Genomic DNA, 226,672 nt, shown 5'->3' with positions numbered 1-226,672 from the left:
TCCTGCGGCCGAGCGGCGAGCAGCGCACCTCCAACTACCTGCTCTGGCAGAGCGCCTACGCCGAGATGGTCTTCCAGAACGTGCTGTGGCCGGACTTCGACCGGCGCGACCTGTGGCGGGCGTGCGTCGAGTTCGCCCAGCGCGACCGCCGCTTCGGCGGCGCCGTCCCGAACGAGCAACTGCTCGCGATGGAGCAGGGCATGCGGGGCCGCGAGGAATAGGGCCCGATGCGTGAGGGGGCGCTCCGTCAGGAGGCGCCCCCTTCAGGGGCGCGAGAACCGCGCGCCCAGCCCCCACCGACCCGCAGTCGAAAAGCAGCCCCCCCGGTTACCCCTTGGCGGATGCGCACTCCGCACAGGTGCCGAAGATCTCCACCGTGTGCGCGACGTTCACATAGCCGTGCTCCACCGCGATCGCCTCCGCCCACTTCTCGACGGCCGGGCCCTCGACCTCGACCGCCTTGCCGCAGACGCGGCAGACGAGGTGGTGGTGGTGCTCGCCGGTGGAGCAGCGGCGGTAGACGGACTCGCCGTCGGAGGTACGCAGTACGTCGACCTCGCCGGCGTCGGCGAGGGACTGCAGCGTGCGGTACACGGTGGTGAGTCCGACGGAGTCACCCTTGTGCTTGAGCATGTCGTGGAGCTCCTGCGCACTGCGGAACTCGTCCACCTCGTCGAGCGCCGCCGCCACGGCGGCACGCTGCCGGGTGGAACGGCCCCGAACGGGCGATCCAGCGGTTGTCACCGTTGCCTCCTCACGTCTGCCCTTGCCCGGCCATTGTGCCAGCCCGGACTGTGCGTGGTCAGACGCCGACCTTGCGTTCCGGGCCACAGGTGGCCGGAATCGCGCACTCCGCGGGGTCTCCGGCCCCCTGCGCCGCGGCCAGGGCCCGGGCACGGCGCCGGGCCAGCGGGGTCGCCAGCACCGTGAGCACGATGAACGCGCCGATGGTCAGCAACACGATCGTCGCACCGGGCGGCACGTCCTGGTAGTACGACGTCACGGTGCCGCCGATCGTCACGCTCACCCCGATGGCCACCGCGATCGCGAAGGTGGCGGCGAAGCTGCGGCTGAGCTGCTGGGCCGCGGCCACCGGGACCACCATCAGCGCGCTGACCAGGAGCAGGCCGACCACCCGCATCGCGACCGTCACGGTGACGGCGGCGGTGACGGCGGTGAGCAGGTTCAGGGCGCGCACCGGCAGGCCCGTCACCCGCGCGAACTCCTCGTCCTGGCTGACCGCGAACAGCTGCCGGCGCAGGCCGAGAGTGACCAGGACGACGAAGGCCGCGAGCCAGCAGATCGCCGTCACGTCGGACTCGCTCACCGTGGAGAGCGAGCCGAAGAGGTACGAGGTCAGGTTGGCGTTCGAGCCCGTCGGCGCGAGGTTGATGAACATCACGCCGCCCGCCATACCGCCGTAGAAGAGCATGGCGAGCGCGATGTCGCCGCGCGTCTTGCCGTACCAGCGGATCAGCTCCATGATCACGGCGCCGAGGACCGAGACGGCCGTCGCCATCCACACCGGGTTGGTGGAGAGCAGGAAGCCGAGGCCGACACCGGTCATCGCTACATGGCCGATGCCGTCGCCCATCAGGGCCTGGCGGCGCTGGACGAGGTAGATGCCGACGGCGGGCGCGGTGATGCCCACCAGGACGGCGGCGAGCAGCGCCCGCTGCATGAAGTCGTAGTTCAGGATGTCCATCAGCTCTGCGGTCCCATCAGCTCAGCAGTCCCGTCCGGATCGGTTCGGCGTCGTGAGCCGCGTGCGGGTGTATGTGGTCGTGGCCGGGCAGAGCGTGCTGGCCGACCGCCTGTGGGGGCGGGCCGTCGTGCAGGACGCAGCCGTCGCGCAGGACGACCGCGCGGTCGATCAGTGGCTCCAGGGGGCCCAGCTCGTGCAGGACGAGCAGGACGGTGGTGCCCGCCGCGACCTGCTCGCGCAGGGTCCGGGCCAGCACCTCCTGGCTCGCCAGGTCGACGCCCGCCATCGGCTCGTCCATGATCAGCAGCTCGGGTGCGGAGGCGAGGGCGCGGGCGATCAGGACGCGCTGGTGCTGGCCGCCCGACAGGGCGTTCACCGAGTCCTTGGCGCGGTCCGCCATGCCGACGAGCTCCAGGGCGTGCCGTACGGCCTCGTGGTCGGCCTTGCGCAGCACGCCGAAGCGGGCACGGGAGAGCCGGCCGGAGGCGACGATCTCGGTCACCGTGGCGGGCACGCCGCCCGCGGCGGTCGTGCGCTGCGGCACGTACCCCACCCGCTTCCAGTCGCGGAAGCGGCGCCGCGGGGTGCCGAAGATCTCTATCTCGCCGCCGCTGACCGGGACCTGGCCGATGACGCTGCGGATGGCCGTCGACTTGCCGGAGCCGTTGGCGCCGAGCAGCGCGACGACCTCACCGCGGTGCACGGTGAGGTCGATGCCGCGCAGGACGGGGCGCGAACCCAGCTCGGCGGTCACGCCGCGCAGGGATATGACGGGCTCGCTCACGCTGTCCTCCTGGAATTCGGACGGTGTCACTTGGCGCCCAACGCCGTTCGCAGCGCCTTCAGGTTCGACTCCATGACCTGGAAGTAGTCGCTGCCCCTGGACTTGTCGGTGATGCCCTCGATCGGGTCGAGGACGTCCGTCTTCAGGTTCGCGTCGCCCGCGATGGTCTTGGCGGTCTTGTCGCTGACGAGCGTCTCGTAGAAGACCGTCGAGACGCCGTCGGCCTTCGCCATCTTCTCAAGGTCCTTCACGCGGTTCGCGCTGGGCTCCGACTCCGGGTCCAGGCCGTTGATGGCCTCCTCGGTGAGGCCGTAGCGCTCGGCGAGGTAGCCGAAGGCGGCGTGCGTGGTGACGAAGACCTTGGTCCTGGTGTCCGCCAGCCCGGTCTTGTACCGGGTGTCGAGATCGGCGAACTTCTTCCGCAGCGCCGCCATGTTCTTGTCGTAGTCCGCGGCGTTCTTCGGGTCGGCCTTCTTGAGGGCCTTGGCGACCCCTTCGGCGACCTGGCCGTACTTCACCGGGTCGAGCCAGATGTGCGGGTCGGCGGAGCCGCTCTCCTCGCCCTTGGAGGTGTCGTGCGAGGCCGCGTGCCCGCCGACCTCGTTGCCGTGCTTCTCCAGGGTCGTCAGCGACGCGGCGTCGATCTTGGTCTTGACCTCGGACTGCGCCACGGCGTCGTCGACGGCCGGCTGCAGGTTCTTGAGGTAGACGACGGCGTCCGCCGACTGGAGCCGCGCGGTCTGCCGGGCGCTGATCTCCAGGTCGTGCGGCTCCTGACCGGGCTGGGTCAGGCTCGTGACGTGCACGTGCGTCCCGCCGATCTGCTCGGCGAGGTACTGCATGGGGTAGAACGACGCCACGATGTCGAGCTTCCCGTCACTCTTGCCGTCGGCCGCCGTGGAAGCCGAGCAGCCGGTGAGGGCGCCGAGGCCGACGGCGGTGGCTGCCAGGGCCGCGGACCCGGCGGTGCTTATTCGAGAAGCGGCGAGGCGCCGACGTACGTTCATGACAGTCATTTTCAACAAACTTGGAAACGATTGTCAACAAGCCCCGGGTAAGCCCTCGGTAAACGAGGCGGCGAATGAGCCGGTAAGGGGCACGATGGGGCGAGGTGTCCCCGAACCGATTTGATACGAGGGTGGGCGGCGCCGGTAACCTGAATCATTCGCTGCCGTCCGTTCGTAATGAAGAGAGCACCGTGGCCGCCGACAAGATCGACACCATCGTCAGCCTGAGCAAGCGCCGTGGCTTCGTTTTCCCCAGTAGTGAGATCTACGGCGGACAGCGTGCCGCCTGGGACTACGGCCCGCTCGGCGTCGAGCTCAAGGAGAACATCAAGCGCCAGTGGTGGCGCTACATGGTCACCTCCCGTGAGGACGTCGTCGGTATCGACTCGTCGGTGATCCTGGCGACCGAGGTCTGGGTCGCGTCGGGGCACGTCGCCACCTTCACCGACCCGCTCACCGAGTGCACCTCCTGCCACAAGCGCTACCGCGCCGACCACCTGGAGGAGGCCTACGAGGCGAAGCACGGCCGCCTCCCGGAGAACGGCCTCGCCGACCTCAACTGTCCCAACTGCGGCAACAAGGGCACGTTCACCGAGCCCAAGCAGTTCTCGGGCCTGCTCACCACCCACCTCGGCCCCACGCAGGACAGCGGCTCCGTCGCCTACCTGCGCCCCGAGACGGCCCAGGGCATCTTCACCAACTTCGCCCAGGTCCAGCAGACCTCGCGCCGCAAGCCGCCCTTCGGCATCGCGCAGATGGGCAAGTCCTTCCGCAACGAGATCACGCCCGGCAACTTCATCTTCCGCACCCGCGAGTTCGAGCAGATGGAGATGGAGTTCTTCGTCAAGCCGGGCGAGGACGAGAAGTGGCAGGAGTACTGGATGCAGGAGCGCTGGAACTGGTACACCGGCCTCGGTCTGCGCGAAGAGAACATGCGCTGGTTCGAGCACCCCAAGGAGAAGCTCTCCCACTACTCCAAGCGCACCGCCGACATCGAGTACCGCTTCAGCTTCGGCGGCAACGAGTGGGGTGAGCTGGAGGGCGTCGCCAACCGCACCGACTACGACCTCGGCGCGCACTCCAAGGCCTCCGGCCAGGACCTCTCCTACTTCGACCAGGAGGCCGGCGAGCGCTGGACTCCGTACGTCATCGAGCCCGCCGCCGGTGTCGGCCGCGCGATGCTGGCGTTCCTGCTGGACGCCTACGTCGAGGACGAGGCCCCCAACGCCAAGGGCAAGATGGAGAAGCGCACGGTGCTGCGCCTCGACCCGCGCCTCGCGCCGGTCAAGGTCGCCGTCCTGCCGCTCTCCCGCAACCCCGAGCTGTCCCCGAAGGCCAAGGGTCTCGCCACCGCCCTGCGCCAGCACTGGAACATCGACTTCGACGACGCGGGCGCCATCGGCCGCCGCTACCGTCGCCAGGACGAGATCGGCACCCCGTTCTGCGTCACGGTCGACTTCGACACCCTCGACGACAACGCCGTCACGGTGCGTGAGCGCGACTCGATGAAGCAGGAGCGCGTCTCCCTCGACCAGATCGAGGGCTACCTGGCCGCGCGCCTGATCGGCTGCTGACCCGGCCCGTCCGTGAAAAGCCCCCGGTTCCCGCGACGCGGGAACCGGGGGCTTTTCGGCTCGCCGAACACTTCCTGGCGGCGGATCCCTCGACGCGGCGCGGTGAAGGCCGCCGCGCCGACCGAGCTCATGACCGCCGGCCAGGCGGACGGTGACCTCCACTCGGACGTCACCGCCGCCGACTTCGACCTCCTGCCGGCCACCGCTGGACTGCTCCCCGAGCCGTCCTGGTTCTCAGCGGCCCTGCAGCGCCTTGACGTTGTCGCCGAAGGTCCAGCTCTTCGAGCCGTCCCAGTTGATCGACCAGGTCATCAGGCCCTTGAGGCCGGTGCCGTAGTGCCGCCACGCCTGGGAGACCAGGCTCGGTGACATGTAGCCGCCGCCCGCGCCCGACTGGGCGGGCAGACCCGGGACCTGCTTGTCGTAGGGCACCTTGATGGTGGTGCCCTGCACGACCAGCCCCTTGTTCAGACAGTCGGTCTGCGCGGTGAAGCCCTGGACGGTGCCCGCCGAGTAGGAATCGCCGGAGCATCCGTACATGCTGCCGTTGTAGTACTGCATGTTGAGCCACCACAGGCGCCCGTTGTCCGCGTACTTCTTGACGATCGGCAGATACGCGCCCCAGATCGAGCCGTACGTGATGCTGCCGCCCGTGACGTACGCGGTCTCCGGCGCCATGGTCAGCCCGAAGTTGGCCGGCATCTGCGACAGCACGCCGTCGATGATCCGGATCAGGTTGGCCTGGGACGTGGACGGCTGACCGACGCTGCCACTGCCGACCAGGCCCGTCTCGATGTCGATGTCGATACCGTCGAAGTTGTACTTCTTCAGGATCGGCACGATCGTCGCGACGAACCTGTCGGCGACGGCTGAGGAACTGAGGTCGATGCCCGCCGCCGCCCCGCCGATCGACAGCAGGATCGTCTGCCCGGACGCCTTGGCCGCGCACATCTCCGCCGGCGTCGCGACCTTCACACCGGCGTCCATCCCGTCCTCCCACAGCGCCGTGCCGTCGGAGCGGATGACCGGGAACGCCGCGTTGATCACGTTGTAGCCGTGCGCGGCGATACGGGAGTCGGTGATCGGCGTCCATCCGAACGGCGGGTGCACTCCGTTGGAGGAGCCGTCCCAGTTCTCCCAGTAACCCTGGAGAACCTTCCCGGACGGGCGGGACTTCACGGCGCAGGTGTCGGCGGCGGATGCGGTGGGGGCGGTGGCGACCGACAGTGGGGCGAGGACGGCTGCGGTGAGTGCGAGGGCGAACAGGCGCAGCTTCCGACGGATCATGCGAGGCCTCCCGGTGGGGGGGGGTGCGGTGAGGTGTCGTAGGCATGACAGTGCCCGCGGTCCAGACCTGTCGTCAATAGGTCTGGACCAAAGTGGGGTGGGGGATGGCGGGTGGCGGGTGGCAGGTGACCGATGGCAGGTGGTGGATGTCGGCTACCAGCTACCAGCTACCAGCTGACGGGTGACGGGTGACGGGTGACGGGTGACGGGTGACGGGTGACGGGTGACGGGTGACAAGTATCGGATGACAGATAACAGATAACAGATGACAGATATTGAAATCTGTCATCTGTCATGCCATCGTGAAAGGGCACCAATCCCCCAAGGGACACCAAGGAGTCCTCATGCAAACCCGCCCCCTCGGAACCACCGGCCCCCAGGTCTCCGCCCTCGGCCTCGGCTGCATGGGCATGTCCGCGCTGTACGGCGAGGCGGACCGGGCCGAGTCCATCGCGACCATCCACGCCGCCCTCGAGGCGGGCGTGACGCTCCTCGATACCGGCGACTTCTACGCCATGGGCCACAACGAGATGCTGATCGGCGAGGCCCTGCGCGCGGCTCCGGCGGCCCTGCGCGAGCAGGCGCTGACCAGCGTCAAGTTCGGCGCCCTGCGCGACCCGGACGGCGGCTGGTCCGGATACGACGGCCGGCCCGCCGCGGTGCGGAACTTCGCCGCGTACTCGCTGCAACGCCTGGGCGTCGATCACATCGACGTGTACCGGATCGCGCGGCTCGACCCGAACCTCCCGATCGAGGAGACGGTCGGCGCGATCGCCGAGCTCGTGGAGAAGGGGCACGTCAGGCACATCGGCCTGAGCGAGGTCGGCGCCGAATCCATCCGCCGGGCCGCCGCCACCGCCCCCATCTCCGACCTCCAGATCGAGTACTCGCTGATCTCGCGCGGCATCGAGGACGAGGTCCTGCCGACCACCCGTGAGCTGGGCATCGGGATCACCGCGTACGGCGTGCTGTCCCGCGGGCTGATCTCCGGCCACTTCACGGCCGACCGGCAGCTGGCCCCGACCGACTTCCGCTCCATGAGCCCCCGCTTCCAGGGCGAGAACCTCCAGCACAACCTCTCCCTCGTCGAGGCGCTGCGGAAGATCGCGGAGCAGAAGGGCGTCAGCGTGGCGCAGATCGCGATCGCGTGGGTGTTGTCGAGGGGCGAGGACATCGTGCCGCTGGTCGGTGCGCGGACCCGGGAGCGGCTGACGGAGGCGCTCGGCGCGCTGGACGTCACGCTCGACGACGCCGACCTCGGCGCGATCGAGCAGGCCGTGCCGGCGGACGCCGCCGCGGGTGACCGCTACCCGGCGGCGCAGATGTCGCATCTCGGCACCGACCGCTGACAGTGCCGCCAGGTACGGTTTTCGACATGGCACCGACCACCGAAGCACTGACCGCCGAGCGCATCCTCGAGGCGACCGAGGAGGCGCTGCGCCGCCACGGCCCCGCGAAGGCCACCGTGGTGGACGTGGCCCGCGCGCTCGGCGTCAGCCACGGCAGCGTCTACCGTCACTTCCGTACGAAGGCGGCGCTGCGGGAGGCGGTCACGAAGCGCTGGCTGGACCGTACGTCGCAGATACTCGCGGAGATCGCCAGACCGTCGTCCGCGCCACCCCCGGAGGCGCTCGAGCACTGGCTGGCGACGCTGTTCACCGCCAAGCGGCACAAGGCGGGCGACGATCCCGAGCTGTTCGCCACGTACTCGGTGCTGCTCGGCGAGGCGAGCGCGGTGGTCGAGGAGCACGTCGCCGAGCTGGTCGACCAGCTCTCGGACATCATTCATCGCGGCGTGATGGAGGGGGACTTCATGACCGTGGACGGCGACTCCGTCGCGACGGCCCGCGCCGTCTTCCACGCCACGAACCGTTTCCACGACCCCGCCTACGCCCACGAGTGGGAACAGCCGGGCATCGAGGCCGAGTTCTCGACGGTCGTCACCCTCGTCCTGCGCGGACTGCGCCGACGAATCGATTGAATCAAGGGCCCCGGCGAACCGGTGGACCCTGCGGAGGGCTATCCCTCCGTCGGGTCCACCGTCGCCTGATGCGCCTCGGCGAGGTGCTCCTCCGCCTTCAGCCACGGCAGGAACTGCGCGCCCTTGCGCCAGCCGCAGGTGTCGCATTTGATCGTGCGCTGTACACCGGCGCGCTGGACATGGACGACGTGCTCGCGGCCGTGCTGGTCCCAGCGGCTTACCTTGCTCGTGTTGATCTGCAGCATGACACCTCCAGGTGTTACCGCTCCGCTTGCCCGGCAAGGCGTTGGCGGCAGGCCTTTCGCAGCAAGGAGTGTGCAGCATCAGGAAGATCAACGGGGGTTCTTCGGCCGCGAGTTCACCGCGTGGTCGTACGCGATCACGACCCGTTGCCGCACCTCCACCCTCCCCTCACCCTCCGCACCCCCACCCTCCCCACCCTCAGCACTCCCGCGCCAGCCCGATCTACACTCCGCTGCATGACGACCGGAACTCCCGCCATCGCCAAGGACCTCGCGCCCCACGGCGCCCTGCGGGCCTCGATCAACCTGGGCAATCCCGTGCTGGCCCAGGGCACACCGACGGCCCCGGCCGGTATCACCGTCGACCTCGCGCGGGAGATCGGCGCCCGCCTGGACGTCCCCGTGGAACTTCTCTGCTTCGACGCGGCCCGCAAGTCGTACGAGGCGATGGCGGAGGGCCGTGCCGACCTGTGCTTCCTGGCCGTCGAGCCCGCGCGGGAGGCCGAGGTCGCGTTCACGGCGCCGTACGTCGTGATCGAGGGCGTGTACGCCGTGCCCCGCGACTCGGACCTGACGACCGTCGCCGAGGTCGACCGTCCCGGCGTACGGATCGGTGTGAAGCGCGGTTCCGCCTACGACCTCTTCCTCTCGCGTACGCTTCGGCACGCGAGCGTGGTGCGCGGGGAGGACGGGGTCGAGGCGTTCCGGGCCGAGGGGCTGGAGGTCGCGGCCGGGATCAGGCAGCCGATGACGGAGTTCGTCGCGGCGCGCCCCGAACTCCGCCTGATCGAGGACCGGTTCATGCAGATCCGGCAAGCGGTCGGCACGACGAGGGCCCGCCACCCCGAGACCGTCCGCTTCCTCCACGACCTCGTCGAGGAACTGAAGGCGAACGGCTTCGTCGCGAACGCCCTACGCCGCGCCCACCAGTCGGACACCCTGGCCGCCCCACCTGCCCGCCCCGGGAGCCGGCCTGGGATCGGCGCGTGATCGCCGAACCGCAGTGCGTGGTGCTGGACTGCCCCGAGCCGCTCCGACTCGCCGAGTTCTACGAGGCCTTGCTCGGCGGGAGTGTCAACCGGCCGGACCGACGCTGGGCGCTCGGCGAGGCCTGGTCGACGCTGCACACGCCGTCCGGTCTCGTGCTTGCCTTCCAGCGCGTGCCGGCCGCGGAGTACCGCCCTCCGCGGTGGCCCGATCCTGCCCACCCCCAGCAGTTCCACCTGGACTTCGGCGTCCCCGACCTGGACCGGGCGCGGGAACGGGTCCTGGCCCTGGGCGCGACGCCGCTGGACGTCTCCGACGGGCGGGCGTGGCACGTCTACGCGGATCCGGCAGGACATCCCTTCTGTCTGGTCCGGCACTGAGGAGTTGCGTCATGGAGCGGATACCCCGACTGCTCCGACTGCTCCGGCCGTTCAGCTGATCGTGCGCGGCAGTCGCAGGCTCAGGGCCGTCGTCAGGGCCACGCCCGCCAGTTGGACCAGGAGGGTGGTGACGAGGGCGTCCCGCATGCCGTTGCTCGAGGCGAGGGACAGGAAGAGGGTGCCCAGGGTGGCGACGCCGACGGCGAGGGCCGACTGCTGGGTGGTGGCCATGACGCCACTGCCGACGCCGGCCCGCGCGGACGGCACCTCGGAGAGGATGATCCGGATGAGGACGGGGAGTTGGAGCGCCTGGCCCGCGCCCGCGACCGCCGCGCCCGGCAGCAGTTGCCATACGCCCAGGTCGGGCCAGGACCGCCAGGCGGCCAGCGCGATGAGGGCCACGCCCACCGCCTGGATCAGCCCGCCCGCGGTGACGATCCGGGTGCCGTAGCGGGCGATCAGCCGGGGGCCGCAGAGGGAGACGACGAAGAAGACCGCGGCCATCGGCGCCAGGGCCAGGCCCGCCGGGACCGGGCCGAGGCCCGCACCTCGCTGCAGCGCCACCGCGATCACGAACATGAAGCCGCTGAAACCGATCGAGAACGGCACGATCATGATCAGGCCCCGGCGGAGCGAGGTCAGCGCGAACAGGCTCGGCGGCACCAGGGGCGTACGGCCCTCGCGGTCCTCCCGGCGCTCGACGAAGTAGAACGCCGCGGCGGCGAGGGGGAACAGCGCCAGCGACAGCCAGGTCCACAGGGGCCAGCCCGCCGCCCTGCCCTCGGTGAGCGGGGCGAGGAGCGCGAGAAGGGACACGGCGAGCAGCACCGTGCCGGGGGTGTCGATCGGCTCCGGGTGCTGCGAGCGCGTCTCGGGGACGGCGCGCGTGGCCAGGATCAGGCCGAGGATCACGACGGGCACGTTCACGAGGAACACCGCGCGCCAGCCGGTGCCCGCGATGTCCGCCGCGACGAGGAGGCCGCCGAGTATCTGCCCGGCCACCATGGACAGACCGGCCGTGGCCCCGTACAGGCCCATGGCCTTGGCGCGGCGCGGGCCCGCCGTCGCCGCCTGGATGGTGGCGAGCACCTGCGGCAGCATCGCCGCGGACGCCGCGCCCTGTGCGACGCGCGCCGCCACCAGCGTCCAGGCGCTGGGCGCGAGCCCGCACGCCAGGGAGGTGATGCCGAAGGCCGCCATGCCGCCGAGGAAGAACTGGCGTCGCCCGAAGAGGTCGCCGAGGCGGCCGCCCAGGACGAGCAGGACGGCGTACGCGACTCCGTACCCGGCGACGACGAGTTCGAGGACGGCTTCGCTCGCGTTCAGGTCCCGGCCGATGGTCGGGAGGGCTACGTTGACGATGAAGAAGTCGATGAGGGGCAGTGCCGCTCCGAGCAGCACGGTGAAGAGGCCGAGGCCGCTGAGTACGGGTGCCGTGGAGGGCGAGCGGACTGGAGTCCTGAGGGTTCCGGTTTCGGTCACGTCCTCCAGACTTCTCCTGACCTCAGACTGGTACCAGAGTGTCCTTATCCTGGTAGAAGCACTACCTGGCAACAGGTTCCGGCGAACGGCAGGCTGGAGGCATGACGACGATGACGCAGGAGAGCACCGCTCCCTGGCCGGTGGAGGCCATCGACCCTGCTCAGCGGGCGGTGTCCGTGACTTCTCCGCGGCCGGTGGACCCCGAGCCGCACGGCTCCGCCGCCCCTCGCGGCAGCGAGATCCGGCGGCACGAGCTCGCCACCTTCCTGCGCAACCGCCGTGAGCGCATCACACCGGAACAGGTCGGACTGCCCCGCGGCCGCCGCCGGCGCACGCCGGGCCTGCGCCGCGAGGAGGTCGCGCAGCTCTCCTCCGTCGGCGTCACCTGGTACACCTGGCTCGAACAGGCCCGTGACATCCAGGTCTCCGAACAGGTACTCGACGCCCTGGCCCGGACCCTGCTGCTCGACACCAGCGAGCGCGCCCACCTCTTCCGGCTGGCCGGAGCCGTCGACCCCACGCCCGCCGCGCGGTGCCCGACGCTCACCCCGGCCCTGCTCGAGGTGCTGTCCCAGCTGGAGCCGGTCCCGGCCTGCATCCAGAACAGCCGCTACGACATCCTGGCGTACAACCGCACGTACGCCCGGCTGATGATGCGCGACCTCAACTCCGTACCGCCCGAGGACCGCAACCTCATGATCCTCGCCTACACCCACCCGGAGTGGCGCGAGTCGATCGTGCTCCTCGACGAGACCATGCGCGTGATGGCCGCCAAGCTGCGCGGCTCGATGGCCGGCCACCTCGGCGAGCCCGCCTGGAAGCTGCTGGTCAAACGACTGCGGACCGAGTCGGCGGAGTTCCGTGAGATCTGGGAGCGGTACGAGGTGTACGGCGGCTCGCGCAGCAAGATCAAGCAGTTCCTGAACCCGTACGTCGGGCTGCTCACCGTCGACCACACCGACCTGTGGCTCGCCCCCGACACGGGCGCCCGCATGGTGACGTACGCCCCCGTGGACGAGCAGAGCCGTGAACGTCTGAGGAAGCTGCACGAGATCGCGCTGATGGCGGAGACGGAAGCGGCCTAGGCCGACAGGGCCCCGGGCCCGCCTAGGCGCGGACGCTCACCGAGTCCCTGACCTCCGTCGACTCCAGCTGCCGTGCCGTCCGCTCGGCCGTCCCGCGGGCCCAGCGTCCGCTGGTCAGCGCGCCCAGGACGAGCACGGCGAGACCGCAGCCGGCCAGGATCCACCAGCCGGGGCGGGCGGCCGACACGAACGTCTCCCGGTACGCCGAGGCCTGGATGCCGGAGGCCAGGACCGCGCCGACCACGGCGACACCGAGGGTGCCGCCGATCTGGCGGCTGGTGGAGGCGACGGCGGCAGCGACGCCGGCCTGGGTGCGGGGCATGCCGGACACGGCGGTGTTGGTGATGGGGGCGTTCACGAAGCCGAAGCCGAGGCCGAAGAGGACGTACCCGATGACGAGCGTGACGTTCGAGGTCTCGCCTTCGAACGCGGCGAAGAGAATCCCGCTCGCGGTCATCGAGACCCCCGCGATCAGCAGGGGCAGTCGCGGCCCCCGGTTGCCGACCAGCCGTCCCGACAACGGCGCGCACACGAAGCACATGACCGCCATGGGCAGCATCCACAGGCCCGCGTGCAGCGCGTCCAGGCCGCGCACGTTCTGCAGATAGAGCGTAGAGAGGAACAGGAACCCGCTGAGCGCGGCGAACGCGCTGACGGCGACGACTGTGGCCCCGCTGAACGGCGCCGAACGGAAGAAGCGCAGGTCGATGAGGGGTTCGGCGCGCCGGGGCTCGTACCACAGCAGGCCGAGCAGCGCGGCGAGGGCGATCGCGCCGAAGGCGAGGGTCTTGGGGGCGCCGGAGTTGGGCGCCTCGATGATCGCGTACGTCAGGGAGCCGAGCAGCGCGATGACGAGGAGCTGCCCGACCGGGTCGGGGCGGCGGGCCTTGGGGGCGCGGGACTCGGGGACGTAACGCCAGGTGAGCAGGAGCGCGGCGAGGCCGACCGGGAGGTTGATCCAGAAGATCGACCGCCAGCCGACCGAGTCCACGAGCAGGCCGCCGACGATCGGGCCCGCGGCCATCGATATGCCGACCACGCCACCCCAGACGCCGATCGCGCGGGCGCGCTCGCGCGGGTCCGTGAAGGTGTTGGTGATGATCGACATCGCGACCGGGTTCAGCATCGAGCCGCCGACCGCCTGCACCATGCGGAAGGCGACGAGCGAGTCCAGGTTCGGAGCGACGGAACACAGGACCGAACCGAGGGTGAAGATCACCAGGCCCGCCTTGAAGACCCGGCGGCGGCCGATGCGGTCGGCGGTCGAGCCCGCGAGCATCAGCAGCGACGCCAGGACCAGCGTGTACGCGTCGATGGTCCACTGGAGGCCCGCCACGCTCGCGTGCAGTTCCTTCTGCATCGAGGGGAGGGCGACGTTCAGGACCGTGTTGTCGAGGCTCACGATCAGCAGGCTCATGCAGCAGATCGCGAGGACGAGAAGACGGTGGCGGGGACTGAGCTCGGGCATTCCTCCAGCCTACGCCCGTGTCGATAGTGCGTCTAACTAATGACCCTCCCCTGACCCCTCTTTGTTGCGCACCGCACTCATTCATGACAGTCACCACAGTCATCGCACCCGTCCGCGTACGCGACAATGGGGGAATGTCCACGACCGCCCTCGCCCCCGCCGCCCTCGCCGCTTCCCCGTTGTCGATCGGCCCCCACACGGTCCAGCCGCCCGTCGTCCTCGCCCCCATGGCCGGGATCACGAACGCGCCGTTCCGCACGCTGTGCCGCGAGTTCAGCGGCGGCAAGGGCCTGTTCGTCAGCGAGATGATCACCACGCGGGCGCTGGTCGAGCGCAACGAGAAGACCATGCAGCTGATCCACTTCGACGCGACCGAGAAGCCGCGCTCGATCCAGCTGTACGGCGTGGACCCGGCGACCGTCGGCAAGGCCGTCCGCATGATCGCGGAGGAGGGCCTCGCCGACCACATCGACCTGAACTTCGGCTGCCCCGTCCCGAAGGTCACCCGCAAGGGCGGCGGCTCCGCCCTCCCCTACAAGCGCAATCTCCTGCGGGCGATCCTGCGCGAGGCCGTCAGCGGGGCGGGCGACCTCCCGGTGACGATGAAGATGCGCAAGGGCATCGACGACGACCACATGACGTTCCTCGACGCCGGACGGATCGCCGTCGAGGAGGGCGTCACCGCCATCGCCCTGCACGGCCGCACCGCCGCCCAGCACTACGGCGGCACGGCCGACTGGGACGCCATCGCGCGCCTCAAGGAGCATGTGCCGGAGATCCCCGTCCTCGGCAACGGCGACATCTGGTCGGCGGAGGACGCGCTGCGGATGGTGCGCGAGACCGGCTGCGACGGGGTCGTGGTCGGGCGCGGCTGCCTCGGCAGGCCGTGGCTGTTCGGCGACCTGGTGGCCGCCTTCGAGGGGCGCCAGGACGCCTACGCCCGCCCGACCCTGCGCGAGGTCGCGGCCGTCATGGTCCGCCACGCCACCCTGCTCGGCGAGTGGATCGGCGACGAGGCGCGCGGCGTCATCGACTTCCGCAAGCACGTGGCCTGGTACCTGAAGGGCTTCGCGGTCGGCTCCGAAATGCGCAAGCGGCTCGCGATCACGTCGTCCCTCGCCGAACTCTCGGACGGCCTCGCCGAGTTGGACCTCGACCAGCCCTGGCCCACGGGCGCGGACGGGCCCCGCGGCCGCACGTCCGGCAACAACAGGGTCGTCCTGCCGGACGGCTGGCTCAAGGACCCGTACGACTGCGCGGGCATCGGCGAGGACGCGGAACTGGACACGTCCGGGGGCTGACTCTTCTGCCGGGGGCCGGGGGCCAGGAGGCCGGGGGTTCCCTCAAGCGCCCCCGACCGCCGTGAGCAACGCCAGCGGCGCCGCCGCCGAACGGGACTCCCGTACGCACGCGTGCGGATAAGGCACCGGCTCCCCGTGTGTCTCGCGGCCGTACCCCGCGAGGACCTCCGGCAGACGGTGGCCGCCGACCGTGGCGGCGTCGACGAGCGCGTGGGCGACCGTCCGGGCCTCGTCGTGCAGGCCGTAGCGGGCCAGCCCCAGCGTGATCAGCGCGTTGTCGTGCGGCCAGACCGAACCGCGGTGGTACGACATCGGGTGGTACGCCGGCTGACCGGCGGCCAGGGTACGCACTCCCCAGCCGGAGAAGAAGTCCGGCTCCAGCAGGCGGTGGCCGACCAGTTCGCCGTACTCCTTGTCGAGCAGCCCCGACCACAGCAGATGCCCGGCGTCCGAGGCGAGGGCGTCGACCTGACGGCCGTCACCGTCCAACGCCAGTGCGGGGAAAGCGTGTTCACTCATCCAGAAGTCCCGCTGGAAACGGTCACGGAGGTCGCCCGCCGCCTGTTCGAGCAGAGCGGCGTAGACCTCGTCGCCCCAGACCGTACGGGCCAGGTGGGCGGTGCGGCGCAGCGCGTCGTACGCGTATCCCTGCGCGCCCGCGGCCATCACCGGCCCACTGGGACGGCTCCCGTCGGCGGAGCAGATCGCGCCGGGGGAGTCCTTCCAGTTCTGGTTGGCGAGGCCGCCGCCGTCCGCTCGGTAGACGAGATAGCCGACGGAGGTCAGACCGCCGTGGTCCAGCATCCAGCCGATCGCCGCCCGGGCGTTGGCCTCCAGCCGCCGGGCCAGGGCCGGGTCACCCGTCTGCTCGGTGTACGCGCCGAGCAGCACCAGGAACAGCGGCGTCGCGTCCACCGATCCGTAGTACCGCCCGTACGGCACCTGCCCGAAGTGCGCCAGCTCGCCGTGCCGCACCTCGTGCACGATCTTGCCGGGCTGGGCGACCGCACCCGCTCCCATCTCGACCGCCTGCGTCGCGGCGAGCGCGGGCAGCGTGGCGGCGGCGAGCTCGGGGCGGTAGGGGAGCGCGAACAGCGAGGTCAGCAGGGCGTCGCGGCCCAGGAGTGTGAGGAACCACGGCACTCCGGCCGCCGGCACCCGCAGCTCCTCGCCGTCCGGGCCCGTCGCCGGGACCTGGAGCACCGCGAGATCGGACAGCCCGCGCGCACAGGCCGCGGCCAGCTCAGGCCAGCCGGTCGGGAAGGGCACGCCGTCCGCGAACTCACCCTCCAGCGCCAGGAGTTGTTCATTCGCCGCGGAAGGTGAGGCGGGCACCTCCGGGTCCTTCAGCGCCCCGTGCGGACGGGCCGCCACGCGCAGCGCAAGCTCCGCCGAGGCGTGCGGTTCGAGGTCCAGGGTCCACACGAGGCGACGGGCGCCGGTGCCGGTCTCCTCGACCCCGTCCGGCGGCGGCTCGGAGGTGACCGTCGTGCAGGACCGCCACTCCCCGCGCTGGTAGCTGAACTCCACCCCGTCATCGAGGACCTGACGCCCCCGTACGGCGCCGATCTTGGCGTACGTACGGTGGTCGGAGCGCAGCTCGAACTGGTCCGTGAAGTCGACGTCCATGGTCAGCGCGATGCGCACGCTCGTGGGCGACGGGCGGTTGCTGGTGACGCGCAGCGCCTCCACGAACGCGCCGTCGGTGACGGCCTGTTCACGGAAGACCGTGTACGCGGGCGGTTCGTTGCGCCCGCCGCGCGGGACGAGCACACAGCGCGCCGTGTCGCCGTCCGCGACCGGCGTCAGCGCCTCGGGCACCGCGCCGTCGACGGTCAGCTGCCAGCGGCTGAGGTGCCGGGCATCCCGTACGAATAACCCGTCCGGGGAGCTGCCGCCGCGCACCCCGCTGATGTCCCCGCCGTCGCCCACGGCGGCGAACGTTCCACCGTGCACGAGCAGATGATGCCGGTCCGTCATCCCCGGTCCCCTCCATTGGCGCCCGTCTCGAATGAACTGTGTGTCGTGTGTGGCGCGTGTGGCGTGTGTGATGCGTGCGATGTGTGTGGCGGCGTGCCCTGTGCCTTGTCGAACGCGCGGCGCCCCGGATGGGACACGACTTGCGTCGACCGATCCGCCTGGTCGGCTCGCGCGGGCTCGTGCAGCAGGTCGAGCGTCAGCGCGGCCGTCCAGCTGAAGCCGAGCGCGCCGCAGGCCTCGCCGGTGTACGGATCCACGTACTCCGCGAACCCGGACGTGTCCGCCGTCTCCAGCAGCGCCGCCCGCAACTCCTCCGCGCGCCCGTGCTCCCCGTGCAGCCGCAGCCCGCGCTCCAGCAGCCAGTTCGTGTTGAACCACGCCGGGCCGCGCCAGTAGCGGTGCGGGTCGAAGGCGTGCCCGGTCAGGTCGTAACTCGGCGCCAGCCGGGCGACCCCGCCGAGCCCGAAGTGCGGCCCGCCCGCCGTGCGGACCAGGGTGGCGGCGATGTCGCGGGGGAGTGCGGGGAGGATGAGCGGGAGCAGTCCGGCCACGCTGCGCTCGGGGATGAGCGTCCCGGCGCGAGAGCGCTGCTCCGAAGCGAGAGCGCCGCTCTGGCGAGAGCGTCGCTCCGAAGCGTGAGCACCGCTCTCGGCGGAGCGCTGCTCCGGTGCGAGAGCACCGCTCCGAGAGCCTCGCTCCGACCCGTGAGCACCGCTCCCGGAAGAGCGCCGCTCCGAGGCGAGATCGCCGCTCTCAGGAGAGCGCCGCTCCGGACCAAGAGCACCGCTCTCGCCCCCGTCGCGGGCATCCCCGCCGTACGACTCCCCACCGCCCCCGTCCCCGCCGTACACATCCCGGCAGAAGAACATCCCCTCCGTCGGGTCCCACAGGCGCTCCACCAGCGCCGCCGTCAACCGTTCCGCGCGGGCGTGCCGCGCCGTCCCCGCCGCGCCCAGTTCCTGCGCGATCGCGGCGAGCGCGTGCTCGGAGGCGATCAGCAGCGCGTTGAACGCCGGGTCCTCGACGGCGAACTCGCTGGCGCCGTCGGCGTACCCGCCGTCCCGGTAGTCCGTCGCGAGTCGCACGTACCGGCCGTAGTCGAGGTCCGTCGGCCGGTCCTCCGCGGACCCGTGGTCGAGGTCGGCGCGGCGGAAGGAGCGCGGCGCGGCCGGGGTGACACGGCTGAGCGGGGCGTCCCAGCACGGGCTGTTGTCCATGCCCTGCTCCCACGGGTGGACCACGGAGGCGAGCCCGCCGCCGCCCAGGTCCCGCCGGTGCAGCAGATAGCGGTGCCAGGCGGCCAGCCGGGGATACATCCGGGAGAGAAAGGAACGCGACCGGGACAGCCCCGGGTCGGCCTGGTGCACCAGCCAGGCGGCGAGCGCGTGCACCGGTGGCTGCACGATGCCCGACGTCTGTACGGTGCGCGGGGCGCCCGCAGCGCGCCCCGCGGTCGAGGAGCGCCAGAAGTCGGGGCTCGGGAAGTAGGCGTCGAGCGGGACGGAGGGGTTGAAGACGATGTGCGGGATCCGGCCGTCACCCCATTGGGCGCCGAGCAGCGTCTCCAGTTCCGTCTGTGCCCTCAAGGGGGACAGGTGGCGCAGGCCGATCGCGATGAAGGCGGAGTCCCAGGACCACTGGTGCGGATACAGGCCGTGCGAGGGAACCGTGGACGTTCCCGTCCAGTTGTCTTCGAGTACTCGGGCGGCCCTGAGGTGCAGCGACCCGGCGGGCCGGTCGGGATCGTATACGTGCGCGCCGGAGTGGGTGATCTCGTGCGAGCCGGGCGGAGCGGGGGAACCCGAGGTGCGCGCGGGGGTGGTGGTCCCCGTGCGGCGGATGGTGAGTTGGGTTGTGCTGTCCACTCAGGTCTCCCCGAAGACGTCCGGCCGATCGGTTCGGCACTAGGTACCGTAGGGTTACGTCTATTTAACACGCAAAACTCAATATGTAATGCAGAGTTGGTGAACGCAAGGGGTTGGGCATGACAGGCATGGCGGGGACGGCGGGAAGGGCGGCGAAGGCCATGAGGGCCGGGCATCAGGCAAGCGCCGGGGAGCTGCTCGAACTGGTGCGCAGCGGGCGTGCCACGACGCGCGGCGCGCTGCAGCAGGCCACCGGTCTGTCGCGGGCCACTGTCGGCCAGCGCCTCGACCGGCTTTTCCGTGCGGGCTGGCTGCGCGAGGGCGCGGGCGGCCCGGTGGACTCCCCTCAGGGCGGCCGGCCCTCGATCACCCTCGAGTTCGACGACGAACACGCCGTCGTCCTCGCCGCCGATCTCGACACCCGGCACGGCCGGGCCGCCGTCCTCTCGCTGAGCGGCGAGATCCAGGCCGAGCACCACGGAGGCCTGCGCATCGAGGACGGCCCGGACGCCGTGCTGGGCGAACTCGGCCGCTGGTTCGCCGAGCTGCTGGAGAAGGCCGGGCAGCGCGCGGACGCGGTGTGCGGGATCGGGATCGCGGTGCCGGGCCCGGTCGACACCGACACCGGCAGGGTGGTGCAACCGCCGATCATGCCCGGCTGGGACGGCTACGACATACGCGGGCGTCTGGGACGTGCCTTCGCCGAGCACGCCGGCCTCAAGAGCGCCGGTGGTGCCGGTAGCGCCGGTGGTGCCACGGGCGCCGGGGTCACCAGGAGCGGCGCCCTGATCCCCGTACTCGTCGACAACGACGCCAACCTCATGGCGTACGGGGAGCAGCGCACCGGTTATCCGGACTGTTCGGCGTTCGCCCTGGTCAAGGTCTCCACCGGTATCGGTGCGGGCATGGTCGTCGGCGGCTCCATCTACCGGGGCGTCGACGGGGGCGCCGGGGACATCGGGCACATCCGGGTGGGCGCGGACGCGCTGTGCCGGTGCGGTTCGTACGGCTGTCTGGCCGCCGTCGCGAGCGGTGGCGCGGTGGCGCGCAGACTCGCCGAGTCCGGCGTACCGGCCACCTCCGGATCGGATGTGCGCGACCTGCTGACCGCCGGGCACCCGGAGGCGATGGCGCTGGCGCGGGAGGCGGGGCGCCAGGTCGGGGACGTACTCGCGACGGTGGTGACCCTGCTGAATCCCGGCGTTCTGATGATCGCCGGGGATCTGGCCGGAACCCCGTTCCTCACGGGTGTGCGTGAGCTGCTGTACCAGCGGGCGCTGCCGCGTTCGACCGCTCATCTGGACGTGGTGACCTCGCGGCTCGGGGAGCGGGCGGGGCTGGTGGGGGCCGGTGCGCTGGTCGTGGAGTACCTGTACGCGCCGGAGCGGGCGGAAGAACGGCTGGCGGCGCTGGGTGTGTGACGCCTGTGTGACGCACAGGGGTGGCGGGGTGTGTGACATCCGTGTGTCGCGTTCGCGTCGCGTCCACCTCGTGGTCCGCATGATGAAATTCAGGACGTCTTCACCGCGTGATTCTCGCCACCCTTGATAGGGGTGGCGCTCAGATGAGCGGATCTTGAGCGACTGCACTTCCCTAAGGGGTGGCACTCAGTGCCACCCCTTGATCGTTCATCGATTAAACTCAGGCGTGTCGGTGGCCGCTCATCTGAGCGTATACTTCTACCTGAGGGGGTTGATTCGTTCAAGAAGTGAAAACATCTCCCCGTGACCGCTTGCCAAGGCTTGACTTTCAATCGAGTGGCGGACGGGTGGTTACAGGCGCATGACGTGCAAGTAGACGTACCCAGGCGCCTTCGATCTGGGTATGTTCCTCGCCGTCAGGGCAGCCACCGCGACGTCGAGGAGTCGAGACTCGTGTCGGAAAACAAAGATCCCCATGTAGCCGAGAGCGGCGACAGCGGCGTTGAGGGGACGAAGTTCGTTTACGACTTCACCGAAGGCAACAGGGACCTCAAGGACCTCCTCGGTGGCAAGGGTGCGAACCTCGCCGAGATGACCAACCTGGGCCTTCCCGTCCCTCCGGGCTTCACCATCACCACCGAGGCGTGCAAGACCTATCTCGGCAGCGGCGAGGAGCCGGCGGCACTGCGTGACGAGGTGAGCGCGCACCTCGAGGCCCTCGAAGCGGCGATGGGCAAGAAGCTCGGCCAGGCCGACGATCCCCTCCTCGTATCCGTCCGTTCCGGTGCGAAGTTCTCCATGCCGGGCATGATGGACACCGTGCTGAACATCGGCCTCTCCGACAAGTCGGTCCAGGGCCTGGCCAAGCAGGCCGGCGACGACCGCTTCGCGTGGGACTCGTACCGCCGCCTGATCCAGATGTTCGGCAAGACGGTCCTCGGCGTCGACGGCGAGCTCTTCGAGGACGCGCTGGACGCGGCGAAGGCGGCCAAGAAGGTCACGGTCGACACGGAGCTGGAGGCCGCGGACCTCAAGAAGCTGGTCACCAAGTTCAAGAGGATCGTCAAGACCGAGGCCGGCCGGGACTTCCCGCAGGACCCGCGCGACCAGATGGACCTCGCGATCCACGCGGTCTTCGACTCCTGGAACACCGACCGCGCCAAGCTCTACCGCCGCCAGGAGCGCATCCCGCACGACCTCGGCACCGCGGTCAACGTCTGTTCGATGGTCTTCGGCAACCTCGGCCCCGACTCGGGCACGGGTGTGGCGTTCACACGCGACCCCGCATCCGGCCACCAGGGCGTGTACGGCGACTACCTCCAGAACGCCCAGGGCGAGGACGTGGTCGCGGGCATCCGCAACACGGTCCCGCTCGCCGAGCTGGAGTCGATCGACAAGAAGTCGTACGACCAGCTGATGCAGATCATGGAGACCCTGGAGAACCACTACAAGGATCTCTGCGACATCGAGTTCACCATCGAGCGCGGCCAGCTGTGGATGCTCCAGACCCGCGTCGGCAAGCGCACGGCCGGTGCGGCCTTCCGTATCGCCACGCAGCTGGTGGACCAGGGCCTGATCGACGAGGCGGAGGCCCTCCAGCGTGTGACGGGCGCCCAGCTCGCGCAGCTGATGTTCCCGCGCTTCGACGACCAGGCGAAGGTCGACCAGATCGGCCGGGGCATCGCCGCGTCGCCGGGCGCTGCGGTCGGCAAGGCGGTCTTCGACTCGTACACCGCGATCAAGTGGTCGCGTTCGGGCGAGAAGGTCATCCTGATCCGCCGTGAGACCAACCCCGACGACCTGGACGGCATGATCGCGGCCGAGGGCATCCTGACCTCGCGTGGCGGCAAGACCTCGCACGCCGCCGTCGTGGCGCGCGGCATGGGCAAGACGTGCGTGTGCGGCGCCGAGGAGCTCGAGGTCGACACCAAGCGGCGCCGTATGACGGCCCCGGGCGGAGTGGTCATCGAGGAGGGTGACGTCGTCTCGATCGACGGCTCGACGGGCAAGGTCTACCTGGGCGAGGTCCCGGTCGTGCCCTCCCCGGTCGTCGAGTACTTCGAGGGCCGGATGCACGCGGGCGCCGACGACGCGGACGAGCTGGTCGCCGCCGTCCACCGGATCATGGCGTACGCGGACCGGGTCCGCCGCCTGCGCGTCCGCGCCAACGCGGACAACGCGGAGGACGCCCTCCGTGCCCGCCGCTTCGGCGCGCAGGGCATCGGCCTGTGCCGCACCGAGCACATGTTCCTCGGTGACCGGCGCGAACTGGTCGAGCGCCTGATCCTGGCCGACACGGAGGCGGAGCGCGAGGACTCCCTCAAGGAGCTCCTGCCCCTCCAGAAGCGGGACTTCGTCGAACTCTTCGAGGCGATGGACGGCCTCCCGGTGACGATCCGTCTCCTGGACCCGCCGCTGCACGAGTTCCTGCCGGACGTGACCGAACTGTCCGTCCGGGTGGCACTGGCCGAGTCGCGCGGCGACGCCAACGAGAACGACCTGCGCCTGCTCCAGGCCGTGCACCGCCTGCACGAGCAGAACCCGATGCTGGGTCTGCGCGGCGTACGTCTCGGCCTGGTCATCCCCGGCTTGTTCACCATGCAGGTACGGGCGATCGCGGAGGCGGCGGCCGAGCGCAAGAACGCCAAGGGCGACCCGCGGGCCGAGATCATGATCCCCCTCGTCGGTACGGTCCAGGAGCTGGAGATCGTCCGCGAGGAGGCCGACCAGGTCATCGCGGAGGTGCAGGCGGCCGCCGGCACGAACCTCAGGCTCGCCATCGGCACGATGATCGAACTCCCGCGGGCCGCCCTGACCGCCGGTCAGATCGCCGAGGCCGCCGAGTTCTTCTCCTTCGGTACGAACGACCTCACGCAGACCGTCTGGGGCTTCTCCCGGGACGACGTGGAGGCGAGCTTCTTCACCGCGTACCTGGAGAAGGGGATCTTCGGCGTCTCCCCCTTCGAGACCATCGACAAGGACGGCGTGGGTTCCCTGGTGAAGTCGGCCGTGCAGGCCGGCCGCGCCACCCGCCCCGACCTGAAGCTCGGCGTCTGCGGCGAACACGGCGGCGACCCCGAGTCCGTCCACTTCTTCCACGAGGTGGGACTGGACTACGTGTCCTGCTCCCCCTTCCGGATCCCGGTGGCACGCCTGGAGGCGGGCCGCGCGGCGTCGACGGCGAAGGGCAGCGACCACCGCTAGCCTGCCGGAACTCCGGAGCCGCCGACGGTCGACCCTGACCCTCACCGACGGCCGACGGCTCCGGCGTACGAAAGAAACGGGGCGGCACCTTGTGCGGAGGTGCCGCCCCGTCGTGCATCATCCACATTCCGGTGCGGGACCTACGTTATTCCGGTGCGGGACCTTCGTTCTGCTTGTTCTCCGGACGCCCGCCCCGGCCCTCCAGCCAGACCGGCACCGGCATCGAGGCACGGACCTGGGCCCACTCCGCGTCGGTCATGTCGGTGGGACAGCACGCACGACAGACACTCTCGTCGATCGCCCCGCACTGGTGGACGTAGCAGTCGCACGCCAGGGTGGCTGAAGTGGCACCGACCGGATCGGAAATGGTGCACTGGAACAGCAACGGGCCCTCTTGGGAAGGGAGTTGGTCGACAACCTCATCTCTGCCAAGAGGCCCGGCGGCTGAGGGCCGAGGCCAGGGAGAAGGACGAGCGCATCCGCGAGCGGCACGCCCGCCCCGCGGCCCCGGATGGCGACGGGCCAGGGCCGATGGCAGCCTGGATGACAACACCGTTCGTGTTCGCAGGAGGTGGAGTATCCGTGCAAAGTCACATGTCGCGCACCGGAAAACTGCTGAGCACTGCCGCGGCTGCCGCCCTGTCGGCCACGCTCTTCCCTGTCGTGACGGCTCCGCCCGCGGCTGCCGTGACCTGCGACCAGGCCGCCGCCAACCGGGCCCCGACTGCCGGGACGGTCACCCAGGCGAGGGCTGCCGTGATGTGCCTGATCAACGCGCAGCGCACACAGCGCGGGCTGCCTTCCCTCACCATTAGCCAGGCCCTGACGAACGCGGCCCAGCAGCATGCTGTCGCGGCCGTCCAGCTGAAGTGGTGGGGACCGGGCAAGGACCCGCACCGCAACCCCCAAACCGGCTCGACACCGCAGAGCCGCATCCAGGCGGCCGGATACTGTCCCAACCCCCGCTCGTGGGAGTTCAACGAGATCACGTACACCGGGTGGGGCGGATCGGGAACTCCGCAGGCCGCCGTCAACTGGTGGATGAACAGCCCCGCCCACCGCGCCATCATCCTCAAGCCGTCGCTGCGCGAGATAGGCCCGTGGGCCCAGCCCGGCTCGGCGGACCGGGCCGGGGCCTCGTCGCCCACCGCCGGCACCTACGTCGTGACGTTCGGACGCTGCCAGCGGTGAATCCCCCATCGGGGTCTCTACGTGCCCCGTGAGGGGCGGCAGATGCTGAGTTCCCAGTTCAGGGTGTTGGTCATACAACCCTGTGCGGAGGTGCCGCCCCGTCGTCGTGCGACCAGGCACAGCCGTACGAAGCCGTCGAGCCGTCCGTACGGCGCCGCACTCAACTCGGCCTCGCCGCCACCGGCGCGGGCCGGCCGCTGCAGCAGGTCTCGACCGGGGCCGTACCGCCCTTGGGCGCATCGGGGGCGCGCGGAGCCGGTCGCAGCGCGTTCGACAGCAGGTCGTCGAGGATCTGCTCGACGGCCGCGTGCACCGCACGCACAGTTACCGCCGTACCGCTCCAACAGCGGCCAGGCCCGGTGCCGTTCGACGCCGACCGCGTCCAGGTCGAGGAGTTCACTGCGCAGCGGCGGGGTGCGGGTGCGGGTGCTGATGCCGGGGTCGGGGAACGCGTCGACGGCGGACATGGCCGGGACCGGGACGGCCCCGGAGCCCTTCGCCCGCGAGGATCCCCGCACCGCACCACCACCCCGTCGCCCTGTTTCCTCCGCCTCCGCGGGGGTCTGGGCCCAGGCTGAGGCGTCGTCGACTCCGGTGCCGGGCCACACCGCCGAACGGTTCTATCCCGAGACCCAGCCCTTCTCGAACGACTACGCAACGCCCTGACACCGGGCGACGAGGTCGGCGCCCGCTCGCGCTTCTCGTGCTTCCGGATCACCTGATGGGATGGCGATTCGTAGGCCAAAGGATTCAGCACGTTACTGATCCATTACCTTCTGTAACTCCTGGGGGCCGGTGGGGTCGTTGGGAGGCAGAGAGGTGAGAGATGAAGACGGCGATGGTTGGCGTGGTGGCGGCCGGGGTGTTTCTCGTCGGGGCAGGGACGTCGATGGCGGGGGCTTGGCACGAGCTGCCCCGGATGAAGCCGACGGGTGCGCAATTCGGCCAGGGGCAGTACAGGTTCAACGCGGCAGCCCAGAACCATGGCGCCTTCGAATGGGCCGGGCAGCTCAAGGATGCCCTGCCCGATGACAACAACAACGTCTACATGCAGGTTCGCGTCGAAGGGCACGACTGGGTTCGCTACAACGGGAAGCAACGACAGACAGTGTTCTTGCACCACTCCAACTGGGACGGAGCTCAGCAGTACACGGACGACGCGGATCTGCGTGCCTGTCGCGATCGAGGCTCCCTCCGGCCGGACAACTGCTCCCCGACGCGGCACTTCAGGCCGTAGGCGGACTGTCCGACGCCCAGGACCCGGGCGCAGGTCCGGGTCCTTTCCTTTCCGCTCTCCTGGAGGCTCAAATCACTACGCCAGAAGTCCTGTTGGCCAGAGGAATCGACCTCTTTTATGGGCAGTCGCACGCAGTCAGGGGCGCGTCCATTGCAATCAGCCAGGGCGAGGTCGTGGCCATCACGGGACAGAGCGGCTCGGGCAAGTCGTCCCTCCTGTATTGCCTGGCAGGAGTATTGCCCGTTGCAGGCGGCGAGATCCGCTTCGAAGGACTCCCGCTGTGCGCACTCGACGACGACGAACTCAGCGCCCTGCGCCGTGACCGTTTCGGATTTGTCTTCCAGCACGGGGAGTTGCTGCCCGAGCTGACTGTGGAGGAGAACGCCGCTCTGCCACTGAGGCTGGCCGGGCAGCGCAAGGCCACGGCGCTCGCGGCCGCTGGGGAGGTATTGGGACGGCTTGGGCTCGCCGAACTACGGGAGCGGCGCCCCTCACAGGTGTCGGGCGGTCAGAACCAGCGGGTCGCCGTAGCACGCGCCCTCGTACATCGGCCGACTGTGGTCTTCGCCGATGAGCCGACTGGATCGCTCGACAGCGCCAACGCCGCCACCGTACTGGAGGAATTCCTGGCCCTCGCGAGGTCGCAGGGCACGGCGGTCGTCCTCGTCACCCACGACCCGAAGGTCGCGGCCCGCGCGGACAGCCGCTACACGATGTCCGACGGTGTGCTCGCCCGAGAACAGGACGTGACATGAAGGAACTCCTTCTGGGGCTGCGGCTGTTGCTCGGCAGCGGGGGCGGCAACCGTGCACGATTCGTGCTCATGGCGGTGGGTGGCTCGCTCGGTGTGTGCTGTCTGGCCATCGTGCTCGCCATCCCCGGAATCCTCGCAGCGCAGGACGGGCGTATCGCGGGACGGCAGCCGGTCGTCCCACGGGATCAGTCCGGTCAGAGGATCAACGACGGCTATCCGCTGATTCTCAGCCGCACTGACCCGTATGGCTCCGTCCCCCTCACCCGGATCTTCATCGCGCGTGGGACGAAGTCGATCGAGCCGCCGCCCGGTCTGAAGTCGCTGCCACGAGACGGCCAGGTGTTCGTTTCTCCCCGCCTGCATCGCCTACTGCGAGGCCAACCGGCGTTGGCTCGGCGTTTTCCGGGCAAGGAAGCGGGGCTGATCGGAGCCCAAGGGCTGGCTCGTCCGAATGAACTCGTCGCGTACGCGGGCATGAGCCGCGCCGAACTGTCCGAGGGGTATCCCGTGAAGCAATGGGGTGCCGACTATGCGCCGGATCCCACGGTGGAGTCCTCCGCACTCGACATCATTCGCTTCACGATGGCCGGAGTCGTGCTGCTCCCCCTCGCAGTCTTCCTCTCCGTGTGCGCACGCCTCTCCGCTGCAGAACGGACACGCCGATTGGCCGCCCTCCGCCTGTTGGGGCTGAGCAGGAAGGGCACTCAACGGGTGAACGCCGCAGAGACGGTCGCGGCGGCCGGCGTGGGCGCTGTTCTGGGTCTTGTCGAGTACGAGGTCGTGAATCAACTCGTCTCGCGAATCGGCCTGCCGGGGTTCAAGTGGTACCCAGCCGACGGGGCATTGTCTGCTACAACCCTTCTGGTGTGTCTCGTGGGCTGCCCGACACTCGCATGGTTCGTAGGCCGTGCCAGCGCCCGCAAGGCGGCGGCCAACCCGCTGGCAGTCCGGCGCACCGCAGTGGAGAAGCCGCCGTCGAGGTGGGGAATCCTGCCGTTGACCGCGGGGATGGGCATTCTGACCGGCTACTGCATCGCCGGAGCCACCGGGCATGCGCCTACGAGCACGGCACTGTCCTCGGTACTCGTGCCGTCGGCGGTCGTTCTGGTCGGCGTAGGGCTTGCTCTGTCGCTTCCCTTGCTGTCCAGGCTTCTGGCTCGACGGACAGCCCGCTCCACGCAGTCGCTCTCCCTCGGTCTTGCGATGCGGCGGAACGAAGCCGAGCCGGGTGGTGCGCTTCGGGTGGCGACGGGTCTCGTTCTGCTGGTCTTCGTGGCTTCTCTAGCACAAGGTGTGCTCATTGAGTTGGAGCAGGTCACCAAGAGCAACTCTCCCGTGCAGGTCTACGACATCATGTTTGGGGAGATCGACGCGTCTCAGCAGCACGCTCTCGAAGAGCTGCCAGGTCTGCGTGCACACTTCGTTGCTGTACAGGCGAAGTTCAGTGGCGGGGCGCCGACGGAACCGCGCGTCGACGCGGTGGTGGCCACATGCGACCAGTTGCGCAAGGCGGTGCCGTCGGTTGATGGGTGCGTAGACGGGCAGCCCCTGTGGCTGTGGGATTCCGCGCAGGTCCAGAACAATATCCGGGCGGGTGACACCGTCCACTACACCTTTCATGGCGGGCGGCACACTCGCGACCTGAAGCTCGCAGTGCCGTATAGGAAGGTCCGGTTCCACAACCCCGTGAACGCTCAGGTGGTCAATAGCGGAACGATCCTTCTGCCGCCCTCCATGGTGCCCCGGCACACCCGCCCGGAGGACGCCACCCTCAGCCTGATCAGCGGATCCGGTCCAGAAACCGTACGCCGTGTCCTCGACGCCATCGGTGGCGCAGCCCCCACCGTGCAGGTCGAGCCTCAGGGTCTGGCGGTCGAGGCGCTCCAACAGATCACCATCGTAAAAACCCTCCTCGCCGTAGGCATGATCCTCGGCCTGATCATCGGCGTAGCCGCCTACCTCGTCGCTGCCACCGACCGGGCCGTCGAGCGGCGGCCGCAGGTTACTGCGTTGGCCTTGTTGGGGGCGCGGGCGCGGACGTTGCGGGCTGTGCAGGTGGTGCAGGTGGTGTTGCCGTTGGCTGTGGGGTTGGTGTTGGCCGTGGTGGTGGGGAAGATGGCCGAGTCGAGCTATCTGGTCACCGGGGGTGGGGCCGTCTTCTGGGACGGGGGCGGGGTTCCGTTGCTGCTCGTGTGTGCTCTCGGGGTGCTGGTCGTCGCCGCCGTGGGCGCGTTGCCGCTTGTGGGGCGGAGGATTGATCCCGAGTTGATCCGGCGAGACTGAGCGTACGGTGAGTGACGAGCAGTGGTGGAGAGGGGTCTGGGCATGGCCGGGTGGAATGTGAGTGACATCCCTGATCAGCGTGGCCGTACGGCCGTCGTCACCGGGGCCAACAGCGGGATCGGGTTCGTCACGGCACGTGAGCTGGCGCGGCGTGGGGCGCGGGTGGTGCTCGCCTGTCGGAGCGAGGCGCGGGGGAGTGAGGCGGGGGACCGGATCACCTCCGAAGTGCCCGGCGCGGACGTGGAGTTCGTACGGCTGGACCTCGGGGATCTCGACTCCGTGGCGGAGTTCGCGGCGATGTTCGACCTTGTGTACGGCGAGCGGCTTGATCTTCTCGTCAACAACGCCGGGGTGATGGCTCTGCCGTTCGCGCGTACCTCCGATGGGTTCGAGACTCAGTTCGGGGTCAATCATCTGGGGCACTTCGCGCTCACGGGGCTGCTGCTTCCGGCGCTGCTCGCCACCCCGGGCGCCCGCGTCGTGACCGTGTCGAGCATGTTCCATGTGCTCGCCAATATCGACATCCGCGACCTCGACAGCGAGCGCGGCGGGTATCGGCGCTGGGTCGCCTACGGGCGGTCCAAGACCGCCAATCTTCTGTTCACCCACGAACTGGCGCGGCGGCTGGCCGTTGCCGGGTCCGACGTCGTCGCTGCCGCCGCTCACCCCGGGTACGCTTCCACCAACCTCCAGACCGCCGGGCCGAAGCTCGCGGGGCGCAAGGGCGCCGAGCGGGTCATGGAGATCGGGAACCGGCTCCTCGCGCAGAGCCCGGACGCCGGGGCCCTGCCCACGCTGTACGCCGCCACCGCGCCCGGTGTACGGCCCGACTCCTTCACCGGACCCTCGTTCGCGATGTGGCGCGGCGCGCCCGCGAGCTCCTGGCGGGCCGGGTGGACGCGTGACGACGCCGTCGGCGAGCGCCTCTGGAGCGCCTCCGAGCAGCTCACCGGCGTGACGTACGACGCTCTGAAGTGACCTGACTCCCGGCTCCCCGGCTCCCCGGTCCGCGTCAGAGGGCGCCTCCGCTGTCCACCACCAGGTCCGTGCCCACGACCGACGCCGCGTCGTCCGACGCCAGGTAGAGGACGGCCGCCGCCACCTCCTCGGTCTTCGACACGCGGCCCAGTGGCAGTTCGTGACGTGCCCGCTCCACCCGCTCGGCCTCCGACTCCCCCGGCCGCAGTGACATCGTGGTGGCGGAGGCGCCGGGGCTGACGACGTTGATCCTGACTCCGTCGGCGATGTGATCGAGGGCCGCGGCGCGGGACAGCGCGGTGACGGCGGCCTTGGCGGCGGCGTAGGCGGCGACGCCCGGACGCCGGGTGTGCAGGCCGATGGTGGAGGCGAGATTGACGATCGCGCCGCCGGACGGCTGCGTCCGCATCTGCCGGATCTCCGCCTGAAGGGCGAGGAACACGCCGGTGACGTTGATGTCCAGTTCGGCGTGCCAGTCGGCCTCCGGAAGGTCGGCCAACGGTGTTCCGCCGTGGAAGACGGCCGCGTTGTTCACCGCCACGTCCAGGGAGCCGAAACGGTCGACGGCCGCCTCGACGAGGGCGTGCACCTCGTCCGAGCGTGACACGTCCGCGATCACTGCCAGCGCCTTTCCGCCCTTGGCCTCGATCAGCGCGACCGTCGCGTCGAGCGATGCGGCGGTGCGGCCGGCGACGACCACCTGCGCGCCCTCCGCGGCGAACGCCAGGGCGGTGGTCCGGCCTATGCCGGATCCGGCGCCCGTGACGAGGGCCGTCTTTCCCGAGAAGCGTGTACGTGTGGTCATTCCGGATCCCCTTATTTGACCGATCGGTTCAGTATGAAGGCGTGCGTGGGCCTTGGGGCGTGGTCCTCAGTCGAATAGCGTCAGCGCCTGTTCCGCCGCGTCCTGGACCCGGGCCGGGTCCGCGGACGCCTTGCCCACCACCCGTAGGCCCTGCATCAGGACCAGCAGCATGCGGGCGAGGGCGAGCGGGTCGCGGTCGGCGGGCAGTTCGCCCTGGGCCTGCGCGCGGACCAGGGCCGAGTGCAGCAGGGTCTCGAGGTGGTCCCAGTTGTGCTCGACGCGGCGGGCCGCGGCCGTGTCGTGGGGTGCCAGTTCGGCGGCCGTGTTGGTGACGAAGCAGCCGCTCAGGCGCCTTCCCTCGGTCGCCGCCTCGGTCGCGAAGCGGCGTACCATCGCTCGTACGGCGGGCAGTGCGGGACCCGGCTGGGAGAGCTCCCGCAGGAGCTGCGGATTGCGCGCCTGCTGGTAGCGGTCCAGTGCCTTCAGGTACAGCTCGTGCTTGTTGCCGAAGGTCGCGTAGAGGCTGGCGCGGCCGACGCCGAGGTGTTCGACGAGGTCCGTCATGGATGTCGCCTCGTAGCCGCGCCGCCAGAACAGCTCCAAGGCCGACTGCAGCGCGGCGTCCGGGTCGAATTCCTTGGTCCTGGCCATGGGGTGACCGTAGGGCAATCGAGAATGATCGGTCAAGTATGACCGGGGTGACCGGCGGGCGCGAGGAGGTCCCGGTCACCCCGGCCGTCAGGAAATCCGGACCTCGTACGTCGTTACCCGTACGGTCTCGTCGTCCAGGCACCGGCCCGACTCCAGGTCGAACCGCTGCTTCAGCAGGGGCGAGGCCACGAACGGGCGGCCCTGGTGGGAGCCGATCAGGCCGCGGGAGAGGACCGCCGCGCCGCTGAACGGATCGCGGTTGTCGATGGCGTACATCCGGCCCGCGCGGTCGAGGAAGACGGCCGCCTGGCCGCCGTCCGGGAGCAGGGCGGCGACTCCGCGGCCCGGCGTCAGCGCGGACAGGTCGCAGAGGGCCAACCAGGAGTCCGTCAGGCGGATGTGGACGGTGAGGGTGGTTGTTTCGGGTGCCAGGGTCATCGCTGGGCGCTTCCTTCCAGGGCTTCAGAGGGGCGGCGGCCGATGCTCAGCAGCGGCAGGTCCGGCTTGATCTGGTCGCGTTCGGGGACGAAGCCGACGACCGGGTCGGGGGTGTCCGGGGCGTTCACGAAGGACACGAACCGGGCCAGTTTCTCGGGGTCGTTGATGGTCTCGGCCCACTCGTCGCGGTAGGCGGCGACATGCGCGGCCATCAGCGACTCCAGTTCCTCGCAGATGCCGAGCGAGTCCTCCACGACCACCTCGCGTACGTGGTCCAGGCCGCCCGGAATCCGCTCCAGCCAGGTCGACGTGCGCTCCAGGCGGTCCGCCGTGCGGATGTAGAACATCAGGAACCGGTCGATCAGGCGGACGAGTTCGGCGTCGGAGAGGTCCTGTGCGAGCAGGTCCGCGTGGCGCGGGGTGGCGCCGCCGTTGCCGCCGACGTACAGGTTCCATCCGTTGGCGGTGGCGATCACGCCGAAGTCCTTGGACTGGGCCTCGGCGCACTCGCGGGCGCATCCGGAGACCGCCGACTTGAGCTTGTGCGGGGAGCGCAGACCCCGGTAGCGCAGCTCCAGGTCGATCGCCATGCGGACGGAGTCCTGGACGCCGTAGCGGCACCAGGTCCGCCCGACGCAGGATTTGACCGTGCGCAGGGCCTTTCCGTACGCGTGCCCGGACTCGAAGCCCGCGTCCACCAGCCTCGCCCAGATGAGGGGGAGTTGCTCGACCCGCGCGCCGAACAGGTCGATGCGCTGGCCGCCCGTGATCTTCGTGTAGAGGCCGAAGTCCCGGGCCACCTCGCCGATCACGATCAGCTTCTCCGGGGTGATCTCACCGCCGGGGATGCGCGGCACGATCGAATACGAGCCGTTCTTCTGGAGGTTGGCGAGGAAGTGGTCGTTGGTGTCCTGAAGGGCAGCCTGTTCGCCGTCCAGGACATAGCCGCTGGCGCCGATGGTCGGGGCGAGGGAGGCGATGATGGAGGCGACGGCCGGCTTGCAGACCTCGCAGCCCTCGCCACCCCGGGCGCCCTCGCGGCCGTAGCGGTCCAGCATGACCTGGAAGGAGGGGACGCGCAGCGCGAGGGCGATCTCGTACAGCTCCTCGCGGGTCTGGGAGAAGCAGCCGCACAGGCCGTGGTCGACCTCGACGCCGCTCGCGGCCAGCTCCTCGTTGACGAGCTGGCCGAGGACCTTGACGCAACTCCCGCACCCCGTACCGGCCTTGGTGCACTTCTTGACCTCGGGCACGGTGGTGCAGGAGTGCTCGGTGACCGCGCCGCGGATCGTGCCCTTGGTGACGTTGTGGCAGGAACAGATGACCGCGGAGTCGGGGAGCGCGGAGGGGCCGAGCGCGACCGGGGCGCCCGCGCCCGCCGGGAGCACCAGCTGCTCGGGGGCGATCGGCGGCACGGATCCGGTGAAGGCCCGCAGGGTGCCGTACGCGTCCGCGTCGCCGACCAGGATGCCGCCGAGCAGTTCGCCGCCGCGGCCGATGACCAGCTTCTTGTACGTGCCCGAGCGCGAGTCGGAGTAGACGACGTCGAGGCAGTCGGAGGTGGCGCCGTGCGCGTCACCGAAGGACGCGACGTCGACGCCGAGCAACTTCAGCTTCGTGGACAGGTCGGCGCCCGTGAAGCTGGCCTCGTCCGCGGCGATCGTCGCGGCGGCCGTCTCGGCCATCTCGTAGCCGGGCGCGACCAGGCCGTACACCCGGCCGTCCGAGGCGAGGGCACACTCGCCGATCGCGAACACGTGCGGGTCCGACGTGCGGCACTGGTCGTCGACCGTGATGCCGCCGCGCTCGCCGACCGTGAGCCCGGTGTCGCGGGCGAGCTGGTCGCGCGGGCGGACGCCGGCCGAGAACACCACGAGATCCGTGGGGAGTTCGGAGCCGTCGGAGAGCTTCATCCCGGTCACGGCGCCGTCGTCGCCGGTGACGATCTCCTGGGTGCCCGTGCCCGTGTGCACGCTCAGGCCCATGTCCTGGATGGTGCGCAGGAGCGCCGCGCCGCCGCCCTCGTCGACCTGTACGGGCATCAGGCGCGGAGCGAACTCCACGATGTGCGTGGTCAGTCCGAGTCCCTTCAGCGCGCCCGCGGCTTCGAGCCCGAGCAGGCCGCCGCCGACCACCGCGCCCGTCGTCGCCCGTGCCTTCGCGTACTCCTCGATGGCGAGCAGGTCCTCGATGGTGCGGTACACGAAGCAGCCCTCGGCGTCCTTGCCGGGCACCGGCGGGACGAAGGGGTACGAGCCGGTGGCGAGGACCAGGGTGTCGTACGCGATGACCAGACCCGAGCGCGCGGTGACCCGCCTGGCCTCCCGGTCGATCGTCTCGGCCGGGTCGCCGAGGTGCAGTTCGATGCCGTGCGTGGTGATGAACTCGGCGTCGGTGAGGGAGAGTTCCTCCGCGGTGCGGCCCGAGAAGTACGAGGTGAGCTGGACGCGGTCGTACGCCGGGCGCGGCTCCTCACACAGCACGACCACACGGTGCGTGGCGGTCAGGCCGCGTTCGGCGAGCGCTTCGAGGAAGCGCTGGCCGACCATGCCATGGCCGACGAGCACGATGGTGTGCGCGCTGCCGTCGGTGGCGTTCGCCGCCGTCGTCATCGTCGTGTCCGTGGACATTCAGGAGCCTCCGTCGTTGGTGAGCAGGTGGAGCAGCGGGGCGCTGTCTGCGGGGGAGCGGTGCGGTTCCCTCCCGGGCCCTCCGGTTTCGCCCGGTCTCCCGGGCCGGGAGCGAGGGTGAACCGGGTCAGGGAGCGGGCGCATTCGAGGTCATGCACCGCAGCCTGCGACGCCGGTGTTACCCGGTCGCATCACGGCTGTTTCCCGGGAGGAACGCTGCCCTCAGCGGGAGCGACACCCGGTTGTGAGGGTGTGGTGGGGTCAACCGAACCCCCGGTCCTCGTGCGGGCACGATCGATCGCGGCGCCCCGGCACGGAAGCCTTGAGGCATCGGGATCCACCCGCTGACGCACAGGGGGACAGAAACATGGCCACCTTCGAGAAGCCCCGGCAGGAGCAGAAGCCGCCGCTGCCGCCGCCCCGCGACGACTCCGCCGTACGGGCCTGGCTGTTCGTCCGTGAAGCGTTCACCGCGGGCACCTGGCGCCGGGTCGCGTACGCGCTGCTGGCGTTCCCCGTGGGGGTGCTCTGCGTCCCGCTGGCTCTGCTGGGCGCCCCGACCGGGCGGTGGCAGCGGGGGCTCGTCCGACGTCTCCTGGGCCGGGAGCTGTCCGGGTCCTCGCGGGGACTGGCCCACGCCACGGCCGCCGTACCCCTCAATCTCCTGGTGCTGGCCGTCACCGTCTACGGCTGGTCCCTGGTGCCGATGAACCTGGGCTGGCCGCTGCGCGCCGCCGGTTCCGACTACTCCGACGCGTGGGGAGGGCCGACCTTCGCGGGGGCCTGGGCGTTCCACGCGATCGTCGGCGGGTTCGGCTTCCTGCTGCTCATGCCGTGGCTCGGCCGGGCCCTGGCAGCCGTCCAGCTCCGCCTCGCCGCGGCACTCCTCTCCTAGGTTGACGCCATGCACCCCCTCCGCAACCGCCTCCGCGCACTCGTGGCCTTCCCCTTCGGGCGGAAGGCCCTCTCGGCGCTTCTCTACGGGGTGATCGCCTTCCCGCTCGCCCTGGTCGGGTTCGTCCTCACCCTCGTGGGACTGTTGGTCGGGGGCGTGCTGTCCGTGACCACGCTGGGACTGTGGCTGGTCGCCGTCACCGTGCGCGGGGCGCTGGCGCTCGGCAGGCTCCAACGCGGTCTCGCGCGAGGACTGTTGGGGCTGGAGATCGAGGAGCCGGAGCGCCGCGAAGGTGCCGGGATCCTGGGCTGGCGGCGGGCGCTGCTCGGTGACCGGAGCGGGTGGCGCGCCGTCGGCTGCGCGCTGGCGACCCCCTTCACCGCCGTCTTCGGGTACACCGCTGTCGTCATCGGCTACGTCTATGGCGTCCTGCTCACCCTCCACCCCCTCCTCAAGCGGTGGAACTACGACACCCGGCGGGCGAGCGACGGCACGACGCACCGGGTGTCGCTGGAGTTCTTCGGGTTCCAGGTCGACTCCTGGCCACGGTGGCTGATCCCGGCGGCCCTCGGGCTGCTGCTCCTCGCCACCGCGTCCTGGCTGCTGCGCCAGGCCCTCGCCCCGCACCGGGCGCTGCTCGGCGCGCTGCTCGGCCCCGACCCCGCCGAGCGCCGCATCCGCACCCTGGAGGAGACCCGCGCCCAGGCCGTGGACGACGCGGCGGCGACCCTGCGCCGGATCGAACGCGACCTGCACGACGGGACGCAGGCCCGGCTCGTCGGCCTCGCGATGCACCTCACGATGATCAGGGAGCTGATCGGCGCGGGGGCTTCCCCCGACCGGCTCCTCGCCGTCGTCGACACCGCGCGGGGCAACGCGACCCAGGCCATCGCCGACCTGCGCCATCTGGTGAAGGGCATCCACCCTCCCGTACTGGACCAGGGTCTGGACACCGCCCTGGCCACCCTCGCCGCCGACAGCGCCCTGCCCGTCGAGGTCGCCGCCGACATCACGGACCGCCCGAGCCCGGCCGTCGAGTCGATCGCGTACTTCTGCGCCGCCGAACTCCTCGCCAATGCCGCCAAGCACAGCGGGGCGAGCGGTGCGGCGGTGAGCGTGACCGCCCGGGACGGACTGCTGCGGCTGAGCGTGCGCGACGACGGACGCGGGGGAGCGGTGATCGGCGCGGGCTCGGGCCTGACCGGGCTGCTGGCCCGCGCCCGGACCGTCGACGGCACACTCACCTGCGACAGCCCCCCGGGAGGCCCTACGGTGGTCACGGTCGAGCTTCCCGGCTGACCGAACCGCCCTCCTGTCCGAGCCGCCCTCCTGACGATCACGGGGATCACATGCGCGTCGTCATCGCCGAGGACTCCGCCCTCCTGCGCGATGGGCTGGTCCAGCTGCTGCGGCTGCGGGACGTGGAGGTCGCGGCGGCCGTCGGGGACGCCGAGACACTGCTCGCCGCCGTGGCCGAGCACCGTCCGGACGTGGCCGTCGTCGACATCAGGCTGCCGCCCACGCAGACCGACGAGGGTGTGCGGGCGGCCGTACGGCTGCGGGAGGACCACCCCGGCCTCGGGGTGCTGATCCTCTCGCAGTACGTGGAGACGACGTACGCCCGGCAACTGCTCGCCGACCCGGCCGGGATCGGCTATCTGCTGAAGGAACGGGTCGTCGACATCGGCGAGTTCGTGGACGCCATGGAACGGGTCGCCGCAGGCGGCACCGCCCTGGACCCCGAGGTCGTCGCGCAGCTCTTCGGCGCGAGCCGGCGCGCCACCGCCCTCGACAGGCTCACACCGCGCGAGCGCGAGGTGCTCGCCCTGATGGCGGAGGGCCGGACGAACCAGTCGATCGCCGGCGCCTTCACCGTCTCGGAACGCGCCGTCGAGAAACACATCGCCAACATCTTCACCAAGCTCGACCTGCCGCCGTCGGGCACCGGGCACCGACGGGTGCTGGCGGTCCTGCGCTACCTGGGCTCGGTGACCGTCACATAGGGTCGCGATCATGCCCGACATATCGCTGACCATCGTCGTTGTGCTCTGCCTCGCCTCCCTCGCGGCGGGCTGGATCGACGCCGTGGTGGGCGGTGGCGGGCTGCTGCTGCTCCCCGCGATGCTGCTCGGACTGCCGGGCGGTACACCGGCGGCGTACGCGCTCGGGACGAACAAGGCGGTCGCGATCGTCGGGACGACCGGCGCGGCGGTGACGTACGCGCGCAAGGCGCCGGTGGACGTGCGGCTGGCCGTGCGGATCGGGCTCGCGGCGCTGGCGGGCTCCACGGCCGGTGCCTTCGTGGCCGCCGGGCTGAGTACGGACGTGCTGAAGCCGGTGGTCATGGTGGTGCTGCTCGGCGTCGGGACCTTCGTCATGCTGCGGCCCGCCTTCGGTACGGCGCCCTCGACCGAGCCCGTGTCCGCGCGGCGCGTGCTGGCCGCGATCGGGCTCGCGGGCCTCGGGATCGGCTTCTACGACGGGCTCATCGGCCCCGGCACGGGTACGTTCCTCGTCCTGGCGCTGACCGCGCTGCTCCACTTCGACCTGGTGACCGCCTCCGCCACCGCGAAGATCGTCAACTGCTGCACCAACGCGGGCGCTCTCGCGACCTTCGCCTGGAAGGGCACGGTGTACTGGCAACTGGCCGCGCTGATGGCCGTGTTCAACCTGGTGGGCGGCATGGTGGGGGCGCACACGGCGCTCAAGAAGGGCAGCGGGTTCGTCCGGGTGGTGCTGCTGACGGTGGTGTTCGCGCTGGTGGCGAATCTGGCGTACCAGCAGTGGATCGCGTAGGCGCCGCAGGTGCCGGTCAGCGGCTGCCGGTGAGGTGGGCGAAGACGACCACGTTCCCCTGGTACCCGGTGGCCTTCGAGTAGTCGCCGCCACAGGTGATGACGCGCAGCTCGGGGCGGGACGCGGCGCCGTACACCTTCTCGTCCGGGAAGTCGCGGGCCGCGTAGACCTCGACGGCGTCGACGGTGAACAGCGCGGTGCCGCCGTCGCGGCGGGCCACCTCGATGGCGCTGCCCTTCTTGAGGGCGCCGAGGTTGTAGAAGACGGCGGGACCGTTGGCGTTGTCGACGTGGCCCGCGACGATCGCGGTGCCTCGCTCGCCGGGGGTGGTGCCGGCCTGGTACCAGCCCGCGAGGTTCTTCTCCCCGGCGGGCGGCACGTCGAGGCTGCCCTGCGGGGTGAGACCGAGACCCGTCAGCGGGGCGTTCACGCCGATGGAGGGGATGCGGATGCGCTCGGGCGGGGAGTGGCGGAGCGCGGGAGCGCCCTGCCGGAGGGCGTCGCCGGTGCCGGCCTGGGCGGCGGAGGGCTGGGGCGGTGGGTGGACCTGGGTGCCGTTGTGGAGCAGCCAGGTCCCTGAGCAGAGGGCGACCACGGTGACGGAAGCTATCGCGGTGTTGCTGACCCGGCGCATGTGAGCCTCCTCTCGGGGTCAGGCGTTGTGCGGTTGTGGTCGTGACGGTCGTCGTGGTCCTGGTTGCAACCGTGGTCGTGGTCGTGGTCGTGATGGGTCCCCTTCCCCCTCCGGGCCGCGAGGGGCGTCGGGCCACGGAGGGGGAGGGGACGGCGGTACCGGCGGACGGACAGCGGAGGGTGTCCGTCAGATCCCGTCGCCTCTCGCCCGGCGATGCAGGAGCCAGGTACCGCCCGCGGCGGCGACGGCCAGGGCCGCCACTCCCGCCGCGGTCTGCACGGGGTCGGGGCCGAGTGCGCCGCCGACCCCCGTGTTCACATGCCCACGCGGCAGATGGATCTGTTCGCGTGTGGCGGTCAGGTTCACGATCAGGTCGCCGGTGACCTGTCGGCCGTGGGAGCATTTCGCGACGATCTCGTACGTCCCCGGCTGGGCGCTCGGCGGCACCTTGAACTGGCCGATCGCGTCCTGTTCGTGGGCGCTGGCGGCGAGTATGAAGATGCCCGCGCCGACCGCGCTGGCGTCACCCGTGGCGGTGCTGTCCGCCCCGCACGCCGCCGTGTTGACGGTGACGTCGGCCCCCGGGACGACGGTGGAGGGGAACACCTCCAGACTCTCCGTGGACCCGCCGTACGCGGGCGCGGTGGCGAGGCCCACCGCGGCGACGGCGAGCGCGGTACCGGTCAGCAGACGGGCTGTGCGTCGCATGGCTGTGCTCCTCCGAGGGGGCGCGGCCGGCGGCACCCCCAAGTGCCGCTGTGTCGGTCGTGCCCCTGCCCTTCCGAGGTAAGTGGCAGTCGGTCGGGTTCGCTTCCTGAGAGGGCGTCACAAATGCGGGGAAAGAGCGCTGGACGAGGGTGTCCGAGGGGCCGGAACGATGGCGTTCCAGCAGGTCACCGGCGTACGGCTGAGGTGTCGCGGCAAAGAAGCCGAAGAGCGCGGGGAGGGGGTGCGAACGGGTGACGGGGGCGAGTGGGAGGCGCGGTGACCTCAAGGATGGTTGAGGTGACGGCTCGTGCGCCATGAAGGCGATCACGAGGGCCGTTTCGGTCCCGTCGTCGCCGACCGGCCGCCGCGGGCACCGCACCCGGCGTCCCGGACCGCGCCGTCACGCCCACCCGGACGGCCCGGGGCACCGCGAGTCGACCGCTCCGGCCGCCCCTGCCGCCGCGGGCACCGCACCCGGCGTCCCGGACCGCGCCGTCACGCCCACCCGGACGGCCCGGGGCGCCGCGAGTCGACGGCTCCGACCGCCCCTGCCGCTCCGGCCGCCGCGGGCACCGCACCCGGCGTCCCGGACCGCGCCGTCACGCCCACCCGGACGGCCCGGGGCGCCGCGAGTCGACGGCCCCGACCGCCCCTGCCGCCCGGGCCGCTCCGGCCGCTTCGGCCGCCTCGGCACGAGCGTGTGCCGCACGTGCCGGGGCGGTCGGAGCGTGCCGGGGCAGCCGGTCGAGGCTCTGCCAGGCGCCTGGCGTTCAGCTCACGGACACCGCGGACCAGGCCGCCGCCACCGCGTTGTACTCCGTGCTTGTGGCCCCGTACAGGTCCTTCGCCGCGCTCAGCGTCGCCGTCCGCGCGCCCGCGTAGTTGGTCGAGGACGTCATGTAGACCGTCAGCGCCCGGTACCAGATCGCGCCGAGCTTGTCCCGGCCGATGCCGGTGACCGTGGAGTTGTTGCAGGTGGGGGAGTTGTAGCTGACCCCGTTGATGGTCTTCGCGCCGCTGCCCTCGGCGAGCAGGTACGCGAAGTGGTTCGCGACGCCGGACGAGTAGTGGACGTCGAGATTGCCGACCGAGGAGCTCCAGCAGTTCGCGGAGTTGCCGTCCTTGGAGGGCTGGTCCATGAACCGCAGGGCCGCCTTGCCGAAGCCGGAGCGGACGATCTTCTCGCCGATCAGATAGTCCCCGGGGTCGGCGGAGTTGTTCGCGTAGAACTCCACCAGCGTGCCGAAGATGTCGGAGGTCGCCTCGTTCAGGCCGCCGGACTCGCCCGAGTACGTCAGCGCCGCCGTCTTCGACGTGACACCGTGGGACATCTCGTGACCGGCCACGTCGAGCCCGACCAGCGGCCCGAGCGTCGTCCCGTCACCGTCCCCGTACGTCATGCAGAAGCAATTGTCGTCCCAGAACGCGTTGTTGTAGTTGTTGCCGTAGTGCACGCGGTTGTACGAGCCCTTGCCGTCGCCCGCGATGCCGGTGCGGCCGTGGACGTTCTTGTAGTAGTCCCAGGTCTCGTTCGTGCCGTACTGGGCGTCGACCGCGGCCGAGGAACGGTCCGAAGCCGCCCCGGTTCCCCAGTGGTTGTCGGCGTCCGTGAAGAGGGTCGCCGGAGCGCGGCTGACGCAGATCCCGAAGATGCACAGGTCCGTCTTGTTCGCCGCGTCGCCCGTGTACGTGTTCCCGCGCGTCGGGTCCTTGAGCTGGTACGTCGATCCGGAGGGCGTGGTCTCCAGCGGGACCGTGCCGCTGTAGAGGGACCGGCCGTCACCCGTCGCCGTCTCGATGCTGTCCCAGGCGTCGATCTGCCGGCCGCTGCGGGCGTCGGTCAGCACGGTGCGGGCGACCGGGTTGCCCAGCGAGTCCTGGCCCACCACGTTGGTGCGCCAGGCCAGCCGGGGTGCGCCGTGCAGGGCGTCCACGACGAGCTGGGGCGTGGCCGTCACCTTCTTCAGCGTCTCGCCGAGGTGCGCGGCGCGCAGCGCGGCGGTGGCCAGGTCGGCGGCCTCGGGGGCGGCGAGCGCGGGCGTGGTGGTGGGGACGGAGAGGTCGCGGGAGGTGGCACGGTTCGCGCCGCGGTAGGAGCCGTCGCGGGCGAGGTGGACGACGAAGTCGCCGCCCAGGACCGGCAGTTTCCGGTACGTGCGGTCGTAGCGCACATGCTGGCCGCCGTCCGCGTCGACGACCACGTCACGGACGCTGGTGCCCTCGGCGGAGGTCAGGCCCAGCCGGGTGGCCTCCTTCACCAGGGCCGCGGCGGCGTTGTCGATCGCGGTGACGCGGTCGGGCCGGCCGGTGGCGCCCGCGGTGGGGGTCAGCGCGGCCGCCAGCAGGGCGGTGGCGGCCGCGGCCACACCGGCCGCGGCCAGGCGGGAGCCTCGGGTGTGCGGTCGGGTACCTCGGGTCTGCCGTATCCGGATCCGACTCATCGGTCTCCTCGGGGAGGGGCGCTCAGACGCGTGGGGGCGCTGATGTCGAGTCAGAGTTAAAGGTCCATGACATGTCATGTCCATAGCCCGTGCGCGATTCCGCGAGGTGTGGAGAGAATCGTTTCCGCACCCTCACGAATGGGAGACGATCATGGAGATTGCCGCCGGAACGGCTTCCTGGCTGACCGTGCTGACCACGACCGACGCCCCCGAGAAGGCGGAGGCGCTCGCGCGCGGCGCGGTCGAGGCGCGGGTCGCGGCCTGCGCGCAGATCGCCGGGCCGGTGACCTCCGTCTACCGGTGGAAGGGGGCGGTGGAGACCGCGAGCGAGTGGCAGGTGCTGTTCAAGACCACGAGTGCGCGGTACGACGCGCTGGAGACGTATCTCCTCGCGGCGCACGACTACGACACCCCCGAGATCATCGCGACGCCCGTCGTCCGGGGGAGCGCGGACTATCTGCGCTGGGTCGAGGAGGAGACCGTGGAAGGGGAGAGCGTGGAGGGGGAGAGTGGCGAGTGACCGTCCCCTTCTTCGTCTACGGCACCCTGCGCCCCGGCGGGCACAACCACGACCTGTTCCTCCGCGGCCGTACGGAGTCGGAGGAGCCCGGCCGGATGCGGGGAGCCGTGCTGTACGAAGGGCCCGGATATCCGTACGCCGTCGAGGAGCCCGGAGGTGTCGTGCGCGGGGAGTTGGTGACCGCGCTCCCGGAGGCGTACGGGCAGTTGCTCGGCGCGCTGGACCGGCTGGAGGAGTACGTGCCGGGCGCCCCCCGCAACCTGTACGAGCGGGTGGCACGGGAGGTGACCCGCGCGGACGGCACGGCCGTACGGGCCTGGGTGTACGTGGCCGCCCCCGCCGTCGCCGCGCGGCTGCGGGCCGGCGGCACACGCGTCGAGGGCGGGGACTGGCACGCGGGTCGTTGAGGGCACGGGCGCGCCTGTCATCGAGGAGCCCACTCGTGCGGGTGGCCACTCCGCGTGACTCCGCGCGCCCCCACGGCCGCGCCCCGGGCCGCCCCTAGGGTCCCGCCATGACCGACAGCGACATCACCCGGCGCCGTCTCCTCGCGCTGGGCGGCGCGGGTGCGGGGGCCGCTCTGGGGCTCGGGATCAACGCGTGCTCGTCGAGTCCCTCGAACACCTCGAAGCCCCCGGACACCTCGAAATCCCCGAACACCTCGTCCCCGGTGACCCCCGGCTCCTCGTCCGCTCCGCACGCGCCTCCGGAGACAGGGGCGGCGCCCTCGCCCAGGTGACCGCTACACGGTGAGCCGCGTCAGCAGCACCGACGGAGCCTCCGGCAACGTCACCCGCAGCGCCGACCCGTCCCAGACCACCGGCCCCGCCGACCCGTGCAGTACGTCGACCCGCACCTCCCGCCCCGCCAAGTGCGCCGCGGGCAGGGCGACTTCGGGGTCATCGCCCGCCCTGCGCCACACCAGCACATACGTGGTGTCGAGGAACGGCACCCGCATCCCCAGCGCCACCCACGTGTCCCGCCACCCGGGCAGCCCCAGCGGCCAGAACGGCACCGACCGGCACAGATCGCCCCGGACTGCCTTATATGTCACCAACGCCTCCCGCACGAGGCCGAGTTGGTGCGGTGTCATGCGGTCCAGATGCCCGGAGAGATGAACCCGTCCCAGCAGCGCAGAGCCGAGGGTGAAGGTGATCTCCTCGTCCGTGAACTCCGGTTGCGGGTACGCCCACACGGCCCCCTGTTCGGGCGGCACCGCGGTCGGCGCGGCGGCCGCGATGGGCGGGTAGCGCAGGGGGTCCTGCTGGTCGGAGGTGGACTGGAGCTGGGCCACGGCCAGCGACGCGCCGTCCATGCGCAGCCCGCCCGAACCGCAGTTCTCGACGACCAGACCCGGGTGGCGGTCCAGGACGGCCGACAGCCAGGACAGCCAGGCGCGCGTGTGGTCGAGGAGACCGGGCGCGGAGGTGGTGATGTTGTAGTCGAGCTTGAGATAGCCCACACCCCACTCGCCGACGAGCCGGTCGACCGTCCGGTCGAGGTGCGCGCGGGCGGCCGGATGTGTCAGGTCCAGCTGGTGGCGGCCCTGTTCGGTGACGCGCACGCCGCCTTCGTGGCGCAGGAAGGCCTCGTCCGGCAGCTCGGTGGCGAGCGGACTGCGGACGCCGACCACCTCCGGTTCCAGCCACAGCCCCGGCACCATCCCGCGCTCCCGGATCCGGCCGAGCACGGCGTGGAGGCCGTCAGGGCCGGGGAAGCGCCGCGCCGACGGCAGCCAGGCGCCGACACTGTCCCACCAGCCCCCGCCGCCGTCCCCGCCCGTGTCCCCATCCGCATCCCCGTCCCCGCCCTCGTCGTCGTACCACCCGGCATCGACGCAGAAGTACTCCGCGCCCGCCTCGGCCGCCGCGTCGATCAGCGGCAGCAGCTTCTCGGTGGTCGGGTCGCCCATGAGGGTGTTCATGTAGTCGTTGAAGACGACGGGGAGTTGGTCGTGGTCGGGGTGCGGACGGCGGATCCGGCGCCGGTAGTCGGTCAGCGCGGTGAGCGCCCCGTCGAAGCCGTCGCCGAGCGCGAGAGCCGCGTACTCGGAGACGAACTCCGCCCCCGGGGACAGGACCTGACGCCATGAGTGGTCGTCCGCGGTCGGACCGCTCAGGGAGAGGTAGGTGTGGTGGTCCGCCTCGCCCGCCTCCCACAGCCAGCTCGCGGCGGACTCGATCTGCCAGAGCCAGCAGCGCCCGTCGGTGCGGTCGGTGAGCGCGCCCATCGCCAGATGCCCGTCGGTGGGCCAGCTCCCGCGCCCGGCGAGCCGCACCCCGGCCCGCCCGTCGTGCCCATGCAACGCCCGGCCGACGTCGGGCACGGACTCCCGCAACTCCTCGGCGTACCAGCGGCATTCGGCGAGCCAGTCGTTGCGTGCCCGGTGCACGTCGAGTACGTCGGGCGAGGGCAGCGCGCCCAGCAGCAGACTGCTCACGGAGCGCACGGTGACGGGTGTGTCGCCGTCGTTGCGGATCCGGACGCGGGCGCGCAGCACCGGTACCGCGTCCGGTGAGGAGTACTCGACGAAGACGGTCAGACCGCCCCGCCTGTCCTGGAGCTGGACGGTGAGGTGGTGCCAGCCGTCGCCGTACGCCGCGTGGTGGGCGCGGTGGGTCAGGCGCTGCCCGAGCGCCGTACCGGTGAAGTGCGGCCCGGACCAGCCGGTGCCCTGTCCGAGGAGGGTCACGTCGACGAGCGGCAGCGCGGCCCCGGCGGCCTCGGCGGCGTTCTTGGGCTCCGGTTCACCGGGCACGGTCAGCCGGACCAGGCGGGGTGTGCGGCCGTCCAGGTCGAAATCGGCGGTGAGTGCGGAATGGCCCCAGCGGTAGCTGAACTCCTGCGTCACGCGATCCCCCGCCGCCGAGTCGATCCCGCACCGGTCCAGAGCCCCGGCGCGGTGGTTGGCAGGGGCTCATGCTAGTGCCGGGGGCACCGTCAACGGGCCTATTCACGGGAGCCGTTCACCGCACGGAGGGCGGGCCGGAGACTACTGGCGGTTCAGGGAGCGTGTGACGCCCGCCGCGATCGTCGTGGCCAGGATCCAGCCGACGGCGATCAGCAGATACGAGAGCCACTGGTACCAGCCGCGCGGCGCGAAGGCCGTCTCCTGACCGAAGTCCACGAGGGGCAGCAGAAGGTCGAGGGTGTAGAAGACCGGGTTGAAGCCGGGCGCCTCGGCGGGCTTCAGGGCGGGCGGATGGTGCAGTGCGAAGGCGGTGGCGCCGGTGCACAGCAGCAACAGCAGCCAGCCCGCCGCGCGCATCGGCCGGTAGCCGTAGCCGACGGCCGCGTCCTGGAGCCGGCCCCAGAACCTGGCGTAGCGGGGGAGGGTGCGGCGGTGCCGGCGGAGTTTGGCCAGCTGGACCGTGCGCGCGGCGGCGTCGTCGCCCGCCGTGCGGTACGCGGCGGCCAACTGCTCGTAGGCGTGCGGAAGATAGCCGCCCTCCTCGCGTTCCAGCAGCGGCAGCCGCTGCTCGGCGGGCAGATGCGGGGCGAGGGCGCGGTAGCCGAGGCCGTCGATCCGGACGCGGTCGGGCCACACCCCCGGAGGCACGTGCAGAAGGTCCAGCTGGGAGCGGCGCAGGTTCACGGTGCCCACGATCGGCGCGGCCTCGCGCAGCCACAGCTCGCCGATGACACAGCTGCTGGCGCGCAGGGCCGGACCCCCGGGGTTGGACAGCCGGGCGTAGGCCAGATTGAGCTGGTGGGGAATCCTCGACCCGCTCAGGTTGACCCGGCCCCGCGCGCGCAGCCGCATGGCCCGCAGGTCGGTGCCGACCGACAGGGTCTCGGCGTGCAGGGCGGTCTCGCCCGCCGGTACGTGCAGATCGGCGTCGTCGAGGTTGACCTGACCGCCGACCGTGGCCCCGTTCAGCCGTACCTGGCCGTGCGCGAGGAGGCCGACGGCCCACAGGTCGGTGCCGATGGCCGCGTGGTTGAGCTGGAGAACCGGTTCCTCGGTCCCTTCCGGGTCCGGGGCGTCCGGGGTGTCCGGTGCCGCCGGGCGGCCCAGCCGCGCCCCGTTGACGAACACGGCGCCGGAGATCTTCGCGCCCTGGAGCCGCACTGGCCCGGTGACCCGGCAGCAGCTGAGCCGCAGCACCCCGTCGACCCGCAGGTTGCCGGCCTTGAGCCCGGGGAGCACCGAGTCGCTCAGCACCAGGGCGCGCAGCTGCGCCCCGTACAGCTTCAGAGGCTGCTCGAAGTGACAGAACCGCAGCTGCACGGCCTGTTCGACCGTCCCGTACACGAGATCCAGCTGTCCGGTGACGCGCGCGCCGGTGAGCTTCAGGCCGGCTATCTCGCCGTCGTGCGCCGGTCCGTCGATCAGCAGTGCCCGCAGCACCTCGGCGCGCACGGTCCGCTCGGGGCCCCAGGAGGCGCCGGTCGCGGGGTCGTCGGCGGGGTTCCCGCCGGAGTCGGCGGAGGCGGAGGCGGGCTCCTCGCGGAAGTCGACGCCCTCGCCGAGCGGAAAGGCCTCCCAGACGCGGCGTTCCGCGGGCGTCAGACCGGCGGGATCGATGACCGTCCTCACTTCCGCGCCGCCGCGAGGGCCCGCGCCACCCCCGGCTCCTTCGGCCCCAGGAACTGCGGATCGGGCTTGAACACCGCGTCCAGCAGGGCCTTGCCCGCCGCGAACACCTCGCGGGTGCCCCCGTAGTACCAGGTGACGTCGTGGGTGGCGTCGACCCCGACGCCGTACGACCGCACGCCCGCCGCCCGGCACAGCGCGACGGCCCGCCGGATGTGGAAGTTCTGGCTGATCAGCACGGCCTCGTGGACGCCGAAGATCTTCCGGGCCCGCACGCAGGAGTCCCAGGTGTCGAACCCGGCGTAGTCGCTGACGATCCGCCGGTCCGGCACCCCACGCTTCGTCAGATAGGTCCGCATCGCATCGGGTTCGTCGTAGTCCTTGCGGCTGTTGTCCCCCGTGACGAGCACGGCCTCGATCCGCCCGGCCCGGTACAGCTTCGCCGCCGCGTCCAGCCGGTGCGCGAGGTACGGGGACGGCTCGCCGTTCCACAGTCCGGCCCCGAACACCACCGCGACCTCGGTGCGCGGCGCGTCGGCCGTCGTACGCAGTCCGTCGGCCGTGCTCACGTACAGCCACGTCACCGGAAGCAGCGCCAGCACGCACAGCAGCATGACCGTCTGCAGCGCCCGCCGCTGCCCGGAGCGGGTGCGCGGCAGGCGGGGCAGCCGCGGTCTGAGGATCCTCGGGTGCGGCAGGCGCGGCATGGTTGTTCGTCCCCCCGGTGGCGTCCGATCACGTCGGTATTCGACAGATGGGGACGCAGCGTAAGCCCGTTCGGTTCGCCCGGGTACCGTGACCGGGCTCACTCGGCGCCGCGGAAGCGCAGGTGGGAGGTGCTCACACCGCCACCGCACCGGGCCGTGAAGCCCCGGAAAACACCTGACACGCCCGTGCAACCGCGCCGCAACCTCGTGCCGTCACCATCGGTCCATGACGGCGTCGAACCCCTCTCACGACGAGTCCAGGACCCTTCCCCACTCTCGGTTCCGCCCGAGTGGGGGGACCCCCATCGGCGGGCAGCCGCTCGGTGGCGCCCACCTCGACAGTACGGCGCAACTCATGAACGCGATCACCAGCCAGCTCGGCAGTCAGCTCAGCCTCGTGTCGCTGAACGGGGCCCGCCGCCCCGCGCCGCCGCCGCTCGTCCTCGTCGCGCACGGCAGCCGCGACCCGCGCGCGCTGAGCACCGTACGCACCCTGATCGAGCGCGTCCGCGAGCTGCGCCCGCACCTGTCCGTGCACCTCGGCCACATCGAGCTCAACGAACCGCTGCTGGCCGACACGCTCGCCTCCCTCGACGCCGAGGACGCCGCCGGCGGTGCCGTTCTCGTGCCGCTGCTGCTCAGCCGCGGCTACCACGTCAAGCGGGACATCCCCGAGGCCGCGGCGGCCGTACCGGGACTGCGGGCCCGTGTCGCCGCCCCGCTCGGCCCGCACCCGCTGCTCGTCGAGACGCTGTACGCGCGGCTCGTCGAGGCCGGCTGGCGGACCGGGATGAGCGACGCGGCCCGGCGCGCCGGCGGGGTCGTGCTCGCCGCCGCGGGCTCGCGCGACCCGGAGTCGATCACCGACACCCGCCGCACCGCCCAGCTGCTGGCCGAACGCCTCGGCGTGCCCGTCGTCCCCGCGTACGCCTCCGCCGCCGCGCCCACCGTCGCCGCCGCCGTGCGCGCCCTGGCCGCGCGGGGCCGCCACCGCATCGCCGTCGCCTCCTACTTCACCGCGCCCGGCCGCTTCGCCACCGAGTGCGCCGCGGCCGCCCCCTGGATCGCCGCCGCCCCGCTGGGCACCCACGCCGCGATGGCCCGCCTGGTCCTGCACCGCTACGACCAGGCCGTGGCGACCCCCGAACCGGCCCCGGAACGCGAGCTGGCCTCGGCCTGATCCACGCCTCCCGGCGGTAGGCCACGCCCCGTTTGTCACCGCCTGCGTTTACTGTCGGGTACATGGACGGCACTGCGAAGGCACCGACGGCATACGACGACCCCGCCACGCCGGGCGCGTACGACACGTACGACGAGTCGTCCGTCGAGCGCTGGGCCGCCGAGCCCGACAAACGCCCCGGCCGCACCGCCTTCCAGCGCGACCGCGCACGCGTGCTGCACTCCTCCGCGCTGCGCCGCCTCGCGGGCAAGACCCAGGTCGTCACCCCGGGCACGCTCCCCCAAGTTCTCGACTCCGCTCGAACAGGGGGGACCCCCATTCAGGCCTGGGACGCCAGCGCCCGCACCCGTCTCACCCACTCCCTGGAGTGCGCCCAGGTCGGCCGCGAGCTCGGCGCCGCCCTCGGCTGCGACCCCGACCTCGTCGAGGCGGCCTGCCTCTCCCACGACCTCGGCCACCCGCCCTTCGGACACAACGGCGAACAGGCGCTGAACGAGTTCGCGGAGGACTGCGGCGGCTTCGAGGGCAACGCGCAGTCGCTGCGCCTGCTGACCAGGATCGAGCCCAAGCGCTTCGTCCACGCGCAGGAGACGGGCGAACTCGTCAGCGTGGGACTGAACCTCACCCGCGCCGCCCTCGACGCCGCCACCAAGTACCCCTGGCCGCGCGGCGCCCACCCCACCGACCCCGCCTCGCCGAAGTTCGGGGCCTACGAGGACGACCGGCCGGTCTTCGACTGGGTCCGCAAGGGCGCCCCCGGCACCCGTACGTGCTTCGAGGCCCAGGTCATGGACTGGTCCGACGACGTGGCGTACTCGGTGCACGACGTCGAGGACGGTCTGCACGCCGGCCACATCGACCCCAACTGCCTGCACGCCGAGCCGGAACGCGAGGAAATCTTCAAGGTCGCCATCGGCCGGTACGTGCCCGCGGACACCGACCCGGCCGAGCTCTCCGCGGCCCTCGACCGGCTTCTGGAACAGGAGTGGTGGCCGCACGGGTACGACGGATCGGCCGTCGCGCAGGCCCGGTTGAAGGACGCCACCAGCCAGCTCATCGGCCGCTTCTGCCTGGCCGCCGAGGGCGCCACCCGCGCGCGGTACGGCACCGGCCGGCTCACCCGGTACGTGGCGGAGCTGGTCGTCCCGCGCGCCGCCCGCCACGAGTGCGCCGTCCTCAAGGCCGTCGCCGACCGGTACGTCATGCAGCGTGCCGAGCAGGAGCGGCTGCGCGCCGATCAGCGGATCGTCGTCGCCGAGCTGGCCGAGGCGCTCACCGCCCGCGCCCCGGACGGTCTCGACCCGCAGTTCCGGGCGCTGTTCGACGAGGCCGGGGACGATCGTGCGCGCAAGCGGGTGATCGTCGACCAGATTGCCTCGCTCACCGACGCCTCGGCACGTTCACTGCACCTCAGGCTCACCACCCGCCCCACAGGCGGCGGCGGAGTGTGACCCTGAGTGGCCTGATCGGGCCACTCCCTCTTCCCGCATCACGCTGCGTGCGGGACGCTCGCCTGGCGACAACGTTACGAGGAGGCATCAAGTGGTCGACGCGGATCAGACATTCGTCATCGTCGGAGGGGGCCTGGCCGGCGCCAAGGCGGCCGAGACGCTCCGAGCGGAGGGTTTCACCGGCCGCGTGATACTGATCTGCGACGAACGTGACCACCCTTACGAGCGCCCGCCGCTCTCCAAGGGCTATCTGCTCGGCAAGGAGGAGCGGGACAGCGTCTTCGTGCACGAACCCGCCTGGTACGCGCAGAACGACGTGGAGCTGCACCTCGGCCAGACCGTCGACGCCATCGACCGCACGGCCAAAACCGTCCGCTTCGGCGACGACGGCACCCTCGTCCACTACGACAAGCTGCTCCTCGCGACCGGCGCCGAGCCGCGCCGCCTCGACATCCCCGGGACGGATCTCGCGGGCGTCCACCACCTGCGCCGCCTCGCCCACGCCGAACGCCTCAAGGGCGTCCTGGCCGCGCTCGGCCGTGACAACGGCCACATCGTGATCGCGGGCGGGGGCTGGATCGGCCTGGAGGTCGCGGCGGCGGCCCGCGAGTACGGCGCCGAGGTCACCGTCGTCGAGCCCCATCCGACCCCGCTGCACGCGGTCCTCGGCCCCGAGCTGGGCAACCTCTTCGCCGAGCTGCACCGCGAGCACGGCGTCCGCTTCCACTTCGGGGCCCGGCTCACCGAGATCGTCGGCCAGGACGGCATGGTGCTCGCCGCCCGCACGGATGACGGCGAGGAGCACCCGGCCCACGACGTCCTGGCGGCCATCGGGGCGGCGCCGCGCATCGGGCTCGCGGAGGCCGCGGGCCTGGAGATCGCCGACCGCGTGTACGGCGGCGGTGTCGCGGTCGACGACCGCCTGCGCACCTCCGACCCCGACATCTACGCCGCCGGTGACGTCGCCTCCTTCCCGCACGCCCTCTTCGACACCCGGCTGCGTGTCGAGCACTGGGCCAACGCCCTCAACGGCGGACCGGCGGCGGCCCGCTCGATGCTGGACCACGGCGCGGTGTACGACCGCGTGCCCTATTTCTTCTCCGACCAGTACGACGTGGGGCTCGAGTACTCGGGCTGGGCACCCCCGGGGACGTACGACGAAGTGGTGATCCGGGGCGACGCGGGCAAGCGCCAGTTCATCGCCTTCTGGATGAAGGACGGGCGGGTGCTGGCCGGGATGAACGTGAATGTGTGGGACGTCACGGAAACCGTCCAGCGGCTGATCCGGTCCCGGGCCCAGGTGGACACCGAGGCGCTGGCGAACCCGCACGTACCGCTGGAGAGCCTTGTCCCCTGACCGATCGGAGGCCCCCGCGACGAACGGCGGCCGTCGACTGTCGCACCACCCCCGGCTGCGATTCCCGGGGGGCTACCCCCGGACCCCCGGCCGGGGGCGTTCGCCTCGCCCCAGGAGTGTCAGTCCGGCCCCGTAGAATCACCTCGTGGCTGGAAGGATCAACGACGAGGACGTGAAGGCGGTTCGGGACGCGGTCCCGATCGACGCCGTCGTGTCCGAGTACCTCCAGCTGCGCAACGCGGGCGGCGGAAACCTCAAGGGTCTGTGCCCCTTCCACGACGAGAAGTCCCCGTCCTTCCAGGTCAGCCCGAGCAAGGGTCTCTTCCACTGCTTCGGCTGCCAGGAAGGCGGCGACACCATCACGTTCGTGATGAAGGTCGACCACCTCACCTTCTCCGAGGCCGTCGAGCGCCTCGCCGGGCAGGCCGGCATCACCCTGCGCTACGAGGAGGGCGGGTACAACCCCTCCCACCAGCGCGGCGAGCGGATCCGCCTGGTCGAGGCGCACAAGATCGCCGCTCAGTACTACGTGGAGCAGCTCGACACCAGCCCCGAGGCCGACGCGGGCCGCAAGTTCCTCGCCGAGCGCGGTTTCGACCAGGCCGCCGCCGCGCACTTCGGCGTCGGCTACAGCCCCCAGGGCTGGGACCACCTCACCCGCCACCTGCGCGGCAAGGGCTTCACCGACAAGGAGCTGCTCCTCTCCGGCCTCTCCCAGGAGGGCCGCCGGGGCCCCATCGACCGCTTCCGCGGGCGCCTGATGTGGCCGATCCGCGACATCGGCGGCGAGGTCGTCGGCTTCGGCGCGCGCAAGCTGTACGAGGCGGACAACGGCCCGAAGTACCTGAACACGCCCGACACCGCGATCTACCGGAAGTCCCAGGTCCTCTACGGCATCGACCTCGCCAAGAAGGACATCGCCAAGGCCAGCCGCGCGGTCGTCGTCGAGGGCTACACCGACGTCATGGCCTGCCACCTGGCCGGCATCACCACCGCGATCGCGACCTGCGGCACGGCGTTCGGCGGCGACCACATCAAGATCCTCAGACGCCTTCTGATGGACAACGGCTCGGCCCGTGTGATCTTCACCTTCGACGGCGACTCGGCGGGCCAGAAGGCCGCCCTGCGCGCCTTCGAGGACGACCAGAAGTTCGCCGCCGAGACGTACATCGCCATCGCGCCGGACGGCATGGACCCCTGCGACCTGCGCCTCGCCAAGGGCGACGAGGCGGTCGCCGACCTCGTCGAACCCCGCACGCCCCTCTTCGAGTTCGCCCTGCGCCAGATCATCCTGCGCTACGACCTGGAGACCCCGGCGGGGCGCGCGGCGGCCCTGGACGAGGCGGCGCCCATCGTCGCCCGCATCAAGAACAGCGGCGCCCAGCACGAGGTCGCCGTGCAGCTCGCCGGCATGCTCGGCATCCTGGACACCCAGTTCGTGGTCAAGCGGGTGGCCCAGCTGGCCCGTTGGGCCCGCGACCGCGGCGGCAAGGGCCCGGCCCCCGCGGGCGGCCAGCGCCCCCAGCAGGCGTACGCCGCCGTCCGGACGCCCGCGGGCGGCCCGGCGCTCAACCTCCGCAATCCCGTCTACGCCACCGAGCGCGAGCTGCTCAAGCTCGCCCTCCAGCGGCCCGAGCTGGTCTCCCCGGCCTTCGACGCCTACGGGATCGACGAGTTCACCGCCGAGCCCTACGCCGCCGTACGCCTGGCGATCATGGAGTCGGGCGGCGCCGAGTACGGCACGCAGGACCCACAGGAGTATCTGGTCCGGGTCCGCGAGGCCGCTCCGGACGACGTGGTCCGCTCCATGGTCACCGAGCTGGCCGTCGAGGCGATCATGCGCAAGACCGTCGACGAGACCTACGCGGGCGACCAGCTCGTCATGGTCCGCCGCCGCGCCGTCGAGCGCCGCATCGTGGACGTCCAGGGCGCCCTGTCCCGCGCCAGCGCCCACGGCGACCCGGCCCAGCTGGCGGCCGTGCAGAACGAGTTGTGGGTGCTCCAGCAGTACGGACAGGCGCTGCGCGAGCGGGGCGCGGAGGCGCTCTGAGGCCGCCCCTGCCCGGTCCGAGACCCGGGCTGCCCGGATGGGCCCGGCGCACATGCCAATCCCGTACGCCGTTCAATCGGTTTCGCGCGCGCTGAGCTGCGCACTCGGAGGGCACGGTAACCACCGGGTCACGGACCGGACGCAAAAAGTCACCGCACGCCCCTCGTGGCGGCGATGTGTCGTACTCCACACTGGGTTCCGGTGCCTGAGTCCTCGGAGCGCGGCCGACCCGCACGCGACGGGTTTCCGATTCCCGCGGTTCCGCCAAACGACTACGGGATGGACAGCGGCGAGGCCGTCGACCCCATCCCCGACGTACCGCTGCCGCACGCCTCAGCAGCGACATTCCTGGAGGTCGCCCCCGTGCAGACCCAGACCCTCACACAGACCGACAACCTCACGGACGCGAATACGGACGCCGAGCCCGACGTCGTCACGGCGGTGCCCCCGCAGCGGGGTGCCGCGCACCACCCCGAGACGGAGCCGGACGGTCCGGCGGCGGACGCCGTCGAGGCCGAGGCCGAGCCCGTGGAGGTCGAAACCGAGGCCGAGGCCCCGGAACCCGTCGAACTGCCCCGGGGACGCGGTACGGACACCGGAGGCCCCTCCTCGGACCTGTTCCGCCAGTATCTGCGCGAGATCGGCCGCATTCCGCTGCTCACCGCGGCGGAGGAGGTCGAACTCGCTCGCCGCGTCGAAGCCGGACTCTTCGCCGAGGAGAAGCTCCGCCTCGCCCCCGACCTGGACAGCCAGCTCGCCCTCGACCTCGACAAACTCGTCGTCATGGGCCGCATGGCCAAGCGCCGCCTCATCGAGGCGAACCTGCGCCTCGTCGTCTCGGTCGCGAAACGCTATGTGGGCCGCGGGCTCACCATGCTCGACCTGGTCCAGGAGGGCAACCTCGGTCTGATCAGGGCGGTGGAGAAGTTCGACTACGCCCGTGGGTACAAGTTCTCGACGTACGCGACCTGGTGGATCCGGCAGGCCATGTCGCGGGCGCTGGCCGATCAGGCCCGTACGATCCGGGTCCCCGTCCACGTGGTCGAGTTGATCAACCGGGTCGTGCGGGTCCAGCGGCGGATGCTGCAGGAGCGCGGCTACGAACCGACGCCGGACGAGGTCGCCGCGCACCTCGACCTTCCCGGTGAGCGGGTGAGTGAGGTGCTGCGTCTCGCCCAGGAACCGGTGTCGTTGCACGCGCCGGTGGGGGAGGAGGACGACGTGGCGCTCGGCGACCTGATCGAGGACGGTGACGCGACGTCGCCGGTGGAGTCCGCCGCGTTCCTGCTCCTGCGGGAACACCTGGAAGCGGTGCTCTCCACGCTCGGCGAGCGTGAACGCAAGGTCGTCCAGCTCCGGTACGGGCTCGCCGACGGCCGCCCCCGCACGCTCGAGGAAATAGGCCGCATCTTCGGCGTCACCCGCGAACGCATCCGCCAGATCGAGTCCAAAACCCTCAACAAACTGAGGGACCACGCCTTCGCGGACCAACTCCGCGGCTACCTGGACTGACGCGGGCCGTGGGGTGGTCCACAGCGGGGCGGAGCCTCCAAGGACGGGATTGGCAGGGGCGGCGGGGGCGAGGAAACACCTCCCCGCGCCCCTGCCCATCCGCAGCTCCTAGTCGACCTCGGCCACCGCCTGGGCGAACTGGGCCTTGTACAGGCGCGCGTACGCCCCGTTCGCCGCCAACAGCTCCGCATGCGCGCCCTGCTCGACGATCGACCCGTTCTCCATCACGAGGATGGTGTCCGCGTCCCGGATCGTGGAGAGCCGGTGGGCGATCACGAACGACGTCCGCCCGTGCGCGAGCTTCGCCATCGCCTTCTGGATCAGCACCTCCGTACGGGTGTCGACGGAACTGGTCGCCTCGTCGAGGACGAGGATCACCGGGTCGGACAGGAACGCCCGCGCGATGGTGATCAGCTGCTTCTCGCCCGCGCTGACCCCCGTCCCCTCGTCGTCGATGACGGTGTCGTAGCCCTCGGGGAGCGTACGGACGAAACGATCCGCGTGCGCGGCCCGCGCCGCCTCCTCGATCTCCCCGCGTGTGACCTCACGCGAGGCCCCGTACGCGATGTTCTCCGCGATCGTGCCGCCGAACAGCCAGGTGTCCTGGAGCACCATCCCGATCCCGGCCCGGAGTTCGTCCCGGGACATGGACGCGATGTCGACCCCGTCGAGGGTGATCCGGCCGCCGGTGACGTCGTAGAACCGCATCAGGAGGTTCACCAGCGTGGTCTTGCCGGCACCGGTCGGGCCGACGATCGCCACCGTGTGGCCCGGCTCCACCTTCAGCGACAGGTCCTCGATGAGCGGCGTCTCGGGGTCGTAGCGGAAGGACACGTTCTCCAGCGCCACCCTCCCGCGCAGCTCGTCGGGGCGCGCCGCCGGCACCGGGTCGGCCTCCTGCTCCTCCGCGTCGAGGAGTTCGAAGATGCGCTCCGCCGACGCGACACCGGACTGCACGAGGTTCGCCATCGAGGCGACCTGCGTCAGCGGCATCGAGAACTGGCGGGAGTACTGGATGAAGGCCTGGACGTCGCCGATCGACAGCGAGCCGGACGCGACGCGCAGACCGCCGACCACCGCCACCAGCACATAGTTCAGGTTCGACACGAACATCATCAGCGGCTGCATGACCCCGCTGTTGAACTGCGCCTTGAACCCGGCCTCGTACAACTTCTCGTTCTGCTCGGCGAACTGCGCCGCCGACTCCTCCTGCCGCCCGAACACCTTCACCAGCGTGTGCCCGGTGTACATCTCCTCGATGTGGGCGTTGAGCTTGCCGGTGGTGCGCCACTGCTGCACGAAGTGCGGCTGCGAGCGCTTGCCGATGCGCGTGGCGACGAAGAAGGAGAGCGGGACCGTGACGAGCGCGACCAGCGCGAGCAGCCATGACACCCAGAACATCATCGCGAGCACGCCGATGATGGTCAGCAGGGAGTTCACCAGCTGGCCCATCGACTGCTGCAGGGTCTGCTGGATGTTGTCGATGTCGTTCGTGGCGCGGCTGAGCACCTCACCGCGCTGGCGCTTGTCGAAGTACGACAGCGGCAGCCGTGAGAGCTTCGCCTGCAGGTCCTCGCGCATGTGGTAGACGGTCTTGTTGACGGCCCGGTTCACCAGGCGCGTCGCCACCGCCATCAGCAGGCCGGCCAGCAGGAACGTGCAGAGCGCGAGCAGCAGTACGTTTCCGACGGCATCGAAGTCGATGCCCTTGCCGGGGGTGAAGTCCGTCCCGGCGAGCATGTCGGCCATGCCGCCCTCACCGCGCCGCCGCATGGAGGCGAGGACCTCGGCCTTGGTGGCGCCGGCCGGCATCTGCCGCCCGATGATGCCCGCGAAGACCAGGTCGGTGGCCCTGCCGAGGATCTTCGGTCCGACCACCGAGAGCCCCACGCTCAGGACGACGGCGACCAGCATCCCGTACATGGTGACGCGTTCGGGTTTGAACTGGGCCAGGAGCCTCTTCCCGGACACCTTGAAATCCATCGAGCGCTGATCGGGGCCGCCCCCGGCCATCATGCGTCCCATGGGCCCGGCCATCAGGCGGCCTCCGCTTCCGTCAGCTGGGAGAGAACGATCTCCCGATAGGTCTCGTTGTCGGCCATGAGCTCGTGGTGACGCCCCGTGCCCACCACCCGGCCCTCGTCGAGGACCACGATCCGGTCCGCGTCCCGAATGGTCGACACCCGCTGGGCGACGATCACCACGGTCGCCTCGGCGGTCTCCTGGGAGAGCGCCGCGCGCAGCGCCGCGTCGGTCGCGTAGTCGAGCGCGGAGAAGGAGTCGTCGAAGAGATAGATCTCGGGGCGCTGGACGAGGGTGCGGGCGATGGCGAGACGCTGGCGCTGACCGCCGGAGACGTTGGTGCCGCCCTGTGCGATCGGCGAGTCCAGGCCGTTCTCCAGCCGCTCCACGAAGCCCTTGGCCTGCGCCACCTCCAGCGCGTGCCACAGCTCCTCGTCGGTCGCGTCCGGATTGCCGTACCGGAGGTTGGTGGCGACCGTCCCCGCGAAGAGGTACGGCTTCTGGGGGACGAGCCCGACCGTCCTGGCGAGCAGCGTCGGCTCGACGGTCGACACGTCCACGCCGTCGACGAGGACTTCTCCGTCGGTGGCGTCGAAGAGCCGGGGCACGAGCCCGAGCAGCGTCGACTTGCCGCTGCCCGTCGACCCGATCACGGCGGTCGTCTCACCCGGCCGCGCCACCAGTTCGATGGACTTCAGGACGGGCTCCTCGGCGCCCGGGTAGCGGAACCCGGCGCCGCGGATCTCCAGGTGGCCGTGGCGCCGCAGCTCCACGACGGGCGCGCTCGGCGGCACGACGCTCGACGAGGTGTCCAGGACCTCTTCGATGCGCTCGGCACAGACCTCCGCGCGCGGCACCATCATGAACATGAAGGTGGCCATCATCACGGACATCACGATCTGCATGAGGTAGGCGAGGAACGCGGTCAGGTCGCCGATCTGCATGCCGCCGCTGGCGATGCGGTGGGCGCCGAACCAGACCACGGCGATCGACGAGAGGTTCACGACGGTCATGACCATCGGGAACATCAGGGCGAGCATCCGGCCGGTACCGAGGGACACCTCGGTCAGCTGGGCGTTCGCGGACTCGAAGCGGTCCTTCTCGTAGTCGTCGCGGACGAAGGCGCGGATGACGCGGTTGCCGGTGATCTGCTCGCGCAGCACCCGGTTCACGGTGTCCAGGCGCACCTGCATGGTCCTGAACAGCGGGCGCAGCCGGCGCACGATCAGGGTCACTCCGATGCCGAGCACCGGCACCACGGCGACCAGGACCGCGGAGAGCGGCACGTCCAGGCCGAGGGCCAGCACGATGCCGCCCACACACATGATCGGCGCCGATACCAGCAGGGTGAACGTCATCAGGGTGAGCATCTGCACCTGCTGGACGTCATTGGTGGTGCGGGTGATCAGGGAGGGGGCCCCGAAGTGGCCCACCTCGCGTGCGGAGAAGGACTGCACCCGGTCGAAGACGGCGGCCCGGATGTCCCGGCCGACGGAGGACGCCGTACGGGCGCCGTAGTAGACGGCGCCGATGTTGCAGAAGACCTGGACCAGCGAGATCCCGATCATCAGGGCACCGAAGGACAGGATGTAACCCGTGTCCCCCTTGACGACACCGTTGTCGATGATGTGTGCGTTCAGGGTCGGCAGGTACAGGGTCGCGCAGGTCTGCAGGAACTGCAGCAGCACGAGGAGAGCGATGGGTTTCTTGTACGGACTGAGGTAGGTCCGAAGCAGTCGTATGAGCACGCGGCTTCTCTCGGAGTCGTCGACGGCAGTGCGGTCGGTGGTGCACCACCCCCTATCGTCGAACACTCCACCCGTGTTACCTCAACCGATTAATCCAAGAGCGGACCAAGAGCGGACCGAAAGCGGACCTTGAGACGTACGTCATAGGGTCCATGTCGGCCTCTACGCCCACCGGAACACCCGTCCGCACCTCCTACGCACCTCCTCCGCGCCCCCTATGCCCGGAACGCCCCCGGATGCGTCTGTTCCCGTACGGACACGTACTGCTGGCGTACGGCCTGACCCACGGCCAGTTCCTCACCGGGCTCCAGAATCTGGGCGACCGCACCCTGCCAGACGGGTGGCAGTTGGGGATCGAGCGCGCCCTGCGAGACGCCGAGGGCCCAGGCCGCCTGACGGGCCGCGCCCAGTGCCGCGTAGTCCGCCGGCTGGGGGACGACGACCTGCGCGCCGAACAGCGCGGGCGCCGCGGCCTGCACGGCCGGCAGCTCGGCGGCCGCCCCGAGCAGGAACACCCGCCGTACGTCCACGCCGCGCCCGCGCAGCACGTCGAGCGCGTCCGCGAGCCCGCACAGCATGCCCTCGAAGGCGGCCCGCGCCAGGTGTTCGGGCCGCATCGACTCGCGCCGCAGTCCCGCGAGCGTCCCGGCGGTGTGCGGCAGGTTCGGGGTCCGCTCGCCCTCCAGGTACGGCAGCAGGACCAGCCCGTGGGAGCCCGGCGTGGACTTCATCGCCAGCTCGGACAGGCTCTCCAGGTCGGGCAGGCCGAGCAGTTCGACGGCGCCGCGCAGGGTCCGTACGGCGTTGAGGGTGGTCACCACCGGCAGATGCATGCCGGTCGCGTCCGCCAGTGAGGTGATCATGCCGGAGGAGTCGACCAGCGCCTCGGGGTGTACGGCCATCACGGACCCGGAGGCGCCGAGGGACACGACCGCGTCCCCGAGCCCGATACCGAGCCCGAAGGCCGCGGCCATGGTCTCTCCGGTGCCCGCGGAGATCAGCAGTCCCTCGGGTGTCGTCCCCGCCGCCTCGGACGGGCCCAGCACGTCGGGCAGCGTGGCCTGGTGGCCGAGCGCGAGCTCGACGAGATCCGGCCGGTAGCCGCCGGTAGCCGCCGACCAGTAGCCGGTCCCGGAGGCCCCGCCCCGGTCGGTGGTCCGCCGCATCGGCCGCCCGAGCAACTGCCACACCAGCCAGTCGTGCGCCTGCAGCAGCACGGCGGTGCGCAGCGCGGCGTCGGGCTCGGTCTTGTTCAGCCAGCGCAGCTTGGTCACCGGCTGGGCGGCCTGCGGCACGTGCCCCACGGCCTGCGCCCATGCCTCGCGTCCGCCGAGCGCGTCGACGAGATCGGCGGCGGCGACCTGTGCGCGCTTGTCACCGCCGACCATGGCCGGCCGCACCGTGTTGCCCTGCGTGTCCAGCGGAACGAGCGCGTTCTGCTGCGCGGAGACGCCGATGGCCTGCACGCCTTCGAGGAGCCCGCCGCCGGCCGCCTCGCCCAGGGACAGCAGCCAGGCCTGCGGATCGACATCGGAAGGACGGCCGCCGCCCTCGGTGGTTTCCACCGGATGCGGGGCATATCCCTGCCTGAGCACGGCTCCCGTGTCCGTGTCGCAGACGACGATACGAGTGAAATCGGGCGAACTGTCCAACCCGGCGACTATCCCCATGGCGGAAATTCTGCCGTACGGCGGGGGATGGGCGCGCCGGGCCGGGCGGTAGGGGCCGGCTCACGGGGTGCCCGCCGGGCCGGGGCGCAGGTCGGACGGGGTGGCGCGTTCGCCGACCCCGTCAGGGATCCTCTCGCCCTGCCTGCCGTGGTCGTTCGGCTTTCGGCCGGTGGGGGCTGATCGGGTGGTTCCCCGCGCCTCTCGCGGGGCCCTAGGTGTTGCTGGTGCCCCAGTCGTCCTCGCGGGTGCCGTTGGTGTTGCGTTCGCGCAGCGAGCGGACGCGGGCCGTGACCGAGTCGGGGACGTGGTCGCCCACCTTCTCGCCGACCGTGTGGAACGCCTTGCCCGCGATCTCGCGCCCCTGCTGGGCGGCGGTCTCGGCGGTGTTGCGCACCGCGGGGTTCTGCGCGACCTGGCGCGCGGACTTCTTCAGCTGCTCGTAGCGCTCGCGCCCGGCGCGCGTGCCGAGCACGTAACCCAGAGCCAGTCCGGCGACGAATGTGAGCCGGTAGCGCATGGCGGCCACCCTTCCCTTGCGTCGGCATCGGTGCGGGGGGAACCGATTGGCGGAGCACCCCCCTGCTTGCGCTAATGTATGTGTCGCAGCGAGCACACGCCCCCTGGCGAATACCCGGGTAGGTGCGTTCGATGCAACGAGGCAATCCTCCGTAGCTCAATTGGCAGAGCAGCCGGCTGTTAACCGGCAGGTTACTGGTTCGAGTCCAGTCGGGGGAGCTCGATCTCCTGTAGCTCAATTGGCAGAGCAGCCGGCTGTTAACCGGCAGGTTACTGGTTCGAGTCCAGTCGGGAGAGCAACGGAAGAGGACCCCTCAGGGGTCCTTTTTCATGTCCGGCGGAACCGCGCAGGCCATGCCGAAGTCCTCATGGTCATGCGTTGCCGACCATCCGAAGCAGGAGATCGTATGAGCGGCTATGCTGCGGCAGACGGCGCGCACAAATGTGCGCGACGCGCCGTAAGGGGCGGTAGCTCAGCCGGTTAGAGCAGCGGACTCATAATCCGTCGGCCGTGGGTTCGAGTCCCACCCGCCCCACTCCGCGCTACGCGTGCAGAATCGATCTGACCAGCAACCTCGCTGGCAGGTCCGGTGAGTTGAAGGATCCTGGCGGCTCTGCCCGATCAGGGTGTCACGATCGTGCGGACAAATCGCGGACGCGCGTCACGCGGCGGGACGAAGTCCCTCGTCCGGACCATCGTCCTCGGCTTCGGAGTCTGCCTCGGTGGCCGCGTCCAGGTCCTCCGGCCGGGACTGCGCGTCCCGTTCGGGCTCTTTCTTCCTGGGCCGCGGTACGGCCACGACGGTGGATTCCGCGCCTCGCCCAGTAGCGCCGGTGTCGCAGACAGGTGCCGTGTGTCGTGACAGCTGGGGCAACAGTGGATAAGGCGCTTCCCGGCGGAGTCGAGAAATGGTGAGCCGGATGATTCGACTGCGCGTACTCGTCGGCGTGTCCGCCCTGCTTACGACCGTGTCCGCCTGCACGTCGTCGCAGCCGTGCGCCCGGGTCGGTGTCACGTCAGAGGTGGGCGTGATGTTCCTGCGGGAGGGATACGGCGATCTCGTCGGCGCCTCCTACGAGTTGTGTGCGCGGGGCACGTGCGCGAAGGGTGAGCTGCGGCAGGAGGACGTCACGCGCGTGCATCTCGGGCTCCCGGACGACGTGGACCCGGACGGCGGCACGGTGCGCTTCCGGGTCACCCCGAAGGGGAGCACCAGCCCTGAGATCGACGCGTCCACCGACGTGAAGCTCATCCGCCAGTCCGACGGCTGCGGCGGCGGTGCCTACGGCCGGGGGCTGGCCTTCACCAAGAAGGAGGGCCTGACCACGAAGACCCCGCCGAGCGTGACGGCGGCGTGGCGCCGGCACCTCAAGGAGCTCGCCGCACCGTCCGCCGGGGCGACGACCGAGTCGCCCTGAGCCACCCGCGGCCCTCCCCGCCCCCGTCCGGGGGTGAGGTTCCGCTCTCGCGCCGAGATCCCCGCACGACTCGTCGTCCGGCGGCCGTGGGTTCGAGTCCCGCCCGCCGCGTTCGTGGGGTGCCGGCAACGAGGTCGCGACCCCCGGAACTGATCCGGGGGCCGCGGTCGTGCGGTGCGCGTTCTTTGCACCCGTCCGGGGGAACGGCCGGGGAATCGCCGTTCCCTGGTATGACGTCAGTTCTGGACGGGCTTCCCGCGGCCCCAGGCCCAGGCGAGGCGGTCGGCGCCGGACTGGTTGGTGGTGGCGAGCCACGGGCGGGCGGGGTCACCCGTCAGGGTCTGCAGGGAGTACGTGTCGTCGGTGCGCAGGCCGGGCCAGTAGACGGAGCCCATCTTCAGCTGGCGGAAGGTGTCGGTGACGGCCTGGACGTAGTTGACGTAGTTGTTGGAGGCGTCCGGCTTGTTGTAGTCGAGGCCGGTGGTCATCGGGGCGCCGAACTCGTCGGCGACGGTACGGCCCGCGCAGTCACCGATGCGCTCCTTGAGGTCGGACACCCACTGGTCGTAGGTGGCGTAGTCCTTCCAGAAGCCGTAGTGGTGCAGGGAGAGGTAGGTGCCCTTCAGGCGCGGGTCGGCGCAGACGGACGTGACGTGGTCGTTGTAGCCGGCGCCGCTGACGAACACCCGGTCGCGCGGGACGGAGGGGTAGGTGGCCAGCCACTTCGCCGCGATGTCGGCCCACTCGGTGTCGGTGTAGCCGTGGGGCTCGTTCATCGGCTCGAAGTAGACCTGCTTGTCGTTCTTGTAGGTCTTGACCACCGTGTTCCACATGGGCCAGAAGGTGGCGGGGTCGTCGATGAAGCCGTCCTTGCGGGCGCCCGTGCCCTCCCAGTAGGAGACGATGACCTTGAAGCCCTTGTCCGACGCGGCGTCGATGACCCCACGGTAGGATTTCCAGTACGAGCCGTTGACCGTGTACGGGTTGATGGGCAGCCGGACGGTGTTGGCGCCGAGGTTCGCGCGGAACGCCGAGATGATCCGGCTGGCCTTGGCGTAGGTCCGGGCGTAGCTGTCGGAGGTCGACAGGCCGGACAGTACGACCGGGTCGTCGGCGAAGTTGTCACGCGGGTCGGCCCAGTTCACGCCCTTGAACTGGGCCGTGTCCTTGCCCGGCGCGGCGTGGGCGGGGCCGCCGGCGACGGCCGTGCCGCTGGTCGCGGCGACTGCGGTGCCGCTGGTGCCGGCGATCAGGAGCGCCACGAAGGCGGCGCGCAGGCGGGGCGAGAGGCGGGTTCTGGCGGGGGTAGTGCGCATCGACTTGCCCTTTCAGGTGACTGCGGCTCAGCGCCCGGCGGAGCCTGCGCGGGGCTGGGTGGCCGTCGGAAGGTTCGCCGGGCCGGACGGGACGCGGGGTGCGTCGGCTCGCCGTCATGGGCCCGGTGACGACCGGTGCTGTATCGGCGGTGCTTCATCAGTGGCGCTGCATCGGTGGCTCTGCACCGGTGGTGCTCCACCGGTGTGGGGGAGGGTGTGCGGGGCTGTCCTGTCGCCCGCGCGGGTGGGCCTCGGTGTACTCAAGGCAGGTGCGAGGCGCGGTTCTCGTGCCGTCTCGGCTTCGACGGCCACCGGGCGCCGTGCACCCTCGCCCGCGGCGCTGAGCCCATCCGTCCGCTCCTCCCTGATCCACCGACCGGAACGCTATGTTTACGTAAACATCGGCCGGCGCGGCGAGGCCTGAACTCATGGCCGGGGCTGGGTCGGTGGCGATGTTTACGTAAACATGGCGGCGCCGGAATCGTGGCACTCGGGACAGTGATCGTCAAGGTTTCCCGCACGTGACGTCGGTGGGCTCCTGTGGTGGATTCCCGGCGCCGGGGCGAGCGGGGTGAGAGAGGGCTGAGAGGCGGTGAAGTGACGGAACGGGACGTCAGTCCTGGTCATCCGGTGTGTGGAGGTGGGCGAGGACCTTCTCCAGGGGGAGGTCGAAGCGGTCCTTGTCGGCGGTCCAGTGACGCAGAACCGTGGCGCTGGCCTCGGCCAGGTCGGGCGGGAGGCCGGTGGAGCGGAGGGTGGCGGCGATCTCCTCCATCTCGGGGGCCCAACGCCAGGCGCGGGCCGCGACGCTGGGCAGGTACTCCACTTCGGCGAGAATCCTGGAGGTGATCGACTCGGCCTCCAGGGTCAGTTCGGCATCCACACCGTGACGCGTGGCGAGCGCGTGCGAGACGGCGGCCAGGGCGCGGGCGGACTTCTGGAAGGAGGCGAAGGCCATCTTCAGCGCCGACGCGGCGCCGACCCCGGCGTCGAGCGGTCTGGCGAGCACGGCGGTGCCCGCGAACACCGCGGCCACCCGGCCGACGGCCTCCTGTTCGCCGCTCAGGTAGAGCCGCGGGGTGCTGTCCGCTCCGGGGGGAGCGCCGATGATCGAGCCGTCGACCATGACGACGCCGCGTTCGCGGCAGGCTGCGTCGATACGGAGGGCCCGGTCGGGGCTGATGGCGTTCGCCTCCACGTAGACACCGGTGAAGGCGTATTCGAGGACCTCGCGTGCGACGTCCTCCGCCGCGTGCGGTGGGCAGATCGACAGGACCAGGTCGCTGACGGCCAGGGCGGACCCGAGTGATGCGGCCGCCTCCAGGCCGGCCTTCCCGGCCCGTTCGACGCTGGCGGAACCACGGCCGGTGGGGACGTGGAGCACCCGGGTCCCGGCGCGGTGTGCCTGGGCGCCGACCATCGCGCCCATGGCGCCGGGGTGCAGGAGTGTCACGGTCGTCATGAGCGGTCCTCGTGGAGTCGGGGGAGACGAATGGGGGAGAGGCAGGTGCCGGGGGAGACGGATGGGGGAGACGGGTGACGGGGGAGATGGATGAGGGGGAGGCAAATGGCGGGGGGAGATGGATGAGACGGCGGTGGACGACGGGAGAGAGCTCCACGGTACGAGGAAGATCCACCGGGCGCGGGGTGTCGCGGCCCGACCCCGCTCCGTGACCCCCGCTCCCTCCTGACCCGTCATTCAGCTGGCGGCGCGTCACATATCGGCGCACGTAACCCTCCCGTGGTCCAAGCATCATTCACACGTTCCCTTTTGGGAGGCCGGTGTTCGCTGTGATTTATCTGTGGGACGTTTACGCTTTACCGTCCTTTGGGCGTTGGGTCCCCACTGCGCAGCCCGGTCGTCATCAGGGTGTGCACACCTTCTGTCCCCCCGTGTACGCAGCACTTCTCCTATACCTGCGAGGGTCAAAGAGCCATGCGAGCGTTCCTCACCACCAAGGCCGCCAGGCGCGCCCTGCGTCCGATCGCCGACCTCATCGATCAGCGCATCGAACGCCAGATCCGCCGTTCCATCGGGGACGGATCCGAAGGCGGGCTCCAGCGCGAGCTGGCGACACTGCGCAATCGTCAGCGTCCCCTCGAACTGCTGATCGACGGGACGGGGCGCGGCGTGTCGCGCATGCCGGCCCAGATCCATCTCGACCGTGCCATCGAGGAGTTGGCGCAGGTGAGCGGAGACAAGAGCGGGGCGGAGCGGAACATCTCCCAGGCGTTCCGGCTGCTCATCGCTCTGGAGGCGCTCGGGGTCGGCCGAATCGCCGGCGGCACCATGAACATCTGCGGCAAGCTCTCCGCCGTCCCGCTGCTCGACCCGCCGAACGACGAGATCCTCGAGATCGGCACCCTGTACGGGATGTTCGGCGCGGCCCTGATCCGGATGATGGAGCGCGCGGGACGCGACCCGCGTCTGACGATCGTGGACCCGCTCGCGGGCCTCCAGTTGCAGCCCGGCACCACCGAGGGGGCCGACCCGACGGGCACTCCCGTGCGCGGCGCCGCGGTGCGCGCCAATCTGGCCCTGGTCGGCGCGGCCGGTGCCGCGGCCCGCGTCCAGCAGGGCTTCTCCGAGGACCCCGAGGTGCGCGCCCTGGTCTCCGACCGTTCCTACGGGGTGATCATCGTCGACGGTGACCACTCCGCCTCGGGTGTCGCCGCGGACCTGGAGTGGGCCGAGCAGATCGTCGCGCCCGGCGGGATCGTCGTACTCGACGACTTCGGGCACCCCAAGTGGCCCGGCATCAAGGAGGCCTTCGACAAGCACATGGCCACCGACACCCGGCTGACGTTCCTCGGGCAGGTGGCGAACTCGGGGTATCTGCGCGCGAGCGCGTAGCCATGAGCGTGTGGGCGTAGCCATGAGTGTGTAGGCGTCGGCGTGTGCGTGTTGGGCGTCGGCGTGCGCGCGTGAGTATGCACAGAGGCGTTGCAGGGGGTCTGCCCATCGGCCTCGACTCGTGATAGAAGCGGCGGAAGGGGATTGTCGGATACTGAGAATGGGGTTCTGGCATGAAGGCTGTCGTGGTCGGGGCGTCGAGTGGACTGGGTCGCTGCATCGGGGTCGATCTCGGGCGCCGCGGCGACCGGGTCGCCCTGCTGGCACGCCGGCGCGACCGGCTGGTCGACGCGGCGAAGGAGGCGGGCCCGGACGCGCTCGCCGTCGCCTGTGACGTGACCGACGAGTCGTCCTGCCGGGCGGCGGTCGAGGAGGCTGCCGCCGGGATGGGCGGCATCGACGCGCTCGTCTACGCCACCGGCATCGGCCCCCTCGCCCCGGTCGAGAAGCTCGACGCCGACGCCTGGCGCCACGCCATGGACACCAATGTGATCGGCGCGGCGCTGGTCACGAGCGCCGCGCTCCCGCATCTGACGAAGTCGGGCGGCGTCGCCGCCTACCTGTCCTCCATCGGCGGCTCGCTCACGCCGTCCTGGCCGGGGTTCGCGGCCTATCACGTGAGCAAGGCGGCCCTGGAGAAGCTCGTCGAGGCCTTCCGCGTCGAACACCCGAGCGTGGGCTTCACCCGGTTCGTGGTCGGGGACTGCGCGGGCGGGGAAGGGGACTCCAGGACCGGGTTCAGCGACGGCTGGGACCGGGAGTACGCGGCCCAGGTCTACCCGGTCTGGCGGCAGCGCGGCTATCTGACGGGTTCCCTGCTCGACGTGGCGGAGTTCCTCCGTGTCCTCGACGTCGTACTGCGCTGCGGCGGCACCATCCCGGAGGTGACCGTGACGCCGCGCCCGCCCGTCCAGGCGTCCGGGGCCTGATCCAGCAGACAGGCTCTAACGGCCCAGCGCCGCACCCCCGTTGATGTGCAGCAACTGCCCCGTCAGGTACGCCGCCTCCGGTGACGCCACGTACCGGACGGCGGCGGCGATCTCGGAAGGGTGACCCGGCTTGCCGGTCAGGGTCTGGCCGACCCGGGAGGCGATGAACTCCGGTGTCGCGCGGGCGCCGAAGAACTCCGTGTCGCCGACGAAACCAGGGGCGACCGCGTTCACGGTGATGCCCTCGGGGCCGACGCGCTGCGCGAGGGCGTAGGTGTACGTGTTGACCCAGGCCTTGGAGCCGCCGTACGAGCCGGGCCCGCGCAGCGAGGCGATGGAGGAGAGCTGCACGATACGGCCACCGGGGCGACGCATGTGGGGGAGCAGGGCCTCGGTGAGCAGCACCGCGGTCAGCACATTGGCGTCGAAGTTGTCGCGGTAGCTGTCCGCGAGGGAGGCGAGCGTGCCGTCGGGCTCACGGGCCACGTTGCCGCCCGCGTTGGCCACCAGCACGTCCACCGGGGTCTCGTCCGCCGTGATGAAATCCCTTGCCCTGCCCACCTGTTCGGGGTCGGCGAGGTCCGCCGCGCACCAGCTCGCCGTCGACTCGCCGTACTGACCGTTCAAGGTGTCGGCAGCCTTGCGCAACACGTCCTCGCGGCGGCCGAGGAGCACCACCCGGTCCCCGTCCGCGGCGAACGCCTCCGCCGTCGCCAGGCCGATCCCGGTACCGCCGCCTGACACCACCACACGTCGCTGAGTCATGGCCATCCCGTCCTCGGATGTGAATATTGGTCATGTGGGCGTACGGGCTGCGACGCTACGGAGGCCCTGAGGGGACGTCAAGTGGCTGGTGGACGCGGCTCACAGGGGCGACTGCCAGGTGACCGTCGTACCCGCGCCGCTGTCGTCGAAGACCGTCAGGCGGACCCCGGGGCGTCCGTCGGGGAGGTTCGCCGTCACGTCGACCGTGATCTCGACGCGGGAGACACCGGCGCGGCGGGAGGCGGCGGCCAGGGCGCGGCGCAGTGCGGTGAGCAGCCGGCCGGCGACGGGCTCCGCGAGAAGGTTGTCCACCGCGCCGGTGAACCGGGTGGACGGCCGGAAACCCAGCACCGCGCCCGCGCCCGCCGCCTCGCGCAGGACCTTGCCGCGGAAGGTGGTGGGGGCGTCGGCCGGCGGCTGCTGGAGCGCGAAGATCGCCGTGCGGACCTCCTGGACGGTGGAATGGAGTTCGTCGACGGCACGGCCGAGCATCGCGTGCACAGCCCTGTCCGCATCGCTCGTTCCGGCGCTCCTGCGCTGTGTGGACTCCAGCATCATGCCGGTCGCGAACAGCCGCTGGACGACGAGGTCGTGCAGGTCGCGGGCGATCCGGTCGCGGTCCTCGTAGACCGCGAGCCGCTCCCTGCTGTGCCGGGCCTCGGCGTGCACCAGCGCCAGCGCGGCCTGTGAGGCGAACTGGGTGGCGAGCAGGCGCTCCACCGCGGTGTAGGGACGGCCGCCGCGCCGGCGGGGGAGGGCGAGGGTGCCGAGGAGACGGCCGCCCGCCTGGAGCGGCAGCATCATGCTCGGCCCGAACCGGTGCCGTACGTGCGTGGTCATCCGGGGGTCGGTCGCCGTGTCGTCGATGAACACCGGTTCACCGCCGAGGAGTTGTTCGAGAACGGGGCTGCCCGGCTCGATCACGGTGCCGACGATGTCACCGGGGTCGTCGAGCGTGGAGGCGGTGACGATCTCCATGCCGCCGCTCTCGGTGGGCTCGAGGATGACACCGGCCGAGGCCTCGGCCAGGCGCCGGGCCCGTTCGGCGACCGTCATCAGCGCGTCGGCGGCGCTCTCGCCGCTGAGCAGCGCGGTGGTGACGGCCGCCGCGCCCTCGATCCAGCGCTCACGCTGCCGTGCCGTCTCGTACAGCCGGGCGTTGCCGATCGCGATGCCGGCCTGGGTCGCCAGGACCCGTACGAGTTGCTCGTCCTCGTCCGTGAACGGGCCGTCGCGCTTCCCGGCGAGGCGCAGGTCGCCGAAGACCTCGTCGTCGACGTGGATCGGCACGACCAGTTCCGGCGACTCCGGCCATTCCGGTGGCTCCGGCGGCTCGGGCCGGTCCGCCGTACGGATCCCCCTGAGCCCGTCCCGTCCCGGATCGGTCATCTCCAGCGCCGCGTACCGGGCCTCCGTGAGCTCGGCGGCGGCGTCCACGATGTGCTGGAGCGTGGCCCGCAGTTCGAGGTCGGTACCGACGCTGAGGACGGCTTCCAGGAGCGACGGCAGGCGGGGGACCAGGTCGTGCATACCGGGGACTTGTTCCGGGCCCGGCCGTCAGAGCGCCAGCGGGTCCAGCATCAGCGGCTCGATCTTGCCCTCCAGCATGTAGCCAAGACCCTGCACCGCGCACACGTCGGGACGCTCGGCGATGTGCACCGGCATGCCCGTCGCCTGCCGCAGCATCTGATCGAGGCCCGGCAGCAGCGCGCTGCCGCCGACCATCATGATGCCGCGGTCGGCGAGGTCGGCCACCAGGTCGGGCGGGCAGGCCCGCAGCACCTTCCCGATCCCGTCCAGTACGGCGGTCAGCGGGGTCTGGATGGCATCGCGTACGGCGGCGGTGTCGACCTGTACGGACCGGGCGAGGCCGGTCGCCACGTCCCGCCCGTGGATCTCCGTGGACGCCGGGCCGTGCGGGGTGAGCCCATTGCCGGAGAGGGCGAGCTGCAGGGGCCGCACCGACTGCGAAGGAAGCATCAGCTCGTGCTGGTGGCGCAGGTGCTGCACGATCGCGCGGTCGACGGCCTCGCCGCCCACCGGAATACGCTCGGCGGTCACGATGGACCCCAGGGACAGCACGGCGACCTGGGTGGCGGCCGCCCCGCACACCATGATCATGGTGGCTTCCGGCTGTTCGACGGGCAGCCCGCACCCGACGGCGGCGGCGATCAGCGTGTCGACCAGCTCGACCCGCCGCGCCCCCAGCCCGACCAGCGTCTCGATCGCGGCGCGCTGCGCCAGCGGATCCGCGTCGTGCGGGGTGCAGGCCGCGGCGCGCAGCCGGGGCTTGCGGCGCAGGGAGCGGCGGACCTTGTCGCCGAGCAACTGGCGCAGCATGCGCTGGGCCATCTCGATGTCGACGACCGTGCCGCCGGACACCGGCCGCATGACCCGGATGTAGTCGGGGGTACGGCCCGTCATCTTCTCCGCGAACTCGCCGACCGCGATCAGGGCGCCGTTCTTGGTGTTGATCGCGGCGACACTCGGCTGATCGACGACCAGCCCCGCGCCCTTCACATACACCCGGGTCCGGGCCGCGCCCAGGTCGACGGCGAAGTGGCAGCGGCGCAAGCGCTCGAGACTGGCGGTCATGGCAGGTCCTCCCGAGAGCAGGCCGTGGGGGCTCCGCCGAGTGGCGGTCCTTCCTCGCATCGTGGACGGGCGCCGGACCAGGCGCCTTTCGTAGGGGGCCGGGCGGGGTGCCGCTGGATGGGTGGACTTGTCCGGATGCGGGATGGGCGGTCCTGTCCGGATGAGTGATCCCGGTGTACTGGCGGAAACCCGCCAGGGCAGTTTCTCGCCAGGTTCCGTCAACTCCCGTGCACCACCGGCCCCCCGAAACTCTTCGCAGCACCGGAGCCACCACGTGCCGACGAGGAGAGGTCATCCATGACCAGAGGACCAGTCAGACGGGGGGCGGCTCTGCTGTCCGCCGGGCTCGTGCTCGCCGTACTGCCCCTGGGGCGGGCGGGCGCGGCCGAGGCAGCCGCCCCGGCCCCGACGCGCACTGCCTCCGTCACCCACACCGTCACGCTCGTCACCGGCGACAAGGTGACCGTCACCGACCTCGGCGCCGGCAAGAAGACGGTCGCGGTCGAGCGGCCACGGGGGGCCACGGGGGCCGTCCGCACCCAGGTGACGAACGGCGCCGTGACCGTCGTGCCGGACGAGGCGCTGCCCTATCTGCGGGCGGGCACCCTCGACCGGCGGCTGTTCGACGTGAGCGAGCTGATACGTCAGGGGCTCACCGACGGGAAGACGGCCGAGCTGCCGCTGATCGTGACGTACGGGAAGGGGCGCGCGGCCACCTTGCGCGGGGCCGAGCAGAAGCGCGCGCTGCCCAGCATCCGGGGCGCCGCCGTCGCCGCCGACAAGGGGCGCGCCTTCTGGCAGTCCCTCACCCGGCAGGGCGGGACGGTCGACAAGGTCTGGCTCGACGGGCGCGTGCACGCCGACCTGGCCGAGAGCAACGCCCAGATCGGTACGCCACAGGCCTGGGAGGCAGGGCTCACCGGGAAGGGCGTCACGGTCGCCGTGCTCGACACGGGGGTGGACGCCGACCATCCCGACCTGGCCGGGCGGGTGGCCCTCAGCAAGAGCTTCATCGACGGGCAGGAGGTCGCCGACCGCAACGGGCACGGTACACACACGACGTCCACGGTCGGCGGCAGCGGTGCCGCCTCCGACGGCAAGGAGCGGGGTGTCGCGCCCGACGCGACGCTAGCCGTCGGCAAGGTACTCAGCGACCAGGGCTCGGGCAGCGACTCGCAGATCATCGCGGGCATGGAGTGGGCCGCGCGGGACGTGCACGCCAAGGTGATCTCCATGAGCCTCGGCTCGACCGAGGCGAGTGACGGCACGGATCCCATGGCGCAGGCGGTGAACACGCTGTCCAAGGAGACCGGCGCCCTCTTCGTCGTCGCCGCGGGCAACACCGGCGCCCCCTCCTCCATCGGTTCGCCCGGCGCCGCCGACGCCGCGCTGACCGTCGGCGCGGTGGACTCCGCCGACCAGGCCGCCTACTTCACCAGCGCAGGACCGCGCTACGGCGACAACGCCCTCAAGCCCGACCTGTCCGCACCCGGCGTCGACATCCTGGCGGCCCGCTCCCAGCTCGTCGCCGGCAGTGGTTACTACACCTCCATGAGCGGTACGTCGATGGCGACGCCGCATGTCGCCGGTGTGGCCGCCCTGCTCGCCGAGAAGCACCCCGACTGGACCGGCGCCCAGCTCAAGGACGCCCTGATGTCGACGTCGAAGCAACTCGACGCGTCCGCCTATGTGCTGGGCTCGGGCCGGGTGAGTGTGCCGGACGCGATCGACGCGAAGGTCACTGCCACGGGCAGCGCCGATCTCGGTTTCTACAGCTGGCCGTACGAGGCGAACCATCCCGTCACGAAGACCGTGACCTACACCAACTCCTCGGACTCCCCAGCCGAGTTGAGCCTCGCCGTGCGGGGCGCCGCCGACGGGGTGGCCACCCTCGCCGACTCCACGCTCACCGTGCCCGCGCACGGCAGCGCGTCGACGACCGTGACGGGCGACGGCTCGAAGGCGCCCGTGGGCGACACCTCCGGGCAGATCGTCGCCTCCGTCGGCGGCACGCCCGTCGCGCACACCGTGTTCGGGCTGGTCAAGGAGGAGGAGCGGTACACGCTCACCGTCCATGTCAAGGACCGCGCGGGCGAACCGACCGCCGCCTACCTCGCGGTGCAGCGACTCGCGGCGGGCGTGGACCCGTTCCCGGCCTCGGTCGACGACTCCGGCACCCTGAAACTCCGGCTCAGGCCGGGGACGTACAGCCTCACCTCCTTCCTCGACGTGCACGGCAGTCACGGCGCCGACTCGCTCGGGCTCGGCTTCCTCGCCGCACCCGAGATCACCCTCGACCGGGACCGCGAGGTCACCCTCGACGGACGGCAGCTCCGGGAGATCCGGGCCGAGGTGAAGCGGCGGACCGAGACCCGGCAGCTGCTCATGGAGTACGACCGGAACGCGGGCGGCTCCGACCAGTTCGGCGCCGTCCAGGTGCCCGTGAAGTACGACAGCATCTTCGCCGCGCCGACCTCGAAGGTCACCCAGGGCACCTTCGAGTACCGGACCGTGTGGCGGCTGGGGAAGCCGTTGCTGGAGGTGAAGGGCGTCGGTGAGACCGTCGCCCAGCCGGGCGGGACCCTGATCGAGGGCCGGAGCAAGCTGCCGCTGGTGGACGTCGGGACCGGACCGTTCACCGGGGTGAGCGGCAAGGCCGTGCTCGCGACACTCGCCGACGGTGTCGAGCCCGCCGCCCTCGCCCAGGCGGCCCAGGACGCGGGTGCCAAGGCGCTGTTCGTCACCGACGGCGCGGCCGGGCGGCTCAACGCCTGGTTCGGCACGGACGACGGCGCGGACCGGCCGCTGCAGATCGCCACGGTGAACGCCGCGGACGCGGCACGGCTGAGGGCTGCCGGACATCTCGACATGACCGGGACGCGCAACACGCCGTACGTCTACGACCTCTCGGAAGGGCACGAGGGGGCCATTCCGCGCGGCGACCTGACGTACGAACCGGGTGCGCGTGACCTCGCCGTGCTGGACACCAGGTTCCACGCGGTCAAGCCCGTCTCCGGCAGCGAGTTCCGCTACTCGGTCACCGACGCCTTCCCCATCGGGATCGGCTTCCAGGAGCGGATCGACTACCCCGCCGGGCGGACCGACTACGTCTCCACCGCCACCGGACAGACATGGATGGAGTCCGTGAACCTCGGGGCGGGCGCGCTGGAGGAGCGCAGTGGGCTCGTCCACTACCGCGGGGGCTCGCACGCGACGCTGAACTGGTTCAAGCCGGTCTGGCACGCGTGGCTCGGCACCGGGCTCGGCTGGGGACAGCAGCGCGCGGGCAACCAGATCCAGTTCAACACGCCCGGCTGGGGCGACTCCGGGCCCGACCACACGGGCTTCGGCGACGTGTGGAGCGATGACACCGGGATGACCCAGTTCACGTCCGTGTACCAGGACGGCACCCTGGTCGACCGGCGCAAGAGCTCCGGCGCGTATGTGTGGGACGCGCCCGCCGATGAACACACCTACAAGGTCGTCACGGACACCACGCTCGACCCCGACCGCTGGACGCTGTCCACCCAGGGGCACTCCGAGTGGACCGTCCGCTCGGCGGCCACGCCCGCGGACCGCTGGACGTTCCTTCCGCTCATCAACCTCGGCTACGACATCGACACCGACCTCGCGGGCGCGGTGCGCGGCGGCGGCCGGGTGCCGGTGGGGATCCACGCCGAGTACGTGAAGGGCGCGTCCGGCACCGGGACCATCGGGGGCGGGAAGCTGGAGGTGTCCTACGACGACGGGAAGTCGTGGCAGGCGGTCCCGCTGTCGGGCGGTGGTGGCGCGGCGTCCTGGAAGGGGACGTTGAGCGTGCCGCGCGGCGCGCGGTTCATCTCCCTGCGGGCCTCCGCACGGGACGACCGGGGCGGCTCGGTGAGCCAGGAGGTCATCCGGGCCGTGGGGGTGCGATAGCCCGCGGTCCCCGCTGAACGGGCGGATCCGGCTCCCCTTGGGAGGGGGGAGCCGGCTCCGCCGCGGCGTCACCGCCCGGGTGGCGCGCTCAGCGCCCCGCGTGCTCCACGATGCCCCGGATCACACCCAGCTCCACCAAGTCCTGCGGCCGGATACGGAGTTGGTCCGCAGTGTCGCGCACCTCGCTCGCCGGGCGCTTGAGGATCGCGGCCGCGAGCTCCGGCGCGATGACGGAGAAGTAACTGTCCGGCGTGGCCCAGGTGTTGCCGGGCGCGGCCAGCGCGAGCGCGCCGCCCGAGCCGCCCTCTCCGATCACCAGGGTGGTGACGGGCGTACGGGCGGTGGCCACCGCGGCGAACAGGTCCGCGATCGCCGAGCCCGCGCCCTGCCGCTCGGCGTCCGCGTCGTTGGCGGCGCCCGGGGTGTCCACCAGCGTCAGTACGGGGATGCCGAGCCGGCCGGCGAGCCGGATCAGCCGGGCGGCGGTGCGGTATCCGGCGGGGCGGGTCGCGGTCCCGCACTGGGCGGCGTACGCCACGGTCCGCCCCGCGGGTCCGGAACCGAACCCGCACAGCATCCCGTCGTCGCTGCCGCCGCAGCGGTCGCCGCTGATCGCGGCCCGGCGCGAGAAGTAGGCGTCCAGGTAGGCGGCGGCCCGGGGGCGTTCGGGGGAGCGGGCATGCCGGACGGCGTCCCAGCCGGTGCCGGGGAGGCCGGGTGCGCCGAGAGCGGCCGGGGGAGCAACAGCCTCGCCCTCGCCTCCGGCCTCGGCCACGCCTCGGGGCTCGGTTTCGGACTTGGCCTCGCCTCGGGCCTCGGTCTCGGGCTCGGGCTCGGCCGCGCCTCCGGGCTCGGCCTCGGGCTCGCCTCCGGGCTCGGACAGAGCCTCGCTCCCGGCCTCGCTCCCGGCCTCGGCCTCGCCTCGGGCCTCGCTCCCGGCCTCGCTCCCGGCCCCGGCCTTGCTCCCGTCCTCAGCCTCGCTCCCGGCCTCGGGCTTGGCCTCGCCCTCGCCTCCGGTCGCGGGAGCGGTCAGCAGGGTCAGCCACAGGGACAGCGTCTCCCGTAGTTCCTCCCCCCGTACGACGGCGTCCACCGCGCCTGCCGCCACCTGGGCCTCGGCCGTGTACGCCGCCGGGTCGGCGTCGGGCGGGCGGACCCGGGAGCCGGCGAAGCCGACCTGGGCGCCGGGCAACGCCAGGGTCACGTCGGCGCCCGCACCCAGCGTCGCCCAGCCGCCGCCCGTCGTCGGATCCCGCAGCACGGCGATCTGCGGCAGCCCCGCCTCCCGGGCGAGCGCCGACTGCCGTGCTACGCGCTGGAGTTGGGTGAGCGCGAGCATGCCCTCCTGCATCCGGCTGCCGCCCGTCGCGACGAGCGAGACGACGGGCAGGCGGTGCGCACGGGCGTGGGCGTAGGCCGCCTCGACGCGGTCGCCGGTGCGTTCGCCGAGCGAGCCGCCGAGGAAGCCGAACTCGAAGGCGATCAGCACGGCGCGGGTCGAGCCGATGACCGCAGTGCCGCAGACGACGGACTCGTCCTCGCCGGTACGGGCGAGGGCGCGGCGGCGCGAGTCGTCGTACCCCTGCCAGGACAAGGGACCGTCCGGCTTGAACTCCCGCATGGGGACCGGTAGTTCACGGAACTCGTCGCCGGTCAGGGCGATGGCCTCGCGGGCGGAGAAACGCTCAGTCATGCTCAGGGGCCTTTGCGACGGCATCGGGGAGGGCTCGCTTGAGAATCTTGCCCATGTCGTTGCGCGGGAGCGACGTGAGGAAGCGCACGGTCCGCGGGCGTTTGTGCGGGGCGAGGCGGCGCGCCACGTGGTCGGCCAACTCCTCCGCGACGGGCGGGTCCCCGGGGTCGGCGGGGACGATCCAGGCCACGATCCGCTCACCCAGGTCCGCGTCGGGCTCACCGGTGACGGCGGCCTCGCGCACCGACGGATGCTCGAGCAGCGCGTTCTCGATCTCCCCGGCGCCGATCTTGAAGCCGCCGCTCTTGATCAGGTCGGTGGCCTTGCGGCCGACGATGCGTACCGAGCCGTCGGGGTCCACGACCGCCATGTCGCCGGTGCGGAACCAGCCGTCCTCGGTGAACGCGGCGGCGGTCGCGTCGGGCCGGTTCAGGTACTCGGTGAAGAGGTTCGGCCCCCGGACCTGGATCTCCCCGACGGTCTCGCCGTCGGGCGTACCGGTGGGAGTGCCGTCGGCGTCGTACGAGGCGATCGTCGTCCCGTCCTCCTCGACGAGCCGTACGCCGACGCCGGGCAGCGGCACTCCGACGGTGCCGGGCCGGGATTCCCCGTCCACCCGCACGCTGGTGTTCATGAGGGTCTCGGTCATGCCGTACCGCTCGACGACCCGGCGTCCGGTCGCGGCCGTGATCCGCTCGTGGTCGTGCACCGGCAGCGCGGCGGAGCCGGACACGAGCAGCCGCGCCCCGCCGAGCGCCTTGGCCAGTTCGGTGTCCTCGGCCAGCGCCTCGGCGAGCCGGTGGTACATCGTCGGCACCCCGAACAGCATCGTCGCGCCCGCGCCCAGCTCGCGCGCCACGCCCTGTGCGCTGAACCTGCCCAGATGCCGCACCGCCGCGCCGCGCCGCAGCGGGCCGAGGACGCCCAGGATCAGCCCGTGCACATGGAAGAGCGGCAGCCCGTGCACGAGCACGTCGTCGCCGGTCCACTGCCAGGCGTCGGCCAGCGCGTCCAGGGTCGAGGCGATGGCGCGCCGCGGGATGACGGCACCCTTGGGCGGACCGGTGGTGCCGGAGGTGTAGACGATGAGGGCGGGGGCGGCGGGGTCGTCCGGTTCGGTGCCGGGGCGTGCGGGGGTGCCGGGGCTCGGGCGGGTGTCCTGACCGGCGACTGCCACCTGGACGTCGACGCGCTCCAAGTCGCTCACAGGCGAGGGGAGTTCGACGCCCGGCTCGACCAGTACCAGCGACGGCGCGCTGTCGCCCAGAATGTGCCCCAGTTCGCCCTCCCCCGACTTGGGGTTGAGCGGCACGGCGGGCACCCCGGCGAGCAGCGCGGCGACGACCCCGACGGCGGTCTCCAGGGACGGCGTCGCCCACACGGCGACCCTCTCCCGGCCGTCGAGCCGCGCGGCCAGCTCACCCGCCGAGGCGGCGAGCTCCGCGTACGTCAGTGACCGGTCGCCGAAACGCAGGGCGGGCCGCCGTGCGGTCGAACCGCTGACCAGGGCGGGAAAGAGGGAGGACACGCGGGGTACTCCTTGCCGTAGGGACCTGCTGGAGGACGTGCTGCCGATGACGGTCACCACCGTTCCTACACCAGCACGAGGGAAACCCGCCGCCACGCTCACTCCGATGACAGGCTCGACCCCGCCGGGGCGAGCCGTCGCCGCGTGCCCACCAGCGTGGCGAGGTCCTCGGCGAGGCGGAGTTCGACCGTGTGCAGGGCGACATGCCGCAGCCAGTGCAGCCGGGCCCGGTCGGGGGCGCCTTCGTGCAGCGGCGGCCATCCGGTGGCCGGGGTGAAGTCGTCGACCACCACCGTGCCGCCCGGAGTCAGCAGCCGGGCGGGGTCGGCCGGGTCGTCGCCCGGCGTCTTGCCGGTGCCGCCGCCGTCCAGGACCAGCAGGTCGTACGGGCCGTGGTCCTCGATCCGCCGCCAGTCGCCGTGGATCACCTCGACCTCGGGCCGGTCGGCGAAGACCTCGGCCGCGACCCGGGCCCGCTCGGTGTCGCGCTCCACGCTGAACAGCCGTACGCCCTCCCGCGCCCCGGACGCCAGCCACGCGAGCCCCACCCCGCACCCCGTACCCGTCTCACCGATCCGCTCCCGGGCGCCGCCCGCCAACGCGTGCAGCAGACGACCCTGCTCCGGACGGCACGCGTACGCGAAGCCGTGACGACGCGCGGCGGCGAGGGCCCGTCGGACGAGCGGGGGAAGGGCGGCGGGGTCCGCGGCGGCGTGGGCGTCCGTTCCTGAGAGAGACATGGAAGAGATCATTATCGCCGCGACGGGGTCGGCCGGGGCTGGTTACGCTTTCCCGCCGCGATGGCGTGGACCGGGCGCGGCTCGGTGCCGCTGCGGACGGCCCGTCGGAGAATGTGCAGATCTCGGCTCGCACCGGGATGTCCGCCCCGCCGGAAGGCGGCACCTGGGAGTCACGGCTGCGGGAGAGATCGCGGGAACCGGGCCGCTTCATGCCCCGTTAGCCGGGGCGATTCCGGCTGTCCCGCTCCGCGGGAGCGATCGTTCTTGAACTCGGAACGATCGTTCGGAAAGCATGGCGCGGGCCCCGTCGGGGCCCGTAGTCTCGGCCCACAGCGTGAGAACTTGACGGGTCAACTGCCGGGAGTGCATGGGTGAGTGCGTCGCTGACTCCTCTTCGCGAGACACTCGCGCGTCTCGACGCGCACCTCGCCGACAAGGGCCTCGATCGCGGGGAGGTCCTCGACGTGGGGGAGTTGTCGAGAAGAACGGCTCTGGCCGAGGGAGAGGTCCGGGCGCTCCTCGACGGGTCGGGGGCCCTCGACGACAAGGTCGACGACCGCATCCGTGGACGCGTCCGCGCGCTGTACGAGGCGTATCTCGACGAGAGCGGGAAGCGGCCCGCCGATGTGTGCCGGGACGTCGCCGGGCGGCTCGGGATCAGTGACAAGTGGGCCCGCAGTCTGCTCAACGGCGACAAGATGCCGAACGTGCCCGACCTCACCCGGCTCGCGGAGTTCTTCCGCATCGAGGAGGGCACGAAATTCTTCACCGATCCGGCCCCCGTCGTCCTGAACGGCGCACTTCAGCGCGTCGTCGGCGAGCTGGACGGCGGAGCCGGGGACGGACCGCTGCTCAGGTTCACGCTCAAGCACGGAGTCGTCACGCTCGCCCTGCGGGGCCGACGGCTGACCCCCCGCAAGCAGGAAGCGCTCACGCTCATGCTCGAGGGTCTGCTGAGCAGCGAGAGCGAGGAGGCGGAACGGTGAAGCCCTTCCCCAAGATGCGGCCGCTCCGTCGCGCGTGGAAGCGCGCCGCCGTTCTCCTCTCCCGCCGGGCCGACTCCGAGATGCGCGGCCTCGCCGTCGAGCTCACCCGCGCGCTGAAGAAACGACTCGACGCGCCCGTGGACGTACGGGAGTTGGCCGAGGCCCTCTGCCAGGAGATGAGCAGGCGCCGCGACGACCGCCCCATCCAGCTCCGCTTCGAGCGGTTCCCGGACGAGATCGAAGTCACCGGGCTGTGGATGGAGTTCCACGACTTCGACCTCGTCATCGTCGAGGAACGCGCCGAGACCGTGCAACAACTCGTCATACTCGGCCATGAGTTGTGGCACATGATGGCGGGGCACTCCCACTCCCCCCACCACTACGCGGGTGCGGCCGCCGCCAGCGCGCTGTCGGACGACCCCGGCTGGCAGGAGATCGCGCTCACCGTCGCCGCCCGCAACGGCTCGCACGAGGCCGACGAGGCCGAGGCGGAGGACTTCGGCCTGCACCTCGCCAGCGTCTTCCGCCCCTGGGTGACCGGCCCGCGTACGAAGGGCCCCGTCGACCCGGTCGGACAGGCCATCCAGGCCTCCCTCGGCTACCGCGGCCCCCAGGACTGACCGGCGATGAATCCTTCCCGCTTCTTCGCCGGGTTCTACATCTCCTTCTGGATCCCGACGGCGGTCCTCACCGCCGCGCTGGCGATCAAACTGCCCAGCATCGTCAAGCTGTGGAAGGACCCGCTGCTGCGTGCCGTCGGCGGCCTGCTCGTGCTCGCCTGCGGCGTCTTCGTCTTCGCGGCACCGTCGACCATCGCCTGGACCAACCGCGTCACCGGCGTACCGAACATCGCGGCCCCCCTGGTCTACAGCCTCATCACCGCGTTCGGCGGCGCCTGCCTGCTCCTGATCACCACATGGCGCAACGGCATCTCCGACCGCTCCGGCGTCACCCGCCGCGCCACCCGCTGGGTGGTCACCGTCTACGCGAGCGTGATCGTCGCGCTGTGGGTGCTGTTCGCGCTCGCCGACGTCCCCGTCGAGCGGCTACGGGACCTCGACACGTACTACGCCAGCACCCCCTTCATGCGCGAAGAGATCGTGCTCTACCTGCTCGCGCACACCGTGGCCGCCCTGATCACGTCCAAGCTGATCTGGAACTGGATCCGCGCCGGCGGACTCGACGTATGGCTGCGCGGCGGTCTGAAGTTCCTCGGCGTCGGCTACGTGATGAACCTGCTCTACGACAGTTCCAAGTTTTGCGCAGTCGTCGCCCGCTGGACAGGCCACGACCTCGACTGGCTGAGCACCGGGCTCGCCCCGCCGGTCGCCTGCCTCTCCGCCATCCTGATCGCGGTCGGCTTCATCCTTCCGCACACCGGCCAGTATCTGCACCGCCGTGTTCGCACCCGGCTCGGCCACTGGCACCTGCGCCCCCTGTACCGCCTGATGGGGACCGTCACGGGCGGCGGACGCGTCCCCTTCAGACTCCGTGCCACCCCCGAACTGCGCCTGACGCGCCGTGAGACGTTCATCCGGGACGCGCTGCTGAACCTGGCCAGGTTCATCGACGAGGACCTCCGGCGGAAGGCGTACGACGCCGCCCTCGGCCTCGGCTTCGAGGCCGGCCGGGCGGGGGCCCTCGCCCACGCCGTCACCGTCCAGGAGGCCATCGAGACCAGGAGGCGCACCCGCCAGGACGACGCCACCGCATCCCTCAACACCCCGGACACGGAGAACCTGCTGGCGGAGATCGACGCCGTGTCCCGGGCCCTGCGCCACCCCGCCGACATCAGGGCGGTACGCGAGGCCGCGGCCGGCGCGGCGGACAGCGCGCCCGGCCCCACCCTGAGTCAGCCCAGCCGTTGATCCCCGTCGATTTCCACCACGTCCGCCACCACACAGCTCACGTTGTCGGGCCCGCCGCCGTCGATCGCGGCTGCGACGAGGGACCGTACCGCCGCGTCGGGAGCCGGGGCCGAGCTCAGCAGCCGCCGGAGCTCCTCGTCGGCCACCACGGTGGAAAGCCCGTCCGAGCAGAGCAGGTAGCGATCCCCGGGCAGGGCGTCGCACAACCGCAGATCGGGTACGACGGAGTCGGCGCCGCCGGTGAGTGCCTTCAGGAGCAGGGCACGTTGGGGATGGACGACGGCCTCCTCCGGCGTGAGCCGGCCCTCGTCGATCATCGACTGGACCATGGTGTGGTCGTGCGTGATCCGGAACAGCTCGCCGTCGCGCAGCAGATAGGCACGTGAGTCGCCGATGTGGACCAGCCCGAGCTGGGATCCGGTCCACACCATGGCGGTGAGGGTGGTGCCGTCGTCCTTGCCCGGGGCGGCATCCCGGACGGCCCGCGCGGCACCCTGCACCGCGTCCTCCAGAAGATCGAGGACGCTCCCGCCCGGAAGGGGTTCGCCGTCCAGGGACTTCAGGGCCCGCACGGCCGCGGTACTGGCGGGCGCGCCGCCCGTGCCGAAGCCGTCGGCCACAGCGAGGACGCGGGCGCCCGCGTGGGCCGTGTCCTGGTTGGCGGGGCGGACCAGACCGGTGTCGGAGAGCGCGGAGTAGCGGAGTTCGAGCATGGTGATGTCCTTCCTCGACGCGTACGAGAGGTGATCCACGAGAAACGTCACGAGCTCCCGCCGACCGGCGGTCTCGGCCTCGACCCGTGCCCAGTAGGCACGGATCTCCCGGGCGGCGGACGCGTCGTCCAGAGCACACACCTGCCGGATCCGGGCGAGCGGCATCCCGATCCGGCGCAGCCACGCCACCAGCCGTGCCCGCTCCAGTTGCGCGACGGCGTAATACCGGTACCCGGTCTCCGGGTCGACCCGGGCGGGTCGCAGCAGCCCCAGCTCGTCGTAGAGCCGCAGCGCCTTCGGCGACAGCCGGCACGTTTTCGCGAACGCCCCGATCGTCAGCATGTCCATGCGCCCACCCCGTGGTCGTGTCGTGCCCGTCATGCGTTCCTCGTTCCGCCACCGATGCTGCGGCTTCACCGAAGGTGAAGGTCAAACGGGTTGCCGGAGTTCCCTCGGCGGTTGTTAGCCTCGCCGGGGATCAGCCGTGATGAGGATGGAGTCCGCCGTGGCCCGTACCGCCGCCGCCCGCGCACGTATCGCGCTCGCCACCTACCGGCCCGAGGAGGGCACAGAGAGCCTGGACCGGGATCTGCCCGTGCTGAGGGCGGCTCTGGAGGACGCCGGGGCGCAGGCCGTCATCGGGTACTGGGACGATCCGGACATCGACTGGGCCGCCTTCGACCTCGTGGTGATCCGGTCCACCTGGGACTACAGCTGGCGGGCGGCGGAGTTCGTGGCGTGGGCCGAGCGGTGCGGGAAGCTGACGCGGCTCGCGAACCCGCCGGCGGTGGTGCGGTGGAACACCGACAAGCGGTACATCGGCGATCTCGCGGAGGCCGGGGTGCCCACCGTGCCGACCCGGTACCTCGCGCCGGGCGCGCCCGCGGAGTTCCCCGACGACCGCGAGTTCGTCGTGAAGCCCACCTCCGGCGCGGGTGCGCGGCTCGCCGCCCGGTACCGGCCCGAGGAGCGGGAGACGGCCCTGCGACAGCTGGAGCGGATGCACGGCCGGGGGCTGACCGCCATGGTCCAGCCGTATCTGACCAGCATCGACACCGCCGGTGAACGCGCGCTCCAGTTCTACGGCGGCCGCTTGCTGCACGCCAGCCGCAAGGGCGCCGTCCTTCGACCCGGCACGGCCTACGACGCGGACAAGGTCGCGCACCCCCGCCTGGAGCCCTGGCAGCCGACCCCGGCCGAACTCGCCGTCGCGGAGCGCGCGTTGGCGGCCGTGCCGGGCAGGACGGACGGTTCGGAGCTGCTCTACGCCCGTGTCGACCTCGTCGACGGCGACGACGGGAACCCGTGCGTCATGGAGCTGGAGCTCGTCGAGCCGAACCTGTTCCTGTGGCTGCACCCGGAGTCGGTGCCCGTGGTCGCGGAGGCCGTCGTCAAGGCCGCTCTGCGCTGACGGCCACGCGCTGCAGCAACCCCCACGTGAACTCCGCCGCGCACTCCCGCGGCACTCCGGACGCGTCCGGGGCCGTGAACGCCAGCCCCCAGCGGGTCGGGGCCGTGCCCTCCAGGGGGCGGGCGGGGGCGAAGGCGCGGGCGACCTCGTCGACCGTGCAGGACCAGGGGCGCAGGTCGTCCAGGGTGCGGGGTGCGGGACCTGCGGCACCCGGGGCGCGGACCAGCCACTCGTTCCAGGCGACGCCGTTCGGGGCGACGAGGACCTCGAAGCGCAGGTCGGGCCAGAGGGGGACGGGCCAGAGCAGGGCCTCGCAGGCCAGGTCGCCGATCTGCCGCGGAGTGACCGACTCCGTGGCGCCGAGGATCGAGCGGTATCGGGAGACCGCCGAGCGCGAGCGGGGGGCGTGCAGCATCGCCTGCCAGCGGCGGTTCGCCTCGCGCATGTCGGCGATGGAGACGCCCAGCTCGTGGCGGGCGTCCTCGACGAGGTCGGGGTTGTGGTCGGCCATGCGGCGCAGCAGGACCAGTTGGAAGTCGAGCGGGGTGAAGGGGCTAGCGGGTCGCTTGACGGGCATGGGGTCCATGGTCGCGCATCGGGAGGGAGCCCGGCCGGCGCCCGTCCGGGAGGAACAGGACCGAGTTGACGTAACGGGGGCCTCGCGGGGGCAGGACGCGGCGCAGCAGGCCCTGGGCGGCCACGTGGGAGGTGCGTGCCTGGTGGGCCTCCAGAGGGAAGGACGCCAGGGGCAGCCAGGTGGTCGCGGGCAGGACCCAGCCCGTGTAGCCGCGCTCGGTGAGATGGCCGACCACCGGCGCGATGGGCTGGATTCGGGACTCCAGTTCGATGAAGAGGGCCGGGCGGTCACGGCTCAGGAGGGCCTGCGCACCGCGCAGGACCGCGAGTTCGTTGCCGTCCACGTCGATCTTGACGAAGTCGACGTCGTGGAGGCCCAGGCTGTCGAGGGTCACGCACGGGACCTCGACCGCGCGGGCGTGGATGTCCCGGCGTATCAACGACGACACGCCCCGGTCGCCCGCGTCGTCCGGTGGGAACCAGAGCCGCGCCGTGCCCGGACGGTCGGAGGCGGCGGCGCGGATCACGCGGACGTTGGAGGGGGCGGTGGCGCAGAGGAGTCCGGCCAGGTGGGGGACCGGTTCGACGGTCACCACACGGTGGGCCAGGCCCGAAAGGCGGTGGGTCCAGGGGCCGTACCAGCCGCCCACGTCCACCGCCGTGCCGCAGCCGGGCGGGCAGAGGTCCCCGAGGCGGCCCAGTTCGGGTTCGAAGCGCGGGTAGACCAGCCGGGCGGTCGCCGCGACGAGGCGGGTGGGGAGGTGGCGGGCGAGCCGGGCGGCCAAGGTCCTCGTCGGCCTCGTCGTCCCCGTCGACTTCGTCGGCCTCGTCACGGGACCATCCGCTTGAGGAGTTCCTCGTGCTCGTCCTCCGTGACCTGCTCCCCGGAGGACGGCAGCAGCTGCGGGATGCCGTCGACGATCGGGTAGCGGCGGTGCAGGCGCGGGTTGTACAGCGCCTCCGCGGCGCTCGGCTCCGCTCCGGAGTCCGGCGCCTCGCCGTCACCCAGGGGCAGCAGGTGCAGTGGGCCTTTGTCCAGTGGGCAGGCCAGGATCTTCAACAGCGGGTCGTCGGGGTTCATGGTGGCGTCAGCTCCTTGGCCACGATGGGGGGTTGGGGTGCCGCGTCGTGCTTGGGCATGACCAGCAGCACGGACACCGCGAGGGCGGTGCCCGCCAGGCGCAGTGTCAGCCGCACCGGGTCGTGCGGCAGCGCCTCGCCGAACGCGAGCGTGCCGAGCACCGCCGTGAACAGGCTGGTCACCGTCGTACAGACCGGCACGATCAGCGAGGCCCGGCAGCGCTGCAACGCCGCCTGGGACATGACCAGGCCGAACGCGCCGGTGAAGAGCAGGAGATAGGGGTACGGGGAGCGGAGCACGTCGATCACCGCCCCCGCGAGGTCACTGGTCGTCAGATAGCTCGACACGCCCTTGATGGCCAGCGAGCTCACCCCGTACAGCAGGCCCACCGCCACGCCGTACTCGACACCCGTCGTCGGCATCCGGTGCCGGTGCCGCGCGCGGCGCTCGGCGGCCCCGTACAGCCACAGGCCCGCCGCCAGCGAGGGCAGACAGACGGTCAGGATCAGCGGCGCGGGGGCACTGCGGCTGACCCGGTCCGAGCCCTCGCGCAGGGAGAGGACCACCATCAGCAGGGCCAGCAGGATCGCACCGAGCGCGTACCGCTCGCGGCCCGACGTCTCCTCGCCGAGCAGCCGGGCGGAGAGCAGCACCAGCAGCACGAGCCCGGAGACGAAGATGCCCTGGGCGGCGGCGATCGGCAGCGTGCGGTAGACGGCGAGCTGGGCGCCGAAACCGGAGGCCAGCGCCAGCGAGCCGCCGATCCACAGCGGGCTGCCGAGCACCAGCCGCAGCAGCCGGGCGGGGCGGCGGATGTCGACCTCGGGCAGTGCGGCGAGCGCGCGCTTCTCCAGGACGAATCCGGTGCTGTACAGGACGTTCGCCAGCAGGGCCGCGGCCACTCCCCACCACATGGGCTACGTCCTTCGGGCGTGCAGGAGCAGGATGGAGGCGAGGGCCGGCGCCGCGCAGGCCAGTCGGTCCAGGGAGCGCAGCGGACGCGGTACGCCGTGGAAGGGCGCCCCGCTCAGCCGTACGACCTCGAAGCCCGCCGCGGTCACGAACTCCCGCAGCGCGCGGGCCGTGTAGAGCCGCAGATGGCCCACGACCTCCCGCCCCGGGCGGCCGTGGATCGCGCGCAGGCTCACCTCCGAGAAGACGGGCTGGACACCGGCGAGCAGCAGGGCGCGGTTGTACCAGGCGGCGAGGTTCGGGGTGGAGAGCATCAGGTGGCCGCCGGGGCGCAGGACCCTGTGGATCTCGTCCAGGGCGCTGTCCGGGTCCACGAGGTGCTCGATCACCTCGCTGAACAGGACGGCGTCGGCCGAGGCGTCGGCGAACGGCAGCCCGCCGTCGGTGAGTTCGCCGCGGATCGCGTACGGCAGCCGGGCGTGGGCGCGTCTGAGGGCGTCCTGCGACCAGTCGACGCCGACGAGACGGTGTCCGGTGAGCAGGGGTGCGGCGGTCGCGGCGGCGGTGCCGTCGCCGCAGCCGATGTCCAGCACGGTCCGCGCGCCGGCCGTGGCGGGGCCCAGGGCGGCGGCCAGTATCCGGGCCTGGCGGAGGCTGCGGGGGGTGCCGGAGGCGACGGGGACGCCCGGATCCTCGTAGAAGTCGCGAAGTCCCTGACGTGCGGGGCCTGTTGGCGTTACCGGGCCAGTGGCCGGGGTCGAGGTCGTGGGCGTCATCGGGGGCCGTCCTCCTCCGTCGCGTGCAGATAGTGCTCGAAGAGGTCGCGGAGGTGGGCGCCGTCGCCGTGGCTGAGCAGGGTGCGCGACCAGCGCAGGGCGACGTGCAGACGGCCCGCGGTGGACGCCGTGGTGACGGTCAGGCCGCGGGGCGTCCGGGCGGGCGCCGAGAACCACACCGCGTGCGCGCGGCCCGCCTCCGCGCCGAAGTCCAGCGCGTACGGGATGCGGCCGATGTTGCTCAGCAGCGTGGTCGACGTCCAGGGGCCGGCCGCGCGGCGCAGGCCGCGGGTGAGGGCGGCACGCCAGGCGACCGGGACCACGGGGGCGGTCAGGAGGGCCGCGCCGTGGCCGAGTTGGGGCCGGGGCAGCGACTTGAGCGCGCGGGTGCGTTCCGCCGTGCGGCGCAGCAGCTCGCCCATCCGCCCGGCGTCCAACTCCTCGACGGTGAAGGGGACTTCGACGAGTCGTGTCCCGTTGCCGATGGGCATGTCGGTGCCGCGGGGGCGGTCGTCGACCGGCATCGTGATGCGCAGGGGGCGCGGGCGGGCGCCGTGTTCCCTGTTCCAGTGCGTGATCATCAGGGCGGTGGCCGCCATGAGCTGGTCGTTCACGGTGTAGGGGGAGCCCTTGGGGCGGTGCGGGACGCCGAGTTCGGTGACGAGGAGGCCGTTTCCGGGCGAGGGCTCCGGGGTGCCGTGGGCCACGCGGGCGGGCGGGGTCCAGGTGGACGGGGTGTCGACCTGGACGGTCTTCGCCGCCGCCTCGGGCGGTCGTACGGGTGGCGCGGTCGGGGAGTTGTCCTTGCCGCCGTACAGCTCCGCGGCGGTGGCGAGGACGCGGAGGCAGGCGGGGCCGTCGAGGGCGGTGTGGTTGACGGTGAGGAAGAGGACGGTGCCCTTGGGGCGGGGGCCGGTGTGGGCACGTGGCGCGGCGCTTCGACGCGGCGCCGTGCCCACCGCGTCCGTCGCCTCACTGCCGACGGGCGGGCCCGCGCCGTCGACCACCTCCAGGCGGATGGGCGGTGAGGCGGTCAGCGGCGGGGCGGTCAGCAGGGCGCGGGTCCGTGCGTGCTGGAGGGAGCCTGGGCCCGGGGGCGGGAAGGAGACGACCTCCACGTCCGGATCGGGGGTGAGTTCCCACTCGTAGCGGCGGCGGTACCAGGGGCCCGCGGCCTCGCGCATCAGGATGCGGGGGTGACGGTGCAGGGCCTCGGTGAACGCGGTGGTGAGGCGGGCGGGGTCCAGATGGCCGGGGAGGTGGACCTCGATGTGGACGGTCTCGGGTTCCTCCTCCTGGAGACAGTGCCGGGAGACCTCGTCGACGACGGGGAACGGCACGCGGGCGGGGGGCCGGGATGGTCCGTCGGTACCGTCCCGTGCCGGGTGCTCCAGCGCGGTCATCGGGGTTCGCCCCTTCCCGTGTCGCCGTCCGCCGGGTTCCCCGCCTTGCGGAAGGCGATCCGCGCGGTGGGCGGATCGGCCTCACCCGCACCCGCCTCACCCGCACTCGTGCCACCCGCGTCCGCCTCGCGCGGGGCGGAACCCGGGCCGCGCGCGGAGATGGTCGGGCCGGAGGCACGGTCGGGCCCGGGGGCCGGTGGTGTGTCCCGTGGTCCGGTTCCGCCGGGTTCGGCCACGGCGGGTGCGGGCTCCGGCTTGGCCACGGCGGGTGTGGCGTGGCCGGGATCGGCGTGACGCTCGGATCCGACCCGCCCGGTAGGAGGGTCCACCTCGCCCCGCCCGGTTCCGCGAGGCGGCGCCTCTCCGAGCGACTTGGCCTGCGTGCCGGGTATCTCCCCGGAGGACGTGGTTTCCGGGTCGGGCTTCTCCGCCACCGCCCCGGGGCCGCCGTTCTCGCCGCGGCGGCGTCGGGGGAGTGGTGCCGTCGGGGCCTGGGAGCCCGGGGGCGGGGGGACCGGGCGGGAGCCCCGGGGGGCCGTGCCGGGCGGCTCCTGGACGCTCACCAGCCCGGCGAACAACCCGATCAACGCCAGCAACTGCGCCGCGGGCCCGAACGCGCCCTCGCTCGCGCCCGGTGGCGACCCGGCGCCCGTGGCGGCCGCGATCCCAGCCCCGGTGAGCGCGAGGAACGCGATCGGTACGAGAAGCGCGTGCCGTTTCCGGGCGAGCAGCGCCAGCGCGGGGACCAGCAGCGCGAAGGGTCCCGCGATGACCACGCCCACCAGGGTGAGCGCCACCGTGCCGAGCCAGAACCCGGCGTCCGGCGCCGCCGGCTGCGGCTCGTCGGGGTTGTCCTCGCGGCGGCGCCACAGCACGAGGCCCGCGAGAGCCGCCACGCCGACCCCGCCGCCGATCAGCCCGGCCTCGTACGTCGTCGAGGGCTCGTACGACAACTTGACCGTGCCGCCCGCGCCGGCCGGGATCCGCCAGCCCTGCTGCCAGCCGTCGAGCCGTACGGGCGTCAGTTTCCTGCCGCCCAGCGTGGCCTGCCAGCCGTCGTTGTAGTTCTCGTACGTCGTGAGGTACGAGGCGGCGCCGGAGCCGACCTTCACCTCGCGGCGGTCGCCCAGCCAGTCCACGATCCGCAGGGAGCGTCCGGCACCGGCGACGGCCTCGACGGTCCCACGGGTGAGGGTGACGTCCGTGACCGCGAGGGGCCCGGCGTCGCCCGCCTCGACCCGGTGCGCGCCGGATCCGAGGTCCAACGCGGTGTTCGAGGACCCCTCTTGACAGAGTGTCAGTGGGACCGGCCGCCGTTCGGTGAGATCTCCCACCGTCCCCTTCGCGCTCGTCGCGTACAGCTTTCCGTCGACCGCGAGCGTCGGACCCTTGCCGCAGGGCAGCGAGAACTCCCGCGTCTCCAGGGCCTGTGTGGTGCGGTACTCGGCGAGGTCCGGGAGGTACACCTCCGTCAGCCCGACCGGCAGTTGCAGGTCGGCGCCCGCGACCGGGTTGTGGAGCGTCAGGGGCGCGGTCTCGGTGACGGTGATGTCGAGGTGGTTCGTGGTGATCGGGTCGAAGCGGGCCCAGCCGTTCTCGTCGACGCCGGCCACAGTGTCCCCGTCCGGGGAGCGGATCTCGATCTTCGTCGGGCGGGTGGAGAGGCCTCCGGCCGCGGCCAGGACCATGGACGAGACGGGCTTCTTGTCGGGCCAGCTCAGATGGATCGTCGGCCTGTCCCCGGCGATCCAGGCCGTGGTCAGGTTGCCGTCCGTGAGATTGCGCGCGTCGAGGCCGGGGCCTAGGTCCGTCGTGGAGTCGGCCGTCGCGACGATGCGGTTCTGCTGCGTGGGTGAGACGTCGTACAGCAGTTCGTCGAGTGCGTCGCCGGTGATCGCGACGGCGCTCGCCCGCACCTCGTACGATCCCGCCGTCGAGGTGGAGAACGTGCGGTGCAGGCCCGCCTCGGTGCCCGTGGGGGCGAGGCCGGTGGGGTCGGTGGTGCGGTGCAGGGAGACGATCTCGGCGGCGGCGTCCGAGCCGGCGGCGTCGGTCGGGAGCTTCAGCAGGCGGGTGACCTGGACGTCCGGGAGGGCGATCTCGGAGAAGCCCGTGCCGGTCAGGCCGGTGCGCTGCGCGGTGGAGCCGACGATCGTCAGCTTCATCCAACTCGTCGATCCGGCGGGTGCCTTGACGGACTGGGTCATGCCGTTGGGTTCGAGATAGCTGGTGGCGGAGCCCTTCTCCGTCTCCACCCGGACCCGGGTCGCCGCGGACCGCATGCCGTCCTGCGGCAGCGGGGTGACCTTGAAGGACTTCGGCAGGTCAAGGGACCCCTCGAAGCGGATCCGCAGCCACTGCCCGTTCGCGGAACCGGACGCGCCCTCCGCCCAGGCGGTGTCGGGGTTGCCGTCGAAGGCGTTCACGGGGTCGTACTGGGGGAGAGGGAACAGCCAGTTGCCGGTGGAGGAGGCGGTCACCGAGCGGGCGCCGCGCAGCTCGGCCACCGTCTGGTGCTGGATGCCCTTGGTCGGCAGGATCTGGTGCGGCTTCTTGCCGGCGTCCTGGGCGCTGTCGCTGTCGTTGCGCTGGTCGGGCGTGTACGTGTACGAGGTGTTGGAGTTGACCAGGCCGAAGCGGGTGTCGGCGCGCCGCAGCCCGTCGCCGACCACCTGGACCGCGGCGGTGCCGAGGCCGGGATGGTTGTCGCCGGTCAGGACGGCGGGGCGGCCGCGCATCGAGGGGTCGGCGGCCAGCGGCAGCAGCGCCTCGGGGCCGCCGGAGACGACGGCGGTGTCCGCGATGGCGCTCAGTCCGGCCTGCCCGGGGCGCGGGGCGCCGTTGCTCGCCGGTTCGTAGATCTCGACGGCGCGCTCGCGCGGGTAGAGGCCCTCGACCTGGAGCGGGGCGTGGTGGGCGATCCGGCCGCCGGTCACGACCGGTCCGAAGCCGGTGACCCGCTCGTAGCCCGACTGTTCCAGGGTCCGCTTCACGGTCTGGGTCGGGACGTATCCGACCTGGTCCGGGTCGAGGTCGTTGCGGACGACGACGTAGTAGAGCCCGGCGCGGCTCAGGTAGTCCCCGAGGCCGGGGACGTCACTGCCGGTCATCAGCGCCTGCTCGACGGCGTCCATGGCCCGCCGGTTGCCGGGGGTGCCGAAGGGCACGTAGTCCCGCTCGGCCCAGCGGGAGTCGGCGAGCACGTCGAGGGGCTCGTCGATGGGGGAACCCCAGGTGTAGAGGCCGTGCGCGGTGGCGGGGACGACGAGGGCACGGGAGTCGGGGGAGTACTTCTTCAGCCAGTCGGCGGTGGTCCGCCAGTACGCGGGGAGCTGCTGGAAGGAACCCGGGTTGAGGATCGACCCGTTGAGGTACGGCCAGGCGAGGCCAGGCAGGATCAGCACGGCCGCGACGAGGGGTGCGTAGCGGCGGCCGCGTACGGGACGGGCTCCGCGTGGCTCGGCGGCGACCCCGACGAGATGCGCGAGGCCGAACACCAGCGCCAGGGCGAGGCCCGTCTGGAACTTGTAGATGTTGCGGAAGGGGACCAGCCAGCCGTTCAGCCAGTCCTGGACGACGCCGTGGAAGGGCGCGCCGAACGCACCGCCGTACCCCGCGAGGGTGAGGAGCGCGACCGACAGCACGGTCAGGACCAGCCAGCGGCGCTCGGGCATGTCACGTCTGGCGAGCCCGGCGAGACCCAGCCCCGCCGCGAGCGCCGAGCAGACGATGACGATCACCGAGGCGGCGACGGTCCAGCCGGCCGGCAGCCAGGCCTCGCCGAAGTGGAGGTACCCGACCCAGTTCCCCGCGCCGCGCAGGGACTCCGTGGCCGACATGGTGGCGGTCGTGGTCGCCGAGGTCTCCACGTACGGGAGGAAGTTCTCGCCGTAGACGCCGAGCATCAGCAGCGGGATCACCCACCAGGCCGTCGCCAGGATCACGCCCGGTACCCACCAGGTGATCAGTCTGCGCTGTCGGGGCCCACGTGGCCGGGACAGCAGATACAGCCCGACGGGGAGCAGCGAGGCGAGCGTCGCCGCGGCGTTCACCCCGCCCATGAAGGGGACGACGAGTGCCGAGCGGAGGGCGGCGACACGGGCGCTGTAGCGCTCGTCGGTGAGGGGGAGCAGGACCCAGGGGAGGAAGGCGCCGGGGAGCGCGGCGGCGGAGGTCGAGCCGACGACGATCGTGAAGAGCGGCCAGAGCGCGTACGCGACGCCGGCGAGCAGCCGGGAGGAACCGTTGCCGATCCGCAGCCGTTCGGCCAGCCGCAGGGCGCCCCAGAAGGCGACGGACACGACGATCGACAGCCACAGCCGTTCCGCCAGCCACACCGGGAGGTGGATCAGCTTGCACAGGCCGTAGAACGGCAGCATCGGCCAGACGTAACCCACGTACTGGTCCTGGATGCCGCCGAAGCCGCCCCGGTCGTGCCACAGCTGGCCCAGGTCGGACAGGAACCGCCAGGGGTCGAGCGCGACGCCGAGCTTGGTGTCGAACGTCATGCGTCCGGGGTGCACGGCAAGGAACAGCACGAACACCACGGCCCAGAACCCCAGCAGCCAGCGCCTGGACCGTGGCCCGTGCGGGGGGCCTGACGTGGTCGAGACGGGGCGGACGGCTGCCGGGGGAGGAGCCTGGACCGTGGTCGTCATGGTGGACACCGCCGGAGGATGAGGAGGAGGTTCCAGGTGGCGAACTCCCGCAGCCCCGGCGCCCTGGTGACGGCGGAGGCGAGGAGGGGCCAGTAGCGGGAGCGCGCCGAGACGACCGTGACGTCGTCGCGGGCGCGCACCTGCCGCAGGGTGGGGCCGATGTGCACGGCGAAGAGGTTCTCGCCGAGGGTGTGCTTGGCGGCCTTTCCGGTACGGCGGTGGTAGCGGGCCCGCGCCCGCTCCGCGCCGAGGTAGTGCCAGGGCGCCCACTCGTGACCGCCCCACGGGGAGAACCAGTTGGTGAACGAGACGTAGATCAGCCCGTCGGGCCGGGTGACGCGCACCAGTTCGCTCAGGAACGTCTGCGGGTCGGCCACGTGCTCGAGGACGTTGGAGGAGAAGGTGACGTCGGCGACCCCGTCCGCGAGCGGCAGCAGATACCCGTCCGCGACGACCGCCGAGCCGTCGGGTTTCGCCCCCAGCTCCCGTACGTCCGGCTCGAAGAGATACGCCAGTGCCCCGCGCCGCCGGAACTCCGCGGTGAAGTACCCGCCGCCGCCCCCGACGTCCACGACGGTACGTCCCTCGACGCCGCCGTACGCCTCGACCTGGTCGGCGGCGTCACGGGCCAGCAACGAGTAGCAGCCCACGGGATCGTCCTGCTCCCGCATGAAGGCCCGGAACAGCGCGAACGAACGCCGGAAGGAGGGGTCCTTCCAGGTGAGGGGCGCGCTTTCGGCGGGGGCTCGGCGGGGTATTTCGGGGTCGCCGTCCATGGGCGTCACCTCCGCCAGGAGGTGGCCGCCTCCGTGGCCACCGCCCTGAACTGGCGGACCGTGTTGTTCCAGCGGTACTGGGCCGCGCGGTCGCGGGCGGACTTGCCCATGAGGGCGCGGCGGTGGGTGGACAGGGCGAGGGTGCACCAGGCCGCCGCGAAGGAGGACTCACCGCGCGCCAGCACACCCGTCTCGCCGTCGGCCACGGAGTCGCGCAGTCCGGGCACGTCGAAGGCGATCGCCGGGGTCTCGCGCGCCGCCGCCTCCGTGACCACCAGGCCCCAGCCCTCCACGGCGGAGGGATGCAGCAGCAGCCACGCGGCGCACAGCAGCCGGTGCTTCTCGGCCTCCGAGACACGGCCGGTGAACTCCACCCCGGGACCTGCCAGTTGGTGGAGCCTCTCCCGCTCGGGACCGTCGCCGACGATCACCAGCCGGCCGCCGGTGACCGGGCGGACCCGCTCCCACAGCCGCAGCAGCAGATCGATCCGCTTGTACTCGACCAGCCGTCCCATCGCCACGAACAGCGGTTCTGGCGAGCGTTCGGCGCGGGGGCCCGGCTCCTCGACCCCGTTGTGCACGACCCGGATGCGCTCCCGCTGCACCCCGATTGCGCGCAGCGCGTGGGCCGTCGACGGCGAGACGGCGACCAGCAGATTGCCGCGCTGCGCGCCCGCCAGTGCCCAGTGTTCGAGTCTTCGGCCGATCCGGGCGGCGGGCGCCAGCGGACCGCCGAACCGCATCCGCCACAGGTCCGTGTGGACGTGGTTGACCAGGCACAGGGTGGGGCCGTGGTGCCAGAGCGGTGCCAGGTACGGCATGCCGTTGCAGACCTCGACCAGCAGATCGCAGCCGCCGACCTGACGGTGGAAGGCGGAGCGGGCGCGCAGGAAGTGGCCCAGGTCGCCGCCCGCCGAGACGACCCGGTATTCGTGGTAGGCGGCGGGCCCGCCGCACACCAGCGTGACCTGGTGGCCGAGCGAGGTCAGTCCCTCGGCGAGCCGGTCGACGAGGATCTCGGATCCGCCCGCGGACCGGTTTCCCAGGTCCCGGTGGGCGAGGAAGACGATGCGGCGCGGCTGTGGGGGAAGCGCCGGGAGGGACTGCGCGTCGCGCGGGACCGCGGCGCGCAGCGGGGAGGGCACGTGCTGGGGCATGGGTGCTCCAACTCGTCTCAGGGTGCGGAACTCAGTGTGGGGGGTGGGGCGTAGAGCGGGTCGGTCTCTTCGAGGGTGAATCTGCCGATCTGTGGGGGATGCGGGAACCGGCTGTAACGGGAGTGTGGGCGGGCTGTGCTCGGGTGGGGGTGGATAGTTTTCGCCCGGCGCTGGGAAGCTGCTACTCACCGAGGTGACAAATTCCGGGCTTTGTGGAGCTGACAGCCCATCACATCGTGAGTGGTGAAGGGGAGTTACCGGACGAACCGGGATCCCGTCGCCCTCGTACCACCAAAACGCCCCCCACGGCGGCGAGGACGAACCCGAGCACACCGGCACCTATCGGCAACGTCTGCCCCAGCAGGCGCAGTTGACCGCTCTCCTTCTTCGCCTGCTTCACCTGGTCCTTCTGGGTGGCCGTGGTGAAGGCCAGCTTGTCGGCGTCCAGGAGCAGCGTCGAGTCGTAGGTGGAACCCGGGGCGCGCAGCGTCCTGCGCGGACCGACCTGGGCGTAGAGCACCCGGCCGGTGCGCTGGTCGACGACCAGCTCGATGCCGTGGTTGGAGTACCACTCCTCGGCCAGCACCTGGGGACGGGCGGGCTGGTCGACGATGCTGCCGGGCACCAGCCGGGTGCCGATCTTCGTCGGGGGGACCGTGCCGGTGAAGCGGTAACCCGTGTAGCCCTGGATCTTCTTGGTGCCCCGGTAGGCCAGCGTGATGGGTGCGCCGAGGGAGTTGTCCCACCAGCGGTACGCGTGTTTCCGCACGTCGAAGGGGAACTTGAGGTAGGCGTCGCCCTCGAAGCGCGGGTTCTCCTGGCAGCAGTGCACCGGCTGGTTGGTCTTCCGGTCGGTGACCCAGCGGTTGGGGAAGAACTCCAGTGCGTCGTGCGGGTCGGCCGCGGGCAGCGACTTGTCCGTGTCGACCGTCGTCGTCACGTCCCAGACGGCGCGCCCGCTGTGCTCACTGTCGGCGACATCGCCTCTGACCTGCTGGGTGATGGTGATCCGCTTGTCGAACAGGGTCTGGATCTGCGCGGTGTCGAAATAGGCGCCCGTGCCGGTGTAGACGGCGGTCGTGTCGATGTCGACGGGGTTCACGGCGGCCCGCGGTTCCACGTACCACGCGAGCATCGGGGCCAGTACGAGCAGAAACGTGCCGAGGCCGAGCAGGACCAGTGCGAAGGGTGAGGGTTTCCGGCGCATCCGGGCACTCCAGGGGCGTGAGGAGGCTCGACGCACGAGTGATCACGGCTGATGACGGCTGATCACGGCCGGTCACGGGTGATGCAGGTGATACGGGTGGAACGCGGTGATACGGGTGCGTCGACACCAGGAGGGAAAGTGCACGTGCGGTATGGGCCGGGAACCGTACGGGCACCCTTGACGGAGTGTCAATGCATTGTCGAGACTGAGGACGTGCCGGACGGGACCGGCGTGGCGGGCTGCGCGGAGCACGGGAACGGGTGGGGACGACCTCCGACAGAGAGGCTCACCCTGCGATGTCCAGACTGCTCGCCGCCGTACTCACGGTCGCTGCCGCCGCCGCGCTCGCCGTGGGCGCCGCACTCGGCATCGTCGCGCTGCTCGACGCGACCCCCGATCAGCCGAACACCCCCCTGATCACGTACGAACATGCCGACCAGGAGCACTGACCGTGCCGCGGGGCGCGCCGGAGGCGGACCGGAAGGTGCAGGCCGGCCACGGGACCGTCGCCATACGCTCGGCCTGGCATGACGTTCCCCGTGCCCAGGTGCGGCAGTTCGCGGCGATCGCCCTGGCCGAGGCGCCGGATCTCGCCGAGGAGATCCTCCGGGAGATCCGCCGCGAGTACTCGAACCTGCCCCTCGTCCTCGACGACTCCGGCGAGCCGATGGCCCTCGTCGGCATCCGCCGGGCCATCGAGGTCTTCGTGCAGCACCTGGAGACGGCGGAGGGCAGACCCCGCGTCCATCCCGAGGTCTTCCAGGAGTTCGGCCGCGGCGAGGGACTGCACGGCCGCAGCCTCGACTCACTGCAGGCGATCTACCGGCTGGGTGTCCGCCTCGCCTGGCGCCGGTTCGCGGAGATCGGGCAGCGGGTCGAGATCCCGCCACCGGCGATGTACGAGCTCGTCGACGCGGGATACGAGTACCTGGACGGTCTGGTGGACCAGTCCGTACGGGGTTACGCCGAGGCCGCGGCCCGGCAGGCGGGCGAGCGCCTCCGCCTCCAGCGCCGTCTGATGGAAATGCTGCTCGCCGAGCACCACCACCGGGGCGACCCGGCCGAGGCGCTCGTCGAGCGGGCCGCGCGGATCGGCTGGCCCCTGCCGGACAAGGTCGCCGTCGGGGTGCTGCTGAGGCCGGCGCGGGAGGCCGTCGCGCCCGCCGTCGGGCAGGGGGTGCTGCTCGACATGGAGTACGAGCAGCCGCGGATGGTCGTGCCCGAGCCGGACGCGGCCGGGCGGCCGGAGCTGCTGCACCGGGCGCTGACCGGGTGGTCCGGGGCGATCGGGCCGCCGGTGCCGCTGGCCGACGCGGCGAAGTCGCTGCGCTGGGCGGACGCGGCCGTACGGCTGATGGAGCGGCGGCTGCTGCCCGGCGGTGAGGTGCTGCACTGCACCGAGCACACCGAGGCCCTGGTGCTCCTCCAGCCCGAGGAGCTGATCGACGATCTCGCCCTGCGCTGCCTGGCGCCGCTCGCGCACTGCGGGCCGACGCATGGGCGGCGTCTCGCGGAGACGCTGCTGGCGTGGCTGGAGACGCGCGGAGGCGCGCCGGAGGTGGCCGCGCGGCTCGGTGTCCACCCCCAGACCGTCCGCTACCGCCTCCGCCAGATCAGGGAGCTGTGGGGTGACGAGATCGACGATCCGGACCGGCGGTTCGAGCTGGAGCTGGTCCTCCGCGCGCAGCGTCTGCGCGGTGAGCTGGGTGATCCCCGCCCCCGCCGCTGACCTCCCCTCGCGCGCGGCCGGCTCCGCCCACGCGTCCGTGCACTGTCACCCCTCGCACCTCACCGTTACCCACCCATTGCCCGTGCAAGAGCACTATGAGTAGCCTGTGTTCGTCATGCCGATCGGCTGTTGAAATTTCGAACATAGGGAGGGGGCCGGTTGTGGGACGCCTCGTACCTGCCGTGACCCGAGCTCTCGACATACTCGAGCTCTTCCTCGACGGGGACGGGACGCTCTCCGCCCCCGACATCGTGCGCAAGCTCCAGCTTCCCCGGACGACGGTGCACGAGCTGGTCACCACGCTCGCCGCCCGCTCTTACATCGTGCAGGTTCCCGGCCAGCCGGGACGCTACCGCCTCGGTGTGCGCCCGTACCAGCTCGGGAGCCGGTACGCCGAGCAGCTGGACCTCGCCGCGGAGGGTCAGCAGGTCGCCCGCTCCGTCGCCGAGACCTGCGACGAGACCGTCCACGTGGCGATCCTGGAGGGCACGGACGTCATCTACATCGCGAAGGTCGACTCCACGCACGCCGTGCGCATGGTGTCCGCGGCGGGCCGTCGCCTGCCCGCCCACTGCACCTCCGTCGGCAAGATGCTGCTCGCGTCGCTCCCCGACGTCGAGCTGACCTCCCGGATCCCGGACGACGCGGACCTGGTCGGGATGACGCCGAACAGCATCACCGAGCCGGGCGCCCTGCGCGAGGCCCTCGCCGAGATCCGCCGCCGCGGCGTCGCCGTGGAGAGCCGCGAGTCGAACCCGGACGTCAGCTGCGTCGCCGCCCCGGTGCGCGACCGTACGGGCCAGGTCGTCGCCGCGCTCTCCATCTCCGTACCGATGATCCGCTGGAGCGACGAGCGCCGCGTGGAGCTGGAGCAGCTCGCCGCGAAGGGCGCCGTCGAGCTGTCCGAGCGGCTCGGACACCGGAGCGTGGTGGGATGACCGGGGCGAGCGGGACGGCCGGTCGTACGAGGAGCGCGGCCTTCGACGTCGCGATCCGCGCCGAGGCGGCCCTCGGTGAGGGCCCGACCTGGGATCCGGACGCGCAGCGCCTCATCTGGGTGGACATACTCGGTTCCCGGGTCCACACGTACGACCCCGTCTCCGGGCGGCGCACGGTCATGGTCACCGAGCAGCACGTGGGCGCCGCCAAGCCCCGCGCGGGCGGCGGCCTGGTCGTCAATCTCCGGGACGGCGTGGCGACGTACGGCGGCGCCGAGGGCTTCCGGTGGCTGCACCGCGACCCCGTCCCCGGCCGCCGCGCGAACGACGCCGCGGTCGCCCCTGACGGCTCGCTGCTCTTCGGCACCATGCGCTACGACGAGGCCCCGGGTGGTGGCACCCTGTCCCGGATCGCCGCCGACGGCACGGTCACCCCGTTCCTCGACGAGGTCGCCGTCAGCAACGGAACGGGCTGGAGCCCGGACGGCCGGCTGATGTACTACATCGACTCCCCGACCCGTCGCGTCGACGTCTTCGACGCAGGTGACGTGGGTGCCGGCCAACCGCCCCTCAACAGGCGGCCGTTGGTCGTGATCGAAGAGGGCGCGGGGTGGCCCGACGGGCTCACCGTCGACGCCGAGGGCTGTGTGTGGGTGGCCCTCTGGGACGGTGGAGCGGTCCGCCGCTACACACCCGACGGCGAGCTCGACCGGGTCGTGGAACTTCCCGTTCCGCGCCCCACCGCCTGCGCCTTCGGTGGCGCGGACCTGACCGACCTGTACATCACCACGGCGCGTACGGGCCTGGAGGCGCCGCATCCGCTCTCCGGCTCGGTGCTCGTCGTCCCCGGCGCGGGGAAGGGCCTGCCGCAGCCGCTGTTCGCCGGCTGACGGATTTCCCTCGTAGGTCCCCGTTCTCCCCTCGCAGGTCCCCGTCCGGTCGTCGACCACCGGACGGGGATCTTCGATTTTTGTGCAAACCATTGACGAGAAAGCGCTTCCTATCTACGGTCCCGTTCGAAGTTACGAGCACTCATCGAAATCTCGAACAGCGAATCTCGAACAGTGAGGGCAGGGCATGGGACGACCTGACCTGAACCGCAGGAACGTTTTGGCCGCGCTGGGCGGTCTGACCGTCGCGGGCAGCCTCGGCTTCGCCGCGCTCGGCACCGGCGCGGACGCGCTCGCCTCCAGCGCGCGCACCCGAGTCCGTTACTGGAACCTCTTCCAGGGCGGCGACGGCACCAACCAGGTCGCGATGGTGGACGCCTTCCGCAAGGAACATCCGGACATCGCGGTCAAGGACTCCACCCTGACCTGGGGCGGCCCCTACTACACCAAGCTCGCCATGGCCGCGGCCGGCAACCGCGCACCGGACCTCGCCGTCATGCACCAGGGCCGGGTCCCCGGGTTCGCGCCCGGCCGCCTCCTGGACCCCTGGGACATCGGCCTTCTGGCCAAGTACGGCGTGCGGGAGGCGGACTTCAACCCCGTGCTGTGGAAGCGCGGCATCGTCGGCGGCAAGCTCTACGCCCTGCCCCTCGACATCCACGTCCAGCTCTGCTTCTACCGCAAGGACGTCTGCAAGAAGGCCGGGCTGCTCGACGCCGACGGCCGGCTGCCGGCCGCCGGCTCCACCGACGAGTGGTTCGGCATGCTCAAGGCGGCCAAGAAGCAGCTGAAGAACGGGCAGCAGACCCTCGGCCTGCACGCCAACGACCAGAACTTCGCCTGGTGGTTCTTCGTCGCCTTCTACCAGCAGCTCGGCGGTGGCTACTTCAACGACGACCAGACCGACGTCACCTTCGACACCGACAAGGCCACCGAGGTCCTGGAGTTCTTCCGCAAGCACGTGACCGACGGCTATGTCACCGTCGGCGAGGCCGACGGCGAGGCGTTCCTCGCCGGGTCGCCGTTCACCTGGGAGGGCAACTGGTCGGTGCCGTACTTCAACGGCGAGAAGCTCGACTTCGGCGCCCAGCCGCTGCCCCCGGTGTTCGGGAAACCGGCCACCCACGCCGAGTCGCACTCCTTCATCCTGCCCCACCAGTCCGGCCGTGGCGGCGCCGCCGACGAGGGCGCCTACCGGCTCGCCGCCTACATGGTCACCCACGCCACCACCTGGGCCATCGGCGGCCATGTCCCCGCCTATCTGCCCACCTTCAAGGACCCCGCCTACCTCAAGCTCAGCCCGCAGAGCGAGTACTCCAGGCCCGCCATGGAGCACCCGGCCACCGAACCGCACATCTGGTTCGCCGGCTCCACCGGCGTCCTCGCGCAGCGCGTCGGCCCGGTCGTCGCCTCCTCCAACCTCGGCTCCGCGAAGCCGGCCGCGGCGGCCCGCCGTATGAAGTCCGTCCTGGAGCAACTGCTCGCCATGAAGAACCCCATGGACGGCAGGACGGCCGCCCAGGAGCTGAAGGGAGCAGGCGCATGAGCAGCGCCACGAGCACGGTCACCGCCACCACCCTGCGCCCCCGCGCCACCACCGCCGCCGACTCCGCCCGCGTGCGCTGGGGCCGCCGCTTCCAGCACGGCGGCTGGTTCGTCGCCCCGTTCTTCGTCCTGTACGGGCTCTTCGTGCTGCTGCCGGTCGTCCGCGGCCTCTACCTCAGTTTCACCGACGCCAACATCTCCGGCGACCACACCGGCTTCGTCGGCCTCGACAACTACCGCGAGGCCCTCAAGGACGACCTGGTCTGGAACTCGCTGTGGCACAGCGTCCAGTTCACCCTGTACGTCGTCCCGTGCATCGTCGTCGTGGCCCTGCTGATGGCGCTGATCGCCCACCACACCGTGCACTTCAAGTGGCTGTGGCGGCTGTGCTTCTTCGCGCCGTTCCTGCTGCCCTCGGCCGTCATCGGCAACCTCTGGTGGTGGCTGTTCCAGCCCACCAACGGCATGGTCAACCATGTCCTCGGCCTCACCACCCCCTGGCTCACCCAGAAGTCCACGGCCCTGCTCGCCGTCGTCGTCGCGACCCTGTGGTGGACGGTCGGGTTCTCCTTCCTGCTCTTCCTCGCCGCCCTCCAGAACATCCCCCAACACCTCTACGAGGCGGCCGAGCTGGACGGCGCGAACGCCTTCCAGCGCATGCTCCACATCACCGTGCCGAACCTGCGCAACATCACCGGCCTCGTCATCGCGCTGCAGATCCTGGCCTCGCTCCAGGTCTTCGACCAGGCGGTGGTCATGTACCAGTTCGGCCCGGGGCCGGAGGAATCGACCCGCACCTTCGTCCAGTACACCCTCGAACAGGGCTTCACCAGCTACCGCGTGGGCTACGCCTCCGCGATCTCCTTCGTCCTGTTCCTCATCATCGCGGCCGTCGCCCTCGGGCGGATGTGGCTGCTCCGCAGCCGAGAGGAGGGCATCTCCCGATGACCACGCCGTCTCCCACCCTCCGTAAACCCCGTAGCACCTGGACGCCCGCGCAGATCGCCCTGACGGTCGTCGCCCTCGCCCTGTCCGTGATCTGGATGGCGCCGCTGGCGTGGGCCCTGTCCACGTCGCTCAAGACCCCGGCGGAATCGGTGGCCTCGCCGCACTGGATCCCCAAGGACTTCACCCTCGACTCCTGGCGGAAGGTCTTCGAGGCCGGCAACATCCCCAACTGGTTCGTGAACTCGCTGGTCGTGTCGGTCTGCGTCACCTTCATCGTGCTGCTGGTCGCCTCCCTCGCCGGATACGGCTTCGCCCGCACCGAGTTCCGCGGCAAGTCCGTCCTGATGGCCGTGACGATGGCGGGCCTGATGTTCTCCCCGGCGATCCTCGGCGTCCCGCTCTTCACCACCGTGCAGTCGCTCGGCATGGTCGACACCTACTGGGGCATGATCCTGCCGCAGTGCGCCCCCGCCGCGATGGTCTACATCCTCTACAAGTTCTTCCAGTCGCTGCCCCGCGAGCTGGAGGAGGCGGCGTTCATCGACGGCGCGGGCCGCTGGCGGATCTTCTTCACCCTCGTCCTGCCGCTCTCGAAGCCCTCGTTGTCGGCCGTCGGGATCTTCACCTTCATCGCCTCGTGGAACAACTTCCTGTGGCCCTACATGGTGACCAACAACCCCGACCTGATGACCATGCCGAACGGCATCGCCACCGTGCAGAACGCCTTCGGCATCGTCTGGCCGCAGCTCATGGCGGGCGGCCTGATCGCGGGACTCCCGCTGATCGTCGTGTTCGTCTTCTTCCAGAGCCAGATCGTGCGGGGTGTGGCCCACACGGGTCTGGCCGGCCAGTAACAGCCATGAGGAGAGTGTGAGTTGAAGCGCTTCAGACTCGCCGCGCTGCTCGCCGCGGCCACCATCGCCCTGCTCCCGGCCACCGCGTCGGCCGACGTCGCCTACCCCGACCCCCTCCCGCTCACCGGCCAGCAGATCATCCACGACCCCACGGTCACCCACCTCGAAAACGGCCGCTACGTCGCCTACTCCACCGGCGGCGTCATCGGAGCCCGCCTCTCCACCGACCTCCACCACTGGGACGACGCGGGCAACGCCTTCACCACGCCCCCGAGTTGGTGGTACGACTACAACTCCACCGCCGACCCCTGGGCCCCCGACCTCTCCTACCGGGACGGCCGCTACTGGCTCTACTACGCGGTCTCCTCCTGGGGCACCAACCACTCGGCGATCGGCGTGGCCACGTCGAAGACGGGCATGCCCGGCACCTGGACCGACCACGGTCCGGCCTTCACCTCGCAGACCACCGACGCCTGGAACGCCATCGACCCGGCGGTGATCCGGGCCGACGGCAAGCTGTGGATGGCGTTCGGCTCGTACTGGACGGGCATCCGCATGGTCGAACTGGACCCGAGCACCGGCAAGGCGCTGCCCGCAGTGACGGTCCACCACCTGGCGACGCGCCCGGACGCCCCGTACGCGGTAGAGGGCCCGTACATCGTCAGACACGGCCGCTACTACTACCTCTTCGCCTCCTACGACGCGTGCTGCGCGGGCGTGAACTCGACGTACAAGATCCGGGTCGGCAGATCGGCATCGGTGACGGGCCCCTACGTGGACAGCACGGGCAAGCCGCTGCTGGAGGGCGGCGGCGACCTGTTGCTCGCCGGCCACGGCAGGTACATCGGCACCGGAGGCGAGTCGGTCTTCCATGACCGGGGCCAGGACTGGCTGGCGTACCACTACTACGACGCGGACGACAACGGCACGCCCAAGCTGGGGCTGAACAGGCTCAGCTGGACGAAGGACGGCTGGCCAGACGTCCTTTAGGGGCGCGGGGAACTGCGCGACCAGCCACAACAGACCCGCACTCGCCCACCAAACACAAGCCACCCCCCACCAATGGCGCCCTCGAAAGGAAAACATGCGTACCGCCCGCTTCGCTCTCGACCCCGCCTTCACCGTCGGTGAGGTCAACCCCCGCCTCTTCGGCTCCTTCGTCGAACACCTCGGCCGCTGCGTCTACACCGGCATCTACGAACCCGGCCACCCCTCCGCCGACACCGAAGGCCTCCGCACCGACGTACTGGACCTGGTCCGTGAACTGGGCGTCACCACCATCCGCTACCCCGGCGGCAACTTCGTCTCCGCCTACAACTGGGAGGACGGCGTGGGCCCCGCGGAGGAACGGCCCCGCCGCCTCGACCTCGCCTGGCGCTCCACCGAGACCAACCGCTTCGGCCTGTCCGAGTACATCGCCTTCCTGAGGAAGATCGGCCCCCAGGCCGAGCCGATGATGGCGATCAACCTCGGCACGCGCGGGGTCGCCGAGGCCCTGGAGCTCCAGGAGTACGCCAACCACCCCGGCGGGACGGCCCGTTCGGACCTGCGGGTGGCGCACGGTGACAAGGAGCCGTTCGGCATCGGCCTGTGGTGTCTGGGCAACGAGATGGACGGGCCCTGGCAGACCGGCCACAAGACGGCGGAGGAGTACGGCCGTCTCGCCGCCGAGACCGCCCGCGCGATGCGCCAGATCGAGCCGGACCTCGAACTCGTCGCGTGCGGATCGTCGGGGCAGAACATGGAGACGTTCGCCGCGTGGGAGGCGACCGTGCTGGCGGAGACGTACGACCTCGTCGACTACATCTCCCTGCACGCCTACTACGAGGAGACCGACGGCGACCGCGACTCCTTTCTCGCCTCCGCCGTCGACACCGAGTCCTTCATCGAGAACGTGGTGGCGACCTGTGACCACGTCGGCGCCCGGCTGAAGTCGAAGAAGAAGATCAACCTCTCCTTCGACGAGTGGAACGTCTGGTACCAGAGCCGGCCGAACCCGCATCCGGTCGAGGACTGGCAGGAGGCCCCGCGCATCCTGGAGGACGTCTACAGCGTCACGGACGCGGTCGTCTTCGGCTCCCTGCTGATCGCGCTGCTGCGGCACGCGGACCGGGTGACCGTCGCCTGTCTCGCCCAGCTCGTCAACGTCATCGCGCCGATCATGACGGAGCCGGGCGGCGCGGCCTGGCGGCAGACGACGTTCTTCCCGTTCGCGCAGGCGGCGAAGTACGGGCGCGGGGAGGTCCTCGACGTCCGCGCGGTGTCGCCGACGTACGAGACGAAGAAGTACGGGGAGGTCGACCTGCTGCACGCCACCGCCGTGCGCGCCGAGGACGGGTCGGTCACCGTCTTCGCGGTCAACCGCAGCCAGACCGAGCCGCTGCCGCTCGAAGTCGCCCTGAACCGGCTGGGGGTGACGACGGTCGTCGAGCACAGCGCGGTCGCCGACGCGGACCCCGACGCCCGCAACACCCTTCAGGACCAGGAACGGGTCACCCCGCACCCCGTCGAGGGCACCACCCTCCAGGACGATGGCACCCTGACCGCCGTCCTGGAGCCGCTGTCCTGGAACGTGATCCGGCTCGGCTAACGGGCGTGCGCGCGGCCGGGGGAGTCCACCGGGGTCACCGGTACGCCCCCGGCCGCGCTGCCCATCAGGGTCAGCTTCACCTCGCCGGGACCGGCCGGGGTGGTGCCGTCGGACAGTACGGCGAGAGCCAGTGTGTTGGCGCCCCGGGTGCGCAGGACGCCGCCCGGCAGGACGAAGGTGTGCTGGGGGCCGACGTCGTTGATGTACTGGCCCATGTTCCAGCCGTTCAGGAAGATCTGGACGCGGTAGGCGCGGGCCGGGTCGTCGGTGAGGGTGAGCCCGATCGAGGCGTCCACGCCCGGGTCGATCGCGAGCCGGAACCCGGTGCGGTACCAGGCGACTCCCTGCCCGCGCGCCGCCCGCGGGAATTCCGCGGCCTTCCAGCCGCTGTCGGCGAACTCCGGCAGATGCCAGCCCTGCCGTTCCCCGTACAGCCCGCCGTGGTTGAGGGGTCCGCGCACCGGGTCGGGTGCCGCCTCACCCTGGATCCGCCAGGTGACGGCCGGGCTCGCCCCGGCGAACGTGACCGCCGTCAGGCCTCGTGCGGCCTTGTGCGTGTCCTTCGCCGCGCCGTCCATGTCGTGCTGCATCCGGCGGACGAGGACGGAGAGGACGTGCGGTCCGCTCCCGTACCGGACGGGGAAGGTGGCCGTGGCGGACCACGTGCCCTGGCGCACCGTCGACTTGTCCGGCACCGGCATCCGGTGCGTGCCGAGCGGCTTCCCGTCCAGCCACGCCATCAGCAACCCCTGCGTGCCCGTGACGTACGAGAGGGACACCGACTCGGCGGCGCCCGCGTCAGTGAAGCGCCCCCGGTACCAGACGTCTCCGTAGTGGAAGCCGTAGTCGTCGGCGAAGAGGACGGGCTGCCCGGCCGGTACGGGGGTGGTGCTGTACGAGGAGGTCCTGTCCGCGATCTTCCAGGCGGAGTCGTCGAACCCGGCGTCCGACTCGGGGTTCTCGGCGTGGAAGCGCCAGTCGCCCAGCGCGGGAAGGTGAACGGCCGCGACCCCCGGCAGCCGCTGCTCGGCCCGCAGACTCCCGGAGGTGGTCGCCCGGACCGTCAACGTGCCCTGATTCCACACCACTTCACTCATCGCGCGCGGCCCCCACACCTCCAGGTCGGCCGCCTCGACGGTGTCCCCGGTGAGATGGACGGCCGTGTCGCGCAGGGCGGCGGTGCGCAGGAGCGCCGGGCCGTGGACGAGCACGGGCCCCGAAGGGGTGTCGTAGCGCCACAGTCGTACGGACGTCTCGTCGTCGGCGAGCAGCAGGAGGAGGGGGGCGTCCGTGCCGCCGCCCTCCACCAACACCCGGGTCAGACCGCCGAGTCGGGCGCCGACGCGCAGCGCGCCGGACGTGTACGCGTGGTCGGCCCTCCCCTCCAGCACGGTGACCGTGGGCTTGCTCGCGCACTCGACGGCCGTCTGTGTCGCCTCTCCCGTGCGCCCCGTGAACACGGCGATGTCCTGCCGTCCGGCGGTGAGCCACAGCATCGGCTGGGCGCTGGAGTACCTCAACGTCCGCCGCCCGAGAGGGAGACCGGTGGCGAGCAGCCGGGCGTCGAGGCCGGGGACCGGCACCGGTAGCGGCTCGTTCACTCCGTCGAGGGGGACGGCGGCGAGGACGTCGTCGGCCCGGTCGTTGCGCAGGATGTGGAAGTGCGCCTTGGTGTCCGGGTTGACCAGGTGGTACGCCGTGATCCCGGCGTCCGCCCCCGACGCTCCGCCACGCGCGCCGACCTGGATGTCGGCCGCCCGGTCCAGCTTGGCCAGGTCGGGCACCGAGTGCAGGAGTTGCCCGAGCTGGTGCATGGGGACCAGCTTGGGGGTGGGTCTGCGGGCCTCGTCGAGGGCGGCGCCGTAGTCGTACGAGGTGTAGACGACCGGCGCGGGCAGCCAGCCCCAGGAGGTTCCCCCGAACGTCATGTAGACGTTGTGGATCTTGATGCCGTTGGCGAGGTTGGTGAGGTAGAAACGCCGCTCGTACGCCGCGTCGCGCGTCCGCGCCGACTCCGCGTACCCCTTCCCGTCGAACTCCACCCCGCCCCACGGGTCGAACCAGCCGCCCCCGAATTCGGCCAGCAGCCCAGGGGTTTCGGGACTCGCCGTCGAGCCGCCCTTCGTGCCGCCGATGCCGTAGTAGCCCCAGTCGGGCGGCGGCGCGAGGGGCGAGGGGTAGCCGTCGAAGCCGTACAGATAGCGGCCCGTCTCGCCGCCCGTGTCGAACGTTCCCGGCGCCCAGTACCCGTTGCGCCCCTTGTCGTTGTGGAAGAGCGGCACGTCGATACCGTCGGCGCGGACCTTGGCGTAGAGATGGGCCATGTAGTCGAGCCCGCGGGGGCTGGTGATGTTGTTCGCGTACTCGTTCTCCAGCTGGTAGAGGACGATCGTGCCGCCGCCGTGGGTGTAGAGGTGCCGGACCGCGATCCGGTTCACGGCGGTCAGCCACTCGTCGGCGTACGACAGATAGGTCGGGTCGGAGGTGCGGGCGGTGCCCCGGGTGGCGGTCAGCCAGCCGGGGAAGCCGCCCGCGTCGACTTCGGCGTTGATGTACGGGCCGGGCCGCAGGATCACGTACAGGCCGGTCTCGGCGGCCGTGCGCAGGAACAGGTCGAGGTCGCGGACGCCGGTGAAGTCGTACTGTCCGGGCGCGGGGGAGTGGTAGTTCCAGGAGACGTAGACGCTGATGGTGTTGTAGCCGTGGGCGCGCAGCTTCTCCAGGACGTCCCGCCAGAGGGAGGGGCTCGGCAGCCGGAAGGGGTGGACCTCGCCGGACCACAGGACGACGCGCCTGCCGTCGACCAGCATCGAGTACGTGTCGAACCCCACGGTGTGGCGGGTGCCGTCGGCGCCGGGCGGCTCCGGTGCCGGGCCGGTGGGGGCGCTCGCGCGGGCGAAGGCGCCGTCGCTCCCGCTGAGCGTGAGGCCTAGCGCGGTGGTGCCGGCGAGTGCGCTGAAGGTACGTCTGCTCAACACCATGCGGGGCCTTTCGAGGACAGCGGTGGGGGTCCCCCTGTTCGAGTGAAGCCTTCGAGTGAAGCCTTCGAGCGACGCCGAGAACTTGGGGGAGGGTGCGGCCATTGTCCACAGCGGTGCGCCTCACGAGGCTTGTATGAGGATCTCGGCGCGGGCGGATCACGCGGATTACGCGGTACGGGCGGCACAGGGGGCCACCCGGCGGACATCGCGTTCCTCATCCCGCCCTCAGGCTCTCCTCAGCTTCGGCGCCTACCGTCACGTCCCGTTCATTCCCGCCGGGCCGGTGGGAGAGCAGGGACGACGGAACGGACCCCATGCGCACGCTGATACTGCTCGCCCTCGCGGGCCTGGGCGCCCAGCTGGTCGACGGCAGCCTGGGCATGGCCTACGGCGTCACCTCGACCACGCTGCTGCTCGCCATGGGCACCAACCCGGCCGCGGCGTCGGCCACGGTCCACCTCTCCGAGATCGGCACCACACTGATGTCCGGCGCCGCCCACTGGCGCTTCGGGAACGTGGACTGGAAGGTGGTCGCGAAGATCGGCGTGCCGGGCGCGGTCGGGTCCTTCCTCGGCGCGACGGCCCTGTCGAATCTGTCGACGGAGGTCGCGGAGCCGGTCATGTCCCTGATCCTGCTCGCCCTCGGCCTGTATGTGATGTCCCGCTTCACCTTCCGCGGCATGCCCAAGGGCCAACTGGGCAAGCCCCTGCGCAAGCGGTTCCTGGCCCCGCTGGGCCTGGTCGCCGGATTCCTCGACGCGACCGGCGGGGGCGGCTGGGGTCCGGTCGGCACGCCCGCTCTGCTGGCCAGCGGCCGGATGGAGCCGCGCAAGGTGATCGGCTCCATCGACACGAGCGAGTTCCTGGTGGCGATCGCCGCCGGCCTCGGCTTCCGCTTCTCCCTCGGCTCCCAGGGGCTGAACTGGACCTGGGTCCTCGCCTTCCTCCTCGGCGGCCTGGTCGCCGCGCCCGTCGCCGCCTGGCTGGTCCGCCTGGTGCCGCCGCGCGTGCTGGGCTCCGCGGTCGGCGGCGTCATCGTCGTCACCAACGTCCGTACGCTCCTGAGGAGCGACTGGGTCCACGCGTCGGGGACCGTCGGCGCCCTCGTCTACGCCCTCCTGTACGCGCTGTGGGCCGGGGCCCTGACGTACTCGATCCGCGCGTACCGGAGGGAGAGGACGGAGGAGGCCGTGACGGAGGACCGGCAGCCGGTCGCGGTGTGAGGAACGGGCGGGGCGGTTGGGTCAGGAGGGCTTGGCCGCCGAGAGGGCGGTGACCGTCACCTTGTCGTCGCACTCGGCGATGACACCGTCCGTCAGCGCGATCTGGTGCGCCCCGGCCCCCGGGACACCCACTACCAGCGTCGGGTAGCTCGCGGGCGTGGCTCCGGACTTGCAGTAGCCGTCGGCCTCACCCTGGACCTGCACGAACGTCAGCTTCGTCCATGCCTTCCCGCCCGCCGCGATCTTCACTGTGGACGCGCCCCCGGTCGTGGTCACCTTGAGCGGACGGTTCTTCTCGGGGGAACCGTTGCCCGCCCCCGCCACGGTCGGATACCCCTGGACGGTGCACGCCTTGCCGGACACGTTGGTGAACTCGACGATCGCCGCGCCGGTCCCGGTACCGTCCGGCCGCACCGTGGCCTGGTACATGGACGCCTTGAGATCCGACAGGCCACAGGCCTTCGCACCGGTGGACGGCGCCGCGGTGTGTGTCGGGGAGCCGGACGTGGCGGATGCGGAGGGTGTGGAGGGGGAGGTGGAGCTGGAAGTGGACGCCGCCGGCTTGACCGGAGCGCCCGACGGCGAAGAGCCCGCCCCCGTCGGGCTCTCGCCCGGCTGACACGCGGTCATGAGCAGGGTGGCCGCCGACGCGGTCACCATCGCCGTCGCGACTCTGCGGATACCGATGCCGTACATGAAGTCCCCCGAAGTGGTTCAGGCGCCGGTCTCTCACCGACACTCGTCGCTTCAGAGCGCGTCATCGGCTTCCGGGGTTCACCTGCCGGGCTGTCTGTGACATGACGGTGACACAGCAGGTCGCACTGTGCATTTCGGGACAGCGCGACCGCCGACGGCCCGCACGTTCGGTCAGTCGAGCGGCGGCCGGGGAGCCGCCCACAGGAGGTCGCGGGTCAGTTCGAGCACACTCGGTGTGCCGGTCAGGCTCATCGCCTCGACGAGTTCGTCGGTGAGGTCGTCGATCAGGCGGGTCACACCGGCGGCGCCGCGGACGGTCAGCGCCCACAGGACGGGCCGCCCGATGAACACGGCACGGGCACCGAGGGCGAGGGCGGCGAGGATGTGGGTGCCGCGGCGCAGCCCGCCGTCGGCGTAGACCTCGGCACCGGTGCCCGCCACCGCGTCGACGACCTCCGGCAGGGCCCAGGCGGTGGGCACCAGCCCGTCCAGTTGCCGTCCGCCGTGGTTCGAGACGATGAGGCCGGACGCCCCCGCGGCCACCAGTTCCCGGGCGTCGTCGCCGCGCAGCACGCCCTTGACGACGATGGGGAGGCCGCGGGCCCGTTCGCGCAGCCAGCCGATGACGTCGAGGGTCAGATCGGGTGCGCGCTCGGCCGCCTCGGGCGAGGGAATCCCGGTGACGTTGCCGTACAGGTCCTCCGGTCCGATGAAGTCGTCGACCTGCGTGCCACGTTTGCCCCGCGACCCGCTGACCGGTGTGTCGGCGGTCAGTACGACCGCCCGCGCCCCGGCGGAGAGGGCCCGCTCCAGCGTCTCGATGGTCAGGACGGGGTCCCGGGCCACGTACACCTGCACCCACCACGGCGCCCGGCTCGGCACCAGGTCCGCGAACGGCACCGCGGTGTTCGAGGTCACCGTCAGCAGTGATCCCGCCGCCGCGACGCCCCGCGCGGTGGCGGCCTCCCCGTCCGGGTGGGCCTTGCGCTGCAGGGTGCTGGGCGCGACGAGTACGGGGGTACGAACGGGCGTGCCGAGTACGGTCGTGGAGGCGTCGCACGTCGAGACGTCCCGCAACAGCCGTGCCCGGAAGCGGAACTGGTCCCAGGCCGAGGTCGCCTCCGCGACGCTCATGCCGCGACCGGTGCCGCGCCGGAAGTACGCGTAGACGTCCTCCGGCAGCACCTCGGCGGCCCGCTCCTGAAGACCGTCCATCCAGCGACCGATGTCTGTCACCTGACATCCCTTCGTCGTACGGTACGACGAAGCAAGGGTGCCCCAGGCACCCGCCTCGGCGGTCTAATTCGCTCGACACCGAGGGCCGGGACCGTGATGCTGCACCTCTATGACGCGAACCGATACGCCCACCGCCTGGGACGAACGCACCCAGCTGGCCACCTTCCTCGACTACGCCCGTGCCACCGCCCGCGCCAAGTGCGAGGGGGTCTCGCCGGAGGGCGCGCGGCAGGCCCCGCTCCCCGGATCCCCGCTGATGACGCTGTGCGGGCTGATCAGCCATCTGCGCTGGGTCGAGCACTACTGGTTCCACGTGATGTTCCTCGGTGAGGAGGACGACGGGCCGATCGCGGCCGCGACCGAGGAGGATCCCGATCCGGAGATGCGGATCGCCGTCGATGTGCCGTTGCCCCAACTCCTCGACGAGTACGAGGAGCAGAGCGCCCGGTACCGGCTTCTGGTCGCCGAGCACGACCTGGACACCAGGGCCAAGCGTCCGTTCCGCGACGGCCGGTACACGGACCTCCGCTGGATCGTGCTCCACCTGATCGAGGAGACCGCTCGGCACAACGGCCACCTGGACATCGTTCGGGAACTGGTCGACGGCGAGAAGGGAGCCTGAAGCCATGGGCGAGTCGGCGGGGCTGAACCCGACCATCCGCACCCTCACCTTCGACTGCACCGGTGATCCGTACGATCTCGGCCTGTTCTGGAGCGAGTTGCTCGGCCGCCCGCTGGACGAGGACGACAAGCCGGGCGACCCGGAAGCGCTGCTGCGCGACCCGTCCGGCGGCCCGACGCTGCTCTTCGTGCGTGTCCCCGAGGGCAAGTCGGCCAAGAACCGGATCCACTTCGACCTTCAGCCGCAGGGCCGCACCCGCGCCCAGGAGGTCGCCCGCGCCCTCTCCCTCGGCGCCCGCCAGGTCGCCGACCACACTCGCCCGGACGGCGGGGGCTGGGTCACCCTCACGGACCCCGAGGGCAACGAATTCTGCGTGGAGCGCGGGAAACTGGGCTGAGCCCGCGCCGGCGCTACGCGCGCGTCACGGGGGGCGGCTGTGACGATCACGGTCTTGGCTGTTTGGGCCGCTTCACGGTCTGACAGGCGTGCCGGGGTCCGTGCTGGGGCGAGATCTGGCCGACGAGTTCCCGGAAGCAGATCAGGGCGGTGATGGGTGGGATTCCGACGACGACCATCGCCAGCAGGGAACGCGGGGACTGGCCGACGCAGAGGGCGACCGCCGTGCCGGAGGCGATCAGCATCACGGTCCAGGATCGTCTGGCGCTCCGGTGCTGAACGGATGCCCGAAGAATGGACAGACCCGCCACGAGCCACGGGCCATACACCGTCAGCGGCCACCATCGTGCCAACTTTGCTGACACGACCAGCAAAGAAATGCCACGCAGCTGGTTGTATGAATAAGAGACGGACCATCCCAACATCATCACTGCGGAGACAATGATCATTACGACCAGGAATACAACCGTGATGATCCTGTGTTTCGCGGCAATGGCCTGAAAGCCCGGCCGGGGCCTGCGCCGGCTGACCGGGCGGCGCGGCTGGGCGTGGCTGTGCGGCGGGGCCGGAGCGGGGGGCGTCACGCTCGACGTCGTGTACAGCATCTGCGCCAGCTCTTCGTCCGGATCCCACATGTCCGGTGCGATCGCGGGCTCGGGGACGTGCCAGAGGTGTTGCGTCCCGAGCGGATCGGCGCCGGTGAACTGTGGGTTCAACGGATCATAGGCGGTGGCTCGCGGATCGAGCTGAATGTCGCGGAGGGTGGGATCGTCCTGAGTCCAGTCCATCTGTCTGCGGCTCCTTCGTGCCCTGGCTCAGAGGGATCCATCTGCGGTGTGTCCGTCCCATGTGGCCCGCAGGTATTCGCTTTCCATGCGGGTCATGGCCTTGAGGAACTCCTCGAGCAGGTCCGCGCAGTGCTCCAGGCGCGCCCTCCCGTCGGCGATATCAAGCCAGTCGTTTCCGTGCATATCTTTCGTCGTCACGGCTGAATAACGAGCGCCATAGGGCGTAAGGCATTCGGGCATTCAGGGGAATGTGCGTCCATAGATCCATAGATCCATAGAGATGATCGTGGTGTTATCGAGGAGAGGGCCCCGCCGGTTTCCGGCGGGGCCCGTTGGGGGATCCGCGGGGGCGGACGTCAGCTGGTTTCGACGCCGACCGTCAGCGTGCCCGTGTAGCCCGACGCGGCCGTGCCGCCCAGGGCCGTCAGGGTGAGGAGGCCGGACGCGGCGCCCCCGTCGTCGTAGATCGAGTCCTGGGCGAGCGTGGTGCGGGTGACCGTGTTCGTGGAGTACGGGGACATCCTGGCCACCGCCGTGGTGATCGTTTCGTCGAAGAAGAGCTGGCCGGTGTGGAGTTCCCGGCCGCCGGTGAAGCTGCCGTCCGAGGTGAGCGTGACTCCCGTGTGCACCTTGAGGTGGATGTGGATGCAGCGGCCCCGGTACCAGCCGGGGTAGATCGTGGTGAGGTTCGCGACGCCACTGGAGTTGGTGAGGACGCCGCCCCGCAGGAACGAACCGTCGTCCGGTTCGCTGTGGCCGTTGTTGCCGACGAAGCCGGAGTACTCGCCCAGCGCGTCGCAGTGCCAGATCTCCACGAGGGCGCCGGAGAGCGGGGCGCAGGTGTCGTCGTCGACGACGGTGAGCGCGAGCTTGAGCGGGACGCCCGGCTTGCTCTCGGTGATGTCGGCGCGGACCAGGGCGCCGTCCAGGTAGTAGGGGCCTTCGGTCATCTCCTTGGTGAGGGTGCAGACGGCCGCCGCGGCGACGGGGGCCGAATCCACCGTCTTGGCCGTGTCGGTGGTGGGGGCTTCCGGTGCGGCGGCGCCCACGGCCAGGGTGGCGGCCGTGGCGCCGGTGGCGATCAGTACCGTACGGCGCCCGATCGGGTGTGCTGCTCCTGAAGTGTCTGTCATGAACACGGCAGGTTAGGAACGGATGCTGTTCGTCAGCTGTCAGTACGGCAAAGTGATGAGCCGTCAAGTTCCATGTGAGACACGTGAACCAGGTCAGTTCAGACGGTCGCTTCGAGGGTCACGTCGATGTTCCCCCGGGTGGCGTTGGAGTAGGGGCAGACCTGGTGCGTGGTCTGGACGAGCTGGTCGGCGGTCGCCTGCTCCACGCCGGGCAGGTGGACCGACAACTTCACGGCCAGGGTGAAGCCTCCGTCCTCCTTGCTGAGCAGGCTCACGGTCGACGCGACGGTGGAACCGGGCACCTTCACATCCTGCTGGGCCGCGATCAGCCGCAGTCCGTTGTGGAAGCAGGCCGCGTAGCCCGCCGCGAAGAGCTGCTCGGGGTTGGTCCTGTCGCCGCCGGGGCCGCCCATCTCCTTCGGCACGGCGAGGACCTCGTCGAGGGCTCCGTCGAGGCTGCGGACCTCCCCGTTGCGGCCGTCGCCGGTCGAGAGGGCCTCGGTGGTGTAGAGCGTGGTGGTGGGCATGGTGTCTCCTTCTGGCGGGGCCACGGGGTCGTGGCCGGACTTGGGCAGGTTCGAGTAGGCATGCGGGAGCGTCCGTGGACGTGCGTGGACGTGTGTCGGCATGCCGAACAGGGGGAGTGAGGACCCCTGGCTACTGGAGGGACGCGGAAGCGGTGTCGGCGCTCGCCCGCGTCCGCGGGGCGGCATCGGCCGGCGCGGTGGCCTGGGCGAGCAGGGTCAGTGCGGCCTGCGAGGAGGACCCCGCCGCCGCGGTGACCGCGACGATGCGCTGCCCGGGTTCGTTCGGGACCGGCATCGCCTGCTGGGCGACGTCCATCGGGCCGACCAGCGGATGCCGCATCCGGTGTGTCGCGATGTCCCAGGCACGAACGCGGTGTTCGGACCACAGAGACGTGAATTCGCGGCTCTTCATCGTCAGTTGACCGATCAGCTCGGCCAGTTCCGGATCGTCGGGGTATTCGCCGACCGCGAGCCGGAGCTTGCCCACCGCGTCCCTGGCCTTGCGCGGCCAGTCCTCGTACAGATCACGGGTGTGCGGATCCAGGAAGACGAGCCGTGCGGTGTTGGGGCGCCGGGCCGGCTGCTCGGGACTGTCCGGATCGAGATGCCCGGCGAACAGCGCGTGGCCGGTGCGGTTCCATGCCAGGACGTCGCTGCGGCGGCCGAGCACGATCACCGGGGTGTCCCCGAAGGCGGCGATCAGCTGCCTCGTCGCCTCGGAGACGCGCTCGGGCGCGGGGCGGCGGGGCCGACTCCTGCCGCTCTTGCGCACCACCCCGGCGAGGTCGTGCAGGTGGCGGTGTTCGGTCTCGTCCAGGCGGAGCGCCCGGGCGATCGCGTCCAGCACCTCCACGGAGGCGTTGAGGGACAGTCCCTGCTCCAGCCGCGTGTAGTAGGACTGGCTCACCCCCGCCAGCTGGGCCAGCTCGTCGCGCCGCAGCCCGGGTACGCGCCGGCGCTCCCCGAACGTCGAGAGCCCGACGTCGGAGGGCCGCAGCTGCGCGCGACGCGTACGGAGGAATCGACCGAGCTGGTCCTTGCTGTTCATGGACTTGAGTATGGGCGGGTCCGGCGTGGGTAGCCTGCCCCTCCCAGTGACACGTTGTGACTCCGTCGGTTCAGCGGTGGGTGGCGGAGGCGTAGTTGAGGAAGTCGGTCCAGGTGGTGGGGGAGAGGGTGAGGTGGGGGCCGTCCGTGTTCTTGGAGTCGCGGACGTGGATGGTGGAGGGGCAGGTGGCGACCTCGACGCAGTCGTCACCGGAGCCGCCGCTGTAGCTGGACTTGTGCCAAGAGAGAGCGACTTCAATGCAGTCGCCGGAACCGCTGCTGCTGTAGCTCGACTTGAACCACGCCAGTTCGCTGGTGCTCATAACGCTCCTCGCCTCCGCTGCAACAGGCTCACGGAGTCTTCAAGGGTGAGAGCCTGTGAACGCATCCTGGCATACCGCATCTGGAGCATGCTGACGACTTTTGGATCAGCAATGAGCTGGCCGCTCTCTTGCCCTTCGCAGTAGGCGAACCAACGGTTGTCGGGGGTCTCCAGCAGCCGCATGGGGCCGTCGAGCCCCGCATGTGTCTCCCGTACCTGCGGCATGACCTGGATCTCGACGTTTCGCAGCTCAGCGATCTCCAGCACGTGATCAATGAGTCCCCGCGTGACCTCCACCCCGCCCATGCGCCGCAGGATCAACCCCTCCTCCAGGATGAAGCCGAACGCCGTGTTCGGCCGCTCCCGCAGGAGGCGTTGCCGCTCACCTCGCGCCACCCACTGCGCCTCAACCTGCTCGTCGTCCATTGGGGGCAGTTGGTTCCTGAACAACGTCCGCGCATACGCCTCCGTCTGCAACAACCCCGGAATCAACCGGCACTCATAGGTATAGAGCGTGATCGCCGTCGTCTCCAACCGCGCCCACTGCCTGAACCACGCCGCCAACCCCGGCTGCCTCGCCAGATGCCCCGCCGCCTTCCGTAACGCCCCGGTGTTGCCCAACACCTCCTCCGCCCGCTCCACGAACGCCGGATCCGGCATCCTCCGCCCCAGCTCCACCGACGCCACCGTGTGTTTGGAGAACCGCACCCGTTCCCCGAACTCCTCCCGGCTCAGCCCCGCATGCTCCCGCAGGGCCTGTACGACCGCCCCGAACGTCCGCAGACTGTCCGACGACTCGGGCTCTCCACCCGTCCCCACCGCACCATCGACCACCATGGGTCACCTCCCACACCCCATGGTCACGCCCAGTGACCGGTACTGTCCAGTCCGTCACCGCGTACGCTCCCGCAGCGTACGCGGCGCCGACCTGGTGAAGTGGCCGTGATCACCGCCAGATTGGGCCCATGACCGCACCACCCACCCCCCAACACCCGGTTACCGTACGTGTGTTCACGCAGCGGCTCAGCGCCACCCCGCGCGGCGCCCGCCTCGCACGTCACCTCGCCCTGCACCAGCTGCACGCCTGGGGCATCCCGCACGGCACGGACGCCTCCGACGCCGTCGCCGTGATCGTCGCCGAGCTGGCCGCCAACGCGGTCACGCACGGGCGCGTACCCGGCCGGGACTTCGAGCTGCGGCTGTCGCTCGTCACGGGCAGCGTCCGCGTCGAGGTCACCGACACGCGCAGTGGGCCGCGTCCGCCGGGACCCGGTGACGTACCGCCCGTGCGTCCCCTCGACGAAGGCGGCCGGGGCCTCGTACTCGTCGAGGCGCTCGCCGACCGGTGGGAGGTGCTGGACCGGGATCCGCCCGGCAAGACCGTCCGCGCCGAGGTCGACCTGCCGGGGTGGCTGGCCCTGGTCAGGAGGTCTGGCGTGTCGCCTTCCCGATCGACGACAGCACCGCCTCCGGGTCCCCGCCCGGAGCCACCGACTTGCCGATCCGTGCCCTGATCGACGCCGCCACCTGGGACCAGTTGGTCTCGGAGAGGGGGTAGAGCTCCATGTTGTCCAGGGCGTCCAGGCCGTTCCAGAGCTTGCTGTACTGCTTGTCGTCGCGCATGGCGGCGCTCGCCGCGGTGGTGACCGGCAGGAGCTGGTACTCGGCGGCCTGCTGCGTGACGTACTTGTCGCCGTAGAGGAAGTCGAGGAAATCGCCCGTCTCCTCGCGGTGGCCGGCCGAGCGGAAGGCGATCGTCCAGTCGGCCGTGCCCATGGTCGGCACGGTCCGGCCGGTACGGCTCGGGAGCGCGACGGTGCCGTAGGGGACGTTCAGGGTCGAGTCCTCGATCTGGCGCATCAGCGAGAGCGGGGCGTTGACCATGGCCGCCTTGCCGTCCATGAAGGCCTGGAGGGCGGCGCCACGGTTGAGCTTGCCGGGGAGGGCCGGGCCCGTGAGGCCTTCCGCGACGAGGGAGGAGCGCAGCCACTCCAGCGTGGAGACGTTCTCCTTGGAGGTGAGGGCGTAGCTGCCGCTGCTGTCGGTGTAGCCGCCGCCCCCGGCCAGCAGCCAGGTCAGGGTCTCGGCCTCCGCCTCCTCCGGGCCGAGGGGCAGCGCGATCGGGTACGTCACGCCCATGGCCTTCAACGCGCGGGCGTCCACGAGTAGTTGCTGCCAGGTGGTGGGGGGCTTCAGGCCCGCCCGGGAGAAGAGGTCCTTGTTGTAGTACAGGAGGCGGGTGCTCGCCGTGAACGGCAGGCCGTACTGGACACGGCGCACCTGCCCGGCCTGCGCGAGGCTCGGTACGAAGCTGCCCTGGGCGGAGATCGACAGCAGCTCGTCCGCGCGGTAGAGCATGCCCTTGGCCGCGTACTCGGCGTAGCTGTCGCTCTGCACGACGTCCGGCGCCCTGCCCTGCTTGACGAGCGCGGCGACCTTCGCGTCGACCTCGTCGGCCGGGTAGACCTTCGTCTCCACCCGGATGTCGGGATGGGCGGCCTGGAAGGCGAGGCCGACGCGGTCCCAGAAGCCGATGGAGTTCTTGTGGACGCTGTCGCCGTAGTTCGTGGCGACGACGGTGAGGGTCGTGGTCTTCACCTCCGACCCGGAGTCCGTGCCGCAGCCGCTCGCGCCCACCGTGAGGCCCAGCGCGGCCGTCATCGTCATCGTGATCCGGGTTCTGCGACGCACGGCTCCCACCCCTCCTGGACGAAGAGCGTTGATCGTAGGCCGGGAGGGGCGGTGGCCACAGGGCTGCCGTCGTTGCGTTTTGGTTCCGGTGGTGTGACGGAACAGGTGATCTCATGGGCGCCGTCAACGACTCACGCCGTCAGCGACTCACAAGGAGATCGACCGTTGGTTGCCAGCAATCTTGTTCTCATCTCCAACGCGGGTGACGTGGGCCGCGCGGTCCTCGACCAGCTGCGCGCGCAGGACGTGCCCGCGCGGGTGATGGTCCGCCGCGACGACGCGCGTGCGGCCGAGTTGCGTGTGCTCGGCGCGGAGGTCGTCATCGGAGACCTGACCCGGCCCGAGACCGTCGCCGCCGCGCTGGAGGGTGTCGGGCGGATGTACTTCGCGATGCCCGTGTCGCCGGACCAGCTGCTGGCGGCGACCGTGGTGGCCAGCGTGGCGCGCGAGCACGGGGAGCTGGACGGTCTGGTCGATCTGTCGCAGATGACGGTGTCGCAGATGACCGCCACCAGCACCGGGGAGTCGGACCAGCAACGGCTGCACTGGCTGTCTGAGCAGGTGTTCGACTGGTCGGGCCTGCCGGTGGTACACGTCCGGCCGACGGTGTTCCTGGACAATCCGCTGTTCACGACACTGGCGGCGCGATCGATCCGGGACAACGGCACGATCGCGCTGCCGTTCGGCACCGGACGCACCTCGCCGATCGCCGTGGACGACGTCGCCCGCTTCGTCGCCACCGTGCTGCGCGACCCGGCCCCGCACATCGGGCACGTCTACGAGCTGACCGGGCCGCGCACGGTCGACATGACCGAGCTGGCCGAGGAGTACTCACGGGCGCTGGGGCGTCCGGTGTCCTATGTCGACGTGCCGCTGGACCGGTGGCGGAGCGAGGTGCTCGCCAAGGTGGGCCTGCCACCGCACACCGAACAGCACATCGCCACCATGGCCCGACTGCACCGGGAGAACCGCTACGACCGCACATCCGACGACGTCGAACGCGTCACGGGCGTGCCTGCCCGGACGATCGAGGCGTTCGTGGCCGCGCGCAGGGACTTCTACCCGGGCTGAACCCCGCGCACGTCGCGTCGGACAGGCCCTGAGCGGGTCGGGTGAAGTCCGCTGCGGTTCGGCAGCGCCCTGAAGGGGCGCGGGGAACTGCGCGACCAGCCACGAGGGCGCGGCAGACGATCGACGGCACATCCCGGCGCTTCCAGCGGAGCGCTTAGCTGACCTGGTTGTACATCGCGCCCGCCGCCGGCCAGCCCGTGGGCTGGGGCGCGGGTGCCGGTTCCGGCTCGGTGCGGCCCCGTACCTGGGCGGCGGTCAGGCCCCGGTTGCGCAGGCCCGGCATGCCGGTCTGGCCCAGCCCGGCGGCCGGGGCGGGGGCCATGGCGGGCATCGCCGGTGCCTGCCGCGGCGGCTGCATCGACCGTGCCTGCGCCTGGGCCGCCGGTGACGGGGCCTGGGCGACGGCGGGGATCGGCGCCTGCTGTCGTTGTGCCTGAGCCTGAGCCTGTGCCGTCTGGGCCATCTGCGCCATCTGAGCGACCGCGGACATCGGCGGCGCCTGCGGCATCATCTGGGCGGCCGGTTGCATCTGAGGGGCGGGTTGCATCTGAGGGGCGGGCTGCATCTGGGCCACCCCGGGCATCTGCGCGACCCCGGGCATCTGTGCGACGCCTGGCATCTGCGCGACCGCGGGCATGGGCTGCTGCGGGGCAGGCGCGGGCATGCGTGCCGCGGGCTGCTGCGGTGGCATCATCTGGGCGGCCGGGGCCGGGGCGGGGACCAGGCCCGGCATCCCGGTGGGGGCCTGCGCCGGGGCCGGGCCCGGCCAGGTCTGGGCGGGCGGCAGGCTCGGCATCGCGGCGGCCTGCGCGGCCAGCGGCATGCCGACCCCGTTCGTCTCGCTGATCAGACGGTCCACCGCCGCCGTACCCGAGCTGTAGCTGGTCCCTGTGCCCAGCTCGGGTACGGCGGCTCCCCTCCTGGCCCCGTAGAGCACCTGTTCCATGCCGGACACCAGGCGACGCACGTCCGTCTCGGGGCGCACTACGAGTCTCAGGAAGCGACTGGACGAGCCGATCTTGTTGCCGCACTCACGGACCAGGATCCGGTGCTCGCTCAGCAGCCGGTCGCGTACGACGGTGCCCTCGGCGCCCACGGGAAGCCGTACGAAGAGGAAGTTGCCCTGCGAGGGGTAGACCGTCAGGCCGGGGAGCGCCGAGAGCTGGCGGGCCATGTCGAGGCGGTCACGGCGCACCAGGTGCAGGCTCTCCATGTACTCCTGTCCGTGCTCCTTGAGCATGAACACCACTGTCTCCGCGAAGGAGTTGAGGTTCCACTTGGGCAGCATGGAGCGGATCTTGCCCGCGAGCGCGGGGTTGGCCACGAGGTAGCCGAAGCGGATGCCGTGCAGGCCGAAGTTCTTGCCGAGGCTGCGCAGGACGATGACGTTGGGCCGCAGGACGGCCTCTTCCACGACGCTCGGGTCGCTCTCGGCGTCGGCGAACTCCAGGAACGACTCGTCGATGACGATGAGGTCCAGGTCCTGGAGCTGGTCCATGAAGTTGACGACCGTACGGCGGCTGAGGAAGCCGCCGTCGGGGTTGTTCGGGTTGCAGATGACGGCGACACGCGTGCCGCGGGCGCGGATGAACTCGATGTACTGGGCCGGGTCCAGAGCGAAGCCGTTGGACTCCATGAGCGGGAACATGTCGACCCGCTTGCCGGTCTCCATGGGCTGGTCGGTCCAGCGGCCGAAGGTGGGGACGGGGATGGCGAGGGACTCGCGCACGAGCAGGTGGTCGATCCAGGTGATCAGTTCCGTGGAACCGTTGCCCATCGCGACGCAGCTCGGCGGGAGCTGGAGCAGCGCGCACAGCTCGGCCGTGATCGTGTCGGCGCTGCTCGGGTAGTACGTGATGATCTCGCGCAACCGCCCGGCCAGTTCGTCGAACATGCCGGGGGTGGGGAAGTACGGGTTGCACGGGATGCAGAAGTCGATCGGGCCGACTCCATCGCTCTCGCGAGCCAGCGCAGCCATCGAGGGGCTGTGCGCCGCAGTACCGCGGAACAGCGAGGCGACGTTGTCGGCCATGGAACCTCCGGTCTCTGGGTGGCCCGTGCGGGGGAGCACGGGCCGCCCCTTCATACGGATGCGGAGGGGGCGCCGTTCAACTCGTGGGGATTGAGTAAGGGTTGACTTCGCCAGGCAACCGAAAGGGCCCCGGTGGCGTCAGCCACCGAGGCCCCGATGTCACGCGGATGTCAGACGGACGTCACGCGCTGAACGAGTGGACCGTCGTCGTGCGGTATGTCTGCCCAGGTCGCAGCACCGTCGAGGGGAACGACGGGTGGTTCGGCGAGTCCGGGAAGTGCTGGGTCTCCAGGCACATGCCGTCGCCCTGCCGGTAGGTGTGACCGGAGGGGCCGACCAGGGTGCCGTCCAGGAAGTTGCCCGAGTAGAACTGCACGCCCGGCTGGTCCGTCGCGATCTTCAGGGTGCGGCCGGACTTCGGATCACGCAGGGTCGCGATGTGCTCGGGCCTGGCGGTGACGCCCTTGTCGAGGACCCAGTTGTGGTCGAAGCCCTTGGCGGTGACCAGCTGCGGGTGCCCGACGCGGATGTCCCGGCCGATCGGCTTGGCCTTGCGGAAGTCGAAGGGGGTGCCCGCGACCTTGGCCAGCTCACCGGTGGGGATCAGCCCCGAGTCGGTGGGCGTGAAGCGGCCCGCGGCCAGGTGCAGCTCGTGGTCGTAGATGCCGCCGCTGCCCTCACCGGCGAGGTTGTAGTACGTGTGGTTGGTGAGGTTGACGACCGTGGCCTTGTCGGTGGTGGCCCGGTAGTCGATGCGCCAGTCGCCGTGCCTGGTGAGGGTGTACGTCACCTGCACCTTCAGCGTGCCCGGGTAGCCCATCTCGCCGTCGACGCTGGTGTAGTGCAGGTGCAGGCCGACGTCGGAGCCCGAGGTGAAGCCCTCGATGTCCCACACCTTGGTGTTGAAGCCCTTGGCGCCGCCGTGCAGGCTGTTCACGCCGTCGTTGACGGAGAGCTGGTAGGCCTTGCCGTCCAGGGTGAACTGGCCCTTGGCGATGCGGTTGCCGTAGCGGCCGATCGTCGCCCCGAAGAACGTCGTCCCCGCGACGTACGAGGCGAGGTTGTCGTAGCCGAGGGAGACGTTGGCGTAGCGGCCGTGCCGGTCGGGGATCTCCAGGGACTGGACGATGCCGCCGTAGGAGATGACCTTCAGGCGCGTGCCGCCGTTCTCCAGCGACCAGCGGTAGACCTTGGTGCCGTCGGCGAGCTTGCCGAAGAGCTCCTTCACCGGCTTCCTGCCTCCTGTGCTGGCGTGGGCGGTGCCGACCGTGCCGGCGGCGAGTCCCGCGGCCGCGGCCGCGGCGATGACCGTACGTCTGCTCGTTTCCATTGCGGCTCCTGCTGTGGAAGAGAAAGGCCCCCACCGGGGTGGGGGCCTTGACGAGACTTACGAACCGACCTTGCGCTTGTTCCACACGTCGAACCCGACCGCGGCCAGCAGTACCAGTCCCTTGATGACCTGCTGCCAGTCGGAGCCGATGCCGACGAGGTTCATACCGTTGTTCAGCACGCCCAGGACGAGACCACCGATGATCGCGCCGAGGACCGTGCCCACGCCGCCGCTCATCGACGCGCCGCCGATGAACGAGGCCGCGATCGCCTCGAGTTCGAAGTTCAGACCGGCCTTGGGCGAGGCCGCGTTGAAGCGGGCGGCGAAGACCAGACCCGCCAGGGCCGCGAGCATGCCCATGTTCAGGAAGAGCAGGAAGACGACCTTCTTGTCCTTCACACCCGACAGCTTGGCCGCCGGGAGGTTGCCACCGATCGCGTAGACGTGCCGGCCGATGACCGAGTTGCGCATCAGGTAGCCGAAGCCGACGACCAGGACGCCGAGGATCAGCAGGACCACCGGAGCGCCCTTGTAGCTGGCGAGCAGCATGGTGACGGTGAGCACGGCGGCGACCAGCGCGACGAGCTTGAGGTAGAAGAGGTTCGTCGGCAGTACGTCGAGCGAGAACTCCTGCTGCCGCTTGCGGTCGCGGACCTCCTGGAACACCACGAACACGATCAGACCGATGCCGAGCAGCAGGGTGAGGTTGTGGTAGTTGGTGTTGGGACCGACCTCGGGCAGGAAGCCGTTGGCGACCTTCTGCAGACCGTCCGGGAACGGACCGATCGTCTGGCCCTTGAGGAAGATCTCGGTCAGACCGCGGAAGGTCAGCATGCCCGCCAGGGTCACGATGAACGACGGCATGCCGAGATACGCGATGAAGAACCCCTGCGCGGCGCCCGCGGCCGCGCCTATCGCCAGGCACAGCAACAGGGCGATTGGCCAGGAGATGTCGTGGTTGACCATCAGCACGGCGCCCGTCGCGCCCACGAACGCCGTCAGTGAGCCGACCGACAGGTCGATGTGGCCCGCGATGATGACGAGCATCATGCCGATCGCGAGGATCAGGATGTAGCTGTTCTGCAGCACCAGGTTGGAGACGTTGCGCGGCAGCAGCAGGTCGCCGTTGGTCCACACGGCGAACAGCACCACGATCAGACCGAGGGCGAACAGCATGCCGTACTGCCGCATGTTGCGGCGCATGCCGTCCAGCATCAGCTGAAGCAGGCTCTCGCCCGTGGCCGAGCCGCTCTTGCCGGGCGGCGCCGGGGCCGGCGTCTTGGCGGTCACATCCGTGCTCATCGGGTTACCTCTTTGTCCTTCGTCATCTGGCGCATCAGCGATTCCTGCGAGGCCTCCGCCCGCGAGAACTCACCCGTCAGCCGTCCTGCGGCCATGGTGTAGATGCGGTCGCACATTCCGAGCAGCTCCGGGAGCTCGGAGGAGATGAAGACGACCGCCTTGCCCTCGGCCGCCAGCTTGTCGATGACCGTGTAGATCTCGAACTTGGCGCCCACGTCGATCCCGCGGGTCGGCTCGTCGAGGATCAGCACCTCGGGGCCCGCGAAGATCCACTTGCTGAGGACGACCTTCTGCTGGTTGCCGCCCGACAGCTTGCCCACCGGCTCGAAGACGGTCGGCGCCTTGATGTTCATGGACTTGCGGAAGCCCTCGGAGACCTGCCGCTCCTCGTGCTCGTCGACGATCCCGCGCTTGGCCACCTTGCCCAGGGCACTGAGCGTGATGTTGCGGTTGATGGTGTCGATGAGGTTGAGGCCGTAGTGCTTGCGGTCCTCGGTGACGTACGCGATCCCGTGTCCGACCGCTTCGGACACGGTCTTCGTACGGATCTCCTTGCCGTCCTTGAGTACCGTGCCGCCCGCGTACCGGCCGTAGGTGCGTCCGAAGACGTTCATCGCCAGTTCGGTGCGTCCGGCGCCCATGAGCCCCGCGATGCCGACGATCTCGCCGCGCCGAACGGAGATCGACACGTCGTCGACCACCTTGCGCTGCTGGTCGATCGGGTGGAACACGGTCCAGTCACGGATCTCCAGGGCGGGCGCGGCGCCCTCCTCCGGCGTGTGCGCCGTCCGCTCCGGGAAGCGGTGTTCGAGGTCGCGGCCCACCATGCCGCTGATGATCCGGTCCTCGGTGGTCTCCGCGGCCTTCACGTCGAGGGTCTCGATGGTCCGGCCGTCGCGCAGGATGGTCACCGAGTCCGCGACCCGCTCGATCTCGTTCAGCTTGTGGGAGATGATGATCGAGGTGATGCCCTGGTTCTTCAACTCCAGGATGAGATCCAGGAGTTTGCCGCTGTCCTCGTCGTTCAGGGCGGCCGTCGGCTCATCCAGGATGAGCAGCTTCACCTGCTTCGACAGCGCCTTCGCGATCTCCACGAGCTGCTGCTTGCCCACGCCGATGTCGGCGACGCGGGTCTGCGGGTTCTCGTCGAGCCCGACCCGCCGCAGCAGCTCGGAGGCGTGCCGCAGCGTCTCGGTCCAGCTGATGAGCCCGCGGGTGGCGTGCTCGTTGCCGAGGAAGATGTTCTCCGCGATGGAGAGGTAGGGGACCAGGGCCAGTTCCTGGTGGATGATCACGATGCCGTGGTGCTCACTGGCCCTGATGTCCTTGAAGGAGCAGACCTGCCCCTCGAAGAGGATGTCCCCCTCGTAACTCCCGTGCGGGTGAACGCCGGAGAGGACCTTCATCAAGGTCGACTTGCCGGCGCCGTTCTCCCCGCAGATGGCATGGACCTCGCCCTGCTGGACGGTCAGAGTGACGTCCGACAGCGCCTTGACGCCGGGAAAGGTCTTGACGATCGAGCGCATTTCCAGGACGGGTCCCGCCATGGTCGTGCCTTCCAATCACTAGGGGGTGGCGGTTACTTGAGGTCGCTGTCCTTGTAGTAGCCGGTGGCGACGAGTTCCTTCTCGTAGTTGGTCTTGTCGACGCTGACCGGCTGCAGCAGGTAGGCGGGGACGACCTTGGTGCCGTTGTCGTAGGTCTTGTCGTCGTTGATCTCGGGCTTCTTCTTGTTGAGAGCCGCGTCGACCATGTCCGTGGCCACCTTCGCCAGCTTGCGGATGTCCTTGTAGACGGTCTGCGTCTGCTCGCCCGCGATGATCGACTTGACCGAGGCCAGCTCGGCGTCCTGGCCGGTGACGACCGGCAGCGGCTTGCTCTTGGAGCCGTAGTCGTCGGACTTCAGCGAGGAGAGGATGCCGATGGAGATGCCGTCGTAGGGCGAGAGCACCGCGTCGACCTTGGCGCTCTTGTACGACGAGGTCAGGATGTCGTCCATGCGCTTCTGGGCGGTGCCGCCGTCCCAGCGCAGGGTGGTGACCTGGTTCAGCGCGGTCTGGCCGGACTTGACGACGAGCTGCTTCTTGTCGATGTACGGCTGGAGGGCCTTCATCGCGCCGCCGAAGAAGTACTTCGTGTTGTTGTCGTCGTTCGAGCCGGCGAAGAGCTCGATGTTGAACGGGCCCTTCTTGGAGCCGTCCGCGAGACCGAGCTTCTGCAGGATGTAGGTGCCCTGGAGCGTGCCGACCTTCTCGTTGTCGAAGGACGCGTAGTAGTCGACGTTCTTGGAGCCGAGGATCAGGCGGTCGTAGGAGATGACCGGGATGTTGGCGTCGGCGGCCTGCTGGAGCACGTTGTTCATCGACTTGTTGTCGATGGCCGCGATGATCAGGGCCTTCACGCCCTGCGTGATCATGTTCTCGATCTGCGAGACCTGCGTGTCCGGGTCGTCCTCGCCGTAGGCCAGCTTGGTCTTGTACCCCTTCGCCTCAAGGTCCGTGACCACGTTCTTGCCGTCGGCGATCCAGCGCTCGGAGGACTTGGTCGGCATCGAGATGCCGATCGTGCCGCCCTTGGTGTCCTTGCTGTCGGTCTTGCTGCCGCCGTCGCTGCTCTGGCCACAAGCGGTCAGGGTGAGGGCGAGGGAGGCCGCGCCGGCGATGGCGGTGAGGGCGGCTCTGCGGTTGCGCATGATCATCATCCTTGATGTCTTGGACCGGCTCGGTCTCGCGTTACGGGGATGCTCCGAGAGCGTTGCGAGGGAAGACCGAGTAGAGGTGTGTGGGATTGTGCGCGGCTGTGTCGGCTTGTGTGAAGAGGGTTTGTGCGAACGTTATGAGGTGGTGTTGAAGCGCGTGAGAGTTCCGGGCAACCGGGATCCGAGCGGCGCCATGTCGCCGTCCGCTCCGTGCCGCGCGAGCAGGTCCAGGGCGAGTCGGCCGCGACGCACCCGTTCCTTGGCGGTGTTGAGGGTCAGGTCCCTCAAGTGGTGCCCGTACGGGTAGATTCCGGGGGCTTTGGACAGGCCGAACTTGAGGTACAGCGGTGCGCCGCGCCGGATCAGCTCGGCGACCTCGTACATCCGCACATAGCCGCCGAGGTCGTCGGGAGCCTCGATGTACATGTCCATCGGAGCGGCTGAAACTCGTCGTATCTCGGTGAGGTGATCGAGCGTCAGATCACTCGGCACGTTGATGGAGTCCGCGCCGAGGTTCTCGTACACCGCGTACGAGGCCGGGTTGACCGGGCCCACCAGTGCCGAGAGCTTGAGGGTGGTGTCGGCCGGGATGATCCCCGCCGTGCGCGCCCGGTGCAGGGTCCACAAGACGCCCTCGTCGGCGACGAGAAGGCACTTGACGCCCAACTCCGTTGCGCGGAGGGCATCTTCGACGCAGCCGGCCACCGCGTCGTGGCCACGGGCCCGCAGGCCGCCGCCGCGCGAGTCCGAGCGCACCGAACCACCGATGTCCCAGGTGCCGCGCGGCCCGGTGAACAGGCAGAGCTCGATGTCCCGTTCACCGGTGGCCTCGACCATCTCGGTGATCTCGGCGTCGGTCAGCATCCAGACACCGCTGCCCTGGCTGATCCGGTGGATCGGTACGTCGAGCCGCGAGGACTCCTTGAGGACCACGGCCAGGGCCTCGGGCCCCTCCACGGAGGGAACCTCGGTGCGCCAGCGGCCGCCCCCCGGGAAGGTGTGCGGCGAGGCGTCGGCGGGAGAGAGGGCGGGTGCGCCCAGGCCGAGCGCGGCGAGCGCCTGCTCACCGGGTCGACGGGCTGCCGTAGGGGCGGCGTCGGTCACTGGCTGTCCTTCGTGTTCGAGGGGTGCGTGTACAGATGTGTTCGATATTTCGAACGAAGTTCGCGGCCTTGGGCGTGCGGGGCCTGGGTGGTACGCCGGTACGGAGCCGTCAGGTAACTCCGTACCGGCGTACGGCTCGGGGGACTACGGCTTCAGCAGGACCTTTCCGACCTTGGGATCGCCGGACCCCGCCAACTCGATGGCCTGCGGGAACCCGGAGAGCGGCAACTCGTGCGTGACCAGCGGCAACGGGCTGAGCAGCCCGGCCCCGAAGACCCGCACGGTGTGCGCCCAGGCCGCCGGCGGCGCACCGAACACGGTGTGCACCTCCAGCTGCCGTACGACGAGATCGGTGGGATCGAGTCCCTCGGCGCCCGGCGCCGGGATCCCCGTGAGGACCAGGCGTCCGCCGCGCCTCAGCAGGGAGGCGGCGGTGCGCGCGGCGGACGCGGACCCGGCGGTCTCGATGACGACGTCGAAGTCGTCGGGGAGTTCTGAATTTTCGGCGTTCTTGGTACGGAAGTCGGTGGCGCCGAAGTCCTTGGACAGCGCCGCCCGGTCCGGCCGGGTCCCGACCACGAGCAGCTCCGCCGGAGAGTTCGCCTTCAGGAACTGGATCGCGAACATCCCGAGGGTGCCGGTCCCGACCACCGCGACCCGTTCACCGGGCAGGGCGTTCGCCTTCAGCGCGGCGGCCGCGATGCAGGCGGCGGGCTCCAGGAGGGCCGCCGCCGTCAGGTCGGCGTCGTCCGGCAGCACGTGCAGCAGCCGCGCCGGGAGGGTCAGCGTGGTCGCCATCGCGCCCGGCTGGGTGAACCCGGTCTCCTCGTACCCCGCCGTGCACAACGTTGTCTCGCCCGCGTGGCAGCGGTCGCAGACCTGGCAGTTGCGGAAGCCCTCGCCGACGACCTTGCGCCCGACGATCGACTCCGGGACCCCGGCCCCGACCGCCTCGACGGTCCCCGACCACTCGTGGCCGGGCGTGAGCGGATAACGGACGTACCCGTCGGGACGGTTGCCCTGGTAGACCTCGCGGTCGCTGCCGCAAATACCCACGGCGTGCACCCGCACCAGGGCCTCACCGGCGCCCGGCGGCACCGGCTCGTGCTCGATCAGCCGGTGCTCGCCCGGCGCCTCGATGACGACCGCGGTGCTCACTGCGACCCCTTGGGCTTGCGCTGCTCCCAGCCGTCGGCCCACAGGTCGAAACGGGCCTGCTGCTGCGGGAACTCCGCCGCCGCGTCGACGTCCAGCTCGACGCCGAGACCGGGCTCGTGGGACAGCTCGAAGTAGCCGTCGACGACCTGCGGGGCGCCCTTCACGACCTTCTTGATCTCCGCGTCCGCGAAGTCGTTGAAGTGTTCGAGGATCTTGAAGTTGGGGGAGGTGAAGCCGACTTGGAGGGAGGCGGCGGTGAGGACGGGGCCACCGACGTTGTGGGGCGCGACGAGGACGTAGTGCGCCTCGGCGGTGGCGGCCAGCTTCCGCGTCTCCCAGATGCCGCCGATGTGACCGACGTCGGGCTGGATGATGTCCACGGCCTGGCTCTCGAAGAGCTCGCGGAACTCGATGCGGTCGTGGATGCGCTCACCGGTCGCGACCGGGATGTCCACCTTGGCGGCGACCTTCTCCAGGGCCTTCAGGTTCTCCGGCGGGACCGGCTCCTCCAGCCACGCGGGCTTGAAGGGCGCGAGCTCGCGGGCGAGCCGGACGGCGGTGGAAGGGGAGAACCGGCCGTGCATCTCCAGCATCAGCTCGGCCTCGGGGCCGATCGCGTCGCGCACGGCCTCGATCAGCGAGACGGAGTAGAGCGTCGCCTCGTGGTCGAGCTCGAAGTGCCCGGTCCCGAAGGGGTCGATCTTCAGCGCCTTGTACCCGCGCGCCACGACCTCCTGGGCGGCCTTGTGATAGGCCTCCGGAGTCCGCTCGGTCGTGTACCACCCATTGGCGTAGGCCTTGACCCTGTCGGTGACCTTGCCACCGAGCAGCTGCCACACGGGGACACCGAGTGCCTTGCCCTTGATGTCCCAGCAGGCCATCTCGATGACCGCGATGCCGGACATCACGATCTCGCCGGCGCGCCCGTAGTCGCCGTACTTCATCCGTCGGACGAGGTCCTCGACAGCGAACGGGTCGGAGCCGAGAATGTGATTGGCCTCCGCCTCCCGCAGATAGCCGATCAGTGCGTCGGTGTGGCCCAGCATGCGGGTCTCGCCGACTCCGGTCAGGCCCTCGTCGGTGTGCACCTGGACGTAGGTCAGGTTGCGCCAGGGCGTCCCGACCACGTGTGTGCTGATTCCCGTGATGCGCACGGCAGTTGCCCCCTGTGCTCTTGCGGCTCTGTTCGAAATTTCGTCACACGTTCGAAATGCTGGCGTGACAGTAAGGACGTGGCCCCGGAGGTGTCAATGGGTCGAACGGAACGGTCGGCGACGGATTTTGCCGGTATGCCTCGGCTCGTCGCGCGCGCGATGGTGCGAACGCGGTGCGAGGCGCGCCGGAACAGGCGGTTCCCTACATAACTTTCACAGCTGTGACTATGAACGTTACCTGTGAGGAACTTAGTCTTCCGGCGTCATGGACTACTGCGACCCGTGCCGACGGCACCTCAATGGCGCCCTTGCCTGCCCGGGGTGCGGCACCTCAGCCGAACAGCTCCGCACGCATGCGGATCAGACCGACATGCGTGCCGGAACGGGCGCGGCGGCGGTCGGCGCCGGTGTCGACTCGTTGTACGAGGGCGACAACGACGACGATGAAGATCCCGACGCCGACGAGGACGACGACGGCGAGGGGGAGCGGTCCGGACGGGCCGACGCCCGGCGGCGCAACCGCGGGCGCGGGCGAGGCCGGGGCCCGGACTCGGAGGGGCCCGGCGGTGCGAGCCGGCGGGACCGGAAGGCCGCGGCGCACCGTCGTCGTCGGCGTCGGGTGCTGCTCATCGCCGCGGGGTTCGTGCTGGCGGCGGGTGGACTGAGCCTCGCCGAGCTCGGCATAGACGGGCCGGGGCTGTTGCCGAAGCCGGCCGCGGCCGGGGGTGAGTCGCCGGACGGGTCGGCCTCCTCGGACGCCGGGACGGCGCAGCCGAGCACCGACGCGGGGGGTTCGTCCGGGGGGACGTCCACCGCGACGGCCTCTCCGGACGCGTCGGCGTCTCCTTCCGCCTCCAAGTCCGCCAAGGATGACCAGTCCAAGGACGACAAGAAGAAGGACACACAGGAACAGTCGGCGACGACCGGTACGGGGGTGGTGCCGTCCGCGACGTCCGGCCACGGGTCCTCGACGCCGCCGAAGTCGTCCCCCAAGCCGACGGCCGCGCCGACCTCGGCCGCGCCGTCGCCATCGCCTTCACCTTCGCAATGCAACCGTTTCCTGTGGTGGTGCACGTAGAGGGTTTCGTGGTTTCGCCGGCTGCGGGCCGGTGGGGGTCGCTCGCGCGGGGCACCGCGCGGCCGGCCCCCACCGGCCCGCAGCCGAAAACTACGGCGTGAGCATTCTCTGCAGGAGGTCCCGCAGGGCCAGGCGCTCCTCGGTGGAGAGGCCCGCCAGGGGCTCGCGGGCGAAGTCGAGGGCGTCGCGGAGGGAGCGCGCGACACGCCGGCCCTCCTCCGTTGCCGCGGCCAGCTTCACGCGGCGGTCGGACGGGTCCGGGCGCCGCTCGACCAGGCCCCGCGCCTCCAGCCGGTCCACGATCCCGGTCACGTTCGACGGCTCACACTTCAGCTTCTGCGCGAGTCGCCGCATGGGCAGGGGTTCGAGTGAGAGCAGGCCCAGGAGTCGCGCCTGCGCCCCGGTCAGCGCATGCTCGGCGGCAGCGTCCTCGTACTCCTCGTGATAGCGGGCCACGATCGTGCCGATGAGTTCCACGACCTCGAGGGTCAGCGGGTCGATACGGGTTGTTCTTTGCGTGGCCATGGGCTCCAGGCTACCGCGTTACTTGACATCATGAAATATTGAGGAGCATGGTTGTTTCAGGTACTGAAGTATTAGAGCCGTAGTCGCACGTACCCGTGCATGCACGTAGGAAAGGCACCCCCTCATGACCGAGACCCAGCTCCCCGCCGTCAATCGCGAATGGCACCTGGTCAGCCGCCCGGTCGGCTGGCCGAAGCCCGAGGACTTCGCCCTGGTCGAGGCCGAGGTCCCGCAGCCGGGGGAGGGCCAGGTCCTCGTGCGGAACGCGTACGTGTCCGTCGACCCGTACATGCGTGGCCGCATGAGCGCCGCCAAGTCCTACGTCGCCCCCTTCGAGCTGGGCAAGGTCATGCAGGGCGGCGCGGTCGGTGAGGTCATCGCCTCCAACGCCGAGGGCATCGCGGTCGGCGACCACGTCCTGCACTTCTTCGGCTGGCGCGAATTCGCCGTCGTGGACGCCAAGCAGGCCGTCAAGGTGGACCCGCAGGCCGCGCCGCTGTCGACGTACCTCGGCGCCCTCGGCATGACCGGTCTCACCGCCTACGCGGGCCTCCTGAGCACCGCCTCCTTCAAGGAGGGCGACTCCGTCTTCGTCTCCGGCGCCGCCGGCGCGGTCGGCAGCCAGGTCGGGCAGATCGCCAAGCTCAAGGGCGCCTCGCGCGTCATCGGCTCGGCCGGCTCCGACGAGAAGGTCAAGCTGCTCGTCGAGGAGTACGGCTTCGACGCCGCCTTCAACTACAAGAACGGCCCGGTCAGCGAGCAGCTGCGCGCCGCCGCCCCCGACGGCGTCGACGTCTACTTCGACAACGTGGGCGGCGACCACCTGGAGGCGGCCATCGGCTCCCTCAACCGGGACGGCCGCATCGCCGTCTGCGGCATGATCTCCGTCTACAACAGCACCGAGCCCGTCCCCGGCCCGAAGAACCTCGCCCGCCTCATCCAGACCCGCGGCCGCATCGAGGGCTTCCTGGTCGGCGACCACTACGACCTGCAGGCGCAGTTCGTGCAGGAGGTCGGCGCCTGGGTCCGCTCGGGCGAGCTCAAGTACAGCGAGACGGTCGTCGAGGGCATCGAGAACAACGTGGAGGCGTTCTTCGGCGTCCTGCGCGGCGACAACGTCGGCAAGATGATCGTCAAGCTCTGACCCTCTCCGGTCCTCCGGTCCCCGGGCCCTCCGGCTCTCCCGAGAGGCTGTCGCTGGACTTCCGGCATACGGTAACTTCTTTCCGAAACCGTTGCGATCGTGGGCGCGAGTCGCGGCGGACCAAGGAGGAACGCACCGTATGTCCATCCAGCAGACCGATGTCCTCTACACCGCCGTCGCCACCGCCGAGAACGGTCGCGACGGCCGGGTCGCCACCGACGACGGCAGGCTCGACGTCGTCGTGAACCCGCCCAAGGAGTTGGGCGGCAGCGGCGCCGGGACCAATCCGGAGCAGCTCTTCGCCGCCGGGTACAGCGCCTGCTTCCAGGGCGCCCTCGGCGTCGTCGCCCGCCAGGAGAACGCCGACGTCTCCGGCTCGACCGTCACCGCGAAGGTCGGCATCGGCAAGAACGAGGACGGGTTCGGGATCATCGTGGAGATCTCCGCGACGATCCCGAACGTCGACGGGGCCACCGCACGGGACCTCCTCGAGAAGGCGCACCAGGTCTGCCCCTACTCGAAGGCGACCCGCGGCAACATCACCGTGACGCTCGTCTGACGACGCTCGTTGTACACGGCGGAGGCCGCACCCTAGGACGTGGGGTGCGGCCTCCGCCCTGTCGTGTCAGACGGACGGCAGCGTCCTACGAGACGGTCAGCAGCGCCCTTCCCACCTGCGGGAACTCCCCCTTCGGATGGTCACGGAAGAGCGGCTCCGTGCCGAAGAGCACGGCATGCGGACCGCTGACGACAGCGGCCCGGCCGCCGGCGGCCGTAGGCCCTCCCGTCCCGTCGGCCAGCGGGCGCCAGTGCCCGGAGACGAGCGGATCGCCCGGCGCGTACGCCTGCTCGACACGCACCCCGGGGCCGAGATCGGTGAACCAGACGGGCGCGTAGACGAAGCCGTGGTCGGGCGCGTTCGCGGTGAGCGGTCCGCCCGCATTCACCACCCGCACGACACCGTTGGCGTCACCGTTGCCCTCCACCGGCCGCACCGCCAGCAGCCCGGCCGCCGAGTTGAGCGCGGCTCCGACGGCTCCGCGGCCGACGAGACCGTGGGTGTGGAGGAAGGCGTCCAGCGCCGTCCGCGCGCTCGCGTTCACCTGGGCGTGGTCGAGCCCCGACGACACGAACAGCACGTCCACCGCGGACCAGTCGAAGCCCGCGTTCAGGACGGCCGTCGACACCGGCACCACGTCGAAGTTCATCTCCCGCAGCGCGAAGAGCTCACCCGGCGTGACGGCCGCGGCGACGCGGACGCGGTGCAGGGGTGTTCCCGGGCTGCCTTCGGTCGTCCTGGTCTGTCCGGTCGCGTCGAAGGCCACGTCGTACGTACGGGCGAGAGCGGCGGCCCGCGCCCGCGCCGATCCCGGCACGACGGCACTGCCGTCCGCGCGCTGCCGTACCGGAACCCCCTGTTGGAGAAGGGAGTTGAGGGCGGCGATCTCCTGCGGGGTGTCGAGACGCAGCTGCAGATCGCCACGCGGGGCGACGTACCCGACCCGCGCGGCGGCTTCGACCCGGCGGGCGGCCACGGCCGACAGCCCCCCGCTCCGTACGGGCACGACCGTCGCACCCCACAACCGCCCCAGACTCCAGCCCGAGATGTCGTACATCACCGACACCTTGGCACTGATGTCCCGCCCGTCGGCCAGCATCACATTGGCCAGCCCGCGTTTGGGCTGGTGCAGATCGACGACGTACGAGCCCTTCGCGTACGACCGTCCGGCCAGCCGGAAGTCGCGGGTCGCGCGCGTGACGCGGATGTCATGGGCGAGGAGATGGTCGACGAGGCGGGCGGCGGCCGTCGCCGAACGCTGGGCGCCGCCCGCCGGGATCACGTAGGCACGCGGGAAGTCGGTCGTGTAGACGTCCTCGGGACCGATGCCCGGCACCCCCGGCACGGTTTCCGCCGAGACCGGCACCTGGGCCGCGCCCGTCGCGCCGCGCCGGAAGACCTCGATCTGGTCGGCGATGATCGAGGCGCGGTGGGTCCGGGCGTAGGCGAGGGTCGCGCGCATGGCCGCGCCGGCCACGTCCACGTTGATGGCGGACCTGCGCCGGAGTTCGGCCACGGGCAGGGTGTCGTACTCCGAGTTGTTCACCGTCAGCGGGATCTCCACCGTGTGCGCGGCGACCGCACCGTGGAACGCCTGGTACTGGGGCGTGAAGATCGGCGGCCAGTCGTCCCAGCCCTCCTGCTGGTCGCGGAAGGGGATCTGGGCGGGCTCGACACCGTCCTTCGCGGGGGTGTGGCCGAGGCCGTTGACGGCGGCCTCCATGCCGAGGGCGTTGGCGTAGGTGTTCTTGAGGAAGAGGTCGTACTCGTAGTTCTCGCCGTGCGGCGGGGTCGTCGGCTCGATCAGGGTGCCGTTGACGTACCCGTGCAGGTCGAGCATCACGGCCGGCTGCTTGTCGATGGCGATCTGGCGGATCGCGCGCGTCTCGGGCTGCGAGGCGGTGATGAAGTCCCGGTTCAGATCGAAGCCGTTGGCGTTGGCGCGGGTGCCCGCGATCCGGCCGTCCGGGTTCGCCGTGATGTTGAAGTAGAGGCGGCTGTGGGCGAGGAGGTCGGCCGTCTGCGCGTCCTTCGCGCTCGCGAGCCGCTCGATGAGCGCGAGGGAGGCGTCGGTGCCCTCCCACTCGTTGCCGTGGATGTTGTTGTCGAAGAAGACCGGCGTCTTGTACGACGCCTTGAGGGCCGGGTCCTTCGCCGCCGCCTGTGGCGCGTTCTCGATCAGCTCGCGCATCCGCTCCTGGCCGAGGGACTCGGACGCGGACTCCGGGGCGGTGACGGTGACCAGATAGAGCCGGTGACCGCCGGCCGAGCGGCCCGCGACCTCCACGCTGACACGGTCGCCGAGCCGTTGGAGGGCGTTCAGCTTCGGGGCGATGGCGTGGTACGGGGTGAGGCCCAGCTTGATGGACTTGTCCGCCGGGTTCTCCGGGTCGGGGGAGAGGACCTGCTCACGCGGATAGCCACGGCGGGGGGCGGCGAGGCCGGCGTCGGACAGGTCGGTGACGGGGCTGGTGAGGGCGTTGCGGGCGGCGTTCGCCGGGGCCCTGGCGGCACCCGTGGGCTGGTCCGTCCCTTCACGGCCCGCCCCTTCACGGACAGGGGGTTCGCGGTCCGCGGTGGCGCTGTGCGGGGCGAGGAGAAGCGATCCGGTCGCGGCGGTGAGGACAGTGGCGATCAGGACGGGTCTCGGTAGGCGCACGCGTCGTACCTCCAGTGGGGGGCCTGAGATCGGTACGGGTCGGTAGGGCACGGGTCGGTAGGGCGAGGTGTACCTGTTCGACTCTTCCTCAACAAGAGTGCCTGGGTGCCACGGTGGCCCCCCTGAACGCCGTGGATGCCACGGATGGGGCATCGCCGACGGGCCGAAGGGGGCATGCTGAGGCCATAAGACGCCGTAGGGGGCCAGCGGACGGTCCATGTGGCGAGGTGCCGTGCGTGGCGAGGAGGGCTCATGTCCCCGATTCCGTCGCTCCCCAGCATCCCCAGCAGGGATGACGTGCTGCGTATGGCGCGCAGCACGACCGACATCACCGGCCAACTCCTCGACACGGCCGGGAACATCACCAGAATCGCCCTCAACACCTTCGACCCCCGGGACGGGTCGGGTGCGGAGGCGCTGCGTGTGCTCCGGGAGACGACGGCGGAGCTCGCGGAGGCGAGTGCGTCTCCGCAGGCGCAGGAGGCGTTCTACCGGATCGTGGACACGCTGACGCGGCTCGGGACGACCGGGGCGCCGCTCGCCGTGCATCCCGTGAGCCGGCCCGCGCAGGCGTTGCTGGCCGCGCTGGGGGACAGTCTGCTGCCGATCCTCGACGCGGTGGAGCCTGCGGTGCAGGAGGCGGCGGACGCGTTGGGGGACTTGCTGGAGGCGGGGTCGCCGTTGCTGCCTGCGGTGGCCGGGGTGGCGGCGGGGGCGTTGCTCGCTTTGACGCCGGTGATACGGGCGGCGGCGGACGTGTTGCGTGACTCGTCGCCCGAACTCCGGCGTATCGCCGACGCGTTGACGTCGGCGCTGGCTCCGTTGCTGCCGCTTCAGGTGGCGCTGGCCGAGCGGGCGGCTGCGGCGGGGGTGGGGGTGGTGCGGGCCGTGCTGCCGCCGCTCGCCGACCTCACGGAGGCGGCGGCGGCCACGACGGACGCGGTCCGGCCGGTGCTGATCGCCGGCGAGGAGTTCCTTGTCTCCGGCCTCGAACACCTACAGCCCCTGCTCCTGGCGTCGGCGTCACGGACGGGGCGGGTGGCTCGGGCGGTGGCGGTACGGGTGTCCGCGGCGGTGTCGCCTGCGGCGGAGCGGGGGCTTGTGGTGGCGGTGACTCCGCCCTAGCCACGCCTCGGCCTCCCGCCCTCACCCGCGGACCGATGGCGGCGGGGGCCGCGCCCCCACATCCCCCGCCCAGACTCGTTCGGCTGCGGGTTGGTGGGGGCTGGTCGCGCAGTTCCTCGCGCCCCTGAAGCGGGGCTGCGGCCCGTGTCGTCCGGCTGTCCGGATTTGTTCGGCTGCGGCCCGGTGGGGGCTGGTCGCGCAGTTCCCCGCGCCCCTGAGACGGGGCTGCGCCCCGTGTCGTTCGGCTGCGGGCTGGTGGGGGCTGGTCGCGCAGTTCCTCGCGCCCCTGAAAGCCTCGGGGCGTCCGGCGTTCGAGGCCGATGCCACACACCCCACCCCACCCTGCGCCATCCAGCCCGTTCGGCGTTCGAGGCCGATGTCGGAGGCTGCACCCCACCCGCCCCGTCCCGCGCCATTCAGCCCGTCCGGCGTTTGAGGGCGAGGCCGGAGGCCGTGCCCCGCCCACCCTGCGTCCACCCACCCCACCCCGGCCCGTGTCACTCAGCCCGTCCGGCGATTGAGGACGAGGCCGTTCAGGCCGATGGGGGTCCGGGGCGTGGCCCCGGCGGGGTGGAAGGGGCGGAGCCCCTGGGGATGGGTTGGGTAGGGGCGGCGGGGGCGAGTCCCGGTAAAGTTCTGGCCATGCGTGATCTCGGGGCGGGGTTCGGTTACCTCATACAGGGCCAGCGATGGGTGGCACGGCACGGAAAGCAGTACGGGTTCGGACTGCTACCGGGCCTGATCACCCTCGTGCTGTACGCGGCAGCGCTCGTCACCCTCGCCCTGTACGGCGAGGACTTCGTCACCTGGTCCACCCCCTTCGCCGACGACTGGTCCAGCCCCTGGCTGGGCCTCTTCCGCGGCTTCCTCACCGCCGTACTCTTCGCCCTCGCCCTCCTCCTCGCCGTCCTCACCTTCACCGCCGTCACCCTCCTCGTCGGCCAGCCCTTCTACGAGTCCCTCTCGGAGAAGGTCGACAGGGACGTCTCCCCGGACGGCACGGCCCCGGAGTCCGGCCTCCCGCTCTGGCGCGAGCTGTGGATCTCCGCGCGAGACAGCCTCCGCATCCTCGTGCGGGCCGCCGTCTGGGGCGTCCTCCTCTTCGCCCTCGGCTTCCTCCCGTTCATCGGCCAGACCGCCGTCCCCGTGATCGGCTTCTTCGTCACCGGCTTCTTCCTCACGGAGGAACTGACCGCGGTCGCCCTCCAGCGCCGGGGCGTCGGCCTCCGCGACCGCCTCACCCTGCTCCGCTCCCGCAAGACGCTGGTCTGGGGCTTCGGCACCCCGCTGGGCCTCGCCTTCCTGGTCCCGTTTGTCGCCGTCTTCCTGATGCCGGGCGCGGTCGCGGGCGCCACACTGATGGCCCGCGACCTGCTGGACGAGGAAACGGACGAGCCGGACGACGACCACGACAACCACGGCGACCACGAACAACGCGCCGCCGTGTGACCGAGATCCTCACCGTGGCCGTCATCACGGCCCTCGCCGCTATCGCCCCGTCGCCCCGACGGCCACCGTCACGATCGCCCGCACCTGGGCGATGATGTCCAGCCGGTTCTGAACGAACTCGGGGTCCGTGACCGCCCCCGTCGCCGGGTCCGTGTTGCCCGTGCCGAACTGCAGTACGGGCGTGTGGACATGCCCGCCGGGCAGGCTGTCGTGCAGACCGAGGCGGTCGCGCAGCAGCGTCGCGCGGTAGGCGATCTCGTTGGAGAGGTAGTCCCCGCCGCCCCCGGCGCGCGCCGTCGAACCCGGGGTCGGCCCGTCGGGGCGTACGACCGGATCGGTGCCGCCCGCCGGGATCTCGGTCACCGAGGTGTGGTCGTACACGGGGAAGCGGCCCGTGGCCGCGGCTACGATCCGCGCGTACGGGAGCGTCGTCGACGTCCATTGCGGCTGCGAGGCCGGGTCGGTGACGGGGATCGTCTCGGTGCGGGAGACGTTCTCGTTGTCCGGGAAGCCGCCCCGCCAGGCCCCGTTGGTCCGCTCCACGTCGAATCGGCCGACGCGGCCCTGGCTCACCGTGGTGAACAGATCCACGCGCGGGAGCTGGCGGCGCAGCGTCCGCTCCACCGTGCCTCCGGCGAAGTCCTGCCAGCGGACCGGGAACACGGCGGTCTCGATGCGCGCCGGGCCGTCCGTGGTCTGGATCGTCGTGCCGTCCAGGGCGAGGGCGGTGGCCCCGGACGGGTTGGAGATCCGGACGTCACGGTCCAGCGTGAACGGGTCGAACCCGGTGAGCAGGATCCGCTTCACGTCCTTGGCGCGCGGATAGCGGATGGTGTTCTCGCCGCGTGAGTTCTCCTCCAACTCGGCCAGTAGACTGGCACGTTGCGTGTCCGTGAGACCGAACTCCGGCTCCCACTGCCGCACTTCGCGCGTCATGCCCAACCGCGCCCAGTACAGGGGACGGTCGTCGTCCCGGCTCAGGTCGCCGCCCGCCGGGCCCCGCCCCTGCGCCCGGTCGACGGCCCGCTGCCACAGCCGCGCCCCCTGCCGTACGACGACACGCTCGGCCTGCCCGAACGAGCCCGCCCGCTCCAGCGCCCGCGCGAACCCGGGGGCCACCGTGTCGAATCCGGAGCGCCGCAGGATCTCCTGAGGGGCGGCCTGGTCGAGGCGCTGTTCCTCGACGGTGACGGGGGCCGCCGCTGCCGCCGACGCGGTGGGCCCCGCGGCCAGGCCGCCCACCAGAGCCAGTCCGAGTACGCCTGCTCCGAGCCGAACACGTATGTAGGTCAAGGGAGTTCATGCCTTCCGTCGCCGTGGGGTGCTGCCGGACGGCCGCAGTATCGCGTGACGGAGGGGACGTACGCCATGAGGCGGGGCACCGGCAGCCGAAGCGGCCGGGGTGGCGCGGGCGGCGGGTGGCTCAGGTGGGCAGGTGGGTCGCGGCCTCCCGCAGTGCCCCCAGGAACGCCCGCGCCGCCGGTCCCAGTGACCGGCCCCGCACCGTCGCCGCGTACACCGCCCGTGCGGGCGCCTCCTCGTCGCGCACCGCGAGCAGCGCGATGTCCGGGCGTACGGACTCGGCGGCGAGCGCCGGGACCAGGGTCACCCCGAGCCCGGCGGCGACGTACCCCTGCTTGGCCGTCCACTCGGCCACGACATGCGCGACGCGCGGGCGGAAGCCGTGCCGCAGGGCCGCGTCCAGCAGGGTGCCCTCGGGGCGGGCGGAGCCGGATATCCAGTCGGCGTCGGCGAGTTGGGGGAGGCGCACGGAGGGCTCGGCGGCGAGCGGATGGTCGGCGGGGACGGCGACGTACAGGGACTCGTCGAGGAGGTGGTGCAGGGTGTACGGGTCCAGCGGGGCGCGGCCCGTCGTGGAGACGATCGCCAGGTCGAGGCCGCCCGCGGAGAGCCGCTCCAGGAGCACGGGCGTCAGGCCCTCCTCGCGAGTGAGCCGCACCCCCGGATGGCGCACGCGGAACGCGGCGATGGCGCGCGGTACGAGCGCGGCGTCGGCCGTGGCGAACGCGCCGAAGCGCAGCCGGCCGCCCGCGGCCCGCCGCAGCGCGGCCAGTTCGCGGTTCGCGCCGTGCAGCCGCTCGACCACCGCCTCGGCGTGCGGCACGAGGACCCGCCCGGCCTCGGTCAGCCGTACGCCCCGGGGCAGCCGGTCGAAGAGCGGGGCTCCGCCGAGCGCCGACTCCAGCGAGGCGATCTGCCGGGACACCGCGGACTGTGTCCAGCCGAGGGTCCGTGCGGCCACCGTGAACGAACCGTGCCGGGCGACCTCCAGGAAGACCCGCAGCCAGGTGCTGGAGAGGTCGGGTACGGCATGCGGGTTGAGCATGAGAGCCATGCTAGACATTCGCTTGTCGCATCACGTGGGCCCGCCTAGCGTCGAGGGCATGGAAAAGATCGCATTCCTCGGGCTCGGGCACATGGGCGCCGCGATGGCGCACCGACTTGTCGCCGCGGGATTCCCGACGACCGTCTGGAACCGCACCGCCGAGAAGGCCGAGCCGCTGGTCAGGGAGGGCGCCACCCTCGCCGCGTCCCCGGCCGAGGCCGTGCGGGACGCGGACGTGGTGATCACCATGCTCGCCAACCCGGCCGCGCTCGACGCGGTCGCGGACGCCATCGTGCCGGAACTGCGCCCGGGTACCACCTGGGTGGAGATGTCGACCGTCGGGCCCGACGTGGTCAAGGAACTCGCCGCCCGGCTCGGCGAGGGCGTGACGTTCGTCGACGCGCCCGTGGCGGGCAGCACCGACAAGGCGGCCGCCGGGCAGCTCGGCATCCTCGCGGGCGGCGAGCTGACGGGCGTCGGGCACGTGCTCGTCCATCTCGGCACCGTCACCCGGACCGGCCCGCTGGGCTCTGGCGCCGCGCTCAAACTCGTCGTCAACACGGCCGTGCTCGGCGGGGTCGCCCTCGTCGCCGAGGCCATGGCTCTCGCGGACAAGCTCGGCATCGGCGAGAAAGTGGCGCGCGCCGCGCTCGCGAACGGCCCGCTCGGCGGCGCCGTCGGCCGCGCCTTCGCCGAGGACGTGCACTTCGCCACCGCGCTCGCCGCCAAGGACGTCGCGCTCGCCACGAAGGTCGCCGAACTCCCCGTACTCGACGCGGTGTTGGAGCACTACAAGCGCGCCGCGGCCGATCCCGCCGTCGCCGGCGCGGACATCGCGAAGGCCGTCGAACACATCCGCCGCTCCGCCTGAGAGGGCCTCCCATGCAGATCACGCTGGACAACCCGCCCTCGGCGCCGGGGCCCGCCAACGGCTACTACTCCCAGGTCGCCCGGGTCGAACTGCCGGGCGCGGGAGCCCTGTTGTACCTCTCCGGACAGGTCGCGGACGGCGCCGACCTCACCGAACAGAGCCGCGGGGTCTTCGAGGCCATCGACGCGCTGCTGGGGGCGCACGGGGCGGGCCTGTCGGACATCATCAACATCCGGACGTATCTGACGGACATCACCCAACTCCCGGCCTACGGTGCCGTACGCGCCCAGTACCTCACCGGTGCCCCGCCCACCAGCATGACCTTCGAGGTCTCCCGCCTCTTCAAGCCGGAGGCCCTGATAGAGATCGAGGTCGTGGCCGCCGTACCGGTCCCGCGTGACACACACGGGCCGGAGTGATCCCTTCCGGGTGATACTGCCGCCCATGAAGGCAGCGAACCTGGGCGTCCTCTTCCTCATCGAACTCGGCGCCCTCGCGGCCGTCGGGTACTGGGGGTTCACCCGCGCCGCGGCGACGCCACTGACCTGGCTCCTCGGTCTGGGCGCCCCGGCCGTACTCATCACGCTGTGGGCGCTGTTCGGCTCGCAGAAGGCGTCGTACAAGACGCGCGGCGCGGTCCGCGTCGGTTTCGAACTGCTCTGGTTCGGGGCCGGCGTGGCCGCGCTGGCCTTCGCCGGGGCCTACGGGTGGGCGATCGCCTTCGCCGCCGTGTGCGCGGTGAGCAAGACGCTGGCCGTGATCTGGCACCAGTAGCGCGGACAGGGGCGCAGGCGGTGGCAGGGGCGGTGGTGGTCGGGTTCAGACCTCGCCGAGCAGCGCGAGGAAGTCCCGGAACGCGCCCGGCATGTCCACCGACTCCGGGTCCAGGAGCCACTGGAACTGGAGGCCGTCCATCACCGCCACCAGCAGCGGAGCGGTGCGCTCGGGCGTGAGCCCGTTCGGCAGCCGCTCCCCGTACTCGGCGCGCAGCACCGCCGCCATGCTCGCGCGCACCCGCGCGTACCGCTCGGTGAAGTACTCGCGCGCCGGGTGCCCCTCGGTGACGCTCTCGCCGAGCAGCGCCGAGAACGTCTGGATGATCCCGGGCCGCATGGCGTTGTACTCGACCAGTGAGGCGAGCAGGTCGACCCGCCACTGGGTGTCGGGCACGGCATCCCACTGGTCCCGCTCCTTGAGCACCGCGACGAGCAGCGCGTCCTTCGTCGGGAAGTAGTGCAGCAGCCCCTGCTGGGTCAGCCCCACGCGTTCCGCGACCGACGCCATGCTCGCGCCCCGGTAGCCGCGCTCGGCGATCACCTCCAGGGCTGCCCGGACGATCTCGGCGCGGCGCTCCGCGCTTCTGGCCCTGGTGCTCATGGCGTCACCGTACGGCATGCGCAAGCATGGTATATAACGAAGAGATAACGAAACCTACTGCTCTACAGGTATCGGATGCAGGATGGACGCACGGAGCGGATTCACGGGCTCACGGGTTCACGGGTTCACGGACTCAATGAGGAGGCACCGCGATGGCGGGAACGCGCACACCGGCCGACGAGGCCCGCGAGGCGGTCGTCGAGGCGGCCCTCGGCAAGCTGGACCTGGACGCGAAGACGAGGCTGCTCGCCGGGCAGGACATGTGGTCGCTGCCCGCACTGCCCGAGATCGGCCTCAGGTCCCTCGTCATGTCCGACGGCCCGATCGGCGTACGCGGTGTCCACTGGACCGCCGACGACCCGTCGATCGCGCTCCCCTCACCGACCGCGCTCGCCGCCACGTGGGACCCGGCCCTCGCCCGCCGGGCGGGCACCCTGCTCGCCCAGGAGGCCCGCCGCAAGCAGGTCCACGTCCTCCTCGCGCCCACCGTCAACCTGCACCGCTCCCCGCTCGGCGGCCGCCACTTCGAGGCGTACAGCGAGGACCCGTACCTGACCGGCGAGATCGGCTCCGGCTATGTGCAGGGCGTCCAGTCGGGCGGTGTCGGCACCACCGTCAAGCACTTCGTCGCCAACGACGCCGAGACCGACCGCTTCACGGTGAACAACCTGCTCTCCGAACGCGCCCTGCGCGAGCTGTACCTGGCCCCCTTCGAGGCCATCGTCGCAGACGCCCACCCCTGGGGCATCATGACCGCCTACAACACGGTCAACGGCACCACGATGACCGAGCACCACCACCTCGTGAACGAGATCCTGCGCGGCGAGTGGGGCTTCGACGGCTTCAACGTCTCCGACTGGACCGCCGCCCGCGCCACGGTCGGTGCCATCGAGGGCGGTCTCGACGTCGCCATGCCCGGACCCCGGACCGTGTACGGGGAGGCGCTCTCCGCCGCCGTCCGCGCGGGCGAGGTCGAGGAGGCCAAGGTCGACGCGGCCGTCCGCAACGTCCTGCGGCTCGCCGCCCGTGTCGGCATCCTGGAGGGCGCCGAGCCGGTCGTCACCGAACCGCCCGCGACGGTGGACGGCGAGGCCCTGGCCCGCGAGATCGCCCGCCGCTCCTTCGTCCTCGTGCGCAACCAAGGGGCTCTTCCGCTCGGGGAAGGGCGCGGCGAAGGGCACAAGGTCGCCCTGATCGGCGCCGCCGCCCGCGACGCCCGCGTCCTCGGCGGCGGTTCCGCCACCGTCTTCCCCTCCCGGGTCGTCTCGCCCCTCGACGGCCTCACCGCCGCCCTCCCCGAGGGCAGCCTCACGTACGCCGTCGGCGCCGACCCGAACGAGGAACTCGCCGTCGCCGACCGGGGGTTCACCCTGCGGGCCGTCTGCCGCGACCGCGACGGCGCGGTCATCGGCACCGGCTCGGCCCCGGGCGGCCAGATCCAGTGGATGGGTGACGACCTCCCCGAGGGCGTCACCCACGCCGCCCTCCACAGCGTCGAACTGACCGGCACCTTCACCCCGCGCGAGAGTGGCACCCACACCTTCGGCATCAAGGGCCTCGGCCCGTTCACGCTCACGGTCGACGGCACGACCCACTTCGACGACATCCAGCGCAGCACGAAGGACGACCCCTTCGCGGCGTTCTTCGGCGCCCCCGTCGAGCGCGCCCAGGTGGATCTCGTCGCCGGTGAGACGTACGAGGTGGCGCTGCGGCACGTCATCGTCGTCCCCGAGGGCGCGCCGCTGAGGATGGTCGGCTTCGCGCTCGCCCACCTGGACCCGCGCCGCGACCCCGACGAACTCATCGCCGAGGCCGTCGAAGCCGCCCGCGCCGCCGACACCGCCGTCGTCGTGGTCGCCACCACCGACCGCGTCGAGTCGGAGGGCTTCGACCGTAAGGATCTCCGGCTGCCCGGCCGTCAGGACGAGTTGGTGCACGCCGTCGCCGCCGCCAACCCGAACACCGTCGTGGTCGTCAACGCCGGCTCCCCGGTCGAGCTGCCGTGGCGCGAGGAGGTCGCGGCCGTACTGCTCAGCTGGTTCCCCGGCCAGGAGGGCGGCGCCGCCCTCGCCGACGTCCTCACGGGCGCCCACGAGCCCGGCGGCCGGCTGCCCACCACCTGGGGCTCCCTCACGGCCGCCCCGGTCACCCAGGTGGTCCCAGCCGACGGTGAACTACCTTACGCCGAGGGCGTGTTCATCGGCTACCGCGCCTGGGAGAAGGAGGGCAGGACCCCCTCGTACGCCTTCGGGCACGGCCTCGGCTACACCGACTGGACGTACGAGTCGATCGAGCTCGGCGACGGGGACGGCAGTGCCGGTTCGGGTGCCGGTGCCGATTCGGGTACGACGGTCACGGTCCGCGTCCGCAACTCGGGTGCGCGGGCCGGACGCGAGGTCGTCCAGGTCTATCTGGCGCCCGTCGAGGCCGACGCCGGGCGTCCGGTCCGGTGGCTCGCCGCCTTCGCGGGCGTCGAGGCGGGCCCCGGCGAGAGCGTGGACGTCGTCCTCGTACTCCCGCGCCGGGCCTTCGAGGTCTGGGACGAGAGCACCGGCGCCTGGGTGTTTGTGAAAGGTTCGTACGAGGTTGCCGCGGGTCGCTCGATCGTCGACCGTCGGGTCGCGGCGACGATTAACGTCTGACGCGGGACGCGTCCACCCCGAGCAGCCCCGGTCCGGAACCTGACATCCGGATCGGGGCTCGTCGGTTCTCGGCCATCTGTGGCAGACTCGCGCGCCGGAACACGCCGGTTCGGGGGAGAACAACGCATGTACCCAGGTCAGCAGCCAGGCCCGTATCCACCGCAGGGGCCGTATCAGGGGCAGCAGCCCTCCTACCCGCCTCCGCAGCGGGTCCCGTACCCGCCTCAGTACCAGCAGCGGCCCCAGGTCCCCCCACAGCACCTGGGCGAGGGCGAGATGCGGCTGGACCCCAACCTCACCCCCGACCAGCGACAGCTGGTGGTGCGCATCCAGCAGCAGGCGAAGACGTACGCGTACGGCTTCGTCCTCGGCGTCCCGCTGACCTTCGGCGGCGCCCACTACGGCATCACGCGGACACCGATCGGCTTCGCGGCCACGGCCGTCGGACTGGTCGCCGTGGCCGTCGGCCTCTTCGCCATGACACGGATGCGGGCCCTCAAGCAGCAGCTGCGCCTGATCACCCCGGACGCCTGGCGCTCCCCGGCCGCGCATCTGCCGGGCGCCCGCAAGGCCGCCACCCTCGCCGCGTACCTCAACGGCGTACTCGCCCTGCTGTCCCTCGGCGCCGCGGGCTATCTGCTCTACAAGGGCGCCGGATGGGGCGCGTACGGCAACTCGTTCGGCTTCGGTGCCCTGGTGCTCGGCGCGTTCATCCCGTTCGGCATGGGCATCGCCGCCGCGACGACGATCCCGCAGCTGCTGCGGGTGATCCCGGCCGGTGCCAAGGTCGGCCGGAGCCTGTACTCGATCATCATGGTGCTGGCCACCACCGTGCTCGTGGAGGGGATCAAGGGCAAGTCCCCGCTCCCCGCGCTGATCGGCGCCGTGGTGGTCGCGGTCTGCCTCGGCGCGATGGCCCTGCTGGGCAGGGCCACCAAGCGGATGCGCGGCGAGAGCGTCTGACGGTCGGTCGCCGGTCGCCGGTCGTCGGCTACTGGCCGCGGACGCCGAACCCGTACACGGTCTCCGACCGGTACACCCCGCCCGGCCGCAGCTCCGTGCTCGGGAACTCGGGCCGGTTGGGGGAGTCGGGGAAGTGCTGGGTCTCCAGCGCGACGCCGTCCCCGGGGGCGAAGGGGTCGCTCAGGTGCTCCGCGGTGTACAGCTGGAGCCCGGGCTCGGTGGTCGCGACCGTCAGCGTCCGCCCGGAGGACGGGTCGTGCAGCTCGGCGACCTCGACGGCGGTCTCTGTGAGCCCCTTGTCGAGGACGAGGTTGTGGTCGTAGCCGGCGCCGACCTTCCGCGCCGTACGGAAGTCGAACCGCGTCCCGTCGACGGCGTCCAGCGCCCCGGTGGGGATCAGATCGGCGTCCACCGGAGTCAACCGCGAGGCGTCCAGCCGGAGTTCGTGGCCGCCGGCGTTGCCGGTACCGGCCAGGTTCCAGTACGTGTGGTTCGTCAGGTTCACCACGGTCGGCGCGTCCGTGACCGCCTCGTACGCGATCCCCAGCGCGCCCGCCTCGTCCAGCGTGTACGTCGCCGAGACCTCCAGACGGCCCGGGAAGCCCTCCTCGCCGTGCGGGGAGACCCGGGTCAGGCGCAGTCCGTGATCGACCGGCTCCGCGTCCCACACCCGCTTGTCGAAGCCGCGCTCCCCGCCGTGCAGGGAGTTGGGCGGGTTGTTCGGCGCCAGGTGACAGGTGAGGCCGTCGAGGAGGAAGCGGCCCCCGGCGATCCGGTTCGCGTACCGCCCGACCAGCGCCCCGAAGTACGGCCCCGTGTGCGTCAGATAGCCGTCGAGGTCGGAGAACCCCAGCACCACGTCCGCGCGCGCCCCGTCCCGGTCCGGGACCTCGACCGACTGGACGATCCCGCCGTACGTCAGGATCCGCACCCGCACCCCGGCGCGCTCCAGCGTCCAGCGGTGGACCGGGGTGCCGTCGGGGAGAGTGCCGAAGAATTCGCTGTGCATGATCGAAAGCCTAGGCCAAGGATCTGAACGACAGGCCCTAGCTCACCGGCTTCGCCGCCGTCACCACCCGATAAGCCATCTCCGCGAGCCGCGCCTGCCCGTCCCTGCTCGGGTGGAACCAGTCCCAGTGGCTCAGCTGGTCCGTGCCGAAGCGGTAGTCGAAGACCGCGCCCCCGTCGAAGCGGCAGTGCTGGTCCTTGGCGCAGACCTCCTTCAGGACCTGGTTGTACGCCTCCACCCGGTCCTGCACCGTCGTGCGCCGCCGCATCGACGCCGTGGTCAGGGAGTCCGCGTCGCTCAGCATCGAGGGGCAGATACCCAGTTTCCAGATCTGCTTGCCCAGCGGGTTGCTCCGCCCCTCGGACCACAGCCGCTTCAGATCCGGCACGCTCGACACATACACCTGGGTCTTGGGCAGCGCCTCGCGCAGGGTGTCCATGGCGTCCTCGAACTCGGAGCGGAACTCGGCGACGGGGGTCATCGCCGACACCGACGAGCGGCAGGCGTCGTTCGCGCCCGCCATCACGGTCACCAGCTCCGGCTTGTTCGTGACGGCCTGTGCCATCTGGTCGGGGAGATCCTCCATCCGGGCACCGGTCACCGCGTAGTTCCAGCTGCGCTCGGCGGCCCCGGCCTGCCCGAGCAGCCGTACGGCGAGGCTCTTGACCTTCGTGTCGCTGCCGGTCGCCCAGGACACCTCCGGACAGTCGGACAGCACGGTGCACGCGTCGAAGCCGCGGGTGATGGAGTCCCCGACGGCGGCCATCGACGTCGGGCTGCGGTCCCAGGCGGGGGTCGGCTTCGGGAACGCCTTGGCCGTCGTGCCCCCGGGCGCCGGGGAGTTGTCACCGACGGCGTCGCAGCCGGCGACGGCGACGCCCAGGAGAGCCGCCGACGCGAGGGCGAGGGCGGCCCGAGAACGGTGACTCCTGTGACGCATCCCCTGGTCCCCTCGTTCGTCAAGCACGATTGCTCAGCACCCGTCCGACACGGTTGGCCGACACCCCGCAGTACACGACCGGTCGCACCGCGTCCCCTTGGGTGAAACCTCAATGTTTCTGGGCGCTGGGACCGACGGTACGTCACACTCCTTGCGCCGCCGCACGGTAGCCTCGCCACGTGGCCGCCCTGCCACTGCCTTTCCGCTAAGTTACAAGATGTCTCGCTCTGTCCGGAGGCCCCAGTGACGACACGTGGAGTTCTCTACGTGCACTCCGCGCCCCGCGCGCTGTGCCCGCACGTCGAGTGGGCGGTCGCGGGCGTGCTCGGTACCCGCGTCAACCTCGACTGGATCCGGCAGCCCGCCGCGCCGGGCACCTGGAGATCCGAGTTCTCCTGGAAGGGCGAGGTGGGCACCGCCTCCAAGCTGGCCTCCGCGCTGCGCGGCTGGCAGATGCTGCGCTTCGAGGTCACCGCCGAGCCCTGCCCCACGGCCGAGGGCGAGCGCTACAGCTGCACCCCCGAACTGGGCATCTTCCACGCCGTCACCGGAATCCACGGCGACATCCTGATCCCCGAGGACCGCCTGCGCGCCGCCCTCCTGCGCTCCCAGCGCGGCGAGAGCGACCTGGAGTCCGACCTCGCCAAACTCCTGGGCAAGCCCTGGGACGACGAGCTGGAATCCTTCCGCTACGCGGGAGAGGGCGCCCCGGTCCGCTGGCTCCACCAGGTGGTATGAACAGGCGCCCACGGGAGCGTCCTTCAGGGGCGCGGGGAACTGCGCGACCAGCCCAGAACAAGCCGTAGTCGGCAGCCAACAGACATCAAACGGCGTGTGGCCCGGACTCCCTCAAGAAGGGGCCCGGGCCACACGCCGGTTCAGTACACCTACGGCCGATTTCAGATCGTACGGAACGCCAGCACCACGTTGTGCCCACCGAACCCGAACGAGTCGTTCAGGGCGGCGATGCGGCCCTCGACAGGCAGCTTGCGGGCCTCCCCGCGCACGATGTCGGCGTTCGCCTCGGCCTCGGGGTCGAGGTTCTCGACGTTGATGGTCGGCGGAGCGATCCGGTTGTACAGCGCCAGCACCGACGCCACCGACTCCACGCCCCCCGCGCCACCGAGGAGATGACCGGTCATCGACTTGGTCGCGGAGACCGCCATGTGGTCGGCGTCGTCACCGAAGACCTTGCGCAGCGCCTTCAGTTCCGCCACGTCACCGGCGGGCGTCGACGTCGCGTGCGCGTTCACGTGCACGATCTCGGCCGGGTCCAGGTCGGTGTTGTCGAGCAGGTTCTGCAGGGCGTGGGAGATGCCACGCCCCTCCGGCTCCGGCTGCACGATGTCGTGGCCGTCGGCGGAGATGCCCTGGCCGACCGCCTCCGCGTACACCCGGGCCCCGCGCTTGGCGGCGTGCTCGGCGGACTCCAGGACGAGGACGCCGGCGCCCTCACCGAGGACGAAGCCGTCACGGGCGACGTCGTAGGGGCGCGAGGCGCCCTGCGGGTCGTCGTTGTTCTTGGACATCGCCATCATGTTGCCGAACGCGGCGATGGGCAGCGGGTGGATCGCCGCCTCCGTACCACCGGCGACGACGACGTCGGCGCGCCCGGTGCGGATCATCTCGATGGCGTAGCCGATGGCCTCGGCGCCCGAGGCGCAGGCGGAGACGGGGGTGTGCACGCCGGCGCGGGCGCCGACGAGCAGGCCCACGTTGGCGGACGGGCCGTTCGGCATGAGCATGGGAACGGTGTGCGGGGAGACGCGGCGGACGCCCTTCTCCTTCAGCACGTCGTACTGGTCGAGCAGCGTCGTCACGCCACCGATGCCGGAGGCGATGACGGTGCCGAGCCGGTCCGGGTCGACGGAGGCGTCATCGCCGGCCTTGTCGGTGAAACCGGCGTCGGCCCAGGCTTCCTTGGCGGCGATCAGGGCGAACTGCGCCGAGCGGTCGAGACGGCGGGCCTGCGGCCGGGGGATGACCTCGCCCGGCTCCACGGCGATCTGCGCCGCGATACGGACCGCCTGGTCGGCGGCCCAGTCCTGCTCCAGGGCGCGGACACCGGACTTGCCGGCGACCAGGCCCTCCCAGGTAGAGGCTGCGTCGCCACCCAGCGGTGTGGTTGCGCCGATACCGGTGACGACCACGGTGCGATTGGTCGAGCTCACGGGAATTCTTTCTCCAAATACGAGGATTCAGCGGCGCCACCGCCGGGTGGCGGGGCAACGGACTGATCGGTGGACCGGGCCGGGCGAACCGGGCCCGATCGCTGGATCAGGCCTGGTGCTTGAGGATGTAGTCGGTCGCGTCGCCGACGGTCTTGAGGTTCTTGACGTCGTCGTCCGGGATCTTGACGTCGAAGCGCTCTTCGGCGGCGACGACGACCTCGACCATGGACAGCGAGTCGACGTCCAGGTCGTCGGTGAAGGACTTGTCCAGCTGGACGTCCTCGGTGGGGATCCCGGCGATCTCGTTCACGATCTCGGCGAGACCTTCGACGATCTCTTCCTGAGTGGCGGCCATGTCAGGCGCTCCTTCGGTGTGTATCCAGAGAGGGTTGGCGGTAGTCCGTACGGACCGGATGATCCGGCACGGAGTGCCTAGGGGAGGGTAACGACCGTCGCGGCGTACACGAGACCCGCCCCGAAGCCGATGACGAGCGCGGTGTCGCCGCTCTTCGCCTCGCCGGTCGCCAGAAGCCGCTCCATCGCGAGCGGGATCGAGGCGGCCGAGGTGTTGCCGGTGGTGCGTACGTCACGCGCGACCGTGACGTGCTGCGGCAGTTTCAACGTCTTCACCATCGAGTCGATGATCCGCTCGTTGGCCTGGTGGGGAATGAAGACGTCCAGGTCGTCCGGCGAAAGTCCGGAAGCGTCCAGCGCTTCCTTGGCGACCTTCGCCATCTCGAACACGGCCCAGCGGAACACCGCCTGGCCCTCCTGCGTGATCGCAGGGAACTTGATCTCGCCCTTGGAGTCGCGAGGCAGCTGGGACAGGTCCGAGGCGCGGAACTCGTCCCACGGCACGGTCTGCTTGATCGTGCCGGCCTTGTCGCCCTCGCTGCCCCACACGGTCGGGCCGATGTGCGGCTCCTCGGAGGGGCCCACGACGACCGCGCCCGCGCCGTCACCGAACAGGAAGGCCGTCGCACGGTCCTCCAGGTCGGTCAGGTCGGACAGCCGCTCCACGCCGATGACGAGGACGTACTCCGCCGAACCCTCGACGATCATGCCCTTGGCGAGCGTGAGGCCGTAGCCGAAGCCCGCGCAGCCGGCCGAGATGTCGAAGGCGGCGGCCTTCTGCGTGCCGAGCTTGTCGGCGATCTCCGTCGCGACGGCCGGAGTCTGGCTGAAGTGCGAGACGGTCGAGACGACCACGGCGCCGATCTGGTCGGCGTTGATGCCGGCGTCGGCGATGGCCTTGCCGGACGCCTCGATCGACATCGCGGCGACGGTCTCCTCGTCGGAGGCCCAGTGCCGGGTCTCGATGCCGGAGCGCGAGCGGATCCACTCGTCGGAGGAGTCGATCGTCTCGAGGATCACCTCATTCGGCACGACCCGGACGGGACGGTAGCCGCCCACACCCAGGATCCGCGCGTACGGGGCGCCCTTGCTGGGCCTGATCTTCGACATGCTCTGTCGGCTCCTTAGGCGGAGGCGTGCTCGGCGATGAGCTCGCGAGCCGCGTCGAGGTCGTCGGGGGTCTTCAGCGCCAGGGTCTTCACACCCGGCAGCGCGCGCTTGGCGAGCCCGGTCAGGGTGCCGCCCGGGCAGACCTCGATCAGCGCGGTCGCGCCGAGTTCCTGGAAGGTCTCCATGCACAGGTCCCAGCGGACCGGGTTCGCGACCTGGCCGACCAGTCGCTGCAGGACCTCGGCGCCGGTCGTGACGGCCTTGCCGTCCTTGTTCGAGACGCACGCGATCTTCGGGTCCACGGGGCTCAGGGCCTCGGCGGCTCGTGCCAGCGTCTCGACCGCGGGTGCCATGTGGTGCGTGTGGAACGCGCCGGCGACCTTCAGGGCCACCACGCGGCGGACGCCCTCGGGCTTGTCCGCCTCCAGGGCGGCCAATTGCTCCAGCGTGCCGGCGGCCACGATCTGGCCCCCGCCGTTCACGTTCGCCGGGGTCAGGCCGAGCTTCTCCAGGTGCGGGACCGTGGTCTCGGGGTCCCCGCCGAGCAGCGCCGACATACCGGTCTCGGTGATCGCGGCGGCCTCGGCCATCGCCAGGCCCCGGGTGCGCACGAGCTTCAGCGCGGCCGTGGCGTCGAGCACGCCCGCGAACGCGGCGGCGGTGATCTCACCGACGCTGTGACCGGCGACGGCACCGGGGCCGAGCTCGGCGATGTCACCGAGCGCGGCGGCGGAGAGGAGACCGGCGGCGACCAGGAGCGGCTGCGCGACAGCCGTGTCCCGGATCTCGTCCGCGTCTGCCTGCGTGCCGTAGCGGGCAAGGTCGAGCCCGATGGCGTCCGACCACGCGGCGAGGCGGTCGGCGGCACCGGGGAGATCGAGCCAAGGGGTCAGGAAGCCAGGCGTCTGAGCGCCCTGGCCGGGAGCGACGAGTACGAGCACTCTCACACTCTCTCTTGTGGACGGCCACGGCCGCCCGTGGGGACAGGGACGAAGAACACGAAGGGGAATTGTAGAGCCCCGACAAAAGCCTAGGCTTGAGGATCCCCATCGGCCAGACGCCCCAGGATCAGCGCGATCCGTAGTGTGAAGGCGGATCGTACATCCGAAGGCGACCAACCGGTGACGTCAGTCACACGTCGGAGCCGGTAGCGCACGGTGTTGGGGTGAACGAAGAGCATCCGGGCCGCGCCTTCGAGACTGCTCGCCTGTTCCAGATAGACACTGAGCGTTTCCAGCAGCGCGCTGCCGGCTTCTTCAAGCGGTCTGTAGATCTCCTCCACCAGTTGCTCGCGGGCCGAGGGGTCCGAGGCGATCGCGCGCTCCGGCAGCAGATCGTCCGCCAGGACCGGGCGCGGGGCGTCCTGCCAGGCGAAACACGCCTTCAGTCCGGCGGCGGCGGCCTGCGCGGAGCGGGTCGCGGCGAGCAGATCGGGCACGATCGGCCCCGCGACGACGGGCCCGGCGGCATACGGCCCGATCAACGACTTCGCGACCCCGAGCGGATTGTTGTTGCCTCCCGCGATGACCACGAGCCGGTCCCCGAGCACACCGGTGAGCACCTGCAGCTTGGCGTGCCGGGCGGCCCGCCGGATCGCCTCGACCGTCAGTTCGCTGTCACCGTCGGGCGCCGTACCCAGCACCACGCAGACATGTTCGGGCGAGTTCCACCCGAGGGCGGCGGCCCGGCTGACGGCACCCTCGTCGGCCTCGCCGGAGAGCACGGCGTTCACGACGAGCGATTCGAGGCGGGCGTCCCAGGCACCCCGGGCCTCGGCGGCCTGCGCGTACACCTGGGCGGTGGCGAAGGCGATCTCCCGGGCGTACACGAGCAGCGCCTCGCGCAGTACGGACTCGTCGCCCGGGGCGGCGACCTCGTCGATCGCGCTCTCCATGACCTCGATGGTCGTCCGCACCATCTCCACGGTCTGCCGCAGGGTGATCGCCCTGGTCAGCTCGCGTGGCGCGGTCCCGAACACATCGGTGGAGATGGCCTGCGGGGTGTTCGGGTGCCGGAACCACTCGGTGAAGGCCGCGATACCGGCCTGTGCGACGAGCCCGATCCAGGAGCGGTTCTCCGGTGGCATGGCCCGATACCACGGCAGCGTCTCGTCCATCCGCGCGATGGCCTGGGCGGCGAGACTGCCGGAGGACTTCTCCAGCCGCTTCAGGGTCGCGGAGTGCGCGTGGATGGCGTGCGCTGGGCGCTCGGTGTTGCTGGATTCGGGTTCGGGCACGGGACAAGACTGCCTTATCAGGACGGAGGCGTGCGGCGGCGGGTCGCAAGTAGGCGGGGGGAGGGCCTGGGGCGGGGCTACGGTGTCCGTTGTGACGGACGTACGGCGACGACGGCGGAACGAGCGGATCTGATGGACGTACGGCGCGCGGGCGAGCGCTATCACGGAGGTGACCCGGACGCCGGGATCACCTCCTTCCACGCCTTCTCCTTCGGACCGCACTACGACCCCGACAACCTCCGCTTCGGTGCGGTGATCGCCTGCAACGAGGAGTGGCTCGCGCCCGGCGCCGGCTTCGACGAGCACCCGCACAGTCACACCGAGATCGTCACGTGGGTGGTGGAGGGGGAGCTGACCCATCGCGACTCGGCGGGCCACGAGTCGGTGGTCCGTCCCGGAGACGTCCAGCGCCTCAGCTCCGCGGGCGGCGTCCGCCACGTGGAACGCAACGACGGCTCGGTCCCCCTCGTCTTCGTCCAGATGTGGCTGGCCCCGCTGTCACCCGGCGGCGAACCGTCCTACGAAGTCGTCCACGGCATCGCCGACTCCACGCCCTACGCCGTCCCCGAGGCCGGGGCGATGCTTCATGTGCGGCGGCTGGCGGCGGGGGAGCGGACGGCGGTGCCGGAGGCCGGGTTCGTGTACGTCCATGTCGTCCGCGGCGAAGTGCTCCTGGACGGCGAGGAGTTGGGCCCCGGCGACGCGGCCCGCATCACCGACTCCAAGGACCTGGAAGCGGTGGCGGGCGCTCCGGCGGAGCTGCTCCTGTGGGAGATGACCCCCTCGCCCTGACCCCCCTTCATCCTCTTGGGGCTCCGCCCCAGACTCCGGCAGGCAGTTCTTCGGCCGCGGACCGGTGGGGGCTGGTCGCGCAGTTCCCCGCGCCCCTTGAGGCCGAGGCCGATCGGGGGTTTGGGGGCGGAGCCCCCAAGTGAGGAGGGGACGGGTAGGGGCGGCGGGGGCGAGAAAACGGTGGGATCAGCCTCGTAGGGCTGCCAGTACGGCATCCGTGAACGGAGGCCAGGACTCGACCGCCCAGGGCCCGAACGCCCGGTCCGTGAGGGCGACGCACGCCGCGCCCGCCACCGGGTCGATCCACAGGAACGTACCGGACTGCCCGAAGTGACCGAAGGTCCGCGGGGAGGAGGAAACCCCAGTCCAGTGGGGGGACTTGGAGTCGCGGATCTCGAAGCCGAGCCCCCAGTCGTTGGGGTTCTGGTGGCCGTACCCGGGCAGCACCCCCTTCGTACCGGGGTACTGGACGGTCATGGCCTCCAGGACCGTACGCGGATCGAGCAGCCGCGGCGCCTGCACCTCGGCCACGAAGCGCACCAGGTCCGCCACGGTCGACACCCCGTCCTTCGCGGGCGACCCCTGCAGCGACGTCCTCGTCATCCCGAGCGGCGCCAGCACCGCCTGCCGCAGATACTCCCCGAAGGGGATGTCGGTCGCCTTGGCGACATGGTCCCCGAGGACCTCGAACCCGGCGTTGGAGTACAACCGCCGCTCCCCGGGCGCGCCCGTCACCCGGTGCTCGTCGAACGCGAGCCCGGAGGTGTGCGCGAGGAGATGACGAACCGTCGACCCGGCCGGCCCGGCCGGCTCGTCGAGCTCGATCGCCCCCTCCTCGTACGCGACGAGCGCGGCGTACGCGGCGAGCGGCTTGGTGACCGAGGCGAGGGCGAAACGCTGGTCGACGGGACCGTGCGACCCGAGCACCGCCCCGTCCGCGCGGACGACGGCCGCGGCCGCCGTGGGAACGGGCCAGTTATCGATCGACGCCAGGCTGTTCTGCAAAGACATGGCTACGAGCCTAAGCGGCTCACAGTTGCAGCCGCATCGACGGGTCGGGCTTGCGGACGAATCCGAGCGAGGCGTACAGCGGCTCGGCCGCGGCGGACGCGTTGAGGTCGACCTGGAGGACGCTGCGTTCGCGGAACCAGTCGAGGAGCGTCTCCATGCACGCCCGCGCGTACCCCCGCCGCCGCGCGTCCGGATCGGTCGCGACGCTGAAGACGTGCCCGACCGCGCCGTGCGGATTGCCCGCGCGCCCGATCCGGTACTCGATCGTCCCCGCGACGAGCGCCGCGAGAGCGCCGGGCCGGTCGGGGCGGTCCGGGTGGTCCACGACGAAGGCCGCGAAGTCCCCGTCGGGGTCGGCGAGCCTGCCGCGTACGGTCGGGAGGGACTGGGCGTGCCACTCGGTGGACGGGGGGCCGGCGGAGGCGAAGACCGAGTCGATCATCACCTGGCGCAGTCGCAGTACTTCCTCGGCGTCCTCGGGCACGGCACGGCGTACGAGACTCATGATCCGTACGGTAGTCAGGGTGCCCCCCTCACGTCTCCATATTTCCGGCGGGCGTCCGTCGGACGGTGCCGGACGGGTTCTCGCCCGAATCCGCTTGCTTCGAGTGCACTCGAAGGTTTTAGCGTGGAGGTCATGACGGTGATGGAGACCACGGCCGAGGCTGCCGAGACCGGCACCAGTACGCGTACCGGGGACTGCGCCGCCCCGCCCCACCGGCACCGGCGCCCGGACGGCCAGGACAACTACACGATCAGCGAGGTCGTCGCCTTCACCGGCCTCACCGCGCACACCCTGCGCTGGTACGAGCGGATCGGACTGATGCCGCACATCGACCGCTCGCACACCGGCCAGCGCCGCTACAGCAACCGCGACCTGGGCTGGCTCGACCTCGTCGGCAAGCTCCGGCTGACCGGCATGCCGGTCGCCGACATGGTCCGGTACGCGGAGCTGGTGCGCGAGGGGGACGACACCTACCTCGCGCGCTTCGAGCTCCTGGAGGCGACCCGCCGCGACGTCAAGGCGCGGATCGCCGAGCTCCAGGACACCCTGGCGGTTCTCGACCACAAGATCAGTTTCTATGCGGACGCCGGGCGTGCCCTGGCGTCGGAGAGGTCCCGATGACGGACAGCAGGATCGCGAAGGTGGAACTGGGCACCGCCGGCCCCGAGGTCGGCGTACAGGGCCTCGGCTGCATGGGCATGAGCTTCGCGTACGGGCCCACGGACGCCGACGAGGCCCGGGCCACCCTGGAACGGGCGCTGGAACTCGGCGTCACGCTCTTCGACACGGCCGACGTGTACGGCCTGGGGGAGAACGAGAAGTTCATCTCGCCCTTCGTCAAGGCCCACCGCGACGAAGTCGTCCTCGCCACGAAGTTCGGCATCTTCCGTGATCCCGCCGAGCCGACGAAGCGGGCCATCCGCAACGACACCGCCTACATCCGCCAGGCCGTCGAGGGGAGCCTGAAGCGGCTGGACGTCGAGGTGATCGACCTCTACTACATGCACCGTCGTGACGTGAACATACCCATCGAGGAGACCGTGGGCACGATGGCCGAGCTGGTGCGCGAGGGCAAGGTCAAGCACCTCGGGCTGAGCGAGGTCACCGGCGGGGAACTGCGCGCCGCGCACGCCGTGCACCCGATCGCGGCGGTGCAGTCGGAGTGGTCGCTGTTCAGCCGGGACATCGAGGCGGGCGTGGTGCCGGCGGTCCGTGAGCTGGGCGTCGCTCTGGTGCCGTACTCGCCGCTCGGGCGCGGTTTCCTCACCGGTTCGTTCGTCAACGCCGACCAGGATCTGACCTCGGACGACTTCCGCCGTACGATGCCGCGCTTCACCGGCGACAACGCGGCCGCCAACGCCGCGCTGCTGGAGCCGGTGCGTGCGGTGGCCGAGGCGCACGGGGCGTCGCCGGGGCAGATCGCGCTGGCCTGGGTGCAGCAGCAGGCGTCGTTGCTCGGGTTGCCGGTGGTGCCGATTCCGGGCACGCGCAAGCGCTCGCGTGTCGAGGAGAACACGGCGGCGACGCGGATCGTCCTGACGGAGGACGAGTGGGCGGTGCTGGAGCCGATCGCCTCGAAGGTGGCCGGGGAGCGGTACGCGGACATGTCCTTCTCGTCGGCGGGACGGGAGTAGAGCCGCGCCCCGCCGACGACATCAGAGCTCGGCCAGCAGTTCCGCCTTCTTCGTCGTGAACTCCTCGTCCGTGACCAGGCCCGCCTGGTGGAGTTCGCCGAGGTGGCGGATGCGATCGGCGATGTCGGCCGGGTCGCGGCGGGGAGCCGCGGTCACCGGGGTGGGGCCCGAGGCCCGTACGGCGGCGAGGACCGAGGCGGCGAACGGGAGGGACTCGTGGACGGGGCCGTACCCGAGGCCGAAGACGACCGCCGCCGGGTCCTGGTCCGCCTGGGCGGGCTGCGCGGTGGCGGGCTCGCGCCGCAGCAGCCGCAGATGACCCTCGAAGACCTCGGGGGAGCGCCACTCGACCCCGCTGAGGCCGGTGACCGGGAAGCTCTGGTCGCCGGCCTTCCACTTGGCGGAGGACGCGCCCGTCCAGAACCAGCGGAAGGACACCGCCTTGCCGTCGAAGGAGGCCTTCCCGTCGTACGCCTTGAAGTGGAGCGGCGCCTCGGGCGGCGCGACGAGGTAGCGCTCGGGCGGTTCGGCGTCCTCGGTGAGCGCGGCGCGCAGTTCGTCCGCGTAGTACTCGGCGAGGGTCTCCCGGTCGGCCGGCAGCACCAGCCGATAGGGGTCGCCCCCTTCCTTCAGCTGTCCCGCGGCCGCCTCCATCAGCGGATCCGCGCCCGCTCGCGGCACGGCGTGCAGGACGACCGTTCCGCGCTTGCCCGGCGTCAGTGTGACCCCCGCTATCGCCTCCAGGGGGATACGCCGTTCGCCGAGCGTCTGGAACAGCTTCGGCGTACGGATCCCCCGTTCGAAGCGGATGAGCACGGAGTCGGACTCGAACTCCCAGGCGGCATGAAATCCGGCCAGTACGTCACCCATGCGGGCCATCGTAAGCGGCTCGCACGTCTGCGTCGCCTCCCTGGGCGGACCGCAGTTTTTCGTCCTCTACGCGCGTCCCGCCGCCGGGGCGTCGGACAAACCCTCTCGGCACGCGTCATCCTCGTGTGCGCACTGCACCGCCTGGTACGCGCCAATGCCGATCTCGGCGAAGTTGCGCAGGCTCTCGGTGCCCGGCGTGAAATAGCCCGCGTGGCCGTTCGCGCCCCGCGCGGACAGCACCCGGGCCCCGAACGCCTTCGACACCGGGTCGGCGCCGTGTCCGAGCCCGCCGAATTCGAGGTAGGGCACGTCCTGGATCCAGTCGCCGGAGTCCCGCATCGCCCAGACCCGGGCGGTGGTGTGCAGCGAGGAGGCCTTCTGGGCCCGCATGCCGGGGCTGCCGGCGACCGCTATGTCGGAGACCCGGGAAGGCATGGTGCGGGCGGCGAGGCCGCACAGTACGGAGCCGTAGCTGTGGCAGTAGAGCGCGACGGGCGCACGGCCGGGCAGAGCGCGCAGCAGCGCGTTCAGCCGGATCGCGCCCTCCTCGGCGCGGCTGCCGGTGGCGGCGTCCATGCCGAGTCCGCTGGGCGTGGTGTAGTCGGCCCAGGCGATCACGGCCGTACGGGCCTGGGGGGCGGCGGCGTGCTCGGCCCCGTAGAGGGCCTGTGCCATGCCGACCGGCGCCGAGTACTTCTTGTTGGTGCGCTGGAACGTGAGCAGATCGGTGTCGACGCCCGGCACCACGATGGAGATCCGCTCGGCCCGGTCGAGGTTTCCGAAGACCTCGGCGACCCGGCCCGAACCCATGGGGTCGAAGGCGAGGAAGTCGCGCCCCTTCTCCAGCATCGCCTCGTAGCGGTGCATACGGCGCCCGGCCTGCTGCTGTCCCAGGGACGAGAGCCGGTTGTCGTGCATGCGCTTCTTCTCGACCTGGCGCTGCTGGTCGATGGCGACACGGTTGGCCTCGTAGCGCAGGGGCACGGGCGCGCCGTTCATGTTGCCGACCGCGAGCGGATAGCGGTGGGCGAGACGGGTGCGCTCGTGGACGTCGAGGGACGCGAAGAAGCGGGCGAGGCGGCTCGGCGTGGTGTCCGGGTCAGGCAGTCGCTGTCCGGCGACGCTGCCGTGCTCCCACGCGGAGCGGGACGCCTGGAGAGGGGTTGCCCCTCGATGGCCCTGGAGTGCGGTCCAGCCACTGGTGGCCAGCATCACGAACACCACGGCCAGCGCGAGCAGTGCGCGCCAGACGTTCAGTTGGGGGGATGTGTCGAAGGAAGTCACTGAGAGGACACCCTAGGAGAAGGTTGGCGCCTCCCGTTAAACGAGTGACTGGTATCACGTTTCTCGCAGGGTAATTGGGGCAAACCGGGTTCAGTTTCAGATAAATTGTGACGCTGGGTGCCCGGAGCTGATCGTTCCGTGCGCCGTTCCAGACGTCATTCCGCACGCCGTTGCGTACGTCACTCCATACGTCACTTCATACGTCACTCAGTGCGCCACTTCTCCGCCAACGCGGGCCCCACCTGGTCGAGGTAAGCGGTGGTCAACTCGCGGATCGCCGTGATGCTGTGATCGCTCCCCTCGCTCCACAGGCGGCCCGTGATCCGCATCACTCCGCCGAACACGGCCACCGCGACGCGCGGTCTCGGGTCCGCGTCCACGTCGAGTCCCTCGCGCTCGGCGATGACGCGCGCGATCTCCTCCTCCAGCTCCGCGGAGCGGCGCAGATAGGCGGCGAGGAGTGCGGGTGTCGACTCGATCAACTGGTAGGCGCGCATGTGCAGTTCGAGCGGCACGACGGACTCGATCGACTCGCCGATGGTGTCCCAGCCCTCCAGGACGGCGCGGCGCAGTGCCTCCAACGGGGCTTCCTGGGGCGGGCGTTCGCGCACGGCGACGAGGAAGCGCGCCTCCGCGACCCCCTGGGTGAACAGGGCGACCTCCTCCTTGCCCGCGAAGTACCGGAAGAAGGTGCGCTGGGAGACGTCGACGGCCTCGGCGATCTCGTCGACGGTCGTCCGCTCGTAGCCCTGGGTGGTGAACAGTTCGAGGGCGGCCCGCAGGAGCGCCTCGCGGGTGCGCTGCTTCTTGCGCTCGCGCAGACCCGCCCGGGGCGATGTCTGGTGCGACATCTCGTCGGCAGTCGTCTCCATGAGGTCCTCTTCTGTTCTTTCAGCCCAGCTCAGCGTACGGGTGGGTGACGTGACAGTTACCGACTTGTGAATTGGTTTGTCAACTGTCAGTGACTGTCACTAGCCTCGAAGGTATGACTAGTCAGACCACCATCGACACGACGGGTTCGGGGGACAAGGCTCCGGTCACTCCGTCGGACAAGGCGCCGTCCGACGGACTGCGCGGCCATCCGTGGTTCACCCTGTTCACCGTTGCCGTCGGCGTCATGATGGTCGCCCTGGACGGCACCATCGTGGCCATCGCCAACCCGGCCATCCAGAAGGACCTGGACGCGAGCTTCGCCGACGTCCAGTGGATCACCAACGGCTACTTCCTCGCGCTCGCGGTCACCCTGATCACCGCGGGCAAGCTCGGTGACCGCTTCGGCCACCGCCAGACCTTCCTCATCGGCGTGGTCGGTTTCGCCGCGGCCTCCGGCGCGATCGGCTTCTCCAGCAGCATCGCCCTGGTCGTCACCTTCCGCGTCTTCCAGGGCCTGTTCGGCGCGCTGCTGATGCCGGCCGCGCTCGGCCTGCTGCGGGCCACCTTCCCGGCCGAGAAGCTGAACATGGCGATCGGCATCTGGGGCATGGTCATCGGCGCCTCCACCGCGGGTGGCCCGATCCTCGGCGGTCTGCTGGTCCAGCACGTCAGCTGGCAGTCGGTGTTCTTCATCAACGTGCCGGTGGGCGTCATCGCGCTGGTCCTCGGCCTGGTGATCCTCCTCGACCACCGCGCCGAGAACGCCCCCCGCTCCTTCGACGTCCTGGGCATCGCGCTGCTCTCCGGCGCCATGTTCTGCCTGGTCTGGGCGCTCATCAAGGCCCCGGCCTGGGGCTGGGGCGACGGTCTGACCTGGACGTTCCTGGGTGCCTCGGTGCTCGGCTTCGTGCTCTTCGCCCTGTGGGAGAAGCGGGTCGAGGAGCCGCTGATCCCGCTGGGGCTGTTCCGCTCCGTACCGCTGTCGGCCGGTGTGGTCCTCATGGTGCTGATGGCCATCGCCTTCCTGGGCGGCCTTTTCTTCGTCACGTTCTACTTGCAGAACGTGCACGGTATGAGCCCGGTCGACGCCGGTCTGCACCTCCTCCCGCTCACCGGAATGATGATCGTGGGCTCACCGCTGGCCGGCGCCCTGATCACCAAGACGGGCCCGCGCATCCCGCTGGCGGGCGGCATGGCCCTCACCGCGATCTCCATGTACGGCATGTCCACGCTGGACACGGGCACCAGCGGCGCCGTCATGTCGCTCTGGTTCGCCGGTCTCGGTCTCGGCCTCGCGCCGGTCATGGTCGGCGCCACCGAGGTCATCGTGGGCAACGCGCCGATGGAGCTCTCCGGTGTGGCCGGCGGTCTCCAGCAGGCCGCGATGCAGATCGGCGGCAGCCTCGGTACGGCCGTGCTGGGCGCAGTGATGGCCTCCAAGGTCGACGGCGACCTCGCGGGCAACTGGGCCGACGCCAAGCTGCCGCCGCTCACCCCGGCCCAGCTCGACCAGGCCTCCGAGGCCGTCCAGGTCGGCGCGGCACCGGTCGCCCCGGGCACTCCGGCCGCACTCGCCGAGAAGATCACGACCGTCGCCCACGACACGTTCATCTCCGGCATGAGCCTGGCCTGCCTGGTCGCCGCCGGGGTCGCCGTCGTGGCGGTCTTCGTCGCGCTCCTCACCAAGCGGGGCGACAACGCCGAGGCGGCGGGGGCGGGCGCCGGCCATATCTGAGTCCGCGCGTCTGACCAGCCCTGTTGTGCGCAGGTTTCACCTATCCGGGTGACAGCGCTGAAGATCCCTCCCACCCGGCAGCCGTCGCACGTCACAGTGGGTCAAGTCCTCCGCACGACATGGGAGGACCACCGGAACTGCGGCGCGCTGCCGGAGGGGGGCAGCGCGCCCGCAGTCCGAAAAGGGGCGGGGCCGCCCTTCAGGGGCGCGGGGAACTGCACGCCCAGCCACAGCGGACCCGCACCCGACAACGAACCCCCCGCGCGCTAGCGCGAACGCTCCTCCGCACCCCCCGGCACCGGGTGCCGAACACCCCCGGTCCCACCAGCCAGCGCAGCCACCTCCGCACGGAGCGCCCGCACTTCCTCCGTGAGCGACTCGATCGCCGCCGTCTGCCGCCGCTCCTCCACGTCGTCCTTCTCGAACCGCGAGATGAACCACGCGGCGATGTTCGCGGTCACGACACCGAGCAGCGCGATCCCGGAGAGCATCAGCCCGACCGCGATCATCCGCCCGAGACCGGTGGTCGGCGCGTGATCCCCGTACCCCACCGTCGTCATCGTGGTGAACGACCACCACACGGCGTCACCCAGCGTCTTGATGTTCCCGTTCGGCGACTCCCGCTCCACCGACAGCACCGCGAGCGAGCCGAACATCAGCAGACCGACGACCGCGCCCCCGACGTAGGTCGTCAGCCGGATCTGCTGGTCCATCCGGGCCCGCCGCCCGACCAGCGTGAGCGTCGCGACCAGCCGCAGCAGCCGCAGCGGCTGGAGAATCGGCAGGATCACCGCGCACAGGTCCATCCAGTGCGTACGGACGAAGTCCCTGCGGTCCCGGACGAGTATGAGGCGCACGAGATAGTCGGCGGCGAACGCGCCCCACACCGTCCACTCCACGGCCGTGCACGCGCCCGTCAGGCCACGGCTCGCGTCGCTGTCCACGATCGGCACGGCGTAGGCGACGGCGAAGGCCACCGCGAGTCCCAGCAGGGGGCGCTGCGTGCGCTGCTCCCAACGGACCTGCACCGATTGCTCGTTCATGTCCGCATCGTAGGTGCACACAGCACACGCAAGAGGCACGGGAAACCGGCTGACCAGCTCCCCGCGCCTCTATGGCCCGTCGTTTGTTTCTCCGGCGCTCGCGCGGAGCGCCTACGCGTCGCCGCCCGCGGCTCCCGGGTCGGCCGATGCCACGTCGAGCAGCTGATAGCGGTCGATCGCCTGCTTCAGCACCGACCGGTCGACCTTGCCCTCACGGGCCAGTTCGGTCAGCACCGCGACCACGATCGACTGCGCGTCGATGTGGAAGAAGCGCCGGGCCGCGCCGCGCGTGTCCGCGAAGCCGAAGCCGTCCGCGCCCAGCGACTGGTACGTGCCCGGCACCCACCGCGAGATCTGGTCCGGAACCGATCGCATCCAGTCGGAGACGGCCACGAACGGACCCTCGGCACCGCTCAGCTTCTGCGTCACGTACGGGACGCGCTGCTCCTCCTCGGGGTGCAGCAGATTGTGCCGCTCCACGTCGACAGCCTCGCGACGCAGCTCGTTCCAGGAGGTCGCCGACCAGACATCGGCGCGCACGTTCCACTCCTCGGCGAGGATCCGCTGCGCCTCGACCGCCCACGGCACGGCGACACCGGACGCCAGGATCTGCGCCGGGACGGAACCCGAAGTGCCTTCCGCGTAGCGGTGGATGCCCTTGAGGATGCCGTCCACGTCGACGTCCGCGGGCTCGGCCGGGTGCTGGATCGGCTCGTTGTAGACGGTGAGGTAGTAGAAGACGTCCTCGCCGTGCGGGTGTTCGTCGGACGAGCCGTACATCCGGCGCAGACCGTCCTTGACGATGTGCGCGATCTCGAACCCGAACGCCGGGTCGTACGCGACACAGCCCGGGTTGGTCGAGGCGAGCAGCTGCGAGTGGCCGTCCGCGTGCTGAAGGCCCTCACCGGTCAGAGTCGTACGGCCGGCGGTCGCACCCAGGACGAAACCGCGCGCCAACTGGTCGGCCATCTGCCAGAACTGGTCACCGGTGCGCTGGAAACCGAACATCGAGTAGAAGACGTAGACCGGGATCAGCGGCTCGCCGTGCGTGGCGTACGCCGAACCCGCGGCGATCAGCGAGGCCGTGCAGCCCGCCTCGGAGATGCCGTCGTGCAGCATCTGACCGGTCGGCGACTCCTTGTAGGCCAGGAGCAGATCGCGGTCCACGGATTCGTACTGCTGACCGAGCGGGTTGTAGATCTTCGCGCTCGGGAAGAACGAGTCCATTCCGAACGTGCGGTACTCGTCCGGCGCGATCAGCACGAACCGCTTGCCGATCTCCTTGTCCCGCATCAGGTCCTTCAGCAGTCGCACGAACGCCATGGTCGTGGCGATCGACTGCTGACCGGAGCCCTTCTTCACACTCGCGTACGCCTTGTCGTCCGGCAGGGCCAGCGGCTTCGACCGTACGACGCGCGTGGGGACGTATCCGCCGAGTCCCTTGCGGCGGTCGTGCATGTACTGGATCTCTTCCGAGTTCCGGCCCGGGTGGTAGTACGGCGGCGCGCCGGACTCCAGCTCCTTGTCGGAGATCGGCAGGTGCAGACGGTCCCGGAAGCCCTTGAGGTCGGCGACCGTCAGCTTCTTCATCTGGTGCGTGGCGTTGCGGCCCTCGAAGTTCGGGCCGAGCGTCCAGCCCTTGACCGTCTGCGCCAGGATCACCGTCGGCTGGCCCTTGTGGGCCTTGGCCGCCGAGAACGCCGCGAAGATCTTCTTGTGGTCGTGACCGCCACGCCCCAGGTGCAGGATCTGGTCGTCGGTCATGTTCTCGACCATCGCCCGCAGCCGGTGGTCGTCACCGAAGAAGTGCCGGCGGATGTAGTCGCCCGTCTCGGTGGCGTACGTCTGGAACTGGCCGTCCGGGGTGGTGTTCAGCTTGTTGACCAGCACGCCGTCGCGGTCCTGCGCGAGCAGCGGGTCCCAGGTGCGGTCCCAGACCAGCTTGATGACGTTCCAGCCGGCGCCCCGGAACTGGGACTCCAGCTCCTGGATGATCTTTCCGTTGCCGCGTACCGGGCCGTCGAGGCGCTGGAGGTTGCAGTTGACGACGAAGGTCAGGTTGTCCAGGCCCTCTCGAGCGGCGATGGACAGCTGTCCGAGCGATTCCGGCTCGTCCATCTCGCCGTCCCCGAGGAACGCCCAGACGTGTGACTTGGAGGTGTCCGCGATGCCGCGCGCCTCCATGTAGCGGTTCATCCGCGCCTGGAAGATCGCGCCGAGCGGACCGAGACCCATGGAGACGGTCGGGAACTCCCAGAAGCCCGGCATGAGGCGGGGGTGCGGGTACGAGGACAGACCGTACGGAGCCTTCGACTTCTCCTGCCGGAACGCGTCGAGCTGCTGCTCGGAGAGCCGGTCGAGGAGGAACGCGCGGGCGTAGATACCGGGGGAGGCGTGCCCCTGGAAGAAGACCTGGTCGCCGCCGTCGCCCTCGTCCTTGCCACGGAAGAAGTGGTTGAAGCCGACGTCGTAGAGCGAGGCGGAGGAGGCGAAGGTGGCGATGTGACCGCCGACGCCGATGCCGGGACGCTGGGCGCGCGAGACCATCACGGCGGCGTTCCAGCGGGTGGCGTTGAGGACCTTGCGCTCGATCTCCTCGTTGCCGGGGAAGAAGGGCTCGTTCTTGGTGGCGATCGTGTTGACGTAGTCCGTGCTGCGCATCTCGGGCACGGCCACGCGCTTCTCGCGGGCCCTTTCGATCAGCCGCAGCATCAGATAGCGGGCGCGCTCACGGCCGCGCTCGTCGACAGCGGCGTCGAGGGAGTCGAGCCACTCCTGGGTCTCTTCGGGGTCGAAGTCCGGGACCTGACTGGGAAGGCCGCCAATGATGATCGGATTGCGATCGGATCCGGAAGCCACGCTGTTCCTTCACTGTCAGAGGGGCGTGTGAGGGCTGCCCGAGGGGTTGTCTGGGAGGCTGTCTGGGGCGGTTTTTCGGTCTGTCTGCACCGTTCCCCATCGTGTACCTCGGGAACGGAATCGTCATCTCTACCGAGAGGTAACCAGCACATTCCTGCACTTCGTTGGGACGTGCCCGACCAAAACGCAACGATACGCTCACTCCGTGACGCGTTCCGCAAAGTCGTTCGGGTCTCGTACGCTCCAAGGGTTCCGAAATTCATAAATGGGGCAGAAGGGTGTGGTGTGCGTCACTTGTGGCCTTGAATCCACGCCTGGGGTTGCGCCGACACCGCCGGGATCGTCACCGTTTCGGCGGTCTCGACGGCCGGGTACTTGCGCGATCCGCCCCGCCCGTGTGGACTACGGCCAATGCTTCGCGTACGCGCGTGGCTGAGACATCTACCGAAACATGATCAGGAGGCAAGCCGTGAGCGCGACCGCGGACCACGCGGAGGAGCGGACCAACCCGGCCGGCAGGCTGGGGTTCGAGCCCGGACAGGTGGTCCAGGAGATCGGCTTCGACGACGACGTTGACCACGAGCTCCGTGAAGGTATCGAATCGTTGATCGGCCAGGACCTGGTCGACGAGGACTACGACGACGTCGCTGACGTCGTGTTGCTGTGGTTCCGCGACGAGGACGGCGACCTTACGGACGCTCTGGTGGACGCCATCGGTCTCCTTGAGGACGGCGGCATGATCTGGCTGCTGACCCCGAAGACCGGCAGGGACGGCTACGTCGAGCCCAGCGACATCAGTGACGCCGCCCAGACTGCCGGCCTCTCCCAGACGAAGAGCATCTCGGTCGGGAAGGAGTGGTCGGGCACGCGTCTGGCCACGCCCAAGTCGAAGCGCTGAGCTCTCGCTCCGTCTGCCGCACCAAACCACTCAGGAGGCCCCCGTCGGCGTACCGCCGTCGGGGGCCTCCCCCATGCCCTGGCCGCCCCACGCGGCCCCCGGGGGCTCCACGACCGGTCATGCGACCACCACCCACGCCGCACCCCCGCACCCCCCGGCCCCCGAGGCACCCCGGCACCGACCCGAATGGCGGCAGCCCCCACGAGCCGTTGCGCCCCGGTCGCGCGCCGCGTCGGGATGGCGAGGGTGCCCGGTGGGTCCCGTGCCGGGCCAACGGGGGTGGCCCAGGTCGAGCAGTGCCTGCGTGGCGCCGCCCCCGGGGCGGCGCCACGGGGGGCGGAGTGGCCCGGGTCGGGCCGTGCCCGCATGGCCTGGTTGACCGGGTGGGGTTGTCCGCGTGGCGGGTCCCACCCGGGGGCGTGTGTCGGGGCGGCAGGCTGTGGGGCGGCGCCGAGGTGGCGGCAGCCCCTACCAGTCGTTGCGCCCGGGGCGCGCGCCGCGTCGGGATGGCGAGGGTGCGCGGTGGGTCCCGTGGCTGCGCGGTGGAGTTGTCCGGGGCGGGAGCGCTCGCGGGTGGGGGCGTCGGCGTGAGGGCCGTCGGTGTTGCTGGTGCGGTGTGCGGAACGGGTTCGGGCGCGTCGGTGCGAGGCGCGTACCGGGGGGCGCGTGGGGCGCGTGGGCGGGGTGTGGCCGGTGGAGTGGGGGGTGCTGCGTAGGGTGGGGTTCACCCGAACAGGCCCTTGGAAGGGGAGCGTGTGACTATGGCGATCGAGGTCGGCACCGAGGCACCGGACTTCGAGCTCAAGGACAACCACGGCGCCACCGTGAAGCTGTCCGACTTCCGCGGTGAGAAGAACGTGGTGCTGCTCTTCTACCCGTTCGCCTTCACCGGCGTGTGCACCGGCGAGCTGTGTGCCCTGCGCGACGAACTGCCGAAGTTCGTCAACGACGACGTCCAGCTGCTGGCCGTCTCCAACGACTCCATCCACACCCTGCGCGTCTTCGGCGAGCAGGAGGGCCTGGAGTACCCGCTGCTCTCCGATTTCTGGCCGCACGGCAACACTTCGCGCGCGTACGGCGTCTTCGACGAGGGCAAGGGTTGTGCCGTGCGCGGCACCTTCATCATCGACAAGGCGGGCGTCGTCCGCTGGACCGTCGTCAACGGTCTGCCGGACGCGCGTGACCTGAACGAGTACGTGAAGGCGCTCGACACTCTGTAGCCCGACACCCTGTGATTGTTCGGTCGCAGGGCCTGCAGGGTCCGGGAACCCGTCACTAGGATCGACACGTTGATCCGATACCAACGCACGACGGGGCTCCCCGCCCCTGGACACCATTGGGAGGACTCGTGGGAGTCAGCCTCAGCAAGGGCGGCAACGTATCGCTGACCAAGGAGGCCCCGGGACTGACCGCGGTCATCGTCGGTCTGGGATGGGACGCCCGAACCACCACCGGCGTCGACTTCGACCTCGACGCCAGCGCCATCCTCACGAACGCGGACGGCAAGGTGAGCACCGACCAGAACTTCGTGTTCTTCAACAACCTGAAGAGCCCGGACGGTTCGGTCGAGCACACCGGGGACAACATCACCGGTGAGGGCGAGGGCGACGACGAGCAGATCAAGGTCAACCTCGCCGCCGTGCCCGCCGACGTCCAGAAGATCGTGTTCCCGGTCTCCATCTACGACGCCGAGAACCGCCAGCAGTCCTTCGGCCAGGTCCGCAACGCGTTCATCCGCGTGGTGAACCAGGCCGGCGAGGCGGAGATCGCGCGCTACGACCTCTCCGAGGACGCCTCGACGGAGACCGCCATGGTCTTCGGCGAGCTGTACCGCAACGGCCCGGAGTGGAAGTTCCGCGCCATCGGCCAGGGCTACGCCTCGGGCCTGCGCGGCATCGCGCAGGACTTCGGCGTCAACGTCTGACACGACCGTCGGACGGCCCCGCGCCGGACGCGAACGTTTGACCTGAACGTTTGACGCGACCGTCCGACGTGAACGTCTGAGCCGTACGGCCTTCGGCTCCAGGCCCGGCGCCGCACGCTTCCTATGCGGCGCCGGACCCGCTGGACCACCGCGCGCAGGCCGCGCGGTACAACTGAAAGTTTGACCTCGGGGAGGACCAGCATCATGGGCGTCACGCTCGCCAAGGGAGGCAATGTCTCCCTCTCCAAGGCCGCACCCAACCTCACGCACGTGATGATCGGGCTCGGCTGGGACGCGCGCTCCACCACCGGAGCCGATTTCGACCTCGACGCCAGCGCTCTGCTGTGCAATTCCGGCCGGGTGCTCGGCGACGAGTGGTTCATCTTCTACAACCAGCTCAAGAGCCCGGACGGCTCCGTGGAGCACACCGGCGACAACCTCACGGGTGAGGGCGAGGGCGACGACGAGTCGATCCTGATCGACCTCTCCAAGGTGCCGGCCAACGTCGACAAGATCGTGTTCCCGGTCTCCATCCACGACGCCGACAACCGCGGTCAGACCTTCGGCCAGGTCAGCAACGCGTTCATCCGCGTGGTCAACCAGGCCGACGGCCAGGAGCTCGCGCGCTACGACCTCTCCGAGGACGCTTCGACGGAAACAGCGATGATCTTCGGCGAGGTCTACCGCTACAACCAGGAGTGGAAGTTCCGGGCGGTCGGACAGGGGTACGCGTCCGGCCTGCGCGGCATCGCGCTCGACTTCGGAGTCAATGTTTCCTAGGGCCCGCCCGAGTCAGCCGAAGGGGCGGCCCTCTAGACTTCGTGGTCAACAGTAGGTAAAGCCGAGTACGGCGCGGGGGAGACCCGTACATACACGATGATTGGGTAGCCAGTGCTTCTGAAAACCTTCGGCTGGTCGTTTGCGGTCACCGCGCTCGGCTTGGTCGCAGCGGTGATCTACGGGGGGTGGACCGCCTTTGGCGTCGTGGCGATCCTGGCCATCCTGGAGATCTCGCTGTCCTTCGACAACGCGGTGGTCAACGCCGGGATCCTGAAGAAGATGAATGCCTTCTGGCAGAAGATCTTCCTCACGGTGGGTGTGCTGATCGCCGTCTTCGGTATGCGACTGGTCTTCCCCGTCGTGATCGTGGCGGTCACGGCCAAGAAGGGCCCGATCGAGGCGGTCAACCTCGCGCTGACCGACAAGGACCAGTACCAGCAGCTGGTCACGGACGCTCACCCGGCGATCGCCGCCTTCGGTGGCATGTTCCTTCTGATGATCTTCCTCGACTTCATCTTCGAGGAGCGTGACATCCAGTGGCTGCGCTGGATCGAGCGCCCGCTCGCCAAGCTCGGCAAGGTCGACATGCTGTCGGTCTGCATCGCCCTGGTCGTGCTGCTGGTCTCCTCCATGACCTTCGCGGTCCACGCCCACCAGCACGGCGGCGCGCACATCGACAAGGCGCAGACGGTGCTGATCGCAGGCATCGCGGGCCTGATCACGTACATGGTCGTCGGCGGACTCTCCGGCTACTTCGAGGACAAGCTCGAGGAAGAGGAGGAGCGGGAGCACGAGGAAGAGGAGGAGGCCGCGCGGACCGGCAAGAAGAAGCCGGCCGTCGTCCTCGCAGGTCAGGCCGCGTTCTTCATGTTCCTCTACCTCGAGGTCCTCGACGCGTCCTTCTCCTTCGACGGTGTCATCGGCGCCTTCGCCATCACCAACGACATCGTGCTGATGGCGCTCGGCCTCGGCATCGGCGCCATGTACGTCCGCTCGCTCACGGTCTACCTGGTCCGCCAGGGCACCCTCGACGACTACGTCTACCTGGAGCACGGCGCGCACTACGCCATCGGCGCCCTCGCCGTGATCCTCCTGGTCACCATCCAGTACCAGATCCACGAGGTCATCACGGGTCTCGTCGGTGTCGTCCTGATCGGCTGGTCCTTCTGGTCCTCGGTGCGTCGCAACAGTGCGCTCGCGGCGGCCGAGGGAAAAGCGACGGCCTCGGACGACAAGGCTGAGGTCTCGTCCGGGGTGTGAGCCCGGGAGCGTGAGTCCGGGAGGGTGATTCCGGGAACGCTCTGAGCGGGGCGGCCGTCGAGGACGAGTCCTCGTGGCCGCCCCGTCGCATATCCAGGCAACGTGGGGGCGGGACAAGGCAATGGGCTTCTGGGACGACCTGTGGCGCGGACGCTCGACGGACTTCGACTCCGGCAGTGCCGCCACCAATTCCATAGAACTGACCAAGCGGAACCACACGGTCTCGCTCACCAAACAGGGCGCGGCCACCGGCAACCTGCGCATCAACCTGTCCTGGCGCATGCGCACGTCGGACATCGGCGGCGGCCAGCAGCGGGGCAGCCTGCTGCGGCACCCCTTCAAGACCTTCAAGCCGGACGTGGTCCAGGCGCACACCCAGAGCATGGTGAACGTCGACCTCGACCTGGGCGTCATGTACGAGCTCGCGGACGGCTCCAAGGGCGTGGTGCAGCCCCTGGGCAACTTCCTCGGCGACATCAACGACCCGCCGTACGTGAAGCTCAGCGGTGACGACCGGTTCGGTTCGGCGTCCGGCGAGACGGCCTACGTCAACCTCGACCACCGCGACGACATCAAACGGCTCCTGGTCTTCGTGTACATCTACGACCAGACGCCCGCCTTCGACCGTACGCACGCCATCATCACGCTCTACCCGAGCAACGGGCCCCGGATCGAGATCGGCCTCGACGAGCGGCATCCGCAGGCCCGCTCCTGCGCGGTGGTGATGATCGAGAACAACAAGGGCGAGATCACCGTGCGGCGTGAGGTGAAGTTCGTGTACGGGTTCCAGGCGGAGCTGGACCGGTTGTACGGGTGGGGGTTGCAGTGGGGGCGGGGGTACAAGTCCAAGGCCGACCGTTGACGCTGCCCCGACGGTTCGCCCAAGGGCTCGGGGCGCTTTCCTAGCGTCCGATGAACTGGGGCCCCTGTGGCGGCAGCCTGAAATCCGGGTCGGGCAGGGAGCCGACCGCCTGCGGGAACCCATAGGCCGGCTGGACGGCCGGGGCCGTCTGAGGCCCCGGATAGCCGTAGGCGGGCTGGCTCGTCGGCTGGGGGTAGCCGTAGGCGGGCTGAGCGGGGGCCGTCTGCGCGGGCCCCGGATAGCCGTACGCGGGCTGCTGGGGCAGCGGGGCCGCCTGCTCGGGCGGGAGTGGCACCGAGGTCTCCGGGGAGGCCGCGGGGTCCGCCCAGGCGGTGGCGTCGGGTACGGGCGCGACGGCCTCCGGCTCGGACTCGTCCACCGTGATCCCGAAGTCGGAGGCGAGCCCCTCCAGACCGTTCGGATAGCCCTCGCCGAGCGCCCGGAACTTCCAGCCCTGACCGCGCCGGTACAGTTCGCCGCAGATCAGCGCCGTCTCCGTACCGGTCTCCGGCTTGATGTCGAAGTGGGCCAGCGGCTCACCGTCCGAGCCCGTCGTGCCGGAGGTGGCGGACGCGTCGTACAGCAGAATGCGTAGGGCGCGTACCTGGTCGAAGGTGACGCCGTCCGCCGATGCGACCAGCAGAATCTGTCCGACACCGGACTCGACACCCGCCAGATCCGTCTGGATGGTGTCGGTGAGGCCCTCGGCGACGCGTTTCTTGCCAAGTCGCCACACCTTGCCCGAGGGATGGCGTGGCTGGTTGTAGAAGACGAAGTCCTCGTCGGATCGCACACGACCGTCGGGACCCAGGAGCAGCGCCGAGACATCGACATCGGGGACACCCTGTCCGGGCGTCCAGCGCAGCACGGCACGTACCGCTGTGGCGTCCAGCGGGACGTTAGACCCCTTCAGCATCGCGTGCGTCATGCGGTCATCCTGCCCTCTCGGTCCTGGTCACGACAACGCGGGGGTAAGGATTCCCGGTCGGGATGTGCGGGCAACCGACATAGCCGAGTTACCTGAACTTCACGCCTGGTGGGAACGACTGACATGGATTTGTACGTACTATTACCGGCCACATCACGTAGGTCCGCCTAGCCGCAACGGGGGAGTTTCATGCGTCATTTCGGGCATATCGCCCCTGAAGGGCGGCAGCGTCTCTTCTACCGGGAGCCGTGCGTCTTCACCGCCGACGCGCCCGCCCGCGTCCTCGCGGCGGCCCTCGGCGCCACCCTGTACAGCCCCGCGACCAGACCCCACCTCGCCGACGACGTCGTCAAGCAGGCCGGACGCGGCGTGGTCTCCATGGTGCTGTGCCTGGAGGACTCGATCGACGACGCCGAGGTCGTGGGCGCCGAGGAGAACCTGGTCCGGCAGTTCGCCGACCTCGCCGGACGGCCGGAGACCGACGGGCTCCCACTGCTGTTCGTACGGGTCCGTGAGCCCGGGCAGATCCCGGACCTCGTCCGGCGGCTCGGCGCGTCCGTGCGGCTGCTGTCCGGTTTCGTCCTGCCGAAGTTCACCGAGGAGCGGGGCGTCCCGTTCATGGAGGCGCTCGCCGCGGCCGAGTCCGCGAGCGGCCGGCGGCTGTTCGCGATGCCTGTCCTGGAATCGCCCGGGCTGCTGTACCTGGAGAGCCGCCGGGAGACCCTGGAGGGCATCTCCCGGGTCGTCGACAAGTACCGCGACCGCGTCCTCGCGCTGCGCCTGGGCGTCACCGACTTCTGCTCGGCGTACGGGCTGCGCAGGGCGCCCGACATGACCGCCTACGACGTCCAGATCGTCGCCTCCGTGATCGCGGACGTGGTGAACATGCTGGGGCGCTCGGACGGCACCGGGTTCACGGTCACCGGGCCCGTGTGGGAGTACTTCCGGGTCCAGGAGCGCATGTTCAAGCCGCAGCTGCGCCGCAGCCCCTTCCAGGAGGGCGAGGTCGAGGACCTGCGCCAGGCGCTGATCGAGCACGACCTGGACGGGCTGCTGCGCGAGATCGCCCTCGACCGGGCCAACGGTCTGCTCGGCAAGACCTGCATCCACCCCTCACACGTCCCGGCGGTGCACGCGCTGTCCGTGGTCAGCCACGAGGAGTACAGCGACGCGCAGGACATCCTCAGGCCCGAGCGAGGCGGCGGGGGCGTGCTGCGGTCGGCGTACACGAACAAAATGAATGAAGTGAAGCCGCACCGCGCCTGGGCCGAGCGCACCCTCCAGCGCGCCGAGGTGTTCGGTGTGGCGAACGAGGACATCGGCTTCGTGGAACTGCTCGCGGCCGCCCTGCCTGCGTGAACCGCGCCGGCCCGACCGACCGACCAACAAGGAATCGATGAAGAACGTGGTGTGGACGGGGACCTGGGTCGCCGAGCGACTGGGTGTCGAGCTCGTCGGTGACGAGAAGCTGAGCGACCTGCTGGGGCTCGCGCTGCGGCGCAACCCCCGCCGGGCGCATCTGCTCGTGTCGAACGTGCTCGGCAAGCACGTCCCGCAGTCGCCGTCCGTGGTGTACGGACACGGGTTCGCGCTCGGCCGGCGGGTACGGGAGCTGCTCGGCGCCGAGGGCGCACGCGCGGCCGTCGTCCTCGGGTACGCGGAGACGGCCACCGGCCTCGGCCACTGCGTCGCCGACGGTGTGGGCCTCGCGCCCTACCTCCACTCGACCCGCCGCCCCGTCCCCGGCGTCGAGACGGCGGGCGGCTTCGAGGAGTCCCACTCCCACGCCACCTCTCACCTCCTGCTGCCGGAGAATCCCGCTCTGCTGGCGGGCGCGGGCCCCCTGGTCCTCGTCGACGACGAGTTCTCCACCGGCAACACGGTCCTCAACACCATCCGCGACCTCCACACCCGTTATCCGCGCGACCGCTATGTGGTCGTGGCCCTGGTCGACATGCGTTCGGCCGCGGACCTGGGCCGTCTGGCGGAGTTCGCGACGGAGATCGGCGCACGGGTGGACCTGGTCGCCGCGGCGAGGGGCACCGTGAACCTCCCGGAGGGCGTCCTGGAGAAGGGCCAGGCGCTGGTGGCGCAACACGAGAGCACCGAGACCACCAGGACGACCGACACCTCCAGGACCACCGAGCCCGCCGACAGCCGTCCCGGGTACCCGGGTGCCGCCCGTGTCGAGCTCGGCTGGCCCCGGGGTCTGCCCGACGGGGGACGGCACGGCTTCACGCCCGGGCAGCGAATACGGCTGGACGCGGCGCTGCCCGCGATGGCCGCGCGGGTCGCCGAAGCGCTGCCGGACGGGGCGCGGCGCGTCCTCGTACTCGGCTTCGAGGAGCTGATGTACGCGCCGCTCAGGCTGGCCAGGGAGCTGGAGCAGGTGGTGTCCGCCGAGGTGCGGTACTCCACGACCACCCGCTCCCCGGTGCTCGCCCTCGACGACCCCGGTTACGCCATACGGACGCGCCTCGCCTTCCCGGCCCACGACGACCCCGACGACGGACCCGGTGAGCGGTACGCGTACAACGTCGCGGGTGCCGGTTTCGACGCGGTCGTGGCGGTGGTCGACTCCGCCGCCGACACGCCCGCCCTGCACGCCCCCGACGGCCTGCTGGCCCAGCTCGCGGAGCACACGCCGAGCGTCCTGCTCGCCGTCGTTCCGTCGTACGTCCCCGCACGGCCGTCCACCGAAAGGCCCTCCATGCTCCCCGAGCCCCTCCGCGGCCCCGCCTTCTCCTCGTACGCGCCCGACGAGGTCGGCTGGCTGTTGCAGGACCTCTCGGACGTGACGCTGGAGGCGCCGACCGAGGAGCGCGAGGAGGCGATCCAAAGCGGCGGCGCCCACTACGCGGAGTCGCTGCCGGTCGAGTACCAGCCGAGCCCCCAGTACCAGGAGCTGTTCCAGACGGCCCTCGGCACCTCGGCCGCCCGGATCGCCCAGGCCGTCGGCGCGGTCACCGAACTGGTGCTCGCCGAACGCTCTCCGCACCCGGTACTCGTCTCGCTGGCTCGCGCGGGCACCCCCGTCGGCGTTCTGATGCGCCGCTGGGCCAAGCACCGGCACGGCCTCGACCTGCCGCACTACGCCGTCTCCATCGTCCGTGGCCGCGGCATCGACGCCAACGCGCTGCGCTGGCTGGCCGCCCACCACGACCCGGCCGACGTCGTGTTCGTCGACGGCTGGACCGGCAAGGGCGCCATCACCCGCGAACTCACCGAGGCCATCAGGGAGTTCGAGTCCGCCGAGGGCATCACCGGCTTCGACCCGGAGATCGCGGTCCTCGCCGACCCGGGCTCGTGCGTCCGGACGTACGGCACCCGCGAGGACTTCCTCATCCCCTCCGCCTGCCTCAACTCGACGGTCTCAGGGCTGATTTCGCGCACGGTCCTGCGCTCGGACCTGGTCGGCGAGTACGACTTCCACGGCGCGAAGTTCTACCGCGAGCTCGCCGGCTCCGACGTCTCCGTCGACTTCCTGGACGCCGTCGCCGCCCACTTCCCCGACGTCGCCGACGCGGCCTGCGCCCAGGCCAAGGAGCTCCTCGCCACCGACCGCACCCCCACCTGGGAGGGCTGGGCGGCCGTCGAGCGGATCAGCGAGGAGTACGAGATCCACGACGTGAACCTCGTCAAGCCGGGTGTCGGCGAGACCACCCGCGTGCTGCTGCGCCGCGTCCCCTGGAAGATCCTGGCGCGCGCCGGAGCAGGCACCGACCTCGACCACGTACGCCTGCTCGCCCAGCAGCGCGGGGTGCCCGTCGAGGAGGTCGACGAACTCCCGTACACCTGCGTGGGGTTGATCCACCCGAAGTACACGCGCGGCGCGACCGGCGCCGACGGCAAGGCGGTGACGGTCTGATGTCCGCGCCCAAGGTGCTCGTCGCCAGCGATCTCGACCGTACGCTGATCTACTCCTCCGCCGCCCTCGCGCTGACCATGCCCGACGCGCGGGCGCCTCGGCTGCTCTGCGTCGAGGTGCACGAGGCCAGGCCGCTGTCGTACATGACCGAGACGGCCGCCGCGCTGCTCACCGAGCTCGGCGACACGGCCCACTTCGTGCCCACCACGACCCGCACCCGCAAGCAGTACCAGCGCATCAACCTGCCGGGGCCCGCCCCCGAGTACGCGATCTGCGCCAACGGCGGGCATCTGCTCGTCGACGGTGTCTCCGACCCCGACTGGCACGCGGCCGTGACCGCGCGGCTCGCCGACGAGTGCGCTCCGCTGGCCGAGGTGCGGGACCACCTCGCGGCCACCGCCGATCCGGCCTGGGTCCGCAAACACCGGGTCGCCGAGGACCTGTTCGTCTATCTGGTGGTGGAGCGCGAGCTGCTGCCCGAGGAGTGGGTGAAGGAGCTCGCCGTCTGGGCGGAGAGCCGCGGCTGGACGGTGTCGCTGCAGGGCCGCAAGATCTACGCCGTGCCGAAGCCGCTCACCAAGAGCGCGGCCGTGCGCGAGGTGGCCCGCCGCACCGGCGCCCTCCTCACGCTCGCCGCCGGTGACTCCCTGCTCGACGCCGACCTGCTGCTCGCCGCCGACCGCGGCTGGCGGCCCGGCCACGGGGAACTGGCCGAGGCCGACTGGACGGCGCCGGCGATCACCGCCCTCCCGGAGCGGGGGGTCGCGGCAGGGGAGCGGATCCTGCGGGAGTTCACGCACGCCTGTGGCCGACCGGGCGCGGTCTGAGCGGGAGCCGGGCGCGGTCTCAGCGGGAGCCGTGCCCGGCCTGTGCGGGTGCCACGTACGGCCTGGGAGTGCGACACGCCCGGGCCGCACGGAGGATTCGGGCGAAGAAAAGCTGAAGACTTCCTGAAAAATCTTGGTCGATCAGCCGCAGCACCCGCCGCCGCAGCACCCGCCTCCGCCCCCTCCGGACGGGCCCGGGGCGGACGCGGAAGCCGATCCGCCGGTGGCGACCGCGACGGTCGACAGGAGTTTCACCGTGTCGTCGTGCCCGGCGGGACAGTCCGCCGGAGCGGCGGATTCCGCCATCGGGCGGCTCAGTTCGAAGGTGTCGCCGCAGGTCCGGCAGCGGTACTCGTAGCGAGGCATACGCACAGGTTAGCGGCCGGGAGCCGGCGATCGAAGCCTTCCGCGGCCCGGTCGCGCACCGGGTGGCGCGGTGATCCGGAAACCGGACCTCCTCGATTCCTCCCCGATTCCCGCCCGGTGCCTTCAGAGGGCCGACTTGACCTGCCGAACATTTCTGTCTGGTTCCTGGGCGAGGAGATCGTATTAGTCGCTGATAATTTAAGAGGGCCGCGACGAGCCGCAAGGTCGGGGAGGGGGGCTCGCAGCCGCATGTGCGGCAGCTGCATCTACCCGCGCGCGCAATTCCGAAGTGCGGAGGGAGACGCAGTCGTGACCGAGGCATGGCATCGAACGGATGCCCCGCATCCTCTGGGCCGTCCACGCGCCGGAGCCCGCCGTGGCTAGCGGGGAGGGCGACGACCGCCAAAATCGCCGCGGGCTCGGTCCGCAACGGCCCGCGAGCGGCCGCGCGGAAGATCCTGCGGGCCGTCGTAGGGAAGACTCCGCGAGTCGTCGTGCGCAAGACACGGAGAACGAGACTCCCGCCGAGCGAACCACTCAGCTCCGCCTCCCGCCCCGTGCCGAGGAGACCACTCAGCTCCGCCTTCCGCCTCGTGCCGAGGAGACCACGCAACTCCGCCTCCCGCCCCGCGCCGACGGTCCCGCCGAGGAGACCACGCAGCTTCGCGTCCCCTCTCCTGCCGAGATCGAGGCGCACTCAGGTGCGGAGGACCCCGCACAACGCGCCGATCGAGGGACGACTTCCGGCCATCGCGGCACCCGCCGCAAACCGGCCGCGCCCTCCGCGCTCGCCGGACGCTGGGCGCGCATCGCCCGCCGTCTGAAGCCGGCGTACCCGCGCCCCGGCCGCTCCGGCTGGCGGCGCTGGGTGCCCTCCTGGCGTCAGTGGCTGGGCGCCTGGGGCCTGGCCATCGGGCTGAGCGGAACGTTTCTGGTGATCGCCTACGCCGCGACAGACATACCCCAGAACCTCAACACCTACGCCACCCAGCAGGACAACGTCTACTTCTGGTCCGACGGGACGCCCATGGCCCGTACCGGATGGGTGCGGCGGCAGGCGATGCCGCTGAAGGACATACCCCAGGACGTGCGCTGGGCGGTGCTGGCCGCGGAGAACCAGAGCTTCTACTCCGACCCGGGCATCTCCTTCAAGGGCATCACCCGGGCCCTGGTGCGCACGGTCGGCGAGGGCAACACCGAGGGTGGCTCGACGATCACCCAGCAGTACGTCAAGAACGTCTATCTGAACCAGAACCGCTCGGTGAGCCGCAAGTTCACCGAGGCGATGATCTCCCTCAAGCTCGACCAGAAGATGAGCAAGGACAAGATCCTCGAGGGCTATCTCAACACCAGCTGGTTCGGCCGCGGCACGTACGGCATCCAGCGCGCCGCCCAGGCGTACTACGGCAAGGACGTCGGCGAACTCAACGCCAGCGAGGCCGCGATGCTCGCCTCCCTGCTCAAGGGCGCGGGCCTGTACGACCCCACCCTGAGCCAGGCGAACCACAAGCGCGCCGTGGAGCGCTGGTCCTGGATCCTCGACCGCATGGTCAAGATCGGGAAGCTGTCGCCGGCCGAGCGGGCCAAGTACACGAAGTTCCCCGAGCCGATCACGCAGTCCCAGACCTTCGACACCGGCAAGCAGAGCGACTACCTGGTGGAGCTCGCGACCCAGTACGCCAAGAAGGCCGCGCACATCTCGGACCAGCAGTTCGACCTGGGCGGCTACCAGATCTACACGACCTTCGACCGGAAGCGGGAGACGGCGCTCGCCGACGCCGTGACCAAGGCCCGCAAGAAGGCCCTGAGGGACGACCCCAAGACGGCGAAGGCCGCCCACTACGGGGCCTCCTCGGTGGCCGCCGACGGCAAGATCCTCGCCGTCTACGGCGGCCCCGACCACCGTACGCAGGGCTTCAACGAGTCCAACGCAGCCACGGTCCCGGCCGGTTCGGCGTTCCTGCCGTTCGTCTACGCGGCCGGGCTGGAACACGGCGTCCACAAGACCCGCGACAGTACGGCGACCCCGGTCACGCCGGAGACGCTCTACAACGGTGACGACAACGTCCCTGTCACCACACCCGAAGGGCCCTACTGGGACCGCGCCAACAAGAAGGTCGCCGCCCACAACGACGGCAACAAGTCCTGGGGGCAGATCAGCCTGGGCAAGGCGCTCGCCGAGTCCGTGAACGTGCCGTTCATGCAGCTCGGCATGGACACGGGCCTGGACAAGGTGCGGCAGACCGCCGAAGCGGCCGGGCTGCTCTCGTCGACCATGGGTCCCCAGGTGCCCGCCCTGTCCCTGGGCAACTCCACGCCCAGCGCGATCCGGATGGCCAACGCCTACGCCACGTTCGCCGCGGGCGGGTCGCACACCGAGCCGTACTCCGTGCGACGCATCACCCGCAACGGCTCCCAGGTCGCCCTGGACACCCCCCGCCCCAAGCGTGCGGTGAGCCCGGAGGTGGCCCGCGAGGTCACCGAGGGGCTCACGGACGCCTTCGGCACAGCGCACCCCCTCGCGGCCAAGAGCGCACCGGACACGGCCGGGAAGGCCGGCACCACGGCGGACGACACCGCCGCCTGGTACGTCGGCACGAACCGTTCCGTGTCGACCGCGATCGTCCTCTACCGCATCGACCTGACCAAGAGCCTCGAACCACTGCCGCTCAAGGGGCTCGCCGGCACGTCCGCCGACGACGTCCCGTACGGCATCTGGGCCGGCGCCATGAGTCCGCTCGGCTGACCGCGACGGCCCCGAGGCCGCCCACCCCGACGGCCGAGAGGCCACCGCGCATCCCGATGGCCGAAAGGCCCCCGCCCGCTCCTTCCACCCCCCTCGCAGAATGTGCCCCGTATGAACTCGAAGCACAGCGGTCACCGCCGCCGCGAACCCGCGCCCGCTCCCGGTTCCGCCCGTCAGGGTTTCGTGGCCATGGCGGCCTTCCTCGTCGTGACGTCGACGACCGCCACCTACCTGGCCCTGAACCACTCGGACAACACCACACCGGCCGCCTCGGCCGGCGGTCCCCGCTCCGGGGCCAGCGCCACCAAGACGACCAAGGAACCCCCGTGGGACGGCAAGACGAAGGTGCTCGGGGACGGGTCCACGTCCTACACCGGGCCGCAGAAGGGCCAGTTGAAGCCCGTTCCGCTCAAGCCGGGTGAGAAGCCACCCCAGTTCGTCGTCTTCTCCTGGGACGGCGCCCTCCAGGGCGACGACAAACTCTTCACCCACTACCAGGAGTTGGCGAAGCAGTACAACGCCCACATGACGTTCTTCCTGACCGGCATCTATCTGCTGCCCAAGGACAAGAAGACGCTCTACAAGCCGCCGATGCACGCCCCGGGCGCCGCGGCGATCAGCTACGCCACCGATCAGCACATCCGCGACACGCTGGAGCAGCTCGGCAAGGCGTACAAGGAGGGCAACGAGATCGGCACCCACTTCAACGGTCACTTCTGCGAGGACAAGGGCGGCGGGGACTGGAGCGTGGCGGAGTGGGAGAGCGAGATCAACCAGTTCTTCTCGTTCGTGGAGAAGTGGAAGACCAACACCGGCTACACCGACCTGCCGGCCCTGCCGTTCGACCCCACGAAGGAGGTCAGCGGCGGGCGCGCGCCCTGCCTGGAGGGCCAGAAGAACCTGCTCAAGGCCATGAAGGCGACCGCCAAGGACTACGACTGGCGCTACGACGCGAGCTCCTCGGGCAACCTCCAGATATGGCCCAACAAGAAGGAGGGCGTCTGGGACTTCCCGCTGCAGCTGCTCCCCTACGAGGGCGGCAAGTACCAAGGCCTGTCCATGGACTTCAACTTCCTCGCCAACCAGTCCGGCGACTCGACCGAGGGCGACCCGGCCAAGTACCCCGAGTGGGAGCAGGAGACCGTCGCGTCGTACATGGACGGTTTCAACCGCGTGTACTACGGCAGCCGTGCACCGCTGTTCATCGGCAACCACTTCGAGAACTGGAACGGTGGCATCTACATGAAGTCCATCGACCAGGTCGTCAAGAACGTGTGCACGAAGAAGGGCGTTCGCTGTGTGTCCTTCCGAGAGCTGTCCGACTGGCTCGACGTGCAGAAGCCCGAGACCCTGGAGCGCCTGCGCAGTCTGGATCCCGCGCAGTCCCCGGACTGGTCGACGGTGGTGAAGTAGCCGTGAACGGCACCCCGACTTTCGGTGCGTCAACTTACCCTTTTCTCAAGGGAGTTGACCTGAGCGTGCACGAAATCCCCCCGGGTTCACCACAGTTGAGGAGGACGTGTAAAGATTCCTTCCCCGGCATCTGATCGGGTGTAAGGAGATCATCAGTGAGAACGAAGATGTTGAGCCGATGCTCGACCCTGACGGCGATCGCCGTCTCCGCGGTCCTGCTGCCCCTTTCCTCCGCCCACGCGGCGACCGCGTCCGTCACCGTGAACCGGGCGACGGCCGACGCGTTCGGCCGGATGGCGGACGCCGTGCTCACCGACCGCACGGCGGCCCTCCTCGACAAGAGCCCGGCGGCACCCCGCACGGCCCTCGCGTCGAAGTCGACGGGAGGCGTCAAGCTGACCGCCGCGCTGACGAAGACGGAGGACACCGCGCTGACCTCCCTGCGCGGCACCCGCTCCCGCCTCGCGGCGCTGGGTGAGGCCTACACCGCCGCCGACACCAAGGTCACCGTCGACAGGACGCGCAGGTGGGGCAAGGTGGCCACCGCCTGGGTCACCGAGACCACCGTCCTCACGTACAAGAAGATCCACGGCGACGAACCCGACACCACGGGCTTCGACGCGCACCACGTCCTGACCTTCGCCGCCCAGCCGGACGGCACCTGGAAGCTCTCGGCCCTGCGTACGACCGACAAGGGCGCCCACCAGGTCAACGAACCCGTCACCGCCGCCCCCGCGCGCAGGACCCCGATGGCCGTTGTCGACGCCCCCCCGGCAGCGACCACGTATCCCGCGCCCGCCAACCCCAAGAAGCTCACCGGAGGCGCGTACGACTACGCGGCGATGGCGACCTACGCCGAGAAGTACTGGAAGAACTACAACACGGCCTACCGGAAGTTCAACGGGGTCGGTGGCGACTGCACCAACTTCGTGAGCCAGAGCCTGCTGGCGGGCGGCTGGCAGCAGATATCCGCCGTGACCCCGGAGGAGTACGACACCTGGTACTACGTCGCCAACGGCCAGGCCGACGCCTGGGCGGGCGTGAACGAGTGGTCCTGGTTCACCCAGACCGCCAAGCGCACCACGCCGCTGGCGAACGTCTATCAGATGGACGTCGGTGACGTCCTGCAGATGGACTTCGACAGGGACGGGGCCAAGGACCACACCATGATCACGTCCTACCGCAGCTCCAGCGGCATGCCGTACCTGACCTACCACGACGCCGACACCTACCGCCGGTCGCTGTCGAGCATCATCGCGTCGTACCCGACCTCGGCGTACTACGCGTACCGCACCTGATCACCTGGTCACCTGAGGTGACCTAGGGGTCCGTGGTCCTGGGCGGCTCGGCGGCCTTGTTCTCCGACGGCTTGTTCTCCGCCGCCTTGGATTCCGTTGCCTCGGATTCCGCCCCCTTGGTGGTTTCCGCTGCCTTGGTCTCCGTGCCGCCCACGGCCTTGGGCGTCGGCGCGGCCCTGTGCGACTGCTGCAGGGCCGTTGCCGAGGCCGACTCCCGCAGCGCCAGGATCCGCTCGGCCTCCTCGGGGTGGCGGGCTTTGTAGTACGGGTTGTCGTGCGGCAGGGCCGAGCCGACCCTCCCGTACATCCCGAAGAACATCAGCAGGACGCCGACCACAAAGCTGAACAGCACGTTCTGGATGTGGAAGGCGAGGAAGTTGTAGCGGCCGTCCAGCAGCGCCAGGTTCAGGAAGCCGTTGAGGACGAACAGGACGCCGAAGACCATGTTGAGCGTCGAGGCGAAGTTCCCGCCGATCACCATGCCCACGAACAGCAGCAGCCCCACGCAGATGGAGAGCACGCTGAGCGAGCCGTTGGTGTTCAGCCCCATGACCGTGTCCCCGTGGGTGGTGAAGTAGCCGACCTTGTTGGTCAGGCCCAGGATGCCGAAGGCGAGCAGGAAGAGGCCCATCAGGCCCGCGCCGATCCGGTAGAACCTGTTCAGCCGGTGATCGACCGGCAGATGGTCGTCGAAGGCGATGTGTCGTCGGGTTCCGGGACGAAGTACGTGCGTGGCCATGTCCGCCTCCCTCTCCAGCTCGCGGAGGCCGTACGTACAACCCAGCATCCGCCCGGAAGCCGGGGACCGCCAACACCGGGGACCGGGATCGCCGGCTCAGACCGGGCCGCCGCGCTCCTCGCGGATCTGGGAGACCACCCGGGCGGCCGTCGCCCGTACCGCCTCCGTCTCGGTCAGGAAGTGCCAGTAGTCGGGGTGGCGCCCCTCCAGCGCGGCGACGGCACGCTCCAGCCGGGCGACGGAGTCGTCGAGCGGGCGGGCGTGCCGCGGATCCGGGGTGTTGCGGCCCGCCATGGCCAGACGCTGGGCGTCCCGGATGGCGAAGCGGGTGCGGTCGATCTCTTGCTGGGGGTCCTTGGACACGGCGTTCAGCCGGCGCAGCCGGTCGCCGGCCGCCGACACGGCCTCGTCGGTCCCGTTCAGCAGCGCGCGCACCGTGGACAGCAGCGAGGTGGCGTCCGGCCAGCGCTGCGCGTCACGCGCGGCCCGCGCCTCCTTCAGTTTCAGCTCTGCCTGCCGTACGTTCTCGGTGGCCTGCTCCGGTACGTGCTGCAGGTCCTGCCAGCACGCGGCCGCGAACCGGCGCCGCAGCTCGCTCAGCACCGGGTCCACCTGCCCGGCGCGGGTGGTCAGCGCCTGGGCGCGGGTGCGCAGCGACACCAGCCGGTGGTCGATCTCCGCGGCCCGCTCCGGCAGCCGCTCGGCCTCCGCGCGCACCGCCCCGGCCTCCCGCGAGACCCGCTCGGCACGCTCCAGCGTCTCCGGTACGCCGTGCTGTCCGGCCCCCTGGTTGAGCTTGGTCAGCTCGGGCCCGAGCGCGGCGAGCCGGCCGGCCAGATCATCGGCTCCGAGCCCTGTCCTGCGTACGGCATCGAGGGCGTTCGAGGCGGCGAGCAGGGCCTGGCGGGCGCGCTCGACGGCGGGCGCGAGCCGGGCGAGCTGCGTCTCGGCCTTCCCGAGCAGCGGCGCGAGTCCCTGGCCGAACCGGTCCAGGTCCTGTTTGACCCGCCCCAGCTGGTCCTTGGCGGCGGTGAGTTCGGCGCGGGCGCGGGTGGCGACCGACGCGTCCAGCTCGTCCCGGTCGAGGTCGTGGGCGTCGACGGCCTCGATGTACTTCCCACTGGCCTCGTCGATGCGCCGGCCCAGCGCCTCGAAGTCGGAGACGGCGCGGCGGGCCGCGGGGGAGTCGTCGACGGCGGTGATGGTCTCGATCGAGATCCGCAGATCGCGCTGGGCGGTGTCCAGCTCGTAGAACGCCGCCGCGGCGGCGTCCTTCGCGGCCTGCGCCTCGGCCCGCTGACTCTCGGCGCGCCCGCCGAACCAGCGCCGGGTGCCGCCGCCGGCGAAGGCCGCGGGCAGGACGAGGGCGGCGAGGAGCGGGAGGCTGACGAGGGTCAGCACGTCACGGTATCGATGGGGCTGACGGCGTGCCGACTGCGCGCGTGGCGCGAACGGCGTGTACGGCTCTGAAGGTGTCGCCGTCACATCCCTCTCCCGTGCTGTCATCCGCCTTGCCCGGTTCATTCTCCCACCGGTTAAGGACGAACACACGGGCCGGTTAGTTCGCGGTTCGTACTGTGATGCTTCCGTCGCTCGCGTGGGCGGACACCACGTGCGAACTGGCCGGGTCCCGGGGCACGGACACCCGCACGGATCCGTCCCCGCTCTCGGCCGTCACCCGGTACGTGTCGTGAGGCAGCCCGATGGTGAGCGCACCGTCCTGGCTGCGGGCCTCGACCAGGTCGGGCACGACGCCGAGTTCGAGTTGTACGGACCCGTCCGAGCTCTGGGCGCGCACATGGCGCGCGGCGATGCCGAGGGCGTGGATCGAGCCGTCGGCGGTCCGCAGGTCCAGCGGGCCGGAGGAGTTCGTGACGCGGACACTCCCGTCCGACGTACGGATCCCGAGCGCCTCCTTGAACCCCTCCGCCCGTACGCTCCCGTCCCCGTCCACGACCTTCACCGCGACACCGCGCGGCACGACGATCCGGTGCTTGGCGCTGCAGTCGGCGACCATGCCGGAGCACTTCATCCGCAGCGTCAGCCGGTCGTCCTTCATCGCCCAGGTCACGCGCGGATCCCCACCGACGACGATGTGCCCCTGGAACCACCGGGTGACCTCGACCTTGTCCGCCTCGGCCGACCCGGCGACCACGAGCTCCAGCGCGGAGTCGTCCGAGTCCACGGTGAGCGTACGACCGTGCAGCGCGAACGCCCGATGCTCCGGATGCCTGTCGTCCCCGGCACTCGCCCCGCACCCTGCGGCGGTCGCGACGAGAGCGACGACGGCACCGGCGACGGCGGCGGTCCGCGCGGCTGTCCGTGTCCGAGTCCGAGCCATGAAGATCTCCCCCTGGAATGAAACGCCGACGCGCTCCGATGCCCCTCGACGCCTTTCGACCGTACGGTTCCGGGGTCCGCCGGGGGATCCGGGCTGCTCCCGGACCGGAGGTGGGGTTAACCCCCGGATACGGGTTTGCGGGGCATCCCCCCGGGCAATGTAGGCTGTCGACTCGTCCTGGGCGCGTAGCTCAGCGGTAGAGCGCCGCCCTTACAAGGCGGATGTCGGCGGTTCGAAACCGTCCGCGCCCACCAGGAAGAAGGCCCCCAGCCGATCATGGCTGGGGGTCTTTGGCATCCGGATCTGACATCGGCGCCGGGACTACTCGCGCTGCGTGTCCTGGACCACGTGGGTGTCGGCCACGATTGCACCGGTCATGATGACGTCAGCCATGGGGTGACCGCCGTGCTGAGCGGCGATCGTGATCTGTTAGGAGATGTCGTGACTGAGTCCGACCTCACCGCGGCAGCTGTCATCCCGGCTGCCCTGCATGCCGCCTTGGCGGCGCTCTCGCCGACGATCCCCGGCTCTCGCGGTGCCGCCCTGCTCCTGCTCGGTCACGCCTGCGATGCGACAGTGTCCGAACTCGTCGCACTTGATGTCGCCGACCTGACCGCCACGAGCGCAAGCCTGGTGGTGAAGATCCGCCGACAGGATCGGGAGCGAGACGACCTGATTTCCCTGTCGCCGCGCCGCGCTGACCCCACGAACTGCGTGGTGGCAGCCACTCAAGAACTGCTCGGCAGTTTGCGCGCAGCAGGCCGAACCGCGGGACCGCTGTTCGTGCGGACCGACGGGTACGCATGGATGGCCGAGAGCGCGACCCAAGACAAGCGCCCGATCCACGACGCGGCCGGTCGGCTCACGGCTGGTGCTGCCGCAAACATCGTCATCCGAATCGGCCGGGCAGCCGGCATCGAGTTCACCTGTGACTGGACCAGCGACAGTCTGCGCCTGTGCTTCGCCACCGCCACCGCCACCGGTTCGTGACCGGCTGCCGCCACGCCCGATGGAAGCCTGTCCAAGGCTGGGCCTTGGTCTTTTTGGCTATCCTCATCCGCCATGCGTGTTGCAGTCATCGCGTCCAAGGCCGTACTCGTCGTTCTCGGCACGTGGGCGGTTCTCGTCGTGGGCTTGGGGCTGGTGGCGCTTTTGCCTGAGCGTGTGCAGTACTACGCGATCTCCCCCTTCACCATGTTCCTCTGGCTGTGCGCCCTTGTGGTGGGCCCCGTGATCTCCTGCCTGGTGCTCCGCCGCTGGATCAGGACCGTGCCGGGCATGCCGTAGCGGGATCCGTGGGTCCCGGAAATTCGGTGGTTGCGCTGGTGGGTGCTGGCCATACTGCGGCCATGGATCCCGTGACTCTGGAGACCGCGCGACTTCTGCTCAGGCCCTTCGGCCCCTCCGACGCGGACACGGTGTACGCGGCCTGTCAGGACGAGGACATCCAGTACTACACGCCGGCGCCGTCACCGTTTCGGCGTGAGGATGCCGAGAAGTACGTCGGGCAGACCGCGCCCCAGGGCTGGGCCGGGGATCGCGACCACATTCTGGGTGCCTTCCGGTCGGACAACGGTGCGCTGGTCGGTTCGTTCTGTCTGACGAGGCTCTCCGAGGGGGTCTACGAACTCGGCTACTGGGCGGCCAAGGAGCAGCGCGGCCGGGGATACTCCGCGGAAGCGGCCCGGGTCCTGTGCGACTGGGGTTTCGCCGTGCTCGGGGCGCACCGGATCGAGTGGTGGGCGATGGTCGGGAACGTGCCCTCGCGCGCACTCGCCGAGAAGCTCGGCTTCACCGTCGAGGGAACCCTGCGCCATCGCACCGTGGTCAGGGGTGAACCGCGTGACTGGTGGGTGGGCGGACTTCTGAAGCCCTGATGGTGGAGAGTTTTGATGGTCGGACGTCCGGCCTCGTCATTCCTCGGCGAAGACCAGGTCTTCGATCGGGTGGGTCATGCGTACCGTCCCGCCGTTGACCTCGACCACGTGGTGCAGGCCGGTGAGGGTCTTGGCGGTGGGGCCCTGGGAGAGGATGCGGAATCGGTCGGCGCCGCCGAAGAGGTAGCTGGGGAAGCAGTCCAGCGAGGAGTCGGGCGCGAAGCGCAGATGATCCGCGAGGCGGCGGAAGAGCTTCGGGAGCAGCACCAGGTCGTCCGTGAGGGAGGACAGGCCGGTGATCGCCGCCCCGGTGGTCGTCGTGTCCTTGGCCCATACGCCGAGGCCCGTCGACCTCGCCTGCTGGGACACCGCGGTCAGCTCGGTGCGCAGGTCGGGGAAGAGGTCCGAGTAGAAGGTCGGGAAGACCAGGCCGAGCGTGAGCAGGTGGTGGTTGGCGGTGGTGCGGAGCAGCGGTACGTCCACGGTGATCCAGTCGCCGCTCTTCTTGCCGGCGGGTGGTGCGCCGCGACCGGCCAGCGCGACGCAGCGGCTGTGTACGTCGATCGCGCTCGCCAGGATGAAACCGGGCACGCTCTCAGGGGTGCTGGCGGTGACCTTCTCGCCCGTGTGCTGGACGGTGGTGAAACCGAGCCAGCTCAGCAGCTCGTCCCGGGCGGCGTGGGCGCCGAGGTCCAGCGGCTGGTGCACCTCGTGCGGGCCCGTGCCCAGATAGTGGGTCTCCAGCGCGTCGATCGCGTCGAGCCGCAGGTTGGCGCCGCCACGGCTGTTCCGGTGGGTCTTGTCGATCTTGTGCGTGCCGGGGATCTCGTACCAGAAGGCCGCGTCGTGCGGGTCGAAGCGGACGGTGTCGCCGTCCGGTTTCGCGTTCAGGATCCGGTAGTCGCCTTCGATGAGGAGCATGGGCATGAGTACCTCCGCGTCAACGCCGGTGACTCATTGTTGCCGCGCGGGGGCTCCCTCGTACCCGGAGTGACATGGAATTACGACGTTTGTGGCGGGCCTTCGTGGGCGTGCTTCAGCTTCGCGCGGGCGTCCACCGTGTCCGGTGGGGCGACCTCCGACCAGAAGCGGTGGCAGGTGACGAAGACGGCGAGTTCTCGTTCACGTTGGCGGAGCTTCTCGACCTCGGCCTGTTCGTCGGGTGTCCAGCCGGGGGAGGCGGGGCGTTCCACCTTGCGCCAGCCCTTGTCGTCGCTGAAGCCGTCCAGGGGCTCCACCGACCAGGGGAGCCTCTTGAGCAGGGCCAGGAGCTCCGCCCGGACCTGATGCAGCTCCTCCTGGCCTGCCAGGAGGTCACTCGGGAAGTCATAGGTCGCAGCCACGCGGCAATGGTACGCCTGTTCGAATTTGAGGTGCGAGTTCCTTCGGGGACTTCACGCGAACGGGTGGGGCGTCCAGGGCGGACGGCGTCCTGTCGTGGCGGCCCGAACGGTCAGTCGTCGTCGGCGAGTTCGCGGCTGCGCGCGTTGGCCCGGTCCACCTCGGCCATGTGCTCCTCGGCCCAGGCCCTGACCATGGCCAGCGGGCCCTCCAGCGACAGGCCGAGCGGAGTGAGCCGGTAGTACACGCGCGGCGGCACCGTCGGTTCCACCCTGCGGCCGACCAGGCCGTCGCGGGTCATGCCCTGGAGGGTGACCGACAGCATCTTCTGTGAGACCCCGGGCATCCTGCGCTGCAGTTCCGCGAAGCGCACCTCCTCCGGGGACGCCTCCGCCAGCACTTTGACGGCCATCGACATCCACTTCGTGCCGATCCGGTCGAGCAGGCGACGGGTCGGGCACTGCGGATCGAACAGATCCCCGCGAGTCCCGTCGCGGGGCTGTGACGGAGAAGGGGTCATGAGGGGGTCACCTGGGGCTCACTACCTGTCGCGGAAGTGCGGTCTTGGCGTCTCCAGGTTAGTTACCTAGCGTTTGGTTGTCACCAATGGTGACCACCCGCCCGCACCTGGAGGTCTCATGTCCGTCGCGCTCCGGCAGGTCGAAGCCAACGGCGTCGAACTCAACGTGGCCGTGGCCGGTGAGGGCCCGGCCGTTCTGCTGCTCCACGGCTTCCCGCACACCTGGCAGCTATGGACCCACGTCCTGGACGGGCTCGCGGGGCGGTACCGAGTCATCGCACCGGACCTGCGCGGATGCGGCGCGAGCGCGCGCACGGCGGGCGGCTACGACGCCGGTACGCTCGCGGCCGACGCCGAAGCCCTCCTCGACGCCCTCGGAGAGACCTCGGCCGCCGTGGTCGGCATCGACGCGGGCACCCCGCCGGCCTTCCTGCTCGCCATGCGCCGCCCCGACCTCGTCCGGCGACTCGTCGTCATGGAGTCGCTGGTGGGCAGGCTGCCGGGCGCCGAGGAGTTCCTCGCCGACGGCGCGCCGTGGTGGTTCGGCTTCCACGCGGAACCCGGCCTCGCGGAATCCGTCCTGACCGGGCACGAGGACCGGTACATCGGCTGGTTCCTCGACGCGGGCACCCTCGGGCAGGGCGTGGATCCCGCCGTCCGCGACGCCTTCGTCCACGCGTACACCGGGACCGAGGCCCTGCGCTGCGCCTTCTCGTACTACCGGGCCCTGCCCGAAAGCGCCCGGCAGATCCAGGAAGCCGTCCGTACGGTCCGGCTGACCGTGCCCACCATGGCCATCGGCGCCCACCCCGTGGGCGGCGCGCTCGCACAGCAACTGCGGCCGGTGGCCGACGACTTGAACGGCCACGTCATCGAGAACTGCGGGCACATCATCCCGCTGCACCGCCCGGACCGGCTCCTCGGCCTGCTGGAGCCGTTCCTTGCCCCGGCGGGGTCAAGGGATCAGCTTCAGCATCATGGCCGGCGGGAGTGACGGGTTGGCCGCGGCCGCCTCCGCCACGCGCCCCTCGGCGTCGCCGAGCAGCTCGACGATGACCGGTACGGGCAGGGCCGGGTGGGCGGCGGCCATCGGTCGCGCCTGTCGGTCGGTCAGGCAGGCGAGCAGGGACGGTGCCGTCGCGTTGCGGTGGCGGGCCACCTCGCGGAACGCCTTCTGGACCGGTGGGTCGTGTCTCGTCACGTGCTCCAGGAGGGACGGCGACGCGTCCGGGCTCGTCGCCACCTTGGCCAGCACCCGGACCCCGTGACGGTCGATCATGTCGCGCAGCCGGGCCTCGGTGAGGCCGGGGTGAGGGGCGATGGACTTGAGCACCTTCGCGTCGGTGTCGGCGGCCAGCGCGTCGCGTGTTCCGGGCGGCAGATCACGTCGTGCGGCCAGGAGCATCCGTACGGCCGGGTCAGGAGACTTGGCCAGGCTCTCGACCTCGGCGGGGGTGGCGGCGGCGATCCGCGGCAGCAGGGTCGCGCCGATCTTGGTGTTGCCCGCCAAGGAGGTGAGCAGGTCCAGTGGCACACGGGGATTGTGGGCCAGTCTGCGCCGTACGTCGGGGTCCATGTCGGTGGCCAGCGCGCGCAGGTGGGTGGCGTCGAGTGCGGGGTTCTCGGCGAGGTCGCCCCGTATGCCGGGCAGCGGGTCGTCGACCAGCCGACCCCCTACCTCCGGGGACAGATCGGGGCGGGCGGCGAGCGACCAGCGCAGCAGCGCCGAGGAATGGCCGGCGAAGCCGGCGGCGGCCCGGGCGGGCGTGGCCGGGTTGCTGAGCGCCTGCCGCCGCATCTCGTGCACCGTGGACTCGTGGGAACCGGTGCAGAACGCGCCCGGCGGCAGGTCGTCGGCCGGGTGCGAGTGCGAGTGCGAGTGCGAGTGCGAGTGCGGGTGCGGGTGCGGGTGCGGGTGCGGGTGGGCGTGGGCGGCCGGGGTCCGCTCTCGGTCGCAGACCAGGCAGCGCCGCGCCGGAGGCAGCCCTTCCCCGGTCAGCAGCATCTCCAGTACCGCCGGTGGTGTCGCCTCGTTGGCCGCCACCGCGCGGCGGACCTCCGCATGCGGGTGTCGCGCGAGCCGGGCGGCCATGTCCGGGGTGGTCCACAGCGCGAGCTCGGCCACCACCGTGACCTCGGAGTCGGCGGCGAGCGTGTCCGTCACATCGGGGGGAAGGTCCGGGCAGGCGGCCAGCTTCTCGCGGCGCCCGGTGACCGGATCCGTCGCGAAGCGGCGTGCCCACTCCGGGAGGCCGACCCCCGTGTCGAGCAGGGCGAGCGCGGCCTGCGGCTGGGCCACGGGATCGATGTCGGCGGACGTCAGCCGTCCCTCGTACGCGAGGTGTACGGCGGTGTCCTCGTCGCGGGCGGCCAGGGCGAGTGCCTGGGCGCGGCCGAGGTCCGGGCGGGCGGCGAGCTCCGTGGCGATCTCGTCGTCCGCGACCGTGATCAGCCGGTCGACCAGCTCGGCGGGGAGCGCCGGGTTGGCAGCGAGCCCGCACAGGATGTGGTTCACGAGGGCACATCCTGCCCGGGGCGGGTGGGAAGCGCCCGTGGATTTCTCTTCGGCTCCGTCGCCTCCCCGTGTCGACGGAATCGCTCAGCCCAGACTGCACAGTCCGAACTGGACAGTCTAGACTGAAGGTTCTAGCGTGGGGGCATGGACGACAGCAGGGACGGCACCGAAGGCGCGGACGCCACTGAGGCCTCGAGCGGCACCCCAAGGGCCGCTGACGCTGATGACGGCCTCGGCGCCGACGGGATCTCCGGCTCCGCCGCCCGTGCCGCGCGGGATCTGCGGGTCGCCTTCAACCGGCTGCGGCGGCGGATCCGGGAGGTCGCCGAGACGGAGGGGGAGGCGCAGGACCTCACGCCTTCCCAGGTGTCCGCGCTCACGCTGGTGAGCAAGAGCGGCGCCGCGACGGCCAGTGGACTGGCGGCCGCCGAGGGGGTGCGCCCGCAGTCGATGGCCGCCACGCTCGCCGCGCTCGACCAGTACGGGCTGATCGCGCGCAACCCCGACCCCGGGGACGGCCGGCGGCAGCTCGTCACGCTCACCGACGCGGGGCGCGAGCGCATCGAGGGCACCCGGCAGGCCCGTGCGGAGTGGCTGGCCCGGGCCTTCGAGGACCGCTGCACGGAGGCCGAGCGGCAGACCGTCATCGAGGCCATGGCCGTACTGGACCGGCTCACCCGGCCGTGATGCCCAAGATATCCGGACCCGCTCGCTCCGACCGGCCCTCGCGCCCCCGCCCCGCGGACTCCTTCGACCGTCGGCTGATCGCCCCGATGGTCCTCGGATCCGTACTGAACCCCATCAACTCCGCCATGATCGCGGTGGCGTTGGTGCCGATCGGGGCCGCGCTCGGGGCACCGCCCGCGCAGACGGCCTGGCTGGTCACGGGGCTCTACCTGGCCACCGCCGTGGGGCAGCCCGTCATCGGACGGCTCGTGGACACCTACGGACCCCGTCGCCTCTATCTCATCGGGACGGCGCTCGTGGGGATCGCCGGGCTGCTCGGCGCCCTCGCTCCGAGCCTCGGCGCGCTGGTCGCGGCCCGGGTGCTGCTCGGAGTCGGCACCTCCGCCGCGTACCCCGCCTCGATGAGCCTCACCCGCAGTGAGGCCGAGCGCACCGGGCGGGACAGCCCGGCCGGAGTACTGACCGCGCTCGCCGTCTCCGCCCAGACCGTCTCCGTCGTCGGCCCCACCCTGGGCGGACTGCTGATCGGCGTGGGCGGCTGGCGCACCATCTTCCTCGTCAACGTGCCGCTCTCGGTGGCCTGTCTGGTCCTCGGTGTGCTGCGGCTGCCGAAGAGCCCGGGCGGGCGGCGGGAGAGGCGCAGCGTCGATCCGCTCGGCATGGCGCTGTTCGCCGGCCTGCTCGCCGCCCTCATGTTCTTCCTGATGAAACCTCGGGCCGACCACTGGTGGCTGCTCGTCCTCGCCGTCGGTGCGGCAACGGCCTTCGCCCTGCGGGAGGTTCGCGTCGCGGAGCCGTTCATCGATCTGCGGGTGCTCGGCGGCAACGTCCCCATGCTCGCGACCTTCCTGCGTCAATTCCTCAGCTTCACGACGGCGTACGCGTTCCTGTACGGCTTCACACAGTGGCTGGAGGAGGGGCGGGAGCTGTCCGCCGCCACCGCCGGACTCGTCCTGCTGCCCCTGTCGCTCAGCGCGCTGGCCGTCTCCGCCGTCACCGGGCGCCGCGAGGCGATCCGGGGCAAGCTCGTCGTGGGCAGTCTGGTCCAGATCGCCGGGTGTGCCGCGCTGTTGGGCGCGAACTCCGGCAGTGCGGTCTGGCTGCTCGGCGCCGTCGGGATCGTCATGGGCATCCCGCAGGGCCTCAACGGCCTCGCCAACCAGAACGCCCTCTACCGGCAGGCCGACCCCGCCCGGATGGGCTCCGCGGCCGGACTCCTGCGCACCTTCATGTACCTCGGCGCGATGGTCGCCTCAGCCGCCGACGCGGCCGTCTTCCCCCATGGCGCCGACACCGGGGGCCTGCACGACCTGGCCCTCTTCATGCTCGCCGGAGCCACGCTGCTCCTGGCGGTGACCCTGCTCGACCGATCCCTGCGCACCCTCGCGCCCTCCACCCCCCGAAAGGCCTGACCATGGCTGTCACCACGCTCGACCCGAAGACCGCGCTCGTCGTCATCGACCTGCAGAACGGCATCGCCGGGAACCCGGGCCTCGCCCCGCACCCGGCCGCCGAGGTCGTGGAGCGGGCGGCCCGGCTCGCGGACGCGTTCCGCGAGCAGAGCCTCCCCGTCGTCCTCGTCCGGGTCACCGCCGCCGCCGACGGCGCGGACGGCGTCCCCGGGCGCATCGACGGCCCCGCCCGCGCCCCCCGTGTCTGGCCGGAGGGCTGGGACGTCCTCGTCGACGAGCTCGCCGGTCACCCGGAGGACATCGTCGTCACCAAGCGGAACTGGGGCGCGTTCTACGGCACCGACCTCGACCTGCAGCTGCGTCGCCGCGGGATCACCCAGATCGTGCTGGTCGGCATCGCCACCAGCATCGGCGTCGAGTCCAGCGCCCGCGCCGCCCACGAGCACGGCTACCACGTCACCCTGGGCACCGACGCGATGTCCGACCTCGACGCCGAGACCCACCGCAACAGCGTCGAGCGGATCTTCCCGCGTCTCGGTGAGACGGGCACGACGGACGAGATCCTGGAAGTGCTGGCCAAGACCCACGCCTGAGCCGCGCGCCGGGTGAACCACGGTCGGGGTGAACCGTGGTCGGGGTGAGCCGTAACCGGGCTCAGTGGCGGCGGTTGCCCGCCGGCTCCTCCAACTCCCGCACCAGCCCCCGCGCCACCGGCACGGCCACCCCGTGCCGGTCCGCGGCCCGCAGCAACGCGCCGCCGATCGCGTCCAGTTCGAGCGGACGGCCCGCCTCGGCGTCGCGCTGCATGGAGGACTTGGTGTCCGGCGGGAAGGCGTCGTAGCGGGCGAGGGCCACGGCCAGGTCCGCCGGGCCGCCGCACGCCCCGCTGACGGCGGCCGTCTCCGCCACCAGGGCCGTCAACTCCTCGCGATGGCGCGTACGGACCTCGCCCAGCGGCACCCCGTAACGGGTCGTCAGCAGCGCGAACGGCGCGAGGAACGACATCTTCGCCCACAGCGTCGCCGCCTCGTCGTCCCGTACACGGATGGTCGGGCCGGCCGCCGCCAACACCCCGGCGAGCGCGTCCAGTCGGCCGCGCGGCACGCTCTCGCCGGTCAGGTCGATCTCGGCGAAGGGGCTGCCGTGTTCGATGACCCCGGGTGTGGTCCGGGTCGACTCGACGCGGATGACGGCGGGGGCGACACGGGTGGCGCCGTAGCGGGCGCGCAGCGTCGCGGGGTGTTCGACACCGTTCAGGAACGGGACCAGCAGGCCGTCGCCGAGCACCTCCGGCCGTACCCGCTCCAGGGCCGCGTCCAGCGCCGTGTGCTTGACGGCGATCAGGCAGGCGTCGACCGGTTCGCGCAGTTCGGTGTCGGCCTCCACGGCCGCCGTGAAGTCCCCGAACCGGCCGCTGCGGACGCGGATGCCGTCCGTGCGCAGCGCCCGCGCCGTCTCGTCCCCGGCCAGACAGATCACCCGGTGTCCGGCCCGCGCCACCAGCGCCGCCAGCAGTCCGCCGACGCCGCCCGGGCCCAGTACCGCCACGGTGGAGCGTTCCTCGGCCCGTTCCTTCGACTGGTCCATCGACTGGTCCTTGGTCATGGCTGTTCGATCCTCTCGTCGGTCGGCCCCGGAAGGTGGCCGCCTCGACGTAGATCATCCCGCTACGGCAACGGAATCGACGCCCCGGGTTCCCACAGGTATGCGCGAGACTGGACGCATGTGCCGCAGCATCAAGACACTCCGCCCGCCCGTGCTCCCCGAAGAGGCCACCGAGGAGGAGATCAGGGCCGCCGCCCTCCAGTACGTCCGCAAGGTGTCCGGCTTCCGCGCCCCGGCCGCCCACAACCGTGAGGTGTTCGACCGCGCGGTCGAGGCGATCGCCGCCGCCACCGCCGAACTGCTGGACGGCCTGGAGGTACGCGGGGCCGTTCAGCCCCAGCGCGCCGGATAGTCCCCCCGCGCGCTCCTCAGGGCAAGCCGCAGGTCAGGCGCTGGTGCCTGACTCCTGGGGTTCGGGACGGCGCATCAGGTACGCCGCGCCCGCCCCCGCGCCGAACAGCGCCAGGAACGACACCCCGGTCGCGAACCAGCTCGCGCCCAGCCACTGGCCGCCGAAGTAGCCGAGGGCGACGCTGTAGGCGGCCCAGGCCAGGCCCGCCACGATCGACCACGGCAGGAACTCGCGGACCCGGCGGTGGGCCGCGCCCGCGCCGAGTGAGACGACCGAGCGTCCGGCGGGCGCGAAGCGGGCGAGGACGACCAGCGCGCCCCGGGCGCCGCCGCCGCGCGCGAGGACCGCGCCGAGACGTTCCTGCGCGCGGGACAGCCGGCGCGAGCGGGCTATGGCCCGGTCCAGGCGTTCGCCGCCGCGCCACGCCAGCCGGTAGGCCACCAGGTCACCGAGGACCGAGGCGGTGGCCGCGGAGAGGATGAGCGCCATGATGTTGGGCACCGCCTGCCCGACGGCTGCCCCCGCGGAGCCCGCCGCCGCTGCCGTGGCCGCCGTGATGACGAGGACGCCGCTCGGCAGGACCGGCAGGAAGACGTCCAGCAGGACCGAGACGGCCACCGCCGCGTAGATCCATGGGCTGCCCGTCAGCGGCCCCACACTCTCCAACACCGAAACTCCCCTGTACTCCCCCGTTGGCACGACCTCGCCGCTACGTCGCGGGGGAGCGGCAGGCGGCCTGTGACAGCCATACAGCGTACGCGGCGGGTGTGACAGGAGGGTCACTGGGGGTTCATGCGCTCCTCACGGCGGGAGCGAGTAGGGGAGGGGTGACGTCAGGGCGGGGACGAGTGTCGGAGGGGTGGGACAACGATGGTGGCAGGGATGATCGCCGGCGCCCTGGCGTCGGCCGTACTGACGGTGGGCGGCGGCGCGGGAGCGGACGGCTACCGGATGACGACGGACGCGCGGTTCGCGCCGCCCGGCGCCTTCCTCCCGTCGGCCGCACTGACGTACGACATGCAGGTCGTTCCGGCGGCCGGCGGGATCGAGGCGAGCCGGCTGATGGACGAGCGGGGCGCGACGACCGTACGGCTGCGGGTGACCGGAGTGAAGGCGGGCCACACGTTCGGGGCGCGGGTGCACGCGAGGTCCCGGCACGGCTGGGGCTTTAGGCAGGGCGGGGCCGGTTCGGTCGTGCTCTACGACGGGCCGGGCGCGGGAGGTGCGCGGCTGGCGTGCTTCACCGTCCCGTTCGGCCGGGTCGCCGGGACCGCCTGAGCGAGGGCGGATCGCGGTGACGGCCCGGGCCAGGGCGGTACGGGACGGCGCCCACCTCCGGGTGAGGGAGGTGGGCGCCGTCACGAGTGGCGGCCGGGTCAGGCCGCGACGGGCTCCGAGGCCCGCTCGTCCGCACGGGACGCGGCCGTGCGCCCGGCGAAGAGCCGGTCGAGGCCGAGCGCGCCGGAGCCGGTGAAGACCAGCAGCAGCATGGCCCAGCAGAACAGCACGGAGAGCTCGCCGCCGTTCTGGATCGGCCACAGGGCCGACGACTGGTGCACGTCGAAGTACGCGTACGCCATCGAGCCCGACGCGATGAGCGCCGCGCCGCGGGTGCCGAGGCCCAGCAGCACCAGGGCGCCGCCGACGAGCTGGATCACGGCCGCGTACCAGCCCGGCCAGGTGCCGGACGGGATGGAGCCGCCGCCGGTGCCGGCCGCGCCGCCGAGGACACCGAAGAGCGAGGCGGCGCCGTGCACGGCGAAGAGCAGGCCTATGACGATGCGGAACAGGCCGATGGCGTACGGCTGAGCGTTGTTGAGGCGGTCGGTCATGTGGGGGACTCCTTCGGTCTGGTCCGGTCCGTGGGGGAACCGGATCCTGGGGGCGGAACCGAGTGAGTCACCAAGGTTAGGTGAACCTAATCAATGCTTGCAAGTTCAACATTTAGCCACGGGCCGGGTTCCGCTCGGGCTTCTGTCTCCGCTGTCGCCGCACGTAGCGCGGCCCGCGCCACCGCGTCGGCGTCCGAAAGTGTGACCGAATCCACACCCGGCCGGGCCCCGGCCGCGGTCACCCAGTGCACGCCCTCCGTGGGTACCCCGAAGGCGAACCGCCGCGTGTGCGCGTGACCTTGACGGTCCCTCAGACGGTAGGGGCGCGGTGTCACGTCCAGTCCTCCGGTTTCGTAACCGTCGCTCGTGTGCGGACGACACCCGCCCGTGCTCAGCAGCCGGGTGAGCAGCAAGTCGCCCGTCCGCCTGAGGTCCGGTTCCGGCAGCCGCGCCTCTATCAGCGTCGTCGCGCGCACGGTCGAGCCCGGCACGTCGGGGGAGTGCGCGACCCACGCCCCGTCCTCGGCCCGCACCTCCAGCCGGGGGCCCACAACGTCCAGGACGCCCGCCTCGATCAGCGCGGCCATCTCCTCGACGCGGCGGCGGGGCGGCCCGATGGAGAGGAAGGCGTTGAGCGGTGTGTACCAGCGGTCCAGGTGGTCGCGCCGCGAGCCGCCCGGCAGGCCCCCGTGGTCCACGATCCGCCGCACCTCGTTGCGCAGGTCGCGCAGTACGTCCAGGGCGGCCTTCAGGGGACCGTCGACGTTCCCGAGCGCGGCCTGCTCGGCGTCCTCGCGCAGATGCGCCAGCAGCCAGGAGCGCCAGGCGCCGCGCGTGGCGAAGTCGCGGCCGGCGTACGGGCGTGAAACGCGGTCCCAGCACCAACGCTCGCCCTCCGGGACACCGAACTCGTCGAGGACGTGGGCCTCTTGAGGGCTTCGGTGCGGGGCGGCGAGGAAACGGTCCCTGAACTCCAGCAGCCTCGTACGCTCCCACCGCCCGGCGCACACCCCCTCGTAGTAGACCGTCTCCACCTCCTTCGCGATCAGCGGCCATATCTCGCCCAGGAAGTCCGGAGCCTCACCGGAGTCGGCGCGCTTGCGGAAGCCGGCGATGACCTCGTCGGTGAGGACGAGCGGGAGGTGGCGGCCGTAGGGGCCTTTCGCGTTGTCGCCGCGGGCCTGGTACGGGACACCGCGGCGCGAGCCCGCGTACAGCCGGGGCTCGCGGCCGGAGGGGAGGTAGCGCAGGCCCTCGGCGGTGCGGGTGAAGCGGCCGCCGCGGCCCGTCGTGAGCAGGGCCATGTGGTCGAAGAAGTTGAGACCGAGGCCGCGCAGCAGGACCGGTTCGCCGGGAGCGGGTGCGGCGGCGGAGAGGTCGACGTCCGCCGGGTTGGCGGGCGGGATGTGGCGCAGGCCGTGCCGTTCGGCGTACGCCGTGAGGTCGCGTTGGGCGCGGTCCGGGGCCGCCGGCAGATGGCCCTGGGCGAGGACGACCGCGGACAGCTCCGGCAGTGTGCGCCCGTTGTCGAGGGTGAGGGTCTGGCGGCCGTCGGGGTCGTCGTCGAGCCGTACCGCGCGCGCCGGGTGCACCTCGACGCGCACGCCGGGCGGCGCTGCGCGCACCACCTCGCCGAACACCCACTCCAGGTAGCGGCCGTAGTGCGCGCGGGTCGGGTAGTCGTCCGGGCCCAGCTCGCCGCCCGCCCAGGTGTGCATGCTCGGCCCGGGGCGGACCGGGCCCGAGCAGTCCACGCTGTCGTCGGTGAAGAGGGTGACCTGCGAGGCCACGGTGTTCATCAGCAGATGGGGCGACTGTGCGGTGCGCCAGACGCGGCCGGGGCCGGGTGGCGACGGGTCGACCATGTGGACCGTCAGCCGTGCTCCGGGCGGGAGCAGTTCCGGCGCGGAGGCGCACAGGCGTTCAAGGACGCTGGTGCCCCGTGGTCCCGCGCCGACGACGGCGAGGGACACATCGACGGCAGGGGTGGTCCCGGACGGCGCGGCGCTCACTGCAGACAAAGGTGTGACTCCCGGGCATGGAGGGCGCATGACGGCGAACCGCCTGCTGGGAGCTCCACGGGAAGGCCTCCTGGAAGCGGACGGTCCGCCTCATCATGCCGTCGGCGAGAACCCGAACCGAGCCCCGGGCGGGGCGATCGCCGCCCGCTGTGGGATGCGTCACGGGTACCTCACGCGGCCCTCACGCACCTCTCGCATGGCTATCACGCTTGCTTCACAAGCGCGTTGGGAACGACAGAGGAGGGCAGGAGACGACAGAAGGCAGCCGTGGACGACAGCGCATGACCGCGCACGACCGTGGACGTTCACGAACCGATCTCGGACTCCATGACCGTCCGCAGCCGGGCGGCGCCCCCGCCCTTCCCCGCCCGCGCCTGCTCCAGCCGCAGCCGGGCCGAACGTCCGTGCAGGGTCAGGGTCATGAGCTGGTTGCTGAACCAAGGGCCGCCGGTCTTGCGCCAGTCGACGGGCGGCCGGTCGCACTTGCCGTGCCGGGCGAACCGGCGCCCGATCGCCCGGCCGACCGCGCTCCACCCGAAGCGGAAGCCGAGCCGTATGGACAGGGGGATGGAGTTGTGGACGGGAGAGCAGGTCAGCTGGAGGACACGGGCGTCGGGGGAGCGGGGGGAGTCGGGCGTCCCAGGGGTCCCGGAAGGCCACCGGGGCTCGGCGACGTAGGCGTGGTGGACGTCTCCGGACAGCACGGACACCGTCGCCGGGGCGTCCGGTCCGCAACCGGCCTCGGCGATCAGCTGCGTGAGCGCGGCGAAGGACGCGGGGAAGGCCGCCCAGTGTTCGAGGTCGGCCCGGCGGCGCAGCTTCTCCCCGAACCGGGCCCAGCGCGCGCCCCGTTCGCCCCGGCACAGGGCGGCGTTCCAGGTCTCGGCGTCGTGCACGAGGTGGGGGAGCAGCCAGGGCAGTGAGGTGCCGATCAGGAGGTGGTCGCAGGAGCCCGGCGCGTCCAGTGCCTGCTCGCGCAGCCACCGCTCCTCGCCCGCGTCCAGCATCGCCCGCTGGTCCTCGGCCAGCACGCGGGCCGCCCGGGTGTCCACCATCAGCAGCCGTACGCGGCCGAAGTCGCGGCGATAGCTCCAGCGGACGGAGGCCGGGTCGGCGTCGGACTGGGCGGCGAAGGCGCTCAGCACGTCGGTGCCGTCGGGGGTCTCGCGGACGGCGGCGTACAGGGCGTCCTCGGCGAGTTCGCGCGGTGAGAGGTTGCCGAGGTGCTGGTGGACCCAGTACGACATCAGGCCGCTCAGCAGCCGCTCGCGCCACCACGCCGTGGCCCGCATGTCGGCGAGCCAGGAGGCGCTGGTGTTCCAGTCGTCGATGACGTCGTGGTCGTCGAAGATCATGCAGCTCGGCACGGTCGACAGTAGCCAGCGCACTTCCGGGTCGAGCCAGGATTCGTAGTAGAGGCGGGTGTACTCCTCGTAGTCCGCTACCTGGTCGCCCGGGGGGTCCGCGAGGTTGCGGCGGGCGGCGAGCCAGCGCTGGGTGGCCTTCGAGGTCTCGTCGGCGTACACCTGGTCGCCCAACAGGAGCAGGACGTCCGGCTGTTCGCTCCCAGGCTCGCCCGCGATACGGGCCGCCAGCGTGTCCAGCGCGTCGGGTCCGACCGGGTCCTTCTCGTCGGCGGGCGGCGCGGCCCAGCGGCAGGAGCCGAAGGTGACGCGGACGGCGTCCTCCTCGCCCCGGGTGCGGACGACGGAGGGCGGGAAGGGGGAGTTGGGCAGCGGCCAGACTCCGACGCCGTCCAGCAGCACCTCGTAGGTGGTGTCCGTGCCCGGGGTCAGACCGCTCACCGGCACCAACGCGTAGTGGTGCCCGGCGACTTGGAAGGTGCGGGCCGAGCCGCGGGCGCCGTCGGCGCAGCGCACCTCGGCGGTGCACGGACGGCTCGCCTCGACCCAGAAGGTCGCGGACGAGCCGTCGACGTACCTCAGCAGCGGTCCCAGGCGCAGCTCCGCCAAGGTGATCACCCCTCTCCGTCGCCCCGTACGGTACGGAACGACGGAGATGAGCGGGGAGGTTCCGGGAACTGCGCCGGTTTCCGTGGGGGGAGGGGACCGGCGGTGAGCCGTGGGGGGATCGGTGCGGGGATCAGCAGCCGCTGAGGACCGAGCTGAGCTTGCTCTTCTCCGCCGAGTCGACCTTGAGGTTGTAGTAGTACTTCACCTGGACCCAGGCGCGGACGTAGGTGCAGGCGTAGGAGCTGAGCGGGGGCATCCACTCGGCCGGGTCCTGGTCGCTCTTCTGCTGGTTCACGTTGTCCGTGACGGCGATGAGCTGCGGACGGGTCACGTCGTTGGCGAAGGCCTGGCGCTGGGCGGTGGTCCAGGCGCTGGCGCCGGAGTCCCAGGCCTCGGCGAGCGGGACGAGGTGGTCGATGTCCAGGTCGGAGGCGGCGGTCCAGGTGGCGCCGTCGTAGACCGAGTACCAGGTGCCGCTGGTGGCGGTGCAGGCGGAGTTGGTGACGACGTTCGAACCGTCGCGCTTGAGGACGTACTCACGGGTGTTGCAGGTGCCGCTGATGGTGATCCAGGTCGGGAACAGGTCCCGGCTGTAGCCGGTGCGGTTCTCCGTCGCCACGGTGAGCGAGGCGAGGTAGGTGCGCGCGGTGGCGGCGCTGACCGGGGTGGGGAGTGCGGCGGAGGCGGTCGGGCCGTTGAAAATCCCGACCATGGCTATCAGGCCGGTGAAGGCTGCGAGTATGCTCAGCCGTCGACGCGCGTAGACCTTTGGCATGCGAACTCCCTTGAAGTGGGGGGACGTTGGGGCGAGCGGGCCCATGCTCGCGGTGGCGCGTTTCCGGAAGGTGTGAGGCAGGTAAGAAGCTAGTGACGTGTGCATGACATGCCAAGGGGTTCGGGGTAATCGGTTTCTGCGGATCGGGGAAGGCGGACTCCGGAGGTGCGGCGGTGTGGCCGGTCCGAGGGGCTCGGGACCTTCGGCCCTGTCCGGCCCGTTTCGTCATCCCGTACGATGGGTGGCGCAGAAGGGGAGTAGCTCTTCGCCGGACCGTCGACATACTGCTCAGCTCGTCTGAGCCGGCGCCCGGAGGCAGACCGTCACGGTCGGCCAGCGAGACCTTCGGCAGAGCAGTGCACTGTCCGCGCGTACGTCCTCGTGCGGGCGCCCATGTGTGCTGCCGTGCCGAGGTGTCGCGCAGCAGTCACAGCACTCTCGGTGGGGCAGCCCCGACCGATTGAGGGATTTTGATCAGCATCACCGTGATGGCGCTCGTCTTCGGCGTCGTCTTCCTCGCCGAACTGCCGGACAAGACCGCGCTCGCCGGGCTCGTCCTCGGCACCCGCTATCGCGCCTCGTACGTCTTCGTGGGCGTCGCCGCCGCCTTCGCCGTGCACGTCGTGCTCGCCGTCGCCGCGGGCAGTGTGCTGACCCTGCTGCCGCAGCAGATCGTGCACGCGATCACGGGTGTGCTGTTCCTCGCCGGTGCCGCCGTGCTGCTCCTGAAGAAGGGCGAGGACGAGGAGGAGATCCGCGATCCCGCGAACCAGAGCTTCTGGAAGGTCTCGGGGGCGGGCTTCATGCTCATCCTGGTCGCCGAGTTCGGTGATCTCACGCAGATCATGACGGCGAACCTCGCGGCCCGGTACGACGACCCGCTCTCGGTCGGCCTCGGTGCGGTGCTGGCGCTCTGGGCGGTGGCCGGACTCGGCATCGTCGGCGGCAAGGCCCTGATGAAGCGGGTTCCGCTGGAGCTCATCACCAAGGTCGCGGCCATGCTGATGCTGGCGCTGGGCGTCTGGAGTCTGTACGAGGCGGTGGCGGCCTGAGCCACTGGTGCCCCGCTCGTCGGGGCGTCGGTCGGGGCGTCGTCGAAGGGTCCGGCGCTCGTCCCGGTCGGAGGTGGTGGCGCCGGTCGCTCTCGTTTTGTATCGTAGAGAAACAAAGTGGCTCCCGCCCGCACTCCCTGACCGGCGGGCGGGGCCGCCTTGTCCCCCCGGGGGACCCGGTGCTGATCCAATGGACGCCCCCGGCCCCTTCCCCCATGCTCTGGAGCCTGCCGATGACGGCCACCACCGTTCTGACCGCCCGCGCCCTCCTGCTCGACATGGACGGCACTCTCGTCAACTCGGACGCCGTGGTCGAGCGCTGCTGGCGCCGCTGGGCCGAGCGGCACGGGCTGGACGGGGGCGAGGTCATGAAGGTCGTCCACGGGCGGCAGGGGTACGCGTCGATGGCGGTGCTGCTGCCGAACCGGCCCATGGAGCAGAACTACGCCGACAACGCGCGCATGCTCGCCGAGGAGACCGCGGACATGGACGGGGTCGTCGCGATTCCGGGTGCCGCGGAGTTTCTTGCCTCGCTGGACGGGGTGCCGCATGCCCTTGTCACTTCCGCGGACGTGGGGCTGTCCACGGCGCGGATGGCTGCCGCCGGGCTGGGGCTGCCGGATGTGCGGGTCACCGCGGAGTCCGTCGGTGCGAGCAAGCCTGATCCGGAGGGTTTTCTGAAGGGTGCTGCCGAGTTGGGTGTGGCGCCTGAGGAGTGTGTTGTCTTCGAGGATTCGGGGGCCGGGATTTCCGCTGGGCGGGGGGCCGGGATGCGGGTGGTCGGGGTGGGGCCCCGGGCCGGCTTTCATCGGCCGGATGTCGTGGTGCGGGATCTGACGCAGGTGCGGGTGGAGGTTGGCGGGGGCGGGACGATACGCCTGCACATCGCCTGACACCGGGTTTCCTCGCCCTATCCCCAGGGGCTCCGCCCCCAGCCCCCCATCGGCCTGAACGGCTTCGTCCTCAAACACCGGACAGCCTGAAAGACACGCGCCAGCACCCTCAAGGGACGCGGGGACCTACGCGCCCAGCCCCTACCAGGCCGCAGCCGAAGAACTCCGGGCGGCCGGAGGATGCGGGGCGAAGCCCCCGCCTCAGGGGCGCGGGGAACTGCGCGATCAGCCCCCACCGGGCCGCAGCCGAAGAACTCCGGGCGGCCGGGGGGATGCGGGGCGAAGCCCCCGCCTCAGGGGCGCGGGGAACTGCGCGATCAGCCCCCGCCGGGCCGCAGTCGAAGGACTCCGGGCGGCTGGGGGGTGCGGGGTGAAGCCCCGTCTTGGGGGCGCGGGGAACTGCGCGATCAGCCCCCGCCGGGCCGCAGTCGAAGGACTCCGGGCGGCTGGGGGGTGCGGGGCGAAGCCCCTGCCTCAGGGGCGCGGGGAACTGCGCGGGTGGCTCCCGCCGGGTCGCAGTCGGTGAATCAACCGAACCCGGCGGACGCCTACGGCGTCCACGTCTCGCTCTCGAGGCTCGCGCGCGTCGCCGCCCCGTACTCCCCGGCCCTGTCGCCCGTGATGCCACGGGCCCACTGGTAGCGGCGTACCGCGTCCTCGACCTGGCCGGAGTACCTGCCGTCGGCCTTGCCGGTGTAGAGGGACAACTGGCGCAGGCGCAGTTGGAGTTCCGTGACCTCGGGGCCCTGGTCGCCGCGGCGCAGGGTCTGGGCGGGCTGATCGCCCGTGGAGCCCTGGCCCGGCGCCAACGAGGCAGCCGCGGTGGGCGTGGGCGTAGCGGACGGTGAGGACGTGGGCGGCTGCGATCGCGTCGCCGACGCCGACGCCGAGGGGGACGGACTGCCGCTGGGCGATGGGGACGGCCCCGTCGCTGTTGTTGCCGTGGTCGTGGGGGATGCGGCGCTTCCGGGGGCCGACCCCGAGCCCGATCGCGGCGACGGGGACGACGACGGCGTCGCCGTCGACGTCGGTGACGGGTCCGGAACGCTCGCCCGTACATCGTCCGGCAGCGCCCGGTCCCGCGCGGGAGCGTCGTACGAGAACAGCCCGCTCGCGAACCCCGCCGCCGCCACGACCGCCACCGCGGCCCCGCTCACGGCCAGCAGGGCCGTACGCCGTCGGCGCCGGGGAGGTTCCTCCGAGAGGGGGAGCGGGGGTGGTTCCGCGGGCTCGTTTTCGAAGTCGACGTGTCGTACGGCGCTCAGGGCCTCCGACGGCACCGTACGCAGGCGCATGGTGGCGGGGGCGGACTCGTTCGCCGTCAGGTCCACGTACGGGCGGATGCGCAGCGGATCGAAGTCCTCCGCCGCTGCCGCCTCCGCGGTGCGCGCGTCGCGCAGGGCGTCGGACGCGCGCCGGGTGCAGGCGCAGGACGGGGTGCCGTCCGGCGTCCGGGGCGCGGCGCACTCGGGGCAGACATGCCCGTTCGGTTCAGTCACGCGTTGGGTCCCTCCCCCTGAGACTCGCCCCCTCGGAACTCCCGAGGTTAGTCACATCCACCACACCTTCTCCCAGGAGCCCCCGGAATCCCGTCTTCCGCACCCGTTACAAGCTTCAACAGGCCATAACCCGCCATACCGACCACCATGGAGGGTGACCGAGACCCCAGGGGCTCATGGGAGGTCCGCATGACGGGCGAGATACCCGGTGATGTGCACGATCCGGACGCTCCGCCGCACGACCCCCCGTACGGTGTGAACGAGTCGGCCGTGCGGAGGCGCTCCGCGGCAGCCGTCGACGCCAAGGAGGCGCCGGTGCACGGCAGCGTCGTCGTCTCGATCGGCGCGCTGCTGCTCGGCATGCTGCTGGCGGCCCTCGACCAGACGATCGTGTCGACCGCGCTGCCCACCATCGTCAGCGACCTGGGCGGGCTCGAACATCTGTCGTGGGTGGTCACCGCGTATCTGCTCGCGTCGACCGCGGCCACTCCGCTGTGGGGCAAACTCGGCGACCAGTATGGCCGGAAGAAGCTGTTCCAGGCCGCGATCGTGATCTTCCTCGTCGGGTCCGCATTGTGCGGAATGGCGCAGAACATGGGCGAGTTGATCGGCTTCCGGGCCCTTCAGGGCCTCGGTGGCGGCGGGCTCATCGTGCTGTCCATGGCGATCGTCGGCGACGTCGTCTCGCCGCGCGAACGGGGCAAGTACCAGGGGCTGTTCGGGGCTGTCTTCGGTGCGACGAGTGTGCTCGGGCCGCTGCTCGGCGGGCTGTTCACCGAGCACCTCAGCTGGCGCTGGGTCTTCTACATCAACCTGCCGGTCGGCGTGGTCGCGCTCATCGTGATCGCGGCGGTCCTGCACATCCCGAGGAAGTCCGCCCGGCACGTCATCGACTACCTCGGCACGTTCCTCATCGCCGCGGTCGCCACCTGTCTCGTTCTCGTGGCCTCGCTCGGCGGCACCACCTGGGGGTGGAGCTCGCCGCAGATCATCGGTCTCGCGGTGCTCGGTGTCCTGCTCGCCGTGGCCTTCGTGGCGGTGGAGCAGCGGGCGGCCGAACCCGTCCTGCCCCTGCGGCTCTTCCGCACCCGCACCTTCTCCCTCTCCGCCGTCATCAGCTTCATCGTCGGTTTCGCGATGTTCGGCGCGATGACCTATCTGCCGACCTTCCTCCAGGTCGTCCGGGGCGTGAGCCCCACCCTGTCCGGCGTGTACATGCTGCCGATGGTGTTCGGGCTGCTGCTGTCCTCGACCGTCTCCGGGCAGATCGTCAGCCGTACTGGACGCTGGAAGGTCTTCCCCGTCGCGGGCACCGGTGTCACGGCGATCGGTCTGCTCCTGCTCCACAAGCTCGACGAGCACAGCAGCACCGGCGAGGTGAGCGTGTACTTCCTCGTCTTCGGCCTGGGCCTCGGCCTGGTCATGCAGGTCCTGGTCCTGATCGTGCAGAACGCGGTCTCGTACGAGGATCTGGGCGTCGCCACCTCCGGCGCCACCTTCTTCCGCTCCATCGGCGCCTCGTTCGGCGTGGCCATCTTCGGCACCGTCTTCGCGAGCCGCCTCGGCGACAACCTGGTGGCCGTGCTGAGCGGAAGGCACCTGCCCGCCGGCATCACGCCGGACAGTCTCAAGGCCGACCCGAAGGGCATCGCCGCCCTGCCGTCCGCGCTCCGCCAGCCCGTCCTGCACGCGTACGCCTCGTCGATCACCGACGTCTTCCTGTACGCCGCCCCGGTCGCCCTGCTCGGCTTCGTCCTGGCCTGGTTCCTGCGCGAGGACAAGCTGCGGGGTTCGGTCACGGCACCCGACATCACCGAGACGCTCGCCACCAATCCGGTGGAGCGGTCGTCGTACGACGAGGTGTGCCGCGCGCTGTCCGTGCTCGGCACCAGGGAGGGGCAGCGGGAGATCTACGTGAAGATCACCGAGCGGGCCGGGTACGACCTGCTGCCCGCCGCGAGCTGGCTGCTGCTGCGGATCAAGAAGTACGGCTGGGCGGAGCCCGCGCTGCTGGCCGAGCGCAGCACCGTACCGCTGCCCGTCGTACTGGCCGCGGCCCGGCAGTTGGAGGAGCGCCGCCTCGCCGCCCGCGAAGGGCTCGACCTCGTCCTCACGGACGAGGGCCGCGAGGTCGCCGGGAAGCTGGCCAAGGCCCGTGAGGAGTCCCTGGCGGAACTGCTCGGCGACTGGTGGGGCCCGGACCGCCCGACCGATCTGACCAAGCTGGTCAAGGAGCTGAACGGCGAGCTGTGCGGGTCCGACGCGGAGCGGCCGCACGACGGCACGGTGCCGCGTACGCATCCGCGCGGGACACCGGCGTGAGTCCGGACACCGGCGCGGGTCCTCCGTCGGACTTCAGGACGTCAGCTTCTTCGTGAACCAGTGGTCGGCGTAGGTCTCGTCGTTGTGCGGCTCGGTCTCCTCGTAGCCGTGCCGCGCGTACAGGGCGCGTGCCTCCACCAGGTCGCCCCGGGTGTCGAGGATCAGCCGCTCGGCGCCGAGGCCGCGCGCCGCCTCCTCGGCCGCCGTGAGCAGCAGCGCCGCACCACCTCTTCCGCGCAACCGCTCGCGCACGAACACGCGCTTCAGCTCACCCGTCGTGGCGTCGAGCATCCGCACCCCGGCCATGCCGCCGGGGTCGCCGCCGTACCGCGCGACCAGCAGCACCCCGCCGGGCGCCCGGAACTCCGACCCCGGGGTCGCCGCGATCTCCCGCTCCAGTTCCTCGGGGTCGGTCGGACGCCCCTCGTGCAGCAGGTACCAGCGGTCGCTGACCTCCGTGTAGTAAGCGCGCCACAGCGCGGCGGCGACGGACGAGTCGAAGGGCTCGGGGGCGATGGTCCAGGTCATGGCGGTCATTGTCGGGAGGCGCGGCCCCCTGTTCGCAAGCGGATTTCGGCGGGGCGTCGGTGAGGGGTTCGTTTGAGTGCGGGGTTCCGGGCAACCCGGTCCTCGAACCGGCCCGTCGGGTCGAGAACCCCGGAAGGCACCCATGTCCACAGGCCTCATCATCGCTTTGATCGTGATCGTGGCGGCCGCCGTCGTCGCTGCCGTGCTGATCCTCTTGGCCCGCAGGCCGCAGGGCGGGCGCACTCTGCGGCGGCGCTTCGGGCCCGAGTACGACCGGGCCGTCGCCCAGCACGACGGCGACGCCAGGGCCGCCGAGCGTGACCTCGCCGAGCGGGTGAAGCGACACGGCTCGCTGCGTGAACGGCCGCTGGAGCCCGCGGCCCGCGACGCGTACGCGGCCCGCTGGGGCGCTGTTCAAGAACGCTTCGTCGACTCGCCCCAGGACGCGGTGGCCGAGGCGGACCGGCTGGTCGCCGAGCTGGCCGGCGCACGCGGCTTCCCCGACGGCGAGCGCTACGAGGAGCAGCTCGACGCGCTCTCCGTCCACCACGGACACCATCTGCACGGCTACCGGCGCGTCCACCAGGCCACGTACGCCCGCACCGCGGGCACCGGCGGCAGCACGGAGGAGCTCCGCTCGTCCATGGTGGAGGCCCGCGGCCTCTTCGAGGAGCTGCTGGCCCCGGTGCGCGAGGACGCCCGCCAGGACACCGCCGACGCCGCCCCTGCCGCGGCATCCGTCCCGGACGGGCGCTCCCACCGAACCCATGTTCCGTCGGTACTGACCAGGCGTCATGCGAAGGGGAGTTGAGGAATTGAATCCTCACCTCCGCGAACGGAGGTGATTCCTGGCTCACGCTGCCCCTCGGACCGGCGGTCCGTCAGGTCTTCCACGATCAACACCAGCCGGGTTGAAACCAGCCCGGGCAGCTCATCTGCTGCAAGGTCACACAACTTCAAGGACACTCTGCGTGCTTGGCTCTCGCGACGCATCGTCTGCGTCTCACGCTAACAGCACGCCGGTCCGCCCTGGAGGCGAACCGGCTTTCCCTGCCATGCTGCACACGTGTCCGATTCCTCCCCGGCCTGAAAGCCGGGACGTCCTCGAAGGGGTCCGGTGAAGAAGATGACTTCGGACAACGGCAATGAGAGCACTCCGCATCGTGAGGCGATGACGGGTCGCGGCGACGTCGACCCCCTCATCCACCGGCACGCCCAGGACGCCCAGGTCGCTCCGCCGGCCGGACCCGGCACCCCCGCCGACCCGGCCGTCGGCGACCCCGGCGAGGCCCCCGGCGGTACGGGGTCCCGCGAGAGCGCGGACCCGTCCCGTTCGACGGCCGACGACATGCGGGGCATGCCCGTCGACGACCGCGACACCCGCGCCGGACGGGACGCCGACATGCGGGCCGGGCAGCAGGAAGCCCAGCGGAAATCCATGCGTGCCGAAGAAGCGGAGTCCGCCCGTGGTGGTGCGCGGGAGGAACGCACTCGTGCCGGGCGGCAGGAATCGGCTGCCGGGCAGAGCGGGCCCACCCCCGCGGAGCGGCGCGGTACCGGTCCGCAGGGGGACGGCGACGGGGCGTTGCTGCCGCACGACGAGTGCGACAAGTACGCGTTGCGGATGCAGCACGCCGTCGGTGGGTTCGTGGACGGCCCGCGGGCGTCCGTCGAGGAGGCGGACCACGTCCTGGAGGAGCTGACCACCGAGTTCACGGACGCCATGACCCGGCGCCGCCGCAGCCTGCGGACGACCTGGCAGGCGGCCGGTGAGAGCGACACGGCCGACACCGAGAAGCTGCGGCTCGCCCTGCGCGACTACCGCGAGGTGACCGAGCGACTCCTGCACCTGTAGGAGACCGAGCGCCTCCTGCACCGGTCAGGAGGCCGAACCGTCGAGTACCACCGTGAGGCCGCGCCCCGGACCATGTTCCGGGGCGCGGCCTCACCCGTTGACGGGGTCATCCGGCCCGGCGCTCGCGCCACTCCCGGACGATCTCGTCCACGTCGTACGGCTTGAGGCCGAGGGGAGGTCCCGGCGGCGGCTTGAACATGACCTCGCGGATCTTGGCGTTGATGTCCTCGACGATCCGGCGCACGACGCGCTCCGAGGGCGCCACCGAGGCCGCCGCGAGCGCGTCCTCGGCCTCCTTGCGCAGGGCCAGCGTCGGCGGCAGCACCGACAGCCCCTCGCGGGCCATCTTCCGCTTGATCCACCACAGTTCGTCGTACGGAGTGTCGGTCACGGCGGGCATGGGCTTGCCCGCACCGGGCAGGTCCGCGAACTCACCGCGGGCCTCCGCCTCACGGATCTGTCGGTCGACCCAGGTCTCGAAGCTGACCCCGGGTGGCTTCCGTTCGGTCATGCGTCCATTGTGCCGTACGACACACGATCGGACGATCGGGAGATCTATCATGCGGCGGCGGCGCGTCAACCACACTCGGTACCAGGAGGGTTGAAGCGCCGCGGACCGGATGAACGCTGGAACTCGAAGGAGCGCACGTGCTCGAACTCACCATGGCCTCGGTCACCGGGGCGGACGCTGGTGCGACGGCCGGAATGCTGATGGCCGACGCGCCGAGCGACCCCGGAGCCGTGCTGCGGGTGGGCCGGGACCGGGCCGTGTGCCGGCTCGCGACCCCCGACGACTGGCTGTTCGTCTCCCGCGTCCACCTGGAGTTCCTGTGCGGCCCGGACGGTACCTGGCAGGTCACCTGGCTGCACGGGTCACGCCCGGAGCCCTCCGCCGAGGTACGGCTGACACTGGCCGGACTGCCGACCCAGGCCGTCTCGTACGGTGGGACGGCGAAGCTCCCCGCGGGCGGTTCGGGGGAGATCGTCATCCTCGACCGCACAGGACCGAACAGCGTGAACGTGGGTTTCTATCACGAGGCCTGAGCTCCCCGGAGCGCGAGCCTGAGCGCCCCGGAGGGTGAAGCGGGTGTCAGGCCAGCACGCGCGCCAGCGCGAACCCGTCGTACCCCTTGCTGCCCACCGTCTGGATCGCCGTACCGCTCAACTTCGGGTGGGCGGCGATCAGTTCGAGGGCGGCCCGGGTGCCCCGCACGCTCGGTTCGGCGCTGCCCGCCTTGGTGACCCGCCCGCCGCGCACGACGTTGTCGACGACGATCAGGCTGCCGGGGCGGGTGAGCTTGAGGGCCCACTCGACGTAGTGCGGGTTGTTCACCTTGTCGGCGTCGATGAACACGAAGTCGAATGGCTCCGGATTCTCCTCGGCCAGCTTCGGCAGCGACTCCAGCGCGGGTCCGACCCGCACCTCGGCGATCTTGTCGAGGCCCGCGCGGGCGAGGTTGCGGCGGGCGACCTCGGCGTGCGTGGCGTCGTACTCGAAGGTGATCAGCCGGCCGTCGGCCGGGAGCGCGCGGCCCAGCCAGATGGTGCTGTAGCCGCCGAGGGTGCCGATCTCCAGGATGCGGCGGGCGCCCTGGATCTCGGCGAGCAGCTGGAGCAGCTTGCCCTGGTTCGGCGCGACGGCGATCTGCGGCAGCCCCGCGGCGTCGCTGTCGCGCAGGGCCGCCGTCAGGGCCTCGTCGGCGGGGGCGAGGAGGGTGGCGAAGTAGTCGTCGACTTCGTTCCAGAGCTGCGACTCGCTCATGAACCATGCCTTTCGTATGCCTAGTTAGATGTCCTAACTAGTCCCACGCCCAACCTACACGGCGGGTGCGGAGCCCGGCAGCGGGCGACCCGCGGACTCGGTCATGAACCACACGGCCACGCCACCGACGACGGCCGCGGCCATCATGTAGTAGGCGGGCATCATCATGTTCCCGGTCGCCCCGATGAGCGCCGTGGTCACCAGCGGGGTCGTACCGCCGAAGAGCGAGACGGAGACGTTGAAGCCGATGGACAGCGAGCCGTAGCGGACCTTCGTCGGGAAGAGCGCCGGGAGTGCGGCGGGCATCGCGGAGGTGAAGCAGACCAGCAGCAGGCCCAGTGCGCCCATGCCGAGCGCGACCGCGAGCAGACTGCCCTGGCGGATCAGCAGGAGTGCCGGGACGGACAGGGCGAGGAAGCCGACGCAGCCCGCGGCGATCACCGGGCGGCGGCCGATCCGGTCGGTCAGCGCGCCCGCGAAGGGCTGGACGATCATCATCAGCGCCATCACGCCGAGGACGACCAGCAGGCCGTGCGTCTCGTCGTACTTCAGCTCGCTCGTCAGGTAGCTCGGCATGTACGACAGCAGCATGTAGTCGGTGACGTTGAAGACCAGCACCAGGCCGACGCAGAGCAGTAGCGCGCGCCACTGGCCCGCGACCATCTCGCGCAGCCGCACCTTGGGGCGGTCCGCCTCCTTCTTCGAGGCCTTCGCCAGCTCCGCCGCGAACGCCGGGGTCTCCTCCAGGCGCATCCGCAGATACAGGCCGATGATCCCCATCGGGCCCGCGATCAGGAACGGCACACGCCAGCCCCAGGACAGCAGGTCCTCGGTGGACAGGAAGGCGGTCATGAGGGTGACCAGGCCGGCGCCGCCGATGTATCCGGCGAGGGTGCCGAACTCCAGCCAGCTCCCGAAGAAGCCACGCTTCTTGTCGGGCGCGTACTCGGCGATGAAGGTGGAGGCGCCCGCGTACTCGCCGCCGGTGGAGAAGCCCTGGACGAGCCGGGCCGCGAGCAGCAGCAGGGGAGCGCCGACGCCGATCGTGGCGTACGACGGGATCAGGCCGATCGCGAAGGTGCCCGCCGCCATCATGATCATGGTGAGGGCGAGGACCTTCTGGCGGCCGACGCGGTCGCCGAGCGGGCCGAAGACCATGCCGCCGAGCGGGCGGACCAGGAAGGCCGCGGCGAAGGCGCCGAAGGTGGACAGCAACTGCGCGGTGGGGTTGCCGGAGGGGAAGAAGACCTTGCCCAGCGTCACCGCGATGTAGCTGTAGACGCCGAAGTCGAACCACTCCATCGCGTTGCCGAGGGCCGCTGCCTTGACGGCCCGCCTGACCAGGGCCGGATCGGTGACGTAGGCCTCGGGCGGCGCGGGGGTCCGGGGTCGGGGCACGGCGGGGGCGACTGCTGTGGCGGACGGCAAGGGCATGCCCTTCGTAGGGGACGGGGACGTGGCTCACCCGGAAGTGGGCCGAAAAACGACCATAGGGGCACTCCTCCGCATCACGTGCCGTAGGCAACTCGATGCATACTGCAAGTAAATGTGCCGTACGCAGGGGTGTCGGCCTGGTCGCGCGCCGTTTTTCCGGGGCCCCTTTGTGAGCTAAGTCGCGAACGGAGGGGGGAACCGGAACCAGGTGCGCACTATCGTCATCCGGACAAAAGGTGGGAGGCCGTCAGGTGAAGAGGGGGTTGCCTGCGTCTCTCCATCGGGGCGTGCGAGCCTCGTATGGTCCGGGCCGGGTCCGGACGCACGGGGCACGCGGGACGAACGGGACAAACGGGGTGGGAGGGTCGGCGGGGCGTGGCGAACGTTGAGCACGGCGGGACAGCGGGCAATGCCTTCGGGGCGGGGGCGGCGGAATCGGCGAGAGCGAGACTGCGCGCGATCCGGATAGGGCTGTGGCTGATCGCCGCGGTCCTGGCGATACGGCAGGTCACCGTCGTGCTGAGCACCCCGAAAGGGCAACGGCTGACGGACCTGGAGACCTGGGTCGGACCCAACGGCGTCCTGCATGTGAAGGGATCGCTGTACGACTCGACGCAGTTCACCGGCACCCCCTTCGGAGGACTCGTCCTCAAACCCCTCACCCGCGCCGCCGAACAGGCGCTCGGCTGGGGCTGGACCTTCGGCAGTCTCTCGCTGGTCGTCGTGCTCGGCCTGGTCGTCGCACGCGCCCTGCCCCAGCCGGTGAGCCGGCGCACCGCCCTGCTCGCCGCGCCCGTCGCGATCAGCCTGCTGATGCTGTCGCTGCCGGTGCGCAACGCCCTCTACCTCGGCCAGACCAGCATCATCCCGGTGCTGCTCGTCCTGCTGGGCTGCTTCGCCGTCCGGGGCGAGCGCGCCGGCGGCCTGCTGATCGGCATCGCCGCCGCCCTCCAGCCCACCATGCTGCTCTTCGCGCCGCTGCTCTGGTTCACCGGCCGCCGCCGCGCCGTCGAGTCCACCGCGATCACCTTCGCCGGCCTCGGCGCGCTCGCCTGGGCCTGGATGCCGCACGACTCCACCACCTACTGGGTGCACCACCTGGCGGGCGTCGGCCTCGGCGGGGACGCCGACGCCCTCTCCAACCAGTCGCTGCACGGCGCGCTGCTGCGGCTCGGCCTCAACGGCCCGCTGGAGATCACCCTGTTCCTGCTGCTGGGCGCCGCGGTCGCCGCCCTCGGCCTGCGCCGCGCCATCCGCTACGCACGGGACGGGCAGCTGCTGCTGGCCGTGGCGGTCACCGGCTGTGTCGCCGTCGTCGTCTCGCCCACGTCCTGGCAGCACCAGCTGCTGTGGGTGCTGCTCGCGCTGGTCGGCAGGGTCGGCAAGAAGACCTCGGACCGCGCCATGTGGCCCGTCGCCGTCATCCTTGTCATGACGCTGCCCGCGAAGATGATGCTGCCGAACGTGGCGGAGCTCTTCCCGCTGCGCGACAACGTGGTGCTGCTCGCCGCGCTCGCCGCCGCCACGATCGTGCCGTTCCTCTCCCGCACCTCGGAGTACTACCGGGCGCCGATCCCCACCGACTACGCCCACTCCGTCCCCACGCGCTGGAAGCGGGTGCCGCTGCTCCCCTTCCTGGGCCGCGTGTTCACCCGCCCGAACCTGCTGCTCGAACTGCTCCTGATCCGCGTCGGCTACTCCGCCTACCAGCAGGTCAGGCTCGCCGCGACGGGCGGCACCAACGCGGGCGGCCGGACCACCGCCGAACACCACGGCGACCAGGTCCTCTCCATCGAGCGGTTCCTGCACATCGACATCGAGCACTGGGTCAACCACGCCGTGTTCAAGGTCGAGTGGCTGCGGGACTTCTTCGACTTCTATTACGAGTCGTTCCACTTCGTCGTCCCGCTCACCGTCCTCGGCGTGCTCTACGCCCGCCGCCCCGGCGACTACCGCTGGGCGCGCTCGGCGCTCGGCTTCGCCACCCTGATAGCGCTCCTCGGCTTCTGGCTCTTCCCGCTCGCCCCGCCGCGCCTGATGCCGGGCCTCGGCGTCATCGACACCGTGCACGGCGTGCAGGACTTCTCCAAGCCGGACTACGGCACGCTGACCGCGCTGACCAACCAGTACGCGGCGATGCCCTCGCTGCACTTCGGCTGGTCCCTGTGGTGCGGAGTCGTCATCGTGGTCCTGGCGCCCAAGTGGTGGATGAAGGCGCTCGGCCTGCTGCACCCGCTGTTCACGGTCTCCGCGATCGTGGCGACCGGCAACCACTGGGTGCTGGACGCGGTGGGCGGCGCGGCCGTCGTCGGCGCGGGCTTCGGCCTGACCCACCTCCTCCAGGGGCCGCGGCCGAGGCCGCTGATGAAGCCCGTGGAGGTCAGCATGAAGGATCCGGTCCCGGTGACGGGCCGTAGCCCGAGCTGATCCGGTACTCACCCGGCTCGGTCACCGTCAGCCGCGTGAACTCGCCGTCCCGGGTCAGGCAGCCGCCCGGCGCGCGCAGCCACGGCGAGTACGCGATCCGCACGGTCACCGGGCCGGGCACCGGCACCCGTACGTCCACCTCGGCGCTCGTCGTGCGCAGCACGGAGCCGGGCGCCGACACCAGCGGCACGGCGTCGCGCACCCGCAGCACCTGCCAGTTGGCGTCGCTCCACACCGGCTCCAGCCACGCGGGCCGGCTCCTCACCAGCCGCGCCTCCGCCTCGGCGAACCCGTCCGGCTTCCCCGCCGGCAGCACGACGAATCCCACCGCCCAGCGGTCCAGCCAGGCCCGATAGGTCGCCTCCGAGAACGTGCCGTCGTAGAAGAGCCGGCCCCGCTCCATGTCCAGCTGGCGGTTCCAGCCGCGCGCCAGGTTCACATGCGGGGCGAGCGTGGAGGCCTCGCGGTGGTTGCGGGCCGGGACCACCTCGACACGGCCGCGGCCGGCGCCGAGCCGCTCCAGCGTCCGTACGACGCCGTGCGTGTCGGCGGCCCAGGCGGGCACCGACGTGGACACCACCAGGTCGGCCACGGTCTTGTGCCCGACCCAGGCGACGGAGAGCACGAGTGTCACCGCCAGCGCGACGCGCCGCACCAGGTGCACCCCCGCGGGCGCGGTGAGCAGCGCCGCAAGGAGCGCGGCGGGCGCGAACAGCTCCGCGAACCGCTCGACGTTCGTCCCCACCGGGGAGTCGATCAGATACGTCAGCACGGTCCCGACCGCGTACACGACCCCGCACCAGCGGGCCACCCGCCAGCCGCGCGGGGCCAGCGTGGCGACGGTCAGCCCGAACAGCACGGGCGGCCAGATCCGGTCCAAGGACATCAACTGCTGTCCGTTGAAGGGGAACAGCAGCGTGGTCGCCCCGACGACGACCACCGGCGGCACCAGCAGCGCCCCGGCCCGCACCCGGTCCCGTACGGCGAGATGTCCGGCGCCCACCACCAGCAGGAACAGTCCGGCGACCGGGCTCGCCATGGTCGCCAGTGCCGCGTACGCCGCCGCCGGCAGCGTCCGCCGCTCGCCCGTCAGCAGCACACAGGCGGCGAGACCGAGGGCGACGCCCAGCGCGAAGGTGGTGCGCCCCGAGGCGACGTTGCACCACAGCGCGAGCGACGCCAGCAGCGCCGGGCCCACCGGCCGCCGTATCCCCGTGCGGGCGATCAGCACGGCGGCCAGCCAGGTGGCGGCGAGCCCGGAGACCACCGTCACCGGGCGCACGCCCAGCGCCGCCATCAGATACGGCGAGAGCAGGCTGTAGTTGGCGGTGTGCATCCCGCCGTACCAGAAGAGGTTGTACGCCGATCCGCCGTGCCGCGCCACGAACTCCGCCCACGCCACCTGAGCCGCGAGATCACCACCGCCGGTCGCGAGGAAGGCCCACCACACCGCGTACAGCGGCAGCACGGGGAGGGTGACGAGGAGGGGGAGACGGTGGCGGAGCCAGAGCGTGTGATGCGGGCGTCTTCGGCGTACGGCCGCGTGGTCGGGCCGGACGGGTATCAGTTCGGCAGAGACCACGGTGCACCGGTTCCGTTCGAGGCGTCGGTTGTCTTCGGAGGTGGGGGGATGGCTAGCCACCGTTGAAGACGTGAAACGGAACGGAGACGTTCATCGGAGATTCGTCTCGGGGGAGGCAGGGGCGGGGCGTAGGGGGGATGCCCCTGCCTCCCGCGGGACGGGCCGACGGACACCGGGAGTCCGTCGGCCCGAGCGTGCGGTGCGGTCAGCCGGCGTCGACCTGGAGTTCCTTGACGCCGTTGATCCAGGCGGAGCGCAGTCGGCGCGGGTCGCCGACCAGGCTGAGATTCGGCATCGCGTCGGCGATCGCGTTGAAGATGAGGTCGATCTCGAGGACGGCCAGGGACTTGCCGAGGCAGTAGTGGGGGCCTCCGCCGCCGAAGCCGAGGTGGGGGTTGGGGTCGCGGGTGATGTCGAAGGTGTCCGGGTTCCCGAAGACCTCGGGGTCGTGGTTGGCGGAGGCGTAGAAGATGCCGACGCGGTCGCCCTTCTTGATCTGCTTGCCGCCGAGTTCGGTGTCCTGGGTGGCGGTGCGCTGGAAGGAGACGACCGGGGTCGCCCACCGCACGATCTCCTCGGCCGTGGTCGCCGGGCGGGTGCTCTTGTACAGCTCCCACTGCTCGGGGTGGGTGAGGAAGGCGTGCATGCCGTGGGTGATGGCGTTACGTGTGGTCTCGTTGCCGGCGACCGACAGCATCAGCACGAAGAAGCCGAACTCGTCGGAACCGAGGTTGCCCTCGTCCTCGGCCGCCACCAGGGTGCTGACGATGTCCTTGGCCGGGCACTGCTTGCGTTCGGCGGCCATGTTCATGGCGTACGAGATGAGCTCGGCGGCCGACTCGGCGCCGACCTCCTCCGTGATGGCGTACTCCGGGTCGTCGTACGCGATCATCTTGTTGGACCACTCGAAGATCTTGATGCGGTCGTCCTGGGGGACGCCGATCAGCTCGGCTATCGCCTGGAGGGGCAGTTCGCAGGCGACCTCGGTGACGAAGTCGAAGGGTCCCGAGTGGGCACGGGCGCCCTCGACGATCGCGAGGGCACGGGAGCGGAGCCGTTCCTCCAGCGCCCGGATGGCCCTTGGCGTGAAACCGCGTTGCACGATCTGGCGGACGCGGGTGTGCTCGGGTGGGTCCATGTTGAGCAGGATCAGCCGCTGGGCGTCGATCGCGTCGCGCTGCATGTGCTCGTGGAAGCGGATGATCGCGGTGTTGAGGTAGGAGGAGTAGATCTCCGGGTGCGTGGAGACGTACTTGACGTCCGCGTGCCGGGTCACCGCCCAGTAGCCCTCGTCCTGGAAACCGGCCAGACCGGCCGGCTGGGGGATCCAGCGGACGGGTTCGGCCCGGCGCAGTTCGGCGAACTCCGGCAGGGGCACACGGTGGTGCAGCAGATCGGGGTCGGTGAAGTCGAACCCGTCGGGCAGCGCGGGACAGGGCATCGGCGACCACCCACCATTCTGACGGTCCATCAGGAATCCGGAATTGCCGTGAAGGTAGTAACGGGTTCTACAAGTCGCAAGAGGTACGGCGCCCCGAATTCCGTGGGGAGTTCGTGCAGATCACGACTTCGGGCGCTGCACGACCCTTGCGGCACGGGGGCTCCGATCCGCAGACTGCACACAGAACTGGTACGCGTTCTAGTTCTGCGCGGTGGGTGGGCCGGGACGCCCCGCGCTGCGCGGGTCAGCAGGGCCTGGCCGCCGGACAGGCCTGAGGAGAGGACGAGCCCCCATGGCCGCGGAACCCGTGATCGTCGAAGCCGTACGCACCCCCATCGGTAAGCGAGGTGGCGCGCTCGCCAACCTCCACCCCGCCTATCTCCTGGGCGAGACCTACCGTGAACTCCTCGGCCGCACCGGCATCCACGCCGACTGCGTCGAGCAGATCGTCGGCGGCACGGTGACGCACGCCGGCGAGCAGTCCATGAACCCCGCGCGTACGGCCTGGCTCGCCATGGGCCTGCCGTACGAGACGGCGGCGACGACCGTCGACTGCCAGTGCGGCTCCTCGCAGCAGGCCTCTCACATGGTGGCCAACATGGTCGCGGCGGGCGTCATCGACGTCGGCATCTCGTGCGGCGTCGAGGCGATGTCGAGGGTGCCGCTGGGCTCCGGCTCCAAGCACGGCCCCGGGAAGCCGTTCCCGGACGAATGGAACGTGGACCTGCCCAATCAGTTCGAGGCCGCGGAGCGCATCGCGCGCCATCGTGGCCTGACGCGCGAGAACGTCGACTCGCTCGGGCTCGTCTCCCAGGAGCGCGCCGCGAACGCCTGGGCGGAGGAACGCTTCAAGCGCGAGACCTTCGCTGTCCAGGTGCCGACCACCGAGGACGAACAACGGGCCGGACAGGGCATGTGGCGCCTCGTCGACCGCGACGAGGGGCTCCGCGACACGTCCATGGAGGCGCTGGCGGGCCTCAAGCCGGTGATGCCGACCGCCGTCCACACGGCGGGCAACTCCTCGCAGATCTCGGACGGTGCGGCGGCGATCCTCTGGGCGTCCAAGCGGATGGCTCGGGCGCTGAAGCTGCGCCCGAGGGCACGGATCGTGGCCCAGGCGCTGGTGGGTTCGGATCCGCACTTCCATCTGGACGGGCCGATCGACGCGACGCGCGCGGTGCTGGGCAAGGCGGGGATGTCTTTGAAGGACATCGACCTCGTGGAGATCAACGAGGCGTTCGCTTCCGTGGTGTTGAGCTGGGCGCAGGTCTTCGAACAGGATTTGGAGAAGGTCAACGTGAACGGCGGCGCGATCGCGCTCGGGCACCCGGTCGGAGCGACGGGTGCCCGGCTGATCACCACCGCCCTGCACGAACTGGAGCGACGGGACAAGGAGTTCGCGCTGATCACCATGTGCGCGGGCGGTGGACTGGCCACCGGGACGATCATCCAGCGGTTGTAGCCCACGAGACGAAGGTGGCGAAGGCGGCGGGGGCGATCGTGAGGATCGGTCCGGTGGGGTTTTTTGAGTCTCGTACGGCGATGGTGTCGGCCAGGGTTTCGGCGATCTCTATGCAGTCGCCGCCCTGGTCGCCGCTGTACGTGGACTTGCGCCAGGCCAGAGGGCCGAGGGGTGCGCACTCGACGCACGAGCCACCCTGGTCGCCGCTGTAACTGGACTTACGCCACTGGACCCTGGTCGGAACCGCGTTGCTCCCCATGGCGTTCCTCCATCACTCGCCGGATCAGCTCCGCCGATTCCTTGAGGGACAGCGCGGCGGCCTGAAGGTGATCGTAACGGAGCGAGCAGTCTTTGACGGTGTCCGGGTTGGCGGTCGGATGCCCGCTTCCATAGCCCTCCGTGTAGACGATGGCCGGGTCGCTTGCGAAGCGGAAGAGGTCGAACGAGCCTTGCAGCCCCGCATGCGCTCCGGCCGCGAACGGCAAGACCTGGATGTTGATTTGGGGCTTGCCCTCGAACGACAACAGGTGAGTCAGTTGCCCTCGCATGGTCTCCGCGTCGCCGATCTCCTGGTGCAGCGCGGCTTCGCTGATGATCGCCCAAAAAACCAGCGGTTCACCTTTCTCGAAGATGCGCTGACGCGCCAACCTCACAGCGGAACGGTCCTCAAGATCGGTCTGGTCCAGTGCGCCGAGCACGGCACGCGCGTACGCCTCGGTCTGCAGGAGACCGTGCACCAGGTGCGTATGAAAGGTGCAGATCTCGACCGCCCGCGCCTCCAACTCCGCCACCTGTTGGAACCAGGCCGGAAGTTGACTGCGCATCACCAGTGCGACCAGCCGGGAAAGCAACCCACCCGTTCCCAGCGCCGCGTCCACCCGCTCGCTGAACTCCGGCGTCGGCAGCTTCCTCGCCGTCTCGATCTGGCCGACCAGGGAACCGGTGTAGTTGACGATGTCGCCGAGCTGCCGCTGTGTCAGGCCTGCGGATTCACGATGGCGTCGCAACTCGAACCCGTAGTAGTCGAGCGGGGACGCGCCCGGGTCGAGGATGTTGATATGGGTCACGTACGGCCCCTCTCGCGCGCAACTCGGTCCACTCCGGGACCCGTTGTATTCGTTCCGTAGCCGAGCGTAGTCGCGCGAGGTCAGTCTCGTAACGTGAACGAACACATTCCCCCCACCCTCCTGGGCCCCCGCCCCGCCCAGTACGGGATGCGGATCACGGTCGGCGCGCACTCGGCCCGGCACATCCGGCGGATCGTCAGGTCGCTGCTGGACGAGTGGGACTTGGCCGAGCTGGCCGACTCCGTGGAGCTGGCCGTGACCGAGCTGGTCGCCAACGTCGTACGCCATGTCCCGGACCGGCACTGCGCGTTGCTGGTGCTGTGGCAGGCGGCCGGAGTGAGGGTGGAGGTCACGGACGGCTCCCCGCAACCACCCCGCGTGCCCTCCGAGTTGTCGCCGGAGGCGGAGGGTGGGCGCGGGCTCGTGCTGCTCGACGCGGTGGTCGACAAGTGGGGTGTGGGGCCGGGGCCCGGGGGCGGCAAGACGGTCTGGTTCGAGTGCCGACCGGCTCGGCCGCCGGGCCAAACCCGTGGGGCGGGGAATCACTCATGGTGATGATGATCGCGCGAGGGAACCCGAACATCCTTTTTTGTCCCCTGATGATGAGCCTCACATCCAAGCCGCACGACCCCGGGGCATATGCCCCCGGGGTCTTCGTGCGGCCCGAAGGAAGGGGATCAAGCGCAGTGAGCAATGAGAAGGCGGCCCGCGAGCAGCAGTACGTCGGTTCGATCGGGCTGATGGCCCCGCTGGACCAGCCGAAGCCGCCACCGGCCCCGGAGCCCGACGAGACGTGGCACTTCGGACGGCACCTGAACGCGGACGAGGAGGGCCAGGAAGGCTACGTGCCGGTCTACGACGGCACCGCCTGGGTGTACTACGGCAAGGACCACCGCGGTGTGGAGCGGCCGGTGCTGATGTCCGACGGCTTCAACATGGGGCCCAGCAGTCTGGACGAGCTCTACCACGGCTTCGAGCGGGGCGAGTACCCGCTGATGAGCCAGCTGTACGAGCGCGGCCGGGACGCGGTCATCTTCGGCTACGGGGAGCGCTCCGCGTCGATCCTCGACAACGCCGGGTATGTGATCGAGGCGATCACGAGGCTGATCGACGAGCGCCGGGGCGACGAGCCGCTGGTGGTCGGCGGGTTCAGCATGGGCGGTCTGGTCACCCGCTACGCCTTGGCGCGCATGGAGACCCAGAAGATGGACCACCAGACCGGGATGTACTTCTCCTACGACAGCCCCCACCGCGGCGCGTGGGTGCCGATCGG

The 226,672-nt window shown here is 70.8% G+C and carries 201 protein-coding genes and 4 tRNA genes (2 of these 205 running past the window's edge); 99 read left to right on the top strand and 106 right to left on the bottom strand.

Annotated features, from left to right (window positions below; all coding sequences use genetic code 11):
• A protein-coding gene (locus ACZ7M2_RS04425) for an isoprenyl transferase (protein ID WP_352046130.1) crosses the window boundary here: on the top strand, positions 1-221 show its 3' end. It extends 625 nt beyond the left edge of the window; the window shows 221 of its 846 coding nt (coding positions 626-846); the start codon falls outside the window, past its left edge; it ends in the stop codon at positions 219-221.
• Between the two features lie 106 nt (positions 222-327).
• Here the strand turns inward: ACZ7M2_RS04425 and ACZ7M2_RS04420 are convergent, their stop codons facing one another.
• Genes ACZ7M2_RS04420 through ACZ7M2_RS04405 form a run of 4 tightly spaced genes read right to left on the bottom strand, consistent with a single transcriptional unit; the run spans position 328 to position 3,496 of the window.
• Positions 328-744 carry a Fur family transcriptional regulator gene (locus ACZ7M2_RS04420; protein WP_352046129.1) on the bottom strand — a complete coding sequence of 139 codons (417 nt, stop codon included), beginning with the start codon at positions 742-744 and terminating at the stop codon, positions 328-330.
• A gap of 58 nt (positions 745-802) precedes the next feature.
• Positions 803-1,705 (bottom strand): metal ABC transporter permease, encoded by a 903-nt coding sequence (locus ACZ7M2_RS04415; RefSeq protein ID WP_471594080.1) that lies wholly within the window; start codon positions 1,703-1,705, stop codon positions 803-805.
• A gap of 16 nt (positions 1,706-1,721) precedes the next feature.
• On the bottom strand, positions 1,722-2,489 hold the full coding sequence (locus tag ACZ7M2_RS04410) for a metal ABC transporter ATP-binding protein (RefSeq protein ID WP_471594079.1): 768 nt from the start codon (positions 2,487-2,489) through the stop codon (positions 1,722-1,724).
• 26 nt (positions 2,490-2,515) lie between these two features.
• Positions 2,516-3,496, bottom strand: a complete 981-nt coding sequence (locus ACZ7M2_RS04405; RefSeq protein WP_471594078.1) for a metal ABC transporter substrate-binding protein — start codon at positions 3,494-3,496, stop codon at positions 2,516-2,518.
• A gap of 191 nt (positions 3,497-3,687) precedes the next feature.
• On the opposite strand from ACZ7M2_RS04405, the gene ACZ7M2_RS04400 reads away from it, so the two are divergent.
• Positions 3,688-5,070 carry a glycine--tRNA ligase gene (locus ACZ7M2_RS04400; protein WP_060901977.1) on the top strand — a complete coding sequence of 461 codons (1,383 nt, stop codon included), beginning with the start codon at positions 3,688-3,690 and terminating at the stop codon, positions 5,068-5,070.
• A gap of 234 nt (positions 5,071-5,304) precedes the next feature.
• Here the strand turns inward: ACZ7M2_RS04400 and ACZ7M2_RS04395 are convergent, their stop codons facing one another.
• Positions 5,305-6,357 (bottom strand): chitinase, encoded by a 1,053-nt coding sequence (locus ACZ7M2_RS04395; RefSeq protein ID WP_471594077.1) that lies wholly within the window; start codon positions 6,355-6,357, stop codon positions 5,305-5,307.
• A gap of 344 nt (positions 6,358-6,701) precedes the next feature.
• Between ACZ7M2_RS04395 and ACZ7M2_RS04390 the strand changes: the two genes are divergently transcribed.
• Complete coding sequence (locus ACZ7M2_RS04390) at positions 6,702-7,706, top strand: aldo/keto reductase (RefSeq protein WP_471594076.1); 1,005 nt, start codon at positions 6,702-6,704, stop codon at positions 7,704-7,706.
• 26 nt (positions 7,707-7,732) lie between these two features.
• Entirely contained in the window at positions 7,733-8,338 is a 606-nt protein-coding gene (locus tag ACZ7M2_RS04385; protein ID WP_471594075.1) for a TetR/AcrR family transcriptional regulator, read from the top strand.
• 38 nt (positions 8,339-8,376) lie between these two features.
• Here ACZ7M2_RS04385 and ACZ7M2_RS04380 read toward each other — a convergent pair whose 3' ends face one another.
• Positions 8,377-8,583: a hypothetical protein gene (locus ACZ7M2_RS04380; RefSeq protein WP_352046122.1), complete on the bottom strand. Its 207-nt coding sequence runs from the start codon at positions 8,581-8,583 to the stop codon at positions 8,377-8,379.
• A gap of 234 nt (positions 8,584-8,817) precedes the next feature.
• Here ACZ7M2_RS04380 and ACZ7M2_RS04375 point away from each other — a divergent pair, with 234 nt between their 5' ends.
• Both ACZ7M2_RS04375 and ACZ7M2_RS04370 read left to right on the top strand, forming a co-directional pair.
• The gene (locus ACZ7M2_RS04375) at positions 8,818-9,570 is read left to right on the top strand and encodes a transporter substrate-binding domain-containing protein (RefSeq protein WP_471594074.1); all 753 of its coding nucleotides are present in this window, start codon (positions 8,818-8,820) and stop codon (positions 9,568-9,570) included.
• Positions 9,567-9,947 (top strand): VOC family protein, encoded by a 381-nt coding sequence (locus tag ACZ7M2_RS04370; RefSeq protein ID WP_471594073.1) that lies wholly within the window; start codon positions 9,567-9,569, stop codon positions 9,945-9,947. Before ACZ7M2_RS04375 ends, ACZ7M2_RS04370 begins: the two co-directional genes overlap by 4 nt.
• 51 nt (positions 9,948-9,998) lie before the next feature.
• On the opposite strand, the gene ACZ7M2_RS04365 is transcribed toward ACZ7M2_RS04370, so the two are convergent.
• The gene (locus ACZ7M2_RS04365) at positions 9,999-11,429 is read right to left on the bottom strand and encodes an MFS transporter (protein WP_403688113.1); all 1,431 of its coding nucleotides are present in this window, start codon (positions 11,427-11,429) and stop codon (positions 9,999-10,001) included.
• 101 nt (positions 11,430-11,530) lie between these two features.
• Here ACZ7M2_RS04365 and ACZ7M2_RS04360 point away from each other — a divergent pair, with 101 nt between their 5' ends.
• The gene (locus ACZ7M2_RS04360; RefSeq protein WP_471594072.1) at positions 11,531-12,514 is read left to right on the top strand and encodes a helix-turn-helix transcriptional regulator; all 984 of its coding nucleotides are present in this window, start codon (positions 11,531-11,533) and stop codon (positions 12,512-12,514) included.
• 22 nt (positions 12,515-12,536) lie between these two features.
• Here the strand turns inward: ACZ7M2_RS04360 and ACZ7M2_RS04355 are convergent, their stop codons facing one another.
• Positions 12,537-13,982 carry an MFS transporter gene (locus ACZ7M2_RS04355; protein ID WP_471594071.1) on the bottom strand — a complete coding sequence of 482 codons (1,446 nt, stop codon included), beginning with the start codon at positions 13,980-13,982 and terminating at the stop codon, positions 12,537-12,539.
• 134 nt (positions 13,983-14,116) lie between these two features.
• On the opposite strand from ACZ7M2_RS04355, the gene dusB reads away from it, so the two are divergent.
• Entirely contained in the window at positions 14,117-15,283 is a 1,167-nt protein-coding gene (gene dusB / locus ACZ7M2_RS04350; protein WP_352046116.1) for a tRNA dihydrouridine synthase DusB, read from the top strand.
• 42 nt (positions 15,284-15,325) lie between these two features.
• Here dusB and ACZ7M2_RS04345 read toward each other — a convergent pair whose 3' ends face one another.
• A complete protein-coding gene (locus ACZ7M2_RS04345) occupies positions 15,326-17,263 on the bottom strand; it encodes an amylo-alpha-1,6-glucosidase (protein WP_471594070.1) in 1,938 nt (645 codons plus the stop codon).
• Positions 17,260-19,128, bottom strand: a complete 1,869-nt coding sequence (locus ACZ7M2_RS04340) for an MGH1-like glycoside hydrolase domain-containing protein (protein ID WP_471594069.1) — start codon at positions 19,126-19,128, stop codon at positions 17,260-17,262. The genes ACZ7M2_RS04345 and ACZ7M2_RS04340 overlap by 4 nt, the downstream gene beginning before the upstream one ends.
• Before the next feature lie 128 nt (positions 19,129-19,256).
• Here ACZ7M2_RS04340 and ACZ7M2_RS04335 point away from each other — a divergent pair, with 128 nt between their 5' ends.
• The 3 genes from ACZ7M2_RS04335 to ACZ7M2_RS04325 all read left to right on the top strand — a co-directional run bounded on the left by ACZ7M2_RS04335 (position 19,257) and on the right by ACZ7M2_RS04325 (position 24,944).
• Entirely contained in the window at positions 19,257-20,549 is a 1,293-nt protein-coding gene (locus ACZ7M2_RS04335; RefSeq protein WP_471594519.1) for an ROK family transcriptional regulator, read from the top strand.
• A 453-nt stretch (positions 20,550-21,002) separates the two neighbouring features.
• The gene (gene ppdK, locus ACZ7M2_RS04330; protein WP_352046114.1) at positions 21,003-23,753 is read left to right on the top strand and encodes a pyruvate, phosphate dikinase; all 2,751 of its coding nucleotides are present in this window, start codon (positions 21,003-21,005) and stop codon (positions 23,751-23,753) included.
• Positions 23,754-24,335: 582 nt separating this feature from the next.
• Positions 24,336-24,944, top strand: a complete 609-nt coding sequence (locus ACZ7M2_RS04325) for a CAP domain-containing protein (RefSeq protein WP_471594068.1) — start codon at positions 24,336-24,338, stop codon at positions 24,942-24,944.
• 17 nt (positions 24,945-24,961) lie between these two features.
• Here the strand turns inward: ACZ7M2_RS04325 and ACZ7M2_RS04320 are convergent, their stop codons facing one another.
• Entirely contained in the window at positions 24,962-25,411 is a 450-nt protein-coding gene (locus ACZ7M2_RS04320) for a hypothetical protein (protein ID WP_471594067.1), read from the bottom strand.
• Between the two features lie 359 nt (positions 25,412-25,770).
• Between ACZ7M2_RS04320 and ACZ7M2_RS04315 the strand changes: the two genes are divergently transcribed.
• The 4 genes from ACZ7M2_RS04315 to ACZ7M2_RS04300 all read left to right on the top strand — a co-directional run bounded on the left by ACZ7M2_RS04315 (position 25,771) and on the right by ACZ7M2_RS04300 (position 30,196).
• On the top strand, positions 25,771-26,181 hold the full coding sequence (locus ACZ7M2_RS04315; RefSeq protein WP_471594066.1) for a hypothetical protein: 411 nt from the start codon (positions 25,771-25,773) through the stop codon (positions 26,179-26,181).
• Positions 26,182-26,285: 104 nt separating this feature from the next.
• Entirely contained in the window at positions 26,286-26,936 is a 651-nt protein-coding gene (locus tag ACZ7M2_RS04310) for an ABC transporter ATP-binding protein (protein ID WP_352046247.1), read from the top strand.
• Positions 26,933-29,218 carry an FtsX-like permease family protein gene (locus ACZ7M2_RS04305; RefSeq protein WP_471594065.1) on the top strand — a complete coding sequence of 762 codons (2,286 nt, stop codon included), beginning with the start codon at positions 26,933-26,935 and terminating at the stop codon, positions 29,216-29,218. Before ACZ7M2_RS04310 ends, ACZ7M2_RS04305 begins: the two co-directional genes overlap by 4 nt.
• A gap of 42 nt (positions 29,219-29,260) precedes the next feature.
• Positions 29,261-30,196: an oxidoreductase gene (locus ACZ7M2_RS04300; RefSeq protein ID WP_471594064.1), complete on the top strand. Its 936-nt coding sequence runs from the start codon at positions 29,261-29,263 to the stop codon at positions 30,194-30,196.
• 34 nt (positions 30,197-30,230) lie between these two features.
• Here ACZ7M2_RS04300 and ACZ7M2_RS04295 read toward each other — a convergent pair whose 3' ends face one another.
• From ACZ7M2_RS04295 to nirB, 4 genes are all read right to left on the bottom strand, one after another.
• Positions 30,231-31,001, bottom strand: coding sequence for an SDR family NAD(P)-dependent oxidoreductase (locus tag ACZ7M2_RS04295; protein WP_471594063.1), 771 nt, complete (start codon positions 30,999-31,001; stop codon positions 30,231-30,233).
• A 66-nt stretch (positions 31,002-31,067) separates the two neighbouring features.
• A complete protein-coding gene (locus tag ACZ7M2_RS04290; protein ID WP_471594062.1) occupies positions 31,068-31,652 on the bottom strand; it encodes a TetR/AcrR family transcriptional regulator in 585 nt (194 codons plus the stop codon).
• 87 nt (positions 31,653-31,739) lie between these two features.
• On the bottom strand, positions 31,740-32,090 hold the full coding sequence (gene nirD / locus ACZ7M2_RS04285; protein WP_471594061.1) for a nitrite reductase small subunit NirD: 351 nt from the start codon (positions 32,088-32,090) through the stop codon (positions 31,740-31,742).
• The gene (gene nirB, locus ACZ7M2_RS04280; RefSeq protein WP_471594060.1) at positions 32,087-34,720 is read right to left on the bottom strand and encodes a nitrite reductase large subunit NirB; all 2,634 of its coding nucleotides are present in this window, start codon (positions 34,718-34,720) and stop codon (positions 32,087-32,089) included. The genes nirD and nirB overlap by 4 nt, the downstream gene beginning before the upstream one ends.
• 367 nt (positions 34,721-35,087) lie before the next feature.
• On the opposite strand from nirB, the gene ACZ7M2_RS04275 reads away from it, so the two are divergent.
• The 4 genes from ACZ7M2_RS04275 to ACZ7M2_RS04260 are packed head-to-tail and all read left to right on the top strand — an operon-like array spanning position 35,088 to position 38,411.
• A complete protein-coding gene (locus tag ACZ7M2_RS04275; protein WP_471594059.1) occupies positions 35,088-35,615 on the top strand; it encodes a hypothetical protein in 528 nt (175 codons plus the stop codon).
• 9 nt (positions 35,616-35,624) lie between these two features.
• Complete coding sequence (locus ACZ7M2_RS04270) at positions 35,625-36,914, top strand: sensor histidine kinase (RefSeq protein ID WP_471594058.1); 1,290 nt, start codon at positions 35,625-35,627, stop codon at positions 36,912-36,914.
• 50 nt (positions 36,915-36,964) lie between these two features.
• The gene (locus ACZ7M2_RS04265; protein WP_471594057.1) at positions 36,965-37,618 is read left to right on the top strand and encodes a LuxR C-terminal-related transcriptional regulator; all 654 of its coding nucleotides are present in this window, start codon (positions 36,965-36,967) and stop codon (positions 37,616-37,618) included.
• A 10-nt stretch (positions 37,619-37,628) separates the two neighbouring features.
• Positions 37,629-38,411, top strand: a complete 783-nt coding sequence (locus tag ACZ7M2_RS04260) for a sulfite exporter TauE/SafE family protein (RefSeq protein WP_352046103.1) — start codon at positions 37,629-37,631, stop codon at positions 38,409-38,411.
• Between the two features lie 16 nt (positions 38,412-38,427).
• Here the strand turns inward: ACZ7M2_RS04260 and ACZ7M2_RS04255 are convergent, their stop codons facing one another.
• The 3 genes from ACZ7M2_RS04255 to ACZ7M2_RS04245 form a co-directional block, all read right to left on the bottom strand.
• On the bottom strand, positions 38,428-39,045 hold the full coding sequence (locus ACZ7M2_RS04255) for a class F sortase (protein WP_471594056.1): 618 nt from the start codon (positions 39,043-39,045) through the stop codon (positions 38,428-38,430).
• 186 nt (positions 39,046-39,231) lie between these two features.
• Positions 39,232-39,753, bottom strand: coding sequence for a hypothetical protein (locus ACZ7M2_RS04250; RefSeq protein ID WP_471594055.1), 522 nt, complete (start codon positions 39,751-39,753; stop codon positions 39,232-39,234).
• A 770-nt stretch (positions 39,754-40,523) separates the two neighbouring features.
• Positions 40,524-42,194 (bottom strand): M4 family metallopeptidase, encoded by a 1,671-nt coding sequence (locus tag ACZ7M2_RS04245; RefSeq protein WP_471594054.1) that lies wholly within the window; start codon positions 42,192-42,194, stop codon positions 40,524-40,526.
• Positions 42,195-42,345: 151 nt separating this feature from the next.
• Here ACZ7M2_RS04245 and cutA point away from each other — a divergent pair, with 151 nt between their 5' ends.
• The 3 genes from cutA to ACZ7M2_RS04230 all read left to right on the top strand — a co-directional run bounded on the left by cutA (position 42,346) and on the right by ACZ7M2_RS04230 (position 43,453).
• On the top strand, positions 42,346-42,714 hold the full coding sequence (cutA, locus tag ACZ7M2_RS04240; RefSeq protein WP_471594053.1) for a divalent-cation tolerance protein CutA: 369 nt from the start codon (positions 42,346-42,348) through the stop codon (positions 42,712-42,714).
• The gene (locus tag ACZ7M2_RS04235; RefSeq protein WP_471594052.1) at positions 42,711-43,121 is read left to right on the top strand and encodes a gamma-glutamylcyclotransferase family protein; all 411 of its coding nucleotides are present in this window, start codon (positions 42,711-42,713) and stop codon (positions 43,119-43,121) included. The genes cutA and ACZ7M2_RS04235 overlap by 4 nt, the downstream gene beginning before the upstream one ends.
• A gap of 107 nt (positions 43,122-43,228) precedes the next feature.
• Entirely contained in the window at positions 43,229-43,453 is a 225-nt protein-coding gene (locus ACZ7M2_RS04230) for a hypothetical protein (RefSeq protein WP_471594051.1), read from the top strand.
• A gap of 3 nt (positions 43,454-43,456) precedes the next feature.
• Here ACZ7M2_RS04230 and ACZ7M2_RS04225 read toward each other — a convergent pair whose 3' ends face one another.
• The 3 genes from ACZ7M2_RS04225 to ACZ7M2_RS04215 all read right to left on the bottom strand — a co-directional run bounded on the left by ACZ7M2_RS04225 (position 43,457) and on the right by ACZ7M2_RS04215 (position 47,958).
• Positions 43,457-45,565, bottom strand: a complete 2,109-nt coding sequence (locus ACZ7M2_RS04225; protein ID WP_471594050.1) for a glycoside hydrolase family 36 protein — start codon at positions 45,563-45,565, stop codon at positions 43,457-43,459.
• Positions 45,566-45,706: 141 nt separating this feature from the next.
• A complete protein-coding gene (locus ACZ7M2_RS04220) occupies positions 45,707-47,242 on the bottom strand; it encodes a membrane-associated oxidoreductase (RefSeq protein WP_471594518.1) in 1,536 nt (511 codons plus the stop codon).
• A gap of 8 nt (positions 47,243-47,250) precedes the next feature.
• A complete protein-coding gene (locus ACZ7M2_RS04215; RefSeq protein WP_471594049.1) occupies positions 47,251-47,958 on the bottom strand; it encodes a SanA/YdcF family protein in 708 nt (235 codons plus the stop codon).
• Positions 47,959-48,313: 355 nt separating this feature from the next.
• Between ACZ7M2_RS04215 and ACZ7M2_RS04210 the strand changes: the two genes are divergently transcribed.
• From ACZ7M2_RS04210 to ACZ7M2_RS04190, 5 genes are all read left to right on the top strand, one after another.
• The gene (locus tag ACZ7M2_RS04210) at positions 48,314-49,138 is read left to right on the top strand and encodes a sirohydrochlorin chelatase (RefSeq protein ID WP_471594048.1); all 825 of its coding nucleotides are present in this window, start codon (positions 48,314-48,316) and stop codon (positions 49,136-49,138) included.
• A 62-nt stretch (positions 49,139-49,200) separates the two neighbouring features.
• Positions 49,201-50,589, top strand: a complete 1,389-nt coding sequence (locus ACZ7M2_RS04205) for a deoxyguanosinetriphosphate triphosphohydrolase (RefSeq protein WP_471594047.1) — start codon at positions 49,201-49,203, stop codon at positions 50,587-50,589.
• Between the two features lie 91 nt (positions 50,590-50,680).
• Positions 50,681-51,946, top strand: a complete 1,266-nt coding sequence (locus tag ACZ7M2_RS04200) for an NAD(P)/FAD-dependent oxidoreductase (RefSeq protein ID WP_471594046.1) — start codon at positions 50,681-50,683, stop codon at positions 51,944-51,946.
• Positions 51,947-52,091: 145 nt separating this feature from the next.
• Complete coding sequence (gene dnaG / locus ACZ7M2_RS04195; protein WP_471594045.1) at positions 52,092-53,996, top strand: DNA primase; 1,905 nt, start codon at positions 52,092-52,094, stop codon at positions 53,994-53,996.
• Between the two features lie 201 nt (positions 53,997-54,197).
• A complete protein-coding gene (locus ACZ7M2_RS04190) occupies positions 54,198-55,508 on the top strand; it encodes an RNA polymerase sigma factor (protein WP_471594044.1) in 1,311 nt (436 codons plus the stop codon).
• A 108-nt stretch (positions 55,509-55,616) separates the two neighbouring features.
• Here ACZ7M2_RS04190 and ACZ7M2_RS04185 read toward each other — a convergent pair whose 3' ends face one another.
• From ACZ7M2_RS04185 to ACZ7M2_RS04170, 4 genes are all read right to left on the bottom strand, one after another.
• The gene (locus ACZ7M2_RS04185; RefSeq protein WP_471594043.1) at positions 55,617-57,545 is read right to left on the bottom strand and encodes an ABC transporter ATP-binding protein; all 1,929 of its coding nucleotides are present in this window, start codon (positions 57,543-57,545) and stop codon (positions 55,617-55,619) included.
• Positions 57,545-59,278, bottom strand: coding sequence for an ABC transporter ATP-binding protein (locus ACZ7M2_RS04180; protein WP_403688045.1), 1,734 nt, complete (start codon positions 59,276-59,278; stop codon positions 57,545-57,547). Before ACZ7M2_RS04180 ends, ACZ7M2_RS04185 begins: the two co-directional genes overlap by 1 nt.
• A 215-nt stretch (positions 59,279-59,493) precedes the next feature.
• The gene (locus ACZ7M2_RS04175) at positions 59,494-60,948 is read right to left on the bottom strand and encodes an FGGY family carbohydrate kinase (RefSeq protein ID WP_471594042.1); all 1,455 of its coding nucleotides are present in this window, start codon (positions 60,946-60,948) and stop codon (positions 59,494-59,496) included.
• 211 nt (positions 60,949-61,159) lie between these two features.
• The gene (locus ACZ7M2_RS04170) at positions 61,160-61,465 is read right to left on the bottom strand and encodes a hypothetical protein (protein ID WP_054233549.1); all 306 of its coding nucleotides are present in this window, start codon (positions 61,463-61,465) and stop codon (positions 61,160-61,162) included.
• Positions 61,466-61,610: 145 nt separating this feature from the next.
• On the opposite strand from ACZ7M2_RS04170, the gene ACZ7M2_RS04165 reads away from it, so the two are divergent.
• From ACZ7M2_RS04165 to ACZ7M2_RS04150, 4 genes are all read left to right on the top strand, one after another.
• Positions 61,611-61,683 (top strand) — tRNA-Asn (locus ACZ7M2_RS04165).
• 5 nt (positions 61,684-61,688) lie between these two features.
• Positions 61,689-61,761 (top strand) — tRNA-Asn (locus tag ACZ7M2_RS04160).
• 165 nt (positions 61,762-61,926) lie between these two features.
• Positions 61,927-62,000, top strand: a tRNA-Ile gene (locus ACZ7M2_RS04155).
• A gap of 385 nt (positions 62,001-62,385) precedes the next feature.
• Positions 62,386-62,883 carry a hypothetical protein gene (locus ACZ7M2_RS04150; protein WP_471594041.1) on the top strand — a complete coding sequence of 166 codons (498 nt, stop codon included), beginning with the start codon at positions 62,386-62,388 and terminating at the stop codon, positions 62,881-62,883.
• Positions 62,884-63,119: 236 nt separating this feature from the next.
• On the opposite strand, the gene ACZ7M2_RS04145 is transcribed toward ACZ7M2_RS04150, so the two are convergent.
• Together ACZ7M2_RS04145 and ACZ7M2_RS04140 are read right to left on the bottom strand one after the other, a co-directional pair.
• Positions 63,120-64,199: a glycoside hydrolase family 5 protein gene (locus ACZ7M2_RS04145; protein WP_471594040.1), complete on the bottom strand. Its 1,080-nt coding sequence runs from the start codon at positions 64,197-64,199 to the stop codon at positions 63,120-63,122.
• A 613-nt stretch (positions 64,200-64,812) separates the two neighbouring features.
• Positions 64,813-65,661, bottom strand: coding sequence for an NAD(P)-dependent oxidoreductase (locus ACZ7M2_RS04140; RefSeq protein ID WP_471594039.1), 849 nt, complete (start codon positions 65,659-65,661; stop codon positions 64,813-64,815).
• Positions 65,662-66,135: 474 nt separating this feature from the next.
• Between ACZ7M2_RS04140 and ACZ7M2_RS04135 the strand changes: the two genes are divergently transcribed.
• Both ACZ7M2_RS04135 and ACZ7M2_RS04130 read left to right on the top strand, forming a co-directional pair.
• The gene (locus tag ACZ7M2_RS04135) at positions 66,136-67,053 is read left to right on the top strand and encodes a class I SAM-dependent methyltransferase (RefSeq protein ID WP_352046048.1); all 918 of its coding nucleotides are present in this window, start codon (positions 66,136-66,138) and stop codon (positions 67,051-67,053) included.
• 173 nt (positions 67,054-67,226) lie between these two features.
• Positions 67,227-67,982: an SDR family oxidoreductase gene (locus ACZ7M2_RS04130; protein ID WP_471594038.1), complete on the top strand. Its 756-nt coding sequence runs from the start codon at positions 67,227-67,229 to the stop codon at positions 67,980-67,982.
• 15 nt (positions 67,983-67,997) lie between these two features.
• Here the strand turns inward: ACZ7M2_RS04130 and ACZ7M2_RS04125 are convergent, their stop codons facing one another.
• From ACZ7M2_RS04125 to ACZ7M2_RS04115, 3 genes are all read right to left on the bottom strand, one after another.
• Positions 67,998-68,747: an SDR family NAD(P)-dependent oxidoreductase gene (locus tag ACZ7M2_RS04125; RefSeq protein ID WP_352046046.1), complete on the bottom strand. Its 750-nt coding sequence runs from the start codon at positions 68,745-68,747 to the stop codon at positions 67,998-68,000.
• A 99-nt stretch (positions 68,748-68,846) separates the two neighbouring features.
• Entirely contained in the window at positions 68,847-70,277 is a 1,431-nt protein-coding gene (locus ACZ7M2_RS04120) for a GAF domain-containing protein (RefSeq protein WP_471594037.1), read from the bottom strand.
• A 27-nt stretch (positions 70,278-70,304) separates the two neighbouring features.
• A complete protein-coding gene (locus ACZ7M2_RS04115; RefSeq protein WP_471594036.1) occupies positions 70,305-71,342 on the bottom strand; it encodes a rod shape-determining protein in 1,038 nt (345 codons plus the stop codon).
• Between the two features lie 297 nt (positions 71,343-71,639).
• Between ACZ7M2_RS04115 and ACZ7M2_RS04110 the strand changes: the two genes are divergently transcribed.
• Positions 71,640-75,260, top strand: coding sequence for a S8 family serine peptidase (locus ACZ7M2_RS04110; RefSeq protein ID WP_471594035.1), 3,621 nt, complete (start codon positions 71,640-71,642; stop codon positions 75,258-75,260).
• Positions 75,261-75,348: 88 nt separating this feature from the next.
• On the opposite strand, the gene ACZ7M2_RS04105 is transcribed toward ACZ7M2_RS04110, so the two are convergent.
• From ACZ7M2_RS04105 to ACZ7M2_RS04095, 3 genes are all read right to left on the bottom strand, one after another.
• Positions 75,349-76,953 carry a carboxyl transferase domain-containing protein gene (locus tag ACZ7M2_RS04105; RefSeq protein ID WP_471594034.1) on the bottom strand — a complete coding sequence of 535 codons (1,605 nt, stop codon included), beginning with the start codon at positions 76,951-76,953 and terminating at the stop codon, positions 75,349-75,351.
• Positions 76,946-78,481: an acyl-CoA synthetase gene (locus ACZ7M2_RS04100; protein ID WP_471594033.1), complete on the bottom strand. Its 1,536-nt coding sequence runs from the start codon at positions 78,479-78,481 to the stop codon at positions 76,946-76,948. The genes ACZ7M2_RS04105 and ACZ7M2_RS04100 overlap by 8 nt, the downstream gene beginning before the upstream one ends.
• Positions 78,482-78,579: 98 nt before the next feature.
• Positions 78,580-79,221 carry an O-methyltransferase gene (locus ACZ7M2_RS04095; protein ID WP_471594032.1) on the bottom strand — a complete coding sequence of 214 codons (642 nt, stop codon included), beginning with the start codon at positions 79,219-79,221 and terminating at the stop codon, positions 78,580-78,582.
• Positions 79,222-79,592: 371 nt separating this feature from the next.
• Between ACZ7M2_RS04095 and ACZ7M2_RS04090 the strand changes: the two genes are divergently transcribed.
• Genes ACZ7M2_RS04090 through ACZ7M2_RS04080 form a run of 3 tightly spaced genes read left to right on the top strand, consistent with a single transcriptional unit; the run spans position 79,593 to position 82,075 of the window.
• Positions 79,593-80,207, top strand: coding sequence for a transcriptional regulator (locus ACZ7M2_RS04090; RefSeq protein WP_471594031.1), 615 nt, complete (start codon positions 79,593-79,595; stop codon positions 80,205-80,207).
• 14 nt (positions 80,208-80,221) lie between these two features.
• A complete protein-coding gene (locus ACZ7M2_RS04085; RefSeq protein WP_471594517.1) occupies positions 80,222-80,827 on the top strand; it encodes a toxin-antitoxin system, toxin component family protein in 606 nt (201 codons plus the stop codon).
• 6 nt (positions 80,828-80,833) lie between these two features.
• Positions 80,834-82,075 carry an MAB_1171c family putative transporter gene (locus ACZ7M2_RS04080; protein WP_471594030.1) on the top strand — a complete coding sequence of 414 codons (1,242 nt, stop codon included), beginning with the start codon at positions 80,834-80,836 and terminating at the stop codon, positions 82,073-82,075.
• Here ACZ7M2_RS04080 and ACZ7M2_RS04075 read toward each other — a convergent pair.
• Positions 82,060-83,136 carry a MerR family transcriptional regulator gene (locus ACZ7M2_RS04075; protein WP_471594029.1) on the bottom strand — a complete coding sequence of 359 codons (1,077 nt, stop codon included), beginning with the start codon at positions 83,134-83,136 and terminating at the stop codon, positions 82,060-82,062. The two genes, ACZ7M2_RS04080 and ACZ7M2_RS04075, sit on opposite strands and share 16 nt — an antisense overlap.
• A gap of 145 nt (positions 83,137-83,281) precedes the next feature.
• Between ACZ7M2_RS04075 and ACZ7M2_RS04070 the strand changes: the two genes are divergently transcribed.
• Positions 83,282-84,199, top strand: a complete 918-nt coding sequence (locus ACZ7M2_RS04070; protein ID WP_471594516.1) for an ATP-grasp domain-containing protein — start codon at positions 83,282-83,284, stop codon at positions 84,197-84,199.
• Here ACZ7M2_RS04070 and ACZ7M2_RS04065 read toward each other — a convergent pair.
• The 10 genes from ACZ7M2_RS04065 to pgfA form a co-directional block, all read right to left on the bottom strand.
• Entirely contained in the window at positions 84,180-84,785 is a 606-nt protein-coding gene (locus ACZ7M2_RS04065) for a hypothetical protein (RefSeq protein ID WP_471594028.1), read from the bottom strand. The genes ACZ7M2_RS04070 and ACZ7M2_RS04065 overlap by 20 nt on opposite strands.
• Positions 84,754-85,608, bottom strand: a complete 855-nt coding sequence (locus ACZ7M2_RS04060) for an FkbM family methyltransferase (RefSeq protein WP_471594027.1) — start codon at positions 85,606-85,608, stop codon at positions 84,754-84,756. The genes ACZ7M2_RS04065 and ACZ7M2_RS04060 overlap by 32 nt, the downstream gene beginning before the upstream one ends.
• Positions 85,605-85,856 carry a Trm112 family protein gene (locus ACZ7M2_RS04055; protein WP_471594026.1) on the bottom strand — a complete coding sequence of 84 codons (252 nt, stop codon included), beginning with the start codon at positions 85,854-85,856 and terminating at the stop codon, positions 85,605-85,607. The genes ACZ7M2_RS04060 and ACZ7M2_RS04055 overlap by 4 nt, the downstream gene beginning before the upstream one ends.
• Positions 85,853-86,758, bottom strand: a complete 906-nt coding sequence (locus ACZ7M2_RS04050) for a hypothetical protein (protein ID WP_054233622.1) — start codon at positions 86,756-86,758, stop codon at positions 85,853-85,855. Before ACZ7M2_RS04050 ends, ACZ7M2_RS04055 begins: the two co-directional genes overlap by 4 nt.
• 15 nt (positions 86,759-86,773) lie before the next feature.
• Positions 86,774-87,544 (bottom strand): class I SAM-dependent methyltransferase, encoded by a 771-nt coding sequence (locus ACZ7M2_RS04045; RefSeq protein ID WP_471594025.1) that lies wholly within the window; start codon positions 87,542-87,544, stop codon positions 86,774-86,776.
• Positions 87,541-88,947 (bottom strand): condensation protein, encoded by a 1,407-nt coding sequence (locus ACZ7M2_RS04040; RefSeq protein WP_471594024.1) that lies wholly within the window; start codon positions 88,945-88,947, stop codon positions 87,541-87,543. The genes ACZ7M2_RS04045 and ACZ7M2_RS04040 overlap by 4 nt, the downstream gene beginning before the upstream one ends.
• Positions 88,944-93,605: an alpha-(1->3)-arabinofuranosyltransferase gene (locus ACZ7M2_RS04035; RefSeq protein WP_471594515.1), complete on the bottom strand. Its 4,662-nt coding sequence runs from the start codon at positions 93,603-93,605 to the stop codon at positions 88,944-88,946. The genes ACZ7M2_RS04040 and ACZ7M2_RS04035 overlap by 4 nt, the downstream gene beginning before the upstream one ends.
• Entirely contained in the window at positions 93,602-94,381 is a 780-nt protein-coding gene (locus ACZ7M2_RS04030) for a class I SAM-dependent methyltransferase (protein ID WP_471594023.1), read from the bottom strand. Before ACZ7M2_RS04030 ends, ACZ7M2_RS04035 begins: the two co-directional genes overlap by 4 nt.
• A 5-nt stretch (positions 94,382-94,386) precedes the next feature.
• Positions 94,387-95,538, bottom strand: coding sequence for a glycosyltransferase family 4 protein (locus tag ACZ7M2_RS04025; RefSeq protein WP_471594022.1), 1,152 nt, complete (start codon positions 95,536-95,538; stop codon positions 94,387-94,389).
• A gap of 229 nt (positions 95,539-95,767) precedes the next feature.
• Positions 95,768-96,745, bottom strand: coding sequence for a cell envelope lipid trafficking protein PgfA (gene pgfA, locus ACZ7M2_RS04020; RefSeq protein WP_471594021.1), 978 nt, complete (start codon positions 96,743-96,745; stop codon positions 95,768-95,770).
• Positions 96,746-97,041: 296 nt separating this feature from the next.
• Here pgfA and ACZ7M2_RS04015 point away from each other — a divergent pair, with 296 nt between their 5' ends.
• The 9 genes from ACZ7M2_RS04015 (at position 97,042) to arfA (ending at position 106,239) form a co-directional block, all read left to right on the top strand.
• Complete coding sequence (locus ACZ7M2_RS04015) at positions 97,042-97,194, top strand: hypothetical protein (RefSeq protein WP_167552120.1); 153 nt, start codon at positions 97,042-97,044, stop codon at positions 97,192-97,194.
• 35 nt (positions 97,195-97,229) lie between these two features.
• Positions 97,230-98,474 (top strand): PucR-like N-terminal domain-containing protein, encoded by a 1,245-nt coding sequence (locus ACZ7M2_RS04010; protein WP_471594514.1) that lies wholly within the window; start codon positions 97,230-97,232, stop codon positions 98,472-98,474.
• A 161-nt stretch (positions 98,475-98,635) separates the two neighbouring features.
• The gene (locus ACZ7M2_RS04005; RefSeq protein WP_352045775.1) at positions 98,636-99,412 is read left to right on the top strand and encodes an IclR family transcriptional regulator; all 777 of its coding nucleotides are present in this window, start codon (positions 98,636-98,638) and stop codon (positions 99,410-99,412) included.
• Positions 99,409-100,302, top strand: coding sequence for an SMP-30/gluconolactonase/LRE family protein (locus ACZ7M2_RS04000; RefSeq protein ID WP_471594020.1), 894 nt, complete (start codon positions 99,409-99,411; stop codon positions 100,300-100,302). Before ACZ7M2_RS04005 ends, ACZ7M2_RS04000 begins: the two co-directional genes overlap by 4 nt.
• A 187-nt stretch (positions 100,303-100,489) precedes the next feature.
• Positions 100,490-101,848 (top strand): extracellular solute-binding protein, encoded by a 1,359-nt coding sequence (locus tag ACZ7M2_RS03995; RefSeq protein ID WP_471594019.1) that lies wholly within the window; start codon positions 100,490-100,492, stop codon positions 101,846-101,848.
• A complete protein-coding gene (locus tag ACZ7M2_RS03990; protein ID WP_352045772.1) occupies positions 101,845-102,795 on the top strand; it encodes a carbohydrate ABC transporter permease in 951 nt (316 codons plus the stop codon). Before ACZ7M2_RS03995 ends, ACZ7M2_RS03990 begins: the two co-directional genes overlap by 4 nt.
• Entirely contained in the window at positions 102,792-103,649 is an 858-nt protein-coding gene (locus ACZ7M2_RS03985; RefSeq protein ID WP_054233582.1) for a carbohydrate ABC transporter permease, read from the top strand. Before ACZ7M2_RS03990 ends, ACZ7M2_RS03985 begins: the two co-directional genes overlap by 4 nt.
• A gap of 21 nt (positions 103,650-103,670) precedes the next feature.
• Entirely contained in the window at positions 103,671-104,639 is a 969-nt protein-coding gene (locus tag ACZ7M2_RS03980) for an arabinan endo-1,5-alpha-L-arabinosidase (RefSeq protein ID WP_471594018.1), read from the top strand.
• Positions 104,640-104,733: 94 nt separating this feature from the next.
• Positions 104,734-106,239, top strand: coding sequence for an arabinosylfuranosidase ArfA (gene arfA, locus ACZ7M2_RS03975; RefSeq protein WP_471594017.1), 1,506 nt, complete (start codon positions 104,734-104,736; stop codon positions 106,237-106,239).
• Here the strand turns inward: arfA and ACZ7M2_RS03970 are convergent.
• Positions 106,236-109,220, bottom strand: coding sequence for a beta-galactosidase (locus ACZ7M2_RS03970; RefSeq protein WP_471594016.1), 2,985 nt, complete (start codon positions 109,218-109,220; stop codon positions 106,236-106,238). The genes arfA and ACZ7M2_RS03970 overlap by 4 nt on opposite strands.
• A gap of 314 nt (positions 109,221-109,534) precedes the next feature.
• Here ACZ7M2_RS03970 and ACZ7M2_RS03965 point away from each other — a divergent pair, with 314 nt between their 5' ends.
• Positions 109,535-110,443: a sulfite exporter TauE/SafE family protein gene (locus ACZ7M2_RS03965; protein WP_471594015.1), complete on the top strand. Its 909-nt coding sequence runs from the start codon at positions 109,535-109,537 to the stop codon at positions 110,441-110,443.
• Between the two features lie 21 nt (positions 110,444-110,464).
• On the opposite strand, the gene ACZ7M2_RS03960 is transcribed toward ACZ7M2_RS03965, so the two are convergent.
• A complete protein-coding gene (locus ACZ7M2_RS03960) occupies positions 110,465-111,139 on the bottom strand; it encodes a DUF4232 domain-containing protein (protein WP_471594014.1) in 675 nt (224 codons plus the stop codon).
• Positions 111,140-111,310: 171 nt separating this feature from the next.
• On the bottom strand, positions 111,311-112,375 hold the full coding sequence (locus tag ACZ7M2_RS03955) for an alpha-hydroxy acid oxidase (protein WP_471594013.1): 1,065 nt from the start codon (positions 112,373-112,375) through the stop codon (positions 111,311-111,313).
• A 109-nt stretch (positions 112,376-112,484) separates the two neighbouring features.
• Here ACZ7M2_RS03955 and ACZ7M2_RS03950 point away from each other — a divergent pair, with 109 nt between their 5' ends.
• Positions 112,485-112,997: a DinB family protein gene (locus tag ACZ7M2_RS03950; protein WP_471594012.1), complete on the top strand. Its 513-nt coding sequence runs from the start codon at positions 112,485-112,487 to the stop codon at positions 112,995-112,997.
• A gap of 4 nt (positions 112,998-113,001) precedes the next feature.
• Complete coding sequence (locus ACZ7M2_RS03945) at positions 113,002-113,394, top strand: VOC family protein (RefSeq protein ID WP_352045764.1); 393 nt, start codon at positions 113,002-113,004, stop codon at positions 113,392-113,394.
• A gap of 46 nt (positions 113,395-113,440) precedes the next feature.
• Here the strand turns inward: ACZ7M2_RS03945 and ACZ7M2_RS03940 are convergent, their stop codons facing one another.
• The 7 genes from ACZ7M2_RS03940 to ACZ7M2_RS03910 all read right to left on the bottom strand — a co-directional run bounded on the left by ACZ7M2_RS03940 (position 113,441) and on the right by ACZ7M2_RS03910 (position 118,047).
• Positions 113,441-114,181, bottom strand: a complete 741-nt coding sequence (locus tag ACZ7M2_RS03940; protein ID WP_352045762.1) for a DUF2637 domain-containing protein — start codon at positions 114,179-114,181, stop codon at positions 113,441-113,443.
• 27 nt (positions 114,182-114,208) lie between these two features.
• The gene (locus ACZ7M2_RS03935; protein WP_162489334.1) at positions 114,209-114,379 is read right to left on the bottom strand and encodes a hypothetical protein; all 171 of its coding nucleotides are present in this window, start codon (positions 114,377-114,379) and stop codon (positions 114,209-114,211) included.
• Between the two features lie 158 nt (positions 114,380-114,537).
• The gene (locus tag ACZ7M2_RS03930; protein WP_471594011.1) at positions 114,538-115,314 is read right to left on the bottom strand and encodes an intradiol ring-cleavage dioxygenase; all 777 of its coding nucleotides are present in this window, start codon (positions 115,312-115,314) and stop codon (positions 114,538-114,540) included.
• 98 nt (positions 115,315-115,412) lie between these two features.
• A complete protein-coding gene (locus ACZ7M2_RS03925; protein ID WP_471594010.1) occupies positions 115,413-115,841 on the bottom strand; it encodes an organic hydroperoxide resistance protein in 429 nt (142 codons plus the stop codon).
• Positions 115,842-115,971: 130 nt separating this feature from the next.
• A complete protein-coding gene (locus ACZ7M2_RS03920) occupies positions 115,972-116,889 on the bottom strand; it encodes a helix-turn-helix domain-containing protein (RefSeq protein WP_471594009.1) in 918 nt (305 codons plus the stop codon).
• A 70-nt stretch (positions 116,890-116,959) separates the two neighbouring features.
• Positions 116,960-117,211, bottom strand: a complete 252-nt coding sequence (locus tag ACZ7M2_RS03915) for a DUF397 domain-containing protein (RefSeq protein ID WP_471594008.1) — start codon at positions 117,209-117,211, stop codon at positions 116,960-116,962.
• Complete coding sequence (locus ACZ7M2_RS03910; RefSeq protein WP_471594007.1) at positions 117,208-118,047, bottom strand: helix-turn-helix domain-containing protein; 840 nt, start codon at positions 118,045-118,047, stop codon at positions 117,208-117,210. The genes ACZ7M2_RS03915 and ACZ7M2_RS03910 overlap by 4 nt, the downstream gene beginning before the upstream one ends.
• Positions 118,048-118,175: 128 nt before the next feature.
• Between ACZ7M2_RS03910 and ACZ7M2_RS03905 the strand changes: the two genes are divergently transcribed.
• Positions 118,176-118,724, top strand: coding sequence for an ATP-binding protein (locus ACZ7M2_RS03905; RefSeq protein ID WP_471594006.1), 549 nt, complete (start codon positions 118,176-118,178; stop codon positions 118,722-118,724).
• Here ACZ7M2_RS03905 and ACZ7M2_RS03900 read toward each other — a convergent pair.
• The gene (locus ACZ7M2_RS03900; RefSeq protein WP_471594005.1) at positions 118,633-119,901 is read right to left on the bottom strand and encodes an extracellular solute-binding protein; all 1,269 of its coding nucleotides are present in this window, start codon (positions 119,899-119,901) and stop codon (positions 118,633-118,635) included. The genes ACZ7M2_RS03905 and ACZ7M2_RS03900 overlap by 92 nt on opposite strands.
• 165 nt (positions 119,902-120,066) lie before the next feature.
• Between ACZ7M2_RS03900 and ACZ7M2_RS03895 the strand changes: the two genes are divergently transcribed.
• Positions 120,067-120,972, top strand: a complete 906-nt coding sequence (locus tag ACZ7M2_RS03895) for an NmrA family NAD(P)-binding protein (protein ID WP_471594004.1) — start codon at positions 120,067-120,069, stop codon at positions 120,970-120,972.
• Between the two features lie 154 nt (positions 120,973-121,126).
• Here the strand turns inward: ACZ7M2_RS03895 and ACZ7M2_RS03890 are convergent, their stop codons facing one another.
• The 8 genes from ACZ7M2_RS03890 to ACZ7M2_RS03855 form a co-directional block, all read right to left on the bottom strand.
• A complete protein-coding gene (locus ACZ7M2_RS03890) occupies positions 121,127-123,004 on the bottom strand; it encodes a pyridoxal phosphate-dependent aminotransferase (protein ID WP_471594003.1) in 1,878 nt (625 codons plus the stop codon).
• Positions 123,005-123,185: 181 nt separating this feature from the next.
• Positions 123,186-124,334 carry an aldose epimerase family protein gene (locus ACZ7M2_RS03885; protein WP_352045751.1) on the bottom strand — a complete coding sequence of 383 codons (1,149 nt, stop codon included), beginning with the start codon at positions 124,332-124,334 and terminating at the stop codon, positions 123,186-123,188.
• Between the two features lie 57 nt (positions 124,335-124,391).
• Positions 124,392-125,636 carry a multiple monosaccharide ABC transporter permease gene (gene mmsB, locus ACZ7M2_RS03880; RefSeq protein WP_471594002.1) on the bottom strand — a complete coding sequence of 415 codons (1,245 nt, stop codon included), beginning with the start codon at positions 125,634-125,636 and terminating at the stop codon, positions 124,392-124,394.
• Complete coding sequence (mmsA, locus tag ACZ7M2_RS03875; RefSeq protein WP_471594001.1) at positions 125,633-127,183, bottom strand: multiple monosaccharide ABC transporter ATP-binding protein; 1,551 nt, start codon at positions 127,181-127,183, stop codon at positions 125,633-125,635. Before mmsA ends, mmsB begins: the two co-directional genes overlap by 4 nt.
• 32 nt (positions 127,184-127,215) lie before the next feature.
• Entirely contained in the window at positions 127,216-128,328 is a 1,113-nt protein-coding gene (gene chvE, locus ACZ7M2_RS03870; RefSeq protein ID WP_471594000.1) for a multiple monosaccharide ABC transporter substrate-binding protein, read from the bottom strand.
• A 141-nt stretch (positions 128,329-128,469) separates the two neighbouring features.
• Complete coding sequence (locus ACZ7M2_RS03865) at positions 128,470-129,438, bottom strand: hypothetical protein (RefSeq protein WP_190168699.1); 969 nt, start codon at positions 129,436-129,438, stop codon at positions 128,470-128,472.
• Between the two features lie 144 nt (positions 129,439-129,582).
• The gene (locus tag ACZ7M2_RS03860) at positions 129,583-130,596 is read right to left on the bottom strand and encodes a zinc-dependent alcohol dehydrogenase (RefSeq protein ID WP_471593999.1); all 1,014 of its coding nucleotides are present in this window, start codon (positions 130,594-130,596) and stop codon (positions 129,583-129,585) included.
• The gene (locus ACZ7M2_RS03855; RefSeq protein ID WP_054233607.1) at positions 130,593-131,750 is read right to left on the bottom strand and encodes a mandelate racemase/muconate lactonizing enzyme family protein; all 1,158 of its coding nucleotides are present in this window, start codon (positions 131,748-131,750) and stop codon (positions 130,593-130,595) included. Before ACZ7M2_RS03855 ends, ACZ7M2_RS03860 begins: the two co-directional genes overlap by 4 nt.
• 265 nt (positions 131,751-132,015) lie before the next feature.
• Between ACZ7M2_RS03855 and ACZ7M2_RS03850 the strand changes: the two genes are divergently transcribed.
• Positions 132,016-132,828 (top strand): SCO2400 family protein, encoded by an 813-nt coding sequence (locus ACZ7M2_RS03850; RefSeq protein WP_471593998.1) that lies wholly within the window; start codon positions 132,016-132,018, stop codon positions 132,826-132,828.
• 90 nt (positions 132,829-132,918) lie between these two features.
• Here ACZ7M2_RS03850 and ACZ7M2_RS03845 read toward each other — a convergent pair whose 3' ends face one another.
• Positions 132,919-133,353, bottom strand: a complete 435-nt coding sequence (locus ACZ7M2_RS03845; RefSeq protein ID WP_471593997.1) for a MarR family winged helix-turn-helix transcriptional regulator — start codon at positions 133,351-133,353, stop codon at positions 132,919-132,921.
• A gap of 124 nt (positions 133,354-133,477) precedes the next feature.
• Between ACZ7M2_RS03845 and ACZ7M2_RS03840 the strand changes: the two genes are divergently transcribed.
• Positions 133,478-134,497, top strand: coding sequence for an NADP-dependent oxidoreductase (locus tag ACZ7M2_RS03840; protein WP_471593996.1), 1,020 nt, complete (start codon positions 133,478-133,480; stop codon positions 134,495-134,497).
• Between the two features lie 139 nt (positions 134,498-134,636).
• Positions 134,637-135,056 carry an organic hydroperoxide resistance protein gene (locus ACZ7M2_RS03835; RefSeq protein WP_471593995.1) on the top strand — a complete coding sequence of 140 codons (420 nt, stop codon included), beginning with the start codon at positions 134,637-134,639 and terminating at the stop codon, positions 135,054-135,056.
• An 85-nt stretch (positions 135,057-135,141) separates the two neighbouring features.
• On the opposite strand, the gene ACZ7M2_RS03830 is transcribed toward ACZ7M2_RS03835, so the two are convergent.
• Positions 135,142-137,715 (bottom strand): M14 family zinc carboxypeptidase, encoded by a 2,574-nt coding sequence (locus tag ACZ7M2_RS03830; RefSeq protein WP_471593994.1) that lies wholly within the window; start codon positions 137,713-137,715, stop codon positions 135,142-135,144.
• Between the two features lie 252 nt (positions 137,716-137,967).
• Between ACZ7M2_RS03830 and ACZ7M2_RS03825 the strand changes: the two genes are divergently transcribed.
• Together ACZ7M2_RS03825 and ACZ7M2_RS03820 are read left to right on the top strand one after the other, a co-directional pair.
• Positions 137,968-138,840, top strand: coding sequence for a hypothetical protein (locus tag ACZ7M2_RS03825; protein ID WP_352045740.1), 873 nt, complete (start codon positions 137,968-137,970; stop codon positions 138,838-138,840).
• 642 nt (positions 138,841-139,482) lie between these two features.
• Positions 139,483-140,289, top strand: coding sequence for an EI24 domain-containing protein (locus ACZ7M2_RS03820; protein WP_471593993.1), 807 nt, complete (start codon positions 139,483-139,485; stop codon positions 140,287-140,289).
• A 39-nt stretch (positions 140,290-140,328) separates the two neighbouring features.
• Here the strand turns inward: ACZ7M2_RS03820 and ACZ7M2_RS03815 are convergent, their stop codons facing one another.
• The gene (locus ACZ7M2_RS03815) at positions 140,329-141,582 is read right to left on the bottom strand and encodes a pyroglutamyl-peptidase I (RefSeq protein ID WP_471593992.1); all 1,254 of its coding nucleotides are present in this window, start codon (positions 141,580-141,582) and stop codon (positions 140,329-140,331) included.
• A 130-nt stretch (positions 141,583-141,712) separates the two neighbouring features.
• Positions 141,713-142,645 carry a LysR family transcriptional regulator gene (locus ACZ7M2_RS03810; protein ID WP_471593991.1) on the bottom strand — a complete coding sequence of 311 codons (933 nt, stop codon included), beginning with the start codon at positions 142,643-142,645 and terminating at the stop codon, positions 141,713-141,715.
• A 49-nt stretch (positions 142,646-142,694) separates the two neighbouring features.
• Here ACZ7M2_RS03810 and ACZ7M2_RS03805 point away from each other — a divergent pair, with 49 nt between their 5' ends.
• From ACZ7M2_RS03805 to ACZ7M2_RS03795, 3 genes are read left to right on the top strand one after another with little or no spacing between them, the layout of a single operon-like run.
• On the top strand, positions 142,695-143,507 hold the full coding sequence (locus ACZ7M2_RS03805; RefSeq protein ID WP_471593990.1) for an NAD(P)-dependent oxidoreductase: 813 nt from the start codon (positions 142,695-142,697) through the stop codon (positions 143,505-143,507).
• 11 nt (positions 143,508-143,518) lie between these two features.
• Positions 143,519-143,926, top strand: a complete 408-nt coding sequence (locus tag ACZ7M2_RS03800; protein ID WP_471593989.1) for a RidA family protein — start codon at positions 143,519-143,521, stop codon at positions 143,924-143,926.
• A gap of 25 nt (positions 143,927-143,951) precedes the next feature.
• Positions 143,952-144,281 (top strand): YrdB family protein, encoded by a 330-nt coding sequence (locus ACZ7M2_RS03795; protein ID WP_075026875.1) that lies wholly within the window; start codon positions 143,952-143,954, stop codon positions 144,279-144,281.
• A gap of 45 nt (positions 144,282-144,326) precedes the next feature.
• On the opposite strand, the gene ACZ7M2_RS03790 is transcribed toward ACZ7M2_RS03795, so the two are convergent.
• Positions 144,327-144,902, bottom strand: a complete 576-nt coding sequence (locus ACZ7M2_RS03790; RefSeq protein ID WP_471593988.1) for a TetR/AcrR family transcriptional regulator — start codon at positions 144,900-144,902, stop codon at positions 144,327-144,329.
• Between the two features lie 134 nt (positions 144,903-145,036).
• Between ACZ7M2_RS03790 and ACZ7M2_RS03785 the strand changes: the two genes are divergently transcribed.
• Both ACZ7M2_RS03785 and ACZ7M2_RS03780 read left to right on the top strand, forming a co-directional pair.
• A complete protein-coding gene (locus ACZ7M2_RS03785) occupies positions 145,037-147,526 on the top strand; it encodes a glycoside hydrolase family 3 protein (protein ID WP_471593987.1) in 2,490 nt (829 codons plus the stop codon).
• Positions 147,527-147,652: 126 nt separating this feature from the next.
• A complete protein-coding gene (locus ACZ7M2_RS03780) occupies positions 147,653-148,489 on the top strand; it encodes a hypothetical protein (protein WP_471593986.1) in 837 nt (278 codons plus the stop codon).
• Positions 148,490-148,517: 28 nt separating this feature from the next.
• Here the strand turns inward: ACZ7M2_RS03780 and ACZ7M2_RS03775 are convergent, their stop codons facing one another.
• Positions 148,518-149,498, bottom strand: a complete 981-nt coding sequence (locus tag ACZ7M2_RS03775; RefSeq protein WP_471593985.1) for an aldose epimerase family protein — start codon at positions 149,496-149,498, stop codon at positions 148,518-148,520.
• Between the two features lie 37 nt (positions 149,499-149,535).
• On the bottom strand, positions 149,536-150,438 hold the full coding sequence (locus ACZ7M2_RS03770) for an SGNH/GDSL hydrolase family protein (RefSeq protein ID WP_471593984.1): 903 nt from the start codon (positions 150,436-150,438) through the stop codon (positions 149,536-149,538).
• 243 nt (positions 150,439-150,681) lie between these two features.
• On the opposite strand from ACZ7M2_RS03770, the gene ACZ7M2_RS03765 reads away from it, so the two are divergent.
• Positions 150,682-151,176 carry a DUF3145 domain-containing protein gene (locus tag ACZ7M2_RS03765; RefSeq protein ID WP_403687853.1) on the top strand — a complete coding sequence of 165 codons (495 nt, stop codon included), beginning with the start codon at positions 150,682-150,684 and terminating at the stop codon, positions 151,174-151,176.
• A 161-nt stretch (positions 151,177-151,337) separates the two neighbouring features.
• Here the strand turns inward: ACZ7M2_RS03765 and fabF are convergent, their stop codons facing one another.
• From fabF to fasR, 5 genes are all read right to left on the bottom strand, one after another.
• Positions 151,338-152,609, bottom strand: coding sequence for a beta-ketoacyl-ACP synthase II (gene fabF, locus ACZ7M2_RS03760; protein ID WP_054231011.1), 1,272 nt, complete (start codon positions 152,607-152,609; stop codon positions 151,338-151,340).
• A 106-nt stretch (positions 152,610-152,715) separates the two neighbouring features.
• On the bottom strand, positions 152,716-152,964 hold the full coding sequence (locus tag ACZ7M2_RS03755; protein ID WP_028800941.1) for an acyl carrier protein: 249 nt from the start codon (positions 152,962-152,964) through the stop codon (positions 152,716-152,718).
• 77 nt (positions 152,965-153,041) lie between these two features.
• Positions 153,042-154,073: a ketoacyl-ACP synthase III gene (locus ACZ7M2_RS03750; RefSeq protein ID WP_352045729.1), complete on the bottom strand. Its 1,032-nt coding sequence runs from the start codon at positions 154,071-154,073 to the stop codon at positions 153,042-153,044.
• A 14-nt stretch (positions 154,074-154,087) separates the two neighbouring features.
• Positions 154,088-155,014, bottom strand: coding sequence for an ACP S-malonyltransferase (locus tag ACZ7M2_RS03745; RefSeq protein WP_471593983.1), 927 nt, complete (start codon positions 155,012-155,014; stop codon positions 154,088-154,090).
• Positions 155,015-155,103: 89 nt separating this feature from the next.
• The gene (gene fasR / locus ACZ7M2_RS03740; RefSeq protein ID WP_471593982.1) at positions 155,104-156,309 is read right to left on the bottom strand and encodes a fatty acid biosynthesis transcriptional regulator FasR; all 1,206 of its coding nucleotides are present in this window, start codon (positions 156,307-156,309) and stop codon (positions 155,104-155,106) included.
• Between the two features lie 129 nt (positions 156,310-156,438).
• Here fasR and ACZ7M2_RS03735 point away from each other — a divergent pair, with 129 nt between their 5' ends.
• Positions 156,439-157,101: a pirin family protein gene (locus tag ACZ7M2_RS03735; protein WP_471594513.1), complete on the top strand. Its 663-nt coding sequence runs from the start codon at positions 156,439-156,441 to the stop codon at positions 157,099-157,101.
• A 186-nt stretch (positions 157,102-157,287) separates the two neighbouring features.
• On the opposite strand, the gene ACZ7M2_RS03730 is transcribed toward ACZ7M2_RS03735, so the two are convergent.
• Together ACZ7M2_RS03730 and ACZ7M2_RS03725 are read right to left on the bottom strand one after the other, a co-directional pair.
• A complete protein-coding gene (locus ACZ7M2_RS03730; RefSeq protein ID WP_471593981.1) occupies positions 157,288-158,112 on the bottom strand; it encodes a serine hydrolase domain-containing protein in 825 nt (274 codons plus the stop codon).
• 19 nt (positions 158,113-158,131) lie between these two features.
• Complete coding sequence (locus ACZ7M2_RS03725) at positions 158,132-158,617, bottom strand: GNAT family N-acetyltransferase (RefSeq protein ID WP_471593980.1); 486 nt, start codon at positions 158,615-158,617, stop codon at positions 158,132-158,134.
• Positions 158,618-158,749: 132 nt separating this feature from the next.
• Between ACZ7M2_RS03725 and ACZ7M2_RS03720 the strand changes: the two genes are divergently transcribed.
• Positions 158,750-159,238: a MerR family transcriptional regulator gene (locus tag ACZ7M2_RS03720; protein WP_471593979.1), complete on the top strand. Its 489-nt coding sequence runs from the start codon at positions 158,750-158,752 to the stop codon at positions 159,236-159,238.
• A complete protein-coding gene (locus tag ACZ7M2_RS03715) occupies positions 159,235-160,251 on the top strand; it encodes an aldo/keto reductase (RefSeq protein ID WP_471593978.1) in 1,017 nt (338 codons plus the stop codon). Before ACZ7M2_RS03720 ends, ACZ7M2_RS03715 begins: the two co-directional genes overlap by 4 nt.
• A 21-nt stretch (positions 160,252-160,272) precedes the next feature.
• Here ACZ7M2_RS03715 and ACZ7M2_RS03710 read toward each other — a convergent pair whose 3' ends face one another.
• From ACZ7M2_RS03710 to ACZ7M2_RS03700, 3 genes are all read right to left on the bottom strand, one after another.
• Positions 160,273-161,121: a DUF4429 domain-containing protein gene (locus tag ACZ7M2_RS03710; protein WP_471593977.1), complete on the bottom strand. Its 849-nt coding sequence runs from the start codon at positions 161,119-161,121 to the stop codon at positions 160,273-160,275.
• Positions 161,122-161,187: 66 nt separating this feature from the next.
• Positions 161,188-162,405: an alpha/beta hydrolase gene (locus tag ACZ7M2_RS03705; protein WP_471593976.1), complete on the bottom strand. Its 1,218-nt coding sequence runs from the start codon at positions 162,403-162,405 to the stop codon at positions 161,188-161,190.
• Positions 162,406-162,608: 203 nt separating this feature from the next.
• Positions 162,609-163,277, bottom strand: coding sequence for a TetR family transcriptional regulator (locus tag ACZ7M2_RS03700; protein WP_352045721.1), 669 nt, complete (start codon positions 163,275-163,277; stop codon positions 162,609-162,611).
• 113 nt (positions 163,278-163,390) lie between these two features.
• Between ACZ7M2_RS03700 and ACZ7M2_RS03695 the strand changes: the two genes are divergently transcribed.
• Complete coding sequence (locus ACZ7M2_RS03695) at positions 163,391-165,013, top strand: MFS transporter (RefSeq protein WP_352045720.1); 1,623 nt, start codon at positions 163,391-163,393, stop codon at positions 165,011-165,013.
• A gap of 266 nt (positions 165,014-165,279) precedes the next feature.
• Here ACZ7M2_RS03695 and ACZ7M2_RS03690 read toward each other — a convergent pair whose 3' ends face one another.
• A complete protein-coding gene (locus ACZ7M2_RS03690; RefSeq protein ID WP_471593975.1) occupies positions 165,280-166,056 on the bottom strand; it encodes a potassium channel family protein in 777 nt (258 codons plus the stop codon).
• Positions 166,057-166,167: 111 nt separating this feature from the next.
• The gene (gene aceE, locus ACZ7M2_RS03685) at positions 166,168-168,915 is read right to left on the bottom strand and encodes a pyruvate dehydrogenase (acetyl-transferring), homodimeric type (protein ID WP_352045718.1); all 2,748 of its coding nucleotides are present in this window, start codon (positions 168,913-168,915) and stop codon (positions 166,168-166,170) included.
• 469 nt (positions 168,916-169,384) lie between these two features.
• Between aceE and ACZ7M2_RS03680 the strand changes: the two genes are divergently transcribed.
• The 6 genes from ACZ7M2_RS03680 to ACZ7M2_RS03655 all read left to right on the top strand — a co-directional run bounded on the left by ACZ7M2_RS03680 (position 169,385) and on the right by ACZ7M2_RS03655 (position 174,639).
• On the top strand, positions 169,385-169,813 hold the full coding sequence (locus tag ACZ7M2_RS03680; RefSeq protein ID WP_054231000.1) for a DUF3052 domain-containing protein: 429 nt from the start codon (positions 169,385-169,387) through the stop codon (positions 169,811-169,813).
• A gap of 761 nt (positions 169,814-170,574) precedes the next feature.
• The gene (locus ACZ7M2_RS03675) at positions 170,575-171,033 is read left to right on the top strand and encodes a peroxiredoxin (protein WP_266421819.1); all 459 of its coding nucleotides are present in this window, start codon (positions 170,575-170,577) and stop codon (positions 171,031-171,033) included.
• Positions 171,034-171,161: 128 nt separating this feature from the next.
• The gene (locus ACZ7M2_RS03670) at positions 171,162-171,737 is read left to right on the top strand and encodes a TerD family protein (RefSeq protein ID WP_054230998.1); all 576 of its coding nucleotides are present in this window, start codon (positions 171,162-171,164) and stop codon (positions 171,735-171,737) included.
• Between the two features lie 204 nt (positions 171,738-171,941).
• Positions 171,942-172,517, top strand: coding sequence for a TerD family protein (locus ACZ7M2_RS03665; protein ID WP_054230997.1), 576 nt, complete (start codon positions 171,942-171,944; stop codon positions 172,515-172,517).
• A gap of 111 nt (positions 172,518-172,628) precedes the next feature.
• On the top strand, positions 172,629-173,777 hold the full coding sequence (locus ACZ7M2_RS03660; protein ID WP_471593974.1) for a DUF475 domain-containing protein: 1,149 nt from the start codon (positions 172,629-172,631) through the stop codon (positions 173,775-173,777).
• A gap of 121 nt (positions 173,778-173,898) precedes the next feature.
• Positions 173,899-174,639 carry a TerD family protein gene (locus tag ACZ7M2_RS03655; RefSeq protein ID WP_060896039.1) on the top strand — a complete coding sequence of 247 codons (741 nt, stop codon included), beginning with the start codon at positions 173,899-173,901 and terminating at the stop codon, positions 174,637-174,639.
• 40 nt (positions 174,640-174,679) lie between these two features.
• Here the strand turns inward: ACZ7M2_RS03655 and ACZ7M2_RS03650 are convergent, their stop codons facing one another.
• Positions 174,680-175,567, bottom strand: a complete 888-nt coding sequence (locus ACZ7M2_RS03650; protein ID WP_471593973.1) for a TerD family protein — start codon at positions 175,565-175,567, stop codon at positions 174,680-174,682.
• A gap of 189 nt (positions 175,568-175,756) precedes the next feature.
• On the opposite strand from ACZ7M2_RS03650, the gene ACZ7M2_RS03645 reads away from it, so the two are divergent.
• The 3 genes from ACZ7M2_RS03645 to ACZ7M2_RS03635 are packed head-to-tail and all read left to right on the top strand — an operon-like array spanning position 175,757 to position 180,262.
• Positions 175,757-176,926 carry an HpcH/HpaI aldolase/citrate lyase family protein gene (locus ACZ7M2_RS03645; RefSeq protein ID WP_471593972.1) on the top strand — a complete coding sequence of 390 codons (1,170 nt, stop codon included), beginning with the start codon at positions 175,757-175,759 and terminating at the stop codon, positions 176,924-176,926.
• Positions 176,927-176,963: 37 nt separating this feature from the next.
• Positions 176,964-179,435, top strand: a complete 2,472-nt coding sequence (locus tag ACZ7M2_RS03640; protein WP_471593971.1) for a phosphoribosyltransferase — start codon at positions 176,964-176,966, stop codon at positions 179,433-179,435.
• On the top strand, positions 179,435-180,262 hold the full coding sequence (locus ACZ7M2_RS03635; protein ID WP_471593970.1) for an HAD family hydrolase: 828 nt from the start codon (positions 179,435-179,437) through the stop codon (positions 180,260-180,262). Before ACZ7M2_RS03640 ends, ACZ7M2_RS03635 begins: the two co-directional genes overlap by 1 nt.
• Positions 180,263-180,403: 141 nt before the next feature.
• Here ACZ7M2_RS03635 and ACZ7M2_RS03630 read toward each other — a convergent pair whose 3' ends face one another.
• Positions 180,404-180,628: an FmdB family zinc ribbon protein gene (locus tag ACZ7M2_RS03630; RefSeq protein ID WP_352045712.1), complete on the bottom strand. Its 225-nt coding sequence runs from the start codon at positions 180,626-180,628 to the stop codon at positions 180,404-180,406.
• A gap of 334 nt (positions 180,629-180,962) precedes the next feature.
• Here ACZ7M2_RS03630 and ACZ7M2_RS03625 point away from each other — a divergent pair, with 334 nt between their 5' ends.
• The 3 genes from ACZ7M2_RS03625 to ACZ7M2_RS03615 all read left to right on the top strand — a co-directional run bounded on the left by ACZ7M2_RS03625 (position 180,963) and on the right by ACZ7M2_RS03615 (position 186,085).
• Positions 180,963-183,374 (top strand): transglycosylase domain-containing protein, encoded by a 2,412-nt coding sequence (locus ACZ7M2_RS03625; RefSeq protein WP_471593969.1) that lies wholly within the window; start codon positions 180,963-180,965, stop codon positions 183,372-183,374.
• A gap of 111 nt (positions 183,375-183,485) precedes the next feature.
• Entirely contained in the window at positions 183,486-184,787 is a 1,302-nt protein-coding gene (locus tag ACZ7M2_RS03620) for a polysaccharide deacetylase family protein (RefSeq protein ID WP_471593968.1), read from the top strand.
• A 167-nt stretch (positions 184,788-184,954) separates the two neighbouring features.
• Positions 184,955-186,085 carry an amidase domain-containing protein gene (locus ACZ7M2_RS03615; protein ID WP_471594512.1) on the top strand — a complete coding sequence of 377 codons (1,131 nt, stop codon included), beginning with the start codon at positions 184,955-184,957 and terminating at the stop codon, positions 186,083-186,085.
• 22 nt (positions 186,086-186,107) lie between these two features.
• On the opposite strand, the gene ACZ7M2_RS03610 is transcribed toward ACZ7M2_RS03615, so the two are convergent.
• The 3 genes from ACZ7M2_RS03610 to ACZ7M2_RS03600 form a co-directional block, all read right to left on the bottom strand.
• On the bottom strand, positions 186,108-186,824 hold the full coding sequence (locus ACZ7M2_RS03610) for a DUF4383 domain-containing protein (RefSeq protein ID WP_471593967.1): 717 nt from the start codon (positions 186,822-186,824) through the stop codon (positions 186,108-186,110).
• 96 nt (positions 186,825-186,920) lie between these two features.
• Entirely contained in the window at positions 186,921-188,309 is a 1,389-nt protein-coding gene (locus ACZ7M2_RS03605; protein ID WP_471593966.1) for a hypothetical protein, read from the bottom strand.
• Positions 188,310-188,382: 73 nt separating this feature from the next.
• Entirely contained in the window at positions 188,383-189,165 is a 783-nt protein-coding gene (locus ACZ7M2_RS03600) for a DUF4097 family beta strand repeat-containing protein (protein WP_471593965.1), read from the bottom strand.
• Between the two features lie 179 nt (positions 189,166-189,344).
• Here ACZ7M2_RS03600 and ACZ7M2_RS03595 point away from each other — a divergent pair.
• The 4 genes from ACZ7M2_RS03595 to ACZ7M2_RS03580 all read left to right on the top strand — a co-directional run bounded on the left by ACZ7M2_RS03595 (position 189,345) and on the right by ACZ7M2_RS03580 (position 191,042).
• Positions 189,345-189,419: transfer RNA gene (locus tag ACZ7M2_RS03595), tRNA-Val, on the top strand.
• Positions 189,420-189,606: 187 nt separating this feature from the next.
• Complete coding sequence (locus ACZ7M2_RS03590) at positions 189,607-190,155, top strand: site-specific integrase (RefSeq protein WP_471593964.1); 549 nt, start codon at positions 189,607-189,609, stop codon at positions 190,153-190,155.
• Positions 190,156-190,227: 72 nt separating this feature from the next.
• Positions 190,228-190,452 (top strand): hypothetical protein, encoded by a 225-nt coding sequence (locus ACZ7M2_RS03585; RefSeq protein ID WP_471593963.1) that lies wholly within the window; start codon positions 190,228-190,230, stop codon positions 190,450-190,452.
• 62 nt (positions 190,453-190,514) lie between these two features.
• Entirely contained in the window at positions 190,515-191,042 is a 528-nt protein-coding gene (locus ACZ7M2_RS03580; RefSeq protein WP_471593962.1) for a GNAT family N-acetyltransferase, read from the top strand.
• A gap of 36 nt (positions 191,043-191,078) precedes the next feature.
• Here ACZ7M2_RS03580 and ACZ7M2_RS03575 read toward each other — a convergent pair whose 3' ends face one another.
• From ACZ7M2_RS03575 to ACZ7M2_RS03565, 3 genes are all read right to left on the bottom strand, one after another.
• A complete protein-coding gene (locus ACZ7M2_RS03575; protein ID WP_471593961.1) occupies positions 191,079-191,969 on the bottom strand; it encodes a nuclease in 891 nt (296 codons plus the stop codon).
• Between the two features lie 74 nt (positions 191,970-192,043).
• Positions 192,044-192,385, bottom strand: a complete 342-nt coding sequence (locus ACZ7M2_RS03570) for a hypothetical protein (protein WP_054230980.1) — start codon at positions 192,383-192,385, stop codon at positions 192,044-192,046.
• A gap of 110 nt (positions 192,386-192,495) precedes the next feature.
• Positions 192,496-192,903, bottom strand: coding sequence for a winged helix-turn-helix transcriptional regulator (locus ACZ7M2_RS03565; protein WP_471593960.1), 408 nt, complete (start codon positions 192,901-192,903; stop codon positions 192,496-192,498).
• Between the two features lie 118 nt (positions 192,904-193,021).
• On the opposite strand from ACZ7M2_RS03565, the gene ACZ7M2_RS03560 reads away from it, so the two are divergent.
• On the top strand, positions 193,022-193,897 hold the full coding sequence (locus tag ACZ7M2_RS03560; protein ID WP_471593959.1) for an alpha/beta fold hydrolase: 876 nt from the start codon (positions 193,022-193,024) through the stop codon (positions 193,895-193,897).
• Here the strand turns inward: ACZ7M2_RS03560 and ACZ7M2_RS03555 are convergent.
• A complete protein-coding gene (locus ACZ7M2_RS03555; RefSeq protein WP_471593958.1) occupies positions 193,859-195,418 on the bottom strand; it encodes a hypothetical protein in 1,560 nt (519 codons plus the stop codon). The genes ACZ7M2_RS03560 and ACZ7M2_RS03555 overlap by 39 nt on opposite strands.
• 144 nt (positions 195,419-195,562) lie before the next feature.
• Between ACZ7M2_RS03555 and ACZ7M2_RS03550 the strand changes: the two genes are divergently transcribed.
• Genes ACZ7M2_RS03550 through ACZ7M2_RS03540 form a run of 3 tightly spaced genes read left to right on the top strand, consistent with a single transcriptional unit; the run spans position 195,563 to position 198,110 of the window.
• Positions 195,563-196,105 carry a MarR family winged helix-turn-helix transcriptional regulator gene (locus ACZ7M2_RS03550; RefSeq protein WP_471593957.1) on the top strand — a complete coding sequence of 181 codons (543 nt, stop codon included), beginning with the start codon at positions 195,563-195,565 and terminating at the stop codon, positions 196,103-196,105.
• Positions 196,105-197,517: an MFS transporter gene (locus ACZ7M2_RS03545; RefSeq protein WP_471593956.1), complete on the top strand. Its 1,413-nt coding sequence runs from the start codon at positions 196,105-196,107 to the stop codon at positions 197,515-197,517. The genes ACZ7M2_RS03550 and ACZ7M2_RS03545 overlap by 1 nt, the downstream gene beginning before the upstream one ends.
• Positions 197,518-197,519: 2 nt before the next feature.
• A complete protein-coding gene (locus ACZ7M2_RS03540; protein WP_471593955.1) occupies positions 197,520-198,110 on the top strand; it encodes a hydrolase in 591 nt (196 codons plus the stop codon).
• 61 nt (positions 198,111-198,171) lie between these two features.
• Here ACZ7M2_RS03540 and ACZ7M2_RS03535 read toward each other — a convergent pair whose 3' ends face one another.
• Complete coding sequence (locus ACZ7M2_RS03535; protein WP_471593954.1) at positions 198,172-199,122, bottom strand: ketopantoate reductase family protein; 951 nt, start codon at positions 199,120-199,122, stop codon at positions 198,172-198,174.
• Between the two features lie 118 nt (positions 199,123-199,240).
• Here ACZ7M2_RS03535 and ACZ7M2_RS03530 point away from each other — a divergent pair, with 118 nt between their 5' ends.
• The gene (locus ACZ7M2_RS03530; RefSeq protein WP_471593953.1) at positions 199,241-199,474 is read left to right on the top strand and encodes a DUF2277 domain-containing protein; all 234 of its coding nucleotides are present in this window, start codon (positions 199,241-199,243) and stop codon (positions 199,472-199,474) included.
• Between the two features lie 33 nt (positions 199,475-199,507).
• Here ACZ7M2_RS03530 and ACZ7M2_RS03525 read toward each other — a convergent pair whose 3' ends face one another.
• The gene (locus tag ACZ7M2_RS03525) at positions 199,508-200,143 is read right to left on the bottom strand and encodes a DedA family protein (protein ID WP_471593952.1); all 636 of its coding nucleotides are present in this window, start codon (positions 200,141-200,143) and stop codon (positions 199,508-199,510) included.
• Between the two features lie 213 nt (positions 200,144-200,356).
• Here ACZ7M2_RS03525 and ACZ7M2_RS03520 point away from each other — a divergent pair, with 213 nt between their 5' ends.
• Positions 200,357-200,752, top strand: a complete 396-nt coding sequence (locus ACZ7M2_RS03520; RefSeq protein WP_471593951.1) for a superoxide dismutase family protein — start codon at positions 200,357-200,359, stop codon at positions 200,750-200,752.
• A 98-nt stretch (positions 200,753-200,850) separates the two neighbouring features.
• Here the strand turns inward: ACZ7M2_RS03520 and ACZ7M2_RS03515 are convergent, their stop codons facing one another.
• The 4 genes from ACZ7M2_RS03515 to ACZ7M2_RS03500 form a co-directional block, all read right to left on the bottom strand.
• Positions 200,851-201,306: a DoxX family protein gene (locus ACZ7M2_RS03515; protein WP_471593950.1), complete on the bottom strand. Its 456-nt coding sequence runs from the start codon at positions 201,304-201,306 to the stop codon at positions 200,851-200,853.
• 86 nt (positions 201,307-201,392) lie between these two features.
• Positions 201,393-203,357, bottom strand: coding sequence for an FAD/NAD(P)-binding protein (locus tag ACZ7M2_RS03510; RefSeq protein WP_471593949.1), 1,965 nt, complete (start codon positions 203,355-203,357; stop codon positions 201,393-201,395).
• 275 nt (positions 203,358-203,632) lie between these two features.
• Positions 203,633-205,300 carry an alkaline phosphatase D family protein gene (locus tag ACZ7M2_RS03505; RefSeq protein ID WP_471594511.1) on the bottom strand — a complete coding sequence of 556 codons (1,668 nt, stop codon included), beginning with the start codon at positions 205,298-205,300 and terminating at the stop codon, positions 203,633-203,635.
• 130 nt (positions 205,301-205,430) lie between these two features.
• Positions 205,431-206,075, bottom strand: a complete 645-nt coding sequence (locus ACZ7M2_RS03500) for an HNH endonuclease family protein (RefSeq protein WP_054230969.1) — start codon at positions 206,073-206,075, stop codon at positions 205,431-205,433.
• A gap of 470 nt (positions 206,076-206,545) precedes the next feature.
• On the opposite strand from ACZ7M2_RS03500, the gene ACZ7M2_RS03495 reads away from it, so the two are divergent.
• Both ACZ7M2_RS03495 and ACZ7M2_RS03490 read left to right on the top strand, forming a co-directional pair.
• Complete coding sequence (locus ACZ7M2_RS03495; RefSeq protein WP_352045691.1) at positions 206,546-207,127, top strand: TMEM165/GDT1 family protein; 582 nt, start codon at positions 206,546-206,548, stop codon at positions 207,125-207,127.
• A 233-nt stretch (positions 207,128-207,360) separates the two neighbouring features.
• Positions 207,361-208,020, top strand: coding sequence for an HAD family hydrolase (locus ACZ7M2_RS03490; protein ID WP_471593948.1), 660 nt, complete (start codon positions 207,361-207,363; stop codon positions 208,018-208,020).
• A gap of 548 nt (positions 208,021-208,568) precedes the next feature.
• On the opposite strand, the gene ACZ7M2_RS03485 is transcribed toward ACZ7M2_RS03490, so the two are convergent.
• Entirely contained in the window at positions 208,569-209,519 is a 951-nt protein-coding gene (locus tag ACZ7M2_RS03485) for a peptidoglycan-binding domain-containing protein (RefSeq protein ID WP_471593947.1), read from the bottom strand.
• Positions 209,520-209,879: 360 nt separating this feature from the next.
• Here ACZ7M2_RS03485 and ACZ7M2_RS03480 point away from each other — a divergent pair, with 360 nt between their 5' ends.
• On the top strand, positions 209,880-211,841 hold the full coding sequence (locus tag ACZ7M2_RS03480; RefSeq protein WP_471594510.1) for a DHA2 family efflux MFS transporter permease subunit: 1,962 nt from the start codon (positions 209,880-209,882) through the stop codon (positions 211,839-211,841).
• Between the two features lie 33 nt (positions 211,842-211,874).
• Here the strand turns inward: ACZ7M2_RS03480 and ACZ7M2_RS03475 are convergent, their stop codons facing one another.
• Positions 211,875-212,369, bottom strand: a complete 495-nt coding sequence (locus tag ACZ7M2_RS03475) for a GNAT family N-acetyltransferase (protein ID WP_471593946.1) — start codon at positions 212,367-212,369, stop codon at positions 211,875-211,877.
• Positions 212,370-212,511: 142 nt separating this feature from the next.
• On the opposite strand from ACZ7M2_RS03475, the gene ACZ7M2_RS03470 reads away from it, so the two are divergent.
• Positions 212,512-213,180 carry a hypothetical protein gene (locus ACZ7M2_RS03470; protein ID WP_471593945.1) on the top strand — a complete coding sequence of 223 codons (669 nt, stop codon included), beginning with the start codon at positions 212,512-212,514 and terminating at the stop codon, positions 213,178-213,180.
• Between the two features lie 306 nt (positions 213,181-213,486).
• Positions 213,487-214,224: a hypothetical protein gene (locus ACZ7M2_RS03465; protein ID WP_471593944.1), complete on the top strand. Its 738-nt coding sequence runs from the start codon at positions 213,487-213,489 to the stop codon at positions 214,222-214,224.
• A 106-nt stretch (positions 214,225-214,330) separates the two neighbouring features.
• Here the strand turns inward: ACZ7M2_RS03465 and ACZ7M2_RS03460 are convergent, their stop codons facing one another.
• Positions 214,331-214,735: a DnaJ family domain-containing protein gene (locus ACZ7M2_RS03460; RefSeq protein ID WP_095854930.1), complete on the bottom strand. Its 405-nt coding sequence runs from the start codon at positions 214,733-214,735 to the stop codon at positions 214,331-214,333.
• 137 nt (positions 214,736-214,872) lie between these two features.
• Between ACZ7M2_RS03460 and ACZ7M2_RS03455 the strand changes: the two genes are divergently transcribed.
• The gene (locus ACZ7M2_RS03455; RefSeq protein ID WP_471593943.1) at positions 214,873-215,268 is read left to right on the top strand and encodes a hypothetical protein; all 396 of its coding nucleotides are present in this window, start codon (positions 214,873-214,875) and stop codon (positions 215,266-215,268) included.
• A 46-nt stretch (positions 215,269-215,314) separates the two neighbouring features.
• Here ACZ7M2_RS03455 and ACZ7M2_RS03450 read toward each other — a convergent pair whose 3' ends face one another.
• Both ACZ7M2_RS03450 and proP read right to left on the bottom strand, forming a co-directional pair.
• The gene (locus ACZ7M2_RS03450; RefSeq protein WP_471593942.1) at positions 215,315-215,986 is read right to left on the bottom strand and encodes an O-methyltransferase; all 672 of its coding nucleotides are present in this window, start codon (positions 215,984-215,986) and stop codon (positions 215,315-215,317) included.
• 54 nt (positions 215,987-216,040) lie between these two features.
• Complete coding sequence (gene proP, locus ACZ7M2_RS03445) at positions 216,041-217,420, bottom strand: glycine betaine/L-proline transporter ProP (protein ID WP_471593941.1); 1,380 nt, start codon at positions 217,418-217,420, stop codon at positions 216,041-216,043.
• A 375-nt stretch (positions 217,421-217,795) separates the two neighbouring features.
• Between proP and ACZ7M2_RS03440 the strand changes: the two genes are divergently transcribed.
• Entirely contained in the window at positions 217,796-219,847 is a 2,052-nt protein-coding gene (locus ACZ7M2_RS03440) for a bifunctional glycosyltransferase 87/phosphatase PAP2 family protein (RefSeq protein ID WP_471593940.1), read from the top strand.
• On the opposite strand, the gene ACZ7M2_RS03435 is transcribed toward ACZ7M2_RS03440, so the two are convergent.
• Together ACZ7M2_RS03435 and ACZ7M2_RS03430 are read right to left on the bottom strand one after the other, a co-directional pair.
• Positions 219,801-221,429, bottom strand: coding sequence for a hypothetical protein (locus tag ACZ7M2_RS03435; protein ID WP_471593939.1), 1,629 nt, complete (start codon positions 221,427-221,429; stop codon positions 219,801-219,803). The two genes, ACZ7M2_RS03440 and ACZ7M2_RS03435, sit on opposite strands and share 47 nt — an antisense overlap.
• Positions 221,430-221,634: 205 nt before the next feature.
• On the bottom strand, positions 221,635-222,870 hold the full coding sequence (locus tag ACZ7M2_RS03430; protein WP_471594509.1) for a cytochrome P450: 1,236 nt from the start codon (positions 222,868-222,870) through the stop codon (positions 221,635-221,637).
• A gap of 292 nt (positions 222,871-223,162) precedes the next feature.
• On the opposite strand from ACZ7M2_RS03430, the gene ACZ7M2_RS03425 reads away from it, so the two are divergent.
• Positions 223,163-224,332 (top strand): steroid 3-ketoacyl-CoA thiolase, encoded by a 1,170-nt coding sequence (locus ACZ7M2_RS03425; RefSeq protein ID WP_060895837.1) that lies wholly within the window; start codon positions 223,163-223,165, stop codon positions 224,330-224,332.
• Here ACZ7M2_RS03425 and ACZ7M2_RS03420 read toward each other — a convergent pair.
• Together ACZ7M2_RS03420 and ACZ7M2_RS03415 are read right to left on the bottom strand one after the other, a co-directional pair.
• Positions 224,316-224,591: a DUF397 domain-containing protein gene (locus ACZ7M2_RS03420; RefSeq protein ID WP_471593938.1), complete on the bottom strand. Its 276-nt coding sequence runs from the start codon at positions 224,589-224,591 to the stop codon at positions 224,316-224,318. The genes ACZ7M2_RS03425 and ACZ7M2_RS03420 overlap by 17 nt on opposite strands.
• Positions 224,551-225,399: a helix-turn-helix domain-containing protein gene (locus ACZ7M2_RS03415; protein ID WP_471593937.1), complete on the bottom strand. Its 849-nt coding sequence runs from the start codon at positions 225,397-225,399 to the stop codon at positions 224,551-224,553. The genes ACZ7M2_RS03420 and ACZ7M2_RS03415 overlap by 41 nt, the downstream gene beginning before the upstream one ends.
• Before the next feature lie 93 nt (positions 225,400-225,492).
• On the opposite strand from ACZ7M2_RS03415, the gene ACZ7M2_RS03410 reads away from it, so the two are divergent.
• Positions 225,493-225,954, top strand: a complete 462-nt coding sequence (locus ACZ7M2_RS03410; protein WP_471593936.1) for an ATP-binding protein — start codon at positions 225,493-225,495, stop codon at positions 225,952-225,954.
• Between the two features lie 131 nt (positions 225,955-226,085).
• On the top strand, positions 226,086-226,672 hold the 5' end (the start) of the coding sequence (locus ACZ7M2_RS03405) for an esterase/lipase family protein (protein WP_471593935.1). 685 nt of this gene lie beyond the right edge of the window; the window shows 587 of its 1,272 coding nt (coding positions 1-587); it begins with the start codon at positions 226,086-226,088; its stop codon lies beyond the right edge, outside the window.

The organism is Streptomyces sp. NPDC111507 (genome assembly GCF_055638955.1).
Note: the sequence above shows the minus strand (reverse complement) of the source record. Positions and strands in the feature narration are given on the sequence as shown.

Coding starts and splice junctions, on each gene's coding strand:
- ACZ7M2_RS03725 (WP_471593980.1), bottom strand. CDS start 158,617: ATGAGTCTCGTACGCCGTGCCGTGCCCGAGGACGCCGAGGAAGTACTG.
- ACZ7M2_RS03940 (WP_352045762.1), bottom strand. CDS start 114,181: ATGGACTGGACTCAGGACGATCCCACCCTCCGCGACATTCAGCTCGAT.
- ACZ7M2_RS03755 (WP_028800941.1), bottom strand. CDS start 152,964: ATGGCCGCCACTCAGGAAGAGATCGTCGAAGGTCTCGCCGAGATCGTG.
- ACZ7M2_RS04405 (WP_471594078.1), bottom strand. CDS start 3,496: ATGAACGTACGTCGGCGCCTCGCCGCTTCTCGAATAAGCACCGCCGGG.
- ACZ7M2_RS03615 (WP_471594512.1), top strand. CDS start 184,955: ATGTTGAGCCGATGCTCGACCCTGACGGCGATCGCCGTCTCCGCGGTC.
- ACZ7M2_RS03770 (WP_471593984.1), bottom strand. CDS start 150,438: ATGCGTCACAGGAGTCACCGTTCTCGGGCCGCCCTCGCCCTCGCGTCG.
- ACZ7M2_RS03530 (WP_471593953.1), top strand. CDS start 199,241: ATGTGCCGCAGCATCAAGACACTCCGCCCGCCCGTGCTCCCCGAAGAG.
- ACZ7M2_RS03515 (WP_471593950.1), bottom strand. CDS start 201,306: ATGACCGACCGCCTCAACAACGCTCAGCCGTACGCCATCGGCCTGTTC.
- nirD (WP_471594061.1), bottom strand. CDS start 32,090: ATGACCCTGGCACCCGAAACAACCACCCTCACCGTCCACATCCGCCTG.
- ACZ7M2_RS04110 (WP_471594035.1), top strand. CDS start 71,640: ATGACCAGAGGACCAGTCAGACGGGGGGCGGCTCTGCTGTCCGCCGGG.
- pgfA (WP_471594021.1), bottom strand. CDS start 96,745: ATGCGCCGGAAACCCTCACCCTTCGCACTGGTCCTGCTCGGCCTCGGC.
- ACZ7M2_RS03710 (WP_471593977.1), bottom strand. CDS start 161,121: ATGGGTGACGTACTGGCCGGATTTCATGCCGCCTGGGAGTTCGAGTCC.
- ACZ7M2_RS03850 (WP_471593998.1), top strand. CDS start 132,016: ATGGACTACTGCGACCCGTGCCGACGGCACCTCAATGGCGCCCTTGCC.
- ACZ7M2_RS04205 (WP_471594047.1), top strand. CDS start 49,201: ATGGACGGCACTGCGAAGGCACCGACGGCATACGACGACCCCGCCACG.
- ACZ7M2_RS03430 (WP_471594509.1), bottom strand. CDS start 222,870: ATGCCCTGTCCCGCGCTGCCCGACGGGTTCGACTTCACCGACCCCGAT.
- ACZ7M2_RS04255 (WP_471594056.1), bottom strand. CDS start 39,045: ATGCGCCGGGTCAGCAACACCGCGATAGCTTCCGTCACCGTGGTCGCC.
- ACZ7M2_RS03930 (WP_471594011.1), bottom strand. CDS start 115,314: ATGACAGACACTTCAGGAGCAGCACACCCGATCGGGCGCCGTACGGTA.
- ACZ7M2_RS03600 (WP_471593965.1), bottom strand. CDS start 189,165: ATGGCTCGGACTCGGACACGGACAGCCGCGCGGACCGCCGCCGTCGCC.
- ACZ7M2_RS03985 (WP_054233582.1), top strand. CDS start 102,792: ATGACCACGCCGTCTCCCACCCTCCGTAAACCCCGTAGCACCTGGACG.
- ACZ7M2_RS03750 (WP_352045729.1), bottom strand. CDS start 154,073: ATGTCGAAGATCAGGCCCAGCAAGGGCGCCCCGTACGCGCGGATCCTG.
- ACZ7M2_RS03665 (WP_054230997.1), top strand. CDS start 171,942: ATGGGCGTCACGCTCGCCAAGGGAGGCAATGTCTCCCTCTCCAAGGCC.
- ACZ7M2_RS04335 (WP_471594519.1), top strand. CDS start 19,257: ATGGCGGGGACGGCGGGAAGGGCGGCGAAGGCCATGAGGGCCGGGCAT.
- ACZ7M2_RS04215 (WP_471594049.1), bottom strand. CDS start 47,958: ATGCCGCGCCTGCCGCACCCGAGGATCCTCAGACCGCGGCTGCCCCGC.
- ACZ7M2_RS04015 (WP_167552120.1), top strand. CDS start 97,042: ATGTCCAGACTGCTCGCCGCCGTACTCACGGTCGCTGCCGCCGCCGCG.
- ACZ7M2_RS03805 (WP_471593990.1), top strand. CDS start 142,695: ATGGAAAAGATCGCATTCCTCGGGCTCGGGCACATGGGCGCCGCGATG.
- ACZ7M2_RS04095 (WP_471594032.1), bottom strand. CDS start 79,221: ATGTCTCTCTCAGGAACGGACGCCCACGCCGCCGCGGACCCCGCCGCC.
- ACZ7M2_RS03690 (WP_471593975.1), bottom strand. CDS start 166,056: ATGAACGAGCAATCGGTGCAGGTCCGTTGGGAGCAGCGCACGCAGCGC.
- ACZ7M2_RS04105 (WP_471594034.1), bottom strand. CDS start 76,953: ATGACTGAGCGTTTCTCCGCCCGCGAGGCCATCGCCCTGACCGGCGAC.
- ACZ7M2_RS03620 (WP_471593968.1), top strand. CDS start 183,486: ATGAACTCGAAGCACAGCGGTCACCGCCGCCGCGAACCCGCGCCCGCT.
- ACZ7M2_RS04380 (WP_352046122.1), bottom strand. CDS start 8,583: ATGCTGCAGATCAACACGAGCAAGGTAAGCCGCTGGGACCAGCACGGC.
- ACZ7M2_RS04125 (WP_352046046.1), bottom strand. CDS start 68,747: ATGACTCAGCGACGTGTGGTGGTGTCAGGCGGCGGTACCGGGATCGGC.
- ACZ7M2_RS03950 (WP_471594012.1), top strand. CDS start 112,485: ATGACGCGAACCGATACGCCCACCGCCTGGGACGAACGCACCCAGCTG.
- ACZ7M2_RS04080 (WP_471594030.1), top strand. CDS start 80,834: ATGAATCCTTCCCGCTTCTTCGCCGGGTTCTACATCTCCTTCTGGATC.
- ACZ7M2_RS03780 (WP_471593986.1), top strand. CDS start 147,653: ATGTACCCAGGTCAGCAGCCAGGCCCGTATCCACCGCAGGGGCCGTAT.
- cutA (WP_471594053.1), top strand. CDS start 42,346: ATGGAGATTGCCGCCGGAACGGCTTCCTGGCTGACCGTGCTGACCACG.
- ACZ7M2_RS04275 (WP_471594059.1), top strand. CDS start 35,088: ATGGCCACCTTCGAGAAGCCCCGGCAGGAGCAGAAGCCGCCGCTGCCG.
- ACZ7M2_RS04045 (WP_471594025.1), bottom strand. CDS start 87,544: ATGACGCCCACGACCTCGACCCCGGCCACTGGCCCGGTAACGCCAACA.
- ACZ7M2_RS03925 (WP_471594010.1), bottom strand. CDS start 115,841: ATGCCCACCACCACGCTCTACACCACCGAGGCCCTCTCGACCGGCGAC.
- proP (WP_471593941.1), bottom strand. CDS start 217,420: ATGCCCTTGCCGTCCGCCACAGCAGTCGCCCCCGCCGTGCCCCGACCC.
- ACZ7M2_RS03480 (WP_471594510.1), top strand. CDS start 209,880: ATGCTGCTGGCGGCCCTCGACCAGACGATCGTGTCGACCGCGCTGCCC.
- ACZ7M2_RS03630 (WP_352045712.1), bottom strand. CDS start 180,628: ATGCCTCGCTACGAGTACCGCTGCCGGACCTGCGGCGACACCTTCGAA.
- ACZ7M2_RS03835 (WP_471593995.1), top strand. CDS start 134,637: ATGTCCATCCAGCAGACCGATGTCCTCTACACCGCCGTCGCCACCGCC.
- ACZ7M2_RS04135 (WP_352046048.1), top strand. CDS start 66,136: ATGCGAGCGTTCCTCACCACCAAGGCCGCCAGGCGCGCCCTGCGTCCG.
- ACZ7M2_RS04290 (WP_471594062.1), bottom strand. CDS start 31,652: ATGGCCAGGACCAAGGAATTCGACCCGGACGCCGCGCTGCAGTCGGCC.
- ACZ7M2_RS03890 (WP_471594003.1), bottom strand. CDS start 123,004: ATGGCCGACAACGTCGCCTCGCTGTTCCGCGGTACTGCGGCGCACAGC.
- ACZ7M2_RS04120 (WP_471594037.1), bottom strand. CDS start 70,277: ATGCACGACCTGGTCCCCCGCCTGCCGTCGCTCCTGGAAGCCGTCCTC.
- ACZ7M2_RS03420 (WP_471593938.1), bottom strand. CDS start 224,591: ATGGGGAGCAACGCGGTTCCGACCAGGGTCCAGTGGCGTAAGTCCAGT.
- ACZ7M2_RS04360 (WP_471594072.1), top strand. CDS start 11,531: ATGACGACGATGACGCAGGAGAGCACCGCTCCCTGGCCGGTGGAGGCC.
- ACZ7M2_RS03785 (WP_471593987.1), top strand. CDS start 145,037: ATGGCGGGAACGCGCACACCGGCCGACGAGGCCCGCGAGGCGGTCGTC.
- ACZ7M2_RS03510 (WP_471593949.1), bottom strand. CDS start 203,357: ATGCGCCCTCCATGCCCGGGAGTCACACCTTTGTCTGCAGTGAGCGCC.
- ACZ7M2_RS03535 (WP_471593954.1), bottom strand. CDS start 199,122: ATGACCAAGGACCAGTCGATGGACCAGTCGAAGGAACGGGCCGAGGAA.
- ACZ7M2_RS03500 (WP_054230969.1), bottom strand. CDS start 206,075: ATGCCAAAGGTCTACGCGCGTCGACGGCTGAGCATACTCGCAGCCTTC.
- ACZ7M2_RS04320 (WP_471594067.1), bottom strand. CDS start 25,411: ATGTCCGCCGTCGACGCGTTCCCCGACCCCGGCATCAGCACCCGCACC.
- ACZ7M2_RS04300 (WP_471594064.1), top strand. CDS start 29,261: ATGGCCGGGTGGAATGTGAGTGACATCCCTGATCAGCGTGGCCGTACG.
- ACZ7M2_RS03540 (WP_471593955.1), top strand. CDS start 197,520: ATGGCTGTCACCACGCTCGACCCGAAGACCGCGCTCGTCGTCATCGAC.
- ACZ7M2_RS03550 (WP_471593957.1), top strand. CDS start 195,563: ATGGACGACAGCAGGGACGGCACCGAAGGCGCGGACGCCACTGAGGCC.
- ACZ7M2_RS03720 (WP_471593979.1), top strand. CDS start 158,750: ATGACGGTGATGGAGACCACGGCCGAGGCTGCCGAGACCGGCACCAGT.
- ACZ7M2_RS03960 (WP_471594014.1), bottom strand. CDS start 111,139: ATGTACGGCATCGGTATCCGCAGAGTCGCGACGGCGATGGTGACCGCG.
- ACZ7M2_RS03625 (WP_471593969.1), top strand. CDS start 180,963: ATGCCCCGCATCCTCTGGGCCGTCCACGCGCCGGAGCCCGCCGTGGCT.
- ACZ7M2_RS04170 (WP_054233549.1), bottom strand. CDS start 61,465: ATGCGCTACCGGCTCACATTCGTCGCCGGACTGGCTCTGGGTTACGTG.
- ACZ7M2_RS03840 (WP_471593996.1), top strand. CDS start 133,478: ATGACCGAGACCCAGCTCCCCGCCGTCAATCGCGAATGGCACCTGGTC.
- ACZ7M2_RS03695 (WP_352045720.1), top strand. CDS start 163,391: ATGACTAGTCAGACCACCATCGACACGACGGGTTCGGGGGACAAGGCT.
- ACZ7M2_RS03565 (WP_471593960.1), bottom strand. CDS start 192,903: ATGACCCCTTCTCCGTCACAGCCCCGCGACGGGACTCGCGGGGATCTG.
- ACZ7M2_RS03580 (WP_471593962.1), top strand. CDS start 190,515: ATGGATCCCGTGACTCTGGAGACCGCGCGACTTCTGCTCAGGCCCTTC.
- ACZ7M2_RS03425 (WP_060895837.1), top strand. CDS start 223,163: ATGGCCGCGGAACCCGTGATCGTCGAAGCCGTACGCACCCCCATCGGT.
- ACZ7M2_RS04065 (WP_471594028.1), bottom strand. CDS start 84,785: ATGGACCCCATGCCCGTCAAGCGACCCGCTAGCCCCTTCACCCCGCTC.
- ACZ7M2_RS03810 (WP_471593991.1), bottom strand. CDS start 142,645: ATGGCTCTCATGCTCAACCCGCATGCCGTACCCGACCTCTCCAGCACC.
- ACZ7M2_RS04175 (WP_471594042.1), bottom strand. CDS start 60,948: ATGGGGATAGTCGCCGGGTTGGACAGTTCGCCCGATTTCACTCGTATC.
- ACZ7M2_RS03655 (WP_060896039.1), top strand. CDS start 173,899: ATGGGCTTCTGGGACGACCTGTGGCGCGGACGCTCGACGGACTTCGAC.
- mmsB (WP_471594002.1), bottom strand. CDS start 125,636: ATGAGCACGGATGTGACCGCCAAGACGCCGGCCCCGGCGCCGCCCGGC.
- ACZ7M2_RS03490 (WP_471593948.1), top strand. CDS start 207,361: ATGACGGCCACCACCGTTCTGACCGCCCGCGCCCTCCTGCTCGACATG.
- ACZ7M2_RS04055 (WP_471594026.1), bottom strand. CDS start 85,856: ATGAACCCCGACGACCCGCTGTTGAAGATCCTGGCCTGCCCACTGGAC.
- ACZ7M2_RS03635 (WP_471593970.1), top strand. CDS start 179,435: ATGTCCGCGCCCAAGGTGCTCGTCGCCAGCGATCTCGACCGTACGCTG.
- ACZ7M2_RS04000 (WP_471594020.1), top strand. CDS start 99,409: ATGACCGGGGCGAGCGGGACGGCCGGTCGTACGAGGAGCGCGGCCTTC.
- ACZ7M2_RS03700 (WP_352045721.1), bottom strand. CDS start 163,277: ATGGAGACGACTGCCGACGAGATGTCGCACCAGACATCGCCCCGGGCG.
- ACZ7M2_RS04250 (WP_471594055.1), bottom strand. CDS start 39,753: ATGCGACGCACAGCCCGTCTGCTGACCGGTACCGCGCTCGCCGTCGCC.
- ACZ7M2_RS03910 (WP_471594007.1), bottom strand. CDS start 118,047: ATGGTGGTCGATGGTGCGGTGGGGACGGGTGGAGAGCCCGAGTCGTCG.
- ACZ7M2_RS03575 (WP_471593961.1), bottom strand. CDS start 191,969: ATGCCCATGCTCCTCATCGAAGGCGACTACCGGATCCTGAACGCGAAA.
- ACZ7M2_RS03820 (WP_471593993.1), top strand. CDS start 139,483: ATGCGTGATCTCGGGGCGGGGTTCGGTTACCTCATACAGGGCCAGCGA.
- ACZ7M2_RS04295 (WP_471594063.1), bottom strand. CDS start 31,001: ATGACCACACGTACACGCTTCTCGGGAAAGACGGCCCTCGTCACGGGC.
- nirB (WP_471594060.1), bottom strand. CDS start 34,720: ATGTCCACGGACACGACGATGACGACGGCGGCGAACGCCACCGACGGC.
- ACZ7M2_RS04270 (WP_471594058.1), top strand. CDS start 35,625: ATGCACCCCCTCCGCAACCGCCTCCGCGCACTCGTGGCCTTCCCCTTC.
- ACZ7M2_RS03965 (WP_471594015.1), top strand. CDS start 109,535: ATGCGCACGCTGATACTGCTCGCCCTCGCGGGCCTGGGCGCCCAGCTG.
- ACZ7M2_RS03560 (WP_471593959.1), top strand. CDS start 193,022: ATGTCCGTCGCGCTCCGGCAGGTCGAAGCCAACGGCGTCGAACTCAAC.
- ACZ7M2_RS04345 (WP_471594070.1), bottom strand. CDS start 17,263: ATGACGGACCGGCATCATCTGCTCGTGCACGGTGGAACGTTCGCCGCC.
- ACZ7M2_RS04230 (WP_471594051.1), top strand. CDS start 43,229: ATGACCGACAGCGACATCACCCGGCGCCGTCTCCTCGCGCTGGGCGGC.
- ACZ7M2_RS03920 (WP_471594009.1), bottom strand. CDS start 116,889: ATGAACAGCAAGGACCAGCTCGGTCGATTCCTCCGTACGCGTCGCGCG.
- ACZ7M2_RS03915 (WP_471594008.1), bottom strand. CDS start 117,211: ATGAGCACCAGCGAACTGGCGTGGTTCAAGTCGAGCTACAGCAGCAGC.
- ACZ7M2_RS04260 (WP_352046103.1), top strand. CDS start 37,629: ATGCCCGACATATCGCTGACCATCGTCGTTGTGCTCTGCCTCGCCTCC.
- mmsA (WP_471594001.1), bottom strand. CDS start 127,183: ATGGCGGGACCCGTCCTGGAAATGCGCTCGATCGTCAAGACCTTTCCC.
- ACZ7M2_RS03825 (WP_352045740.1), top strand. CDS start 137,968: ATGTCCCCGATTCCGTCGCTCCCCAGCATCCCCAGCAGGGATGACGTG.
- ACZ7M2_RS03790 (WP_471593988.1), bottom strand. CDS start 144,902: ATGCCGTACGGTGACGCCATGAGCACCAGGGCCAGAAGCGCGGAGCGC.
- ACZ7M2_RS04395 (WP_471594077.1), bottom strand. CDS start 6,357: ATGATCCGTCGGAAGCTGCGCCTGTTCGCCCTCGCACTCACCGCAGCC.
- ACZ7M2_RS03585 (WP_471593963.1), top strand. CDS start 190,228: ATGCGTGTTGCAGTCATCGCGTCCAAGGCCGTACTCGTCGTTCTCGGC.
- ACZ7M2_RS03885 (WP_352045751.1), bottom strand. CDS start 124,334: ATGGAAACGAGCAGACGTACGGTCATCGCCGCGGCCGCGGCCGCGGGA.
- ACZ7M2_RS04150 (WP_471594041.1), top strand. CDS start 62,386: ATGATTCGACTGCGCGTACTCGTCGGCGTGTCCGCCCTGCTTACGACC.
- ACZ7M2_RS04145 (WP_471594040.1), bottom strand. CDS start 64,199: ATGCGCACTACCCCCGCCAGAACCCGCCTCTCGCCCCGCCTGCGCGCC.
- ACZ7M2_RS04130 (WP_471594038.1), top strand. CDS start 67,227: ATGAAGGCTGTCGTGGTCGGGGCGTCGAGTGGACTGGGTCGCTGCATC.
- ACZ7M2_RS04390 (WP_471594076.1), top strand. CDS start 6,702: ATGCAAACCCGCCCCCTCGGAACCACCGGCCCCCAGGTCTCCGCCCTC.
- ACZ7M2_RS04355 (WP_471594071.1), bottom strand. CDS start 13,982: ATGCCCGAGCTCAGTCCCCGCCACCGTCTTCTCGTCCTCGCGATCTGC.
- ACZ7M2_RS04115 (WP_471594036.1), bottom strand. CDS start 71,342: ATGACCGCCAGTCTCGAGCGCTTGCGCCGCTGCCACTTCGCCGTCGAC.
- ACZ7M2_RS04415 (WP_471594080.1), bottom strand. CDS start 1,705: ATGGACATCCTGAACTACGACTTCATGCAGCGGGCGCTGCTCGCCGCC.
- ACZ7M2_RS04305 (WP_471594065.1), top strand. CDS start 26,933: ATGAAGGAACTCCTTCTGGGGCTGCGGCTGTTGCTCGGCAGCGGGGGC.
- chvE (WP_471594000.1), bottom strand. CDS start 128,328: ATGCGCAACCGCAGAGCCGCCCTCACCGCCATCGCCGGCGCGGCCTCC.
- ACZ7M2_RS04075 (WP_471594029.1), bottom strand. CDS start 83,136: ATGGACATGCTGACGATCGGGGCGTTCGCGAAAACGTGCCGGCTGTCG.
- ACZ7M2_RS04245 (WP_471594054.1), bottom strand. CDS start 42,194: ATGAGTCGGATCCGGATACGGCAGACCCGAGGTACCCGACCGCACACC.
- ACZ7M2_RS04085 (WP_471594517.1), top strand. CDS start 80,222: ATGCGGCCGCTCCGTCGCGCGTGGAAGCGCGCCGCCGTTCTCCTCTCC.
- ACZ7M2_RS03470 (WP_471593945.1), top strand. CDS start 212,512: ATGTCCACAGGCCTCATCATCGCTTTGATCGTGATCGTGGCGGCCGCC.
- ACZ7M2_RS03545 (WP_471593956.1), top strand. CDS start 196,105: ATGCCCAAGATATCCGGACCCGCTCGCTCCGACCGGCCCTCGCGCCCC.
- ACZ7M2_RS04375 (WP_471594074.1), top strand. CDS start 8,818: ATGACGACCGGAACTCCCGCCATCGCCAAGGACCTCGCGCCCCACGGC.
- ACZ7M2_RS03970 (WP_471594016.1), bottom strand. CDS start 109,220: ATGGTGTTGAGCAGACGTACCTTCAGCGCACTCGCCGGCACCACCGCG.
- ACZ7M2_RS03640 (WP_471593971.1), top strand. CDS start 176,964: ATGAAGAACGTGGTGTGGACGGGGACCTGGGTCGCCGAGCGACTGGGT.
- ACZ7M2_RS03730 (WP_471593981.1), bottom strand. CDS start 158,112: ATGTCTTTGCAGAACAGCCTGGCGTCGATCGATAACTGGCCCGTTCCC.
- ACZ7M2_RS03450 (WP_471593942.1), bottom strand. CDS start 215,986: ATGAGCGAGTCGCAGCTCTGGAACGAAGTCGACGACTACTTCGCCACC.
- ACZ7M2_RS03905 (WP_471594006.1), top strand. CDS start 118,176: ATGACCGCACCACCCACCCCCCAACACCCGGTTACCGTACGTGTGTTC.
- ACZ7M2_RS04030 (WP_471594023.1), bottom strand. CDS start 94,381: ATGGACGGCGACCCCGAAATACCCCGCCGAGCCCCCGCCGAAAGCGCG.
- ACZ7M2_RS03995 (WP_471594019.1), top strand. CDS start 100,490: ATGGGACGACCTGACCTGAACCGCAGGAACGTTTTGGCCGCGCTGGGC.
- dusB (WP_352046116.1), top strand. CDS start 14,117: ATGTCCACGACCGCCCTCGCCCCCGCCGCCCTCGCCGCTTCCCCGTTG.
- ACZ7M2_RS03610 (WP_471593967.1), bottom strand. CDS start 186,824: ATGGCCACGCACGTACTTCGTCCCGGAACCCGACGACACATCGCCTTC.
- ACZ7M2_RS03775 (WP_471593985.1), bottom strand. CDS start 149,498: ATGCACAGCGAATTCTTCGGCACTCTCCCCGACGGCACCCCGGTCCAC.
- ACZ7M2_RS03845 (WP_471593997.1), bottom strand. CDS start 133,353: ATGGCCACGCAAAGAACAACCCGTATCGACCCGCTGACCCTCGAGGTC.
- ACZ7M2_RS04025 (WP_471594022.1), bottom strand. CDS start 95,538: ATGCCCCAGCACGTGCCCTCCCCGCTGCGCGCCGCGGTCCCGCGCGAC.
- ACZ7M2_RS03990 (WP_352045772.1), top strand. CDS start 101,845: ATGAGCAGCGCCACGAGCACGGTCACCGCCACCACCCTGCGCCCCCGC.
- ACZ7M2_RS03645 (WP_471593972.1), top strand. CDS start 175,757: ATGCGTCATTTCGGGCATATCGCCCCTGAAGGGCGGCAGCGTCTCTTC.
- ACZ7M2_RS04040 (WP_471594024.1), bottom strand. CDS start 88,947: ATGACCGCGCTGGAGCACCCGGCACGGGACGGTACCGACGGACCATCC.
- ACZ7M2_RS03650 (WP_471593973.1), bottom strand. CDS start 175,567: ATGACGCACGCGATGCTGAAGGGGTCTAACGTCCCGCTGGACGCCACA.
- ACZ7M2_RS04035 (WP_471594515.1), bottom strand. CDS start 93,605: ATGACGACCACGGTCCAGGCTCCTCCCCCGGCAGCCGTCCGCCCCGTC.
- ACZ7M2_RS03945 (WP_352045764.1), top strand. CDS start 113,002: ATGGGCGAGTCGGCGGGGCTGAACCCGACCATCCGCACCCTCACCTTC.
- ACZ7M2_RS03475 (WP_471593946.1), bottom strand. CDS start 212,369: ATGACCTGGACCATCGCCCCCGAGCCCTTCGACTCGTCCGTCGCCGCC.
- ACZ7M2_RS04140 (WP_471594039.1), bottom strand. CDS start 65,661: ATGACGACCGTGACACTCCTGCACCCCGGCGCCATGGGCGCGATGGTC.
- ACZ7M2_RS04070 (WP_471594516.1), top strand. CDS start 83,282: ATGGAGTCCGCCGTGGCCCGTACCGCCGCCGCCCGCGCACGTATCGCG.
- ACZ7M2_RS03795 (WP_075026875.1), top strand. CDS start 143,952: ATGAAGGCAGCGAACCTGGGCGTCCTCTTCCTCATCGAACTCGGCGCC.
- arfA (WP_471594017.1), top strand. CDS start 104,734: ATGCGTACCGCCCGCTTCGCTCTCGACCCCGCCTTCACCGTCGGTGAG.
- ACZ7M2_RS04210 (WP_471594048.1), top strand. CDS start 48,314: ATGAACGCGATCACCAGCCAGCTCGGCAGTCAGCTCAGCCTCGTGTCG.
- ACZ7M2_RS04265 (WP_471594057.1), top strand. CDS start 36,965: ATGCGCGTCGTCATCGCCGAGGACTCCGCCCTCCTGCGCGATGGGCTG.
- ACZ7M2_RS04315 (WP_471594066.1), top strand. CDS start 25,771: ATGAAGACGGCGATGGTTGGCGTGGTGGCGGCCGGGGTGTTTCTCGTC.
- ACZ7M2_RS03675 (WP_266421819.1), top strand. CDS start 170,575: ATGGCGATCGAGGTCGGCACCGAGGCACCGGACTTCGAGCTCAAGGAC.
- ACZ7M2_RS03715 (WP_471593978.1), top strand. CDS start 159,235: ATGACGGACAGCAGGATCGCGAAGGTGGAACTGGGCACCGCCGGCCCC.
- ACZ7M2_RS04185 (WP_471594043.1), bottom strand. CDS start 57,545: ATGGCCGGGCCCATGGGACGCATGATGGCCGGGGGCGGCCCCGATCAG.
- ACZ7M2_RS03460 (WP_095854930.1), bottom strand. CDS start 214,735: ATGACCGAACGGAAGCCACCCGGGGTCAGCTTCGAGACCTGGGTCGAC.
- ACZ7M2_RS03800 (WP_471593989.1), top strand. CDS start 143,519: ATGCAGATCACGCTGGACAACCCGCCCTCGGCGCCGGGGCCCGCCAAC.
- ACZ7M2_RS03520 (WP_471593951.1), top strand. CDS start 200,357: ATGATCGCCGGCGCCCTGGCGTCGGCCGTACTGACGGTGGGCGGCGGC.
- ACZ7M2_RS04385 (WP_471594075.1), top strand. CDS start 7,733: ATGGCACCGACCACCGAAGCACTGACCGCCGAGCGCATCCTCGAGGCG.